This is a genomic window from Microbulbifer sp. GL-2 (assembly GCF_007183175.1).
Taxonomy (GTDB): Bacteria; Pseudomonadota; Gammaproteobacteria; order Pseudomonadales; family Cellvibrionaceae; genus Microbulbifer.
In genome coordinates this window covers 2967672-3198357 of sequence record NZ_AP019807.1, presented here as the reverse complement: position 1 = coordinate 3198357, position 230686 = coordinate 2967672, and the positions used below count along the sequence as shown (strand labels likewise).

Below are 230686 nucleotides of genomic sequence, written 5' to 3'. Positions count from 1 at the left end.
AACCCACTATCCATAGGTGCGCCAGCACCATGGGCAAACAGGAAACGTGCATGGGGTGATCCGGGGCTGTCCATCAGTTGCTCAGACATCTGTGGACAGGTCCTCGCTCAATACCAGATTGACGCTCTCTTCATCCGGCTCAAACCAGATTACTATTTCCTTGGACTGCAACTGACGGCGCAGGCTTGCGACCTTTTCTTTCAGCTCCACCTCGCACTCGCCATACTCGGTACCCTCACGGGTGGCGTACTCTTCCAACAGGTTTTGCAAAGTGCTGGAATCCAGCTGTTCAAAAGGAATGATCATACAACTATCAAGTAGAGTGAAGTGGGAGCGGCGTTTACCGCTCCCAATATTTACGACATCAAAAAGGGAAAATTAAAAAATCAGGACTGGGGCTTGCGGAAACGCAGGGTCATGCGATCACTTTCGCCAATAGCCAGGTACTTATCTTTATTTTCATCGCCCAGTCGCAGGGAGGGCGGCAGGGTCCAAACGCCTTTCGGGTGCTTGGCGGTATCTTTCGGGTTGGCATTCACTTCGCTGGCTTCTTCCAGCTCAAAGCCCGCCTTCTTGGCTACTTCAATTACATACCCCTGGGTGACATAACCGCTTTTGATCATGTCCTCCATGCTGGTACCTGGCTTTGCACGATGCTCAACAACACCCAGGATACCGCCAGGCTTCAGGGCAGAGAAGAAGCTGGCAAATGCCTTATCCTGATAATCCCGGTACATCCAGTTATGCACATTGCGGAAGGTTACTACAGCGTCGGCACTGCCCGCTGGTGCGATCTCACGACCGGTCTGCGGGGAGAATTCGGTAACAACTACGTTTTTATAAGCTTTCTCATTACCCGCCAGCTTTTCCTTAAAACTTTTCAAGGAACGCTGGTAATAAGCGGACTCACTGTCTTCAGGAAAGTGTGCTGCGTAGAGCTTGCCTTTCTCGCTCAGATAAGGCCCGAGAATCTCCGTATACCAGCCACCTCCGGGAGTAATTTCCACCACAGTCATATCTGGCTTAATCCCGATAAAAGCAAGGGTTTCTGCAGGATTGCGGTACTGGTCACGCGCAGTGTATGCCTTGCTGCGCTGATCCCCCTTGATTACCGAATTCAAATCGGCTGCCTGTGCCCCGGCACTCAGGGCCAGAACGCCAGCAAGGGCTACCAGGGATTTCTTGATATTGATCGTCATAATCGTTCCTGTTTTGTTATCGTTAATCCAGCTTCGATCGCACACTGTCGATCTTATCCTGTAATGACTGGTCCCGGTCTATACGAGTTCCCAATTTCAGACTGGTGGTGATGCGCTCAGCGCCCATAGCATGCACCCGCTCATGGCAGGCCTTTACCGCAGCCATCACTTCATCCCACTCTCCTTCAATGTTGGTGCCATAGGCATGTAAATGGTGAGTGAGTCCGGCCTCTGCCAGCGCTTTCTCACATTCCGCAACATACTTACTTACGGACACCCCCACTCCCATGGGAATCACACACAAATCGGCAAGTACCTTCATCGACAGTCCCTCGCAAAGTTACCCGGTACGGGTGTAAAAGATAATGGCTTTGAGATTGAGCGATAGAGTTATCCGACAAGATCCTATTACAATGTTTACAAATGGTCTCCAGTGAAGCAAAGGAATATTACATGCAACAGCATCTCGTTATCTCTATGATCTGTGACGACAAGCCCGGTGTTGTAGAGAAGCTTTCGGCAGTCATTGCTGATAACGGCGGCAACTGGGAAGACAGCCATATGGCGCACTTCGCCGGAAAATTTGCCGGTATTCTGCGTGTCGCAGTACCAGGTGACAAAAGTCAGCCTCTGAAAGAAGCCCTCGCAGCGCTTACCCAAGCAGGCTATAACCTGTTGATCGAGGATGCCGTAGCAGTTTCTGCCTCGCCACAGCAGACACTGACACTAAAGCTGGTCGGTAATGACCGTCCAGGCATAGTACGCGAGATCTCTCGCGCCCTCACTGTCCACCATATCAATATGGAACAGCTGGAAACCACCTACGGCAGTACCCCATGGAGTGGTGAGCCGCTATTCAGTGCCGAATGCATTATTAGTGTGGACGAAGATATGGATCTCGATGGCCTGCGCGACGAACTCGATCAGATTGCCAACGAGCTGGGGGTGGAGATCGACTGCGAGGAGATCGCCACCCCCCTCTAATTGTGGAATAATCCGCATCTACATGAGACCGGGCACTTCCGCCCGGTCCAATTCAGCCAAGCCATACAGCGCCGCCACAGGCGACTACCAGCGAATGTTCAAGATTGTTCTATACCAACCGGAAATTGCCCCCAACACCGGTAATATTATTCGCCTCTGTGCCAATACTGGCGCCGAGTTACACCTGATTGAGCCCCTCGGCTTCGATATGGATGATAAGCGCCTGCGCCGCGCCGGCCTCGATTACAGTGAGTACAGTCGCGTGGTTCGCCACCGAGACTGGCAGGCATTCCTAGAAAACGAAAAACCGCCAAGGGTACTAGCCCTCTCTACCAAGGGCAGCCACAACCACACCTCAGTGGGGTATAAAGATGGCGACGCCATCGTCTTCGGTCCCGAGACCCGTGGTCTGCCGGCTGAATTTCTACAGGAAATAGGCCTGCAAAATACCCTGCGTATCCCCATGCGTGCAGAGAGTCGCAGTATCAACCTATCCAATGCCGCCGCCATCGTTATTTACGAGGCCTGGCGGCAACTGGATTTTAGCGGCGCCATCGCCCAGTAGTAAGAAGTTCACTTGTTATGCAAAGCTCCCAAGCCCCGATTGGACTCTTTTACGGCTCCAGTACCTGCTACACCGAAATGGCTGCGGAGAAAATCCGCCAGTGTATCGGCCCCCAATGGATCGACCTGCACAATGTGGCTGAGGTGGATATCGCTCTGATCGAGAATTATGACTTCCTGCTCTTTGGCATCCCCACCTGGGACTATGGCGAACTACAGGAAGACTGGGAAAATAACTGGGACGATCTGGCACAACTGGACTTGCACGGCAAAACTGCAGCCCTATTCGGCCTCGGTGACCAGGAGGGCTATCCACAGTGGTTCCAGGACGCCCTTGGTTACCTGCACGCTCAACTGCAAGCTTGCGGAGCCCGTATGGTAGGTTACTGGCCGGCGGAAGGTTATGAGTTTGAGGAATCCAAAGGCCTCACTTCTGATGGCAATCAGTTTGTGGGCCTCGCTCTCGACGAGGAAAACGAATTCGACCTCACTGAAGAGCGTGTCCTGCGCTGGTGTGAGCAGGTGATGCGCGAGTTCGGCCTGCAGGACAAAGCCTGATGGAATCACTGTTGTGAGCGGCCCCAGTAAAAAGCACGCGGATATCGAGTGGCGTGAAGATGGCCAGCCCCTGTCCCGCGCCTACGACGATATTTACTTTTCCACGGCCTCCGGCCTGGAGGAGACACGCTATGTATTCCTCCAACAAAACTCTCTCACAGAGCGCTGGGCAGAACTCGCAGAAAACAGCATATTTACTATCGGCGAGACCGGCTTCGGCACCGGCCTGAACTTTCTTGCCACCTGGGAGTTGTGGCAGAAAACTGCCCCCATGAGCGCACGCCTGCACTTTATCTCCGTAGAGAAATTTCCACTGCAATCGCAGGACCTGAGCCGCGCGCTGGAACTCTGGCCACAACTGCAACCATTTTGCCAGCAGCTAATTAACAATTACCCCCCCTGCTGGCCGAGGGCATGCACCGGTTACAATTCGGCCAAGTGAGCCTGACCCTGATAATCGGAGAAGCCAGCGAGGCCCTGGGCAGCTTGCGACTGGAGCAGGAATCCCGCGATCGATTGGTGGATGCCTGGTTCCTGGATGGCTTTGCTCCAGCCAAAAATCCGGACATGTGGACTCCGGAATTATTTACGGCTATGGCCACCTTAAGTAAATCTGGCGCTACTTTTGCCACTTTCACCTGTGCAGGATTGGTCAAGCGCAGCCTCCGCGATGCTGGCTTTAAGCTGCACAAAGTGCCCGGATTTGGCCGCAAGCGGGAGATGTTGTGCGGCTCGCTGGAGGAACTTCATCCCGGCGAGATCACCACCACTCCCTGGCACCTGCCGACAAGGGCCCCACAAAAACCACAAACTGCGGCCATCATTGGCGGCGGTATCTCCGGCGCCACTACCGCCAGAGCCCTGGCTGAGCGGGGAATTCATGTACAGGTATTTGAGCGAGGGGAAAGCCCCGGCAGCGGTGGCTCAGGAAACAATCAGGGCATTCTCTACGGGAAGCTCTCCCCAAAGCCCGGCCCCAATGGCGACTTCAACCTGCACGCCCTGATGTTCGCCCAACGATATTATCGCCAGTATTGCCCCAAGGTTGCGCATTTCAGTGGCTTGCTGCAATTGGCCCAGACCGAAAAAGAACAACTGCTCCAGCAACAAATTGCCACAGCTCTTGAGGTATACCCAGAGCAAACCCTGGCCCGCGCAGTGACCGCTAAAGAAGCCAGTGAACTGGCCGGAGTAAGCCTGCCCTTCACTGGCCTCTACTTCCCTGATGCTGGGTGGTTAGAGCCACAGGAAGTCTGCAGTGCCCTTCTGGAGCATAGAAATATCGAAAGGCATCAAAGCAACAATGTAGAGCTGCTGGAGTTCTCTGGTAAAAGCTGGCTATTACAAACTGAAGGCAGCAAAATCGAAACTGAGATTGTAGTGCTCTGTGGCGCCAATGATATTCGCAATTTCGCTCCAGCGGCTGTCCTGCCCCTACGACCAATACGTGGGCAGGTAACCCGAGCACTGGCTACCGAAGCCTCCAGCAAGCTCAAAGTGGCGCTCTGTGGCGAGGGGTATATCACACCAGCATATGATGGCCGGCAAAGTTTTGGGGCAACATTCAAGCTCAAGGAAACCGCTACAGATCTGCGTGATAGCGAACACAGGGAAAACCTCGAGACCTTATCCGGCCTGCTGCCCGGAGTCGCCGAGGAGTTTTCGACCCAAACCCTTATCGGTCGCGCTGCCCTGCGCGCTGCTACACCAGATTACCTGCCTCTGGCCGGCCCTCTGCCCCAATGGAATTCCCTTGAGAATACCTACAGCGACCTGCGTAAAAACCGCAAGCTGCTCATCAACAAGCAAGCTGTTTACCAGTCGGGGTTATACGTAATGGGCGGACTGGGCTCCCGCGGATTTACCTATGCCCCGCTAACGGCAGAAATACTCACAGCCTGGATACTCAGCGAGCCAATGCCAGCCAGTGCGGACCTAGTTAAAGCCCTGCACCCGGCAAGATTCGCCATTCGCGATCTGGGTAAAAATCGCCATTCAAGCAGGGCCTGACCCTTCCGGTGTGTGTCCCCTCGCTTTTTCCGGGGACTTCGCCGGTGGCGCCAACAAATTGGCACTGCCAGCGCCACAGGCCACTACCGTCTTCATCGCAGCCTCCACAGTTATCCCGGGCAGTATTTCCACACACTCCGCCGGCACATGAAACACAAAACCGGAAGTCGGGACCGGGGCTGTAGGGACATAGACCGTCATATCCCCATTGGCATGCTGTGAAGTCACAATAGCGGTAACTGTTAAAGGATTACCGGCCCCATGAATACGCACTCGTGCAACAGGCCCAGACAACACACCATCTCCACCACCACCAATAAACTGCAGGACCAGGTCCTTAATGGTGCTATACCCCGGTGCCAAACGCCCCAACCAGTGATCCACATGGCGATGTAGCCAGTGACCGATGCTGGTTTTTACCAACAGGCCAATCAGGAAGCAGCTACCCAAAATCAGCGCTATCACTATAAGCCGCGCAAGGGTATCCTTAAATTCTGTGTGGGCCTCTAACCAGAGGACTGCAGGGGCCACAATTTCGCTGATTTGACCGAATAGCCACTGGAACAGCAGCACGAAGATGGCAATGGGCAACACTACCGCCAGACCACCCAAAAGGGTCAAGGTGACAAAGGTCTTTACTCTGGTCATAGATTTTTGATGTACCGACTAAGATTCCGCAGCTGGACACTGTTACTACTGTCTACTCTGTTGCCAATGGCAGCAGAGGCGCAACTCCAGTTGACCCCATTTTCTATCCTGGAAGAGCGCCAGCGCGGTGAAAACCACTTTACCCAAGGACTGTACTTCGACGGCCAGCGCTGGTGGGAGAGTAGTGGCCTATATCGCCGCTCCTGGCTTGCCGAGTATACCGACCCCTCAGCAAAACCCGTAAGACGCAAATGGCTGCCGCGCAAGCTTTTTGCCGAGGGCCTCACGGTTCACGGGGATAAACTCTACCTGCTTACCTATAAGGCCGGCGAGGCGCATGTCTACCGGACCAGCGATCTGCAACACCTGGAAGTCCACAACTATAGTGGCGAAGGTTGGGGTCTCACCAGCGATGGTACACATTTGATCATGAGTAACGGTAGTGGCGAGCTGACTTTCCGCAATCCTGATACCTTCAAGGTAGTGCGTCACCTCAAGGTACACGGTGGAGGAGAGCAGTGGTCAAACCTGAACGAACTTGAATTTGCCAAAGGCCTTATCTGGGCCAATATCTGGCAGGACAACCGCATCATCGCTATAGATCCAGAGGACGGTCAGGTACGTGGAGGTATAGACCTGCAGCGCCTGAACCCCGACATGCGCAATCACCCTGATACTGTGGCCAACGGTATAGCCTGGGACAAGGCCAAAAACGGCCTCTGGGTGACGGGAAAATACTGGAAGCAGCTCTACCTGATTCGCCCCCAGGGGCTTGGCTTTAAAAAGAAAGCACCCTCAGAAGTCAACGCCAATAATCAATGACGGTAAGCACTCCACCAGCGCGGATATAATCCATGGAAGAGAGCTGCAGCTGCAGACGAAAGCCATGGCCACGGCTCTGTAAACTGACGCCGTCCAGGCCACTCACCCCATCGTAGAGCATGGTTGACTGGCCATTGCCATCCCTCCACTGCACCCCCTCTACCTTTCGCATACCAGGTAGTTCGAGAGTAACCAGAGTAAAGCGCTCAGGCAGTGGCTGCAGCTCCACTTGTGCAATACCCGATGCGGTTGCCAGGGAAAGTACCAACTGGTTTTCCGGTGCAGAACGCCAACCCAGGTGAGTATCCGCCACAACCGACTGCGCTAAATTGCGCGGAGCACTGGAGGAACACCCCAAAGGCCCAACCAGAACAGTCAACCACAACACAAAATACAGGATCAATGTGCGCATAGCCCTATCCATAGCAGGTCGCCGTGATAGTGTGCGATTATAACCCGTGAATCATGTCACAAAATAAAAACTGTCATTGCAGAGTATTTCAAAGGAAAATCGACAAATAAACCCACCGCATAAACTTACCTCGCGGGGTATACTCCGCCGCCATGAACTCCCCACAACATATTCTCGAACATGTCTTCGGCTACACCAATTTCCGTGACCCACAAGAGGCGGTGATTGATACTTTGATGGCTGGAGAGGACGCCCTGGTATTGATGCCCACCGGCGGCGGCAAATCTCTGTGTTACCAGATTCCCGCCCTGGCCAGGCCCGGCTGCGGCGTGGTGATATCCCCGCTAATTGCACTGATGCAGGATCAAGTGGAAGCTCTACAAGAGGCCGGCATTCGCGCTGCCTTCCTTAATTCCTCCATATCTTATGATGAAATCCAGGCTATCGAGAGTCAGCTTTTACACGGCGAGCTGGACCTTCTCTACCTGGCACCAGAACGACTACTGCAACCGCGTACCCTGTCACTATTGCAGCGAATTGAGCTATCCATTTTTGCTATTGATGAGGCCCATTGTGTATCCCAGTGGGGCCACAACTTCCGTGCGGATTACCTGCATTTAAATTGCCTGCACGAACAGTTTCCCAGGGTACCCCGTATCGCCCTGACCGCCACTGCGGACAGGCGCACCCGAGCAGAGATTGCGCAAAGACTCGACCTTGAAACTGCGCGTCACTTTGTCAGCAGTTTCGACCGCCCCAATATCCAGTACCGCATTGAGCCAAAAGACAACCAGCGTCGCCAGGTGCTGCAGTTCCTGAAAAATGGACAGGATGGCAATGCCGGAGTTATCTATTGCCTGTCGCGTGCCAAAGTGGAAAGCACTGCTGAGTGGCTGAGCCAACAAGGTTATCCTGCACTACCGTATCACGCAGGCCTGCCAGCGGAGACCCGTGCTGAACACCAGCGTCGCTTTCTCCGCGAGGAGGGTGTCATCATTGTCGCTACCATCGCCTTTGGCATGGGGATAGATAAGCCGGATGTACGCTTTGTTATCCACCTGGACCTTCCCAAGAGTATCGAAGCCTATTATCAGGAAACCGGACGTGCAGGCAGGGATGGTGAGCCCTCTATCGCACTGCTGCTCTACGGTCTTGAAGACATAGTAAAGCTCGGGCAAATGGTGGATACATCTGAAGGCAGCGAGGAGCACAAACGTCAAGAGCGCGGCCGCCTTAACGCCATGTTGGGGCTGTGCGAAATCACAAGTTGTCGCCGTCAATCCCTGTTGCATTACTTCGCTGAAGAGTTGAAGCGGGCTTGTGGGAATTGTGATACTTGCCTCGAGCCTCCCGCCACCTGGGACGCCAGCGAAGCAGCAATCAAGCTACTCTCCTGTGTTTACCGCACCGGGCAGCGCTTTGGTGCCAGCCATGTCATTGATGTACTACGTGGCTCGGAAAACGAAAAGGTGCGCAAATTTGCCCACGACCAACTGTCCACCCACGGTATCGGCAAGGATCTTTCCGGCACTGAATGGCGCGCAATAGTAAGACAGCTCATTGTTCTCGACTACCTGGAAATAGAGGGCGAATTCCAGAGCCTCAAGCTTACCGAAATCTGCCGGCCACTACTGCGGGGGGAAGAAACCTTAATGCTGCGTAAACTACCGAAAAAAACGGTTCGCGCACATTCCCGCAATTCCACTAGTCTCGAAGATCTCGCCCCCGAAGAGCTGCCACTGTGGGAGGCCCTGCGTAACTGCCGTAAACAGCTGGCCGAAGAACGCGGTGTTCCTCCCTACGTGGTGTTTCACGATGCTACCCTACGCGGTATGGTAAAAGCCCATCCGCAAACCCGGGATGAACTGCTTGCTATTTCAGGTGTTGGCGATAGCAAACTTGAGCGCTTTGGCGATGTCTTCCTCGCTGTACTGAGGGACTTCCCCAAACAATAAAACTGTCTATCGCTCGGGATTTTTTCCACCTTGGGTTTACCTGTGTTAAAAAGGCGGAAAGAGGTAGAAAAATAACGCACAAATCCCGAGCGAGAAAACCCTATGAAAGTAATCGGTCACCTGGTTAATGGCGCCCTGATTCAAAATGACAATAATACTGCGCACTCCCGCCTGCAGGATGTTACCAACCCCTCCACTAACGAAGTCATTGGCAAGGTATCCCTAGCCACTAAAGCTACCGTAGAAGATGCTATTGCAGCCGCCGAAGCTGCCTACCCAGCTTGGCGCAACCTGCCCACCGCCAAACGCGTGCGAATTATGTACCGTTTGAAGGACCTATTGGAGCAAAATGCGGACAAAATCTGTGAGCTGATTACCCTTGAGCACGGCAAAGTATTAAATGATGCTATGGGTGAACTGCAGCGCGGTATTGAGAATATCGAATATGTCTGCTCAGCCCCAGAAATGCTCAAAGGGGAACACAGTAAAAATGTCGGCCCCGCCATTGATTCCTGGAGTGAGTTTCAATCACTGGGGGTCTGCGCAGGAATTACCCCTTTTAATTTCCCGGCCATGGTCCCCCTATGGATGTGGCCAATGGCCATTGCCTGTGGTAACACATTTATATTGAAGCCCTCTGAACGCACACCCTCTTCCGCCTTATTTATTGCTGAACTGGGAATTGAAGCCGGCATCCCTGCTGGAGTTTTGAATGTCATCAACGGCGATAAAGAGGCAGTGGATACACTTCTCACCGATAAACGCATCCAGGCGATCAGCTTCGTAGGTTCCACTCCCATCGCGGAATATGTCTACACCACTGGTTCCTCACACGGTAAAAGAGTACAGGCTTTCGGTGGAGCAAAAAATCATGCCATTGTTATGCCTGATGCAGACCTCGATAACGCCGTAGCCGCCCTGATGGGAGCCGCCTATGGCTCCTGTGGCGAACGCTGTATGGCGATTTCCGTAGCGGTCGCCGTAGGAAATGATACCGCCGATGCTTTGGTTACAAAGCTGAAAGAGCAAATTGTCGCACTAAAAGTCGGCGATGGTATGGATAACCAGAATGATATGGGCCCTCTGGTAACGCCCATACACCTTAAAAAAGTTGAAGGCCTTATCTCTGCAGGTATTGAGGAAGGAGCAACACTCGTTGTTGATGGCCGTGATTTGACCGTACCGGGTTTTGAACAGGGAAATTACCTTGGGGCCTGCCTGTTCGATCACGTAAAACCTGAAATGAAAATCCATAGCAGTGAAATATTTGGGCCTGTACTCTGTTTGATGCGAGTAGAAACCATGCAGGAGGCCATGGATATTATCGATGCCCATGAATATGGCAATGGAACTTGCCTGTTTACTCGCGATGGTGAAGCAGCCCGTTACTTCAGTGACAATATCAAGGTCGGTATGGTGGGAATCAATGTCCCCCTCCCAGTGCCCGTTGCACACCACAGTTTTGGTGGCTGGAAACGTTCACTATTTGGGGATCTACATGCATACGGCCCTGACTCAGTTCGCTTCTACACTAAACGAAAAACCATTACCCAGCGGTGGCCAGCGAACGGCGTTAGAGAGGGAACACAGTTTAGCTTCCCAAGTAATGGCTAGTTTAAAAGGATCACCAAAAACAGACCCACAGATTTCTAAAAAAATTTATGGAAGTCACTATTATTTGAAAATAAAAATGGAAGCATGCATAAAAGCTAGAAAAAATGAAGGGTAAGATCGGAAGAGAACAAGGGGAACCCAGATATAAATAGAAAATATCTCTTCACACTCCAACCCGGTCCAACAATAAATATTGAGAAAATAAAAAAGGGCGCCAAGCGCCCTTTTTTATTACAAAAAAGATTGATTACCAATGGAAATCAAACTTATAGCCCACACCGATATTAAAGACCCAGGGGTCAAACAGATAGTCACCACCAAATCTATGGCGGTAATCTATCTGATTTGGAACATCGGTAAAGAAAGTATCAACTTCAATATCAGTATCAACATCGAAGTAAATAAGAGCGAGGTTAATCAGCCAGCTACTGTCATGACCAAAATTAAAGTCAACACCAAGCTGCCAGGTGTATCCCCAATTATCACCCAAATTAAGCCGGCCAGCCCAGAATTCTTCCGCACCGGTAATCGGGTTAAACCAGCCCCAATCTCTTAAGCGCTCACTGCTGAAATCGGTATAGTTAAGACCAATTCCCATGTAAGGCTGTATCAAACAACTGGGGTCCAGAGGATACCAGTTCAGATAAGCCGCCGTCATCTGGGGTTCCCAGCGAGCAAAGTTACGGTTACGACCAAAGTCGCGGAGCCCAAACCGGTCGTGCCAACCACGACGGTCTCCACCAGTATGGCGGTCTCCGTCAGTGTAACTCAGTGAAACACCCCAGTGATCCATCGGTTTCCACTCAGCATTTATGAACCAACCCCATTCGTCACTTGGGTCGATATTCGTTCGAAAAGCGCCCCAATCACGATTGAAATTAGGGTTAAAGGGGTCTGGCCAGCGAAGCAAACTATCGGCAAAGGTTACATTATCCGAATTCGGAGAAATGTAAGCGCCGCCAATTCGGATCTTAAACTCCTGGGTGGGGGGTGGTGGTGGGGCATAACCAGCCGGTCCTGCCGAAGCGACACTAGAGATTGCTAAGGCGAGGGGCGTCATTACGGGGATCAGAATACGCGTCATCTTCATTTGTGGTAACTCCATTGAAATTCAGCAGATCAAACAGCAATCAGCCCAATCAATGGTCAGTCTAGTCGCACGAAAATACGGGTGTAGAAAAAACGTTCAATTGTTGGCGCCTAAACTTAGGTTTTTATTTTAATGGCGGATAGAAAATCATTTGGCGCGTAATTTTTTAGCAGGGAGGATTTTTTAGTGTGATTTTCACGCCTTACTTTAGTTTATCCTTGTATCACGAGTTTCACCCAAGTATTTCGGCTACACCATTTTCCATTCATGGAAAATGAATGCCAGGTGAACAAAAGCAACAGATATAAGAAGAAGCTCAAGATAAAAGAAAGAGCACTTTGGCGGCTGATTCAGAGGCTTCATATAGCCTCTGACTTGCGCTCTACACAGCCAAACTGGGATAGGAAGCTAACCACATAGTTAAAATTTATCAGGCGAATAATTGCTATCCGCCTTTGCTTTTACTTCCACCCTGGCATTCTGGGCTACTGGGTGCATCGCCTTCCCATTCATCTGGTGCATACGTATGAAGCGCAAGTGCATGAATAGGGCCTTCCATTTCATCAGAAAGGGCAGCATATACTTTCTGATGGCGCTGGACCTTTCTGGTTGACTTAAAAGTGCTACTTACTAAAACCACTCGAAAATGCATTTCAGATCCAGCTGGCACATTGTGCATATGACTTTCGCACTGAACATCAATGTACTGCGGATCAAATATGGCACTTAATTTTTCTTCTATCTGCTCTGCAAGACTCATAGGCTCTCTCAAAAACTCACCCTTTGGCTATTAAAATATTCTTTGACGAAAAGCATTGAGGCATTACCTCCCCGTGATCAAGTTACAACTTTTGCCTTATCTTTGCGTGCTTCGACAATCGCGTCATAGGCAACTGTGATGCTTTTCATTTGATCTTCCGCATGGCGCATAAATTCTTCAGGAAGACCTTTGGCGGCTATTTTATCTGGATGGTACTCAGCAGCCTTACGTCGATAAGCCAACTTCAAATCTCTATCGCTAGTTTCCGGTGAGCAACCGAGGACCGCGTAGTGCTGTTTCAGATCAGATACGCTATTTCCACCTCGTCGCTCAAATTCATTTTGCATGGCAGTAAAAAGAGACTCATGCAGGCCCAAGTCAACTGTGATTCGGCGTAAAATTTCTTCCTCAGTAGCATGTAGCTCTCCATCAGCGTAAGCAACGGCAAACAGAAGACGGTAAACCATTTCACGCATGGCTTGATTATGCACCAATACCCGGTACTGCCTGGCATAATCATAAATACTGTACTTATCGGTTTTGGCATTCTCAAAAATGCGAATGGCATGCTTACGCTCTTCCCCGCCAAGGCGGAGGTTATTTTGAATAAACTCCTCAATCAGCTGAACTTCAGCTTTTGACACAAGCCCATCGGCCTTGGCCATCTTCGCCAGCATGGAAAACAGGGTCACAATAAAAATGGTCTGGGCTCCGTCCCGGTTAAGCACCGCCTTTGCGCCACCAAGACGTCGCAGACCTGAACCAAAGGAGCTACCTACCCATGCACCCAAGGCTGCTCCAATGGGGCCGCCAAACATAAAGCCGAATCCGGCACCAATACCCGCCCCTAACCAGGACATACTCTCTCCTCCGAGCACCAGCCGGTACTCAAATATCAGATAGTTCTACTAAAAAACTCACACATAATACCACGCGAAAGATTGCGCCAAGATACATTCATGACCATACAGTCTAAAAATAACTGACTCCAGGCTGCTTTAAATGGTCTTCTCACCCTTATTTAGGTACCTGACTGCTCCTGACTATCTGCCACAATTAGGATGGGTATTCTCACCGGAATTGAGGTAGGACTGAATGGAACTGCGGCAAGCAGCATGCTTTTTACGCCATGTGACCATAAGCGCAGTGTTAATTATGGCTCTCACATCCTGCGAGAACCGGACAGACAAGTCTGGTCAAGCTCCAGAGACAAAGGCTCAAAACTCTCAAGTCGATACCATGGGGCATCAAGACTGGGAAACCATTGTAGAGGTTCTCCTGCATCCTCGATGCCTGAATTGCCACCAGCTGGAAATGCCCCTTATTAATGAAGGCTCTCCCCATATACCACGAGTGGCGCGGGGTCCTGGCAACATGGGGACAGGGACAATGCAGTGTGGCAACTGCCACTCCAACCAGAATAACCCTGTAACAGGTGCCCCCGGTGCTCCAGGCTGGGCTATGGCTCCAATTGAATTGAACTGGTCACATAAGTCCTCTGCCCAAATCTGCAAGCTCCTCACAACACCCCAAGATAACGGAGGCCGCTCACCAGATAGCCTACTGAAATTTATAAGTGAAAACCCCCTAGCCCTTTGGGGATGGAACCCGGGAGGTAAGCGGCAGCCTGTAAATATTCCCCATGATAAACTTGTTGAAGCAATGAAGGGGTGGATTGCCGCAGGAACTCCCTGCCCTTCTGAAGGAGCCACAAACTGAATCGCGCTTCTTAAAGTTGGCAGAAGTGAAAGCCGGGGCGCTGTTGCCAGCTTTTACTTTAACCGTAGAGTGTTCACGATAATAACTACAAGCGATAAGGTAGTCAGTTGACGATCCTGGAATCCATGAGAACTGCGATTACGCTTTAATTTGATCGTTAGTTAAAAAAGAGATCCAAGCAGTTAACCAGCTAATTTATCCAACCAATCGCCATCCCTGGCGACTATGTAAATATCCTCTAGAGCCTCCACTTTTTCTTCTTCAACTTGCACTTTTACCCCACCTATTTCCCCAATAAGAGTTTCAGGCAAAAAAGCGAGTAACCCGCCATTCAGCACAAGCCTACAGAGAACCCCATAGTCATTTACAACCACCTGCACTTTCCGCGAGAAGAGAGTCTCAGGCCATCCATCACTACCGAAACCCCGCTCTTCACCACAAAAGGGAGATATCCGTGGGGCTGCAAATGGGTATTTCAAAACCTCGGCGGTTGGTACTCTTTTCCCTGAGTAATCACCGATCACCAGTGGATGTTCAGGACCAGCCGCAACGCACATACAGGTTGAGCCAACACTACGCACCGTCATGGAGGGTGGTACCTGACCAAGAACAGCCCCAGTAATCAACGCAACATCCACCTCCCCACGGGCCAGCATTCTAAGGGCCAGAGATTCATAGGCCGAGGTATATGACAAGCGTACTCCCGGGTAGCCTGCAGCCAGTTTTTTCTGGAAAAGTGCAGCCCAGGTTAGCTGTAACATTGCCGGCGCAGCCACCCGGCATTCCGCATAGCTGTCAAAATTACCAACTTCCGCACGAGCCTTCCTGGCAATGGTAACAATCTCAATTGCGTGACTTTGCAGTCGGCGTCCATCATCATTGATTTTGAGCTGTTTCCCCACCCGATCAAATAGGCGAGTACCCAGCTCCTCCTCAAGGCGCCGCAGGATCTTACTCAGCCCCCCTGGAGTTGTATCTAGACGGTCCGCAGAGCGTTGCAGGTTCTCAGTAGTCGCAATAACAAGGAATTTCTCTAGCGCTTCTATTTCCATTTTGGAATCAAATATTGAAGAAAGTGAATCGATTGATCACTAATGTACGCTTAGAATTACTGACCTCCAAGAAAATATGGAAATGCACGTCAAAATGAACAAGACACTTCTAACCTGGATATTCTTTAGCCAGCTGGGCTTATGCCTGGTATTAGCTCCAGCATCAACTTATGGCGATGACTCAGTTGGAATTCATGGCATGGCGCTATTTTCTGTAAATGGACAGTTGATCGCCTCCCATATGCCTCTCCACGGAGGTCATCATAGCCACCAGGTAATTCTTACCCTAAAAACTGATAACCAAGAAAGCGTTAGTGATTTGGTCCAAGGCGCTAGGCTTTCTTCATTGCTTCCCGAGAAATTCTCCCTCAATAAATTACGCAACAGTAAACTGGACTCCTTCACTGCCAAGTTATTCGAGGGGCACTTTGAGCGTGATGGTAAAGCCTACCCCACCCCTTTCTCATTCAAAGTAACGGATAAGTTACTAGATCAACCTCTAAAGCGGGAGAGCAATGGGTACTATCAGATCGTACAGCTTAATAGCCTAAGTCTACTTGTTCATGAGATAGCTTCTGCTCCCAGCTTTGACCAGATATTAGTTGTTAGCGCCAATCCATCTTCCCCAAAAGAAATTTATAGTGGGAGTGAACAGCCACTCTCAGAGAATAATTGGCCGGAAAGCCTTGTAAAAGCAGGTATCCACTTTGAATCCCAATTATATTTTGAAAGTCAAGACTTCCAATAAGATGAGAAAGCCTATTCTGGTTATTCAGCACGAGAAAAACGAGGACCCAGGGTATATCACCGACTGGGCTCGAGAAAATCAAATACCCCTGAAAATAGTCAACCCCCAAACTTCACTATTACCCAAAAGTAACTTCAGTGGCGTAATTCTCTTGGGTGGAATGATGAACATCTGTGACCAGGAAGAACTACCCTGGCTAACCGATGAGATAGAATGGGTGAAGATTCAAATCCGTCAACCGACTCCCATACTGGGTATCTGCTTGGGTGCACAGATTCTTGCACATTCACTCGGAGCCAATATTCATCCTCTAGCGCATGAGGAAATGGGCTGGCAACCCATAAGGTCTACGCCTGACTGGAATATATCGACAAAAAAGGTTTTTCAAGCACATAGCTATTATTTCGAAATTCCACGCGGCGCCCAGTGCTTAGCTGAATCCGATTTATGCCCCCATCAAGCATTCATGCTGAATAAAAGGGTACTAGGACTGCAATTTCATTTAGAGTGGCCACAACAGAAAGTTGCTGAATTATTCCCAGATTTTTTCAAACGTCACGGCTCACCGAGTTACAATCATATCGCCAGTCGCGCCGCTTTATTCAGCCTGCTCAACAAACACTTTAAAAAAATAATTTAGGATCAACTAATTTTTAAAAATATTGCAACCAATCAAAATCCAAAACTACACACACAATCAATTAGAATGTTGATAAAAATACTTTTTTTCACAGCCGAACAAATAGAGAGGCAACTTATAAAACATGACAACTGGGCTTTAAATAGCTCTGGAGGGAACCCAAATCAGGGCCCGAAATTACATAATTCGCTCTAAAAGCTGGCTAAAACGGGCCCCACCAGTCAATAGTTACTCATTTGAACAGGTAATCTTGTTTTCGAAACAAACTCCTCCACGTTCGGAACAAGTTTCCAGCAACTTGCCCTTTGCTTCAACACGGGTAAAACCTTTCGAGTGCATACCTCCTGCCCTCATATCTTTCATATAGCAAGCCCATTTGGGACGCTCTTTTACAGGATGGTGTACGACTTCCGGCTGCGCTTGATTAGACTGTTCCTCAACCATAGTCTGTAGTTGCAAGATCAAATCCTGCATAGAGCGAATGTCCTTACGAAGCCTGCTAACTTCTTTCTTCAACTGGCGTACCTCATCAGTAGCCGGCCTTACATCCCCCAGAGAATGTACTTCCTTGCGAAGCTTCACGATCTCTCTCTTGATCTCTCGAAGATCTTCAGAGGTTTGATGATTACCATGGGCCATTAGTGGCCCGGAGAATAGTATGAGAGAAACCAGTAAAGGTAAACTACGCATTCTTTTACTTCCAATACAAAATTTATTACAAGGAATAAGCTCGCAAGGAATATAACGTAAAAAACATTAACTCAAAATGAATCCCATCGATAGATGATTTTCAGCAGCATGTAATGAATCAGTACACATACCAAGGAAAGGGATTTGACCTTGTATTTTTAAGGCTTGCTATATCATGAGGGGGGGAAGTAACTATTAAAAGTAAACGAAATGTACAGACAAAAAAACGGCATATTCAGCCAGTAATAGTAATTTTCTTGTTATTCCCTTCCCACAAAAAAGGGCGAACCGGGGTTCGCCCTTTGAAAACTATCGACCCATCGAGTTAGCCACCGGTCAAGCTTCTCACCATACTGATCATGACACCCGCCGCAACCGCAGAACCGATAACACCGGCCACATTCGGCCCCATTGCATGCATCAACAGGAAATTATGAGGATTGGACTCAAGGCCAACTTTGTTGGAAACACGTGCGGCCATAGGCACGGCTGAGACACCTGCTGAGCCAATCAATGGGTTTACCTTGTGCTTGCTAAACATATTCAGCAGCTTGGCCATCAGAACACCGGCAGCGGTACCAATAGCGAAGGCCACTATACCCAATGCCAGAATACCTAGGGTTTTCGGGTCCAGAAATTTGTCGGCAGCCAGCTTGGAGCCAACAGACAAGCCAAGGAAAATTGTTGTGATATTGATTAGCGCATTCTGGGCGGTATCAGACAGGCGTGCGACCACACCGCATTCACGCATCAGGTTACCAAAGCAGAACATACCCAACAGCGGAGCTGCAGCCGGCAGGAACAGAGCCACCAGGATCAGCAGTAATAGCGGGAAGGTTATCTTCTCTCTTTTACTTACATGCCTCAGCTGGATCATTTCAATTTTACGCTCCTGCTCAGTGGTCAGGGCACGCATAATCGGTGGCTGAATCATAGGCACCAGCGCCATGTACGAGTAAGCTGCAACGGCTATAGCACCGAGCAGATCCGGAGCTAGCAAGCTGGATACATAAATGGCTGTGGGACCATCGGCACCGCCGATAATACCGATTGCTGCGGCATCTGCGATGGAGAAATCCATAATGCCTGCTGCGGACAGGCCAACAGCACCCAATACCGTAGCAAAGATTCCAAACTGTGCTGCGGCCCCCAGGAACAGGGTGCGGGGATTGGCAAGCAATGGACCAAAGTCTGTCATGGCACCAACCCCCATAAAAATCACCAGGGGTGCGATACCAGAAGCAATTGCTACAGAGTAGAAGCTGTACAGCATGCCATTAGTGAAACCCGCATCCCTGGCAAACTCAGCTGCCTGCACCTGCACAGCTGCCGGTGCACTGCCCAGGGCTTCCTTCAATGCCCCCAAACTTGCACCGCCATCCAACCCCAGAATACTCGCCATCTGGGCCAGCACCTCTGTATTTCCTTGAGTCAACGCAGTCTCAGCGGCAGAAAGTGCCAAATCCGCCCCTGGAATATTGGCGAGAATCCCCCCAAAGCCAATGGGAACCAGCAGCAATGGCTCAAAATTTTTACGAATGGCGAGGTACAGAAGCCCCAGGCCTACAATAATCATGACAAACTGACCTGGCGCCATTTGTGAAACGCCAGACGATTGCCAAAGATTGATTAGATTATCCACTTGCGACTCCTACCTGCTACGCGATTGACAGCAGGGCATCGCCCACCGCCACGGAATCGCCCTCTTTCACCGCCACACTGGCGACATTGCCACCGCGAGGTGCGCTAACCACGGTTTCCATTTTCATGGCTTCCAGCACCAGGATGGCCTGCCCCTCATCAACCTGATCACCAGGCTTGACCATTACCTTAAAAATATTACCGGCGAGGGGTGCGTTAACAGGCTCTCCGCCAGTAGCCGGGACCGGGTTAGCATTCACCTCGGTTGCGGGTGCTGCACCAGCCACCGGTGCAACACCGGTCAAGTCACCACCATCGGCGACCGTAACTGTGTAGCTCTGCCCTTCAACAGTTACTGTATAAATCTCCTCACCCTGATCATTCTTCACTGTATTATCTTCTTTGCCAGTGGGCACCGGCTCAAAAGCATCAGGGTTATTGCGGTTCTCCAGGAATTTCAGACCAATTTGCGGGAAAAGTGCATAAGTCAGCACATCATCAATCTCACCACTGACAAGGTTAATATCCTGCTCACCTGCTTTTTCCTGCAGTTCCAAGGTCAACTTATCCAGCTCTGGAGTGATCAAGTCTGCCGGCCTGCAGGTTATCGGGGCTTCACCATCAAGCACTCGGGTTTGTAGCTCTTTGTTCACCTCTGCAGGAGTCGATCCATACTCCCCCTTTAAAACCCCAGCAGTTTCCTTGGAGATAGACTTGTACCGCTCGCCGGTCAACACATTCAGTACGGCCTGGGTACCAACAATCTGTGAAGTGGGAGTTACCAGTGGAATAAAGCCCAAATCCTGGCGCACACGGGGAATCTCTTCCAGCACCTCATCCAGGCGATCACCCGCTCCCTGTTCGCGCAGCTGGCTTTCCATATTGGTAAGCATACCGCCCGGCACTTGGGCTACCAGGATGCGGGAATCCACACCTTTGAGGGAGCCTTCAAACTTCGCATATTTCTTACGCACGTCACGGAAGTAGGCCGCAATTTCTTCCAGCAGGTTAATATCTAAACCAGTATCCCGCTCAGTACCTTCAAGAATTGCCACCAGAGCCTCAGTTGGGCTGTGACCGTAGGTCATGGACATGGAGCTGATTGCAGTATCAACATTATCAATACCGGCCTCGATACACTTAAGTGCAGTAGCCGTAGAAAGACCCGTAGTCGCATGGCACTGCATATGGATGGGGATATCCACCGCAGCCTTCAGGCGCGTTACCAACTCATAGCCCTCATAGGGACGCAGCAAGCCGGCCATATCTTTGATCGCAATAGAGTCGGCCCCCATATCCTCAATTTGCCTACTGAGGTCCACCCAAAGATCCATGGTATGCACCGGGCTGACGGTATATGAGATGGTGCCCTGAGCATGCTTGTCTTGTTTCTTTACCGCAGCCAATGCAGTTTTCAGGTTCCGCATATCGTTCATCGCATCGAAAACACGGAATACATCCACTCCGTTCTCAGCAGCGCGCTCGACAAACTTTTCAACAACATCATCGGCGTAGTGCCGATAGCCCAGGATATTCTGTCCACGGAACAGCATTTGCTGCGGCGTATTGGGCATGGCTTTTTTCAGCTCACGAATTCGCTCCCAAGGGTCTTCACCGAGATAGCGAATGCAGGAATCAAAAGTGGCACCACCCCAGGATTCCAATGACCAGAACCCCACTTTATCGAGTTTTTCCGCGATAGGCAGCATGTCGTCCAGTCGCAGGCGCGTTGCGAACAGTGACTGGTGGGCATCGCGCAGGACTACATCGGTAATCCCCAGTGGCTTTTTAACCTCAGTCATGGGTTATCTCTCTCGGCAGAAATGATTGGATGTTGAAAGGAAGAGAATATTTGCAGCTAACGTTTTTTTCGATGTTGGTCAATTGCTGCCTTGATTATTGCCTGCAGGCGAGCATTATCACCTGCAGTGTGGCTTGGTAAGGTGGTAGTCGGCTCAGCCTCAGGAAAATAACGCGCGATAACCCGGGACATAATGCTGGTACCAATCACCAGCAATAGCAGGAAAGTAAAAACTATCCCCATCCCGAACAGCGTAATATCCAAGCCCTGTTGAAAAAGTGCCTCTTGCACTGCGTATCCCCCTAAGTCTTCAGGCATGTAAAATATGTTATCCAAGTGTTTTATTTGCACACCTATAACACTGTGTTCGGGAACCGGTTTCTCAACGGCACCCACTGTGATCACCCTTTCGCGAATATCCCAAACTGTAGCCGCATCAGCCCCTCGCACGGCAATCTAATTCCCGCAGAAGGCAAATACAATCTTCCGGCAAGCCTCTTTAACCTTAACGGCAAAACAATCTGCTTTCGTAGGTATTATCTACAGCATGGAAGCGCGAACAATTTTCTATTATCAATATAAGTTGCTTTTAAAATCAAACACTTATTGGTTTCAGCAGCAACGGAGACACCCTATTCCTCGCGCGCTTTTTTGGTGCACGAGAGTAATCCAGTTAGTTACTCTCTCCTATGGTTTACCTTTTATAGATGATAATTTTCACAATAGTGATCTGAGTTGCTGATAGAATATGCGCCATAAGTCTTTACCTCTTTTGCCAATTTTATTTTATGACCGACAAGACAATTTCCCGCCATCCGAAGATTTACCAGGCTCCCATGGAAGGAGTTATCGACCACCACGTGCGTGAACTGCTCTCCGCCATTGGCGGTGTCGATGTCTGCGTGACCGAGTTCGTCCGCGTTACCAATACCCGCCTGCCCCGGCGGGTATTTACCCGTTTGTGCCCAGAGATACTCGATGGTGCTACTACAGCTACAGGCACCCCCGTGCGCCTTCAACTGCTGGGAGGTAACCCCGAAGCTATGGCGATTAATGCCAGCAAAGCCGTCCATTTCGGCGCAAAGGCCATCGACCTGAACTTTGGTTGCCCGGCAAAGACCGTTAACAATAGTGATGGTGGTGCCTGCTTGCTACAGACCCCTCACCGGGTGGAAGCGATTGTTGGTGCCGTGCGCAGAGCTGTGCCAGAAAACATCCCAGTCACCGCAAAAATTCGCCTGGGGTTTAATGACAGATCTTCATATATGGACAACGCCCAAGCTGCAGCAGCTGGTGGAGCCAATGAATTAGCGGTACATGCCCGCTCCAAGATTGATGGTTACAAGCCACCCGCCTATTGGGAGTATATCGGGAAAATAAAACAACAACTGGATATTCCAGTAATCGCAAACGGTGATATCTGGACCCTGGAAGCGTTTAACCGTTGCAGTGAAGTCACAGGATGTGATGCATTTATGTTTGGGCGTAGCCTGCTGGCTCGACCAGACTTGGGGCTGCAAATAAAAGCCTATTGCGCCAATGAAGAGTATCAACCCATGAGCTGGCAACAAATCGTGACTCTCCTGTGGGAATACTATCAAACCACACGTGAAATTTACCCTGAAAAATACATGGGTAACAGAATTAAGCAATGGCTCGCTTACCTTAAATTGGCCTTTACCGAGGCTCAGATGTTTTTTGACAAAATCAAGCGATTGCGAGATGCGGAAGCCATCGAGAACCTTTTTTTTCTAGAGCGTTATGGACAACAAGAGCGCTCAGAGGCTGCTTAGCCTCAACAAGTATCTCCTCTGCAAACCCTTACTCGGTTTCGGAGGAGATTGCCCAATTACCATGAAGTCACTGACTGGCCGAAAAACTCTTAGTCTACACACTAAAACCGCCAATAACTGAATAAAATTGAATCCTTCAACCTTTAGATAGACACAAAATCCCAAAGCGGCTATGCCCTTTTATCTCATCTCATTCTACCAATAATAAGGGGAGCATTTCGATCCAAATGATCATATCCCTGCCTGGCTCACCATGACTATTAAATATAATTTTCCATATATGGGAATTCCTTTTTTCTCTCAAACTGCCGAACCATATTATATTAACAGCATCACTTGAATTCATATAAAATGACAATCCCATACAACAACAAATCACTTAAAGACTACTCTCTTATGTAACTTCTCAAGCCCATAAAGCAAGACTTAAAAAGTTAACTTTAAAGCTTAGACATTTCACTAAAAAACCTCAACAAATCAACCTCAGAACTTGAAGAGAACTCATAGAGGGATGAGGTAAGACCATCTGGTAAATAGGGTTTAGCAACAGCAATAAATGTCAAAGCGCCTGCAGGATTCCCAGAAGCCACACGCTTATTATATAAACTCCATAGCTTATAAATGTTTATCCCACTATTTTTACTCAACCCCTCATCAATAGCAGAAAATATTGACATGCCACAACTGTAATGTAATTTTGGATTGCGTCTAGATATCTCCGCATAGCCTCCCCCTTCATCAAGGGCAGATAAACAGGACTTATGTGCCGCCTCCAATTTTTGCTGAAAAATATCACTGTCATTAGTGAAATGCTCCATCGCCTTTCCAGCAAAAAATTCAGCACCACCCTCATGTAACCATTGATCCTTAAGATCATTAATATTCGCACCCTCTCTCTGGAATAAATGCGCCACCTCATGAGAAAAAAACCAAAAAACTTCATCACTATTGATTTCTTCAATAGCTTTACTGCCGTACCAGTGCATAAACATCTGCCCAGGAATCGCACCCCCTTGATGCCCATAGGTACCATCATCTGTCGAACTGTAGGAGGCAAAGAGGGCTGGCCTATACTCAAGCTTACCCATATTAAGGGAAAAGAAATTCATTAACAGAGGGAGCTGGGATGAGATTTGAGTTTTCAGCTCTTCTGGAAGGTTTTCATCAATGACACTAACAAAGCTACTTTCATTCTGAGGAATAGCACGACCGACGTAAACCTTTATACCTTCATCACCATCCAACCACTTTGCTTTTTCCGTATATATCCTTCCCCGCACAATGATATTATCTGATTTAGCCGACTGAACCTCTATAGACCACTCATTGTACTCAGGTAAGCAGATCTCAGCACATGCAAAGAAACGGCCGGTATGGAGTAATACCCCCCCATCTGTGTATGGTGAAAAAGGAGCATACTCCTTCGGCAGTGAAATATAAGTAGCCTTCAACTGGAAGGTCACCCGCTTAAACGGCTTACCATCAATTCGGGAAACTTTTTCTATATTGCCGTCATAATCAAACCGAAATGTATCTGAAAGGGACATCCACCGATTTTTACGTGAATTATCTGGAGACCTTTTAAATGACAACTGCTTTACTGGTACTAAAGAGCTATAAGAAACAGACCAAACGCCTTTTTGGCTCTTCTCCAGTAGAATACTCACATCACCTGCTGTGGAAACCGCACTGGTAACAAAAAAAATCACGAACGTGAGAAACCTGGATATAAACAAACCCTGCACTCCCTTGCCTATTAAACAGTCCGAAAAAAGATAAGAACTTTTATAAGTCAATCCGAGACTTCACAAAGAGCTAAAAGTTCAACACCTCGACAGACTATATTTTTAATTTCTTATACACAGCGCAATGATAAAATACCGCTCACAAATTGCAAACCCATTAGTTAAGCCTTCTTAAATATAGGGTTTAGAACTCAACCAAAATTTTCGGCAAACTTCATCAACTTTACTATCTCCTAATTGATCGGACCAACATCGCAACTGATACAACAGGATTCATGATAAGCGACCAGCAGTTAAAACCAGAGTTGGCCGACTCATAATTGAGACAAGTGGTGCCCAGGATTGGCTATCCATCCAAGAAAAAAGAGCATTCGTTTTTATTATAAACTACCAGAATCTAGCCACAGATCTACTCTAAGACTCAACTTTATTAGAGAGTAAACACAGTATTCAGATCAGGTAATTAATTGTAGCTCTTATATTGTCTTTAACACCTCCCACTCGATTAAATGGGAAGCTAGCCCCCCCTTCTATCACACTATCTAGATTTCTAGCGCGATATTGGCGGAATGAGTAAACCTGCCCTCAATTCAAGTACCGTTGGTTCATCGTATAATGCACCAAGCTTGTCACCAAATAACAAAGTGGGACCGGTAAAGAACACAAAAAATGTGAGGAAAGTCTCAGCTCTACCCCCTTGTAAAGTCACATATTGCCAAAAAACATGACTGCTTTATTGCATAAGATGACTAGTCGCTCTTTTTAAGTTATCAATTATTCAAATAATAGGAACCGTGCCAGGTAGTAATGGTCCACCAGATATCCTTTTCATCGTCTACTAACGCATATAGAGATAAATAGAGAGAGCAATGCACGGTTCACTTAAGATATTTACGGCAATCACCTTATCAGCCCTGCTGACTGCCTGTGGCGGCGGCTCTAGTGGTGGTAATAGTTCGGGCACCGAAACCAATACCGGTACTGACACAGGCACTGGGGGTGGAGGAGACACTGGCGGAGGAAACACAGATACCGACACCGGGGATTACACATTTAACCCAGCCTCCCCACTAGCCACTTTAATCGTAGGTACCGCAGAGTATGTGGAAGGTACGTTACAGTTGGAGGATACCGACAGTAAAAGTCCCTCTTTCTTGGGGGCAACTGTTGAGGGGCAATATGGCAGCTTCAAGCTCTACGACAGTGGAAACTGGGAATATCAACTCAATAGCAACGCAAATAGCCTGAATGATGGGCAATCTGCAGAAGATACCATTACATTCCAGTTAACAAATGGTGATCAGCTTTCAGTAACTCTCTCAATACAAACTGTTGCCGCTACCGAAAATAGTATTGTTTTCGTTCTGGTAAATTTTTCAGACGCGGCAGTTACCGATGATGTCAGTATTTCCCAGCTAGCAAACATGACCTTTAACGAAATTGACTCCCTGGATAACACTTATAAAGAAAACTCTTTGGGCCAATTAAAATTCAAACGCCACCTTAGTAATGATCAGTCGCTGGCACAGTACTGTTATGGTGAAGAAAATAATGAGAACAGCTCCATTGATTGCTTTGTATACAGCGTCCCTGACAGCCAAAATGGGGGCGTATTAAGTGTTGAAGATGCCCAAGCCCGCGCAGGCTCTTCACGGGATGGTCAATACTCAGACGGTGGTTATACATGGAGAGATAACGCCACAAGCTGGATTCAAAGCAACTATGTCGACTCCAATAATCAACCGGTTAATCTCGATGACTGGAGACACCGCGTATATATTTTTCCGAAATCTGCGAATAGGGCCGGCTTAATAGGTACCGGTGTTGCTTCCGTTCTCGGAGGGTGGAGTATTATTGCCGCCGATAGTGATCAATTGATTATGGGGCATGAACTGGGTCACAACATTGGCTTGAGCCATGCTGGTAATGACGACAATAATGACGGAGACACTAACGACGCGGGTGAAAGTGAGTACGGGGCCAACGGTGTCTTTATGGGTAATAGCTGGAAGTCCCGCCTGTTTGGCAGCGCCCATCGAGAACTAATGGGCTGGTATGATAATTTTCCAGGGTACACAACCAACATCAGTCAATCTGCTGGTGGCAGTACAGAGCATGAGCTGCAAGCAATTCAACTTACTGCTGGAGAATTGAGTAGCTCTCTGCCACAAGTGCTGAAAGTTGAAAGTAATGGCAGCAAAAATGGAGAAAATCAATACTATGTGGAATACCATATTTCACATGACATTTTGAACCCCTATCCTCACCAGGAAAATGCTGTAACAGTCCACTATTTAAATGAAGGAACGGCAAATCAGGTCGCAACCTTGGCGAGCCTGGGTGAACAGTTTACAGACCCTTTCGCAGGCATAACTATCGAACTTAAATCCAGAAATACCAGCAATAACAGCGCCACTATCGCTATCAGTTACAGCAACTAATTTTTGAGGATAAGACAATGAAGAAACTAATAGCCCTGGCAGTAATTCTTTCCCTAACCTCTTATTCACAAGCTGAAGAGACAGTGACTGGGGTACTGGAAGAAGAGATATCAGAAAATTTTGAAACAGGTGAGATAGACCATAGATTTTCTATAAAAGACGAAACCAGCGGTCGATATTATTTTGTTGACGCCAAAGAAATCAAAGGAAAAGGCATGAAGTCTGGAGAGAGGGTAAGAATCCTTGGAGAACAAGAAAAAAACCGCAGAATCCGGATTAGGGAGTCACAGCGAATCAGACTTGAAGAGTAAATGCTAATTTTGAGGAAAATCCACCCTTCAGGTTTAAAGCTTGGCGCAACAGGCACTATTGCGCCAAGCTGGCATTACTTCTTCTATTGGGTATCAGATAACTAAACCAGCACCTCAAATTTCATATCTAAAGAAGCCCCCCTTAACATCCCAATCCCTGAAACTATACCCTTTAAACGAAACAACCTTTTTATACAAAGTGTACCAAGTAGGCCCTGGTTATTTCATCCCCTATATCCCTCAATTTATCTCATTATACTTGTCGAAGTGATAATAGAAATTCAGTCTAGATCTCTTAGTGATAAAGTATCCATATGAGGTCGTTTTTAAATCGACTCTTCTCGATCATTCCCCAATAAAAAAGAAGAAAACTATCAAGGATGAAAAAGACTGCCCCTTATAAGTCTGTTTTAACAACACTTTTTATTTCAACCATATATTGTCAACCATTAAGCCATGCCTCAGAAGTCCCTCAAGTCCAGGTCGAAGCGGCCCTTGAATGGCGACAGGTAACTCAGGAGACTCTTTACTGCACCGTTAACTCACCATCCCTAATACAAATTTCCAGTCACGCCGAGGCCGAACTGAAGTTTGTAAGGCCTGCAGGGTCTATTGTTAAAGTGGGAGAACTTGTTGCAGAGCAGGACGGTTTTTATCTATCCAAAGAGATGGATATCCTGATAACAGACCTGGAAATTGCGGAGCGTCAGCTCGCACATGCTGAGGAGGAATTAGCCCGACTGATACCGCTTCGTGAGACCCAGATGGTTTCCCCTTCCCAACTCAATGATCTTGAACTTAGTGCCAACACTCACAGACTTAGCAAGCAGAGACTAAAACAACAACTCGAAGTTGATCAATATCGATTTGATCGACTTAAACATTTTGCCTCCAGAGACAGCCAGGTTGTGCAAGTCGAGGCCCACCCAGGCGAGAGGCTCACTCTGGGACAGCGAATCCTTCAGCTTCTTCCTTTAGATGAAAAACAACTCGAATGTAGGATTGCCAGGGATCAGGCCGAAGACAACATAATTATTGAGAGCAGTGAGTTTCTCTATAATGGAGATCCGCTTCCACTAAGAAACATTGGAAGAATCATCGAGGAAGATACCCAGAACCTCTCCCTATACTTTGATGGTTTCGGAGAAGATTTTGAGTCTTTATTGGTAGGCCAGCGCTTCCAGATTAGCATGCTCACCCCTACAGAATCTCCGGAACAAACAGGAGAAATTACCAAGCTTCCTTCTGACGCGGTGCTATTGAGCGAGGGTAAATACCATACCTGGGCCTTGGGGCTCGACAATAGAGTTCATAAAGTCGAAGTAGAAATATTGGATACCCTGGCCAATCATTTTATTGTGATATCCGAAATCCGGCCAGGCGATCAACTTGTAGTTCTCGGACATGGGAGTTTACAAACAGGCCAGGAGGTAATACCAGTAGGCCGCGACTCATGAAAATTATAGAAAAATATAGTTCGGCCATTATCACTTGCAGCTTTCTTCTTGTCCTCTTCGGCATATATTTTGGACTCAAGATTCCAAATGCGTTACTGCCAAATATAGACCGGCCACAAATAGCCCTCGCTACTTCTTGGCCTGGCAAGACCGCCTTGGAAATGGAGCAGGCACTCGTTGCTCCACTGGAGCAGGAGCTCTCCAGCTTAGGGTTCTTGGAGAAAATTCAGACCACCGTTAGTAACGGCTTTGCCTGGACGCTGATAACCTTTCACCCCAATGCCGATATGGAACAGATGTATATTGATGTTCTCTCCCGGCTTAACCAAGTACCTAACTGGCCTAGCCAGGTTTCTGCTCCCCGCTTATATAACTTTAGTAATGGTGCTGGAGCAACCTTGGCCAGCTTCTTCCTATACTCAACCAAAAAAGCCACTGAACAGGAACTTTCCCAGGCATTCAGGGATCATGTTCAACCTAAATTTAGCAAGATACCAGGCGTGGCTTCTGTTGTAGTATCTGGTACACCTATGGAGCAGCGAGTAGATATCGAATTTGACCCCAAAGGCCTCGCCCAAGTTTCACTCACTATTAATCAGGTGCAGTCTCGCCTAAATGACCTGATTGATCGCTCCGGCGGTAACTTAACTATCGGATCAAAGGATTACGCCCTACATTTTAAGGGCCAAATACCCATTACTGATATTGAAAGTCTACCGATTGCAACCAGAGGGCCACACATCATTCGACTGGGTGACATTGCAAGTGTGCACACCAGAATGGCTTCCGACTGGAATTACTTTGCTCTGGAGGGTAACCAATCCTTCTATTTCTATCTGATGCCAACTGACGACATCAGTGTTTTGCAAACAATTGATACGATCAAAACATTAATTTCAGAGCTAAACAAAGGCGAACTCGGTAGATTGGGAATGGAAGTGGCTATCAGCCGTGATGACTCCAAAAGTATTCGCAGTTCACTGCAACTAGTTTATGGGAGTCTCATATTGGGAGCCTTACTCGCTTGCCTAATTTTGTATTGGTTTTTACGAGACTTAAGAACTCTCGCGTTGATTTTTACCAGCATACCGGTTTGTATTGCACTGGTAATACTCGGTATGTACCTGGGTGGGAGAAGCATTAATGTTATCTCACTTGCCGGTATCGCACTCTCTATCGGCTTGATGGTAGATGCTGCCATAATTGTTATCGAGAACATCCAGCGTTTGCGTAGCCAGGGCTCGGACTTGTTAACCAGTATTAGGCAGGGGACTCAGGAGGTTACTGGAGCTTTAACTTCCTCTACCATTTCAAGTGTTATCGTCTTCTTGCCAATACTTTCAATGCAATCTGCTACAGGGCAGCTATTTAAAGATCTGGCCTATACCATTTCAAGTGCACTTATTGCATCAATGCTATTTGCTTTGCTACTCTTACCGGCTTTGGCAAGGTACCTTCTAACGAGTACTGAGAAGGCAAACCCGAAAGACAAAAACCAGATCCTTAACCGTATTCTACAACGCTGGATTCATATCTCCTTAAAACCGGCTGGCCGAGCAGGTCTGCGCAATTGTATAATATTTCTTGGCTTGCCGGCCGCCTTGATAGTGACTTACATCAGCTCGCCTTCTATCGATGTACTTCCAGACCCAAAGCAGGCAATGATTTCTATTTTTATCAACTTTGAAAGCCCAATGGCGCTCGAAGCTGTAGAGCGAGACATCGGCCAGCTTATTATGGATCGTTTAGAGCAGAGTAAAGGTGAGTTTGAAGAGCAAATTGTCACCTACGGAACACTTTGCTATCCGGCCATGTGCCAACTCTACATTTATACCCAAGGAGACTGGGAATTCGAGAGATTTAAGGACTGGATCAACAAGGATATTGTTTCTGGACTGACAGGCACTAGAATTCATATTCAACAAGGTGGCCTACTACGATTTGCAATGCCTAATAGCCGGGTTAGCCAGCTGGATATTAAAGGGGCTGAATTATCCATTCTCCAAGCAGCTGGACGCGACTTGTTGGAACATCTTCGTTCTGAATTTCCCGATGCGCAAATCACTGAAGGCAGCGCATTAAATAATCGAGGATTGCGTATTGAATTTGAGCCTAATCAGGATCAACTGATTCGTTTGGGCATGACCTTGCCCGAGTTTAACCGCCATTTGATGGCACTTACCGATGGTATCTATATCGGTAACTTTTACACTGGCACTAATACTCTACCCTTCTATTTTAAAGCCAAAGAACCTGCCAACCTGGAGCAACTCTTAAATACACAAATTATGATTACTGGACAGGGCCTAATCCCCCTGCGGCAATTAACTTCTGCTGAGATTACCCAGGCGCCGGATAACATTCTTCGCGTCGGCCAGGAAGTCAGCACCTCGCTCAACCTAACCCCACCATCAGGGGTCGCCATGAAGGACTTCACTGAGCAGGTTGATCAAAGTGTTGTAGACTTTCTCGATCAAAGCCAATACCAGGAACTACATACTCAATTTCGAGGAAGCGCTAACGAGCTGAAGTTATTTCTTCAGGAGTTTTTACAGATCTTTACCGTAGCATTGCTGATTCTAGCTTTGCTCATGTACTTTTACCTCAGATCCATGAAGTTAGCTTTAGCAGTTTTATTTGCAATTCCTCTCTCCTTTGCAGGAGGTATGCTGAGTCTTCGTTTTCTCAATCTATTTGTTGCACAAAACCTTGATGTTATTACCATGATCGGCTTTGTAATCCTGATGGGTCTGGTAGTCAATAACGCAATACTTTTGGTGAACCAGTTTCAGAGCTCCATTGATAGGGGTATGCATCAAGTTGATGCAATTAAAAGTGCACTGAGCCTGAGAATTCGTCCAATAATGTTGACAACAACAACCTGTATTCTTGGAAACCTGCCGTTAGTATTCAGTCCTGGAGACAGTGCCACAATTTACCGGGGACTTGCGGCAGTTATTTCAGGCGGGATGGTATTCAGCGCCCTTTTTGTCTTGAGTTTCATGTCGGCTTTACTATCTTTAAAGACTTTCTCTGCTCGCCAGGTAGAGCCGTCTAAGGCAATTAGTCAACCATTAACCGCAAGGGGTGTGTAGGTTATAAATCACGCGTTTCAGAGCTCTTTCATCCTGTGGCCAGTAGAAAATACTGGCCACTAATATTTGACAGTATAAAAAAAATTCTTGCTTGTTTTCCGCGTTAGGAAAAGACAAGGATTCGCACTCAGGAAGTGTATATCCACGCATTACAAGCCAACTTTTAATACGCTCGATCGAATGGTAATACACAAAAATGCTATCCCCTTTGTAGGAAAACACCTATTCGGCGCTGCCACAGCTATAGTGGATTTTGTCTACGTTGGCATCGGCATCCGCATACCGGTGAGTGGCAAACTCGTAAACGGAGCTATACAACCAGAAGCTGGTCATTTCCTGATGCCACAGGGCCTTCCAATATAATTATCTGGAAATTCTCTCCTGTAGGCCCACGATTATGCCTACAGGAGTCTGAGAGGCCACAGAAAATAACCCTCAACTTCATATGGAACAAGCGCGATAGTTAAACCCTATTCATAGTAAATTCCTTGCCTTAGCCTGTGACTATTGTCCTAAGTGGCCGTCCATTACTTAATTGTCATACCACAGCTTGCCAGGCGCTCTTAAAGCAGCCCCCTTCATATGACCCAGACTCTTTGAGATAGAGCCAGTATGCCCCTCACAGGATGTAGAGACGCCAGGGAGGATACTATCTGCGCCACTTCCACTATAGTGCCTCCCTCACAGACCCCACTACACCTTATATACTTATCTTTGCGACATCTGATACGGCTCAAGGTGGATAGAGTCGCACTCAATCTGATAGGCTTGTCAGTATTGTCCGCTTTCTGACGCGGCTGAGCACACAATGAAGTGGCTCACTAAGGGATAAAAATGAAAATAATTAAAATATTGTTTACCAGCCTTATTGTCCTGGTTTCCCAAATGGTGCAAGCCGGTAGCGCTGAGCCTGTAACATTTACCCGCCAGGGTATCCTCTCTTACAACTTCCACTCAGATTTACTGGGGCGTGGATTTGTTATTGACGTGCTACTACCGCTCTCCTATAACCCCGAAGATAATACCCGGTACCCAGTCATTTATATGACCGACGGTTATATGAACTTCCCCATGGTGGCACCGAACCTGATCCACGAACAGGTACCCGATGAGCAAGGCAATGCCAAGCTACCTCCAGTGATTTTGGTGGGCATCTCACACCCTCTAGACAGCTCCAACTTCACCTTACGTTTAGCGGATTTTACTCCAGTACCTGGAGAGATTAGGGGGAATACTCTGGGTGGTGGCGCCAACCAATTTCTGGAATTTTTGGAGAATGAGCTCAAGCCTTTTATCAATAATTCTTTCAAGGGGGATGAAAGTGACGAAACACTGGCTGGCCATTCCCTCGGCGGGCTTTTAGCCCTGCACGCCCTCTTCAATCACACCGATAGCTTCGACCGCTATGTGATCGGTAGCCCCAGCATCTGGTGGGCCGATAAGCAAATTCTAGAAAGCGAACTCGCCTACGCTGAACGCCAAACCGATTTACCCAAAAGCGTGTATATGTTTATCGGCGGAGAGGAGGTCTGCTTAGAGGAAGGAGAGGTTTGCGGTGTTCAAGACTTTAGGGACCTAGCCCAGCGGCTCAAGTCCCGCAATTATGAAAATTTGACCCTACGCAAACGGGTCATTAAGGGTGAAAACCACGATACCGTAGTTAATCCTGGTTACGATAAAGGGATAGAACAGGTTTTTAAAAGCAAAGTGCTACCACGAAAGTATTCCTTTTAACCGAGCCTGCCGGCCCTATAGCAGAGAGACGCTACAGGGCCCTGACACTACTCGCCTGGCTTGCTATCCATTACTCATACGCGTCACTAATACACTCCTCGCCCTCTAAAAAGACCAACACAGTCTTCTCCAGACTTTCTGCTGCGTCCATAAAAGGCAAGTGATGGCTATCTTTTAGTACCGAGAAACATTTACTCCCTTTATACCTTCTATAATCTGCCTTTACCTGTAAAGGCGTAGTAATGGAATCATTTTCACCGATAACAAATAAAGCTGGAATCTGTAAATGATCGATACCTCCATTAACGCTCATCGCTTGAAGCTCATCGTTCATCTTGTCAGCCAAGCTTCCACGCCGCTCCTGCCACCCTGGAAATCTCTCACTAATCTTTTCGGCTGCTAGAAAACCTGGAATATCAACCCCATTTACGATACCACCATTCGCTCTACTCGCCCATTTGGATAGCAGCAAATAATGCTCAGAGGGAGACTCTTGATATTTTTGTAACTCCTGCATAGCTAACTGATTGCCTTCCTTTTCCGCCCACTGCAGGGTTGCTTCAAAGCTGGTTTCTGCCTGTTTCTGCGCATTCTGGAAGGAAGAGATAAACACCAACCTCTCCAATGTCTCAGGATGCTCACTCGCATAGAGAGCTGCAAGGCCCCCGCCCCAAGAGTGACCAACTAAGGTAACCTTATCTTTCTTATAGTGCTTCTTTAGAAAAGAAATAACATTGTGCACATCTTGAATATTGTTCTTTATCGTTAATGTGTCTTCGCTCACCTCAAGAGACTTGCCGGCCCCTCTTTGATGAAGATAAGCCACTAAATACCTTTCTTCGAGCGCCCGCCCAACAGTCACCTGAAATGGAACCAACCCCAACTCCACATCTCCCGGGCCTCCATGTAAAAACATGACTAATGGTTTAGATGAGTCGTGGCCAAAGACCTCTAAGTATAGTTCTGCGCCATTACTATCTACCCAGCCCTTATACTTAACCTGCCCCGCAAAGGCATCACCTGAAAAGAAAACCAGTGCAAAACTCAAAAGGAAAAATTTTAACCACCCCGCATTAAACATATTCTCACCAATTTACAATTATTATAGGGTTCCAAACCCTCACCACAGGGCTAACAACCTTGAGGGCAGCAACAAAGAACCTCATCTTTTTATTACAAATAAATGAGTAGAACACTAATTTTGAGATAAGGAGAAAAGAAGATGGGATCAAACAAAAGCACTTAACATTACTCAACCTCAAGTGAGGGCTATTTCAGGCACACTTAAAAAATCGCTCTTAATTTCTAAGTGGTCACTGAGCAGCTTGTCTTATGATCATGCATCTCCGCCCACTTTCAAACTACTCTATAAGAAATCAACACTTCGCATAGCAAATACACTTATATAACCACCAACCCTCAGAAATACAAAACCATCCCTTGCCAGAAACACTAAACAATTAATGCTTTCCCCCTTTAAAACCTTACTCGAGCACTCTATCAAAGATATGCAATGCCCCCAAATTATCATAAAGTAAAAGATAAGAATTTTGATATACAATAGGGGCCGGGGGTGGAAAACTAACACCACCCATTTTATGCACCCAATCAAATTTGTGGGTAGTGGTATTAAATGCCCCGATTACCCCTTCTTTCCAATCTGTCGTTATAATATGCTCCCCCATCATAACATAATTACTCCTCTGCGTCTCCACCCCCACTGACTTAAAATATGAAAAATCTTGATAATTATCCTTTAGCTCTCCAGTCAATAAATCATAAGCGGCATAATTAGCTAACATTTGATGAAGAAGCCCTTTCTTTTCATCAATACACAACCCTCGCGCAAAAGTTTTTATCTCATATTTAACTTTTCCTGTTTCGACATCAAAGGCAATTAATTTATCCAAATCTTTAAAAGAAAAAACTGCCACGTCGTTGCTAACACCAACCAGGTTAGGTAGATATTTTCCACTAGATGTTTCTACGAACCACTTAAGCTCTCCTTTTCCAAGCCCCCGCCTACTGACCCCTTTAAGTGAAACTGTAAAGGCTATATTTGACCCAATCTCTATAACCTCACCACTATTGGATTCCCAGAGTACCTCATCTGAAAAAATATCTTGGACACCTTCTTTAGGCAGAAAAAGGGTATAGTCGTAATCGGTTGTCACCACAACCAAATTACTGTTGTATAAACAATAGTCTCCAATGCCATTTTTAACTCGAATTGACCTAACCACATGAAGCTGAGAATCAAAAAAGGTATACCCCAAACCCGAAATACCTATAATTAAATCGTCTCTTTTTACAAAGCATCGAAAGTCATCACTCACAGATCTGCGAAGCAGCTCTTTTTTACCCGCCATATCGTATTGAACAATTTCTTTACCAGACTGAAAAAACAGTTGATTATTTGATATACAACAACCTTTATTCACATTCTTTATAGTTAATATTTTCTTGAACATCTAACTTTTTACCCCCTTTGAAAACTCTCCACTTAGAGATAGCTTCACCTGTTCATTAAATTTAAATTCCCGTCTCTGACTGTTACTACATTTATATTTCATCCTATAACATTCACCCAGGGAGCAGAGACGGTGATCCCCAGCCAAATCTAAACACCCACTTAGAGCTGCGCACCAACTATGTTACTTGTACCTTTCGACCATAAAACTCCAGAAAAGCAACCCACTGCTCAACCAGCTCTTTAAATTCCATCGTTGGCAATTCCAGGTCAGGAGCCATGCCCCCTATAAGCTTCGTAACCTGAGGCTCGATATAAGCCACGCCAAAAATATCAGCACCGATATCAGTAAACTCTACATCACCAGATAAAACTGAAATTACTTTCGGCAACAAACACTCCTTAATATCTTGAGAAGAGTCCCAAGCTTGAAAAAAATCATACAAAATCACGTCTTCATCTAGCTCTGAATACAGAAAATAGGCGCCACTCTTTTTGATTATATCTATTCTTCTATCTGCGACCTTTAGCTCGCCCACCACAAAGAAAGGAGGATAAATTTTCAACGACCATATTCCCAAAAAAAACTCACTTAAGCTCAAGCGCTAAGCTGTGTTGAAGTAACAGCTTTTAACAAGTACAAGCAATCGCAGCCCACCCCGCAATCTAATTACGCTGATTGATGGTACGGTTTGAGCTGAGGCGGCCGTACATCACGAACCCTACCTAAAAAACAGTTAACCAACCAGCCGTTTTACCCAGCGGTAAGGTGAGAGTGAAGTTCAGTAGGCACCAAAGACTGCAACCATTGCCTTTTTACTCAGTTTTTTTCTAGTGACCTAATTGGCCATCAATAGATAAACCAGGTAACTAATTACCAGTGCCGTTGGTGTCCACGCTTATCAGCCTGTTATCACAATAGAAGCGACAAAGCCACCCATCTCTACATCATTTTACTTGCAAATATTTACTGCCAATATATCGCCCACCAATAATACAGGGAATATAAATTACTAATGCATAAATAATGGCCCACTCAGAAGAATTCATAAAAGCAATAAAGGTAACCAGTAAATAGGGGACCGCCGCAACAGCCAATACAATTTTGGCATTCATTGAGGCAGTATCCTCACTTGTACGCGCAGCCATAACGCCGCCCAATAACAATATTAGGGGTAATGAGGTAACACTCACCAGTAAGTACAGGGAATGGAAAGGAATAGCAGATAATAGATACAACCAAGAGGCCAAACCCGCAGTAACGGTAAAAAATGCTATACCACATGCCGCCGGGCTTTGCGGTATATTCTTACTGGTTGCTGCACGGTAAAGTGCAACCAATATAGCAACAGCCCCAATTATTAACAAAACATTCATATTAAACCTCAATTCTGTTATCTACAGCCGCACTGCAAAAGCCTAGAAAAGAAAATTCATCAAAAATTAGATATCAAAAAAATTACAACCCACCACAAAAAGTGAACTCCCCCAGCCTTACAACTAAATTTCAGGAAAAATAATCCAAAACCTTACCAATAAGCTCTAGCTCTTGATGACCCTCAGGATCAATTTCTTTGCGAAGCACGCGTTTTATATAATCCGTATCTCCAAGCAATCCACGTACAATACAATAGTATGTAGCCCAGATACCACGCGTTTCTTCAGGGACGCTTAGGTAAAAGGACTCTTTGCTGTCTAGACAATATTGCTTTCTTAAGTACGCCTATCCAAACTCGATTATATTATCCAGATCACGCATAACTTTAGCTATAGCTTTCTCCCGGCTTTCGAAATCTCCAGCATAAACTGTTCGATCAAAAGGGTTCTTAAGATCAGCTATTCTAATCCTCCTTGAAAAAGTAGGAGTTCGGCTCAGCGAAAAACCTGAAAGATGAGATAAAATATCTTCCACCTCTTTAATATAAACACCTGCATCAGGCACGGTTGTTACCCAAGCGGGAGAACCACAAAAATTCCAGGAAGGGTCTATTAATAGATCGCAAAATTTCTCTGGGCGATATCGATACCGTTTAGATACAAACTTCCAATCTTCAAGTTCTTCCGCCTTCAGCTTGGCTGCCGCAAGAACATCTGCTTTAAATGTCATATAACCTCTAACAAAGCAAAACCGCCTAGAAATAGACAGGTAGTAAATCCAATTTTTATTGCACTAATACATTAATCCTACAACTCCACCCGATCCCCATGGCTAGGCGGTGTTGAGGTAACGGTAAAAATCAAGTCTATAGAGGCCTTATTAAACAGCTGATGAGGATTCCCTGCGGCTATATGCAAACCCTGGCCGGGAGAGAGGGCATACTCTTCGCCATCACATTCAATAGTGGCCGTGCCCTGTAGTACAAAGAAAAACTGTTCAGATTGCCGGTGCAGGTGTCGAACTTCTGAGCAACCAGGAGGTACTCTCTCCTGAATCACACTGAGAGAATCGGTCCGTACCAAGTGCCAGCCATCGCAGCCCTCTCCCCAGGAGTAGTGCTCAGCATTTTCTTTTGAGACTACTGGCATCACTCTTCCCCCCGCAATCTCCGCAAATACTCCTCGCGGGATTTACGCATATTGATGACATGGCTTGAGCTGAGGCGATCGTGCATCAGGTTTCCACCTAAAAAGCAGTTAATCAACCAACCGATCTTGCCCAACGGTAGGGTGAGAGTGAAGCTCAGTAGCCGCCAGAGGCCATGGCCATAGCCTATTCGCTCAAATTTTTTGTTGGTGACCTTATAACCCATCAGATATTTACCCGGCGTCGCCTGAAAGCGGGAGCTCTCTGCAATCCAGGCCATCAGCAGATAGGCCAGGCAACAAATTCCCAACGCCATGGTTATGGCGGCACCTTCTGGCATATCGTATACCTTCATCATCACAATGGAGGCGATAAAGCCAACCGCGACGTACAACAACAATACATCCAGTAAGACCGCAACGCCCCGGGCCAGCAAGTGGCCAAAGTAGTATTGATCATAGATTTCTTCCGGCTGGGTGATTTTCTGCCGGATCAGCTTGCGCCCACCTCGGAGCCCTTGGGCGGGGTCCACAGTAACTTCTTCACTTTGCAGAGAATTAAAAATGCAATCACAAAGGGACTCGTCCAAGGCGCCGTATAAATAGGAGGTATTACCATCCCAGTCGAACAAGCTATTGCAGTACTGAAGAATATTGTTAGAAACCAGTGTTTGCTTTTTATCCTTAGAGGTACCCTCATCAGCTTGCAAATTTATTCTGGCAAAACGTTCGAAGATTGAAAGGCCCAGATTCCAATTATATTCCTCATCGAGCATATGGGGTGTGTCGGTGAGAAAACGCCAATTCTCTTTTGCATTGAATTTACTGGGCGCTTGCAGCAGCCTATCCACCTGCTCCAACACCCGATGGTACTCGGCAATTCGCAGCGTTCGCTGTGGGTCTTGTTCAGTGTCATCCTCTTCAATAGGATTTTCTTGCACATTATCTTCTTGTGCATTCTTAACTTCAGGATGCTGCTCTTCCGCATGTTTCTCTGTAGAGGTCCCCTGCTGTCTCTCACCCCCAGCTTCCTGATCCTGGGCTTGGTTCAGGTCAAGAGAGACTTTTGATTGAGCTTGCTCAATAGCTTCTGTAGAGACTGGCGAGTGGTCTTGATGATTCGGCTCACTAGCTTGCTGAACCTGCGACTCTGTTTGCCCAAGTAATTGCGCGGCCTCTCGTGAAAGTGCAGCCTGCTCAGCACTAGCTACGTCCACAAGCACCTCAGTACTTTGCGGTTCCTCAGTTTCCTTTTTCTCTTCTTTAAGCTCCTCAGCGGCTTTCAGGGCCCATTTATAGACGCTGTGTAACTGCTGAAACTCTTCAGGCTTTTCATCCGGGCGGGTTTGCTTCAGTTTTTTTGCGTAGGCGCGCTTGATCGCCCGCGCATCATCGCAGGGTGCTAGCTCGAGTATCTCCCAGGGGCCCATTAAATCCAGTCCTCACCATCGAGCTTATCGAAAATCTCCGTGAGTTCGGCACGCGCCTTGCCAATCTCCACCAGGTTTTGTTTATCCAAAACCCGATCGAAGCTTGCGAGTAATTGAGCAATATAATCGCGCTGCTCGCCGAGGCTCGCTTCATACAAGCGTTCGCCACGGGCGAGCAGCGCCCGGTTTTCCTCATCTTCACGGGGATGGAATTTAAACTTGGCCAGTTTTTTCAACGCTTGGGCTTTATCCTGCTCATTCAGGGCGCCCGGCGTAAATACCACTAACTTATTAAATGTTTTACCGGTGGAAACGACGGTGACATCCACTTCCAGCAAACCGTTCATATCATAGCTATAGCGCACTTCCACCACTTCCTCGCCCCGGGGTTTCTTGGGTACCGGCACCGTGAGTTCACCCAGGTAGACATTTTTCTTTACCAGGCGATTTTCCCCCTGGTAAATATCGATACAAACTTCGTTCTGATCATCGCGGGCAGTGCAAACGCTACGCACGATACTCACAGGTACCACGGTGTTGCGCTCAATAATCGGCAGGAAGTAATTGCCCAGCTGTGGGCTGTCTTCGTTCACTATGCCGGTACCCAGGGTGTAGGGGCATACATCGGTGAGGACGATATCATCCAGCGCGGAGTTTTTTTCCTTGAGCCCGGCTTGAATAGCCGCTCCCATGGCGACAACAGTGTCTGGGTCCAGGTGGCAGGAGGGTAAGCGGCCAAACATTCGCCCCACCATGGAGCGGAACAGGGCCAGGCGGGTGGAGCCGCCCACTAATACCACTTCGTCAATTTTAGCGGGTGGCAAACCGGCATCGCGCATGGCGCGCTCAATCGGGCGCTTGGCTCGCAGTAGCAACGGAGTGCTAAGTTTTTCAAACCATTCGGGAGTCGCTTTCCATTCGAGTTCGCGTCCACCTAGGTTTAATTTAAGTAACTGCTCTGCCTGCTGGCTGATACGGCGCTTAGCCGTTTCCATCTGCATATACAGGTTCTGCAGTTCGCGCGGTTTCAAGGAAGATTTTTTCAGCTGCAATTCTTCCAGAACGCTGTCGATCATTGCCTCGACAAAATCCTCACCGCCCAGGTAGTTATCCCCGGCACTGGCATGTACTTCCATAATGCCATCGAAGAATTCCAGGATGGAGACATCGAAGGTACCACCGCCCAGGTCTAGCACCAGGAAATTTCCCTCCCGCTTATCGTGCAGGCCGTAGGCTATTGCCGCAGCGGTGGGCTCGTTGATCAGGCGCTCTACCTTGAGGCCTGCCAGCTCCCCAGCCAATTTTGTCGCCTGGCGCTGGTTATCATTAAAGTAGGCGGGCACACTGATTACCGCTTCACCGACCTCTTCCCCCAGGAAAGCCTCTGCATCCTCTTTGAGAGAGCGCAGTACCAAGGCGGAAAGTTCGGTAGCGGTAAATTGCTGGCGACCCAGTTTGACTTTATGATCCGTGCCCATCAGGCGCTTAAAGGCGGCAACGGTGGTATCACTGTGATTGATCAGGCACTCTTTTGCGGTTTTCCCCACCACTAGCTTGCCAGCATCATCCAAGCCAACCACCGATGGGGTCAACGCCTCGCCCAGGCGATTGGGGATCAGCTTTACTCCACTTTCCGTCAATAGCCCACAAGCGCTATTAGTGGTACCCAGGTCAATACCAATAATGGCCATAAATTCCCCTACCTATTTCCTAAGACTTGATCAATCACTATCGTACTAGCGAGCTTTTTAACGGTTATTCCCGCAGTATTTATGGCGCGATATTCTAAGCGTCCATGCACAAAAATAGCCAGAGAGTGCAAGCGCGCGAAAGGGGAGTAAAGTAGAGGGGGAAGATATTGGCCGGGGCAAAGGAGGAAAAACACCCTCCTCTGCAAGTAAATTTCTGTAGATCCATTGCCAGTACGCAATAGGTGCTGGCAACCACCAGGGACTAGCCTGCTAAGGTGACAGGCGATCCAGCAACCAGCTGCCGCTATCATCGGCACGATAAATAAATCGATCGTGCAGACGATTGGCACCACCCTGCCAAAACTCTACTGCATGCGGCACTACCCGATATCCCCCCAAAATTCCGGTAAGGGTACTTCCTCTCCTTCAAAGCGGGCCTTCTCTTCATCGAACTGCTTTTGTAATTCTTCGCGAGAAGACAGTGGCTGGCTTTGGCGTGATGCCCAGGCGCCCAGTTGGCTATCCAGTGGGCGGGTTTGGAAGTAAGCAACTGCCTCCTCACGGGATACTGGCTGCACCTGCCCATAAACAATAATCTGTCGTTCCAGCAGGTGCCAAGGGAAAAGCAGGGAGACCTGCGGATTGTCCGCCATATCCCGAGCCTTCTTACTTTGCAGATTGGTGTAAAACACGAATCCACGCTCATCGAAACCTTTCAGTAGGACAATACGTTGGGATGGTTGGCCCTCAGCATCCGCAGTAGCCAGGCACATGGCATTCGGATCGGTTAAATTCACCTCCACTGCCTCTTCCAGCCACTTGCGAAATTGCTCCACCGGTGTGGATTTCAGCTCGGAGCGACGCAAACCGCCGAGTTGGTATTCACGGCGCCATTTATCGATTTCCATGGTATTACTTCCTAAGTTGTTCTAGCTCAAAGTGTATCCAGCGAATGAACGCAAAGGTATTTTTTGGCAAAGTGCCATTCAAACTCCCCCCACTTACACCCAACTCCGTAAGGTGTGTGGATATCTTGATGGCCTTACCAAGTTTCCTGTCGCGACAATAGGGTAATCTCAATTTTCCTGCGATTTTTTCTGCGCAGATGCAGACTCTGCGGGCGCTTGCGCGGCTTTTCACGGGCCGCTAGGCTCACTGCATTTTTACACAAATAAGGAAAACGGTGGTTATGTCCTCTGTGCCCACATGCGCCCAGGTGCTGATGCGTCTGTTACGCAATTACCAGGTGGAAAAAGTCTTTGGTATTCCCGGTGTACACACCATCGAACTGTACCGCGGCCTGCCTGGCAGTAACCTGATACATATCACTCCGCGCCACGAACAGGGTGCCGCTTTTATGGCGGATGGTTACGCGCGTGCCAGCGGCAAACCAGGAGTATGTTTTTTAATCACCGGACCCGGTCTAACCAACGCGGCCACCGCTATGGCGCAAGCCTACTCCGACTCTATCCCCATGCTGATCATCTCTGCAGTCAATCGCCGTGAGGATCTGGGTATGGGGCGTGGGCGCCTGCACGAACTTCCGCGTCAGAGTGATGCCAGCCGCGGCTTTTGTATCTGGCAACACACCCTGACCCAAGCAGAGCAATTGCCGGAAGTGATGGCGAAGGCATTCCAACTGCTGCAATCCAGTCGCCCCGGCCCTGTGCATATTGAGATTCCCATCGACCTGTTTCCAGCATCTATGCCCGGCCAACTGGATGACTACCGCGCAGCCCCAACCGCAATGGCTCCAGGTGCCAATAGAAACGCTATCGCCACTGCCACTGCCTGGCTGCAGGATGCCCAGCGCCCAGTGATTCTTTTGGGTGGCGGTGCCCAGGCGGCAAGTAAAGCGGCCACACAAATTGCAGAAAAAATTGCAGCACCAGTTTTCCTGTCGCTGGCAGCCAAGGGCGTGGTGGATGAACGCCACCCACTGTGCGGCGGTGCCAATCTGAGCTTTGATTGCGTGCGCAACCGAGTGGAAAGCGCTGACGTAATACTGGCAGTGGGCACCGAACTTTCCGAGACTGACCGCAATCTGGTACGGGATGACTACGCCTTTTCCGGCAAATTAATCCGAATTGATATAGATCCTGCACAGTTGGTATGCAACGCCAACCCGGACCTGGCTATCTGCGCCGATGCCACAGAGAGCCTGCAGCAATTAAATACTGCCCTGGCTCAACGGAATGGAGATGCGAGAGAGCAATCTGAAAAAGAGGTCGCTCAATTACTGCAAGATTGCCGCAAGGAATGGTGGGATGGCTCCGAGGAACGCCTCCCCTGGGTTGAGGCTCTGCGCAAAGCCCTGCCGGAAGATGGAATTCTGGTTACTGACTCCACCCAATTGGCCTATAACACTAACCACGCTCTGCCCCTGTACCATCCGCACAGCCACCTTACCTGTACTACCGGTTACGGTACCCTTGGCTTCGCTCTGCCCGCAGCTATCGGTGCCAAGCTGTCCAGTGATCGCGATGTGATTGCACTGATTGGCGACGGCGGCTTGATGTTCACCCTGGGTGAACTGGCGGTAGCAGTGGAGCAACAACTGCCACTGCCGATACTGGTGTGGAACAATGCCGGTTACGGAGAAATCCGTGACTTTATGGATGCGGCCAAGGTGCCCCAGGAGGGCGTTAACCTGCGCACCCCTGACTTTGTTGCACTAGCCAGGTCATTCGGTGCCGAAGGCTGCCGTATTGACCAGCCCGACCAATTAGCCGACACCGTAAAAGCCGCCTTTAACCGACAGACTCCAACCCTGATTGAAATCAGCGCGCCTTATGGCGCAGAACAAACGGAAGCGTGATATGACAGATCTCAGCAAACTGCAAACCGGAAAGCTGTTTATCGATGGCCAGTGGCGGGAACCCCTGGGAGCGGGATCACACCCGGTAATTAATCCTGCAACTGAAGAGTTAATCTGCGAAGTATCCGAGGGTTCCGCCGAAGACGTAGACTTGGCCGTGATCGCCGCCAGAACAGCCTTTCGAACCTGGCGCAATAGCACCGCGCAAAAACGCAGGGAGTTGCTCAATGCCATTGCCGACGGTATGGAAAAACGCAAAGAGGACCTGACCAGTGCAATTTCCCAAACCCTGGGTTGCCCGGAACATATTACCCGCTGGCTGCATGTGGATGGCCCCATCTATGCCATGCGCTATTACGCCGAGCGCACCTCTGAAATGGAAAAAACGGAAAAGGCAGCCCATTCAATCTTGTTCCGCGAGCCAGTGGGCGTGTGTGGTTTTATTACTCCATGGAACTATCCGCTTCACCAGTTCGTTGGCAAAGTGGCGCCGGCCCTGGCTGCCGGATGCACCATGATCACCAAGCCCGCAGAGATAACCCCTCTTCAGGACTTTATCATGGCGGAAATTATCGAAGAGGCCGGGGTACCCGCAGGGGTCTTTAACCTGGTAGCGGGTGCCGGTTCGGTAGTCGGTGCGGCACTTTCAGCCCATCCTGGCATAGACATGGTGTCTTTCACTGGCTCTACCCGCGCCGGGGTCGAAGTGGCTAAAGCGGCAGCGCCTACGGTAAAACGTGTTACCCAGGAACTGGGCGGCAAGTCTCCGCTAATCATTACCCCCGATGCAGACCTTGAAGCCGCAGTGCGCTGGGGCTGTGAAGATGTTTTTATCAACAGCGGCCAAACCTGTACCGCACTGACCCGCATGCTGGTTCCCGCCGAACGCTACGACGAAGCGGTCGAAGTCGCCCGGCAAGTGGCCGAAGGTGTTGCCATGGGCACTGGAGAAGACGCCTTTATGGGGCCGCTATCTTCCGCGCGCCAGCGTGAGATTGTGCGTGGTTATATCCAGAAGGGTATCGATGAAGGTGCACGTATGGTCACCGGTGGAATCGAGGCACCTGAGGGCATAGAGAAAGGGTTCTATGTCAGGCCGACAGTATTTGCCGATGTACACAACGATATGAGTATCGCGCGAGAAGAGATCTTCGGCCCGGTGACCTGCCTGATCCCTTACAAGGATATGGACGAGGCGATTTCCATTGCCAATGATACAGAATATGGCTTGTCCAGTGGCGTCTGGGCCAAAGATGCGGAGAGCGCCATGCCTCTGGTGCGCCGTATTGAAGCCGGCCTCTGTTTCGTCAATGGCGGCGAATTCAACTATGAAGCTCCCTTCGGCGGCTACAAGCGGTCCGGCAATGGACGCGAATTTGGCGATGCCGGGCTCGGTGAGTTTATCGAACTGAAATCTGTACAACTACCGGCATAAACTTCTGCACCGCCCCCAAACGGGGGCGGCACAGTTGACTGCCAATCCCCTCCCAGCTATCTTTGCCCGCACATCATGAGAGTGGCTGACGCCAACGCCAACCTGCCGACCGGGGCAAGGTGGTTCTCTCTCTGCCGGCACACAAAAGCCAGCGGGGAGGATGGGGCTCTACCAGAGCAATCCAACCGGAATAGCGAATACCCATTCGCCGCTTCCACGTCAGTCCTCCAAAGTTATACCCTTGGAGGGACCATGTCCGAAACACCGCTATCCAATACAGACATTGTTGAAATTCAAATCGCCAACCAGCGAAACCGCACGGCGGTTAGGGCAGTGAGACGGGCCGATAGGCAGTTGTTGTGGCAACTACTATTCGACACCGCGGAAGAGGCATTAAAATTCGCCACCAGTTGCCGCGCCAGTGAGCAACCAATTACAGCCCACAAGGCCTGTGAGCTGGCGGGATAAATATGAATTGACAGGCGCCACTTTGTTTCGCGCCAATCACTATGTGCCACGAGCACCCGACAGGAGCTAAAAACAATACCATGTCAAAGCCAGAAAAATTCTTTGAGCACCTGCGCGATGAACTGAAACAGATCGATGCCGATGGCCTCTACAAGCGCGAGCGTATTATTACCTCCCAGCAAGCTGCTGAGATCCAGGTGAACAATGACACCCAGGTACTGAACTTCTGTGCCAACAACTATCTCGGTCTGGCCAATCATCCAGAGCTTATCGAGGCCGCCAAAGATGGCCTCGATCAATATGGCTTCGGCATGGCATCGGTGCGCTTTATCTGCGGCACTCAGGACATCCACAAGGCCCTGGAATCGCGCCTGTCTGAGTTTCTTCACACAGAAGACACCATACTCTACACCTCTTGTTTCGATGCCAATGGTGGCCTGTTCGAGACTTTGTTAGGTCCGGAAGACGCGATTATCTCTGACGCTCTGAACCACGCTTCCATTATCGACGGTGTACGCCTGTGTAAAGCCAAGCGCTACCGCTACGCCAACAACAACATGGCGGAGCTGGAGAAGCAGCTGCAGGCGGCCGATGCCGAAGGTGCCAAGACCAAGCTGATCGCCACCGATGGTGTCTTCTCCATGGACGGCGTGATCGCCGACCTCAAATCCCTTTGCGATCTGGCTGATCGCTACAACGCCCTGGTCATGGTGGATGATTCACATGCAGTAGGCTTCCTCGGCGATCACGGCCGCGGCACTCATGAATACTGCGATGTTATCGACCGCGTCGATATTATTACCGGTACCCTGGGCAAGGCCCTGGGTGGTGCTTCCGGAGGCTTTACTTCCGGGCGTAAGGAAATTATTGATTTACTGCGTCAGCGTTCGCGCCCCTATCTGTTTTCCAACTCCGTAGCCCCGGCCATTGTCACCGCCTCCCTGAAGGTTCTGGATATGCTGATGGAAGGTAGTGAGCTGCGCGAGAAGCTGCGTGACAACTCTGCCTACTTCCGCGAGCGTATGTCTGAGGCTGGCTTTACTCTGGCCGGTGCAGACCACCCAATTATCCCGGTGATGATTGGTGATGCCGCCCTCGCCCAAAAAATGGCTGACAAGATGCTGGAGCGCGGTATCTATGTGGTGGGCTTCTTCTACCCGGTAGTACCCAAGGGTCAGGCCCGTATTCGCACACAGATGTCTGCGGCACACACTCGCGAACAGCTCGATCACTGTATTGATGCCTTTATTGAAGTGGGCCGTGAACTGAAAATTATTTAACTCCCAATTGATCGTGGCGGTGTTTTACAACAGGACTATCCTGCTGCAAGACACCGGTACACCTTTCCATTTGTAGTTTTAATGACAATGAAAGCACTATCTAAACTGAAGTCCGAAGTGGGAATCTGGCTCACCGATACAGACATTCCCGAGCCCGGCCATAACGATCTACTGATTAAAATCCACAAAACCGCCATTTGTGGCACCGACATGCACATTTATAACTGGGATGAGTGGTCGCAAAAAACCATCCCGGTTCCCATGGTGGTGGGGCACGAATATGTGGGTGAAGTGGTCGGTATGGGTCAGGAGGTCGCGGGCTTCCAGGTAGGTGACCGCGTTTCCGGTGAAGGCCATATTACCTGTGGCCACTGCCGCAACTGTCGCGCGGGTCGCCGCCACCTGTGCCGCAACACTTATGGTGTGGGTGTGGACCGCCAGGGCGCCTTTGCTGAATACCTGGTTATTCCGGCATTAAATGCCTTCAAGATTCCGGACAATATCTCCGATGACCTGGCCTCAATTTTTGACCCGCTCGGCAACGCAGTACATACCGCACTGTCTTTCGATCTGGTGGGTGAAGATGTATTGATTACCGGGGCCGGCCCCATTGGTATTATGGCTGCAGCCGTTGCCAGGCATGTCGGCGCCCGCCATGTGGTAATCACCGATATCAATGAATACCGTCTGGATCTGGCACGCAAGATGGGCGCTACCCGCGCAGTCAACGTAGCCACGGAAAACCTCAACGATGTGATGGCTGAGCTGGGGATGAGCGAAGGCTTTGACGTGGGCCTGGAAATGTCCGGCGTGCCCGCCGCCTTCCGCGATATGCTCTCCGCCATGAATCATGGCGGTAAAATCGCCATGTTGGGGATTCCCGCTGGTGAGATGGCGATCGACTGGAGCCAGGTAATCTTCAAAGGTCTGATCATTAAGGGAATCTACGGACGCGAGATGTTCGAAACCTGGTACAAGATGGCCAGCCTGATTCAATCAGGCCTGGACCTGAGCCCGATTATTACTCACCAGTTCCATATCGATGACTTTCAAAAAGGCTTCGATACCATGGGCTCCGGTGAGTCCGGCAAGGTGATTCTTAACTGGAAATAATCCTGCCCAGGCTGCGGGGTAACCTGCAGCCTGATTCTCAGCCCCTGATCTGAATTACTGCCCTCTCCTAGACCTCTGATTTTCCACATAGATATTTAGCATCTGTATCTTGACTGTTTATAGAAGCTGACTGTCTGATACACCTAAATAACACAAGCCCCAGATACCGTACTTATAAATTCAATTTATGTATTAGACGCCCACTGGTTGTCCCCTGGACCAGCAAAGAAAACAGGACAACGCCAAATACCATAGATTGGATCGTCCACCAGTAGGAAAGCTCTACAGGCAGCGATAGCACCAAGGCTACAGCGATTACACCACGCAGGCCTCCCCAGCTCATTAACAACCGCCAGGATTTCGGGATGGGTGGGCCTACGAATCTAGTCAGAGGTGTCACCAGAACCACTGACAGAGCCCGTGCGCCTAGGGCTGCTGCTGTAGCGATCATCATGGCCAGCCACTGATGGGTAAACATTTCGAAAGTAATAACCAAACCCATAATCACAAAAATGATTGCAGTAAATAGCAATCCCAGCCACTCCCAAGTTGGCTCTGCATCCGCAAGAAATGTTTTACTCTGTTTGCGCAGACAGGCTCTGGCAACAATTGCACAAACCATCACAGAGATAATGCCAGACACATGCAATATGCTCTCTGCCAGATAGAAACTAGCAAAAGCGGCAACTACCAAAGTCATTAGAGAGGCACTGGAAGACTTGAGAAATAAAATAACCAGGGTAGTAAACAAACCAAAAACAAGTCCAACAGCCACCCCACCAAAAAATATCATACAAAAATATAGTGACACTGAACCAACACTCAAGGTGGGCGCAGCCGCCCCCATACTTGAGCTCTCCACAATCGAATATGTTGCGAGGCCCAACACCAGGGAATAGAGAACCACAGCTGCGGCATCATTAAAAAGGCTCTCTCCTTCAACCAGGGTCAATAAATCCTCACCTGTTTTTTCCTTGCGCAATTTATTAACCACAGATACAGGATCCGTAGCGGCAAGTATCGCCCCAGTCAGAAGAGCAGCAACCCAGGGGAAGCCTTCCGGGTGCCCGATTCCATAGTATGTAATTACCGCGATAAGAAAGGCACAGACTACAAGACCCAGGGTAGAGAACAGAAGAATAGGGCCAATCCAGCGCTTCAGTATTTTCGGTTCAAGCTGCCAAGCTGATTCAAAAATCAATACAGGGAGAATGACATAAAAAACCAACTCACGGAGACTGGTCGCACGTAAACCAGTATCATAATCAATCACGGGTAATAGCAAAGCTGCCAGTACACCGGCCACCAGGCATCCAAGTGTATTATCAATCCTTAAGATGCGGGCAATACCCAATCCAAGGACTGCCGCTGCAGCCAGATAGAGCCCCTGCCCTACGATGACAATTACATCGTTCACTAAAGCACTCTCCCAACGATGGCCAAGATTGGCCAACTATCCTGGATTGCTAAATATCCTACTGTCACCACTATAAATTTCTCTTGGACTACCTCTTTTCCAGTAGCTTCTCAACCTCGACCCTCAACACTGGGTAAAACTCTAGCGAGCAAACCAAGATGCAGGGAGGCAATACTTATCAGTTCAAATATCCTGATAGAGCAAATAATCGCCCCCCCTTATTTTGACTACTTAGTCAATCTAGTGGCTTAAGCTCCTTGGGCGTTCAAGCCTTGGGAAATTGGCTCCATCTGCATTTTTGAGCCCTATAATGATGGAAGCCTACAATCCAGAGAAGTTACCCAATCAGTATAGAAAAAAGGGAGGATTTGGGCGGCAGAATGCCAGCACAAAATTGGATAAATGAAGAGCTATCCATTCACTTCCCATGTAATGCTAAGAAGTTCTTGTAATATCCCCATAGAGATTTACTGGCAAATAAGACACCTGACCAGCTGAAACTGAATTATGTGCTCTGGACGCGCAAAGCGGTAATGGAGCTGATTGAGTAAGAGACAGGTTTAAAAATGCCTATTCGTACTGCTGGGGAACCCCTGAAACGATGGGAAGTGAAGCCTCAAACCAGTAAAAATGCATATGAGCAGAGCCCAAAAGCAGTTCAAAAATGGCTAGGCTAGGAACATCCAGAGTCTCGAGCGAAAGCGGATAATGTCGAAGTCTATTGGGGCGATGAAGCAGGTTTGCGTAATAATAGCCAGCATGAGAGAGACTATGCTGGCTCCCAAATAGTCCATTTTCAACCTCAGTTTAGTGGTGGGAATCTGACTGCAACTTCAGTATTACTTAAACGCTACACCTCACAGGCTCCTTACTTGATCATATCTGCAGCACTTACACACTGGCAAATACAGAAAATGTATGGAAAATACTGTTTTGGCTGCCATCTGACCCAGGATTGATTGCCCAATGTTTTATGAAGGAACAAAGATAGTACCTGAGGTTTGCTTTCATATAGGTTGAATGGGAAGATGAATTTCCTCCATCTTTACAAAATACTATGAAGGACACCAAGCAATGGACGCAAAAACCGAAATCCAAGAACTTTTAAAAGAGCTCTACCAGGTAATTTCTGGCCCAGCTGGTTATAAGCGGGACTGGAATAGGCAGCAGTGCCTATTCACCTCTTACGCTAAAGTAATCCGTACCTCAGTAGACAACAAGGGGAAACCACAATCTCTTGTAATGGAAATTCAGGACTACCCGGATAACTTTCAAGAATTGATAGGGGAGCGGGCTTTCTATGAGGACGAAATTCACAATATTGTTGAAGTTTTCGGTAACATTGCTCACGCCTTTAGTACCTATGAAGCCTGGAGCAATGAAGAAAGAACCCAATTTATTAAGAGGGGCATCAATAGTATCCAGCTTTACCATGACGGAAAGTCCTGGAAGATCACGAATATGATTTGGGATGATGAACGACCGGGGCTTTCAGTGTCCGCCAGATATATGCCAGACACTATTACTACGAGCGTTTAAAAAAGGCACCAGAAAAGATTTACTGTCCCGCTTTGGAATTCATTCAAGGCGGGAGCCTGATTTTGCTCCCAGATATTTATGGGTGATCTGTATTTACGGGGTAAGCGACTTCAAAAATTTATTAATAAGTATGCTGAATATCTCCTGCCTTCCTCGAACAATTTAACTTCGGATGGGTCAATTCTATCCAATGGCCATGTGGCCTAACCAGACGGTCACCAAATAATAAATGGCAGCTTGGCACTGAGCCTATGTAAGGCTATTCCCAATTACAACAAAATAACCTAAACTGTACATATATCCAGATATCTCCCATTGCAAAATGACAGACTCCCAAGACCCGCTGCGTTTACACAAAGGTCGTGGTGCCACCAGAAATATCACCGGACGCTTTGCCAGCTATTCGAGCACCCGCGAGAACGATGGATGGCAGACAGATCAGGAGCCCGTAGAGCGCCTGCTTACAGAGGCAATAGAAGAAAAAGCCAAATCTATTATTGCTACCAATCAGTCACCGGATATCCCTTTCACTCAGTCAATTAACCCCTACCGGGGCTGTGAGCACGGCTGTGTATATTGTTATGCACGCCCCGCCCATGCCTATATGGACCTATCACCCGGCCTGGACTTCGAAAGCAAGATATTTTTTAAACCCAATGCCGCTGAGTTGCTGGAACGCAGCCTGCGCAAGCCCGGCTATCAGTGCAGTCCAATTGCTTTGGGAACAAATACCGATCCCTACCAGCCCCTGGAGAAAGATAAGGAAATCACCCGCTCTCTTCTAATAGTTATGCAACAATATCGCCAGCCGGTAACAATAGTCACCAAGGGCCAGCTAATCCTTAGGGACCTTCCCATTCTTGCAGAGATGGCCCAAGACAACCTGGCTCAAGTTGCGATTAGCGTGACCACTTTGGAGAATGAGCTTAAGAGAAGGCTGGAACCGCGTACGGCTGGGCCTGCAGCTCGGTTACGCACCATCGAACAGCTAAGTAATGCCGGAATACCTACTGCTGTTATGGCTGCACCAATAATCCCAGCTCTGAATGATTGTGAGCTGGAAAAAATTCTAACAGCTGGCCATGAAGCTGGAGCAACGCGTGCAGCCTATATTCTTTTACGCTTGCCTCATGAAGTGGCCCCGCTGTTTAGGGAATGGCTCTTAGCGCACTATCCGCAGAGAGCGGAGCATGTAATGAGCCTGATTCAACAAAGCCGGGATGGGCGTGATTATCAGAGTGAATTTTCTCAGCGCCGTACTGGTACCGGTGTATTTGCCCAGCTTCTGCGCCAGCGTTTTATTGTCGCCATCAAGAAACTGGGGTTAAATCACCGCCGTCTTTCGCTAGACTGCAGCCAGTTCCAGCCTCCCCCTCAGCCTGGTGATCAGCAGACGCTGTTCTAGCTTTACCAAATACAGTAATATCCTTTTCAGGTGCTTCACTAAATGAACAGTTGGTTTGTCTATTTAATCCGCACTTCCAGTGGATCACTTTATACAGGAATTACTATGGATGTGCGGCGGCGTTTCGCCGAACACAACTCCAGTGGACCCAAGGCTGCCAAAGCCTTACGAGGAAAGGGGCCTCTCACCTTGGAATTCCAGGTACAGATCCCGGATAAGTCAGCGGCACTCAAGCTGGAAATGGCTATCAAAAAATGGCCAAAGAAAAAGAAGGAAGCCCTGATCGCAGGGACTTTACCCTTACCACCCTTATCCATACTAGCTGGGGAAGATGGGCCAGGGAAATAAATAAGAAATAACCCCTGCCATCTGTTTTATAAGAAAAGTTCACTGGAGACCGAAGTTAGCGCCGGACCAACAACCAGGCAACTTCTTCCGCGGGTACCAGGCCTTTTAATCCACCCGGCACTTCTCGGCGACCAAGCATTTTGAGATGGTAGTCCGCATCATAATAATCAAATATTTGCTGGGAGCTGATCGCAAAAGGAGGACCAGCTAACTGGGACTGCTCATACTCAAAAGAAATTAACAACTGCGGGGCAACTGCCGTAATTTCCATCAGGTGTTCCACATAGCGTTTGCGCATTTTATCAGGCAATGCTACCAGAGCTGCCCGATCATATATTGCATCAACCGACCCCAGAATTTTTGCATTCAATGCGAATATATCACCCACAAAAATATTGATACTTTCGGCACTATAGCGTTTGAGCTCGCAGCACTTTTCGATCTTAGGAGAAAGTTCAAGTTCATCAAAGAGTTGCTGGACAGCGCTTTCACTGAGCTCAGCACCAGCGATACTACATCCACGCGATTTCAACCATGCAATGTCCCCGGTTTTACCACACAGGGGGAGAAATACGCGGCTGCCTTCCCCTAAGGATAACGCTGGAAAATATTGAGCCAGCATGGGATTTCCCGACTTCTCGTGGAAACCGATTTCATTCCTCTCCCATTTATCCAGCCAGAATCTCTCTTCCATTTCAGCACCCCCATGTGCATCATGTCTCGGCGATATTGCTATTTACCTTTAAAGTAAACTGTCTATCAATACTGCAGATATTTCAAGTCAGTTTCTGGCCCTGAACCGGAAGTTGCCGGATCAGTAAAGGCGAGGGCGGTAATAAATACCATTGCCATGGTGAACATAATACGCTTGAACATTGCTGTTACCTCTGAGCAATATTTTCTCGTTTTCCTATTTGTGCTTTTGGACAGTACAGAAAAACGTCAACCATTTATTCCTAACTAATCACCCCATTCCTGTTCAAAAAAGAGCCATTATCTATCGGCTACATATTTACCCCAAGGATACCCTTGCATTATCAGCTGCCCAGGGCGCGACGTCCCGGCCAGAGCCTGTCTACCAGTCCGCCAACAACAGCACCGATCGACATTGCCGCGATCAAAATAAAGTAGTTATCTAATGACACTTCCACCTGGGCTGCAAAGCCAATCAGGATACCGATTGCATAACTGGATATATTACTTACTCCGGTCACCAGGCCCATTGCCCAGGCACCTACTGCCGCCACCAACAGGGCAATAGGAAGAGCAGCAACCTGTGGCTGTAATTGCCACTTGGCAACTGCGGCCTGAGCGGCAAGCCCAAGTCCCAAACCAGTCACAGCACAGGCGAGATTGTAAGCACCAGCCTGTAGGCTCTTGCCGCGGGAGAAATAGGCAACCACACCCAGCATCGCCACCCACACCGGCATGTCCCCTATCAATGATATGCCTGTAGCTGCAGACAACCCCAGCAGCAATCGCAACACAGTCAAAAGCCTCTCTTGGGAGAGTGTCTGCCTGCCTTCAGCACTGCCAATCGTCCCACTCATCAACTCGATTCCGTCACTCTTATATTGACTACTCATTCCTTGCCTAAAATACTTCTGCTTTCCATGTCTATCCTTACCGGGGAAACCAATCGCCTCCACCAGTATCAGTATTTTTGTCGTTTTTAAGCTAAGCACGGTAGCAAACTTCTTCCGTATCCTTGCCTGATTTTGCAAACAGTGAACTTAAGCGCCAGTATGGGCAATGGTCGGTAAGCCAGGGGCGGGAAACTGACGGCCTATCCACTCCGAACAAACCCTAGGTTGTTGGTGAGAAATGACATCAACTGTTTACTGAGAATATGAACTGGAGCCCCTGAACATCGGGGACTCACGTCTGCTTGCTACCAGGGGATTTGACTGCCGTCATAATTGTAAAAATGGCCGCTATTATCTTGATCTGCCTGCAATAGGATCTTTCTCAGGCCACTGACACTCTGCTCGACTGAGATAAGGGCGCCGGGACCACCCATCGCCGTTTTCACCCATCCAGGGTGTAGCGCTAAAACTGTTATGCCGCGTTCCTCCAGGTCGATAGACAAGCTCTTCACGATCTGATTCAGGGCCGCCTTGGAAGTCCGATAGATATAGCCACCGCCAGAGCGGTTATCCGCGATACTGCCCACCTTACTGCTCATCATCGCGATCAGTTTGTACTTACTCGCGGCCACATTGTCACAAAAGGTCTCCGCCATCATGTAGGGGGCTATGGTGTTGGATTCCAATACACGACGCCACTCTGTGCGATCCACCTCGCCAAACCGTACCCCCTTAGGTCCGTAGTAGCCGGCGTTATTGAACAGGATATCAATAGGTTCCCCCTGAATCGCTTTGGCCAGGGAAATCATCTGTGAATAATCCGTCACATCCAATTGAATGGGGTGCAACTCTGCATATTGCCCCTGCAGCTCCTTGAGAGCGCCAGCTTGATCGAGATTCCTGCAGCAGGCGTAAACCTTCCACCCATCCCTGGCGAACTGGGTACAGATTTCCAGGCCTATGCCCCGGTTACTTCCGGTAATCAGTATGGTGCCAGACATTTCAGCTCCTTCGATGTTATTCTTTCGCAAAGCGATCATAGCAACTGTAGAGCAATGTATTACTCACCAACCGATATCTTTTGGCTCCTGCTGCTGGCAGCTGCTGCCTGGTATGTCTGGGCCAATATGGCAGCCAAAGAGCAGGTAAAGCGCGCGGCATCCAATCACTGCAAGCAATTAGGCGTTCAATTACTGGACGACACCGTTATGCTGGTAAGAACCCGGCTCAAGCGCAACAGGCGCGGCCATATCAGCCTGCAGCGCAGCTATGAATTTGAATTTACATCCACCGGGGAACACCGCTACTCAGGCATCGCCATACTACATGGCCGCCGTATCGAGCAATTGCAATTGTCTCCCCACCATATGAGTTAACTGGTAGTACCCAAATGAGACGCGGCCTTTATCGCCACTACAAAGGAAATCTTTACGAAGTTCTGCATATTGCCACCCATAGTGAAACCGGTGAGCAGCTGGTCACTTACCGCGCCCTCTATGGCGACTTTGGTGTGTGGGCACGGCCACTGTCGATGTTCACAGAAACCGTGACAAAAGAAGGTAAAATTATCCCCCGCTTTGCTTTGGAAAAAGCATTTGAGCTAACTGGGGATCACAGCGTAGCCGCATGAACAGCGTCTAACCAAATAGATAATCACTCATCATCGATGAAGTTAAAATAGGCCTTCAGATCACATTAATTGCACCAGGGTTTCGCTCGATATAGCCTTGATCCACCTGGAACTTGACCATAATACCCTATTCAACAGTGAAAAATAACCACGCTGCGCAGCCAGTTAACGGGGAAACAGGCAGTCCCGTTACATATTAAGGACACTCGGTGAACAATAAAAACATCATGATCTACGGCGCAAATGGCTATACCGGTGAGCTCATTGCCCGCCAGGCCGTAGCGCAGGGCTTTCGCCCGATCCTTGCCGGACGAAACCCACTGAAGCTGCAGGCCCTCGCCAATGAGCTGAATCTCTCCGCAATGGCTATCGGCCTGGAGGACACGGAAACCCTTGAGCGCAGCCTGCAGGATGTTTACCTGGTGATTCACTGTGCAGGGCCCTTTTCCTCTACTGCCGAACCAATGATACGGGCATGTATAAGCTCGAAAACCCATTATCAGGATATTACCGGGGAAATTGCCGTCTATGAAGCTGCCCATAGCCTGGGGGCTGAGGCTGAGGCCGCCGGAGTTGTGTTGTGCCCTGGCACCGGGTTCGATGTAATCCCCACAGATTGCCTGGCTGCCGCACTGCATAAGAAGATGCCCTCCGCCACCCACTTGGCACTGGGGTTTGATTCCGATTCGGGCCTCAGCCCAGGTACAGCAAAAACCTCTATTGAGAGCCTCGGAGTCGGCGGCGCCATACGTCGCAACAGTAAAATTGAAGTTATTGGCCATGGGGAACTTACCCGTGAGATCGACTTCGGCCGCGGCAACAAATTTGCAGTTTCCATACCCTGGGGGGATGTGGCTACCGCCTTTTACTCCACCGGTATTCCAAATATTGAGGCTTACATTCCAATGAGCCCGAAACGTGCAAAAAAATTGAAGCGCCTGAATAGCATTCGCTGGCTATTGGGCAGTCGCTGGATGCAGGGCTGGCTGAAATCAAAAGTGGATAAATCAGTACGCGGCCCCGATAAAGAGCGCCGCGCAAAACAAAAGACCTGGGTCTGGGGCGAAGTGCGCAACGACCGCCGAGGCGAACGCAAGCTTGGTCGTGTCGTCACCGCCAATGGCTATGATGTCACTGTGTCGGGCTCTATAGCAGTGATGGATTTTCTCCTCTCTTACTCGGGCAAAGGCGGTTATTTCACACCATCAATGCTTTGTGGGCCAGAGCTTGTGGAAAGCTTACCGGGCTCCAGCAATATAGAAATCAAAATCGCATAATCAAAAATTTTTTCTCCCCATGGGCAACTTATGTTGCCCTCCCAGCCACCTGCCGCACTACCCTACTAGGTATTTTTTGTTTCAACTTCATTCTTTGCTAAAGAAACTCCCGCCAACTTAAGAACAAGCCCTTCACAAGTCGTTAAATGCATCTATTTTTAAGATTTCACTATTGCGACATCATTTGGTCAACTCCGTGCAATAATCAATTCATATGTTGGCTGCATGCGAGAATTATCTATGAATTTGAAAAGTGTCGACGTGTCCCTGGTCCTATATATGATGGAACGGGCGTCACAACCCAGTTCACGCAAGCGCTATCTATGGCTATCCAAATCCGGAGATGGATGGCTGTCCATCATCGTGCTTGGCAGTTATATTATTTACAACGCAGCCACACTTATGTTTTTCGCTGCCTGCTCTTCAGTGGCCATTGAACGCTCCCTTTATTGGGCCATCAAAAATACAACCCGCCGCAGACGCCCCCACAAACCATCCCCGGTATGCGCCCAGTTATTATTGCTCACGACAAGTTCAGCCTCCCCTCAGGCCATACCTCTGCTGCATTTCTGTTTATTACTTTTATGATTATTCAGGCGGGGCCCATATGGAGCCTTGGGTACATCTGGGCCACCGGAGTCGGAGCAGCAAGGATTGGGCTCGGCGTACATTTTCCATCAGATATCTGCGCTGGCGCCCTGCTTGGTATATGTGTTGCTATAACCACGAGCGCCGCCTTTTCATGAAGATACTTTACGGAGTACAGGCAACAGGAAATGGGCATATTGCCCGCTCACGCACATTGGCTAAGGCCCTGCAAAGATTTCCCGAACTGGAAATACAGTGGCTGTTCTCCGGCCGGCCAAAAGAAAAGCTGTTTGACATGGAGCTTTTTGGTGATTACTGGTGGCGCAGGGGGTTAACCTTCGTGCATAGAGAAGGGAAATTAAGAGGCCTCGAGACTATACAGAAACTGGGTTTTCTTCGATTCCGAAAAGAAGTTTCCGAATTGCCGATAGATGAGTTCGATCTGATTATCAGTGACTATGAACCCGTAACCGCCTGGGCAGCAAAAATACGAAAAAAACCCAGTGTGGGAATTGGACACCAATACGCATTTTTATACTCGATACCCATTCCCAAATTTAATTGGGTTGTGCATAGTATTTTACGCTTCTTCGCGCCGACACAAAAAAGCCTGGGATTGCACTGGCACCACTTTGGAAACCCCATACTTCCACCGATAGTGCCTCCACAAAAAGGGCCTGACAAGGATACACAAGACCATATTCTTGTATACCTTCCTTTTGAACATCCCGCACCGATGCTGGAAGAGCTCTCAAAAGTAGACGAGCAGTTTATTGTATACGGCGTGCCGGAAAACCTGCCCACTGCGGCAAACATTATTATAAAAGCTCCCTCCACCATTGGATTCCAACGGGACCTGGCCAACTCCAGAGCGGTCATTTGCAACAGCGGTTTCGAGCTGCTGGCAGAAACCCTGGCCCTGGGCAAGCCCATACTCAGTCGCCCTCTCGCATCCCAGTTTGAACAGGTAGCAAATGCCAAAGCGCTAAAACAATTAGGTCTGGCTAAAATTGTCCAACGTATTGATGCTAAGACTGTCGGAAAATGGTTAAATAATCTGCCGCAACCACTTTGTATCCAATGGCCCAATGTAGCAGAGACGATTGCCAACTGGATAGCCAGCGGATGCAAGCAACCACCCTCTGAACTGGCCGATGCCCTGTGGCGCAAAGTGGTGCCAAGACCCACCGACAACCGACCCCACATATACCAGGGCGCTCCTGAGTAACGCTACCGATATCCCACCCCAATATCGCCAAGTGCAATCACACAATAAGTCATTGCCCTGCTTCATTACTACGCGTTTACTTATGACCTGACTCTGCGGCAAGTAGGTATATAACCCAGCTAGTCTGCTTCCGCACCCAGGCAACGAAATTCCATAAAAATAATGACGAGGCAGGTATGGCTCATCCGCTGCTCAACGAGCGTGACACCGAATTTTTACTCTATGAATTTCTCGACACTGAATCACTGCTGCAAAGATCGCGCTACACAGAACATTCCCGCGAGACTTTCGATGCAACACTGAAAACCGCGCGCACCATCGCCGAAAAATATTTCGCCAATCACAATGCCAAAGGGGATGCCAACGAACCCAGTTTTGACGGCGAAAGAGTACACTTGATTGAGGAAACCAAACAGTCATGGGACGCCTTTGCCGAAGCAGGTTTCCTCGCAGCCCATTGTGATTTCGAGGAAGGTGGTATGCAACTTCCCGAAATCATAATGCGTACCTCTCTCGCTTATATCAGCGCGGCTAATATCGCCAGCGCCAGTTACCCATTCCTGACCATCGGCGCAGCCAACCTGGTTCGCTCTTTTGCCAGTGATGAACTCAAAGCACAATTTCTACCTCAGATGATGGATGGCCGCTTCGCCGGCACTATGGCCCTGACTGAGCCGGACCAGGGTTCCGCCCTCGCCGATATCCGCACCAACGCCGAACTCACTGAAGATGGCAGCTACCGTATTCACGGACAGAAGATGTTTATTTCCGGTGGTGACCAATCCCTGACTGAAAATATTGTGCACCTGGTGCTGGCGAAAATTAAGGGGGCCCCCGCCGGGGTCAAAGGTATTTCCCTATTCCTGGTACCCAAATTTCTCCTTGATGAAAAAGGCCAGGTGAGCGGGCGCAATGATGTGAAACTGGCCGGGCTGTTACACAAGATGGGCTACCGCAACACCACCTCAACTGTGTTGAGTTTTGGGGAAAGCGAGGGAGCTGTGGGCTATCTGATCGGCGAGCCACACCATGGGCTCAAATATATGTTCCAGATGATGAATGAAGCCCGTATCAGTGTCGGTGCCGGCGCCTCTGTTTTAGGCTATCAGGGATACGCCTACTCCCTGCAATATGCCAGAGAACGCCCGCAAGGCCGTATGCCCTCCAACCGTGATCCCAGCTCCAAGCAGATACCTATTATTCAACACGCCGATGTGCGGCGCATGTTGCTAATGCAGAAAGCCTATTCCGAGGGGGGAATGGGACTGAGCATCTTCGCCACCTCGCTGTATGAAGACCAGCATACGGCACCCACTGAAAAACAGCGCCAGACCGCAGCCACGTTGCTTGACCTGATCACTCCAGTGGTTAAATCCTGGCCCTCGAAGTACTGCTTGAAAGCCAATGAGCTGGCAATCCAGGTTCTCGGTGGTGCTGGTTATATTCGCGAATTTCCGCTGGAACAGCTGTACCGGGACAACCGCCTGAATGCCATACACGAAGGCACCGAGGGTATCCATGCACTGGACCTGCTGGCGCGCAAAGTGCCAGCCAAAAATCTCGCTGCCTATCAGCTGATGCAGGCAGAAATCCGCAATACGATAATGCAAGCACGCGATAAGGTGAGCCTGGAATCTATGGCAAACGCCCTGGAAGAGTCGTTGGAGAAACTCGACGAAACCGGTATGGCTCTGTTCGGCCAGTTACAGGAAAATGTGGATCGCGGTCTTAGCAATGCCACTTTATACCTGGACGTTTTTGGTTGCGTTCTCGTTGCCTGGATCTGGCTGCGCCAGGCCATCGTTGCAGAAAAGGCGCTGGAGAATAATCCCAGCAAAGAGGATGAGCGCTTCTATCGCGGCAAGATTCACACCGCACGCTTTTACTTTGAATGGGAGCTGCCAAACATTCAGCAGTCTATAACATTATTGAAAAGTGGCAACAGTATTCCGTTTGATATGCGGGCGGACTGGTTCTAGGAAAACAATTATACCTTGGGTTTATTTCGGAAATTACAGCACCACTGTAATTTCCGTTCCCCCTTGAGGTAATGGGGTTGCGCTAATGCGCCCCTGATAGCTTTCAACGATATCCATAACCACCGCAAGCCCAATACCCTGACCCGGCTGCTGCTGGTCAGCACGCACTCCACGCTGGGTAACCTCCTGCCACTTTTTGCTATCGAGTCCGGGGCCATTATCAACAACACTGATCGTTAGCTTTCGTCCACTCTCAGCGTTTTCAATATTTACAGTTACTTCTCCATTTCCGTATTTATAAGCGTTATCCAACAGGTTACCGAGTAGTTCCATAAGATCACCCTCATCCCCATAAAACAGGGCCTTCTCACTGCACTGGCTTCGCACCTGGCTGGGCTTACTGCGATAAACTTTTTCCAAGGCCTCAAGAATCTTATCCAGAAGCGGAGCCACCGGTAAACCGCGTAGAATTGACTTGGGTGAACTGGTAACTGCACGCTGTAACTGGTAACTGATAATGCTATCCATGCGCTGTACCTGATCTACCAGGGTCCTGCCTGCAGTCTTGGTATCCTGTTCCAGACTTAATCCCTTGAGCACAGCCAGAGGCGTTTTCAAACTGTGGGCCAGGTCGGCCAGGGTGTGGCGAGTCTTCTCACGCTGGCGACGCTCGTTTTCGATCAACAAATTCAAATTGTCGGTGAGAGGACGCAACTCCCGTGGAAAGTTACCCTCCAGTCGATCACTGCCTCCTTGCTGCATATCCCTCAGTGCATTTGCCAACGCATTCAGCGGTGCAAATCCCCAGCGCAAAACCAACCACTGCGCCAGGACAAGTAACAGCGCCCCCACCCCCAACCATTGCCACATGGTAGAGCGAAACTGCCCTACCTGGGCTCTAAGTGGTCCTGCATCCTCCAGAACAACGAAGGTAAAAGGGCTTTCATTTTCAAGCCCCCAGGCAACACCCTGGCGGAAACTGCTGTAATTCGTATCGCCGCCGGGCAGGGAAATCTGCATATAGGACTGCTGTCCCTGGGGCAGTGGATAGAATTGCAGATCTGGCATAGACAGGGCCGACTCAGAGCGCCAGATAATATCACCCTCTCCATCCAGCACCGCACCCACCAAGCCGGAATCCGGCTGGTTAAAGCGCTGCTCGGGTAACTCTGGCGGCAACACCAGGCTCCCGTCTTCAGGCTCGGCCAGAGCCAGCAGGGTGTAAATATACAATTGTAATTCCCGCTGCTTGGCCTCATCGAGGGAAGTGCGATAAGCGTGTTCAAGCACCCCGGAAATCAGCAGGACAAAGCCCACCAGCACCAGGCTAGTCACCAGCGCCAGGCGGCCTTTAAGGGAATTCAACCAGAATGAGAAAAAGCGCATTTAAAATGGCAATTACTGGGGGCGACAAAGCGGTAACCACGCCCGCGCAGGGTTTCAATCGGCTTCAGCTGGGCCGCCGTATCAAACTTCTTACGTAGACGGCCAATAAAGACCTCAATCACGTTGCTGTCGCGATCGCGGTCCTGTTCGTAAATATGCTCGGTGAGTGTGGTTTTGGAAACCACTTCATCCGGATGCAGCATCAGGTATTCGAGTACCTTGTACTCAAAAGAAGTCAATTCCAGTTCAGCCTCACTCACAGTAACTCGCTGGGAACTGGTATCCAACACTATAGGGCCGGCCTTGATTGTAGGGGAGGAGAAACCAGCAGATCGGCGCACCAGCGCATTGAGGCGAGCCAGCAGCTCCTCTGTGTGGAAAGGCTTTACCAGGTAGTCATCACCGCCAGCTTCAAGCCCGGCCACCCGTTCCTGCCAGTGACCGCGAGCGGTGAGAATCAGAATTGGGAAGTGTTTGTCTTCACCGCGCAGGGTGCGAATCACTTCGATGCCATCCATTTTTGGCAAGCCCAGATCCATCACGGCAATATCGTAGGGATATTCACGGCCCAGGTAGAGACCCTCTTCGCCATCCGGGGCTTCATCTACAGTATATCCGGCGCCACGTAGGGACTCTGCAAGTTGCTGTCGCAGTAAAGCTTCATCTTCGACCAGTAGTGCGCGCATTTTCCTTCCCTTTGTCTGTGGATCTATTTTTTCGGTGGTTGCGGTCGGCTAACGGGAAATGCGACCGCTTTTCTTGTCCACATAGACCACATAAACCTGACTCTTATCCGACAATCCCTTCACGCGATATACAGCCTGACCCTGCCTGCGGGTTTCGGAGATTGACAATATTTTGCCGCCGTAGCGCCGCTTGACCTTCGATGCGGCCTGCTTGCGAGAGATCTCTCCGTCCTGAGCCCGCAGGTATTCGTACCTGTAAGCCTCTTTCCCATAGGCTGGCAAGCCATGAAGCGAGGCGGCACAAAGCCCGGGTAACAATGCGAAAGCAAGGAGAAATGGCCCTATTAAAACGCGGCGTAGTTTCACGGTGCGGCTCCTGTGGATATCCAAATTTTCCACCTTTAACTCTTTCCAGCCGCGTTCTCGCCAGCTTAAGGTGCCGGCGAGACTGCGACTCTAACCCGGATTCTATCTCCCGGATGGTAATCTGTGCGAGTCAGATAAACCTGACCATTATACCGATAGCGCACATCGTATCCGACTAATTCCCTACGTGAGCTGAATTCGTCCACAATGTGGCAGCGGGATTCGGTGGTGTAGTAGGTCTGAGCGTTGGCACGACTAATCTGGTTGCCTACCAGGGCCCCCACGACCGCCCCAGCAACGGTAGCGCCACCACGGTGACCACCATGGTGGTATCGGCGATGATGTCCGCGCCCGCCAAGGCTGTTACCTACTGCAGCACCAATCAAGCCTCCAACCAGAGTGCCCGCAGGGGAGGCTGGCTCGCGGTACATCACCTGCTCTTCTCGGCATTGAGTTCGCGGCGTGCGAATCTCCACATCGGTATACACAGGGATGACCTCTGTAACCCGTGCAAAATCGTAATTGTCAGCGCCGTAGGAGTCCGCATAACCCGCAGGACCCGCAGGACCCGCCTTGGCAGTGGCGCTTACGCCTACCAGGGCGGCAATGGCCGCACCTGCGAATAGCTGCTTGAAGAGTTGCACAATCAACCTCCCGTTATTCATCAACGGGAAAGAGATTAATCAAAATGATCTGAATAGACGCTGAATTAAACAGAAACTGGTATTAGACGTCAGATCTCATCCAGCCTTTCCCACCTCTGGTGGCGATCATTCTCTCCTCGGCGCCCACTCCTGCTTTCCCGCTCGCGTCTAGCCCCACGCTCACGGCGATCCATCTGTTCTTGCCGGTTATTTCGCTCGCGCCGGTCACTCCGACTGACCCCCTCACCTGAGTCACTAAACTTTCGGCTGGCTTGACGCTGAGCCCGCCTGTCCTTATTCCACTGTTCTCGCAACTGACGGCGCTGCTCCGGGGACATCTGTCGGAATTTTTTGCGTGCCTCACGGATTTGCTGGCGCTTTTCCTCCGGCAAGTTCATATAGCGGCGATAGGAATCTCTAAGCCGGGTGCGGCGATCATCTGGCAGTGCTCGCCAGTTATTGAACTGTTCGCGGGCCTGGTAGCGCTGCTGATCGCTCATCTCGTTCCAGCGTTTGGCGCCTCGTAGTAATTGCCCCCTCTGGGTATCACTCATCCGGGGCCAGCGATCCTCGAACCCCTTCAGCAACTCCCGGTCACCCTCGCTGAGGTCCTGCCACTCCTGCGCCAGTGCGAGATTTCCGCAGAGGCATAGCAGTAGGCCGACCAGCTGGCCGAGGCAGATGAACCCCCCGTTACTCATCCCACTACTCCTCACGGGTTTCCCCATCCTCACTATATTCGCGCTGCCAGCGCACCCTACTTTGCGGTTTTGCCAGCCACAGGTCCGACTCCTCGGGTACGAGTACATCTCCCTGTTCATCCGCCCACTCCCCGAGGAACAGTAGAAAATCCTCCTCCAGGGGTTCCATCTCCTCGGCTCTCACCACCCCACACAACAACAGGGCGATACAGAAAACCCTTCTTCCCCTAGGAGGAATGCCCATCCAGCTCCTCCGCGAGCCACTGGTAAAACTCCATGTCCTCTATCATTTCAACATCCATTTCCTCATACAGCAGCCAGTCACTGGCAATAAACGGCTCTTCCCCCGGAGTATCCTCAGCTCCCGGCCAGAGCAGCAAAACCACCAGCGCAGCACAGGCAGCGCCGAGCCCCAACCATCGATAAGCAGACAGGGCAGAGGATCCCAGTTGTCCAAGGGCTGCCGTCCTGGCTCTCCCCAGCCGGGAGAGGGTTTCCCGATCAATTCCTTCCTCCCGTCGTTTGACAGCTGCTCGTGCCGCTTTCACCAGTTGCCGGTCCTGAGCCTTGGCCGATTGATCCAGCTGTTTCATTGGAATTCCTCCAGATGGCTGCGCAGACTGCACATGGCGCGGGATAAGTGCGTCTTAACACTGCCCTGACTGCAGGACATAACGCGAGCAGTTTCCGCCACATTAAAGCCCTCGACACACCGCAGCATAAAGGCCTGCTGCTGGCGCAGCGGTAATTGACTTACCGCACCATCGATAGCCAATAACAGGCGCTCGCCAACCAGAGCGCTATCCGGTGTGTGACCACGAGTATCAACCCACTCAGAGGGAAGCGTATCTTCCTTATCATCACTCGCAGGGAATTTCTCACGGATTAACTGCCAGCGGGATAATCTTCTATTGTGGCGATGCCAGTCTGTAATGCGGTTGTTAAGAATGGTAAAAAATAAAGGGCGCCACTCGGCTCGCTCGCGGCCACTGTAATTCTTCACCAGTGCCAACATGGCGTCCTGTACTATATCCAACGCATCATCACGGTTGCCCACGGCAAAGCTTGCCATGGTAAAAGCCCGCTTTTCCACTTGGGTGAGGAACTGATTCATAAATGCCGGCTGAAATCCTTGCGCACAGAAATACTTTTCACGGCCCCATTACGAAACCAGTCCCGCCACAATTTTTATAATTTTATTATTGCCAGGCCCATCAATCATTTTTATGGTTTTTTAACTTTGCCCGCCGGTCCATACGGCGATCAATTCGCTCCCCCCTATTGTCCAGGCGGTTGTTGACCTTTTCACCCTTGCTATCTAAACGCTCATTGATACGTTCGCCTTTTTGATCCAGACGAGAGTCAATGCGATCACCCTTGCGATCGAGCCGCTCAGCCAACTTATCATTACCGTTTGCTGTGGCCTGCTCCGCTCGCTGGTCCAGCCGGTCATTGATACGATCACCTTTATTATCAAGACGCTCTTCGATGCGGTTGCCCTTATTATCGAGCTTGGTCTCGATATGGTCACCCTTACTGTCCAGGCGATCCTCGATATGATCACCGTGATCGTGGGATTCGGCAACAGCACTTTGCGCGAGTAGAGAAATCGGTAGAGCCAGGCCAGCAGTTAACAGAGTCAGTCCCGTCAGTTTTTTCATAAATTGCCTCCAGTTCCGTAAACAAACCAAACAAAATTTACAAGCACTGACTAAAACGGTTATGCCGTAGATCGGTTGACAATCACCTCTGACTTTTCTGCCGGAACACTCATACATAAAGAGTATTTGCACCAGTAACAAGCAATACCCAACAATTTATTTGCTCAGCCCTCTACCACCTCCGCACCGGGGACCTCGTCACCCAACCAGCGTTGGGTCAGGGTTCCAGCTGTCATAGCGCCATTCACATTCAGTGCGGTGCGCGCCATATCAATTAATGGTTCCACAGAGATCAGCAGCGCAGCGATAGTGACTGGCAGCCCCATTGCCGGCAGCACGACCAGCGCGGCAAAAGTGGCCCCTCCACCTACACCGGCGATACCAAATGAACTGATGACCACCACCGCAATCAGGGTGCTAAGCCACAGCGGATCCCATACATCAATGCCCATAGGTACCGCCACCATAGTGGCGAGCATAGCCGGATAAATACCAGCACAACCATTCTGACCTATGGTCGCACCAAAGGATGCGGAGAAATTGGCAATAGCCGGCGAGTTACGCAGCTGATCCACCTGGGTTTCGACATTGAGCGGAATAGTTGCTGCACTTGAGCGGGAACTGAAAGCAAACACCAATACTGGCCAAACCTTGGCAAAGTAGTGCAGCGGGTTCACTCCATTGATGAAAAGCAGCAATGCATGCACAAGGAACATCAAACCAATCGCACAGAAGGAGGCCACCACAAACCCAAATAGGTTGGCAATATCAGCCCAACTGGATTTCGCGATCAACCCCGCAACCAATGCCATTACACCGTAGGGAGTAAAAGCCATCACCAGGCGTACAAGTTTCATTACCCACACCTGAGCAACATGGACAAAACGCTCGATAGCTGCGCCTTCTTCCGGAAACTCACGACGCACAGCCAGGGCGGCAAGCCCGAGCAAAACGGCGAAAATCACTACGGCAATCACTGAGGTGGAGCGGGCACCAGTCAGGTCCTGGAAAATATTACGCGGTATAAAAGAACTGATGATTTCTGGAATGGAAAGGTCACTCACCCGCCCGATGCGTTCATTAAGCACCTCAACTCGTGCTGCTTCGCGGGAACCCTCAACCAGCCCGGCTGCGGAAAGACCGAACAGCTCAGCTATCGCAACACCAATCAGCGCCGCTATCGCAGTGGTGCCAAGTAATACTCCCAATACGGAGACACTGATTCTGCCCAGCGCCTGGGTGTGGCTTACTTTTACTACCGCCACCAGGATAGAAGTAAGGACCAGGGGCATAACCAGCATGTAGAGCAGGTTTACATAACCATTGCCCAACATCTGAACCCAGGGCAATACTTCTCCCGGGGCAGCGCCCCAGCTTCGCGACAATTGCAGGAGAACTCCAAAAGCGACACCGAGTAGCAGGCCGGCAAAAACTGCGGGAGCCAGGGAGTTCCTGCCGCGGTGCCAACGATGCAGGCCATAGAGCAAGACGATAAAGAAAAACAGCAAAACAAAGGAGCTGATATGCATGGTCTGAAAATCCCACCCCGGGCAAACTGGAAAGTGGCGGCATGCTATCAGCGTTGCGCCAGCGCCCTATAGTTGCTTTAGTTATAGTTTTATAAAGTTATTTGCAGATTGTGCGACATAATCATTGCAGGGCCGCTTGGAAATCCTCTGCGGTTTGTGGCCCTACTAGGGTTTTTTTCCATCTGCCATCAGCACCGATAACCAGAGTCGTAGGCAGAACTTGAGGGCGGGGCTGCCCCCAGCGTCCCTCCGGCTCAATGAGTAGCAATGGAAACTCTATACCTAATTTTTGTGCCTGCTCGCTGACAACGGAATCTGGCAAGTTATCAAAATTAACCCCCACCACCACAAGGTTGTTGTGGGTTTGTGCAAGCTGGTTGAGTACCGGCACCTCCTCACGGCAGGGGGCACACCATTCCGCCCAGTAGTTAACCAAAACTATCTTGCCTTCGATAGCAATTGGCTCACCATTACTAACTTTTAGCCTGGTATCACTATCACAACCGCTTATTACGCTTGCCAAAAACAGAAAGGCTATTCCCAGGGTTCCCTTCACGTTTTGCCGACTCACTACTTGAAACATCGCTCTCTCCCTCGGGACTGGTGCTATCCCGCTCATTATTCTTCTCGCTATTTTCGGCAGGCGCAGCACTGTGTTTTGCTCTGGCCTCCTCATCCTTCTGCCGGGCTGCCCAAAACAGCGCACCGATAGTTATACCGAGCTGCTCCCTAGTCGTGTCCCGTGCACTGGCGAAACGGCGCTCTATCTCTGCATACCAACGGAATCCCTCCAGGTCGCGGGGAATACCACTGGGTATCCACTGAGGACTGAGCCAACCAGCCAATTCCATCAGTGAAACGGAGTTCAGATCACGCAACAGTACATAGTCGTTCCTGTCAGTTTGGGTAATGACTCGGTGCCCCTGCAACACATCGCGCAGGCGCCGCCACTGGCCAAACTTGATCCCCATCAGTGAAATGTCCCGTTCGCGCAGCGATTTTCCATGCCGACCGCCTTTATAAAGCTGCCACAGGACAATCAGGGTTGCCACTAAATCTGAATGCTGACGCCCCTGGGTCGCCGCTTGGTAGACCGACAAGGTACGCACCAGGACGCAGCCGGCCAGTACCAGCATCCAGGTCAGGTAAATCCACAGCAAAAATAGCGGGACAAAAGCAAAGGCACCATAAATAGCCTGTACCGAGCTTCGCGCGACGATCAATCCAAAGAGATACTTCATCACCTCAAAGGCGATAGAGGTAATCACTCCCCCCTCAATACCGTGACGCAGGGGTACATAGCAGTTGGGTACTGCGATAAACAGCAGGGTAAAAATGATACTGGTAAAAATAAACGGCAGTATCCTCAGTACTACCGCCATCATGCCAAAACCGTCCTCCCCCCCATGAACAATTTTTGCGAGAGAAGGTAAGTACTGGCGGCAAGACCGGCGCCCAGTAAAATCGGGCCCAGGCTGAGGATGGCCCAGTACAATAGGAAACTTGATACTCCGCTGCGCCCGCGAGATACATCCCAGATTGAGTTAAAGGTGCCTTCAATACTGCGTAGGGTAAGCCCTGCGGTAATAATCAGCATGGCAATACCCACACCGGTCAGGCGCTGAGCCTGGGCAGAAAAACTGTTGATGTACTCCTGCACCTCTTGACCACTTTGCGGTACAAAGTGAGAGAAAACCTGTTCCTGGAACTTGCTCTCCAAACCGGCGAAGTCAGGAAACAGCGACAACATTGCGTAGCTGACAGTCACCAGGGGCACTATGCCAAACAGCGTCATATAGGTGAGCGCAGCAGCACTCTTCTGGCAGTCTTTCTCACTAAATAGCGACCACAACGAAGTGGCAAAACGCCGCCATTGAATCACCGTGTCCTTCATCGTGGTTTCCGTTTTCATCTTGCAAAGTGCGGCTGCCAACAGAAGCGGGCAAACTCGCCCTACCACTTAGAATTCCGCAACGTTATTCGGTTAGAATACGCCAAACAGTAACAGGATGCCGACACAATGTGGACGATTTACCACAACCCCCGCTGCTCAAAATCCCGCCAGACCTTGCAATTGCTGCAGGAAAACGGCGTGGAACCGGAAGTGGTTCTCTACCTGGAAACACCGCCGTCCGCAGACAACCTCAAAGCGATTCTGGGTAAACTCGGCATCAACGCGCGCGACCTGCTACGCACCGGGGAAGAGCCCTATAAGCAGCTCAACCTGAAAGACCCCGCACTGAGTGAAACACAACTGATCGACGCCATGGCACAGAACCCGATTCTGATCCAGCGGCCAATTGTTGTAAAAGGTGACAAAGCCGCTATAGGTCGCCCACCGGAAAATGTACTGGAGCTGCTTTAATGGCCCCGGATTCCGAAGCCTATGTTCTGGTCCTCTACTACAGCCGCACCGGCGCTACCGCACGCATGGCCACAGAACTGGCACGTGGGGTTGAATCCAGCGGCATTACCGCACGTCTGCGCACTGTACCCAGCGTATCCCCCGATACCGAAGCCAGCCAGCCGCAAGTGCCCAGTGAGGGGGCCCCTTATTGCACCCTCGACGATCTGCGCAATTGCTCCGGACTGCTGATGGGCAGCCCGACCCGCTTTGGCAATATGGCTTCACCGCTACGCTATCTCCTCGACCAGACCAGTGACCTCTGGCTGGAAGGCAGCTTGACCGGTAAACCCGCCGGCCTGTTTACCGCAACAGGCAGTCTGCACGGTGGTCAGGAAACTACGCTGACCTCCATGATGCTGCCCCTTTTACACCACGGCATGCTGATCACCGGTATTCCCTACTCCGAAGCTGCATTGATGCGTACCCAAACTGGCGGAACCCCCTACGGTGCTTCCCATTGGGCCAAGGGACACGGAAATCAGCTGAGCGATGATGAAATTAACCTTTGCAGAGCACTGGGTACTAGAGTTGGCCAGCTGGCACAGACTTTGAAACCCGCGCCCAAATAGGGGAGAGCGCATGAACGATACGGTAAAGCGTAAACTGAATATTGCGCTGCGAATTAACTGGTTCTGTTATATCGGCCTGTTATTGCTGATTCTCGTAAGAAACCTGTTTTTGGAAGGCGGCTCCATCTCACTGTGGCTCGTACAAACTGTACCGCTGCTGTTAGTGTTGCCAGGATTGATCAAGCAGCGTTATCGCAGTTATCTATGGCTCTGCTTTATTCTGCTCTTGTACATTACCACCAGTATTGTCGGTGTAATGATGCCTACACGCGGTTGGCAGGATGGCGTTATGGTGCTCCTGAGCCTTATCCTATTCTTTTCTGCAATGATGAGCAGTCGCTGGCATCGCATGCAGTAACCCCGCAGCGGTTACGCCGCCAGTGGTTCCAGACACATTTGCCCGGGTTGTCCTTGTGCCCGGCGCGCTAAGGAGTTTTGAGGTTTGACTGATACACCCCAGAAAAAAGGAATTGCCCGTAGCGTTTTTGGTGCTATTGGCGGAAGCATCACCTGGTTAAGGCGAGTGTTCACCAACCTGGTGTTCCTGCTGATTTTGCTGTTTATTGGCATCGCCATATTCGGCAAGGATGACCAGCTGATAGTGCCCCAGGGCGCGGCCCTGCGCGTAGCGCCCAGCGGTTTCCTTGTCGATGAACTCTCCCAGCCAGCCACCCTGCCGATATTTCTTGGGGGAGGCCAAGGCCCTACAGAAGTGCGCGTAAAGGACTTGGTAGACGCTATCGACAACGCCGCCAAGGACAAGCGTATCTCGTCACTGGTACTCGAGCTGGACCATATGGTGGGTGGCAGTTTAAGCAAGCTGGATGAAATTGGTGCCGCTTTACAGCGTTTTAAAGCGGCCGACAAGCCTATCTATGCAGTGGGCGATAACTACACCCAATCCCAGTACTTCCTCGCCAGCCACGCCGACAAAGTCTACCTGAACCCCATGGGCTCAGTGATGCTCACCGGTTTTGGTGTCTACCGCAATTACTACAAAAGTGCGCTGGAAAAACTCAAGGTAAACTTCCATGTGTTCCGCGTGGGGGACTATAAGGACTTTATCGAACCCTACACCCGTGATGATATGTCTCCCGCCTCGCGCGAGAATAACCAGCGCTGGCTGAACGAGCTTTGGAGTGAGTACAGTGAGCAGGTAACTGGCCTGCGCAACCTGCCCGCAGAGAGCCTCGATCTATTTATAAACGAACTGCCAGAAAAGCTGCAACAGAATGATGGTAGCTGGGCCGACACAGCGCTCGCCAACAAACTGGTGGACCAACTGGCCAACCGCATCGAGGCTGTGAAGGAGCTGAAAAAAGACATCGGCGAAGATGAAAACAAGGAACGCGATTACAAATCCATCGATGCCCTCGCCTACCTGCGTAGCCGCAAACTCGCCGAAGCAGCCAAACCGATCAAGGAGTCCAGTAAGGTCGGCCTGATTACCGCTAGCGGCGCCATTGTCGATGGCCAGGCACCCGCCGGTCGCATCGGTAGTGAAAGCCTCGGCAAACTGATCGCCCAGGCTCGCGAGAAAGAAGTGGATGCCCTGGTTTTACGTATCGACAGTGGCGGTGGCTCCGCCTTCGCCTCTGAGGCCATTCGCCAGGAGCTTTTGGCCACCCGTGAAGCAAAAATCCCCGTAGTAATATCCATGGGCAGCTTAGCCGCTTCCGGTGGTTACTGGATTGCTACCGGCGGCGACCGTATCTGGGCCTCTCCAGCCACACTTACCGGTTCCATCGGTGTATTCGGCGCTTTCCCAACATTCGAGAACTCCCTCGAACACATCGGCGTATATACCGATGGTGTGGGCACCTCCGACCTGTCTGGCAGTATGCGCCTGGACCGCGCGCTGCAACCCGCGGCAGCGAGTATCCTGCAACAGGGGGTCGACAATACCTACGCGCGCTTCCTGCGTATTGTTGCCGAAGCTCGCGGCAGCACCCCCAAAGAGGTGCACAAAATAGCCCAGGGACAAGTTTGGACCGGTCGCGCAGCGAAGAAACTGGGGTTGGTAGATGACCTCGGCAACCTCAGCGATGCCATCGCCGACGCCGCGCAGCTTGCTGAAATCGAAGAATACGACGTAGTAGAGATTCAGCGTGAGCTGAGCCCCGGCGAAAAGTTCCTGCGCGCATTGAGCGACAATGTAGACGCGCAAATTGCCGCGAGCCTCGAGGCCAACCTGCCCTTAGGCGCCTGGTTAAATAGCGTACAGCCGGTGCTGGCGCCAATCGCCGAACTGCAGAGCTACCGCGACCCGCGTGCCCTCTATGTGCGCTGCCTGCCCTGCCAGGCGCCTTAAAACCTTTCACGGCGTTATGCCAATCTCACCGCCGCCGGCTCAATGCCGGCGCGGACGCCCGTAAAGACTGCGTAATTCATCCTTGGCCTCTTCCAATATTCGCCGCCTCCTGGCCGACAGCCCCTGTCCCGCCCGATTGATAAAGAAGGTCAGCATAGACATCGCCGAACGGTAGGGATCCGTTTTGCGTCGTGTGCTGGACTCGGCAGCAGTTTTCAGGATTCGGGCAATAGCCCTGGGATCATTGAGACTGAACAGGCCTTCAGGCAGGTCCAACGCGTGGCTGTCACGCGCCACCCGCTCAGACCAATTAGCGATCTTGGCAGGGGCCAAACTTCACCTCCAGCCACTTGTAGGCTTTTAAAAAGGTATTTTTCAGCAGCCCGCTCACCGAGCAGAGACGTTCGGGTCGCAAATCGAACATATAAGTGCCTGATTTGCCGTGGAGGTTTTGCGGACATATGCCGCAAAACCGGATTGAAAAAGGCCACGTGAGACCTTTCTCAACAGTCTGCACAGAGCCTCGGTTGCTGACCAGGCTAACTATATGGTGCCCGGCTGGTGACCCCCAAGTTCACACCTCACTATCGCCGACCCTGACCCGGCGCAAAGCGCCACTCAATGCCACCAGCACAAAAGCAACAAAGCTCAAAACCCCAGCCCACAAAAGGGTGGTGAACGGTGCCGCATATTCACTTAGGATTCCCGCAGCCAGGGCACCCAGGGCCGCTGAACCAAAAAGTGCAAACTGGTAGATTGAGATAATGCGGCTGCGGTAATCCGCCGGTGCCAACAATTGCACAATACTGCGCCCAAGACCTGCCGAGGCTGCCGCCACCGCACCCCAGCACAGACACAGCAGAATTAATCCCAGCTGTGTCGGCCCCAGGCTAATGGCAATCAATAGCGCTGCACTGTAGAGCAGGCACATGAGGATACCCCGCCCCGGCTCCGGTCCCTGGCCGCGGCGTAACATGGTCACAGTGGCAATCACTGTTCCCGCCACAAAGGCCAGCTGCAGGGTCGCGTAATAGCCGGCACCGCGACCGTAACCCTCAGCCAATAATGGTAATACCACCAAAAATACGCCGATATGCACAAAGCCATTAAAAGACATCAGTGCAGTCAACTCGCGCAGCACCGGTTGGCGCCAGGCCTGGGAAAGGCCATCGAGAATCAAGGTATGAGGCTGTTTTTCTACTTCCGGCAAGCGGACTCCACCGTCGCGCAGGGATAATAGAGAGAGCGCGGCCAGCAGCAGCACCCCCACCTGAACTCCGAGTAAACTCTGCAATCCCCATTGATCGAAGCGGCTCGCCAATAGCATACCCACAGCCTGCCCGCCATATTGCGCCAGCATCATCCAGGTAACGGTTTTCTGCACACGGCTCTCTGAAGCTCTGCCCCGCTCACTGCGTGCACTACGCTGAACCAGATTATCCCGAGAAGGTTGCAGGAAAGCACTGCAAATACCCAGGCAGATGCCGTAGGTCATCAGCACTGGCAGAGTAAGCACATGCAGGGAGTAATACAGCAGCAGGGCACCATGGCAAAGGGCGAGCCCCAAACATGCCAGGGTGGCGACCAGCGCCGGGTCGCGCCGATCCGCCAGAGCACCGCCAAACAGCAGAAATACCAGGTTGGGAAGCAACACCGATGCCTGTACCCAGCCCAATTGCAATGCGGGCAGGTCCACCACGGTAAGCGCGATCCACGGCAGCAGAATCACCTGCAACCCGGTGGCCAGCGAAGTGCCGCTGTACCCCAGCAGGAATTTTTGTAGCCGGGCTGGCATTTTGCGCGAGAGACTAGCCAAGGATCAGCTCTCCACCGCTTCGCGCTTATGCAACCGGGCCGGCACCAGGCTATAGCGCCAGCTCAGGAGTTGGCGCAGCTCAACCAACGCAGCGCTGTCACCGTCATAGGCCGCCAGCCCAAAGGAATCGGTAACTTGCTGTGCCAGAGTCGCCAAGCGCGGCTTTTCCTCTGCGATGCGCCGGGCAAAATCCTGCGGTGCCTCGCCGGATCGGCGTTCAACTCCCGCCAGTGCCATGCGCCGGCAAAATTTCCGGTAAAGGCGCTCCGCCTCCGGTAACCTGCGCTCGCAGCCGCTGTACCAGATCCACAGCAACACCCCCAGAAGCACTGCTGCGGTAGGTGCAGCGAATAATAACGCCATGCGCAATGGAGAGACATCACCCAACAGGCGCTGCAGGGTATCGCGCTGTTTCTCGCTATCAAAGCTCACCACTGTCTGGTACCAGCGGTAGTTGATCATGTCCCACTGCAGGCGCAGTTTGACCAGAGCATCAATACGATGCAGGGGCAGCAGAGAGTCTTGCATAAACTCATCCCCCGCAGCGCTCTCCAGGCCATCGCGCACCCGCTCGGGGGAAACTGCCGCTGTCGGGTCCACCCGCTGCCAGCCGCGTCCATCCAGCCAGATTTCCGCCCAGGCGTGAGCATCGTACTCACGTACCAGCAGGTATTCCTCACCACTCACCCACTCACCACCCTGGTAGCCCGCCACAACCCGCGCCGGTACACCTGCCGCGCGCATGGCAAAAACATAACTGCCTGCAAAATGCTCACAGAAGCCCTGCCTACTCTCAAACAGGAACTCATCCACACTTTCGATACCCAGGGCCGGGGGACTCAATGTGTAAGTAAACTCGCGGTTATAGCGGGCCAGCAATTGCGCGGAAATATCTTCCACACTCAACCCCCTGCGTCGCAAGCTCTCCATCCACTCACGTGTGCGCTCATTGCCATCCGCAGGCAATTGTAAATTGCGGCGGCGCTCGGCGCTGCCGAGAGGGCCCGGGGTACCCTGAGCATCTCTTGGCCAGGATCGCACCTCATAGGCAAAGCGACTGTACACCGGGCTGCGCTTGACCAGCCGATCATCCAGGGTCTCCCCCACTCCGGCACTGCCAGATGCTGGATGCGCTAAAGCGAACAACCAGGGAGTTCGGCTGGCCTCCTGGATCACCCGGTAGCGATAGCGTGGGCCTATTTCAGGCAGCGGCCGCTCGCCGCTTTGCCAAAATACCCGCCCACCATTACGCGGATCGACGCCGAAGCCCTGGCGCCAAGTGCGCCCATCAAATTCGGAATACACCAGTCCGCGCCAATAGCGCTGCTCCGGTGGAGGTATGGGCCCGTCGAATGAGATACGCAGTGCCGGCCTGCCGGACTTTGACAAACGAGTAAAATCTCCCGGCGCCATGGAATCACTCACTCCGGTGCGCCCGGCAGAGGTGTCTTGGGGCACAGACCAGAGCGGCCCCAGCCGCGGCATCACTACAAATAACAACAACATCAATGGCGTAGCCTGGGCCAAAAGGCGCACAGAGAGGCTCAGAGCCCTCCGCGGGCGCGCACTGAAGCTGCCCAGCTGCGCCGCCAGAGCTGCAGTTATCAACACAATACTAAGCAGACCATAAAGGGCGTAAGGAATAGTCTGCTCACGCACGAACAAAGTGGCTGCGACAAAATAGGCCAGCAACAAACTGACAAAGGCGTCGCGGCGGCTCACCAACTCCAGGTTTTTAAGGGTGAATGACAACGCCAGTAGTGCCACCATCGGCTCCAGGGCAAACCAGCGTCGGTAAGACATCGCCAGCCCGGCCATTGTCATTAAAATCACCAGCAGCTTCAGGGTGCGTCCAGGCAGATCGCGGCGACCGCGGAAAACCTCCAAGCGCCAATAGACCGCAAAGGCCCAGGCAAAAGGAATCCACGGCGGCAGCTGTGTAAATTGGGGTAACAGAGCGACAAACTGCGCGGCAAAAATCCACAGCAGGCTCTCGCGAGGCAACAAATCCCGAGTGTTCGCCATCAGTTGCTCCACTTCGGGAACAGCGCCAGTGCCTGCAGCACCTGTTGCCGATGACCCGGTCCCTGGGCAGGCTCGATTGAAACACCGGGCAGGCGCAGGCCGTAATCAATATTTTGCTTCTCAGCCTGCAAGGCCCAGTGACACAAGTTGCTCAAGCGCGTCTCCACATCACGCCCATCGAGGATCTCCCAATCGAGCCACAAGCGCATATCAGTACGGCTCTCATAATCCTTACTGTAGAGATCGCGCCCGGCGGCATACTGTTTCCAGGCTAGGTGGCGCAGGGAGTCACCTGGCTGATAAAGTTTAAGAGCACTGAAATCATCACCCCCGCGCCGCACCTCGCCAAACTCACCTTCAGCCTGAGTAGCCCCAAGCGGCAGTGGGCCGGGGGAAACCGGTCGTGGATATACCAGGAATTCCACATCAAGGTCGATGCTGCTCCAACAGCGAAACAGGCCTAGGGGGAAGCGACTTTCAATCCGTAGGCGCGGGGCCTGTATACGTCCACGCTCTACAACCGGCATAGCGATGTGAATATCCTTGCTGGCCTGCCCACACAAATCCACATAAGTGCCCTCTTCCGGGGGCCAGCTCAGCTGTATCCACTCTCGCTCACGCTTGCCCGCGCGACAAACATTGATTTGCGCCTCGGCATAGTCACCGGCAAAAGCCGGACTGGTCCCCAGCAGCCGCAGCCGCAGGCCGGTCAGGTTGGCGAAAGTATGCACAGGTAATACCACGAACACACTGACCAGCAGGAATGTCAGGGCAAATACCAGATTGTTTTCGTAGTTGGTCGCAAGTAACCACAAAAGAGTAATTACCAATAGGAAACCAAGCCCTGCGCGTGTAGGCAGGATAAACAGACGGCTGTGATTGAGAGTGATGGCACGGGAACGCGGCGCTCGGCGACTGATCCAGCGCCGCATGGCGCTGCGGAAGGGGTCTGTCAGAAAGCGCATCGGATTGGATGAAACACTCATTACTTCAAGCCGCGATAATATCCACCTGGCGCACCAGGCGTTCCACCAGTTGATCGCCACTACCGCCTTCGCTCTGCAGTCGATGCCCTGCTACAGAGGACAACACAGCCTGAATATCCTCCGGCAATACATGGCCGCGATTGTGAATCAGGGCCCAGGCCTTGGCTGCTCGCAACAGCGCCAGGGCACCCCTGGGTGACAACCCCACTGTGCAATCGGGGCTCTGGCGAGTGTGCAGCACCAACCGCTCGAGATAATCCAACAGACTATCAGAGGTTTTTACTTGCCCGACCAGGCTTTGCATTTTCTTCAAGGTAGAGATATCGATACGGGGTTTTAACTTGGCCAATTTCTGGCGCGGATCTGTCCCCATATACAGGGCACGTTCCGCTTCGCGGGTTGGGTAGCCGAGACTAATACGCATCAGGAAGCGGTCCAACTGGGATTCCGGCAGCGCAAAAGTGCCCGATTGCTGCAGTGGGTTCTGAGTGGCGATAACAAAAAATGGCTGCGGCAATATACGGGTTTCACCATCGATACTGACCTGGCCTTCCTCCATCGCTTCCAGTAGAGCGCTCTGGGTTTTTGGCGACGAGCGGTTAATTTCATCTGCCAGCAACACCTGACTGAAAACCGGGCCCTCATGAAAATGGAACTGGCTCGATTCACGGTCAAATATCGATACGCCAAGAATATCCGCCGGCAGCATATCGCTGGTGAACTGCACCCGCTTATATGAGAGCCCCAACACCTGAGCCAGGGCGTGCGCCAGGGTAGTCTTACCCATGCCGGGTAAATCTTCGATTAATAGATGACCTTTAGATAAAAGACAGGCCAGGGCCAACTTGACTTGGCGCTCTTTACCCAAAAGAACACTGCCAATATCGGAAACAATGGCGGAAACTATTTTTTGCACGGCAAATCCATTACTGCTCAGTTTTTTTCAGGCCGGTTATACGGCCCTGTTGTGGACACACTACCGGTTACTGGCCGGCACCCAAATGCCGGCCAGTAACCGGGTGATCTGTCGCCCCGCTATTAATCATAGGTAGAGGGCTCCCGCCTCAGGTGCACCAGGGGCAAATCCAGGCGTTTACAGTTGGTCCAGTCCTCGCATCAGGTCGCGCTTGAGATCTTCTGCATTCTCGAGCCCCACAGAGATGCGAATCAGATTCTCAGTGATACCTGCGCGGGCCTTGTCCTCATCGCTAAGGCGACCGTGAGTTGTAGTAGCCGGATGCACGATGGTGCTTTTGGCATCGCCGAGATTAGCGGTACAGGAGAGGATTTTACAGTTGTCGATTACCTTCCAGGCCTCCTCGCGTCCACCGCGCACGGTAAAACTCAGTACGGCACCAAAGGCATCCTGTTGCTCCCGGGCCAGGCGGTGTTGGGGATGTTTTGGCAGCCCGGTGTAATTGACCTTCTCCACCATTTCCTGCTCATCCAGCCACCAGGCCAAGTCTAGGGCGTTAGTGCAGTGAGCCTGCATACGCAACTTCAGCGTCTCCAAACCCTTGAGAAATACCCAGGCGTTGAACGGGCTCATACTGGGGCCCGCGGTGCGCAGAAACACTACCAGCTCATCCATGACTTCTTTACGGCCTACAGCGACACCGCCGAGGGCGCGCCCCTGGCCGTCGAGGAATTTGGTCGCGGAGTGCACAACGATATCGGCGCCGAGGGCCAGAGGGCGTTGCAGGGCCGGGGTACAGAAGCAGTTGTCCACCACCAGCATGGCGCCGGCGCTATGCGCCACTTCCGCCAGGGCATGGATATCCGCCACTTCACAAAGGGGGTTCGAGGGTGTCTCCATAAATAGCAGCTTGGTAGAGCCATCCACCGCCTGCCTCCAGGCATCCATATCGGTGAGATCGACGTGGCTGACACGCACACCGAACTTTTCCATGTAGCGCCCAAACAGCGCTGTAGTAGTACCGAACACACTGCGGGAACAGATCACCCGATCGCCACTTTTCAACAGGGCCATACAGATACTTAGAATGGCAGCCATGCCACTGGAGGTCGCCACTGCAGCCTCACCGCCCTCCAGGGCAGCAATACGCTCTTCAAACATGCGCACAGTGGGATTGGTATAGCGGGAATAGACGTTGCCGGAGCTCTCGCCGGAAAAGCGCGCGGCGGCCTCCGCAGCAGAGGGGAAAACATAGCTGGAGGTGAGGTAGAGGGCCTCTGAGTGTTCACCTTCCGGCGAGCGGACCTGCCCAGCACGCACGGCCAGGGTTTCCAGAGCGTAACCGTCGTCTTCAAACATATACCGCTTCCTGGTCAGTATTTACGGAAGCGGTAATCTTAACCGAAACAATCGTGCGTGGCGCCCTCTTCCGCCATGAAGAGAGCGCTGTCCCAGATTACCTACAGGGCGCTGGAACTGGTCTTCTTACGCTTGGCATCATCGTTGCGCGCAGCATGCTGGTTATTGAGGTACTCGTCATCCACGTCACCAGTTACATAGTTTCCATCGAATACGGAGCAATCGAAGTGCTCAATTTTCTGCTTGCCGCCACTGGAACTCACCACCAGGTCTTCCAGGTCCTGGTAAACCAGCCAATCTGCACCTATCTCCTCGCAGATCTCATCTGTGGTGCGATCGTGGGCCACCAACTCATTGGCTGATGGCATATCAATACCGTACACATTCGGATATTTCACCGCAGGCGCCGCACTGGCAAAATACACTTTCGCCGCACCGGCATCACGAGCCATCTGGATAATTTGCTTACAGGTAGTGCCGCGCACAATGGAGTCATCCACCAGCAGTACATTTTTGCCACGGAATTCCAACTCAATAGCGTTCAGCTTCTGGCGCACAGACTTCTTGCGTTGCTTCTGCCCCGGCATGATAAAGGTACGGCCGATATAGCGGTTCTTCACCATACCTTCACGGAATTTCACTCCCAGGCGATGAGCCACAGTCTGGCCGGCAGTACGGGCGGAATCAGGAATAGGAATCACCACGTCGATATCGTGATCCGGACGCAGGCGCAGAATTTTGTCTGCCAGGTGCTCACCCTGACGCAGGCGCGCTTTGTGTACAGATACGCCGTCCATAATGGAATCCGGGCGGGCGAAGTACACATGCTCGAAAATACAGGGGGTCAGTGACGGGTTTTCCGCACATTGCTCAGAGTGCACAGTGCCATCCAACTCAATATAAAGTGCTTCACCGGGGGCCACATCCCGCACCAGGGTATAACCCAGTACATCCAGGGCCACAGACTCAGAAGCCACCATATATTCGGTGCCCTTCTCGGTTTCACGTTTGCCATATACCAGCGGGCGAATTCCGTTGGGATCGCGGAAAGCGACGATACCGTAGCCAACAATCAAGGCCACACAGGCATAAGCTCCGCGTACACGTTTGTGTACGGCACGCATAGCGGTAAAGATATCTTCTGCCTTGGGCTGCAGCTTGTGCTGCTTGTGCAGCTCATGGGCAAACACATTCAACAATACTTCCGAGTCGGAATCAGTGTTGATATGACGCAGGTCCTGCTGGAAGATTTCGTCCATTACCTTGCGTACATTGGTGAGGTTGCCATTGTGAGCCATGGCGATGCCGTAAGGGGAGTTCACATAAAATGGCTGTGCCAGCGCGGGGCCGGAGCCTCCCGCAGTTGGGTAGCGCACATGGCCAATGCCAAAATTACCTTTCAGGCGCTCCATATGGCGTGCGCGGAACACATCGCGTACCAGACCATTGGCCCTTTGCTGGTTCAGGCGATCGTCGTCACAGGTTACGATGCCTGCGGCATCCTGCCCCCTGTGTTGCAATAGAGTGAGCCCATCATAGAGCTGCAGGTTGACATCACTCTTACCGACGATACCGACGATACCACACATATAATTGACCCTATTGATCGAAAAAGCGGCGCTAGCGCCCGATTAAAACAACTTTACGAAATAGTCCTTTACGGACTGTGCCAGCTCCCGTGCACTGCCCTCAAACTCGAGGAAATGGGGAATCAACACCGACTCACTCCACCAGCTATCCTGCTCCACCGGCACCAGCGCCGGCGCGAGGATCAGTAACGCCATCACCACAATGGCTCCCCGCGCCAAGCCAAACACCATACCCAGAACACGGTCGGTGCCGGATAACCCAGTGGCTTCGACGAAAGCGGAGAGCATCATATTCAGGGCGGCCCCGGCCAGGAGCGTACCGAAAAACAGGATGGCGAAGGCGGCGATCGCCTGGAGGGAAGGAGTATCGACGAGGTTGGAAAGCAGTGGCGCCAGCTGTTCGCGAAACATCATTGCAACAATAAAAGCGGCGATCCAGGTGAGCAGTGACAGGGTCTCGCGCACGAAACCTCGACTCAGGCCAATGAGTGTGGAAATACCCACAATAGCCAGGATGGTCCAGTCAGCCCAATTCATTCAACCCTACCTGCGTGGCGGCTGTTGCCGCGAAGTGCGCGCATTCTAACTTAAGGGACTAAGCGCGTGAAGCCATAGGCCAGTCGATTGGAATTTAATCCCCTGAGGGTATAAATCCTTAGGCGGTTGGCCATACCGCTATGGGTTTGCACCAAATAAAAGTGCAAAGGGTTCGGCTGCTTCCAGCGCCGCGGGCCATTCATAGAGCGACCGAAAGCGCTGAGAAATACAAGGGAGCAATAATCAGGCCTTGAAGCGCAGCACCAGGGTTTGCGCTTTCAGCAGGGTATCCAGCTCCGATTTCAGGGCCAGGGCTTCCGCTTTATCAACTTTCGGTCCAACAAAAACCCTTACATAGTGCCCTTTCTTGGTTTCCACTGCACGGGTATAGGCCCGGTATCCCTCATCCATCAAACGCATGCGCAGCTGCTCTGCGCGGGATGCGTCTCGGTAAGAGGCCACCTGCACAACCCAGGCCATAGGCAGACCCTTGGCATCTACCAGGGGGGAAGAGTCTTTTTGCGGGGCCTTGCGAGGCTGCACAGAAGCTGCGTTTTTGCCTTTGGCACTATCAGTCGATGCGACGGGCTCCTTGGTCCCAACTTCAGCCAGCGCCGTTTTGGGATTGGAAAACTGTTCAGGCACCTCCGGCTGGAAGGCCTCGGCAGGGACAGGGGCCGGCACCACATCGGCTACAGGTTCAGGTTTGGCAATCTCGATAGGGCGGATATCCGGCTCCGCGGGGATCTGGCTCACTTCACTGATATAGCCCGAGGACTCGCTGTCCAGCAGGCTGGGCAGGAAAATTACGGCGAGCGCAGCCAATACCAGCGCACCGACAATGCGCTGTTTGAAGCCATCGTTGAGCCGCCCCTTGCGGGGGGACTTATCCTCGCAATTCTCCATTACCTACATCTCGCATCTGCTGCAGAACTTCTGCCACAGTAAAGAAGGATCCAAATACAAGCAACCTGTCCTGTGAACCGAGAGTCGGCAGCAGCTGCCGCAAGCCATCGGCGACGCTTGGACAGCGTGCATCCACTTTCGTTACCTCGACACCGGCTTTGGTCAGACCTGTAATCAATGTCTCCGCATCCGCAGCACGGGTATTTCCCGGTAAAATGGCCGGGTGCCAATGATTCACCTGGGCAGCGAGCGGAGCAAACAGCCCCACCAGATCCTTATCCGCCATAACCGCAACCAGGGCATGGGTTTCCCCGGCGACCGGGTTGCGGTACAACCAGCGGGCCAAGTGCTCGGCAGCGGCGGGATTATGCCCTACATCCAGTATCAGGTTGCGGCCGCCCCATTGTACCTGCTGACAGCGACCCGGCAGGGTTATGTCAGCCAGAACACGCTCAACGCCCTTTTCCGGCAGAGCACCCAGTAGCGCCAGCGCAGTTATTGCCGCGGCAATACTGGAGCGCGGCAGGCTGATGGATGGCACCGTCAACTGAAGTTCGCCAAACTGGTACAACTCTTCACTCTCACTAAGCGTGAAATCCCGTCCAATAAAATAGCTCGAACTCGCCTGTTTTTCTGCCGCAGACAACACAGATTGCGTAGGCGTACTTTCGGCACAGACAAAAGGCGCTCCGGGACGCAGAATCCCAGCTTTTTCACGGCCAATTACTTCACGATCACTACCCAACCAATCCTCATGATCAATTGCCACACTGGTAATAATTGCCAGATCTGCATCCACTAAGTTGACCGCATCCAAGCGCCCTCCAAGGCCAACTTCCAAAAGGGCAAACTCAACCCCGGCACACTGGTATAACCACAACGCTGCCAGTGTCGAGAATTCAAAATAGGTCAGGCTGGTTTCGCCGCGCGCAGCCTCCACCACCTCAAAGGCACGAACCAGGTCCCCATCGGAGACCTCGTCACCGTTGATGCGTATCCGCTCATTGAAGCGCAGTAGATGCGGAGAGCTATAAGCGCCGACAGAGCGGCCGGCACTTCGCAAGAGCGCCTCCAGGGTTGCCACACAGGAACCCTTGCCATTGGTGCCCGCTACCGTAATCACTGTGGGGGCTGGTTTTTGTACTCCGAGAGTCGTGGCCACACTGGACACTCGCTCCAGGCCAAGCTCAATTTCAGTGGGATGCAGCTGCTCCAGACGGGAGAGCCAATCTTGCAATGAAGACATAGTTGAGTGCATCAATGGTAGGAGGTGGGCAGCCAGGTTTTTTACAACAGGCTGCCAAATGACCTCCGAGGAATGGGATATCAGTTACCGCTCAGTTTACCCAGAAGGCGCGATACTGTGGAGCGCATTTCCCTGCGCGGAATAATCATATCGATCGCGCCGTGCTCCAATAGGAATTCACTGCGCTGGAAGCCCTTGGGCAATTTCTGGCGGATGGTCTGCTCGATAATATTGGGGCCGGCAAAACCAGCACGGGCACCGGGCTCTGCCGCGTTGATATCACCGAGCAGGGCCAGGGATGCGGATACACCACCATACACCGGGTCGGTCATAATGGAGATGTAGGGCACACCTGCCATCTTCAATTTCTCCAGAACCGCTGAAGTTTTGGCCATCTGCATCAGGGAAATCAAGGCTTCCTGCATACGCGCTCCACCAGTTGCAGAGAAACATACCAGGGGAATCCGCTGCTCCAGGGCACGTTGGGCCGCGCGGGTAAAGCGTTCACCCACCACATAACCCATGGAACCACCATGGAAGGCAAATTCAAACGCTACCGCCACTAAGGGCTTACCTTTCAAGGTCCCCTGCATAGCCACCAGGGCATCTTTCTCGCCTGTGGATTTTTGCGCCTGCAGCAAGCGGTCTTTATATTTTTTGACATCCTTGAACTTAAGGCGATCCACCGGTAATACATCGGTGGCAAGCTCTTCACGCCCCTCTTCATCCAGGAAAATATCCAGGCGCCGGCGCGCACCAATACGTATATGGTGATCGCACTTGGGACACACATTCAAGTTGCGCTCCAGCTCCGGGCGGTAGAGCATGGCGTCACACTTGACACACTTCCTCCACACACCCTCTGGGACCTTGCTGCTGCCGGTGCGGCGCTCAGTGCGAATCACCGCGGGAACAATTTTTTCTAACCAGCTCATCTCGTTTCCAAATCCGGATGCTTTCAGTAGGCCGGCTCATTTTACCGACCGTTGAGTTTCAGGCTACGAATTAAAACACTAAGCAGAACATCAAACCCGGCCAGATCAGCCGCTATTTTTGGCTTTCTGGCCAGCTTCGCACCTGAGCACAAGACCAGTTTTACCGGTCCAGGGCCTTACGCATCTCACTGACGATCGACCCAACCCTCTCCTTAGCCGCCGCCAGGTCCGATGCCTCGCTCACAGCCGATACCAGCACACTGCCCACTACCGCGCCATCTCCATGGGCACTCACAGAGCGCGCAGAGGCTCCATCCTTGATACCGAAGCCCACACACAGGGGCAGATCAGTGAAGTGGCGAATATGCTCCAGGTTATTGCGCACTGAATCCAGATCCAGGTGGCCGGCGCCGGTCACTCCTTTAAGGGATACGTAGTAAACAAAACCACTGGCCAGGCCTGTTATCTCGCGAATCCGCTCCTCAGTGGTAGTGGGGGTCAGCAGAAAGATATTGCGCAGGTTGCGTTCCGCCAACAGGGTACTGAGGGAACCCGCCTCCTCAGCCGGCAAGTCCACCGTCAGGGCACCATCTACACCCGCTTCACTCGCGGCATCGGCGAACTCCCGCTCCCCCATACGCTGGATCGGATTGGCATAGCCCATCAGAATCACCGGGGTTTCCTCATCTGCCTGGCGGAACTCTTGCACAAGGGCGAGGCACTTGCGTAGAGAGGCACCATTGGCCAGGGCACGCTCATGCCCCTTCTGGATAACCGGCCCCTCTGCCATTGGGTCAGAAAATGGTACCCCTAACTCAATAACATCCGCTCCGCCAGCCACCAGCTGGTGCATTAACGGTACGGTATTTTCCAGGCCACCATCACCGGCAACAATATAAGTTACCAGAGCTTTACGGCCCTCACCGCGCAATCTGGCAAAGCGGCGATCAATTCTGTTTTGTTCTGTCACTGTGTGTTCCCTGAGCTACTTCTGGCCTGTCGCCAGCTCACTTGATCAGTATTTTGGTGCTGTGTGCCCGCTGCCATCGGCGAGTAACGACAAACTAAACTTCAATGCCGTCAATAGCGGCGACAGTGAAAATGTCCTTGTCACCGCGGCCGGAGAGATTCACAACGATATTCTGCTCTGGTTGCATACTGGCGGCCAGCTTCAATGCATAGGCAACCGCATGACTGGATTCCAGTGCAGGCAGAATGCCTTCAGTACGGGTGAGACGACGGAAGGCATCGAGCGCTTCCTTATCGTCAGCAGTAACATAGTCAACCCGGCCGACATCTTTAAGCCAGGCGTGCTCCGGGCCCACTCCCGGATAGTCGAGGCCCGCAGACACCGAATGGGTCTCGATAATCTGGCCGTCCTCATCTTCCATAAGGTAAGTTCGGTTGCCGTGTAACACACCGGGGATACCATCATTTAGCGGAGCAGCATGTTTGCCTGAAGCCAGGCCTTCGCCACCAGCCTCGACACCAAACATTTTCACATCGGCATCATTGAGGAAGGCGTGGAACAAACCAATGGCATTAGAGCCACCACCGACACAAGCTACCAGGGCATCAGGTAACTGACCAAACAGCTCCAGGCTCTGGCGACGCGCCTCGCGGCCAATAATCGAATTAAAATCACGCACCAACTGCGGATAGGGGTGGGGCCCAGCTACAGTGCCAATAATGTAGAAGGTGTTATCTACATTGGTAACCCAATCGCGCATCGCCTCATTCATGGCATCCTTCAGGGTCTTGGAGCCAGATTCCACAGGTACCACTTCGGCACCCAGCAGTTTCATACGGTAAACATTGGGAGATTGGCGCTTAACATCCTCAGCCCCCATGTAGACGGTACACTCCAATCCCAGGCGCGCGGCTACAGTCGCCGTGGCGACGCCGTGCTGGCCCGCGCCCGTCTCGGCAATCACACGAGTCTTACCACTGTGTTTGGCAAGCAGCGCTTGGCCAACAGTATTATTTACCTTGTGCGCACCGGTGTGATTAAGGTCTTCTCGCTTAAGCCAGATACGTGCTCCACCACCCTGCTCTGTCAGGCGTTCTGCAAGATACAGGGGGGATGGTCGTCCGACATAGTGCGCAAGATCGTAGTCAAAAGCAGCGACAAAATCCGGATCATCCTTCAGGCGGCTATACATTGCCTGCAGTTCATCCAGTGCGCTGATCAGCGTCTCCGATACAAAGCGACCGCCGTACGGACCGAAGTGCCCACTGGCATCCGGGAAGGTGGAAAAATCGATAGCACCTGGCTTACTCACACTCATACTCCGTCGATCACAAGGATTTCTTTTTGGCTATTTACCTAATGTTTAAATAGTTCGCCCTGAACCATTTAAACGTCACCTGAAAATACTGGCGCAGATGCATGGATCTGCTGGTATCTTCAGGTTCGCGCCGGCACAGCCGGCGAACGGCACGTCCTTGTGCCGTCTATTGTCTGAATTTAAATAGTTCGTCCTGCACTATTTAAATGTCACCTGAAAATACCGGCGCAGATGCATGGATCTGCTGGTATCTACAGGTTCGCGCCGGCCTAGCCGGCGAACGGCACATCCTTGTGCCGTCTGTTGTCTGAATTTAAATAGTTCGTCCTGAACCATTTAAACGTCACCTGAAAATACTGGCGCAGATGCATGGATCTGCTGGTATCTTCAGGTTCGCGCCGGCCTAGCCGGCGAACGGCACGTCCTTGTGCCGTCTATTGTCTGAATTTAAATAGTTCGTCCTGCACTATTTAAATATCACCTGAAAATACCGGCGCAGATGCATGGATCTGCTGGTACCTTCAGGTTCGCGCCGGCCTAGCCGGCAAGCAGCCCTTTTCATTTTCCGTAGTCAGGCTAGCCGCCCTTGGCTGCGCGAATAAAAGCCGTTACTTTTTTCGAATCTTTAAGGCCCGGTGCCTGCTCCACACCACCACTTACGTCCACACCATGGGGGCACGCAGCTTGGATAGCGCTGGCTACATTATCTGGAGTCAGCCCCCCTGCCAAAACAATGGGGCGATCGCTATTTTGTGGCACCCTGTCCCAATCAAAGGTCTCTCCGGTACCACCTGGCACTCCGGGGCGATAGGCATCCAGGAGGAAACCCCGCGACTTCGGATGCTCCGCCATTGCCGCAATCACATCCAGACCGTCTTTCATACGCAGGGCTTTGATATAAGGCCGCCGGAATTGCTCACAATAACGCGCGCCCTCCTCACCATGAAACTGTAGGAGGTTGAGAGGCACAAGCTCCAAAACCTGGTCAACTTCGCTCTGCGCAGCATCTACAAACAGGCCGGTTAGGGTAACAAATGGTGGAATCGCAGCGGCAATATCTACGGCTGCCCGCGGATCGATATAACGTGAACTCGCTTTGTAAAACACCAGACCCAGCGCATCTGCACCGACATCAACAGCCATAAGGGCATCTTCTATACGGGTGATGCCGCAAATCTTCACTTGCATCGCTTAACCTGAAACTAGCCGAGCGGCCAACAAAAATGAGGGAGCTCAAGATACTAGCAGATTGGTGCAGGGTGTGGAACGCGTGCCATCCTGCTAGGTACGAGTCACTTTAAACATAGAAGCTCCAGTCATGGCACAGGCAACCGGCCAAGAGGCTGAGATACCAATAGCGGCCCCGGTTCGCATTGGGGCAGCTGGAACTCCTGAGAGTATTGCACGTCTACCAAGTAGAGGCCGAATGGCGGTGCCGTAACGCCGCCGGCAGAGCGGTCGCGCTGGTCCAACACCTCCTTCACCCACCCCGGCGCACGCTCTGCACGCCCTACCGCCATCAGTACTCCAGTAATATTACGTACCATGTGGTGAAGAAAGGCGTTGGCACTTATCTCGAGCACGATCAACGCCCCAACACGGGCAATATCTAGACGGGTAATTTCCCGCACCGGGCTCTTGGCCTGACACTGGGAGGCGCGGAAGCTGGTGAAGTCGTGACGACCGAGCAAGTAGTTTGCACCTTCACGCATGGCATTGAGGTCCAGTGGATGCTGGGTCCAGGTTACTTCCGCAGCGCTGTGGGCAGAGCGAGTCGGCGCACTGTGAATCAAATACCGATAGCTGCGCGCATAGGCGGAGAAGCGCGCATGGAATTGGGCGGGCATCTCACGGGCCCAGTGTACCCGCACCACATCTGGAAGCTTGGTATTCACTCCCTGCACCCAGGCCCGCCCTGGACGCTGCGCGCGAGTATCAAAGTGAATTACCTGGTTAGTGGCGTGAACACCCGCATCGGTACGCCCGGCACAGACCAGCGTGACAGACTCAGCGGCAATAGTGGAAAGGGCCCGTTCCAGATGGGCCTGCACAGTTTCTGCCGCCGTCTTCTGTTTCTGGAATCCATGCAGTCGCGCTCCACAATATTCGACCCCTAGGGCAATGCGACGTAATCCCTCGGGCAGCTGTTTCCCTGGGGGGACCTCCCCGTTAGCCTTGTAGATATACTCGCGCTCTTTTACCTGCGTCATATCGGAAATACCACTTGTTACCCCACCCTCGATCCAGAGCGGCGGCAGAATCCAACAAATTCAGTGCCCCTGCCAGGCGCTTGGAAAGCTCCCTGGCCAAATAAAAAAACCTCGCAGCCAGTGCGAGGTTTTTTCAGGTGCGATGCAATGAAAATTTACACCATGCGCTCCAGCATTTCCTCGGCGCGATTCTTGTGCTCGCTGCCACCATCCTGGGCCACCTCCTTGAGGATATCTTTGGCACCCTCTTTGTCACCCATATCCAAGTAAGCCTGGGCCAGCTCCAGCTTGGTACCCATTTCGTCACCACCTTCGAGCAGGCTCAGCTCCGAGTTGAGGTCACTTTCCAAATTAAAATCAAGATCGGCAAACTCAGTTTCAGTACCCTGCTCTTTCTCAACCACCGCCTCAAGCTGCTCCGGCGCTTCCGCAACGCCTTCTTCACTGAGCCCCAAACCGGTTTCGAGACTAAGGTCACCATCGGTAGACTCGTCAATCAGGGCCAGCTCATCTTCAAGGGAGAACTCTTCCTCGATAGATTCCTCTCCCAGAGACAAGTCTTCACCATCGGCTTCAAGGGAGGCCATATCGAGCTCCAGGTCCGCCTCCAGAGATAGCTCGCCAGTACCAGACGGCTTGGCCTGCTCAGTCGGAGCTACCTCAGACTCCAGTGCCAGTTCATCGGCAGAGGAAAGATCACCTGTGATATCGTCGAGGCTGATGCTGTCGAGATCCAGCCCGGAATCCAGTTCTCCGCCAAGCATCTCCAGGTCATCGTCAGAAAACTCTTCGAGGGATAAGTCACCTTCGCTGCCAGTTTCCGAACTCTCCAGGTCAACGAGGTCCATATCAATAGACTCGAGACTTAGGTCCTGTCCTAAATTCTCAGCTGGCTCTTCAAGCGGGAACTCTGCCGCAGCCAATTTCGCCTCGGCCTCACCCTCCATCATGGACAGGTCCAGCTCAAAGTCCAGGCCACCAATGGAACCACCAGTCTTAGATTCAGCGGTTTCAGCAACCGCAGCTTCAACAGCTGCGCCTGCACTCTCAAACTCCAGGGAGTCCAGGTCCAACTCCCCCGTCGCCAACTGATTTTCGGCAGCGGTGGAGGTTTCATCCGCCCCAGTTTCACCAGACTCCAGGTTAAGGTCACCGAGGTCCAGCTCACCCAAATCGAGTTCATCAAGATTCAGATCGCTATCAGCCTGCGGCTCAACTTCGCCGGCTACAGCCAACTGCGTATCACTATCCAGTGCGCTATCGAGATCCAAGTCATCCAGGTTGAACTCCGTATCCAGGTCGGCAGCCTTACCTGCGCCTGGGACCGGTTCCTCGAAAGACGAGTCAAGGTCCAGATCCAGGGACAACTCCTGCCCGGCATCATCGCCAGCAGTACTTTCATCGTCCAGAGACAGGTCCATGGTGAGATCATCGAGTAGCGAGGTATCACTATCGAGGGCGTCACCCGGGATCACTGACGGTTCAGCACTGGTGAAATCCTGGTCCAAAGCTGCACCGATATCATCCAGTTGCGCAGCTTCCAGGGATTCGCTGGAGAAGTCCATGGATGGTGCTTCAAAGTCAGGTGCACCGGCAATAGTTTCTCGCAGGCGTGCGGCGCGGTCTGCAACAGGGCCATCACTGATACTAAGTAGCTGCAAGTAGTGCTCGTCAAACTTCTCCACATCCTGGTGATGGGCGTACACTTCCATCAGCATCAGGCGTGCATCCACCACCTGCGGATCTTTTTCCAGACCTTGCAGCAGTTTGCTCTCAGCCTCTTCATACTGTCCCAGGGACAGGTGAATTTCCGCCTCGGAAATAGGGTCGTCGGTACCCACATCACTCAGGTCGCCAAGATCGAAGGTGTCATCCGCCTCCATGCTCTCGACAGCAGCCAGGGTTTCGTCTGGCTCAGAGAATTCTTCGGGAATTTCAATTGGCGCCTGTTCGGCACTCATCTCTCGCTCAAGATGCTGCTCCGCCTCCTGCTCGGCCTTGCGGCGACGCCAGGTAAAGAAGCCAAATACACCAACCAACAGGCCAGCGGCACCTATACCAATGAGCTGCACATTATCACCGAGCTTCTCCATCAGGGTTGGCTCGGGCTTGGTCTGCACAGAGACCACGCGATTCCGCGCCTCAGGCTCCGCTGCTGCAGCTTCTACCCCTGGCTGCTCAACGCTATTGAGAGACTCCCCCTCATCAACCGCAAGTATTTCATCCGCTGCGGAATCAAGTTCTGCATCAATATCACTGGGATCAAGCAGTGGATCAGACTGCTCAGCTGCAGCCTGTACCGCTCGCATCTCTTCACTGGAAACCTCAACCAGGGTCTCCATGGTGTCGATCTGTTCGTCGAGTTCGGCGATACGCTCGCGCAACTCGGTATTCTCCAGCTGAGACTTGTCCAGCTCTTCCTCGGCAACTGTCAGGTCTCCTTCCAGTGCCTCGCTGTCCTCGGCGCCGCTACCAGAACCGGAAATAACAGATTCGTTATCACCCGGAGCAGCCAGGCTTACACGCCCTTCAACCACATCACTGGCGACCGTCTCTTCCTCCACTGCGCGCGCGTCCAGTGGCGCACCTGTTGCAGCTTCTCCCTCGCCACTGCGCTGGCGCCAGGAGCTATTCTGTTGGGCAACCTCTGAAATCGCCTCGGTGAGGCTCAGACTGCGCAGGTCATCAGCACTGGGAAGACGTAATACCGCACCCTTTTTCAGTAGGTTGATATTGTCGTTAATAAAGGCTTCAGGATTCAGGCGCTGGATTGCCAGCATGGTCTGCTGCACAGAGAACTCACGGCTAGCGCGGTTTTCCAATGCGATCTCCCACAGGGTATCAGCGGAGGAAACAGGGCCGTAAACCTGGCTGTTGCTACCGTTATCCTCAACGGAGGTGCGCTGGGGCTGACGCCGTACCGGTTCGGGCTGTTGTGCCGCCGGGGTTTCACGGGGCTGCTCAACTTCGGGCTGTACTGCTGGCTGCTGCGCTGGCTGGGCCGGGCGCTGAACCGGTCTCTGTACCGGGGCATCACGGCGCACCTGTTGACGTTCACGCTCTGCAGCTCGCACCGGTTGCTGAGTCGCATTTGGCGAGAACGCCGGCAGATCCATCAACAGGGTGTACTCGCGCAACAAGCGCCCACTGGGCCAGCGGGTTTCCACCAGAAAATTCAAGAAAGGTTCGCGTATCGGTTCGCGGCTGGTTACGCGAACAACCGGTTTGGCACCCGAGTAATCCACATCGAAGCGCAGCGAGGTCAGCAGGTAGGAACGCTCCACGCCTGCACGATCGAACTCATCCGGCCCTGCAAGGCGTACTTTGATCTCCGCATCGTCCAAACCGCGCGTTTGCAGTAATCCGATTTCCGCATTAAGCGGCTGATTAAGGGTGGAGTTGAGTTTGATCTCCCCCAGTCCGAGCGCCAGAGTCGCGTTGCTTCCCAGTGCACCGACTAGACCAACTGCAAGTGCCAGCTTACGCACACGCATATCCGATTCCCTTTATTGTTAGAATCTTCCCAGGGCTTCCGAAAAGCGCGCCTTCAGAAAATCCCCATTACTGAACGGTAATCGTTCGACTATTTGACTGCCGTGCAGGCAGCCGCCAACTGCGACGTATTTCTCGCCACTCTCAGCCGGACCAAAGTTAAGATTACACCTTCACTATGGCCGCTAAGTATTAAATATCAGTAGTTTTTTAGCAACAAGTGAACAATTTGTGCGCAGTTCATTGCAACGTCTTTACGCAGGTTGTCAGACACTGCACAAAAATTTAACTGACGCTTGTTGAGAAGACTTTGGCGCAAGCGACCGATGATTGTCACGTCGCTTCCAACAGCGTTTTCTGCCGAGGGTTGCTCCGCCAACTGCAGGCGCGCACCATTGCCCAGCAGGGCACGCGCATTTTCCAGGTCGATATCCCCTGACAACACAACACCCAGGTTGGCAAGTTGCCCGTGAAATACAGAAACCGTGTTAATACTCGCATCCACTGCCACGCCTTCACCCAACAGGCGGCGAAGATCGTGGATTAAAGTCAATTCGCCCATTGTATGGCCGCTGGCGAGCAGCCCTTCACTGGCACTTAACAGGTTGAAAGCCAGGCGGTGGCCAATTGCCGGATCAACTTCCGCGTCCTGGCCACTAAACATATGGGCCGTTTGTGCAGCCATGGAATCGATCGCAGCTTTTCCCAAGGCTGACACCGGCTGGCTCAGCTGCACTTCCACTGCCTGTAACTTATCTTTTAGGGGGGCCAACGCCTCTACCACCATGGCGGCACCAGCACTGGGCAGTGCAACTACGCGACGATCTGTATTGGCCAGCTCTGCGCTATTAAACATGGGGTGGATCAATACAGCAGTTTCATCACCACGGGTATTGGCGGCAGCATCTACCACCCAGGCATCATTTTGCTCTGCTGCGGCCATAGCAGCCTGAGCGGCCTGGTCAGCGCTCAGCAGGATAACCACCTGCTTGTCGTTGAAAACGAACTTCTCCAGGGACTGCACGGGGATACTGCGGTTGGCAAATACCTGCGGGTCTACTTCACGGTCCTCAGTCTCCAGCAAACTCAGCTGCTCGGCGGTAATAATTTCCCGCTCTTCCAGAATTTCCAGCAGAGGGGCAAAGGCGGCGTTATCGACACCGACAATGACCAGTTCGCGGGCGGTTTCGGACATGACTATTCACTTCGTTGAAATTGGAAAGGAAAAAATGAGGGGCGATTATACCTGCGGGGGGAAATCGAAAAAGCCGCTATGACAACCAGTAGCGGCTTTTTACGCGATCGGGTTCACAGCTTGACGAAATGCCCTCCATTAATAGGCGCAAAAAATTGCCTTTTGAGGACTTCTTCCACTCCGTACCAGTTATAGCTTACCGAGTAAAATCAGCAGGATACGTCGCAGAGGCTCGGCGGCGCCCCACAACAGTTGGTCACCCACAGTGAAAGCATTCAGGTACTTTGGCCCCACACTCAACTTGCGCAGGCGCCCTACCGGAATATCCAGCTTGCCAGTCACAGCGGTGGGAGTCAGGGACTGTAAGGTACTCTCGCGATCATTCGGCACCACACAGACCCAGTCATTAGCGACACCGATCATCTGCTCGATATCTGCCATAGGCAGGTCTTTTTTCAACTTCACGGTAAAAGCCTGGCTGTGGCAGCGCATAGCACCGATACGTACACAGGTGCCATCCACCGGAATCGGGCTACTGGTTTCCAGGATCTTGTTAGCCTCAACCTGGGCCTTCCACTCTTCACGGCTTTGGCCATTTTCAAACTGGGTATCAATCCACGGCAGCAGGCTACCAGCCAGGGGAGCACCGAACTCAGTGGTAGGGAATTCCGCAGAGCGCATGCCTGCAACCACCTTGCGATCAATTTCCAGGATTGCGCTGGCGGGGTCCGCGAGTTCATTGCTGACACCATCACGGATAGTCCCCATCTGCCCGATCAACTCGCGCATATTGCGGGCACCGGCACCACTGGCGGCCTGGTAAGTCATCGCAGTAACCCACTCCACCAAACCAGCTTTAAACAAACCGCCAAGGGCCATCAACATGAGGCTAACTGTGCAGTTGCCACCGATAAAATTCTTTCGCCCGATGTCGATAGCGCGATCGATCACATCGCGATTGACCGGGTCCAGCACAATTACGGCATCGTCCTGCATACGCAGACTGGAGGCGGCATCAATCCAGTATCCATGCCAGCCTGACTCGCGTAGACGGGAGAAAACCTCTTTGGTGTAGTCACCACCCTGGCAGCTGACAATCGCATCCAACTGAGCCAGTGCGTCGATATCGTAGGCGTCGCCCAGCGGCGGCAGTTCGCGGCCGATATCCGGTGCCTCACCGCCCGCGTTGGAAGTAGAGAAAAAAACCGGTTCAGCGATATGGGCAAAGTCATCCTCTGAGCGCATGCGCTCCAGTAATACCGAGCCGACCATGCCGCGCCAGCCGATAAAACCTATTTTTTGCATTGCGATGTCCTGTGTGTGATGTGGTCAATGTGCGCCGCCGAGAAAGCGGCGCGATAGTGAAATGGGGAATTACAATGCAGCGACGACGGCAGCTCCCATTTCTGCGGTGGTAACCTTTTGACTGCCCTCGGTATAAATATCCGCAGTACGTAAACCCTGCTCCAGCACCTTGCTCACCGCAGCCTCGATAGCTTCCGCAGCTTCGCTCATATTGAGTGAGTAGCGCAGCATCATGGCAGCGGAGAGAATCGTAGCCAACGGATTCGCAATCCCCTGCCCGGCAATATCTGGTGCGGAACCATGGCACGGCTCATACAGGCCAAAACCGTTCTCATTCAAAGAAGCAGAAGGCAACATACCGATGGATCCAGTAAGCATGGCGGCGGCGTCTGAGAGAATATCGCCAAACATATTGCCGGTGACCATTACATCGAACTGCTTGGGCGCACGCACCAACTGCATAGCAGCGTTGTCCACGTACATATGAGACAGCTCAACATCAGGGTATTCCGGCGCCAGGCGATCCAACACCTCTCTCCAGAGCACAGTGACTTCCAGCACATTGGCCTTATCGACAGAGCAGAGTTTGCCGTTGCGTTTTTGCGCTGCCTCAAAGGCGCTACGCGCAATACGCTCAATTTCCGACTCACTGTAAACATAGGTGTTAAAACCCTGGCGCTCACCGTTTTCCAGGGTCTGGATGCCGCGAGGCTCTCCAAAGTAAATGCCGCCGGTCAGCTCACGCACAATCAAAATATCCAGCCCGGAAACCACTTCCGGTTTCAGGGAGGAGGCGTCTGCCAATTGGGGGTAAAGAATCGCCGGGCGCAGGTTGGCATACAAGCCGAGGCCACTGCGAATTTTTAACAGGCCCTTCTCCGGGCGGATTTCCCGCTCCAGGGTATCCCACTGTGGTCCGCCGACAGCACCGAGCAATACCGCATCACACTCGCCGGCAGCCTTGAGAGCCTCATCAGTAAGAGGCTCACCATGAGCATCAATTGAAGAACCACCAATCAGGCCCTGCTCAAATTTAAGCCCCAAATTAAATTTTCCAGACGCGACTTCCAGTACCGCCATCGCCTGTTCAACAATTTCCGGGCCAATGCCGTCGCCCGGCAAAATCATCACTTTCTTTGTCACAGGAGTTTCCTTTAATTACTGAACCGCATCAAAAAGCCAGGGGGCGTTTTTACGTCGCACGTCTTCATAAGCGCGAATATCTTCTGAGTGCTCCAGGGTCAGGCCGATATGATCGAGGCCATTGAGCAGGCAGTGTTTATGGAAGGCATCTACCCCAAAAGGGATCATCTCACCACAGGGCTTGCGCACGTGCTGTAGTTCCAGATCGATAGTCAATGAATAGCCTTCCTGCCCATGGGTTTCTTCAAACAGCTGGTGTACCACCTCTTCCGGCAATACAATCGGCAACAGGCCGTTTTTAAAACAGTTATTAAAAAAGATATCGGCAAAACTGGGAGCGATAATTGCGCGGAAACCGTGATCATCCAATGCCCAAGGCGCGTGCTCACGACTGGAGCCACAGCCAAAATTCTCCCGCGCCAGCAACACCGAACCACCCTGGTAGCGCGGGAAATTTAACGGGAAATCCGGATTGATTGGACGGCCGGAGCAGTCTTGTCCGGGAAAGCCTTCATCCAGATAGCGCAGTTCATCAAACAAATTGGGACCAAACCCGGTGCGCTTGATGGACTTGAGAAATTGCTTGGGAATGATCAGATCCGTATCCACATTGGCACGATCCATCGGCACCACAAGGCCTTCATGCAGGGTAAATGCTCTCATCAGGCCATCTCCTCTTCAGCTTGCACCGGCACCATTTCACGTACGTCGACAAAGTGCCCTGCAATTGCAGCAGCCGCAGCCATACTGGGGCTCACCAGGTGGGTGCGGCCACCGTAACCCTGACGCCCTTCAAAGTTGCGGTTGGAAGTTGAAGCACAATGCTCCCCAGCCCCCAGTTTGTCCGCATTCATGGCCAAACACATGGAGCAGGATGGCTCTCGCCACTCAAAGCCTGCCTGCACAAAAATTTCATGCAACCCTTCCTGTTCCGCCTGGGCCTTCACCGCCTGTGAGCCGGGTACAACCAACACCTGCTTGACACTGTCTGCCTTATGCCTGCCTTGGGCCACTTCAGCTGCGGCGCGCAGGTCCTCAATACGGGAATTTGTACAGGAGCCGATAAACACACGGTCCAAGTGGATATCACAGATTTTCTGTCCTGCCTCAAGCCCCATATACTCCAACGCACGCACAATACCAGTTCGCTTGGTGGAATCGCTCTCGGCAGCGGGGTCAGGCACATTGGCACTGACCGGCACCACCATTTCCGGGGAGGTACCCCAGCTCACCTGGGGTTCAATATCCTCACCACGCAACTCGACAACCGCATCAAACTCAGCATCGACATCGGAGTGCAGATCACTCCAGGCCTCAACCGCCAGGTCCCAGTGTTCACCCTTGGGTGCGTAGGGTTTACCCTTCACATAATCGAGAGTGATCTGGTCAACCGCCACCATACCCGCGCGTGCGCCGCCCTCAATCGCCATATTGCACACGGTCATACGACCTTCCATGGACATATTGCGAATGACGTCACCACCGAACTCAATCGCGTAACCTGTGCCCCCGGCAGTACCAATCCTGCCAATAATCGCCAGCACAACGTCCTTGGCGGTAACGCCAGCGCGAAGTTCACCATCTACGCGCACAAGCATGTTTTTCATCTTTTTCTGGGTCAGGCACTGGGTGGCCATCACGTGCTCCACCTCTGAAGTGCCTATGCCGTGGGCCAGTGCACCCAGGGCACCGTGAGTAGATGTGTGTGAGTCGCCACATACTACAGTCATACCGGGAAGCGTCGCCCCGGTCTCGGGACCGATTACATGCACGATGCCCTGCCCCGGTTCATTAATACCGAACTGCACCACATCGAAGTCACGGCAGTTCTCATCCAGGGTCTGTACCTGAATACGGGAAATATCATCGCGGATACCGCTCACGCCTGCGGCGCGCTCAGTACTCTCGGAGGGCACGTTATGGTCTGGAGTTGCCACCAGAGAATCTTTGCGCCAAGGGGCGCGCCCCGCCAGTCGCAGGCCTTCGAAAGCCTGGGGGGAGGTCACTTCATGAATCAGGTGACGATCGATATAGATCAACGCCGAGCCATCGTCACGGGTCATGACCACATGGTCCCGCCAAAGTTTATCGTAGAGTGTTTGCCCTGCCACAGCTTGTCCTCTCAGTTGTTTAGAACCTGAGTCTACCCAGCAGTAATAAATAACACCAATTTATATTTATTATCACAAACATTCCATTATGGAATCCAAAATACCATTTGCGGTAGTATCTGCCTCAAGACTTCCGGCACGCAGCCATAAGCACTGCCATCATAGATAAAGAAGGGGTACAAAGGCTTGGAAATCCAATGGCTTAGAGCCTTCCTGGCAATTGCCGAACGGGGCTCAGTCTCTGAAGGAGCAACACAGCTGCACTTGACCCAGCCTGCAGTAAGCAAACGCCTTGCATCCCTTGAGCAGCAACTTGGCACAGCGCTGTTCAACCGCATCGGCCGCCGCATGCAACTGACCGGCGCCGGTCGCGCCCTACTGCCGCGTGCCCGGCATATTCTCAATGAAATTAGCAATACCGAGCGGGAGTTGCGTGCTCTGAGCAGCTCTGTAAGCGGCAGTCTGCGTATTGCCACCAGCCACCATGTCGGGCTGCATCACTTGCCGCCAGTACTCAGGGAATTCAGTAACCGCTACCCACAGGTAGCCCTGGATATCGATTTCGTGGATTCAGAACAAGCCTATGAGGCACTTATGGCGGCCAAATATGAGCTTGCCGTAGTAACTCTGGCCCTGAAGGACTACCCACATCTCAATGCGCAGGTTATCTGGCCCGACCCCTGTGTAGTGGTGGCAGCACCTGAGCACCCCCTGGCAAAAATCCCCGAGCTGGAGCTGACTGACCTAGCCAACTTCCCCGCCATACTGCCAGACCTAAACACCTATACCGGACGCCTGATCAAGCGCGAATTCGACGCGCAGGGATTAAAGCTCAGCGCCAAACTGGCCACCAATTTTCTGGAAACCATCAAGATGATGGCCTGCGTCGGCCTTGGTTGGAGCGTGCTGCCGCATACTCTGGTAGATGAGAGCCTCGCCGTGTTACCGGTGAAAAAACTGCAGGTGCTGCGCAACCTCGGTGTGATCAGTCATCGCGGCCGCACCCTGAGCAATGCCGCCAGAGCTCTGCAACAAATGCTTTTTGAAGCCGCAAATTAAATAGCTTCAGCCGATAGAAACCCCGCAAAATCCTGTACAGATACTTACTTCGTTCACCGGAAGTCAGCCTTACTATATCGACGAGACGAAGAATAGACTCCAAACCAGGCGATGCTTTCATGCGCCAATTTTGCCTATCCGTTCAAAAAAAATTGTAAAAATGTGCAACTTACAGCGGCGAAGAAAAAATATATCTGTACACTCCGCGGCAAATTTATCACGGAGAGAAGTCCATGAAAAAAACCGCAATTGCTTTCAGTGCCCTCCTCGCCTGCAGCGCTGCCAGCGCAGACACCATTCTTGGCCTTGACGCCACTGCAGGTGTCTGGCTTCCAGGTTATACCGGAGACATTGGTAACGACGACTACGACCTGGACAACCTCTCTCTTGGCGAAGACAACATTACATTTATCCAGGTAGCCCTGGAGCACCCAATTCCCCTGGTACCTAATGTCCTACTCGCCCATAGTGAAATTGACACTGATGGCGCTGCGCTTTTAGAGGGTACAGTGACATTTGACGATGAAACCTTCCAGGTCGGCTCAGATATCACCACCGACCTCAACCTCACACATACCGATGCCACCTTCTACTACGAAGTGTTGGACAACTGGGTCAACCTGGACCTGGGTCTGACCGCGCGCATGTACGATGGTGAATTTACTGCCGTCAGCGAAACCCAGGCGGAAACGGTTGACCTCAGTGGCTACCTTCCCATGGCCTATGTTATGGCGCGTTTTGATCTGCCATTTACCGGCTGGTCTGTTATCGCCCAGGGCAATGGCACAGCCTATCGTGGTGATACCCACACCGACCTTACGGCAAAAGTGCGCTGGGATTTCGTACCGGCAATCGATTTGGCTGTTGAAGCGGGTTACCGGGTAATGAGCCTGGACCTGGAAGAGTTGGACGACCTACAGAGTGATATTGAAATTAAAGGCCCCTACATCGGCTTCAACCTGCACCTGTAACTCCGCCTCTTTGATCCCGATGCCTCTTATCATTAACCACAGCGCGGTATAGCTACCGCGCAAAAACTACCCTAAGGTAGTCAGACTGAAAGGCAGAGAGGCTGGTGGGATGGCGCAAGCACTATTGAAAAAGCTGGGGATACCTCACCCCATCCTACAGGCACCAATGGCGGGCGTTTCTACCCCAGAACTAGCGGCTGCGGTTTCCAATGCCGGCGGTCTGGGCGCACTGGGCCTTGGCGCAAGCTCTGCGCAAAAAGCCGCTGAACAAATCCGGCAAACCCGTAAACTCACCTGCGCCCCTTTTAACGTCAACCTATTCTGCCATCGGCCAGCAAGAGCAAACCCAGAGCGTGAAGCTGCCTGGCTTACTCACCTGGCACCCTACTTTGCCACTCTCGGCTCTACACCACCAAAAACTCTCCAGGAGCCCTACCAAAGCTTTATTGGCAATAGTGAAATGCTGAAGGTGATTCTGGAGGAGAAACCGGCGGTACTAAGCTTTCATTTCGGCTTACCAGACCAACCCACAATTACAGCGCTCAAGGATGCCGGCATTACCCTGCTGGCAACAGCCACAAACCTTGCAGAGGCAAGACTTGCTGAAGAAGCAGGAATCGACGCGCTAATTGCACAGGGGGTGGAAGCCGGCGGACATAGAGGCGTATTCGAGCCTGAAATTGACCAAGAGATAGGAACTCTAGCTTTGGTTAGGCTCCTGAGTTGTCAGTACAGCCTGCCTATCATAGCCGCAGGTGGAATAATGGATGGAGCCGGTATTCAGGCCACATTCTCGCTTGGCGCTAGCGCGGTACAGATGGGTACCGCGTTTATCCTGTGCCCCGAGTCTGCTGCAAACGATGCCTACCGCACTGCACTACAAAATAAAGGTGGCCTTAATACAGCAATCACCACCAATATATCCGGGCGTCCTGCTCGAGGTATCACAAATTGCTTCTACCACGACCTGGATCAAAATGCCCCCCTTCGACCAGAGTATCCCATCTGCTATAGCGCTGGAAAAGCCCTTGCCGCCGCAGCTACCGACGCTGGCAGCGAGGACTTTTCTGTGCAATGGGCAGGCCAAGGCGCCCCCTTGGCCAGGGCCTTGCCTGCAGCCGAATTAATCACAACTTTAGTCGCAGAACTGGAAGCATGCCGCTAATCCAATATTAGGCTTATGCTTGAATTATCTCCTTTATGCCTAGGTATTTGCTCGAACCAGAAAATAAACAGGAACAAAGTTATTTTGCGGAGGAAGAAAAGCTCCGAATAAGAGCCGTTGCTGTAGATTTGGCTACCAAGACTTCCCCATGGAAAAGCTCGCCCTCAAGGACACAAATATTACTCCCCCTGGAAACAACTCTTCCCCGACCTAACACCTTAACAACGCTCACTGGTGCAATAAAGTGCGTCTTTAACTCAAATGTGGGAGCAAACTGACTTTCATCCAGGGTTGCAGTTAAAGCCGGTCCCATAGTGTCATCAAGCATTGCTGCCAGAAAACCTCCCTGTATTTTTCCCATAGGATTAGTAAACTCCTCCTTAGCATCAAACTCCATTTCGATAGATCCTGCATCACCATCAACAGCCAGTACCTTCGCACCAAGAGTTAAGGCCGCCTTTGGCATAGGTAACTCCCCCTCAAGAACCTTCCGAAATAGCTTATTTCGCATGCTTCCTCCCTGCATAAGCTAAGCCTCCCAGTTTGACTATATCGCTACAGTCACTACGCCCTGCTACAAGGTAAAAAATAAACTCCAGCAAAGATCGTAATCAATACACATCAAATCTGGAGAAGGAGACATCATTATAAATACCTAAATTTCCCCTCCTGGCCAGCTTATCGCTGAACCCCATCTTAATTGCGGTCGTAAATTCCCAAACTACCACTAAACGGAACAATTAGTCAGAGTTCTACCTGCATTCACTAGCACTCCTAGCCAGCAATGCCTTCATAGCCAACTGGATACGCTATTATATTAGAGAAATAGTAGTGAAAGGCTTTAATAAGTTTTTACAACCATACTACATTTAATCAGGAGGATAATCATAGATACACCTATTGTTCTTCTTCATGGTACCAATGCAGGCCCCTGGACTATGGAGAATTTCCATAAGTATTTTGAGCAAAAAGGGTTTACCTGCCACAGCCCTGCATATCGCCACCATGACATTAAGCACTCAGAGGAAAAGCGCAACCCCCTTATCGGAACAAGTATCAGAGACTACGTCAGGGATACTGTAAACTTCGTAAAAAATTTGAATAAGAAGCCAATTTTGGTCGGACACTCCTTAGGTGGAGTCATCGCACAAAAGATAGCCGCCAAGGGGCTTGCAAAAGCGATAGTGCTACTGAACGGAAGTATTAACTGGGGAATTCTACCAACAACAGATCAAGAGTGTGTGCTTGGCAGAACCTTAATGACTTCTGGGAAATTTTGGGAGAGTGTGCTACTCCCCGACTTCGAAATAATGGCTAGATTTGGGCTCAATAAACTAAACACAAAAGATCAACATAAAGCCTTTGACCAGCTGGGACCGGAATCAGGCAAAGTATTTTTCGAGCTATTTTTCTGGATCTTCGACGAAAACAAAACCACCAAAGTTGAGTATGAAAAAATTATGTGCCCTGTATTGATGGTGTCCGGCTCAGATGACTTTGCAATCCCTCCCTCCACATCATACCTTATAGCTAAACAACATTACTCTAAAACGACCTTTTATATCGCTGAGGGCTACGGTCATTACTTAATGCTGGAGCCCAATTGGTTGAGAATTGCCGAGTTTTGCAAAAACTGGATAATCAATCAGGAAAGGATGACCTAGAGATATTGTGAACTGCCTCTATCCTTTCACCACAAGGTCAAAGAACCGCGCAGCTCAATATATCAAACTCAAAGATCGCTCGACCAACCAATACCCACCTGTAATACCTATTGGGTACATAGCTATATTTGACTGTATTACTTTGCTGAATATACTCTTTGGAAAATGACAACTCGAAATTATCATACCGACAAAAGAAACAACAAACATCACCAGTATTACAAATATTACCTGACCAAGCTCTACACCTAGATTAAAACTGAGCAGGGCGACCATTTTTTGCCCATAGGGAAGCCCTAACTCTGTCAGAGCACTGGAAAACCCAAAACCATGCAGCAATCCAAAACCCGCAGCAACAGCGGCGGGATGACGCCATGCCAGAGTCTCTTTATAGCGGCTGGACTTACCTTTTAAGATCTCAGCAGCCAGCATCATAATACTCAATGGAATTAACACCTCAACAACATCTATCCTTATGGTAAAATAATTTAAGCTGGCAAGCCCCAGTGTCAACGAATGCCCTAAAGTAAACCCTGTGATAGTAATTAAAACAGTCTTTAAACTTTGAGCAATAAAAACCAAACACAAAACAAATAGCAAATGATCATAACCTTCAAATATATGATCTAAACCCGCTTCAATATATTGACTGACACACTCCCAGAAAGATATCCTGGATGGCAACTTCAAGTCTAAAACTTCCGGACCGTTAAAGATACTAACCCTCTCCCCATTTAATCTCTCAAAATGGACCAGAGTAGACAACACAGGATTAGCAACTGGGTATACAAGTTGTATTTGCATACTTGAAGTAACTTCATCTTCAGCACCCAAGAATGAAGATTCACATCGATACCTTGTAACTCCTACTATATCGGGATAACCAACCTCATCCATCCTTTGGCAGCTTCTGCCCTTTAGGCTGATTTTGGGCTCGGTTCCAGGTTGCATAACTGGGGGAATCTTCCAGCGCAAAATATAGCTACCCTCTGAAAATTCCTGCAACTCTATATAGATCGGCCTTCCTTCGTGTGAAAAACACGTGCAACTATAGGTTCCAGTTACGAGCAAAGTAAACCCAATTACCCAGCACTTTAAGATCGATCTATTCAGCATGAGTAAGACTCATCGATGTATCCGGCACTGAAACTCCCCAATCAATCTGATAACGAGCAATCAACTTCTGTAATTTTTGTCGACTGGCACTATCCATTTTTTCACGACGATAATCTTCCACAACCATAGGGGCAGCTTCTTTGAAGGTTGGCAACCGACTTGCCGTGTTTTTTGTTACCAGGACTAAGTGCAGGCCGTAAGGAGACTCAAAAGGGCCAGACCAGGTATTCAGGGGCAGAGTGAATACCTGTTGCGCCAAAAACTCCCCCATATGACTGGATACCAATTGGAGAGTACGCTCAACATAGTTCCGATGGAAAGGAAATCGATCACCGTAACCAGATGATCTTTCAAAAACTTCTGACTTACTCCTGAGATTCTCAAGGGTTTGCAATGCAAGCACATTCATTCGTTCAGCAGAATGCTTTCTACCATCAAAAAAAACATGGGTAAACGTGATAGACGCTTCCAATCGATACCTTTCCTGATGATGCTGAAAGTAATTTTTCAATGCATTTTGGGAAATATCAACTTCGTGAGCAACTCCACGAGTCACATATTCTAACTTTTGGATAAGCCGACGCCTAATGATCTGATCATTCTTTTCCAATCCAAGACTGATAGCCTCACGGTATAACACTTCTTCGTGAATATAGTTATCAATCAGAAATGCCTTTTCAGAAGATGACAAACCCTGCCAGTAAGCTCTGGCAAAGCCAGGACTGAAAGTTTTTTTCTGGTATTGAATATACTTGAACAATAAATCTTCACTTACTGTTAAAGTATATTCCTGGTCCAGGCTACCCCCTTTCAGTTTTAATAATTCGGCACTACCGAATAACATTAAAGCGATAAGCAAGAAGTGTATCAATGGCTCTCTTTTTATCGCTACCCAGATCCATTGCATATACAAGCTTCCTGTTTTAAATGTACAATATCAGTTAGCAATTACAAAAAAACCGTGCAATCATTTTTTACAGATTAACTATGTATTTTTCAGCTAGGGGGAATACCAAATAGGTGAGGTATATGCGCGCTCTTGAATCACTGCGGGACCTTCGGAAGGTATTTTAATTTCCCCACTGTTAATTTCTCTTGTCGCCACTGCATCATAAAGTGAGTGGCGGGGGGTTGGAATTTGCAATACACGGACATAGTAAAAAGCCCTTTGGCCAGCATCAAAGTCCGGGTCTTGCCACAAAGTAGACAATTCCACTGAGCCCAATGTATTCGTGTATAAGCCTGTTTCACGATCAACGGTATCACCGACTGAAGGCAGCTGGCCTTGATTATCCAGGCTCCGCTCACCGGACCAGGCTACATTAAATATCCGTTCAGAACTTTGCCCTTTTTTATCCAACCAGGACTTGACTACTTGGATACGGTCAAGATTGGCTCCTTTGGGATCTTTTACCGCACGTATCAACAATTGTACTGGTTGATCTGTGGCTTGAGGCTTGGTTAAATCCCCCCCATAGGCACTCCGTGGCTATAGCCCAGCTCGGCAATATTTTCAGCATCTATCGCATGCTTCGGAAAATCCCAACCAGCAAATACACGCACGCTTATTCGAGGCCCCGTTGTCGCATAAACTTCACGACGTTTAAAGGCAGAAAAAATACTTTCTCGTGTATTTTCCTCTGCCCAAACTGCTGCGAGCCCCGATGCAGACATATTCCACCCAGTCGCTTTGGTTCCGCCGATAACTGATTTCGAATGCTTGCTCCTTGGGGTAGAATCATGGGCAAATTTCCCCCAAAAATTATCTTCTTCCGCAGTCGATATGCCCGTGTGAGAATCAGTGGATCCGATCAAACCGAACTTGTAGGGATTCACCCCAATTCTCTCTTCTATTTCCAAGCCGGTTCGTAAACCTGAACGCACATAATCCCCCTTTGCAACCCGATAGGCCTCTGGATCCGCCTGTAGGTAGAATGGATAATTCTCAAAATCAGCAAAGGGATCCTGTGGAGAGAGTTGCGAGTGCGTCTCAGAATCCCCTTTTATTTGCGTCATCTCAACCAGTGGCTCCCATCGCATACGTGTGCGTGCGTACTGAATATCAATTGGCTCACCCCGTAGAGTAGTTTCCGAAAACATATAACCTTTGGAAACATTGGAATTATGCGGAATAGCTATGAATTCACTACCAGTTCGCTTTGAAGTTTCATCCAACCAATTCCATAGGTCTTCTGGATACTGGCTTTGGTCCGATCCAAATGGGAGGTATTGTTTGGCTTGCATGGACCCGTTGGGGGATACCACCACCCGGTGCAAGTTAGCGCCTGTGGGGGTAGAGCTCCACTCCCAACCTATAAAACTGGTAAAATTCCCAGGGTTGTAATGGCGCTCTGCTGCATCAACTATCTCATGCCATGCGCTTGTACTGGTCTTGCTAAGATCCCCCAGTACTGGATCATGAGCTTGATTGGCTGGATCCTGAACAGGATCCTTGATAGCTTCCGGGTTGAGCGCTTTTGCAGGTAGCAGCTCATTAAAAATATCCATCCCTTCATTCGCAGACACCTTATAGCGAATATGTTGCTTTGCAAGCCAGCGCAAAACAGCTTGATAAATCGGCAGTTCTGTATCCAGCTGGTCAGTCTCATTAACTACCGCCCTCATAACACCTAAGGCTTCAGCATGATCTGAGACCACTAAAAAGTCTAAAGGTGTTTCTATACGGACTTTTGCATGGGTATAGGGATGAATAACAGGCTGCCCCTTAGCCCACCGGTATGCGGTATCAGGTGTTGCCGAATAATTTTGACTTAGAAAAGCATCGAAGGAGTAGGATGTATGTAGATGCATATCTCCCCAATAGAGCTGTGTCACATCATTGGCCAAGAGGCTTCCACATAAAACGGCTGGCAGGAAGCCTATAGACAGCGCTATTCTTTTCATAGCATTTTTCATAGTTCGATTCACTCAAATGTCGGGACTGGCCTTAAAAAAACAGCTGATTTTCTTACGCTAACAAGACTGATAGACTGAGTATCACGACACTCTGCCTTAAGTTAGAAACTCCTAGCTTAATACTAATCACTTGGTCTACGCCCTTCTTTGCTTATCCGGCCAAACGCTTGACCAATTAGGACACTTAGAAAATGGCTGAGAATGGACACACAACCATTGCAACTTGGGTTTTGCCAATTATCGAGGCTCTAAAACCTTATTGTTCACAACAGAAACTTCTTCAGCATGCAGATATTGACTACAAGTACATAAGGGATACAAATCGACGTATTCCTTTGAAAAATATGAAAAAATTATGGGATATGGCCGAGGTTGTATCCGGTAATGATTGCATTGGCCTGGAGGTCTCCAAATTTGTAAGCCACACAAACCTCCACGCGCTAAGCTACGCTCACTTGGCCAGTAGCTCAATAAGAGAAAGCCTGGAGCGATCAGCACGATTCTCAAATGTAATCAGTACGGCCATGAGAATCGCTATTCGTGACCACAAGAAACAGCTGATTGTATCCTTGCATAAAGCCGATGATCTGCCTCATGATCCAAGCATTCATGCCATCGATGCCTTTATTGCCTTATTAATAAAATCCAGTAGAAAAATATCTCCAGACCTTTATAACCATTTGATTTCCATTAACCTTACACGATCTAAGCCTAACAACCCTAAACATCATCAATTAATGTACAAATGCCCTATCAACTATTGTGCAGAATTCTGTGAAATACGATTTGAGCGCAGATTTGCAGAACGCCCCATCTCCACTGGAAATATTGAATTGGCCTCTGTAAACGAACAGGCACTGCAAGATTATTTAGTACGGTTAAGAAAAAATGACATAATTGGACTTGTAACCAAAACTGTATTAGACCTGATGCCTATAGGCGAACTATCTCAAGAGAATATTGCAAGCACACTTGGCTTCAGCTGTCGTGGTTTACACAGAAAATTAAAGGAACAGGGTACCAGCTACCAGATAATCTTAGATAGAACTCGCAAATATCATGCTATCCAGTATCTCAAACAACAAGAATTACCGATAACAGTTATTACCTACAGACTTGGCTTCCATGACACAAGCAGCTTTTCAAGAAGCTTTAAAAAGTGGACCGGAATATCACCTAGAGAGTATCGCAAGCAACATCAACACCAGAAAAATAACACAAAAAATTAAATAGCTGCCTGCCATACATCCCCCTGAGATCCAAAGTTATACTCCGTCTTATCTTATCAAAAAAACTAGTGCACAAATATGAATCAGCGCGTGCCAGAGGCAACAGAAGAGCATCTACCAATAAGCCTCTGAATAGAGTTCAGGGGCTAAACCTCGCCCCTGCTTTTTCCCGTAATATCTGTTAGTTTTTTAATCCTTTACTTACCACCTCAAAGACATCTTTGGATAGTTCTCCTGAATCAGCCACTCTCAATAAGGCAGCTTTCATTTTTTCTGCAAGCTTCCCTGCATATTTCTTCCAGCGTGTAATAGGAATAACTAACCGTGCAGCTATCTGGGGATTCAACTTGTCCAAAGTAATAACCTGTTCTGCTACAAACTCAAAGCCACTTCCATCGCTTTTGTGAAACTGACTGAAATTTCGATTAGCAAATCCACCTATTACTGCCCGCACCTTATTTGGGTTCTTCATTTCAAAAGCAGAATGCTGCATAAGGGCTTTAATATTTTCCAGAGTGCCCCTTGTTGAACTACTACTTTGCAGGGCAAGCCAGAGTTCGATCACCTGGGTATCCTCTCGCCAGAGCTCATAGAACTGCTTAATTGCCTGATCAGCTTGCTGGTCGTCAGCATAGTTAATCAATGCACTCAGCGCGGCAGCTTTATCTGTCATATTACTGGCAGCTTCAAACTGGCGTTGAGCGAAACCCAAAGCTTCCGTTGATTTTGTAATGCAGAGATATTCTAGACACACATTCTTCAGCCTACGCTCAGAAATATCTTTCGCATTTGGGCTATAAGATTTTTCTGTACTCAACTCGATATAGCGTTCTTTCAACTCTGGCACAAGCGCATTAGCAAGGGTTTCACGTGCGAAATGTCTCGCAGTAAAAATAGCATCGGCATCTATAGACTCTGATTCCTCAGCAATCAATTGCTCGCTGGGTAGCTGCAATATTTCAGCAGCTAATGCGGGATCCAGCTCCCTGTCAATTAATATATCGCGATAAGCCGCAATCATCTCTGGTGGTAGCTGCAAGTTTCGGCCCTGGCGATATGCATCTTGGAGCTGATCCAATGCAGTGAACGCCAATCTTTGGGAAGCATCCCAACGATTAAAAGTATCCGAGTCATTACTCATGAGAAACAAGAGCTGCTCACGACTATAGTTGTGACGAACCTTTACAGGCGCAGAAAATCCGCGTAAAAGTGAGAGTAAAGGTTGCTCCTTTATTCCTTTAAACTCAAAGGTCTGTTCCCGCTCAGTCACCTCCAAAACACACTGGGTAGCGCCTGCTTCATCTAGTGCCATATCAGCCCCATTTGAACCTAACAGTCCAACTTTCAGTGGTATATGGAATGGGAGCTTTTCGTCCTGTTCAGGTGTAGCCGGGCAAAACTGACGAACTTTAAGCTGATAAACATCTAAGCTACCATCATAATGATCGGTCACATTTAACTCAGGAGTGCCAGCCTGACTGTACCAGCGGCGAAATTGGCTGAGATCAACCTGATTAGCATCTTCCATGGCTGCTATAAAATCTTCACAAGTAACAGCACAACCATCGTGACGCTCAAAGTAAAGATCACTCCCTTTACGGAATCCCTCTGACCCAAGTATGGTATGGATCATACGAACTACTTCAGCGCCCTTTTCATAGACAGTAAGTGTATAGAAGTTGGAAATTTCCATGTAAGAATCCGGGCGGATGGGATGTGCCATTGGACCAGCATCTTCCGAAAATTGGCTGGTACGTAACAGGGATACATCTTCGATACGCTTTACTGCCCGTGAATTCAGGTCTGCAGAAAATTCCGCATCGCGAAATACTGTAAATCCTTCCTTCAAGCTGAGCTGAAACCAGTCCCGACAGGTGACCCGATTACCTGACCAGTTATGAAAATACTCATGACCAATAATTGACTCAATTCTTTGAAAAGCAGAGTCGGTGGCTGTTTCCGGGCTGGCCAAAACACAGGCTGAGTTAAAAATATTCAAGCCTTTATTTTCCATAGCCCCCATATTGAAGTGGTCAACTGCAACAACCATAAATATATCGAGATCATATTCCCTACCATATACTTCTTCATCCCAGCGCATGGCTTTTTTCAAGGATTGCATGGCGTGGTCGCATTTCCCGATATTTTTATCCTCAGTAAATATTTGAAGCTTTACCTCGCGGCCACTGACAGTAGTAAAAGAGTCGTCAACATGCTCTAAATCCCCCGCCACTAAAGCAAACAAATATGCTGGCTTGGCAAAAGGGTCCTCCCAGGTGACAAAGTGTCGCCCATCATCACAGTAACCCCGGTCAACTTCATTGCCATTGGATAGTAATACCGGGTAATCCGCTGGTGCCATAATAGTCGTGGTGAATTTTGACATTACATCAGGTCTGTCAGGGTAAAACGTAATCTTCCTGAAACCCTCCGCCTCACACTGTGTGCAATACATGTCGTTGGAAAGATATAGTCCCTCCAGGGACGTATTGTCCTCCGGGTTAATCCTGTTGTGGATTTCCAGGATAAACTCCGGCTTATCAATAGAGACAGACAAGCCTTCAGGTGTTTCTTGATAAGATATTGAAGAAAGAATGGAGCCATCAATGGCAATGGATAGCAGCTCAAGATCAATGCCATTCAACAGTAAAGGTGGTAACCCCTGACCGGCTTCAGGATTCCTGCGAATTTCGAGGCGTGATTTTACCAAGGTGGCCTTGGGCTCCAGCTCGAAGTGCAAGTCGGTACTGTCCACCAGGTAATCCGGTACTCGATAGTCTTTGAGATACATGGTCTTCGGCTGAGCATCTTGCATTGTTGAAACATCCTCAATAAGTGGGTTCCCACCGGAACGGTAAGGGTATGTAAATTGGGGTAAAAAGTGTCATTACAAGTTGAAATCACAAACCACACGCTCCGGTAATTTAACCTCAGCAATTCTCTATAAGTCGGCTTGACCGATTTTCACTTTCTCGCTGCTAACTCAAACACAACAAGTGCTTACTCAGTACCGGCTAACTTGGTTATCTAACGACCCCACACTAGTACTCCTCGGGTATTAATAGCTATTTGCAGCGGCCTCCATGTTCGCTGTCAGCCATAGACCATATAATCTCTGATGTGCTGCTTACGGTATCGGTGATCCTTATGATTAATAAACTAATCGCTTTGCTGTTCATAGCTGGAATCTTGCTGTTCATAGGCACACCAGCAACCTCAGCAGATTTGGATGAGAAGCTGAATTCCCTCTTGTGGCACTTAAAATGGCATTCCATGCAGCACTATGAACAATACAAAAATAATTAAAAATCTACCTGTAATAGCCAAAAACTATCAGTGGGTGATCACTCCTATTGGGTCACGTGACGTATTAATGACTACACATGGTTTTATTTGGAATCCGCTTTGAGGATAAGAAAATATCCCCCTGAACGCTCACATCCAGTCTTTGGGTGGAAAGGAAAGTATCGGGCGATTAAAGTTGTTACAGGAGAGCTTGACAGAACCTCATGACTCAATATTCACTTCTTTATACTTTGGCAGCTAAATGAACCATCTTCCCAATTCACAATCCAACTGCCACACACAGTATTATCCGGCTAGATGATAAGATAGCACTTCATCATGCCAGCAAAATACGTAGTTTAAAGCCAGCAACAAGCTGCTGCAGCTAACTAACAGGCGATAATACAAAGTTACCTCCTTTCCGGGAGTTTAGAGGTTTAGCGTGCGAAAACCCCGCATTATTATCATTTCATTGGCGATATGCCTAGCCACCTTATTAATTGGTAGCTGGTGGAAAAAAGACATTGTTGCCTCCCAGCTAATCAACTTGTTTGCCGGCGAAGTTGTCATTCAGCAATTATCCGGACTGGAGCTGAGTTTTAGGGAAGTATCCATCAAGCAAGTCCAGTTGAAGTCCAACCAGGGTAATGGTCTGGTCCTTGATAAAGTAAAAATATCCTACCCCTTTCATATAATTTACGATCGGGATAACACCCAGAAAATTAAGTTATCTGTTGATAAGCTAACTCGCTATCGAGATAAAGAAATAGAACCGACCAGAAAAGCAACTTCCCTGGATAGCCCGGAAATAGAATATTCTATTTCACTGAGCGGAATGATCGAAGATATAGTCAGGTACATGCCAGGGAAAATATCTGTGAGGGAGTTAGTGCTGAGCAAGCATTTTACAGCAGGCCCCTTAGACATCACCCGGCAAGACACAACTATCCACTTAAATTCGCCCTATAAATCTGCTCAGTTTGGCGCATTTTATTTTTCACTACAGTCCAACTTGACAGCGAATCAAATTGCTGTAAATGCAAGCATTGTTTCATCCTCCGATGCCCCCGCTTCTCAAGTAGAATTAAATTTACTCAAGGGAAAACAGGATCAATGGATACTAAATGCCAGTATAAATTCGAACCTAATGGCCATTGATCCTCTCTTAGACGTCACTCAAACACAGTTCGTAGCTTCTACAGATAGGTTAAATGCAAACGGGCACTTCTCTGTCTATGCCAGCTCTTTGATTCCGGATAACTTCTTGTCCATAGCGGACTACGAAAACATCGTGCTGCAAGTTGAAGGCGATGCACTGGAGTTATCTGTCGCCAGTGAAATATTCAATGATAATGTGAATACCCAGCTATCTACCCAATCCCCTATAGAGCTCAAAATAAAAGCACTCTCCCCGTTTCTACTTGAATCGATCACAGGTTCCGGCTCAATTTCAGCTACATCGGGCGGTGGCAGAGTGAGCGAGAGCCCTCTCGCGAACATTGCATTTGAGTCGGTCTCACAGACAAACACTCCCAGGCTGCAGGTGAAGGGCTCTATTTATCTACCTGCATTAGAACCTGCATTTCAATCATCCCAGTGGAAGACTTACTTTCCCTCATTACAATTGACCAAACCAAAAGGGGAGTTGAAATTCCAGGGTGAGGCTACTTTGAGTCCCATTGGAACACATTCCACAGAGAAAAATTGGCTCGATAAGTTTAGCTTGGCCCTGCTCCCCGGAAGTGAACTGAAATTCGAGACTGCGATAACTGACCAGCCAAAAGAATCCCACTTACATTCAGTTGGTCTTCACAAAAGCCAGGTTAAGGTAAACATCAGAAACAAGATTCAGATTGAAGGGAGAACTGCATCATCCCATTTATCTGAGGTTATAGTTACTGAAGGTGCAATTGACTCTAAATTACAAGCAAAGGACTCTACAACCTCGATTTACTCACAGGTTAGCCAACTCCAATGCAGTATCCATAAAGCTAATGAATGCGTATTTGACCTGGAAACGGTGAATGCAACAATTGCTGACGAGGCCTTGGACATTACTCTCAACAAACTGGACTCGACTGCCAGGGTATACATCCAGGCAGGCAGTAATATTCAACAGCTAAAGCTTGAGCAGGTAAATGCCACATTTGAGGAGCTGAAAGGTAGAGATTTCAAGATTGACAGAGGTGAATTTCAACTGCCCCAGGTCGACTGCAAATTAGGATCACAGACCGCAAGCTGTACTATAAAACAATGGAACAGTCAATTTAAAGCATTTTCCAGTGAATATTTTACCTTATCCGGTAAGCTCGACTTTAGTAATATCAGTCTCAAAGCTACTCAAGGAAATACCGAACTAAGCGGCAGCTTTGCCAGTAGCACCCTGGGAATAGAAACAGCTGAAAAGTACTCACTGGAGGCATCTCTTACAGGATCACTATCTCTAAGTGGAGACAAAATAAAAGGGCAAAGCCAACTTAGGGCCAGCTCCTTGATATTAGACTCAAGCTGGCATCACGATATCGACCTGGCAACTGGTACTATTAATTTTTCATTGCCCAAGGTCGAATTCAATTCCAGAACCCCTCTCAGCAGGATGGTCAAGGGATTGCCAATAGATATCATTTCCGGGGGGATTTACGCTAACGGAACTATATCCTGGCCCCAACAAGCGAAAGATTCCGTCCATTTAGCCCTTACCAATGTTGCTGCAGTCTATGGAGATAGCTTTGCCACTGGGATAGAAGGGGAAATTCAGCTGGACAGTGATAATGGACATTGGCTTACCTCGAAGCCCCATCCACTGTCGATACAATCTATAGACGCGGGCTTGCCCTTGAATGATATCCACTTTTCAGTCTCCCTGGATAGAGAGCAGGATGTTATCCTGGAGAACTTCACGGCAGAATTTCTCCATGGAACGCTGAGTTCAGAGGCATTGAGCTGGAACCTTGTCAATAAGGAGCGCAGCAGTATCCTGTACGCTCAGGATATATCTTTAGAGCAACTGGCTCATGAAACCGAGTCGGAAAATTTCAAGGCTAGCGGACGCCTCAATTTGACGATTCCTGTCAGTACCGGCCCAGATGGTATCACCGTAAAGAATGGACACCTGCAAGCAATAGAGCCTGGCGGACAACTGCGATATTACGGTGCATTTTCTCCCCAGATGCTTTCTGGTAACCCACAGCTTAAGCTGATTGCCAATGCACTTGAGGACTATAACTTCCGTACCCTTGAGGGCAGCATGGAATATCCTCCCAGTGGAGATCTGCTGCTAAACCTGAAGCTTGTTGGTCGTAGTGAGTCAGTGGACACCGAGCGTGACCTCATTATTAACCTTAATCTTGAAAACAATATTCCGTCGATGCTGCGCTCTCTGCAGGCCAGCCGCGACCTTACGGAAGCCCTGGAAAAGCAACTGGACCAATAGGCCAGGACTAAAGTAGGCTCTTCCTATGCAGGGCAGTAGACCGGTTAATTCATTGCTGGTTAAGGTTGAACCAATACAATAGGGGAATGTGGTCAACCCCGACATAGTTGGTGAACCTGGCCTGGATATAGAGAGAACTGCTGTAGATGCAACTAGTAAAAGGTACCCGAGAGGTACCGTAAGGAGTATCAGATGAAGGCCAGCCGGCTGATTCCAATAGGACTGCTATACGTTATGGTTGCCACAGGGTGTACACCAACTGTGGCGGTAAAGGCTCCTAGTGAGCCAATAACCGTAAACCTGAACGTTAAGATTGAACATGAAATCCGGGTCAAAGTAGATCGGGACCTCGACACCTTGTTTGAAGACAAAGAAGGCATTTTCTAAGGAGGCAAAGCATGAACACATTGAAGAGAGCCCTATTGCTAGTGGGCCTCATAATCGCACTTCCAGCATTCGCGATCACCCTCAATGAGGCCAAGAGCCAGGGACTGATAGGAGAGGCAAATAGTGGTTATATCGCTATTGTGGATGCCGGTTCCCCAGAGCTTGAAAAACTGGTGAAAGAAATAAATGCCAAGCGCAAAACGGCTTACACGCAAATTGCCAAGCGCAATAATATTGATATCGCCCAGGTTGCAGCGCGTGCGGCGGAAAAACTGGAGGCGCGCCTCTCTCCAGGCGAGTATTACCAGGACAATCTCGGACGCTGGGTAAAGAAATAAATAGTTTGGGAAAGTGACAGGATTTTTGTTAGCCGATCAATTTTGAATGAATTCTGGAAACCCCACGAATACACTGTCTTCGTGGGGCTTCCTTAGTTAAGGACCAAGTTTAAAAGTTTCCGAACAGGGACAGCCCATCAAGACCCTGTTTTTCCATCACTTCACGCAGGCGTTTGAGCGCATCAACCTGGATCTGGCGGACCCTCTCACGCGTCAGGCCAATTTCCCTACCAACCTCTTCCAGGGTACTCGCTTCATAGCCTCGTAACCCAAATCGCCGGGAAACTACCTCACACTGCTTGTCGGGAAGTTCCCCAAGCCAGCGATTAATGCTATCAAAGAGGTCACTGTCCTGAAGCAACTCTGCCGGGTCAGACTCCTGCTGGTCGGGTATCGTATCCACCAGTGTCTTTTCCGAAGAGGGGCCAATAGGAGTATCCACCGAAGTTACCCGTTCATTGAGCCCTAGCATCCGCTCAACATCTCCAACCGGTTTCTCCAGCAGGTTAGCAATCTCTTCTGCGGACGGCTCGTGATCCAGCTTCTGAGCCAGCTCACGGGATGCCCGGAGGTATACATTTAACTCCTTTACCACGTGAATCGGCAGGCGAATAGTCCGAGTCTGATTCATAATGGCTCGTTCTATTGTCTGACGTATCCACCAGGTAGCGTAGGTAGAAAAGCGGAAACCGCGCTCGGGGTCAAACTTCTCTACAGCGCGGATAAGCCCCAAATTGCCCTCTTCGATCAGGTCCAACAGAGCAAGGCCACGACTGACATAACGACGGGCGATCTTAACTACCAAGCGCAGATTACTTTCAATCATGCGCTTTCTCGCCGCACCGTCACCACGCAAGGCCTTTCGTGCGTAGTACACCTCTTCTTCCGCGGTCAATAGGGGGGAAAAACCAATTTCATTCAGATAGAGTTGAGTAGCGTCCAGATTCTTCTGCAAATGGCTGTCGCCATCTAACCTGGTAACCCTGCTCTTTTCTCCGGGGGAGGAGACGGAGTTATTTTTTGCCGCTTTTCTCCGTGTACGGCCTTTACCTCTCTCTTCGCTGCTGCTTAGTTTCTGCTCTTCATTCTCTACTGCCAACTCAGGAGGAAGGTCTTCTGCCTGGCCAGCCACAGACTGGTCTTGCCGTTGTGCTTCCATTTCCCCTGCTCCTTGTACTTTGCCAATATCAGCCGCCAAACACACTCAAAAACCTGATCAAGCTACAATCAAGTGCCATGAGCATGTGGCGACAGCCACTGAATCGGCCAGACCCTTCGGTCGTCACGATTGCAGTGACTACCTCAAGTGGTATTAGTTAAAAGTCCATTTTTATTTACAGAGCTTTACTGCACCCATCTGACTTACGGCAAATAAGCAAGAGGGTCTACTGGCTGACCGTTTTTGCGAATTTCAAAGTGGAGCTTGTTGCGGTCGGTACCACTCGAACCCAGTTCCGCTATCCGTTGCCCCGCTTTGACTTCGCTGCCCTCTTTCACCAATAAACGGTGATTGTGGGCGTAAGCACTCAGGTAAACTTCACTGTGCTTAACGATCAACAGCTTTCCATAACCTCTCAGCGCACTTCCCGCGTAGATAACAGTGCCATCGGCTGCTGCCAATACAGACTCACCCTTTTCACCCGCGATATCAACTCCCTTACGTAAAGGATCCCCAGAGCGGAATCGGCTGAGGAGCTGCCCCCGAACAGGCCAACGCCAGCGAATTGCCCCCGCACGCTTGGTCTTAGCCGTTTGGCGTTGGGAGCTTTGCGTTAAAGATTTTTTACTCGCGGTCGTGGCTGGCGGTTTGGCAACAGCCTGCTTTGACACAGGTTTTTTCACTACTCTGCGCAAATTTGAAGGGGTGCTGGATGGTACCTTTCCAGTGAGCTTCAGCCGTTGCCCCGGGTAAATATTGTAAGGGGATCCAATGCCATTAAGTGCAGCCAGTCGGCGAAAATCCTTGCCGTATCGCCAGGCTATCGAATAGAGGGTATCTCCCTTACTTACCGTATGGTAGTTGATGCGGATACCGGGGGGCTGCTTCAGGGAGCTGGTGGGAGCCCTGTGACTACTACAGGAAACCGAAAGCAATAACAGAGTGCTAATGCCTAATATTTTTAACACCCCAATCAAAAAATGACCAGAAAGGGGGTAAATGTTCCGCCAAAAAAGGCCTTTAGAGCGTAGCAAAAGATGACATTCCATTATTCTCTTTTTACATCAGACCACGGCATTTATGGAAAAAGTGTCTAAAGAAAAGCTCCAAAAATCTCGGCAAAAGCTTCATAAAACGCTGCCATACCGAGATTTTCCAGATCTTATTGCGGTGTGGCGCAAGATTTTCCCCGGTGAGCCCCTCCAAAAAAGTCTATTGAAAGCACCAATACTACGGCGGCCAACGCTGCTGCCACGGCTGCACCGAGGTGCGCGGCTTCTCCAGTCTGCGCTACAAAGTCGGATGGGGTCGCATTTGACAACAGTGGTGCCAACTTACTGGAGGCCTCTAGGTCCCCAGGTATTGGCAATTTCCAGGGCCAGATTATTTTCAGGCTCCCCAATAAAATTCCGGCGAGGAAAGCCAGTGTGCGAGCAACATAACGATGCATCAGCCAGGAAAGCAGTCGACTAAACAACATAAGTCCAATAGCAGCACCGGTGGCAAAACAAAGTAAATTGGCTATTTGCAACTCATGAACGGCAGAGAGCACCTTGGGATAGATCCCAATCATCAACAAAATAAAAGCGCCGGAGATACCCGGCAGCGCCATAGCGCAAATAGCCAGAGCCCCAGATAAGAACAGTGTAAGTGGTGTAGCTGGAATTTCCCCCGGACGCAATTCACTGACTGTTACTGCCAGAGCAATACCCAATATCAAAAAAACTAAAACCGATGGGGACCATCGCGGTATATTGCGCATAACCGGTATGGTGGAAGCCAAGACTAGGCCAAAGAAAAAAGACCAAACCACAATGGGGTAATTCTCCAACAACCCGCCAATCAATCGCGCAAGGCTGAAGATACTGATCAAAACCCCAAGAAAAAGGGAGAGCAGAAAGCCACCATTAATATATTTCCAGGTTGCTGCAATGCCCTCTTTTCTCAATTTAGTGACACAGTGTGGACCTATTCGACTGAGAGAATCCAGCAACTCCTGATAAATTCCAGTAATAAAAGCGATGGTTCCCCCAGAAACACCGGGGACAACATCCGCAGCACCCATCGCCATACCACGCAACACGATACCCGGGTAACGACTTTTCAAACTCTCGACAAATTTCATCGAACAACACCACTGAGTAGCGGTACAAAGCGTACTGCTTCCAGCTTCTCCACATCAAATTGATCACTATCCTGACGACGGGTAACCATAGTCAGGTACTGCTGTTCTGATCCCACCGGAATCACCAATACACCATTCGGAGCAAGCTGCTGCCTCAGCTCATCGGGAACCACTGCCGGCGCAGCGGCGGCCAGGATTGCATCGTAGGGCCCCTTTTCCGGCCATCCAAAGCCACCGTTGCTTAGCTTGTATTCGATATTGTGATGGCCCAATTCTGTCAGGCACTTACGCGCCTTTTCCAACAGGGGTTGGACACGCTCAACAGAATAAAGTTGTTCCACCAGACGAGAGAGAATCGCCGTCTGATATCCGGAACCAGTCCCTACCTCCAAAACCCGGTGCAGGGATTTGGCTCGGCTCAACAGTAATTCAGTCATCCGCGCAACAATATAGGGCTGGGAAATGGTCTGGCCATAACCAATGGGGAGCGCCGTATCCTCATAGGCGCGGATCGCCAGGGCTTCATCCAGGAGCAGGTGTCGCGGGGTGGATGCCATTACATCCAGGACTTCCTCATTGCTGATCCCCTCTTCCCGCAGGCGCTGAATTAAGCGATTGCGGGTGCGCTGGGAGGTCATTCCCAGACCTTCGTGTCTCAAGCGGTCCATAAGCTGTTAAGTTCCATCCCCTGTATCACGCCTGTCGCTTCCAATACTGAATTTTATGTGTCCGAGTTCACATTGACCAGCTCAGCCACTTCCCTCAGTAATGCGGTTGCAAACGCACCTGGCGGCAGGGCAAATTCTAGTGTCAGGTCATCCCCCTCCCACTGGAAGCAAAAAGCCTCTGGACGCAATATCAGCTGTCGGCGCTCCTGCTTGAGCCCACAGTGTTCCAGCCAGTTACACCAGGGTTGCCAGGCCTGCAGGATCGCCTCTTCAAGTTCTCCCTGAATACCGGCAGCAGGGTTGCGCCCACGCCCCCATAGAGGGCCGCTGGGATCAACCTCCGGTTCCCCCTCAAGACACTCCAGCCAGTTTCCGGAACCAACCCTATCGGCAAGGACTTGATTGAACAGCCAGCTGCGCGCTGCCGACATGGCAAAGGCCTTATCGCTCTTGCGACAGCGGCCCTCTTCCTCAGCCAGCTGGCGCACCAAATCGAGGTTGCCACCTTTGATACCAAACCGCTGCTCGCCAAAGTAATTCGGCACACCGTCGCCAATTTGTTCCAGTACCTGCTGTGCAGCCTGGCGATCACCGCGAGTGCTTCGCAGGCGAATTTTGAATCGATTACCGACGTGCTCTCCACGTCGCAACTTGCGGGCGCCGCGGAAATTCTGCAGCAATAAAATTTCATCACTGTTAATTTGCGACCAATCGGGTTCAGATTTTTGCCCAAGCCACACACTGAACCACTGGGTGGTTACAGCATGCCGATCCTTCAACCCAAAGTAGCTGACATCCAGAGGACGTACACCGGCAAGTTTGGCCAGTTGTTTCGCCACCCAAGCGGTATTGGCACCTCGCTTTTTGATGTGCAGGTATACGTGTTCACCACCATCACAAGTCTCGGGAAACGCCAGTTCATCAACAACAAAATCTTCCGGTTCAGTACGGAAATCTGCGGAGATTGCCGCCCCGCCCAAAGCACGGGGCCAATTCAGGTTCCAGGCTTCAGGCATGATTACGCTCGAGCAGGACAACTGCCTGGGCTGCTATACCCTCGCGACGCCCGGTAAAACCTAACTTTTCAGTAGTTGTTGCCTTCACACTGATATCCGCAATATCCACACCGCAGTCCTCGGCAATATTTCCACGCATCGCTTCAATATATGGTGCCATCTTGGGCGCCTGGGCAATCAAGGTAGTATCCGCATTCACCAGGTGATACCCCTTTTCCTCAAGCAATGCTAAAACATGCCGCAACAAAGTACGGCTATCAGCACCAGCATACCGCTCATCAGTGTCGGGAAAATGGTAGCCAATATCTCCAAGAGCCAGGGCCCCAAGCAAAGCATCAGTCAGGGCATGTAGGAGTACATCCCCGTCGGAATGGGCCTTTAGGCCGAGTTCATGGGGGATTTTTACTCCGCCGAGTACAACATGGCCACCAGGGCAAAACGCATGCACATCAAAGCCCTGACCAATTCGAAAACTCACTATCGATTATCCTCTGTGGGCGCATAGCGCAAACGCAGGATGGCCTCAGCCACCATAATATCGGAGGGGTGAGTCACTTTAATGTTGTCGCCTTGCCCCGCAACAAGTTGCGGCGAGTGACCAAAGATCTCGAGCGCGCTGGCTTCATCAGTAACCGCTTGCCCCTGCTCAAGAGCGCGATTGAGACAGGAGTACAACAATCCCAGTGGCGCACGCTGTGGAGTTTGTGCTAACCAGATATGTTGGCGGTCCAGGGTTTTTTCTACGCAGTTTTTTCTATCCTCAAGGCGGCTTAGCTTTACCGTATCACTGGCAGGTCGCGCCAAAAGAGCTGTAGAAGAGACACCGCTATCCAACAGAGCAGCAATGTCCTCCAATGCTACACAGGGGCGCGCAGCATCGTGGACCAGCACTGGAGTATCATTAGCCTCCCGCTCAGAGAGAAACTTCAATGCGGCGAGAACAGAATCTGAGCGCTCAGCCCCACCGGTGACAGTGTGTACCAGCGGGTGTGCAGCTTCTTTCAGGTGTCGGAAGAGGTCATCCTCCCCAGACAAAGCCACAACAATTCCAGCGATACCCGGCCAAGTTAAAATATTGCGTAGCGTCAGGGACAACAAGGGCTGTCCGAGAAGTGGTAAATACTGCTTGGGCCGGTCGGCCCCCATACGTTTGCCAACTCCGGCAGCAGGCACTACGACCCAATAATCTGTAATCACTTTTTGGCCTCTTCCGAATCCAGGAAGATAAACAGGGTTTCCCCTTCCTTTATTAAACCCAGGTCATAGCGTGCCTTAGCCTCGACACCTTCAGTACCCACCTTGAGACTTCGCACTTCCCGCAATAACTGACGGTTTTCTCGCATCAGGACAGCGTTCTTTTCCTGCTGTTGGTCAAGCTGTCGTTTAAGACGGGTAACTTCGGCGAGACTGCCTTCACCGACCCAGAATCGGTACTGAGTAGCAAGCAGTATGATGGTAAGAATTGCCAGCAGCCATTTCATACGGGTTTACGATATTTCGCTGAACGTATTAAAGCAGGCTGGAGAGGCTCATTCGCCCCTCCAGCCTGCACGCTAAAAAGTAGTAATTACTTGAACTCAGCACGGCCACGGTATGGAGCAGCACCATTCAATTCAGCTTCGATACGCAGCAGGCGGTTGTACTTGGCTACGCGATCGGAACGGCACAGGGAACCAGTTTTGATTTGACCCGCCGCTGTCGCAACTGCCAGGTCAGCAATAGTAGTGTCTTCGGTCTCGCCGGAGCGATGAGAAATCACAGCCGTATAACCGGCATCTTTGGCCATCTTAATCGCATCCAGCGTTTCAGACAGGGAGCCAATCTGGTTAAACTTGATCAGGATAGAGTTGCCAACACCCTTTTCGATACCTTCCTTAAGGATTTTGGTATTGGTTACAAATAGGTCATCACCTACCAGCTGCACCTTGTCACCAATTTTATCGGTCAGCACTTTCCAGCCATCCCAGTCGCTCTCATCCATACCATCTTCAATAGAAATGATGGGGTAGTTGGCTGACAAATCGGCAAGATAGCTGGCGAAACCTTCACTATCGAATTGCTTGCCTTCACCAGCCAGGTCGTATTGACCCTCTTTGTAGAACTCGGAGGAAGCACAATCCAAGGCCAGGGTGATGTCATCGCCCAGGGTATAGCCGGCTTTTTCTACCGCTTCAGCAATCACTTTCAAAGCCGCTTCGTTGGAAGGCAGATTAGGAGCGAAACCACCTTCATCACCGACAGCAGTGTTCAGATTATTGCTGGAAAGGACTTCCTTCAGGGAGTGGAAAATCTCGGCACCTTGGCGGAGAGCTTCAGCAAAAGAATCGGCCTTTACCGGCTGTACCATAAACTCCTGGATATCCACATTATTATCGGCGTGCTCACCACCGTTGAGAATATTCATCATGGGAACCGGCATGCTGTACTCACCAGCAGTGCCATTTACTTCAGCAATGTGTTGGTACAGCGGGATTTTCTTCGATGCTGCTGCCGCTTTGGCTGCCGCCAGGGAAACCGCCAGGATTGCATTTGCACCCAGCTTGGCTTTATTTTCAGTACCATCTGCATCGATCATCGCCTTATCCAGGGCGCGCTGATCGGTTGCATCCATGCCCTTAAGCAAGTCGGCGATGGCAGTGTTGATGTTTTCAACCGCCTTCAATACGCCTTTACCCAAGTAACGGCTCTTATCACCATCGCGCAATTCAAGAGCTTCTCGTGAGCCGGTAGAGGCGCCGGAAGGAGCGCAGGCGGAACCGATAGAACCGTCTTCCAGGATTACATCGGCTTCAACGGTAGGGTTACCGCGGGAATCCAGCACTTCGTAGGCTTTAACTGCGACAATCTTGCTCATTAACAATGGGCTCCGTATTGGTACTAACTGAAATTGTTACTTACTGAAAGTAGGTAATTACTGAAAAAGAAAGTTTCAACTATTGCGTGGAAAACCCAGGGCTTCCACTAGTGCCGCTCAATCCAGAGTTTGACTCTGTAATTATTTTTCCGATAGCCGCATCAGTATAAAAAGCGACCCCGGATAGGCACCACGCACCCGGAAAGGGCGCGCACTATTTATTTCTTACTTTTATTTGGTATCCAAAGGGGCAAGCCCCTTGATCAAATCATCCACCGCTTTCATCTGCGCAAGGAATGGCTCCAGTTTCTCCAGGGGTAAAGCACTGGGACCATCACACAGCGCTTTGTGCGGATCCGGGTGCGCCTCCAGGAACAGGCCGGCAATACCAATAGCCAAGCCAGCACGGCCCAGTTCGGTAACTTGTGCACGGCGTCCACCGGAAGCTGCGCCAGATGGATCGCGCATTTGCAGGGCGTGAGTTACATCAAATATTAGCGGGGCACCACCAGAGGCATTGATCATGGTACTGAAACCAAGCATATCGACAACCAGATTGTCGTACCCAAAACAGGCACCACGCTCACACAGGATAATATTCTCGTTACCGCACTCGGAAAACTTCTCCACCACATTTTTAACTTGCGGAGGGCTCATGAATTGCGGTTTTTTTACATTGATTACCGCTCCGGTAGCAGCCATAGCGGCTACCAGATCGGTTTGGCGGGCCAGAAAAGCCGGTAGCTGGATAATATCCACTACCTCGGCGACCGGTGCAGCCTGATCAACTTCATGGACATCAGTAATCAGGGGGACATTAAAGGTCTCTTTAATTTCCTGGAAAATCTTCAGGCCCTCTTCCATTCCCGGTCCGCGATAGGAATGAATAGATGAACGGTTGGCCTTGTCAAAAGATGCCTTGAAAATATAGGGAATACCCAGCTTTTCGGTAACTTTTACATAGTGCTCGGCCACTTGCATAGCCAAGTCGCGGGACTCCAGTACATTCATACCGCCAAACAAAGCGAAGGGCTTGTTATTGGCAACCTGGATATTTCCGACTTCGATCGTTTTCACTGTCAGCTCCCTGTTATCTCACCCCCAACCTCTTGGGCCAGGGGCGGAATTACTATTTTAGCCCTGGTTTTCCCGCTGCTTCATTGCTGCTGCAACAAAGCTCTCAAACAGCGGGTGGCCATCGCGCGGTGTGGAGGTAAACTCCGGATGGAACTGACAAGCAACAAACCAGGGATGGTTAGGTAATTCAACCATTTCCACCAGAGTGTCATCCGCGGACCAGCCACCGATTTTCAGGCCGGCCTGCTGCAGGCGATCTACGTAGTTGTTGTTCACTTCGTAACGGTGACGGTGGCGTTCCACAATTACATCGGCGCCGTAAATGTCACGGGCCTTGGTGTCTTTCGCCAGACGGCACTCTTGCCCCCCAAACGCATGGTACCGCCGAGGTCGGATTGCTCGTCACGCTTTTCGATATTGCCTTCGCTGTCGATCCACTCTGTAATCAGGCCAATTACCGGGTGCGGGGTTTTGGTATTGAACTCTGTACTATTGGCACCCTCGAGACCGAGCACGTTGCGCGCGAACTCGATCACGACTGATTGCAATCCGAGACAGATACCCAGGTAGGGAATATTGTTCTCACGGGCATAGCGTACAGATTCCAGCTTACCCTCAAGGCCGCGTTCCCCAAACCCACCGGGTACCAGGATTGCATCGGCATCTTTGATCAGATCGATACCATTTTCACCTTCAACGTCTTCGGCGTTGATAAAGTCGATATCCACCTTACAGCGGTGCTTGATACCAGCATGGGTGAGGGACTCGATCAGGGATTTATAGGCGTCGAGCAGCTCCATATATTTACCCACCATGGCGATTTTGATTTCGCGCTCTGGGTTGAGCTTACCGTCAACAACTGCATCCCACTCAGACAGGTCGGGGGACTGACAATCAAGCTGTAGCTTTTCTACCACGATATCGTCGAGACCATAACTGTGTAGCAGACGCGGTACACCGTAGATAGTCTTGGCATCCGGTAGGGGCACTACCGCGCGCTCTTCCACATTAGTAAACAGCGCGATCTTGCGACAGGAGTCTTCATCGATCTCACGTTCAGAGCGGCACAGCAGGATATCCGGCTGCAGGCCAATCGAGCGAAGCTCTTTTACCGAGTGCTGGGTTGGCTTGGTCTTAGTTTCACCGGCGGTGGCGAGATAGGGCACATAGCTCAAGTGGATAAGCAGTGCACGGTTGGTTCCCATTTCCACACGTAACTGGCGTACAGACTCCAGAAATGGCTGGGATTCGATATCGCCGACGGTTCCACCGATCTCGACGATGGCCACATCCATATCGCGGCCGCCTTCCACTACGCGACGCTTGATTTCATCGGTAATGTGGGGAATCACCTGCACGGTACCGCCCAGGTAGTCACCACGGCGCTCTTTGCGCAGCACAGTTTCGTACACACGGCCGGTGGTGAAATTATTACGCTTGGACATCCGGGTTCGGATGAAGCGTTCATAATGACCCAGGTCCAGGTCAGTCTCAGCACCATCCTCGGTGACATACACCTCACCGTGCTGGAAGGGGCTCATGGTACCCGGGTCTACGTTGATGTAGGGGTCCAGTTTGAGGATGGTAACCTTGAGGCCGCGGGCCTCGAGAATAGCGGCCAAAGAGGCGGAGGCGATACCTTTCCCCAATGAGGAAACCACGCCACCAGTTACAAAAATATAGCGCGTCATGCAAAACCTTGGTCAGTTGAGCGCTCGATGAATGTCGAGCTTACAGGGCTGGCCCGGGCGGATAATCCAGCTTCTCCCGGTGCCTTTGAGACGGGGCGTCAGGGTAGCAGAAACCCCCTTCCCACTCAATCGAAAAACCGCCAGTCGGGAGGCTGCCCTGGGATATTGTCATCTACCTTGCAGGAAAAGAGCCCCGCAACTGCCACTAACTTCCCATCCAGGTATACCAGCGGCACCCTGTCCCGCAGCCAGGGTTCCAAGGCCTTCTCCTGAAGGAGTTTCTTGAGAGCCTGAGAGTGTGAACGACCTACAGGGTGTGCCCTCTCACCCCCGCAGCGATAACTCACTCGGTATTCGCCCTCCTCCCAATTCATCTCCGGCTCCAGCACACCTCCTCCCGGTAACGCGAGCCTGGAAACACCGTCCCAATTCAGAGGCATATCGCTGCCAGGTGGTAGAGGAGCCAACACCGGGGTAAGGCAGAGGCGCTGTCTATAGCGCCTCACTACCCGACCACCCAACTGCACCGCCAGCTGGGCGTCCTGCGCCGCACTATGTACCTGTGCCAGAGCTTCTTGCAACGAGGACGACTCTGGCGACATACCACCCTGACGCAGAATCCAATTCCGCAACAGGTTCTTACGTCGCGCCATACTCAAGCCTGAAAACACTTTCAAACACAAGCTCTCTCCTAAACGCTCTCGCTTTAGGTCGCATGTATTCAGGTCAGCAAGTGCCAACTCTTCCAACAGCTCGACGGATTCCCTGAGGTTATCTACCGCCTGAGAAACCCGCTGCCTTACCGGCCAGCGCTCCCCAAGCGGAGCCATAATACGATGGCGTAAGAAATTGCGATCCAGGCCTTCATCACTGTTGCTTTCATCATCAATCCAACTGAGCTTGTGCTCCCGAGCCCAAGCCTCCAGTTCAGCCCGACCAACCTTAAGCAGAGGTCTAAGCAGGGATTTGCCACTCCCCACCGAGCGCCACTCAGCCATACCGGCAAGCCCGAGCACTCCAGCACCGCGCAGTAGGCGCAGGAAGAAAGTCTCAGCCTGATCATCACCATGATGACCGAGCAAAATTTGATCACCAGGGGACATAACTTCCTCAAATGCACGATAACGGGCCCGGCGTGCGCCCTGCTCAAGCCCACCATCCCTCTTATCTACTGCCACGCGAAGCGCTGTAAAAGGGATATTTAGCCCGTTGGAAAATGTCCGGCAATGGTCCTGCCAGCGGTCTGCGTTTTCGCTCAGACCATGGTGTACATACACAGCCTGTACTGGAATTTCACATTTATGCAATACGTGAAGAAGCACTGTAGAATCGAGACCACCAGAAAACCCAACCCAATGACGCCCCGGTGCTGGGTAGCACTGCAGCGAAGCTTGTATAAGCCCCGGTAACCGTTTTTGGGAAGTTGAAATTGTCACTGACTGGCAAGCCTGGAAGTAAAACCCACAACAGTATACCTACCCGGATGGAAAGTGAGGACCCACCATAACCCCTAGGCCGCTAACTCACCTCCCTCAGCACACCTTCTGCTTCCTATAGAATCTTGCTCTCACCACACTCCAACCCCTCAGGCGATAAATTCAAATAGCGGCATTAGATTTTCTTCCTCAACAAGACAGTTAATCAAAGGTCCTTATTATTTGTCGCATCCTTTTTACTTCTCCACGCACAAAATTCACCAATGAGCCAGACCCAGCCTCAACCGATATATTGTGCGGCAGCTCCATTATCAACCAATGGGTTCGCCAATCGAGACGTTCGCCTGCCTTAAGCATTTGGGTGGCACTTTGTATTTCCAGCTCCAGGTATGGCTTCGCCCCACTGAGATACAGCTCGATATCCCCTTCCCCCGGGGCCATTTGGCTAATTGATATCGCCGGATATAGTTTTACGTACAAGAGTCCGCTATTAATGTAAGCGAGCCAACCCTCAGAACCATTTGCAATTACCTTCCCTTCAACCAAAGGCTTAGCACTGTCCAAAGGAAGCCAAAGAACATCGTTGTGTAACTCGTAATCCACCCGGCCTCGTACAGTTTTTACACTCTGTGTATTTACTGGGGCAAAGGCGTGACCATTGGATGGTACTCGGGTTATTTCCCAGGCCGCCAGCACTTCAAAATCTTTGGTAACTTCAAGCTGATAATCCAGTTGAAGCATATTGGGAGCAACCAAACTAAAGTGTTTTTTTATGCTGGCACCGTCCCCCATTGGGCCAGCCAGAGATAATTCCTGGTCGCTTTGCTTTAAAATTTGATATGGCTTTGAGTCATGAGCCGCTATCGGAGGCCAACCCCATAAACTCTGTGGGCTGATCCAAAAAGTGGAACCAAAGTTAGTTGGATGTGTATCACGGCCACTCAATAGCTCAATGCCTTTATAGCGTAAAGCCGTCACTCTTCCACCAACCCCTGTCTCAACTGCAATAGACATGGGCCCCCTCTGTAACCAGACCTCAGTTTCTTTCGCATAAACCACAGGCATGACTAAAAGTTGTATCAACGAAAAAAGCAGGAAACCCCTTAACCTTCGCATTTTACCACCGCGGAAGCTGCGGCCTCGGGTACCAGTTTGATATTGGCCAGCGCCAGCGTCAATGGTCCCTCGCTCTCCAGGCGCAAGGCACTGGAGATATTTGTAAAGTCTGCCCCCTGTTGGGCAAAACACTGTAAGTCAATCGAGAAGTGCTCCCAACTTCCCACCGGTAAAGACTGCAGAGAAGATTGCAATGGAACCCGTGCAATACACTCTTCACCACAGTCCATCACAGCGGTAAGAGGACTGATAACTGGCTGATCAATACGAACATCCAGGGTCAATGCCGCATCCTCCTTAAGATAGCGACTGAGATCCTGATCACTATCCGCCGATAGCTGGATACCACCAGGGCGCAGGCCCCTCCACTGTATCAGACGCGCATCTTCCTGGGACTCCATATCAATCGAAGACACTAAGATATTCTCATCAGCGCCACTACTGACACGATTACTACTTACACTTATGAGCGGTGACTCCCCGTCTCTAATATATAAACTCCAGGGAGAGCGCGGCCTTGATACCATCAACCAGGCGTCTTCCAGCTTTCCTTTTGCATAGGTTTCGCTTACTTCTGTCAACTTGAGGTTTACTGGTGAACTATCATGACTGCCCATGCCATATCCCAGGGGGAAAAGTGGTTTATAGTCATCATGATAGGGATTGAGTACTGTCTGATGGGTATACATAGGCCAGCTGAAAGGCAATTTACCGGTGAATTCATAGCGCACTTGTCCTAGATCACTCCGAAACAAGACATCAGCAATGCCTGCCCCCTCAGAACCTGGCAGCCAAGCTGCAACAAAAGCATTAGATGCATTCATTTCTTTATTAATCCATAGTGGTCGCCCTGACAGGAAAATACTAACTACCGGAATTCCTTGCTCCCTTAATTGATTCAAAAGAGCCAAGTCCCTTTTATCACCCATCTGGTATTCAATATTAGCGAGATCCCCATGCCATTCGGCATAAGGTTCCTCACCATAGACCGCGATAGCAACCTGTGGTCTTTTAGCATTGAGAAAAGTATTAATAGAAAATGAGCCATCTTCACTCAGGACTGCCTGACCACCTGCAGCTTCTACTACCTGCGAAATTCCCTCAAAAATCGAAGTGGCTCCAGGAAAATCCCTTCGACTATTCCCAGTACCTTGCCAGGAAATTGTCCAGCCACCGGTCTGCTTCGACAAATTGTCGGCCGCATCACCGACAACAAGGACATTCTGGTCTGACCTCAAAGGTAATATTTGTTCTTCATTTTTTAGCAATACCAGAGACTTACGCACTGCTTCCCGAGCAATAGCACGATGTTCAGTGTTACCCAAGACACCAGATTTTCCCGCCAATGAACGTTGACGTTCAAAGAGACCCGCCCGAATTTTTACACGGAGGATACGCCTAACCGCATCATCCAGTCGCTGTGTGTCGATCTCACCGCTTCTAACCTGCGCCAGCGTATTTTTATACAAGGCCTTCCAGTCCGATGGGACCATAAACATGTCCAGGCCGGCATTAATTGCCGCAGCACAACTATCCACACTGCAACCTGGAACAAAGCGATGTCCGTTCCAGTCACCAACAACAAAGCCATCAAAACCCAGACGCTCTTTCAATACATTAGTAAGTAAATATTTATGACCATGTAGGCGAATTCCATTCCAGCTATTAAAGGAAGCCATTACCGTTTGTACACCTGCAGGTAGTGCAGTCAGATAACCTGCTGCATGGACCTCTGCGAGCTCCAATTCTGGTACGGTGTTATTCCCTCGATCAATACCCCGAACTGTGCCTCCATCTCCGACAAAGTGCTTGGCTGTGCCAACGAGATGCTCGCCCTTTAAAAAGTCCACAGAATTTTTTATACCCTGCAGACCTTCAACCATTGCTTCGGCATACTCGGCGACAATAGCAGGATCTTCAGAATAACTTTCATAAGTCCGCCCCCAGCGATCATCACGAACTACTGCAATTGTTGGTGCAAAAGTCCAATCTACGCCAGTTACAGATACTTCACGGGCAGTAGCCTTACCAATGCGAAATATTAGATCCTTATCACGAGCTGCACCAAGACCGATATTATGGGGGAACAGGGTAGCCCCGACGATATTGTTATGGCCATGTACCGCATCCGACCCCCAAATAATAGGAATAGCCACGCCGCCATCAGAGGTGTCCATAGATGCAGAATAAAAGGCTTCCGACAATGCCAACCAACCCTTAGGTGAAGCGAATTTATCATTATTCGGATAGGTACCTCCCCCATTCAGTACAGATCCAAGATGATAGGTTTTAACATCATCGGGGGTGACATATTTGATCTCCGCCTGGATCATCTGCCCAACCTTCTCTTCATCAGACATTTGAACAATAAGGTGGCTAATTTTATTCTCCAGAGCAACATCCAGCGGCAAAGCGGGACTAAGTTTCGGCCAATTCTCAATATTTGTGACAGACACACCGTCTACGCCAATATCTTTATTTTCACAGGCGGAAAAAATAAGACAAGCAAGTAGAGCCCCCCAAACACTTACGCTGCTTAAATTCATTTCTAAAATCCTCAACCAGAGCATAAATAAAGCCAACAAATCACAATAGACTGCAATACTTTTTATCTCAAAAAAGAGTTTTTACTCATATTTTTACAAAGTTCAAAAACTGAAAGAGATCTAGCAAATAAATAGACCGGTAACCAGAAGGGGAATATGGCCTCCTGCTAGAGACCACATTCATTGAATATAGCTCGGGCTCACCCTGAGGTGAGCATGCAGTAATAGTGAAAGTACATTTTTATTGTGCGGTCAATCGAATCCAATTTAGATTCCACCCACCTTGGGGAACTCCAATCCCAAAATTCTGCACCCCTGCGTCTAGATATGCCGTCACACTGATCGTAGTCCAATTCTGCCAACCATTAGTGTCAGGAACCTTTAAAGTGCCATAAACGGGATGTCCCCCTGCGCGCTCAAAACTCAGGGAGCCACCATCCATTGCGGCCACACGAAATTCTATTTTATAATTCCCACTTGCTGGGATATCGATATCATGATAAGCGAGCCAATCTCCAGCATCAATATAACCAACATTAAGCCCCCCTCCAGTGTCATTAGTAGATTCCGTTTGTACGCCACTCATGTAAGTGTAATTTTCCGCTTCCAGAAATATCTGATCAGCGCTGGTGGGGACAGTTTGATAGGTTGTGACTATTGGATAGTGGTCTGAGGCAACCTTAGTTCGACCATCAACAACAACTCGGGAATTAACAACAGACCAACCTAAAGTATTGCTACGGGTAATAAAATCAATCGCCTCACTAATACCTGGGTAAGTACTCTGTTCTTTGGGACTATCCACATTCCACCCAAGCGACTTCTCCCAATATTCCATTGATTCAGGGTTTACGATGCTAAATCCTGCATTGAAGTCACCACTTACAATAGCAGGAATAGAACCGTCTAGCTCATGTTGAATAATGCTCATACTTTCTTCCTGGATGGTGAGCCCAGGTACAGTAGGTGACGGATTATTTATGTGGGTCAGGTGGGTCGTACCGAACTGGAAAAGAGTGCCTTCCTTCTCTAAAGTGGAAATACCAATGGAGCGGGCACCATCACCGTAGGGATCTGGAAGGGTAACAACGCGGTATTTTTTTTGAGAGACACTTTTTGCATTATATAAAATTGCATTCCCATATTCACCACCCCCAAAGCTAATTGCTGGCGCTGGAAGGGCCACCCATACACTCCCTTCGGATAAGCGTTCAAGCATTGAAGCAATACTCTCGGCCTGATCAATATAATCACTTCGGCTATTAGCAAAATCCACTTCCTGTAGTGCGATAACGTCGACACTCATACTGTCAATAACTTCCGCAATCCTCTGGAGAGAGGTAACCCTGTCAGTACCCTCTCCATGGTGAATGTTATAGCTACCTACAGTCAGTGATCCGGCGCAAACCAAACTAGAGCCGACCGCAAAAATAGCCACACAGGTAAAGCATCCTATGACCTTTATTAAATTCATAACTAACACCCCAGATTAAACAAACTTACAATTCCTTTGAGACCTAAAAATCAACCACTGAAAATAAATTTTCAACAAGTCAACCAAAAGAATATTCATGGAAAATTATTACAACACCTTTAAAAAGAAATTATTTTCTACTTACACTCACCAAAATCGTTTCAGTTCACATTCTTGTATTTTATTCCAACCATGAGTAAGTCTATTGCTGTTGTGCGGTCAATCGAATCCAATTAAGATTCCACCCACCCTCGGGAACACCAATTCCAAAATTCTGTACCCCCGCATCCAGATATACTGTCATACTGACCGTAGTCCAATTCTGCCAACCATTGGTATCAGGAACTTCTGCAGTGACATAAACGGGGCTTCCTCCAGCGCGCTCAAAGCTCAAGGAACCATCGCCCAAAGCCGCTACGCGAAATTCGATTTTATAGTTACCGCTCGTCGGGACGTTGATATCGTGGTAGGCGAGCCAATCCCCAGCATCGATATAACCGACATTAAGCCCACCTCCAATATCATTGGTAGCTTCCGTTTGTACGCCACTCATGTAGGTGTAGCTTTCTGCTTCAATAAATATCTCAATATCATCGGGTGGGTTCGGGTTTCCATCATCACTTTGAATATTCAGCCAATTAATATTCCAACCCGAACTCTGTGCAGAGATTGCTATTTCCTGCTCTCCTGCATCCAACGGTACAGTATGCTGAATTGTGGTCCAGTTTTGCCAGTCGCCAGTATTGGGGATATCAAGCTGACCGTATACTGGAGAACCACCCCGCTTTTCCAATTGCAATACACCACCTGTACCCTGTGAGGCCACCCGGTAAGAAATCACATACTGACCACTCCTGCTCACATTGACCTTGTAGCTCATCCAGTCGCCACTATCGATATAGCCAACGTTGCTGCCACCACCAGCGTCCGCTGTACTCTCGACCTGTACTCCGAACATATCGCAGAAATTCTCAGCTTCAATTTTTGCCGGTAAATTAATAGTGTTGCAATTAGGGGGATTCGGAGTATTCCCCTCCCAGGAGCGGATAATATCCCGCACTTTGTTTCCGGATTCAGTCAAATTGGAGATAGGCCAACCACCATTAGCACTTGCTCCCGGTACCAGTGCAGAGGCCCCTTCAACTTTGTCGTTAATTGACCAATTCGCATGACTGATATTATTCGTTTTGAGAAAGCTCATCCATCTATCTGTTTCCCCATAATTTACCCCACCATCGCCATCTGCATTCACGGTTCCCCATTCAGTCGCGAAAAGTGCAATACCATTATTTAGCGCTGTTTGCGCCTTATCCCGCAAATATTGACCATGTGTGCCAGCATAAAAATGTAATGTATAGGCGATATTGGCATAACCTTGGATGGGATCATAAGAAGCTTGGTCAACATCCTGTGACCAGGTAGGTGTACCCACAATAATTAAATTGTCGGGGTCAATGGAGCGAATAGCGCCGATTATCGACTCAGCATAAGGCTTGATATCATGACTCCAGGAAACTTGTTTGGGCTCATTGTATATTTCATAGATAACATTATTTGTATGGCCATAATCAGAGGCCATCCGCTTAAAGAACTGAATCGCCTGATTCCAGTCATGGGTATGAGCATAGTGAGAATGCCAGTCAATGATTACATACATGTCGTTGGCAATAGCTGAATCGACAATAGTACGTACCTTAGCTTCATTTCCAGCTGAGTCCTCAAAATATCCACCATCATCCTCAACGCCCATGGCTGCACGTACCAGAGTTGAATTCCAATCTGACTTTAGCCAACTCACAGTATTCCCATTGTAGTATTTTTCACCACCCCAATTATTATTACTCCAGAAATAACTGTTTCCCGCAAGGCTTCCAGTCTTCCCGCCAATCAAGACTTGATTTCCATTTACACTGAGCGGCTCTACGGCTAAAACACCTACTGAAATAAAAACCGATCCAGCAAATACCAAAACTGACAGTACACTTCTCGATTGACGGACTAAATTGAATAAACTTTTGACTCTCATCGTTAATTTATCCTTTAACTTTTTATTTTTTTATTACCGTATTCGACGAAACATCGATAGCTTTGCTCAATGAATAAATCTACGACCTGAAGATAACCTCAGCCACTATTGCAACTACTTCCATGAGAGTGCTACATCGTACAAACATACTTCAACGGGCAATAAAAAGGGGCAATAGCAATAAGATGACAGGGGATATATTCGAGATAATATGACCTCTAGATTCCCACAATAACCGACAGACTTGACAATAGCGAAGGAGGCCAGCTGACTATAGGCTGGTTAGCTTTCATATAAACAAACCAGAAACCATATGGGAGCCCGCAGCAACCAGATGCCCCTGAAAGAACGACACCAGGTCAAGTACTTCAATAATGGAACAGTTTTCAACCCTAGCTTTCACACGATAGCTCAATCGCCCTAACAAGATCATCTCCCGCGAGCTAAACCGATACTTTCCCTACAGTGCCGGGAGCGCCCACCAACTGATGCTACTGCGGCGACACCGAGTTCGGAAGTACATCAAGCTCGATTTCGCCATTAAAATACAAATCGATTACCAGTTGAAAACTTAAGTCCTGAATAAATTTACGATCGCGCACAAGATTGTTTGGCTTATTGGTTGCACCATTAAGCTCGACGAATGCGGTCAGCACCATATAATCATTGATTATGTTATCACAGCGACTTTTTAATCCCTTACTGCTTGCACGTTCCGATCAGTAAGGGATACGATTATAGCCAATTTCAATTTGTCAGAGGTGTATACAGAGCTTTCAACTTACTGATATACCCGCACGTAATCCACATACAAGCGCTGTGGAAAAGTGGATGTATTGTCTGGACTTCCAGGCCAGTTACCTCCCACAGCTACGTTGAGCAATAACCAGAATGGCTGGTCGTAAACCCATTGACCATGCTCTTCAATGTCCGCACGAGTAGCAGTTTTGAAGTGGTTATTATCCACAAACCAGCGAACTTCGTTTGAACTCCATTCAATTGCATAGGTATGGTAGTTAGCATCGGCACTTTCACCCAGATCGTAAGTGCCAAAGATCGGTGTAGCACCAGCGTAGCCGGGGCCGTGCATGGCAGCGTGAGTTAGTGTGGGCTCAAAACCGACATGCTCCATAATGTCAATTTCTCCGCTCAGAGGCCAACCCACGCTGTCGAAGTTATTTCCCAATGCCCAAAAAGCAGGCCATATCCCCTGGGTTTGTGGGAGCTTCATACGTGCTTCAATTCGGCCGTATTGGAATGATTTTTTATTCCTGGATATCAATCGTGTGGAAGTAAAAGTACAATGACCGTACCAGCATTCGTAATCGTTGGGATTCTCTCGCCTGGCTTCAAGCACCAACACGTTACTATCCACAGTGCTATCATATTGAATCGTCGCATTCTGTCCGTCAGTGTAATACTGTAGCTCGCTGTTACCCCAGCCAGCACCACCAATTTCGAAACTCCAACTGCTGTTGTCGATACTATTGAACTCGTCGGCCCAAACAAGATTCTCGGGGTCTGCAGCAATTATTTCGATCCAATTGAAATTCCAGCCACCGGACACTGCGTAAACACCCAAACTATAAGTGCCTGCCTCTATTTTGGCGGTAAATTCGACATTCTGCCATTTCTGCCAGTCACCGGTATTGGGGATGACGGCATTACCCAATACAGTTGCACCACCGTTTAAATCGACAGATGCTGTGGCACCTGAAGGACTGGATACCCGCATACGAACCGTATAGTTTCCTGTACTGGGTATTTGTAAATTTTGGTAGGCAAGCCACTCTCCCTGATCAATCCAGCCAACATTGAAGCCGTCGACACGATCTTTAGTAGCTTCTATATCTACGTCATCGTTTTTATAGGCACCCCCGCTGTTACCCGGTGTCCGATCATAAAACCAAGTGTAATCCTCTGCTTGGAAAGTAACGGCTTGAGCATGAACGACTAATATACACAAACAGAAGATTACCAACTCTAACATAATCATGCTTTTATTTTTCATGAGCATTTCCGCTATTTGTTATATATAATTTAGCTATATTCCATTTATACCCAACTGCTGAACAACGAAACTATCGATAAAAGATCTTTAAAGTTCATTCCTGATTCATGCGAAGATACAGGACTACCACTCCGAGGGGACTTTAAGCATAACCGCCTTTCTCCGCACTTTAATTCACTCTCATCAAATCATGGAGATAGATTAAGCACTGACACTACAGGCAATTAAAATGTTTATTAGATAAAGAGACCCAATCCCAAGGCAGGACGGACAACTGGTATTATTTTCCGCCCTGCGAAACATAGGCACTGGCAAACAATTTAATGATTTACTAGGGAACCCCTAAATAATTCCGTGTAAATTTGTATTAATTCGGCAGAAATAGAGGATTCCCTCTATGAGATTGAGGCTATGCGCCATTTTACTGGCCTGACACTTACTAAGCCTATTCCTGATGAGACTACTATCCTTAACTGTCGCCACCTACTTGAAGTACACCAGCTGGCTCGCCAGCTCTATGAAGAGATAAATAGTCACCTCAAAGAACCCGGCATGCAGCTGAAAGAAGGCAGCATCGTGGATGTAACGATTATCAATGCAGCCAGCTCCAAGAAAAATCGTAAAAAGGCCCGTGATCCAGAGATGTATCAGACCAAGAAAGGCGGGTACCCCTTTCGCTACATCAAGCGTGTATTTGGTTATGACAAGGTCCGCTATCAAGGACAGGTAAAAAATACTGAGCGGCTGTGCTTGCTCGCAGGCTTCATTAACTTACTAATAGTGAAAAAATACTTGGCTGCCTAGGGGGGTGCGCCTGAAATTCGCCTATTGAGGACTTCAGGTGAAAAATCAGGGAACTATTACGCGAAAATTAAGCGTCTGCGAGTAAAAAAGTGAATTTTTTAAGCGGCTCAGCTTAACTCTAGAAAAATGCTTGGTTGATCAGAGGTTCCTTAACTTTGTTATTCCTGCGCCCCCCTTACCGGCTGCGAGCTGGTCCGTGAATCGTAACGATCACCACCGGTAAAGCCCCTGCTCGGTGCAAGAAAGCAACCCACCAGCACTCCTCGTTTTCTCCCCTCGATCCGGGTTGATCAGTCCGCACCTCCCCTGGGACAAGACGCAATGCCTTGCCTCAGTCATATGCTCGTAAAGTTCCGTTTTGTTTGTGATACGAGCCACATATCACCCACAATGGCGGAACTTTCATTTCAATTCTTTTTACCTCGTAGCAATTCGTCCCTTTCTGCATTGCGATTCCCCATAAGCACTGATATTTTGACAGCGGTGTCATTTTGGCGATCGCAACACCTAACTGCCGATGGCCAACAATAAAAATAACTTGCTCAAGGTAAACCCTATGCAAACGCCTAAATTCCTGACCCGGTCGCAAACTCCATTGATATTTGCTTTAGCCAGTTCGACCGCACTCGCAGTCCCAGGTGCACCCACCATCAACAATATGGAAACCAGCTTTGCCATTATTGAAGTTGATGGGGCGGCTACCGCCTACGAGCAGCTGGTTAACATCAAAGACCATGCCGAAGTACCGGTGGCCTGGTCCAAGTTTTCCGGCGACGACGCCGACACTGCACAGTATCTGCTCGATGGACAAGTTGTACTCGAGCAGCCGGTAAATGGTGCCGGTAACCAGAGCGGAACTGCCACATTGCAGATCAGTGAAGGAGGCCAATACGAACTGCAGGTCGCCCTATGTAACTCCTCCGGTTGCAGCAGTTCAGAAATAACTGACATCGTCGTAGCTGATACTGACGGAAGCCACTTGGGCCCAATCGTGCTCAATGATGGAGAAAACAACCAGCCTTACACTAACAACAGCGGATCTGTTGTGGGTGCTTACTTTGTGGAGTGGGGTGTATATGGTCGTAAGTTTCCTGTTGACAAGATCCCGGCCTATAACCTCACCCATATCTTATACGGTTTTATTCCTATTTGCGGCGGCGACGGCATCAACGACAGTCTCAAGGAAATTGAAGGCAGCTTCCAAGCTCTACAACGTTCTTGCTCTGGGCGGGAAGATTTCAAAGTTTCGATCCACGATCCGTTTGCGGCACTGCAGAAATCACAGGCAGGGCACAGTTGGTCCGATCCCTACAAGGGTAACTTCGGCCAGTTAATGGCGTTGAAGCAGGCCTACCCAGATATAAAGATACTACCGTCGATCGGCGGATGGACCCTATCCGATCCGTTCTACTTCTTTGATGATCCTGACCTTCGTACCCGCTTTGTGGATTCAGTAGAGGAGTTTTTGCGTACCTGGAAATTCTTTGACGGTGTGGATATCGATTGGGAGTACCCTGGTGGCCAGGGTGCGAATCCCAACCTTGGCGATCCCACTACCGATGGTGAGACTTACCGCTTACTGATGAAGGAACTGCGCGCAATGCTGGACCAGCTCGAGCAGGAAAGCGGCCGTGAATACGAGCTCACTTCTGCTATTGGTGCTGGAGCTGACAAGATCGAAGATGTCGATTACTCGAACGTCGAACAGTACATGGATTATCTGTTTTTGATGACCTATGACTTCTACGGAGCCTGGAGTAACGAGACCCTTGGCCACCAGACGGCGATTTATGCTCCGAGCTGGAACCCGACAGATGACTACAATGCCCATTCCGGTGTACAGGCATTGATTGGCGCTGGTGTACCACCGTCTAAGCTGGTGCTGGGTACTGCGATGTATGGTCGCGGTTGGACCGGGGTTACCGGTTGGACCGGTGCTGATCACCTGACTGGAACAGCGACCGGAGCGACTCCTGGCACCTGGGAAGCCGGCATTGTGGACTACCGTGATATTGCCGGGAAGATTGCCAGCGGTCAGTGGCAGGAGCACTACGACAGTACTGCTCAGGGCGCCTATATCTTCAAGGCGGATACCGGTGACCTGATTACCTATGACAATGTCACCTCCGTCATGCAAAAAGGTACTTACGCACGAAGCAATGGTCTCGCAGGTTTGTTTGCTTGGGAAATTGATGCAGACAACGGTGACATTCTCAATGCCATGCACGAGAGCTTAGGCCACGGTGATGGCATGGCCAATCGAGCACCGTCAGCCAATGCGGGAGTTGATCAGTCAGTGGTGAGCGGCGCTTCAGTGACTTTGAAAGGTAGTGCTTCCAGTGATCCAGATGGTGATGTTTTGACCTACTCCTGGACTCAAATCGGTACCCCCACAGTACCGCTACAGGGTACGGATAGTGCTACTCCAGAGTTTATCGCTCCGCAGGTTACTATGGAGACGCAGTTGGAATTTGAACTCACTGTGAGCGATGGTGAGTTATCGAATACCGATAATGTCTTAGTGACTCTGTTACCAGAGGGAAATAATGCACCCCCCGTCGTTTCTGTCCCAGCCAATGTCTCTGTTGCTGAGGGTGAGAGCGTCAGTGTTTCTGCCGATGCTAGTGACCCCGATGGTGATACGCTTACTTACAGCTGGGTTGCACCGGGCCTTTCTGTAGCCAATGGCGATAGTGCCAGTGCTACCTTCACAGCACCCCGGGTCCAAGCGAATACTGCTTTCACCGCGACAGTAACCGTCAGCGATGGCTTCACCAGTGTCTCTGCCGAAGTACAAGTGAATGTGACCAATACCGGGGATAGCTGCAGCCAGTCCGACCCCAACGCAGATAATTACCCTGCCTGGCATATGGGGGGCACTTACCTGGGCGGTGACCAGGTAAGCCATCAGAATCTCGTTTGGCAGGCCAAGTACTGGACCCAGATGGAGCCGGGGATAACCGCAGCTGCCTGGACACTGATCAGTGAAGTCGAAATACCATGGAATGCAACGACCAGTTACAACGGTGGGGACGAAGTAAATCACGACGGTACCCGTTACCGCGCCAAGTGGTGGACCCAGGGTGACGAGCCTGGTACTTCCATAGTTTGGGAGCAGATTGGTCCCGCAACCTGCAATTGATCACTCTCACAGGGTGGTAACCCGATGTGCCTGGGGTGCTGAGGCGCCCCTGACTCAGGGCCTTACTGATACTCCTTGTAGCTGGAGAACCCGAAAAAGGTTGCTTAAAAGCCTTGATGGCATTCAGGAAATTGATAGGTTATTAGTAAAAATTGAGAAGGATGGTTGTTGCCTCTAGGGTCGGCTTCCCAAGGTTACTTTGACAAAATTAATTATTGATTCAATTTAGTAAAGTGCATCTTCCATGGTTGAACCGCTGAAGTCATAAAATTCCTAATTTGAAACTGGCCATATCATGACGTAACCAGATGCTCCGAACTCCACAGGGGGACACAAGTACACCGCATTTACGCAGTTCACTTGAGACTCGAATCTGTCCATGGTCAGGTTGTTGAAGGGCATAAGTCAACACGGTATTTTTAATTGGGTGCCCGTCGACTCTTCTCAACAAGGGCATCCACGCCACCACTCGAAACTGCTTCCTTGTACCGATAGAAAGCGCCTCTCAATACACCAAGTATCTTGCAGGCTTTATAGATATTGGCAAATTCTTCTTCCAGATTTAACAATCTGGTTTCGGGTTTGAGAATGTGATCATTAGTACGGATCAGGGATTTATCCTTAGCTTTGTTTTTAGGTTAAGGCACCTTCATCAAATGCGGCAAAACCCCTCTTCTTTAAGGGGATATAAAAGTTTTGATATAAACCAACTCAGGTAAGCAACAATATTTCCTTCAATATCTTTGAAAGGAATCAAGATTAGATTGAACCAACTTGACCCCCTCAAATTTCTCGCCATTAACTTTCACACTGAACTGTTGCCGTTTTGGCCGCTTCTGGAATCAATTTCACATTGGCCACCGCAATTTCCATAGCGCCTTCACTTTCCAAGCGGAAAACGCTGAAAATTTTACCAAAATCAGCGCCCGCATTGGCAAAACACTGCAGGTCCACAGAGATATGAGTCCAATCATTCAGCTGCATGGTTTTCAAGGTCGATTGCAGAGGCACTTTAGCGATACAATTTTCACCACAAGTCATCGCCGCGATAATTGGCTTTTTTACCTCCTGATCAACACGGATATTTAAGCTAAGTGCAGACCTCTCCTCCAAATAGGCATTAAGGTTTTGCATATATTCGACCGATAATTCTACCGCACCCGGACGCAACCCTTTCCATTTGATTAGCCTTGCATCACCCTGATTAGACATATCAATCGAAGCCACAACAATATTGTCATCATCGCCACTCGTCGCGTAGTTACCATGAACAGGAACAAGCTTTGAATTATCTTCAGAGATATTTAAAACCCAAGGAGCACGTGGACGGGAAACCATTAACCATGCGTCTTCCATAGCAGCACCAGCATAGTTCGAACTGGACTCCGGTAGCTCATTGCCGACCAGAGACTCCTCTGCATTCCCCAAGCCATAACCATACTTGAACAGAGGGTCGTAATTCTCATGATAGGCGTTTAGTATTGTCTGATTGGAGTACATTGGCCAGCTGAAAGGTAACTTACCGGTGAATGGATAATGCACTTCACCAGTAGCATTTCTGAATAGCACATCCGCAACACCACTCCCTTCCGAACCAGGCAACCATGCTGCAACAAACGCATCGGAGGCATTCAGCTCCTTGTTCACCCATAGCGGACGACCAGAGAGGAAAATACTGACAACTGGCAGACCTTGCTCACGCAATTGTTGCAGTAACGCCAAATCTTTTTTGTTGTAGCGCTGGTATTCAATATTGGTGATATCTCCGTGCCACTCAGCGTAGGGTTCTTCTCCATAGACAACAATTGCTACCTCAGGTGCCTTGCCATTTGCAAAGGTGTCATCTCCGAAAGATCCATCCACACTCAGGACAGCTTCGCCACCAGCAGTTTTTACTGCTGAATCAATCCCTTCAAAAATAGAAGTTGCACCGGGAAAATCAGCTCGAGTATTTCCTGTACCCTGCCAAGAAATTGTCCAGCCGCCACTCTGCTTAGAAAGGTTGTCAGCACCATCACCCACCACTAGAACATTTTGCCCGGCAGACAGCGGTAACAGCTGCTGATTATTTTTCAGTAACACCAGAGATTTACGCACCGCTTCACGAGCAATCGCACGATGCTCATCATTGCCGATAATGCCATCCTTACCTGCCAGTGGTATGTTGCGCTCAAATAAACCTGCACGAAGTTTGACTCTCAGGATACGACGTACAGCATCCTCCAGGCGCTCAGGGCGAATTTCACCGCTCCTGGCTTGGGCAAGGGTACTCTCGTAGAGAGCTTTCCAATCCGCCGGCACCATGAACATGTCCAGCCCTGCATTAATGGCTGCAGCGCAACTCTCCAGGGTACAACCGGGGACGAAACTGTGACCACTCCAGTCTCCCACAACAAAACCATCAAAACCTAAACGCTCTTTAAGGACATTCGTCAGTAGATATCTGTGGCCATGCAGCTTCTCACCGTTCCAACTGTTGAATGAAGCCATCACAGTTTGAACACCAGCGGGCAACGCGGTCAAATAGCCAGCGGCATGTACTTCAGCCAGCTCTTTCTCAGGTACAGCATTGTCACCGCGGTCAATGCCGCGGGTAGTACCACCATCACCGACAAAGTGCTTGGCGGTGGCCACCAGATTCTCGCCGCGCAGAAAATCTGCGTCAGTTTTGGCCCCTTGTAGCCCCCTGACCATGGCTTCCGCATATTCGGCAACTATAGCGGGATCTTCAGAATAACTTTCGTAGGTACGCCCCCAACGATCATCGCGTGCTACGGCCACCGTGGGGGCAAATGTCCAATCAATTCCTGTTACTGCAACTTCACGGGCAGTTGCACGACCAATGCGTTCGATCAGATTGGGATCCCTGGCAGCACCCAAACCGATATTATGAGGGAACAGTGTTGCACCAATTACATTATTGTGACCGTGAACGGCATCGGAACCCCAAATCAGAGGAATAGCGACACCACCATCGGAGGTGTCCATGGATGCTTCAAAGAAGGCACCGGAGAGTGCTAGCCAATCCTGGGGAGTAGCAAACTTATTATTATTCGGGAAGGTACCACCACCATTGAGTACAGATCCCAGGTGATATTTTTTCACATCTTCAGGAGTTACATGGCGAATTTCCGCCTGTATCATCTGACCTACTTTTTCCTCCAACGACATACGGGACATGATCTCCGTAATACGTGCTTCCAGTTTTTCATCTCGAGCCAATGCTGGTTCAAGAACTGGCCAATTTTCCAGGCTGCCACCAGCGTTCACCTGGGGCCCATCCTTTCTTGTGTGAACCCCAGCACTCTGCTGCTGACAACCGGTAACCACCAAAATAATGAGTGCTAAACCCAATGATAATCGTTTTTTAAAATTCACAGACAACTCCCATAATTTCCCTAAGCTCGTGAATCAGCCACACTTTATCCGAACGCACTGGATCATAGGCAGACCTAAACTGTATTCTGATAAATGCATTAAAAATATGGCTGTTTTTATTATCCTAAAAATCGACCACGTTTTAATAATCTTGGAGTAAAGCGGCAATTATCAGGTGCGCACAATAAAAGGGCTGACTCAGCCAAGGTGCAATACTTACCATGTGGGGCCAATAGAAATCCGATGGACAGGTTCAAAAGGCAGATAAGATGGAAGCAGGTATTAGATTACTCCTGCGCAGCACCGCGCAAAGTCGGTGAAAACGCACCGTAATAAACAATGTAGCAGTAGCACAACATAGGCACCAAAAATGAAAACTGGATGCCAGCATTATCGGCAAGCACACCTTGTAAAAGTGGAATAATCGCCCCTCCGACTATGGCCATGCACAACACACCACTACCTTGACTCGTATGGCTGCCAAGACCACGAAGGGCAAGGCTGAAAATAGTAGGGAACATAATAGAGTTGCACAAGCCTACGGCAACAATCGCCCAAACAGCAAACAACCCAGATGAAAAAATTGACGATGAAATAAGAGCAACTGCCCCCAGGCCACAAACAGCCAGCACCTTACCAGCAGATACATAACGTAGTAGCAAAGCGCCGGCAAAGCGACCAATCATGGCTCCACCCCAATAGTAAGAAACAAAGTGAGCCGCCTCTAGAGGGGGCATATTCGCTACCGAGGGTTCCCCAAAAAAACTGACCAGGAAACTGCCTATTGCCACTTCGGCACCAACATAAGCAAAAATTCCCACCGCACCTAAAGTCAATCTTGGAAAGCGCCAGATAGAAAAAACATCACTTTTAGCGAATCCACTCCCTGGAGTCAGCTGATGGCTTGATATAACAGGAAGACGTATCCAAGAGAAGAAGGCCACCATCAGCAACAGAATAACTGCCAGCCAGAAATAAGGCCTGTCTACCAGAAGTGCTTCCCGTGACCGAAAGTCAGAAATATTAGTGATCACCTCCGGGCCGGAACTTACCGATATTGCGGTAAAGAACACCGCTCCTCCAATTACCGGTGCCAATGTGGTTCCCAGGGAGTTGAAAGCCTGCGTCATATTCAGGCGACTGGGTGCCGTACGGCTACTGCCAAGAGCAATAACATAGGGGTTTGCAGATACCTGTAATACAGTTATACCCGAGGCCAGAACAAATAAACCAAGTAAGAATACTTCATAGATTTGGAGGCGTGCGGCAGGGATAAATACCAAGCAGCCAGCACAGGCCACCAGTAACCCAAGCACCATCCCTAACTGGTAACCAACTCTACGCAATAAAAAACCAGCAGGAACTGACAGCAAGAAATATGCCATGAAGAAATAAAACTGCACCAAAACAGCTCGTGTATAACTCAGCTCAAATACATTTTTAAGATGCGGCACCAATACATCATTAAGGCCAGTGATAAATCCCCAGAGTAAAAACAGAGAGGTCAAAGCCGCAAAATTAAAATAACTGGTGGACTCAGCTGGAGGCCCTTCGGTGCCAGCACCATTTGCTGCCATATTGTTCGAGGACACCCCCGACTCCGGAAACATCTGCCTCATTGGAAACCGTTCCCCACGACTCTAATTTTATATCCTGGCAATTCTATTGTTAATCCTAAACTCTTTGAAATCGCCAGCGGCAAATTAAAGGAGTAAGCTTGCAAACACAAGTTCCCTAATCAATAACTTCCTATTTTTATACCCAATTTTCTTTAAAAAAGCATCGTGCATTAGGGAATTCAATAGAATCTGGACATTATCCGGTGGAAATTTCATTCAGTCTATGGAATAAACTTGTCATATAGACAAGATTGCCGAAAGCTGCTCGACTAATCACCCCGAAAAACGATAAGGAGGACCAATTAAAAGGTAAGTCGGAAAGCTGACGCTCAGCCCCCCTAGCGAGGCTTGAGTAGCCAAGGTACTATCTTATAGGTAATAATGAGCGCGACAATCAGCGTCTATCCCGTAATTTTCACATAACAAATAAACGGGACAATATGCAGTACACGACCCGTCACAATACGGACATTAGCACTGATATTCAGTCAACCCGCTGGTTTTGGAAATTACAGCTGGTCAGCTGGGTAGGGATTTTATTGGTTACATTTCTTTCGCTCACCCTGTGGCACTCCCCCACTGAGTGGCCAAAATTTGAGCCAGAAAATACCATTTTCCAGTGCACTGTAGCCTATATTCTATCGCTATTTCTGAGGCCTATTTTTGATATAGCCTGGGATTCAGAGCTGGCAGTGCGCACTGTCATCTACCTGCTCGCGGTAGCTGTGATCTCGGGAATATGGACATTGGTACGGATGGAGGCCTATATCCGCTTGAGCGGTGAACACTCTATCTGGTCTGAATTCGGCGGCTGGTATTATGCCTCACTCTTTGTCTTTCTGTTCTGGAGCGCCCTGTACTGTGGGGTGAAATACCACATACTACTTCAAGATGAGCATCAGAAGATGCTGGAAGTTGCCGCTGTAAACGAACGTGAGCAGTTGCGTAGACTCCAGGCAGAAGCCATAGCCAGCGAAGCCCAATTGAAAATGTTGCGCTACCAACTGAACCCTCACTTCCTATTTAACACCCTGAACTCAATAAATGCTTTGATTTGCCTCCAGCATGCCGATGATGCCCGCGAGATGGTTGTACGCCTTAGTGACTTCCTACGCCTATCCCTCAAAGAAAGCCCTATGCAAAAAATAGTACTTGAACGAGAAATAGAGGCCGTACTGCTTTATTTAGAGATTGAGAAGACCCGTTTTGTCGACAGGCTAAGCGTATACCTCGCCATTGATGAGGAAGTTCGCGATGCAATGGTTCCCAGCATGCTGCTGCAACCTCTGGTGGAAAATTCAGTTAAATACGCTATTGCCCCCAACGAGCAAGGGGGAACTATTGAAATTCGGGCTCGACGCTTCGGTACTCGCCTGCTACTGGAAGTAAATGACACCGGCAGTACAGTTGATACTCCAGAACAGCTAGACGGCCAAACAACCTCAACAGGAGTTGGCCTCAAGAATGTTCGGGAGAGACTTTCCAATCTATACCCTCAGGATTTCCTTATAAAGCAGTACCAAAAAGATAATTGCGGGATGTTGGTTCAAATTGATATCCCGCTGGAAATTTTTATCCATCCTATTGATCAGGCACAGAGAGAAGTCCTATGAACAAACTCACTGTCGTGCTGGTGGACGACGAACCCCTGGCCTTACGGCTGTTAAAAAGTATGCTCGAAGAGTTTTCGGATATAAAGATTGTCGCCTGCTGCCGAAACGGAAGAGAAGCTCTGCAGGCTGTATCCGATCATACTCCAGATTTGCTGGTACTGGATGTTCAGATGCCGGGAATGAGCGGCTTTGATGTAGTCCATCACTTACAGGGTGATACCATACCCCAGGTTATATTCGTCACCGCCTATGACCAGTACGCCCTGAAAGCCTTCGAGATCCATGCCGTTGACTATGTACTTAAGCCACTAGACAACGGGCGCCTGCATACAGCTCTCAACCGGGCCAAACAGCGCCTGTACCAGATGAGCACCTCCAAAGATGACAGCCATCGGGGGGAAAAAAACCGGCTGTTGCGCTCCATAGAAGATGCCGCAAACCAGGGTGACGCAACCACAAAAGCCTACCCACTCCATACCAACTCAAACCGACTGGCGATTAAAGATCGCGGTAGTATCATTATGGTGAATCAACATGATATTGAGTGGATCGATGCAGCAGGTGACTATATGTGTGTACATGTAAAAGGGGAAACCCATGTAATGCGCAGCACCATTAAAGACTTGCAAAAGCAACTATGTGTTGAGAGCTTCAAGCGTATTCATAGGTCAACGTTAGTGAACCTCAACTACATTGAGCAGATCAAGGTTTTGACTAAGGGCGAGTATTTTCTCACCCTGACCAGCGGGGCCAAAGTAAAGGTCAGCAGAAACTACCGACTGCCCATCAAAGAGTTTCTCGAATCCAATCGACTGGAAAATTCACCGGCTCCAGAAGCTTTATAGCAATATTTTGATATTAGGCATATTTAACCACCAAATACTGGCAGGGATTAGCCGGTGTTTACCAAAGTTAAAAGCCCGTATTGGACACTAATTTAAAAAATAGACATATGAGATCAGAAGAAATTGGGGAACACATTAAGCTCCCAACGCCAAGGCGATGGGAGCTATTAACATTAAAGAGATTTCAAAAATATCACTAATGCATTTTTTTCAGCACCCGACATACGCTCGTAGGCTTGTTTCGCTCTTTCTCCTTCTCCGCCATGCCACAAGATCGCCTCATTAAGGGTTCGGGCACGACCGTCATGTAGATAATTCTCATCACCACTAATACTTGCCCCCAAACCAAGACCCCATAATGGAGGAGTACGCCATTCTGAACCTGAAGCATTCCCCTCAGGAAGACTATCTGCAAGGCCTGGCCCCATATCATGTAGCAATAAATCGGTATAAGGATGAATTGTTTGGTTTCGCAGTTCCGCCTTCGGGTGATAGGCGCTAGTCACGAAAGCAGGCGTGTGGCAACCACTACAGCCAGCGCTGCCAAACAACTCTTCGCCCTGCAGCGCGGTATTGTTATTGATATCACGACGTGCGCTGACACCTAGAAGAGATACATAGTCCACCAAATCATTAAAATGCTTGTCACTTAATTCGCTACCATTAACACCACAATCTGATTGGACACTGCCACAATCAGGTTGCGGAAAGATAGAAGTCATAACTCCCATATCAGTATTGAGGGCTGCGGCAACCTGCAAAGCAACACTGGCTTGGCCCGCCTTCCATCCAAAACGGCCAACACGTTGCTCACCACTTTGAGGATCATTAACAATCTGCAGGCGTCCGCTAATACCATCACCATTGCTATCATCCGGGTCTGCCAAGGCAACGATACTGTCTTCAGAAATCGCTTCCAAAAGCCCCATACCTACCAGTTGCGGAGCAATACGGGGAGAATAGTGTGTAGGGCTATTTCCACTAAAATTATAAACAGGGCGACGTAAGCCATCTTCCTCCAGCCATGTACTCAGGGTGGCAGTAGTTTCAGGGCTACCATTTGTACTTTTGGGCTGTAACACACTCCCCAAAAGAGGATCTGCTTCACCGCTGGCAGTACCCACTTTAACTACATATTGGGATAAGTCTGAACCCGGTGCGGCCGAAGGGGCTCGGCCATTTTTCACATGACAACTAACGCAGGATCGGTTGATATACTGGGAGCCTAATTTATTGGCTAATTCCGAGAAATTGGGATTCTCACTACTCTCATTATGGGAACCATCACCAAAATCACTATGATGAACTCGACGGCCTCTAACGAAGACTTGACCATTTTGCGGAGCAAGATTTGATGCCATTTGCATAAAATGATTGTCGGGCTCATCTGAGTATTGATAAGGAAGAGTTGTATTCCCCCCCAACCAGCCCACAGAGGGAATGGGATATGAGTCTTCACGCTCAGTGGAAGGATTGCCAAATACGCCCCTTGCCTCCCAAGGCACCAGACCTCCTTGCCCAACGATATAGAGCACTGTAGTTCCGTAATAATTGGCCCGACCATTGGGAGGATCACGTAAAAATTGGCTTATCTCCATTTCCATACGATCCCCAATTTGGAGGGCCCGAGCCTCTTTACTATTGTAATTAATAGTAGTGCTATATCGAGTCACATCGGCCGGCTCACGATCCAATAAAACATTATGGTAATACTCCGCTACAGTATTTATTCCCCGATAAAAAGCACGAAACTCGGGTTGGCCCAATTCCCACTCAGTAACCACGTTGATGGTAATATCATCACCACCCTTCGCAACCCGATCGATAATTTCAATTTGCGCTGTGCGATGCTCCCAATAAAAAGTGAGATAGTGATCATAAGCCTGGAATTGATCTTCCCGGGCATGACGATCGCGAGCCCTGTCTGCAAAGCGAGTGATAATTGCATCCCCCGTGTCAATAATAGTTTCTGGTTCCAGCGGGGTACTACTATTAAAAAGGGGCACAATATCACCACCACCGGTTAGCTCAGCAAGCCACCAAGAACCACCCTCTCCCTGACCATTGCTATCATCAGGTAGCAAATCACCTGTGAAGAAGTACAAAGGACGACCATTGTAAGCAGCCTGCTGGCTTCCGTCATTACGGGTTATGGTAGTCAACCCAGCAATACCCGAGGCAGCTGTATCGTTTACCAACAATGGCGGCCAATTATCGGTACATTTATCGTTACAATTACTACCAGATGAACCCAGATCTCCATCAAAAACATAGAGTGCAAAACCGGGAGATTCACTGCCGTTACCCCCAATCAAAAACCTATTGTTGATGCTGACTTCAGCCACATCCATTACCAGCGAACAACCATGAATATCTACTGGGGTTTCCAGCGGGGTATTGGGGCAGAGATCATCAATATCTGCCACTCCATCATTATCACTATCCTTGTCACCGTCACCGTCACCGTCACCGTCACCGTCACCGTCACCGTCACCGTCACCGTCACCGTCACCGTCATGAGTATAAGTTGCCCATTCAGTAACCTTTGCGCAGTTACATGCTACATCCCAATAGGTAAACCGGTAATTGATCACATCACCTGCGGAAAGACCGTTGACCTCAAATTTATTTACGCCTCCCAAGAGCATCATGCGGTGATTTAATTGGCCAGCACCGTTTAATGTATAGTGTACATCCGCCCAGCCGGAATGATTTACAAAAAACTGTGCGCTAGTGGCGCCTTTATCCTGGATGCCCGTATCTCCAATTTGTCCACCTGTATCATCGCCATCGCCATCGCCATCGCCATCGCCATCGCCATCGCCATCGCCATCGCCATCGCCATCGCCATCGCCATCGCCATCGCCATGAATATAACTTCTTACTTCACTATCCACAGCACAATTACATTCCTGATCGATATAGGTGAAACTGTACTTAACAAGATCCCCCTGATACAATTCGTTCAGATATAGCGTTTGCCGGTTACCTGTTTTCTGCAAGCGCACATTTTGTTGTACCCCATCACCAATCTGGTAATGCACATCTGCCCAGCCATCGGTATTTACAAAAAATTCAGCCGAATCCTCATCAATAAATTGAATACCGCTGACCTCACCTTGCAATGCCTGCATACCTGCAACATGGCTGGCATTGAAAATTAATAATACGTAAAATATGAAGCTCACATTAGCCTTCGTGCGTAATAGGCGTGAGCATTTGAAAAATAGCTTGACTGGTAGATACTGCATTTTGTCCCAGGGAGCGTTATAGCTCTTCATAATTATCTTCCCTTCCCGGTTAACAACCGTAGACTTACTCTTATAGTGGAAATTCAACCTACGAAAGATCAAAAAATGGGGAAATTTTCTCTAGAAATATCGAGATGAACTGATTTATACCGTAAAAATTCTCATAATTACCATTAAACCCACCCCAGACATTTCACGCTAAAATTTTATCCAGCTTAGTACGCCTGGATCTACAAGAGTTCAACAAAAATTTCAGATCCTCGCCTGTCACAAAAAGGCAAAATATTGCTGGAACACAAACAGAGGTTAGCCCCATCTCAGATTTCTTCTCTTAAAAAATCCAGAACTTTATGACTCATTTACTCTCCAGACTTTTTATATCCTCGGACAAAAAAACCGGCATAGAAATACCGGCAAAACGAGCTCAGAGGAGAATGAAAAATAACTCAAGCATGCTTATCAGGACGGTGTCCGATAGCACCGTAGTAAAGGATATAGAGATAACAGAAAATCGGTAAGACAAACGAAATTTGCACACCCACTTGATCAGCAAGAACACCTTGTAGTAAAGGTACAATCGCTCCACCCACAATTGCCTGGCATAGGATTCCGGACCCCTGACTGGTAGCCACTCCTAATTTAGCCAGCGCCAAACTGAAAATCGTCGGGAACATAATGGAATTAAATAAGCCTACCGCCAACACAGCATACATGGCCAAAAAACCACTGCCGGTAACGGTTATCACCAATAGTGCACAAGAACCAATGGAACAGATGCCCAGTACTTTACCTGCCGAGATATAACGCATTACCAGCGCACCGACAAAACGTCCTACCAGGGCGCCGCCCCAGTATAGAGAAATGTAAAATGCGGCATCAGACTCCTGTAGGCCGGCAATAGAATCCTCTGCAATAAAATTCACCAGGAAACTACCTATAGACACCTCCGCGCCCACATAAAGGAATATTGCTAGAGCACCCAGCACCAAGTGACGTTGATTCCAGGCCGACTCTGAGTCTTCCATGGAGGCTGCTGGCTTAGAAATATTAACTATGCGAGGCAGCTTCAGGAGCCCAAATACTGTTGCCAGTACCGCAAGGACTATAGCCAGAATCAGGTATGGAATTTCTACGGCGGAAGACCTTGCAGTGGTAATAGCCACACCTGCAGCCGGGAGGATAAGTAGCGCTCCAAATTGTGGGGCGACAGTAGTCCCCAATGAATTAAACGCCTGGGTCATAGTCAAGCGACTGGCAGCAGTACGCTCATCACCCAGCATAGTCACATAGGGATTTGCTGAAACCTGCAAAATGGTGATGCCAGAAGCCAAGACAAATAGCGCCCCAAGGAATAACCCATAAATTTCCATACGCCCGGCGGGAATAAATAATAAGCAACCAATTACTGCAACACTCAACCCTACTACTATTCCTTTTTGATAACCAATGCGGGAAAGTAAAGCGCCGGCGGGCAGAGAAACCAAAAAATAAGCACCAAAAAAACAGAACTGCACCAACATCGCCTGGGCATAACTCAGGTCAAATACGCCCTTCAAGTAGGGAATTAAAATATCATTTAAACAGGTAATAAACCCCCACATAAAAAATAAGGATGTCAAAGCCACCAGTGCAAACCTGTTTCCAAAATGCTCCTCTGCTTGAAAATGATCAGCTTCCACTGCTGAGTTACTTTGCAAGATCGCCATAATTATTTATCCCAAGACTTCAGCATTAACCACTCGTACCTTATTGGGCCGGTGGGAGTCAGCCCTTATTGGACTACTCTTATTCTTTTCACTTTCTATCATAGAGTGACTTGAACTTTGCAGCAGTTTTCGATAAATGGGGCCAAAATGAAGGCAGTATGGATCTTAAGAAAAACCAAGGCCAAGTCGAGTTAAACCTGCTGAAATCCATAATACTTAATTTTATCAATTAGCTCACGATTGCTGGGTAAACTGGAAATGCACTGCTCAACAAATTCTTTATTACTGGAAACATAATTCTGGTAGGCAATGGAATCATAAGACCTCGACTTGATTGACCTATGCTCAGTTTCAAAGCCCATACCATATAGAATATACTGCCAGCTTGCCGAAGCAAAAACTTCGTCGATGTGTGGAAAATCATATTTACATGGAGGCTGTACAGCCCACAACTTTAACCACTCACTCAAGCGTGTGGAGGCAGTATCAACACAGGCATGATCCCTCCAATATTGGGTATCCTCGCGGTGAGTGATTGCATAGTGCAATTTCAGGAAGTCAATAATACTTGACCAGCGATATTTAAACCTGCTGTTAAATCGTTCGGCTATAATGTCCATAATAGCTCTATGCGCAGGAAAATCAGCACTGATCATCTCAGCCGCCTGTTCAACCAGAACCAAAGCTGAGGCCTCCAGAGGCTCTACAAATCCTGCAGCCATCCCCACCGCTACGCAATTGCGATGCCAAAATTTAGCTCGGTAACCTGGGGAGAATTTTAGTTTGCGGAAATTCAATCTGTTTATTTCGCACTCATTCAGGTTTCGCGCTAAGTAAGTATGCAATTCTCCGAGAGCAGATGAATCACTTATATGAGCGCTGGAATAAACATGACCAATCCCCTTACGTGACGATAACCCTATATCCCAGATCCATCCGGCAGTTTGCGCTGTGCTAATCGTGTGAGAAGTGATAGGTTCAGATTCATATATATAGGGAACCTGTGTTGCGATAGCCCTATCGTTAAAAAGTTGATCGCCACAGGGGATCACAGGAATATTATAATGCTGACCTAACAGTCGCGAACTCATTCCGGAACAGTCAATGAAGAGATCCCCACAAATCTCCCCACCTCCTTCCTTAAGCAGAGATGATATGTCTCCATTTTCATGGCTTCGAACGCCGATAATTTTCACCCGATGGTGACCTACCCCAAGAACCTCTACACAGTGACTTGCAAGTATCTTTCCAAGTTTAACCGCGTCAATATGATATGCATAATTTGCAATGGCAGTATATTCTGGCGTTGTAATTAGCTTTGGAGCCAGACCCCGCTCACATAGATGACTTTGATAATTGATACGATCGGAAAAGGTTTCTGCTGTATTCTCTTGACACCACATAGCGGCAAAGTCAATCTCTCCATAGCCCTCTGGAACAGATAGCGGATGATAATAAAAATCATCCTCGCCACCATTTACCCAGCCACAGAATTTCGCCCCCTGCTTGAAGGAAGCATCACATTCACGAAACAACTGTGTCTCACTTAGTCCGATTTTTCGCAGGGTATTACGCATTGTCGGCCAAGTGCCCTCACCTACACCGATAATGGGTATATCTGGTGATTCCACCAGTACCACATCCAACCCACTCTTATCAGCTGCGCAGTGCTCAGCAGCAATTACTCCTGCGGTCAGCCAACCTGCTGTGCCACCCCCCAAAACAACTACCCGCTTTGTTACCCGACCCATCAACTGCTCTCCTCGGTTACACAAGATCGACAATAATTTTCAATTGCTTTTTTGTGCAGCGGGAAAGCACCAACTCTGTCACTAACAAAATTTTTATAACTTTTTAAAAACCTGTCTAATTCATCATCACCCATCAGGTCGACAATAGGATGGTGGTCCTTGGGTAATATGCGCTGACCGAGCATTACTTGCGCCCAGGAATCGACCTGAAACAGCTCCTTATTAGCAATTAACAATCCACCATTGCTATTAAATAACTTTATGCGATGTTCCAGAGTTTCAGGGATCTCCATACGAGCACAATACCGCCAAAAATCGCTATCATTTCTTTCTGTAGCCTTATAATGCAAGATAATGAAATCCCGGATCATTTCCATCTCATCCTGAGTCTGCCGGTTGAAGGATAATACCGCTTCTTCAACTATACTTTCGCGAGGAAAAAATTTTAATAATCGTAGAATCGCCGACATCGCCAAATGTATAGAAGTGGACTCCAGAGGTTCAAGGAAACCGCTGGATAAACCGATAGCTACGCAGTTTTTATGCCAAGCCTGGATACGACGACCTGTCTGGTACTGGAACCTCCTGGGTTCGCTTACTGGATCGGTTTGCAGGCTTTGAAGCAAACGCTCTTCGGCCAAACCATCGGACACATGGCGACTGCAATAAACCAGCCCATTACCAAATCTATGCTGCAAAGGAATACGCCACTGCCATCCAAATTCATGGGCTATCGACTCCGTATACGGAGGAAGCTCTGATGCTGATTCAGTTTGAATTGCAATAGCAGAATCGCACGGCAGAAAATGACCATAAGGCTCATAGCTAATATTTAGAGCCTCTCCAATTAATATTGCACGAAAGCCACTACAGTCGATAAAAAGATCACCATCAATCTTACTACCATCATTGAGTATCAGGGCCTGGATAGACCCATCCGACACACTCATATCCACATGCTCTATCTTGCCGTTAATATGACGGACACCATGTTTCAAAGCATGACTACGTAAAAACTCTGCATATAGTCCGGAATCCAAGTGATAGGCATAGTTGAGCTTTCCTGAGTCTCCAGGTAGGAGCCGGTTCTGAATGGCGGCCTGCCGCTCAACATTGTATTCTCCAAAACTATCGGCTAAATCCTTGTTATATCCCGCCAGCCAGAAGTGGTGAAAGTCACAAGCCCAGCAGTCTTTGCCGGTGACCCCAAAGGAGTGAATATATTTATCTCCCTGACGGGCCCAATTATTGAATTCGATACCCAGTTTAAACGTTGCCTGGGTTGCTGCCATAAACTCCGATTCTTCAATTCCAAGGAGACGATGAAAATTTCGTAGCGGAGGGATTGTAGCCTCCCCCACACCAATTTTCCCAATTTCCGCACAATCTACCAAGGTAACTTTTACCTGTTTCCCGTAAAGTTTGGCAATTGCTGCAGCCGTCAACCAGCCAGAAGTCCCTCCACCGGCAATTACAACTCGCTTTATACAAGTCATGAAATTTTTTCCTCGGTGGCAACCCATACCTTTTCGGAACAATTAGTATTATTGAAAAGTGAACCTATATTGGTTGCAGAACTGGCAAGAAAGTAGGCGCGCTGTAAAAAGCCTGCACTATTTAATCGCTCAAGACTACAACCGGATAGTTTACGTAACTTATTGGGATTTATTGAATAAAGCCCTTTAAGGCTTGATCCGCTAACGCCTTGAAAAGACTCGACTGCAAGTGATTCGATCAAGGATTCGGCATCAAGCACCTTAAAAAAATTTTCATTTTCCTGATAACCCTGATGAATAAATGAGAGCAATCGCGCAGCTTTATTAGCCAACTCTAAAGGTTCACCATCCTGACTGAACAACCGTTCACCTTCCCTACCAACTCGGCGATCCTCCAGATCTACACATAAATTCAATGAGTCGCCCGAACGCCCGATAATAAAAGGTCCTCTCCGCGCCATCATAGGTATATATTTCGAATCCCACCTTCCATTTTTCAAGTTAATATTTTTATCTGGATCCAGAGAAAGTAAAGCAACCAGGAGGAACTCTCCTGTGTCATGATTTTTCTTAATAAACACAGGGTATTCTTTGTGAACAGAATCCAACTCTGAGGGAAACACTTGAATATATCCGAGACCATCTTGAGGGCACAATTTAGGCTGACAAAGAACCCGGATGTCACGATGTCTTTCATTATCAACAACAACTATACTTGCCATTATCATGGTCTCATTATTTTTATTATTTCTTAACACAAAACACCATTACAGGCTTTTTAATTCCTCCAAATAACAACCATCCTCTAGAGTAGAAGAAAACCCACCAATAAAATCTGGCAGGCTTCCTCTATATCTGCACTCAGAAATTATATCGAGCACTCAACGCGTAGCGTGGCCCCAGCATTTCCATGCGTAAAAGTTGATTCGCTGTACGTCCGTGCTGCCTCTGGTCCTCACCCAACAGATTAACACCTTCAAGACTAAGCTTGAGATTGTCATTAACATCGTAGCCAACACTTAAATCGACTTGACTGTACTCCTCAATATAGCGAGGCCCCTTTCCACCATCTTCAATGCTAGTTAAGAATTCATCCCGCCAGTTATAGGATATTCTGGCAGAAAAACCATAATTTTCATAAATTAGAGACAAATTGGCAGTATCACTTAACCCCGTTAATGCAAATTGTACGCCACCATCAACTGCCGGGTCCCGATTCACATCGTATTCAATATCACCATTAACTATGGTGTAGTTTGCCTGTAACCCGAAGCCACTTTCTCCAAGGAAGTGTTGAGCACCGATTTCCCAACCATCGATAACTGCGTTTTCAGTATTCATTGGTTGGGATACACGGAAAATTGCAGCTTCATCATCAGGATTTCCGGTTACATCAACCAAATTTTCGAACTCCTCGGCAGTATGGTCATAAAATCCTACACCGAGAATATTCGCTGCTACCATGGAAAATAGATTCGTATCATTGATTGGCACTCCCAAAGCAGTCAGATCCTCCATCGCCTGGAGTGCACGGGGACCGTTAGTCGGATCGGTAAGGCCGTATAAATTAATATCGACCGCTGCCGAACCAATAAAATTATCTACATCCTTACGGAAATAGCCTATAGAGACGTAGCTGGAGCTATCAAAATACCACTCCAGAGAAAGATCTATATTGTCAGATTCCAATGGTAAAATGCCCGGATTACCAGAACCCGCGGTACCGAGCACAGAGCCGGACAAAAGAGTTGGCAGTGAGGGCCCACCTAGTCCTGTAGCCGCCGACCCCATTTGATCAAAATTGGCACGGGCTATTGTTTTACTGTAGGAAAAACGTCCTTTTAACCCAGACACGATTTCTATATCAAAGTCCACATTCGGCAGCCAATGATCATAATCAGCCTCTGCTGCATACATAGTGGCTGCAGCACCTGCAGGAATCTGAAAATCATTGTTGCTTTGCCAGACTACTTCTGTGGGGATATTCGCCAGATCTGTAGAAGTTATATCAGTTTTTTCGTAGCGGAGCCCTATTGCTAGATTTATTGGCATCCCCCGCCAATCATTAGAGAAATTATATTGCATATAGCCCGCAAAAATTTTCTCGCGAATGGTTCGATCCAGATTATCGACCGGATTAACAGCCCAGGGTAAGCCAACCGCACTTGACAAGTGCTCACCGATAAGAGCGGCGTCACCCGTATAGCCAATAAGTAGTGGATTCGCCTGGCCATCACTGACGATAGCAAAGAAATCACCACTGTTTGAGCCCAAAGACTGGCTATAACCATCAAATAGGTCAGCGTAATTTATTGGAGATAAATATTCTTCGGGGACATCACCAGGGTTGGCAACCCCCCACCCTCCCGCAAGTAATTCTTGATAAAAGGACGACTGTAGGCGTGTTTCCATATCCCGTGACTCTATACCAAAATCGATAGAGTGTGTTTCATTGAAAATAAAGTTGCCATCAAGACGTGTCTGGGTGAAATCTGCATAAGAGCGGTCATTATTTATTTGACGAACAGTTGAACCAACTTCACTCTTGTCCAGTATTCCATTGCCATTTCCATAAACGGAATCATCGAAGTCAACAACCAAAATTGGCAAACCATCCTTGGTAAAATCAATGCCTTGGCCAGCGACTACATTTGCTCCAAGGCCTATGTTGATCCAGTTACCGAAATCCGCATCCGGCAAGCTGGAGGATTCAGATTTATGCACATCGAATGCTAGCTCAAACTGATCATTTGGTTGCCACACCAAATTCAACCCCAGAGATTCCAGTGTATTGACTTGGTTCTGCTGCTGTAGGGCTAAGCCTATATCCCTTGGGTTCTGCTCCCGACGCTCCTCCCAGTACAGATCTGGCGTGTGTACTGATCCATCATCAAATACGATGTCACTTTTATAGGTATCCATCCAGGCAGATAACTCTGATCGATTTTCATAAAGATCCTGTTTGGCATAGGTATAATCGACAGTACCGGTTAAAGTATCTGTGGGACGCCACTGCAAGGTAAGTTGTGAATTTATTCGTGTACGCTCACGGTCAGAATGAATATATCGGAGGTCGGTGGGCAAAGACCGCAGCCCTCCTAATTCGGGTTCATTAATAATTTGTATTGGCTCACCAGAACTATCACCGGGTGACTGTGGAATAGTTCCATCGTATGCCTCAGTATTCCAATTGTTGACATAGGCTCCGCTGGCACTGCTATCTCGACTTTGATAGGAGCCACTTAAGGAAAACCCAAATCTCTCATCTTCATCAGTCCAACTAAACAACCCTGATGTTTCCGGTGTATAGTCATCACCGACTTCGTTGGTGGTATCTCTCAGGGCTTTTAGTCCAAGCGACATTTTCAAGCCTGGATCATCCAGCGGGCGTTGAGTAACAATATTGATTGTGGCTCCCATTCCACCAGAGGCAATATCCGCACGTCCTGTCTTGTAAACTTCCAGCGCCTTCACACTTTCTGCAGCCAGGTTATCCATATCAAAGGCACGCCCCTGATCTACACCACCACCATTTTGATTTAATGAGCTGGATGGCATAAGGCGGCCGTTGAGCGTGATCAGATTATAATCCGGGCCAAATCCACGCACAGTCACCTGGCTGCCCTCGCCATTGCGACGATCAATTGAAACCCCTGTAATTCGCTGCAGAGATTCTGCAAGATTGGAATCCGGGAACTTGCCCATATCCTCTGCGGATATGGCATCCACAACACCAGCACTATCCCGCTTTTTATCCATTGAATTTGTCATACTGGCACGAATGCCGGTTACTGTTATCTCCTCGATAACTTCGCTTTCTGCCGCTACCACCGGCTGCATGCAGCTTGCCCCAATGACAATGGAAATCGTAAGCGCCAGACGATCTCTGTAAAATAATTTTTGTTTCATTATTAGCTACCCAGTTATTGATTTTCTATGGCTTGTTTGGGAGTTCAGGCTCAACCAAACCTTTCGCTGCAACCCCGGGGATTACAGACTCATTGGGAAATTGCAACGATTGATGTGTCTCTATCAACCCACCATTAGTTTGCCTGTGTCTGGCTCACGTTCCATTGGACAGAGTGGTAAAATGGGATATTGCGGATTAAAACCGGGGCAACAAGGATGAAACCATAGGGAGATTTATTTTATTTTCACAAAATCATGCAGCTAAATTTATTTAATCACACGTTTTGGAGTGGGATTCCAGTCTGCTGCCAAAATGAAAAGCTCACAGACAAACATTAATCCAAAAATAGATTTCCAGCCATAAAAGTACCAAGAGGCAGGATTTAACAACTAGACAAATACTCTGTATAAAAAGGCACTTTTCAAAATTACCCGCAGTAGAATCGTCTTATAATTTCGTATCTATACTATTCAGACTTTTCCAAAAAAAGGCTTCATATAGAGTAAATATACAAAATAACAAAGCAGCGGAGGGGCCGTTTAATAACGAGCAATAAAAAAAGGAGGAGTACTATTATACAGTTGGTATTGATCTTTCCGGCCGAATCACATTGGGATCAATGACTCCAGCCGGATTAGATTTTAAATAACGATTAAGAAACGATATTGCCGTAGCTCATCAGGCGCTGGTAGCGTTTTTCCAGCAACTCATCGATGGGAATACCACTCAGTTGATCCAGCTGTTCACTGAGGCGCTCTCGCAAGCGAGCAGCCATGGTATCCGGATCCCGGTGTGCGCCACCAAGAGGTTCTGCAATAGTTTCATCCACAATGCCCAGCTCTTCCAACACGCTGGAGGTCACTCCCATAGCCTCAGCGGCCAGCGGTGCCTTGTCCACGGTTTTCCAGATGATATTGGCACAGCCTTCCGGGGAGATCACAAAGTAAGTGGAATATTGCAACATATTCAGCTGATCGCCGACACCGATAGCCAAAGCGCCACCAGACGAGCCCTCTCCAATCACGGTGCAAATAATCGGTGTGCGCAGGCGAGACATCACAGCCAGATTCTGGGCGATAGCCTCACTGATACCGCGCTCTTCACTATCGATACCAGGGTAAGCTCCCGGGGTGTCAATCAGGGTGAGTACCGGCATCTTGAAACGCTCGGCCATCTCCATGATACGCAGAGCTTTGCGATAGCCTTCAGGCTTGGGCATACCAAAATTGCGCGCCACCTTTTCATTGACAGTGCGCCCCTTCTCCTCACCGATTACTGCCACCGGCTTGCCATTGAGGCGGGCAATGCCGGCAATAATAGCTTTGTCATCACCAAAGTGGCGGTCACCATGCAGCTCATCCCAATCGGTAAACAGACGTTCGATATAGTCCTTGGAATAAGGACGCTGTGGGTGTCGCGCCACCTGGACAACCTGCCAGGGAGTCAAGTCGGAGTAAATGGACTCAGTCAGGTTTTTGCTCTTTTCCCGCAGCCGGGTTACCTCATCGGCAATGTTCAGTTCGTTGTCGTCGCCAACCAGCTGCAACTCTTTGATTTTGCTTTCCAGCTCTGCAATTGGCTGCTCAAACTCGAGAAAGTTGAAATTCATGAAATCTGCGCCTTTAACTCTTTTCAACGCCACTGGGCATTCACAGCGGCATAGCTTAACTGTACAGAACCAACCAGTCGAGTATGGTGGACTTTAACGCCGTTCGGCGTATTGAAGTGCCACCTGCTCACGTCCCAGTAACTCCTTCAGGGACTGGACCATCTGATCATTCGGCTCCACATTCCACTCGGGTGGAAGGCGGTAGAGACCTCGCGCATCGTGGCGCAACACTTCCAGGTTGACCCTGCACTGACCGCCAGTATAGGGCTGCAGGCATGCGGCCAAGCGCTTGGCCAGTCCCGGCGTCGCGGTGCCACTGATTACTTGAAGACGTACACCAGTCACACTGCTCTGACGTAACTCATCCAGAGTGGACACTCCATTGACCGTCATCTTCAGACCGCCACTGTAGTCATCATTCGCTACAGGACCATCCAGCACCAACAGTGCATCCTTGGCCAGCTTTTCCCGATGCTCACCGAAAGCCTCACTGAACATAGCCGCCTCGATACGGCCACTGCGATCGTCCAGAGTAATAATTGCCATGGTGTCACCACGCTTGGTCTTCATCACCCGCATAGCGACAACCAGCCCCGCTACTTTTTGCGACTCGCGGCCCGGTTTCAGGTCGGCAATACGCGCCTTCACCAGGTGCTTTAGCTCATCGGCATATTCGTCGATGGGGTGGCCCGTCAGGTATAACCCCAAGGTATTTTTTTCACCCTCAAGGCGCTCACGGATACTCCAACAGCGGGTGCGACGGAAATCCTCATACACATCACCATCGGATGCCTGGGGCACCACCTCACCAAACAGGTCCATCATGCCGGCATTGGCATTGGCTTTTTGCTGGTCCGCCGCCTTCACCGCCTCATCCAGAGCGTTAAACAACACTGCACGGGAATAATCCAGTCCGTCAGCGCCACCGGTATCCGGCCCGATACTATCGAGGGCACCGGATCGCACCAACGCCTCCAGCGCACGTTTGTTCACCTTGCGTGGGTCGACACGCGAGCAGAAGTCGAACAGGTCAGTAAAGACACCGCCCTCCTTCCGCGCCGCGATAATATTTTCAATGGGCCCCTCTCCCAATCCCTTGATGGCACCGAGACCGTAAATAATGCGGTTATCGATATCCACTGAGAACTGGAAACTGCCCAGGTTCACATCCGGGGGTACCAGCACCAGCTCCATGGCCCGGCACTCTTCGATAAAGGTCACCACCTTATCGGTCTTATCCATATCCGAAGACATGGTGGCCGCCATAAACTGGGCCGGATAGTGCGCCTTCAGCCAGGCAGTCTGGTATGACACCAGTGCGTAGGCTGCCGAGTGGGACTTGTTAAAGCCGTAACCCGCGAACTTCTCTACCAGGTCGAAGATCTTAATCGCAAGTTCGGGGTCAATGCCCTGCTCTTTCGCACCATTTTCAAAAGTGGCCCTCTGTTTGGCCATTTCCTCCGGTTTCTTCTTACCCATGGCTCGACGCAACAGGTCGGCGCCGCCGAGTGTATATCCCGCCAGCTCCTGGGCGATCTGCATCACCTGCTCCTGGTACACGATGACCCCGTAGGTGGGTTCCAGGATAGGCTTCAGTTTCTCGTGCTGGTATTTGGCATCCGGGTAGGCTACCTGTGCACGGCCGTGTTTACGGTTAATAAAGTCATCAACCATACCCGACTGCAGTGGGCCCGGACGGAACAGAGCCACCAGGGCGATCATGTCCTCAAGGTTATCCGGTTGCAGGCGCTTGATCAGGTCCTTCATGCCACGGGATTCCAGCTGGAACACCGCTGTGGTCTCGGCTCGCTTGAGCATTTTGAAGGTTTCTTCATCGTCGAGGGGCAACTCGGCTATATCCAGGGGTTCCAGCCCCTCTCTGCCGCGCTGCTCATCCACCATGCGCTTGGCCCAGTCGATGATGGTCAGCGTCCGCAGGCCGAGGAAGTCGAACTTCACCAGGCCCGCATCTTCCACATCGTTTTTATCGAACTGAGTTACCAGACCTGCGCCAGTCTCGTCACAATAGAGCGGCGCAAAGTCGGTAAGCTTGGTGGGGGCGATAACCACACCACCGGCGTGCTTGCCCACGTTACGGGAGACCCCTTCGAGTTGCAGCGCCATCTCCCAGATTTCCTGACCCTCATCATCGTGATCGAGAAACTCCCGCAGCACATCCTCTTGCTCAAAAGCCTTCTGCAGGGTCATACCTACATCCGGGGGAATCATCTTTGACAGTTTATCGGCAAGGCCGTAAGACTTGCCCTGTACCCGCGCCACATCGCGCACCACCGCTTTTGCCGCCATGGTGCCGAAGGTAATAATCTGGCTCACCGCCTGGCGGCCGTAGTTATCCGCTACGTAGCCAATTACCCGATCGCGCTTCTCCATACAGAAGTCGATATCAAAGTCGGGCATGGAAACCCGTTCCGGGTTAAGGAATCGCTCGAACAGAAGATCATATTGCAGCGGATCCAGGTCGGTAATATCCAGCGAGTAGGCCACCAGCGAGCCGGCACCAGAACCCCGCCCTGGCCCCACTGGAATATCCTGCTCCTTGGCCCATTGGATAAAGTCCATCACGATCAGGAAGTAACCGGGGAACCCCATCTGGATAATAATATCCAGTTCAAAACGCAGGCGTTCCTCATATATCTTGCGGCGCTCAGCGTAGTCGGCCGAGGATTTGTCTAGAATCGACTCCAGACGCTGCTCCATGCCTTCATAGGAAACCTTTTCGAAGAACTGGTCTTCGGTCATCCCCTCGGGAATCGGGTATTCCGGCAGGAAATATTTGCCCAACTGAATCGGTGCGGAACAGCGCTTGGCAATCTCCACCGTATTTTGCAGGGCCTCGGGAACATCACTGAACAGCTCCCACATTTCCTCGGGAGTACGGAAATACTGCTCGGCGGAATAACGGCGCTCACGGCGGGGATCGTCGAGGGCGCGGCCTTCGTGGATGCAAACACGCACCTCGTGGGCCTCGAACTCGCTCTCCTCCATAAAACGCACATCATTGGTGGCCACCACCGGCAAGTTCAATATCTGGGCAAGGTTTACGGCCGAATGCAGATAATCTTCATCGCCGGCACGGCCCGTACGCTGCAATTCCAGGTAGTAGCGACCGGGAAACAGTTCCGCCCACTCCCTGGCCAGCTCCTCTGCCTGGGCGCGACGCCCGGCAACCAGGGCTCGGCCCACATCGCCATATTTCGCACCGGACAGCATCAGTACCCCTTCGCTGTACTCTTTTACCCACTCGCGCTTGATATAGGCATTGCCGTGGTATTGCCCCTCCATCCAGGCGCGGGAGATCAGTTCGGTAATATTCCGGTAACCATCACCATTCATAGCGTAAAGGGTGATCAGTGTGGGCTTGCCTTCGCCGCCCTCACTGAGCCAGAAATCCGCAGCGGTAATAGGTTTAATTCCAGCGCCAAGGCAGGCCCGATAAAATTTGATCTGGCCGTAGAGATTACACTGGTCGGTGAGGGCCAGGGCCGGAATTTCCAGCTCCTGGGCGCGAGCGACTGCGGGCTTGATGCGCACCAGGCCGTCAATCAGGGAAAATTCGGAGTGAATTCTTAGGTGGACAAAGGGTTGGGTCATATTTGCGTTTGGTTCCGGGCCCTGCGAGGCTCGGCCCCGACAAAGCGCTATCGATTATTTACCAGAGTCGGCCCATTTGCCGCGCGCGCTCAGTACAGAGTTTCAACACCGCGCGGCGCTCATCATTGTTCATAGAGCCCCAGCGGCTGATTTCCATACCACTGCGGAAGCAGCCCTCGCACACATCATCATTGTTGAGAGCGCACACGGAAATACAGGGGGACTTCACCGGGCGCTCTTTGGGCACCACAGTTTTTACCGGTTGTTCAGACATCTTCAGCCTCAAGCGGGATCAGCTCATTGGCAAAGACCTTGCCATTGGCCGCGTAGTGGTCGCTGCTGGCTTTGAGTAGTTCATAGGTGGCTGGATCCAGGGTTTTGATCACCTTACCGGGGGTGCCCACCACCATGGAGTAGTCGGGGATCACCGTATCCTCGGTTATCAGCGCATTGGCGCCGATAATACAGCACTTGCCAATCTTGGCTCGGTTCAGGATCACGGCATTGATACCAATCAGGCTGTAATCACCTATCTCACAGCCATGCAGCATCACTTTATGGCCTACGGTGACACCAGTGCCAATCGTCATTGGTGTGCCCGGATCCGCGTGCAGCACTGAGCCATCCTGTACATTGCTATTCTCGCCAATTGTGATTTGCGCACAGTCACCGCGCACCACTGCGTTAAACCATACGGAGCTGTGTGCGAGCATACGCACATCGCCAATTACATGGGCACCCGGTGCGATATAGTGGCCCTCGCCCTCCAGTTGTGGCTCTTTATCCCCCAATCTGTACAGCATTTGGCCTCCGGCTCGATCTGGTTACGAACCGCATATTATCCCGTGCCAGGAGGGCTGTGGCTAGCGGATGAACCTTGCGCTTTTCATTTCCTGTGTATCAGAGCAACTCTCCCTGGCCTACAAAGTTGGCTCCCTCCAGGGTGAGTAAGCGTGCCTTCAAAGGCAGGCCACCGGCATAACCGGTGAGACTGCCATTAGCTCCGATCACACGGTGACAGGGAATTACCACAGCAACCGGGTTGGCACCATTGGCCCGCGCCACCGCACGAATAGCACGGGGCTTCCCCAGCCACTGGGCTTGCTGGCTGTAACTGCGGGTTTCACCGAAGGGAATTTGCAGTAGCGCATCCCAAACCTGGCGCTGGAATTCAGTACCCTGTGGCGCCAGTGGCAGATCAAAACTTTTTCGCTGGCCGGCAATATATTCCCGCAGCTGCAGGGCCGCTAAATCTGTCAGCTCCGAGGCGCCCCGCTGCCAACCGGCCCCAAGCTGCAGTGGGCGCTCCTCATCGTAAAACCGGAGTGCAACGATGCCCCTGGAGATATCCTCTCCCCCCAGCTCACAGGCCGCGATGGCAACATCACCCAGCTCCGTGATGTAACTCTCGTAGACAATCATTTTTTCTCTCCAGATTTCAGGGACTGCCACAACAAAATGGCGCCATATGCCCGCCAGGGCCGCCACTGCTCTGCTCGCTCCAGGGCCTCTTTGGGTTTTACCTTCTCACCGTCACTGCCCAGGGCTTGCAGAATACCCAGGTCCGAAGCGGGAAAAGCATCCGGCTTCGACAGGCCACGCATAGCAATATATTGCGCCGTCCAATCGCCAATACCCGGCAATGCCGTAACTTGGCTGCACCAATCCTCCAGGGACTGATCGGCAAAACTCACACGACCATCCAGAGTTGCAGCAACAAACTCCTGTAGGGTTTTCACTCGAGCGCGGGTCAATCCTATATCGGCAAAGTCTGCCGCGGCGAGCCGCTCCGCCGTTGGGAATAGCAAGCGCTCTTTGCCGGAATCGTCCACAAAAGACTCCCCATAACGGGCTACAATACGTCCGGCAATAGTAGTCGCCGCCGCTACACTGATCTGCTGACCGAGAATCGCCCGTAGCGCATATTCGAATGGGTCCCAGGCGCCGGGTAAGCGCAAGCCCGGATTCTTCTCCAATTGATCTGCCAGCAGCGGGTCCTCATTTAATACCGCCCGGATTTCCTCCGTATCTGCATCCAGATCAAACAGCCGGCGCAGGCGCTGGTTAAGCAGATACAGACCGGCACCGCCCTCCTGTCCGGAAACCTCTACAACCATGCGGTTTCGCCCTGAATCGTGAGATACACGGATAATTCCCCGGCTGCCATCCAGTGCAAAAGTACGCGAGTAAACTTCACCTTTCACCTGCTCCACACCTTTCAGAGCACGCGTATCGAGGAAAACCAGCAGTTGTTGCCAATCCAGTGGTGGTCGGTAATCGAGATATAATCTCAATCGAGCTGGGGCACCGGCTACTACCCGCTCAGAGTGCCCTTCCTTACGCACCTCCGAGGGTGTGCGATGGTAAATCTGCTTAAACACTCCATTAAAACGGCGCAGGCTATTAAAGCCGGACTCATAGGCTATTTCGGCAACCGGTAAATTAGTATCGCGCAACAAGCGAAAAGCGAACAGCACTCTCTCTGTCTGCCACACCGCCAAAGGGCTTACTCCCAGATGCTCGGCGAATAGGCGACGTAAATAGCGGCTACTGACACCAAGTCGTTCCGCCAGCCTTTCCACTGATTGGGGCTCACGTTCACTGCGCATTAACTTCAAAGCCCGCTGCACGCTGGTGGACACCAGGCCCCAGGCCGGACTGCCCGGGGCAGAATCTGGCCGACAGCGAAGACAGGGCCTGAAACCCGCGTTGGCCGCCTCCGCCGCAGTGGCAAAATAAGTGACATTGCGCTCCAGTGGAGGACGCGCCGGGCAAATTGGGCGACAGAAAATTCCAGTGGTTTTCACTGCTGTGAAAAAGCGACCATCAAAACGCCGATCGCGTGCAAGCCGCGCACTAGAACAAACTGCTGCATCAATTTTCATAAACCCCTCCCGTTTCTGCTTACCAGTGTATGGACTACACACCATGAGAACTAGTCAAAAACGGAACTGGCCATCAAGCAATCATGACCAGCCAGTCTGTCAGGGCGGCGCCCAGTAGCAATCCGCTGGCACAGCAAGAAGGGGCAATGCAATAAAGTAGAAAGCGAAAAATATCGCTTATTGATAAAAATCTCACAACTAAACAATTAAAAAATTTATATCCATGAAAAAACTCAACCACAAAATCCAGCTCGGCTAACACGCTCGACTATCAGAATTGACTAAACGAATTTACTGAAACATCTACGCTAACATCCCCATAAACTTGGCGGCATTTTATTTTTTCAAATTACACGGAATATAACCCAGAAAATAGTCCGCCATTAATCTACCAAGCATCACTTTTCCGGAAAAAAAACACGCATATTAGACAGCACAAAAATATCGCATTGCCACACCATACAAAAGTATTAATAAAGTAATGGTGCACTTTCGTAACCTATCTACAGGGAAGTGGAGAACAGGAAGCGAGCACGAATTTTCTTCGTATTCCTTCATTATCTTTGATGAGTTCTATCTCTTCTTCTCCGACAGATAACAAAAAAAATATTTGCTTTCGGAGATTATGACCATGCAAAAAATACTGCTGATTGCATTTTTCTTTTCGCTGCTGTTTTTGAGCGCTTGCGGCTCAGATGGCGGAAGGGGAAATGCTGCCGAGGATCTGTTGCCCGGCGACAGTACTATCGACACTGATGGAGACGGCATAAACGATGGCGATGACAACTGCCCAAACATCACTAACTCTGACCAAGAGGACCTGGATGTAGATGGCAGTGGAGACGCCTGTGATAGTGACGATGACGGAGACACCTTTCCAGACTCCGGTGACAACTGTCCTCTCACAGCCAATTCAGACCAGGCGGATAGTGATAGCGATGGCATCGGCAACGCCTGTGATGACGATCTCGATGGCGATAATATCGAAAATGACAACGACAATTGCCCAGCTGATGCCAACCATGGGCAGGGGGATATGGATAATGATGGCGTTGGCGACGCCTGCGATAACGATCGCGATGGTGATGACTACACCAACAGCCTGGACAATTGCCCGGACACAGCCAATCCAGATCAAGCCGACCAGGATAGCGATGGAATTGGCGATCTCTGTGACGCCGACAGCGATAGCGACAATGACGGCTTCGATGATGGCGCAGATAATTGCCCGCACACGGCTAATCCCGGCCAGGATGATGCCGATGGAGATGGCATTGGTGATGCCTGTGACAATGACAAAGACGGCGATGGCGTAAATAACGATGCCGACAACTGCCCAGAAATCCCGAACGCCACCCAGGAAGATCTGGATAACGATGGCATCGGCGACGCCTGCGATTCAGATAGGGACAATGACGGTGTCGATAACAGTACCGATAACTGCCCCGCCATCAATAATCCCGATCAGGGCGATATCGACTCCGATGGTGAAGGCGATGCTTGCGATAGTGACGATGATGCTGACGGTATTGACGACGACTCCGACAACTGTCCCGCGGATGCCAATGAAGACCAAACTGATACCGACGCTGATGGCATCGGGGATATCTGTGACAGCGACCGCGACAATGACGGTATTGAAAATAACAGCGATAACTGCCCGCTGGAACCCAATGAGGATCAGACCGACACAGATGGCGATGGCTACGGTGATGCCTGTGATGACAACACCGATAGTGATGGCGACTTAATTCCAGACAGCATCGACAACTGTGTCAATGTACCCAACACCGATCAGTTAGACCTGGATGGTGACTCTATCGGCGACGCCTGTGATAGCGATCTCGACGGAGATACTATCGATAATGACGCCGACAACTGTGTCTACCTCCCCAACGAGGATCAAGCGGATAACGACGGTGATGCTCAAGGAGACATTTGCGATTCCGATGATGACAATGACGGTGTAGCTGACGTCAACGATAACTGCAGCCTTACTCCCAACGCTAACCAAGCCGATACTGATGGCGATAGTATCGGCGATGCCTGCGATTCTGACATTGATGGTGACGGCATATTAAATAATGTTGATAACTGTCCACTTGTCAGCAATACACTGCAGGAAGACCAGGATGGCGATGGCATTGGTGATGCTTGTGACGCCGACAGTGACAGCGACGACGATGGCTATGATGATGGAGAGGATAACTGTCCGGCAGATTACAATCCCGATCAAGCCGACCAGGATGGCGATAGTATCGGCGATGTCTGTGACAGTGACCGCGATGGAGATGGCGTAGACAACAATAGTGACAACTGCCCTTTCACACCAAACGACCAGACCGACAGCGACAACGACGGCACTGGCGATGCCTGCGATAATGATACCGATGGTGACGGCGTCGACGACAACTCTGATAACTGCCCGGCAATACCAAATAGCGGACAGGAAGACAGTGATAACGATGGGGTCGGTGATGCCTGTGATCAGGACCAGGATAACGACGGTTCTGATGATACCGTAGACAACTGTGCCGCTATCCCAAATCCAAATCAGACCGATACCGACGGTGACAACTTAGGCGATGCCTGTGACCCGGATGTGGACAATGACGGTGTAGAGAATGACATCGATAATTGCCCACAAACTATAAACCCACTCCAAGAGGATTCCGATAACGACGGCGTAGGCAATGTCTGTGACTTCGACAATGCACTTTCCTGTACTTCCTTCGAAGGTCTTGAAGTTATGGATGGGGTCGACGCTGAATTGGTCAGCGGCATAACCGCACCCTGCGATGGTTGTTCCGTAATATCCATTGACAAAGTAGCCAATGGAATACTCTCCGATGCTGCCAGGATGGAAATAGTGAGTGGAGCTGGCGGTAGCGCCTATATCCAGATAAACCATGACAACGTCAAGAGTGGCCGCTATATGATTGGCTTCTTGGTAGAAAACGGTAACTCTATACTGGATGAGATCGAACTGAACAGCATTGTTATCAGCACCTATTTGGACGGAGTAGCCACTGGCGAAACGACAAGCGGTTATATGCTCGCCCCCTTCAAGGTCAACGGCGCACACTATCATCGACTGCTCCTGGCGAATACCCAGGCAAATTTTGACCAGATCCGTCTGAGCCTGAAAGGTCTGAGCTATACCAATAACAAGCTGGATGTTTACCTGGCCTGCGCGGTACCAATAGATCAACAGCCATAGCTAGATTCACTAGCAAAGTAATAGCCCTCGAAAAGAGGGCTATTACTTTTTTTAAAAATAAGAAACGGAATTTACAGATTTCTTCTCTTTGTAGCCTCTTACCTCCAGCCTATGTCGGCCTGCCACTTCAATCTGGCAACTATTTCCCTCAAACCAAAGCCAACTTCGATATTTCCACACCTCCTTTAATTCAGCACGGATTAAGCCATAGGTTCAAACACTAGTATCGAAAAAGGTGGAGCCCAGGGGAGATTTCCGGCTGGCTAAAGCAGGAGTAAAACTTGCCAATCAGCCAAGAAACCAATTACCTGTATGTCTTGACTGATAAGCAGCGAAGTGGAAATTTGTACGAGAATTTATGATACAGGGATAGATCCTACAACAAGCGAGCCAATGGAAAATCAACTCAGAGGAACATTAAGGCCATCATCAGCATCGAACAGCTACCACAATTTATAGATAATAAATCTCGCATAGGAGACTGGGAAATTGTTACCGTTATAAGTAAAAGTCAAAGCGGTGATCTGGTCACCGTTGTAGATTGGAAGAGCAAGTTTACTCTCTCTAAGCAGATTGCACGCAAGACGGAAAATCTGGTCACTCAGGCTGCAATTGTACTACTTGAACTGTATAAACATTTAGCACTTACTATTATCGCCGATAATGGCAAAGAATTTACTTTACATGAGAAGATTAGAGGGGCTCTGGATTCTTAAGTCTAGTTTGAACATCCGTATGTCTCTTGGGAGAGAGGCCTAAACGAGAACACAAACGGTCTGCTGCGCCAGCACTTTCCGAAAAATACTGACTTCAAGTTTGTGAATCAAAAAGAAGTTGTTTTGGCTGTTGAACGTTTAAATAATCGCCCCAGGAAAACTTTGAGCTATAAAAGCCCTCGGCAGATATTGGGAGAATATACAGTTATCTCCTCAACCTAAAGGGTGGTGCGCTTCAGAGTTAAATACAAGTTATCAAAGGACGCCTTTTATAAAAATCTCTCCCAGTAATTAAAATACACTTACTGGGAGATTCCAAGTGATGAAAAATTTTACTGGAAAATTACAGCACTATGATTATTGCCATCCTGGAAAACAGTGGCAACATCTGCTATTCCAGCCTGGGATAAAACAAAATCATTTAATAACCCACGCTGAAAAGTAGTGGCCGTATTGAAACTACCTGACTGATTCAATTGTCCGGTATTAGTTGTTCCAATTTGTGTGCTACTGGCAACATTCGATACACCTGCTTGAGCATAAACTAGGAAGTTACCTTCTTGCTCTTGACTGATGTTGGCAATATGGCCAAAACCAGTTTGTGAGGCACCTAAAACATTGTTACTTCCTCGCTGGCTTGCCTGGAGAAAATTATTACTAGTATTAGCTTGAATAACAACCGCGAAGTTTCCATCGCCTTCTTGAGCAACAATCGCAGTTGTAGCTGCAGCAATAGACTGACCTACCGTTGCAGAGTTTGACGTACCAGTTTGATTGATTAATGCAGAAGTTCCCAAGGATGTTATTGTCTGAGTAACAGCTGCCGTATTCATTACATTAAACTGATTGATTTCGGCACTTGTCGCACTGACACTGGTCTGCACTGTAGTAGCACCATTACTTGTACCATCTTGAAAAATGGTACTTAAAGCTCCAGGACCGGCAAAGCTCTGTATAGCGAAAGCGTTATTTGAAAACCCAGCCTGCGTTTGCAGTATTGCACTCAACGTTGTGGAGTTTATTTGCTGAGCAAAAGCAGTGTTTGTAGAGCCAGACTGGGTTTGCCAGATCGAACTAAAAGATACAGTTGGATCTCCCTGGAGCGCTGTAGCTGCATGGTTATCACCCATTTGACTGAGACCAGCAAAATTATTGTCAGCGAAAACACCTTGGCTGGCGATAGCAAACAAAACTGCTGCTGCTATGGGGGTACATCTTTTCACATTTATCTCCTTAAAATATGAAATTAGCGAAATTAAACTTCTTATACTGCTTAAAAGATGAACAAAACTAACATCATGCCATAGCATTAAAAGCAAACACCAAATTCTACTGAAATTTCCGTGCAATACCCAATGAAAATTATACCGATACTTCGGCAACTATCCTTGTAAATTTCCTCACACTAGAAACACACAACCGGTTACTTCTTATCTAAATCCACAGCCTGATGCAGTGATGAGTTTTGTAGTCAGGCAGCACTTTCGCAATAGGACATAAGCACTGAAAAAATAGGAAAAAAGACCTAGTTAGATGTAAAAAAGGAAAGAGAGAGCTTTATGACTCAATTATGCAAAACAATGAAAGCACAAAATATGAGACTAATACACGTCCAGCCGGCCAAAAAAACAACCGTAAAGAAATTAATGATATGACGAACAGAGTCATAATAAGGCCTGACTATTTACAACGTAAATCTTGTTAAAAAATATGAAAAATCACTACCACATATAATCTTGATTATTTTGAGAAAAATCATAATATTGAGAACACTACCCACTCACCAGAGGACCCATAAAATTTTCCACTTTAAAAAACATATTCCAACTAAAATAGAACTGAACTCCCATTCAAGTCCCAAATTTTTCAAAGAAAATTAACACTGTTAACTTTCTGAGGATTACAAACCTTTAGGGGTGCACCAGTTCATGTAATGGACCTACATATCAAACACATCTTGGATATATAGGTCCACCCAAAAGTCAGATTTTACTTCTATTGGATACAGGCATCATTCGCATTATCGAAAGTATTAAGCGCCCAAACACTGCCAGTGCATGGAGGAACATTCTGATCCATCAAGTCATTTCCAGCATTGCCTGCTGCATCATTACTTATAATGAGCCACCCAGTCTGGCCAAACGCCTGCATCATTATTCCATTTACACCATTAGCCGTTGATATGTTATCAGCAATTATACCGCCATTTCCTTCGGCAACTACTATGCCACTAGCTGAATTAGAGCTGGTATCATTCAGCCTCAGTAATGAGTTATTCCCAACAACTTTGACTCCCATCAGGGAATTACCAGTCGCCTCGGTAGTTCTCACCTGGCTTCCATCACCCATCAACCGGATTCCCATGCCAGTATTACCATTTGCGTAAGAGGCCTCCAAGGTATTGCCTGCGCTCCAGAGGGTAACTCCGGACAAACTATTAGCAGTGGTGCTTATACCTGTAATTAAGTGGCCTCCATCACCTTCAGCCGATACTCCGGTGGCACAGCCTTCAATACTTCCACCACCAGCAGTATCTTCAAGAACCCTGCCTGCCCCAACTAGCCTTACTCCGATTCCAACGGGGGTATCACAACTAATGGTATAACCATTTAAATCCAGACTGGCACCTTCTTTTAACGTTACTGCAGGATTAATAGCACATGCGGGAATATCCCCTGACAGGACAGTTGGACTAGTGAGGACATCACCACAGCTGACAGCTGAAGCCACACCCGATACCGAAATGCTGGCGGCTCCCGCAACGGCGAGAAGTACTGCTTTTATTGGATTAACACTTACATTTTTCATATTAGATTCCCTTCATTTATTGATTGTTTCAAAGGAGAGTACACCCAAAGCCAAGGAGAGTTTGACCTAGGTCTGGAAAAGGGCCATAGGAAATTATTCCCAAAACAAATAACAAAATGGCATATGTTATAGGTGGTTAAAATATTTAACCTCCCCAACAGACATCCCTATAAACAGCAACCATTTTACCGATAGCCCAAGCCGGTAGAATGCCCCAGCCAACAGGAATAGGAAAGCTAAAAATAATTATAAGAACATCAGAAAATCTTCTACCGAAGGAATAAAAAAGATCAAACGGATCTGAAGTTAACAGTAAAAAAGAAACACCTAGAGTGAAGTGGAAAATTTATTAAAAATCATTCAGGCGACTTCGACATAGAAAGAACTAATTAAGCTAAGATTTTCCTGAACCTTCAAAATCCACAAAAATTCCAACTCAAACAACAAAAAACTCACACCAACAGATCAAGCACCAGATATCCGAAAAAAATTTCCATATAGGCAAGAAAACCACATGCATGCATCTTTTACATTTATATTTTCAATCCAACCTTGAACAACCAAATGGCATAGCCTTAAACCCATTAGAATGTAGTACTGCTGGAGATGAGCAACCTATTAAAGCTATATCTGCCAGCAACTGATATTTCAAAAAATACAACCTGAACCATTGTACCAAAAGCAACCAATGCCCAATCTGCATGAAAGCAGAATCACATTAATGATCACAACCTGTAACTCACACCGGGACAATACCAGTCTTTATTGATAATAATGAAGCGGCATACATTCACACCAGGTTAAACACTTCAACAAATATGGCAGAAAGATAATTATTACGCCAAACTGGATAAACCCACAAAAGCTCTTATTCAACAAGACTCTATCACACCGAAAATCACCAACTGTAAGCCTACAGATTTCTTACTTTCCACAGAGCCTATTGCGACAAATCACACACAATACAATCATTATCTACACAGTAAAGCCTGCTTAAGTAAACTAATGGTAGTAGTAAAAATGATTTAAAAACTATTATTTAACAGATGCTAATATTTTCTTATTAACCGTGGTAATGGTATACTCAACTAAGTTATATCTATTCCATTTGCCGCGGTGAAAACATAATTATTGACATGCCAATTACGGCAATACAGGCACCAGTTATATCCCACACAGTGGGCTTGACGCCATTCACCAGCCATAACCACATAATTGATGTAAAGATATAAATACCACCGTAAGCTGCATAAACTCGCCCAGCAGCAGTAGGATGAAGCGTTAACAGCCAAACAAACAAAGCGAGACTAATGCCACCAGGCAGTAAAAGCCAGGCACTCATTCCATGCTTGATCCAAAGATAGGGAAGATAACAGCCGGCAATCTCAGCTAGTGCAGTAATGAAGAATAAAGCTATTGTTTTCAATTCAAACATTACTGAGAACCCACTACCTTCCCCACCTGTTATGAATTCAATTGGGCTCGTTAATCAACAGGGCAAACACTTTCGAGCGATGTGGTAAAAGCTCTCTTCATAAACACGAACTGCTCATTGGTTTCCATATGCTTACTCAGTGAATTTCTGGCGATAAGGAAGCGTTTTTTATCTTTTTCTGTCATACCCTCATGATACAGGTACAACTGTTCAACCGGTTTCATTGCAGCCTTTTCCTGACGGTAAAATGAGTCAGCAGACATCGCCAGATCCACTTTATCCCGTATAGATCCATCTGGCATTATTTGTACCGATACACTGGGCACCAGGTTCGCAATCGGTCCGGTGAGATTCAATACCTCCGGATTTAATTCACTCAGTTTCCTTGCGATATAAACCTTGAGCTTGTTATTTCTGACTTCCATTTTTACAAACGGTTTAATTGTCTTAAACTTATCTTTATCGTCTTCGAATAGTTTTACGGAAGCTTCCAACATCACCAGGCTTTGTGTATTCAAGAATCGCTCATACTCCTCCAGTTGACAAGAAGCCTGCACGCAATGACTGAAGATAAAGGCTAGAATCAAGGCTGGTATTTTCATTGTTCCAATGATTATCCTTAATATTTTTATATTGGCCACCCAAATCCATCGAGCTGGCCTCCTCTATATCCCTGGTTATTTTAGTCGCCTTTTTGCCATTGAAATTCTATAGGTTCGCATTTGAGGGATTTCCTGCAAAAAGTACGTGGCATCCTTCTTTTAGCAAGCTATATACGCCATCAACAGACAGAAGGTAGCAAGTAGCAACTCAAGTGCCAGATTATCGCCACGGTAGGTATGACTGGCACATGTCCTACTTCCTGCCATTATGAGTAAGATTAACCACTTCAATGCTAAATTACGGACATCCAAGATTCGGACAGTACCTAATAGTCCTCCAGGATTACTGGCGGCAAGGATCTGGCCGTGGACATCCACTCCTCAACACTCTCCCTGGCCAGAAGTCTCTTAATCCACTGTTGTGTGAGAGGCCAAGTTGCTATTTGGGGAGAATGTGCATATATCCTGATTATTGTGGGTACAAATACCAGATCTGCCAAGGACAAGGCTCCACATAAATAAGATCCGCTACTAGATTCCAGTTCATTCTCCCAGATGGAAAACAACCGATCGGCATCCTTTTGCTCATCAGTTGTCATATCTCGTTTATCCGGATAAAAGGCACTTTCAAACGAAAGCCGGGGACAGAGGCCCGATAAGCCAGCATGCTGCCAGCTCAGGAAGGAGCGCACCCTGGCTTTTGATAGTGGATCTGATGGCAACAAGCTGCCAGTGCCAATTTCATTGGCATATTCCATTATCGCCAAAGAGTCAAAAATTACGCTATTGCCATCAATCAAAACTGGCACCGATGCTGATGGTGATATTTCGCCGATTCTCTGCAGGTTTTCAAATCGCTGTGGGGTTCGTATATCCACTACTCGCTCTTCAAACTCAACATCCAACTCTCTTAAAGAGAGCCAGGCACGAAATGCCCAACTGGAAGCGTTTTTTGTACCAGTGTATAAAATACGACTCATTTTATCTCCCCAATGCATTAATAAGGAATCATTTCAATTGCACAACAGTCGATCATTATTCAGTGATGAAAGGGAAAAAATCCAATTATTTTTACGACTATTGACGTACACCGGTACCAATGAATTAAGCGCTATATACACGTTGTATAGCTCCCATTCAGCAAACGGGTTCAGAGGCGCAAGCAAGATAGAACCACTTAGTGGAGATGCTTGGAATATAACCACCTGATAACATTTTAACATTCCACACAACGCCATTTTTTCAGAAAATCGAATATAAATAATAATGTAAACAGAGAAGCACCCTGGTATATCAACAGCCTCCCCTAAAATATTAATGGTTACATGGGCTTTTAAGATTTATGACATTTCAACGCAAGGCTTGGCGTAGACACTAGAAATTGGGCAACAAAATATAAAAAATTCCCAATCGACTAATTTTTCAAATTGAACAAATAATAGTGGCTGAGTGGATAAGGAAATCCACGCCCCTGTTTTGAGATCAAAAAAAAGCCCGGCAATACCGGGCTTTTCCACTAAGTCGTTCAACCCAGTTATTTCAGGCCGAGTACCTCTTTCCCCTGGATAAAAGTAACGTCCACGGGGATATTTGCTTCTGCCAGTCTATCCAGGTCAGCCTGTAATTCAGGGCCAATCACGCCCTGCTTGGCTAACAAAGCTTTGGCATCTTCATAGTTGCCATCGCCCTGTATAGTAAGGATCAGGCGCGACAGGTTGGTCATAGCCTGTTGCATCTTCTCGAAATCCACGCTGTATTGCCCGGTCTCAGGATCACGGGAAAAGGCGCCTTGCTCCTTGAAGAAGTTGAACCGAACCATATTCGCTTTACCGTGTGCACTCGCAGCACCGAAGCGTACGCTACGGAAGATTCCGGCGAGGAAGGTAACGTAGTTATCCATCAACTCGCCTTCTTCAATCTCACCTTTCTCGTGCAGACGGGTCACCATATACAAGCCGAGAATATCCGCCTTGCCTTCTTCCAGTGAGGAGGAAGTCTCTTTCAGTGCCGTACGCACATTCGCACCACCGTTAACAGTCTTTTTGATGCCGAGACCGTGGGCAACTTCGTGGAACATGGTGTTAGCAAAGAACGCTGGAAAGGTAATGTGCTCGCGTTGGTCCGGGGCTATCAGCACATCACTGATTGGCACCAGGATCTTATCGAACTTAGCGCGCATCGCATTTTTCAGTTGCAGGCGACGGGTGCCCTTGGCCAACTGCACCTCTTCATCATTGGGCAGGTTGATAGCGATGGTCTTGGAACCGGCATTACTATGGCCTGCATAGAAGAGCACATCGTAAGCATTCAAGTCGGAATCGGTACCCGGCTCTTCAGATTTGTATTTTTCGTCTACCGGCAGGCCTTTTTGCAACTCCGGCAGGAGCGCGGCGAACTTGGCCAGCTTTTCGCTCCACTCTTTATCCTTCAGCAATACGTAGGACTCATAGGCGGTGCGGTAGGCGAACATCTGGTCTTCGTAGTTCTCAATCGGGCCAATTACTACATCGATCTCATTTTCCTTCATATCCATCCAGGCCATGTCGCTGGGACGGAAATTATCGGTTAGCAGTGCATCGGCACGCATGGTCAGGTAGTGGGCAAATTCCTTGCTCTCTGCCAATGCTGCAGCCTGGCGCAGAATATCGGCAGCTTTCTTCAGGTCCGCATTGTAGGCCTTGTTGTAGGGAATCAATTCCAGCTTGCCCGCATCGTCGCGACGTACCAGAGAATAGAGGCCATCCTTACCAGGCTGGTCCCAATTCTCAAATTCCTCACGGGTCATATCAGCAGGGTAGAAATTGGCGCCCAGAGGCTTGGGCCCATAGCCGACAATAAACGGCTTATTGTCATTGAGACGGTCCCAGGGGCCATAGTTAATATCGGCAAACTTGCGCGCGCGGCTGTTCTCGATTTCCGGCAGCAATACCTGTGCTGGGCCATAAGATTGCAACCAGAACAGACGGTCCATAACCTGACTGGCATCGATCAACAGGCCAATCATCTTACGCTGATTTTCGCTCAGGCTTGCCAGGTTGGCGGTAAGCTCTACCGGCACATAAATATCAAAACGCTTATCCGCATTCTCTACAGTCTGACCGGAGGGTGGGGTCACAGTCTCTGACTCAACAATCTGAGCCTCGGCCTCATCTTTAGTGACTTCTTCGGCCTCTTTGTTTTTGCTACAGCCGCCCACCAGTACTATCGCCAGCAGTGCGGCAGCGATCTTGGAGGACTGAAAAGGAATGGTCATATCGCTCTGCCTATCGTTATCTTGTATCGGCGCCACATTAGTCGGGCTGCGCACAATTATCAAGGCACCCCTCAGCAACGTATCTAAGTGGGCGCGGTAATCTGCGGAGCCTCCTGGTTCTCCACCCCGGTCTCATTTGCACGCTCTTGCTGCTGCATGCGCCAGAGCATTGCGTAATGGCCGTCTGTTGCCAGCAATTGGCTGTGGGAGCCCTGCTCAACAATCCGCCCCTGGTCCATCACCAGAATTACATCCGCATCAACGACTGTGGACAGGCGGTGAGCAATCACCAGAGTGGTCTGCTCGCGGGCAATTTCCTGCAGCGAAGCGACAATACTTTGCTCTGAGCGGCTATCCAGGGAAGAAGTCGCCTCATCAAAAATCATAATCGGTGGTTTTTTGAGCAGGGCCCGAGCAATTGCCACACGCTGTTTCTCTCCACCAGAGAGTTTCAGTCCGCGTTCCCCCACTAAGGTATCGATGCCCAGAGGCAACTGCTCAACAAAGCCCGCCAGGTGAGCGTGTTGAATAGCCTCCATCACGTCTTTATCGGTGGCCCCTACCCGGCCGTAACGCACATTTTCCTTAATCGACTGGTTAAACAGTACCGCATCCTGGGGCACCACACCGATTGCCCGACGCAGGGACTCCTGAGTTACCTTACGGATGTCCTGGCCATCGATACGAATACTGCCCTCCAGAGTATCGTAGAAACGAAACAACAACTTAAACAAGGTGGATTTGCCGGCACCACTAGCACCAACAATGGCGACTTTCTGACGTGGCAGCACCGAGAAACTCACACCGCGCAATATCTCTCGATTATCCCTGTAACCAAACTGCACCTGCTCAAAATCGATACGCCCCTCGGACACCTGCAATTCCGGAGCTTCTGGACGATCTGCCACGGCAGGTTTTACCGTCAACAGGGAGAACATTTTCTCAATATTTGCCAGAGCCCCCTTCATTTCCCGATAGACAAACCCGAGGAAATTAAGTGGGATAAAGATCTGCATCATAAAGGCGTTGACCAGGACAAAGTCGCCGATGGTCATCTGCCCTTTAGTGACCCCAACAGCTGCCAGCACCATAGCGGCACACATGGCGCTGGCAATGATCAGTGCCTGACCGGTATTCAAACTAAACAGAGACAAGCGGTTCTTACGCCGGGCCTGCTCCCATATCGCAAGCTCCTTATCGTAGTGACCGGACTCGTGCCGCTCATTCGCAAAGTATTTGACAGTCTCATAATTCAGCAAGCTGTCCACTGCACGACTACTGGCCTGGGATTCAGCCTCATTGAGTGCTCGCACAAAGCGGGTGCGCCATTCGGTAGCCACCACGGAGAAGCCGATATAAATAATGACCGCCACCAAAACCACCAGGGCGAATGCACCGCTGTAATTCCACCAAAGCAGCCCCGCTACCATGGCTATCTCTACCAGGGTGGGTACGATATTGAACACCATAAAGCGCATCAGGAAACCAATGCCACTATTACCTCGCTCGATATCCCTGGACAAACCGCCAGTACGCCTATCCAGGTGAAAATCCAGGTCCAGCTTATGTAGATGTTGAAACACCTCCAGCCCTACTCGGCGCTGAGCACGCTCGGTCACACGACCAAAAATAGTGTCCCTTAACTCACCGAAAAAGGTACTGGAAAACCGCACCACGCCATAGGCCAGTAAAAGCCCCAATGGCAGTGCGATAGCTTGGGCAACGCCGCCGGCGCTATCCAGATCATCAACAATGTGCTTAAGAATAAATGGCAGAGTAACTCCAGCCACTTTAGCCCCAATCAGACACAGGATTGCCAGGGCGACAGCACGGCGGAATTCCAACAAGTAGGGAAACAGGGTTTTCAGTGCTCCCCAATGCACTTCATCCAATGGAACGGTGGACTTGGGTCTCGGCATAATCGGTTCCGGAAGGAAAATTAGGCGCCTATTATAAATAGACTGAAAGACTTATATAGACGCTCAGCTAAATATGCAGGGTGAACACCCTATTGCAGCATCATATACTTTGGTTACCCAGCCAATATTCAGGTTAATCATACCTGCAGTATAAAGAGGGGATTATCAGATACCAGGGGGACGGCAAGCACTGGAAACATCAGCAAAGGCCCAGCCTGATCAGCAGCTATGTAAGTATAAGAAGGCTTATTCGAACTTTCGCCCTCCAGCTCAGGGCACGTCAGAATAGCCACCCTGACCGGTCTACCCAAAGCGGCAAGCGGCCCTTAGCGATATCTCTCTTGCTGCCAAAGACTATAACGACTATACCCTGCGGCTAACAGTGACTATCTAGTGAGCAAGAGGGGCTCTACCTATTACCAATAAACAGATCGTATTTTAATTATTATTGAGTGTCAGGCTTTAATCCTCCTCAAACCAATAACCAACATATATTTTTAAAATAAGGATTTCATAAAAAATATAGTGTTACAGGCCAGAAAAATAATAAACTCACTCAGCATACCCAAGAAAGTTATCTAGATTGACAGAAAACTTCCTTAAGCAAACGTGATACACGTCTCACCGCTTGAGTCATACCTGAGTACTATTTATCAGATCAAATATACCAATTTATATTGATAAACCCTTCAATCATCATTTGAAGCTTATTCCCATAACCAGATGGAACGTGGTGATTCGACCCATTTATATTTATTATTGTAGATGAATAGTTACACGGCATCTTTGAAATATACATTTCTATCCCCCTAGCGGTCCATAACTGATAAACTTATTCAGTGAACGCCAGAAAACCTCTTCAGCATGCCTACCACCTTGATACTTTTTTTAACTTGGCCTTTTTAGCCTTACTACTATTAAGTCCACCCATTTCAGCAAGTTGAATTCATCCTGGCAAAGCTAAACTTCGAACAGGAATTTTGTAGTCAATTGAGAATATGCCACCTAGAATAATATCATTATTTTTAAATCAATAAATCAGGCTCCCATTCAATCCATCTACTTGCTGCCTACAAGCATTACAAGTTTCAAATTCACGAAAAACCTTCTGCTTTGATACGTAGCAAAAGGCATTTCTCTCTTCTTGAATGGCTGTTGTATTTAAATCACATCCTGGAAATCATTACTCCCCAAAACTAGAGTGGTCGAATCAAGGGCATTTAAGCCCTTAAAAATAATTCAGAGATATCGAAGCTTTAAAACCACCTTGTTAGGTCACTCCAAAACCAATTAAAAGAAATTAACCATGGCAATCCATGTTTTCCAGCATATACTCTAAAACTTTGTCATCAACATCATTCAACCGCTCAAGAATATTAAGATGATCTCGGTCATTAGCCAGGGAAAAAGAGCAGTTGACCCCTGACTTAAGCAGTTTCTCCTGATACTCCTTTGTCTGCCGAAAAAACTCAGGAGTGTCAAACTCAGGTAAGATTAGATGTAGTGGACAGAGTTTTATACCCTCTCTAAGCGGGATCAACTGTGGGCTTACCTTCTCCGCTGAGTCCATCGACATCTTAATTGTGTCATTGACAAAACTCTTTACCAAGGGACGGATATCAAAAAGCCCAGCTAAGGAAAATGCAGCCTTGAATTTGCTCTGTGCAACTTTTGAAACACCAAACTGTTCCCAATCGGTCTGGTGTAGCATCGCTACAAGCTGACCACCCGCCGAGTGTCCTACAAGGTAAACTGCCGACGAGCCTCTCTGTTCAGCTTCATTAAGTACCGTAGCCATCGCACACTGCATCTGTTTTACAATGGATTCCATTGGCAAGCCATTATTCCAATCCTGCGCCATACGGTATCCAGGCATGTATACGGCAAACCCCTTTTTATTAAAAGGTTCAGCTAGAAAGGAAAACTGTTCCTTTGAGAACCATTGCCACCAACCTCCATGAATATAAATTACTATGGGTGCATCTTCAGGTACATTCTCAGGCCTGAAGACATCCATAGAACCCAGCAACTCTCCTTCTCCAAAGTTAACAGTCTGCAATCCATCTTTTACCTCTTGACGATAAATGGAACTATGACTCTCGGTGAATGCCACATGGGCTGGTAGTAACTCCTCTGTAGGCAAGCGGCGAGTCCACAGGGTTGGATTGTATTGTTCGTCTGTTTTTTCTCGTGTAAAACTATTCCAGTATTCATTCATCTTAATATTCCTTTACTTCACACTTGGATCTACAGCTTCAAAATGATCCTCACGCAGGCGCATAGTGCCGTCTTCCTGCAGAATCCAGAGTTCCCGCGTGATCACCCCTTGCGCGTTGTTCATTTTCCAATTGCTAGTAAGTACAGTTGAGGCATCATCTACGGCCTCAATTTTAGTATCCAGATAGGACACATCCGAGAACCCTTGGGCTACTAGGTTTTCCCAAAAAGCCTGTATCTGCTCACGTCCCTGAAACAAGCCAAATGGTTTGGCCACCATTTGGGCATCCTTTTCATACATAGACGCGCAACCTTTAGCATTACCCTGGTTGAAAAATGACTTCCATTGCTCACTGGCTACTACAGTTTTTTCGATTAGCACCTTACTCATATCAAACTCCTCCTCACAAAACTAAGTATTGATTGTCTACAAGCATATTGCCCCAACTGCCACCTTATGATAAACAGGTATTCAATCAAATAACTGTTTAGCAAAATTAAACAATGAAACCTAATCTTGAGGATATGCAAGTATTCCTGGCCGTAGTAGAGGCACGTAGTTTTACGGCTGCAGCAGATAAACTGGCCCGTACCAAGTCGGCAATCAGTCAATCAGTAACACGGCTGGAAGGAGATCTTGATACAAGGCTGCTCTATAGAAGCACACGAGCACTTTCTTTAACCGAAGCGGGCACTCAGTTCTACTCACATTGTCGCGAAATCCGGGATATCTATGACGTTGCCCTGGCAGAGCTAAAAAGCACCACTGAAAAGCTCTCAGGCACATTGACGGTTACTGCACCTCACGCGCTCTGTGAGCCAGTTATTGTTCCGGCAATTGCACAGCTTGTAGAACAGCATCCACAGCTTGGGGTGCGATTGCTGGCGGACGATGCCCCCATGGATCTAATTTCATCCCAGGTAGATCTTGCAATCCGTGTGGGCAACCTGGATATGCAATCAGCCAAAGTATCTAAGCTGGGGGTACTTCGAGAAAGTCTCTATGCGAGCAAAGCGTACATAGATAAGCAGGGCGGTTTACCAGAGGATCTTTGCGAGTTACGCTATTGGCAACATATCGCCAATGATTGGCAGGGCACTCCGATAAAATATGATCTGGGGAATAACGGTAAAATAAGAGTCACACCAAAGATTCGCTGCAATTCACTTCACAATATTTTACAAATGGCGGAAATAGGATTAGGAATCGCTAGAATTCCAGATATTACTGCATTGCACAGTATCAAAAAAGGCCTATTAGAACCGGTCATTGAAGCCAGCTCAACCCCTGTACATTATATGCACCTCTACCCAAAGAAACCTCCCGCCAAAGTCCAGAGCTTTATAAAAGCTGTAAAAGCCCAATTAAAACCATAATAAGATAAAGAAATCAGAAACTTTAGGCTATATCATTATCAACTTACTGGTAGATTTTTTATTTATTATCCATAAATTACTCGTCAAGCGTTATCTTCACCCTGGAGATTGGCATTCAAAAAAGTTATGAGTATAGCCTGAGATAATGTATCACCAGAAATATCTAAAATATACAAAAGGATAACAAAAAAGGTTGTTCGCCCAGGACAAACAACCTTGCGCCCAACCAAGCTGGATTTCAAAAAAAATCAAGAAAAACTAACAATTAAGTATATCCGTCAGTATACGCTGCAAATACAATAACCCCAACATGAATGGCAGATAACTATAATAGCCATACTAATGGCCCAAGCTAGGGGCAATAAATTTTACCTCTGTATGAGTTTGCTGGTCTACGGTCATATCGCGAGCGTTTAGTGGTTGGAATCGGTCTGTTGAGGATTGGGCGGGGCCATTTCATAAGTCGGCCGGGATATTTCCCGGTTTGTATCGATATTTTATGCAGGACGGCAAGCGTGTTTCGCTTATGTTGGCAATCTAGCTACTACTATGCTTAGAAGTATCTATCGATGTCCACAGTAAGCTATTAAACGGGTACGCATACTGTGGACGCCATTGTGGGTGGTGGCTAGGTCACAGATTGTAAATGCTGAATTACGTCATAAGCAGGATCATCAATATGGCCCAAACTAACCAAGTTAGTAATAGCCTTTATAATGACCATATCAGGAACATCATTATCGCGAAGGACAAAATGGTCATGAGTATGAATATCAGCCAATTGATATGCTTCATTAATCCAATTATGCAAATCATGGTGTCCCTGACCATGATTATTTAACGCTCCGCGTCCCATGCTATGCTCAAAGTGAGGATCCAGAGCTACCTGAACAGGACCATGAAGCTCTCTTCTTTTGGTAAAAACAGTGATGCATGCCGGAATCTCTCCATAATTAGGGTTATAAACAATTTTCCAAGTTTTAGCCCGATCTGGAAATTGCCATTCTGCAGCCTGCACTCCAAAAGACCATGCGTGAGTTAAACCAGGCATTCTTCACCTCCTTTTTGGCAGATAATTTTAAGTGATGGTGACTTTTGATTGAGATCTTGAACTAGATTTAAAGATCCTTGCCTATTCAGGTAGCCTCGCCTTATTGCAAGCAATATTGGATAACTACAACAGTTGATATATTGGGCAAGGCTTCCTAAAAGAGCATGAGGTCCCGTACCGCCTCCCCAGCTAGTAATATTTCTGTCGATGGACCCCCAAGTATATTGCTGGTTATTATTCGCATCCGCTTCTGCATCATCAGCAATATCTGCAGCACGACTCATAGCAAAATTCCTTCTATTAATAATTAAAATTAATCAATCCAATTTAAACTGGCCGGGTAGAAAAAAATTTTTCCCTGCCGAAAATTGGTCTTTCAAAAACTCTCAACAGGTCTTCAGCGAGAGTTATATACTTTTAGTCTTCGAAAATTCGGAATTGTTACACATCCAAAATTACAAGCAATTACAGACATCTAACTTCAATAAAAGCAATTTTATTTTAATAACCTAAAAGACTACTACAAGCAGGCACTTGACAGACAAACAGAAATCACCTAATTGTACTCTACACAAAGATTCAATAAAAATTCGAGAGCCAACAGTCAAAAATCAGAATTACAGCTAAGCGAGAAGTCACGCGGTAATAATTATTTAAATAATACAATAATAAAAACTACAAAAAACTAGACAAGCAACCCCATGATTAACTTTAGGGCCCTTAACAAATAAATTTTAACCCGGCATCTACGATGGATAATCTACAGAAAAACATTGAGAAACTAGCGATCTTAGATTTACTGGCCCAGTATACCCTCACAGTCGACAACCATGATTCTGAGGGATGGGCATCACTCTTTACAGAAAACGGACGCTTTGAGAATGGAAATTTGATGATAAAAGGACGGGAAAAGCTGCGCCAATACCTGATTATACATAGCCAGCTTGGAACTCGACATATAACCTCGTCTCCACTGTATACAATCTCTTCCGATGGGCAAAGTGCTACAGGGAACCCTCGTAATCGTTGCCACACGTCAAGGCTATCGCACCATCATGGCCGGACAATACGATGACCAGCTAATAAAAATCAATAATAACTGGTTATTTCAATGTAGGCGTGCTGAAGCTTTTGGCTTGCCGGAAGATCCAGAATTCCCTGTAATCTCGGCGGACCACAACACAAAAGCGATGGTTAACATTTTACTGGATGCCTGGAAAAATCTGGGAGAACCTATAATAAAAAATAACTGAATAATAACTCACCCAACCATTTCAAATCATATTCCCCAAAGACCCCAAACCAACATTTACAAGAACGTTAATAACTGCGACTTGAAAACAGTTTTAGATGAAGCTCACAAGCATCAAGGCCCTGTAATTATCTACCTCTATTATTGCAGACAATGCACTCGCAGCTACTTCCGTGCCTGCTTCAGATTGCTATAAAACCACCACAATTCCATCCACCCTCTCAGGAAATATCCACTGTAAATCAACTCCAGAAAACCCTTACGCGATAATCGTCAACGAGGCTGCCGGCAACTTAAAAATTCCGGGAGGTGGGTGGACAACTTGCACTGTTGATTCAAATACGAAGAGCCAGCTTCCCCTATTAATTGAGTGGACCGACCGGCAGGTTCACGAAGAATTTATAGGGAAATTTCGGTGAGGCATACTTACAGCCATTTCAGGTTCGCCCTCCTGGCGAGAATAATATTCCTACGTGGATGACGGGGTCCAAATCTATATTTGTTCTTCCAATACCGACAGATCTTCCTTCTCGGTGAATGTTTGTTTTACAAACTCGGATGCTGTAATACCCAACTCTTCCTTAAAAGCCCGTGAGAACTGGCTGGTGCCATTAAAACCACAGTTTAGAGCGACCTGTAACATACTTGTGTTGCGTCCCGCGCCAACCAGTTGAGCCGAGGCGGCTTCCACCCTCGCACGACGCAACAGACTGTTATATGAAGCATCATGATAGCGCAGAGCCCTATGCAGGTAAGAAGGTGATATTTCCAGGGACATTGCCAGCTTCTGGGCGGAAAGGTCCATATCACAACAATACTTTTGAATCAGCTGACAGGCCCTTCGGAATATCAGGTTCAGGCGCTGTGGAGTTTCCGCTTCAGATGCAGCTTTGCCCCGACTCTCCTGTAAACAGGCAATCACCAGCTCCGCTACAGGATTAAATAGTGTCTCAGGAGATACAAAAGAGCTCTGCTGGCTGGCACGTGGAAACAGCAACAAATAATTGCGAAGTAACAAACCCGGACCACTGCTGCTGTCGATCACCAATGGCCGATCATCCCCGGGACCTTTTCGAAAATTTTCTATTTTTGCGCGGGGGATACGACACAGCAATATATGACTTTTCTGGATCAGGTCGTGAATGATAGTTTGCCCCAAATCCACCAGATAGATTCCACCGGGGTTCATTGGAGTAAAGTGACTACCGCGCTGTATTGCACCCCGGCCTGATAAGATATACACCACAGTATAATCTGTATAACCGTCATCAAGATGATGTTGACTGCGGTGAAAGGAGTTGCCGGAGAAAACCGCGCGGGCAAATGCATCTCCGGTTAGAGTGTTGAAGGCTCCAGAAAATTCGCCGGAATAATCCTGACAGTGATGTGGTTTGAGCACAAGCTCACAACTGTAGGGCAATATCACCTCCAGTTGCTGCTTCCAGCGAGACCAGCGCTCCTCAACCGGCCAAGTATCTGTATTTATGTTTTTTTGTTCAATTGGACTTTTCTCTCTTACCTGAAATAAATCCTTATGCATAACTCGCTTATCCTTAAGCTGTCCATACACTGGCAATAGGCAAGGATAAACTAATTTGGAACAATCGCTCATCCATACAGGAAGTAATAAGCCGGTATATTCCGGCTCTTCATTCATCAAGGTAGGCTAATTCAAATTCTGAGTATTCGCCGACTAATTTAATGCCCGTAACGGCACATCATCCCGCCGACCAATTGAAGCGCCGAGTATTCTCACCAGAAACTCAGTCAACACACCGGCGGTAAAGCCCCATATCTCGTAATTTTCATACTGGTAAGCAGGTAGATAGATAGCCTGGTCATCGATAGTAATACGGTCAGTGCGGATGCGAGGATCGGCAAGGAAGAAGGAGAGTGGAACGCGAAAAACTGCATCCAGTTCACCAGGATTCGGGAAGAGTTCAAGCTCCGGGGATATGATCCCTACCCAAGGCGTCACATGTACCTGCCAGCGGGTGGTACGCGGCCATAGAGGGCCAAGCATACGTACCGAATTCATTGGTAGCGCAACTTCCTCTTCAGCTTCGCGCAAGGCGGTGAATTGTAATGAGGGGTCAGTGGCATCCCAGCGCCCCCCAGGTAGGGAAACTTCACCGGAGTGGGTGGAGAGGTGGGCTGAACGCTTGGTGAGAATCACCTGGGGGTCCGGCTCTTCAGTAAGGGCAATCAAGACAGCCGCATGACCCGCCAGATCAGGCCCGGTTGGAACACCAGCCTCAAGTTCCTCAATCCGCTGGAAAATCTTCTCTTCAATTGTCGATAGCATAAATCTATGTCCCACCCCACTAAGACTGGGGACTCCCTAACTTTCATCATACTGATTTCCGGCGACAACACCGAGTGATATGCCACAATATCCGTTTGCGACCATTTACCCAGGCACCATTACTTTTCCAAAGTGGCCCCCTGCTCAACCTTGGGCGTATAACCCCCTTTAAGCTTTTCCCGTACTGCCTGTACCAGGGCGTAGTACACCGGCACCAGCAGTGTAGCGAACAGGCTCGCGGCTAGCATGCCACCAAATACCACCAGTCCCAGGGAAATACGGCTGACTGCGCCGGCGCCGGTAGCTACCAATAACGGTATCACCCCTAAGATAAATGACATAGCGGTCATCAGAACCGCACGAAATCGCAGGCGAGTGGCAGATAGTGCCGCATCGGCTATAGATTTCCCCTTATCCCGCTCCACACAGGCAAACTCTACAATCAGGATGGCGCTCTTAGCTGCCATGCCAATCAACAGCACCAAGCCAATCTGTGTGTAGAGATTATTGATAGAGCCCGCCATCCATACAACCAGCATGGCACCGCAAATAGCGATGGGCACACACAGAAGTACTGCGATGGGAATACTCCAGCTTTCATACTGGGCCACCAGAAACAGGTAGACAAACACTATGGCTAGGCTGAACAGGATAGGGGCCAGATTGCCCGAAGTGATTTCCTGCAAACTGATGCCAGTCCACTCATAGCCATAACCCTCCGGCAGATCATCCGCCAGCTCTTCCATGGCATCCATAGCCTGGCCACTGGAAAAACCTGTGGCAGGGGATCCGTTGATAGTAATGCTGTTGTACAGGTTGTATCGAGTGATCGTTTGTGGTGCCACGATCGGGGTGATAGTGGCTACAGAAGTTACTGGCACCAGGCCACCGCTTTTTGCACGCACATAAAAACCCGCCAGATTCTCCTCCTCATCACGAAACTGCGCATCCGCCTGAGCGATCACCCGAAAAACCTTACCGTACAAATTAAAATCATTGATGTAGTAGCCACCAAGAAAAGTCTGCAGGGTGGAATAGACTTCGGGCAGGGGTACCCCCAATACATGGGCTTTCTCTTTATCCAGTTTTAATTCCAGTTGCGGCGTGCTGGCCTGGAAACTGGTAAACGCCTGTGCAATCTCCACACGCTGGTTGGCCGCGCCAAGCAAGTCAAAAAGGACCTGGGTCAATTCCAGAATACTGCGCCCCTGCAAATCCTCAAGCACAAACTCAAAGCCACCAACGGTGCCTATACCAGGCAAAGGCGGAATTGCAAAAGGCATAATCTGCGCATTGGGAATCTCCGCCAGTTTTTTCTGCAGACGATCCATCAGGGCAAACTGGTGGTCCTCCTCTGAAGTGCGCTCTTCCCAGGGTTTGAGCACGGCAAACATCATGGCGGTATTGGAGGAGGCACTGCTGGTGAGCAGATTGTATCCCGGCACCCCCACCACATGGGCCATAGCCGGCTCCTCTAATAATATATCGGTTACCTGGTCAACCACTGGTCCGGTCCTCTCCAAGGAGGAGCCATCTGGCAGCTGCACATGCAGCATAAAAGTGCCCTGATCTTCATCGGGAATAAAGCCGGTGGGAATACTGGTGAACAGCCAGTATGTGAGGAATAAGAGCCCAAAAATCGAAACGACACCAATCAGCGGGACTTTCACACAGGCCTTGACCATTCCCACATAAAAATTTGTTGAACGGTGTAAAAGCTTATTAAAGAAACCAAAAATTCCTGTTTCTTTAATTCCTGCGACTTCGCCCTCCTTACCCGCCTTGAGGATACTGGCGCATAGTGCCGGGCTCAGGGTCAGCGCATTCAGTGAAGAAATTGCCACTGCCATGGAAATAGTAATAGCAAACTGTTGATACATCTTTCCGGTAATACCCGGCATCAGCATTACCGGGACAAAAACCGCAAATAATACCAGGGTGGTAGCAATCACCGGGCCAGTAACTTCGCGCATGGATTCCAGCGCAGCCTCTTTGGGGGGCAACCCATCTCCCATTAAACGCTGGGTGTTTTCCACCACAATAATGGCATCGTCCACCACAATTCCAATCGCCAAAATCAAGGCGAAAAGGGTAATGGTATTAATGGTCATACCGAATGCCAGCATCATGGCAAAGGTACCTATTAACGATACCGGAATAGCAATAGCGGGAATCAAGGTGGAGCGCCAATCCTGTAAAAACAGGAACACCACTAGAATCACCAATATCAAGGCAACAAATAGTGTCTCAACCACTTCCTTGATTGAGGCTTCCACAAATAAGGTCGTGTCGTAAAGTACTTCTGCAGTGAGGCCTGCAGGAAAACGTTGAGACAGCTGCGCCACTTTTTCTTTAATGCCCTCAGCAACATCCAGGGCATTGGCATCGGGCAATTGGTAGACACCCATCACTGCCGAGGGTTGGTTGTCCAACTGTCCATAGGAGGAGTAGGATTGACTGCCCAGCTCCACCCTGGCTACATCCTTAACCTTAACCATGGCACCATCGGGCTTGGCGCGAATGGTTATATCTTCAAACTCCTTTGGGCTGACCAAACGCCCCTGCACCAGGATGTTGTACTGGAATTGCTGATCCCTGCGTATTGGTGGCGAACCAATCTGCCCCGCCGCAACCTGTACATTCTGCGCCTGCACTGCACTAATCACATCCTGGGCAGTAACATCCAGTGCCGCCATCCGGTTCGGATCCAACCAAAGCCGCATGGCGTAATTGCGCGAGCCAAAAATAACAACACTGCTCACCCCCAGTACACGGGCCAATTCATCCTTTAAATATATTTCCGCATAATTGGCCAGAAATAATTCATCAAATTTTTGCTCTGGAGAAAATAGATTTACCACCAACAATAGCGTGGTGCTCTTTTTGGAAACCACCACGCCATCCCGCTTCACATCTTCGGGCAGCTGTGGCATCGCTTGCTCTACCCGGTTCTGTACATTGACCTGAGCGATATCGTCGTCGTAACCGGATTTAAAGGTCACCGTCAGGCTGTAGGAGCCATCGTTACCGCTGGTGGAAGACATATAATCCATGCCTTCCACACCATTGACCTGGGATTCAATCGGCACAGCGACACTGTCGCGCATCACTTCGGCGCTGGCACCCGCATAGTTGGTAGTGACATTGATAGTTGCTGGGGTAATTTCCGGAAATTGCGCTACCGGCAATAAGGGCAAAGAAAGAATTCCCGCCAAGGAGATCAGTATGGAGATAACAAAGGCGAAACGTGGCCGCCGTATGCAAAAGGCACTGATCATGGATCCGCTGAGAGCCCTCCTGCCCAGGTCGGGCTTAATCTATTTGTAATCATCCAACTCTCCCTGGTGCCTGGGCTGCTCGCCCTCCTCTGTATCCTTCCCTGATTCGCCCTGCCCGGTACCTTTGGATTGCATATCCACGGGCGAACCACCGCCGCGAGCCGGTTGGGCCGGTTCTGCCGCAGCATCGTAGGGATTGCGCGGCGTGTTCTGTGGCGTCACCGGTTTGCCCGCCTGAACCCGTTGTAAGCCATTGACGATCACCGATTCACCGGCAACCAGCCCCCGATCCACCGCCCACAGCTCTCCCTCCCGCTGCCCCAAAGTCAGGTAGCGCTTTTCGGCGATATTGTTTTTGCCCAGAACAAAGACATAGCGGCCCTGCATGTCTTCCTGCACCGAAGATTGCGGCACCAGTGGTTTAAGTGCTTCGCTGCCGGTAAATACACGGATGGAAACCCGTGCGAATTGTCCCTGCACCAGCAACTGACCCGGATTTCGAAACAGCGCGCGTACCGCTACGGAGCCGGTATTTGGATCAATTTGGTTATCGATAAAAACGATGTTCCCTTTGTAGGGATAAAAATTGCCATCTGGCAGCTCTATACGTACATCCAGGCTGGTGGGTGGCAAACCTTCGCGCCGGCGGCGCTCCGCATCCACCTGCACGGCATAAAGTTGATCTTCCGGCACCTCGAAAAGTACATAAATCGGGTCCATCTTAACGATAGTGGTGAGCGGATCAGAGTCTGGCCCCACCAGGGAGCCCTCGGTAAAATCGGTACGGCCGATACGACCTGTGAGTGGCGCATAAATTTTGGTGTAAGAGAGGTCCAGCTTGGCACTGACCACCTTGGCTCGGTCCGCATCGACTTGAGATTTGGTCTCTTCGTAGGTGCCCATCAGCTCATCCATCTGCACCTGACTGATGGCACCAGTTGCCACCAAAGTACGACCGCGACGGAAATTGCGCTCGGCCACACGCAGGGACGCTTCAGTGCGCTCCAGATTGGCACTCTGGTTATCCAGCTCAGCGATAAAAGGGCGCGGATCGATTTCAAAAAGTAACTGGCCTTTTTGAACTGTATCGCCCTCCCTGAAATTACGGCTCTGGATATATCCTTGTACACGGGGACGCACTTTATATTCGTCTGTAGCTTCCACCCTACCGACGAATTCAAAGCGCGGAATGACAGGCTGCTCACGCACTACCAGCACCTCCACAGGGGGAGGTGGCGGCTTTTTCTCCTCATCGCCTTTGTCGCCACAGGCGCACAGGACAATCAACATCAGGCAAAAAAATAAAAAACGCGCCATGGCAGGGTAAACACCGCCTTAAATACATCATCGTCTATTAACAACTATAGGCGTCAAAATTTGGGGAGCTGACGCTGGAATCTTGCATAGGTATACTGACGCCATGAAATTTTGCAGCCAATGCGGCAGTAATGCCGTCACACTTTCCATTCCTAAAGGCGACGACCGCCCCCGCCACCTGTGCGGCAACTGCGGCGCCATTCACTACATTAATCCCCGAGTCATCGTCGGCGTTTTGCCCTACCTGGAGGACCGGGTAATGTTGTGCAAACGCGCGATAGAACCGCGCCTTGGCCTATGGACCTTACCTGCCGGCTTTATGGAAAATGGCGAGAGCAGTGAAGAAGGTGCTTTACGGGAGTCTTGGGAAGAGGCGCGCGCCAATATCCGCGTCGATGGCCTCTACTCCGTGTATGACATTCCCCATATCAACCAGGTCTACCTGATGTATCGCGGTGAGCTGACAGATACCAATTTCGGGCCTGGGCCGGAATCTTTGGAAGTGGACCTTTTTCGCGAAGAGGATATTCCCTGGCCGGAAATTGCATTTCCCATCATGCATAAAACGCTCGAACACTACTTTGAAGACGGCAAACTCGGCCAGTACCAATTGCACCGCGGCGTGATCTCTCGAAAGCTCAAACTGTAGTCGGCGGTGCTGAGAGGGGCTTACAACTATTCTGAGAGTGGAGTCCTGCCCTCTATCCCGCTGAGTAATAAAAGGATGTTCACATTATGAAGTATGCTTATATGCTTGCAGTCCTGCTGGTAGTAGGCGTGGGATTACCCATGCTGCTGCCAGGGCCGGATGGCAAGCCAATTATGTCACCAGGAGACTGGCTGCCCGACCAACAGACACTGGACAGTGTACGCCATCAGGGGCAGCGCGCCCTGCAAGCAGTAAGCTCCACTACGCAAAAATCCGCCCAGCAGCTCGAAACCCTGGTGGAATCCAGTGGCCTAGTGTCAAAAGAGCAGATTAATGAACCCACCACCGAAGTCTTCACCTGGCAAGACAATGAGGGAAACTGGCACTTTTCTGATTCAGTGCCGGAAGGATTGGATAACTCTGTGCGTATCCACCGGATAAAGCCCGTCAATACGGTGCCAGCCACTCAGGCTTCTTCCAATGTTGCACCGCAGCAACCCACGGCAACACTACTGCAGGACAACACCGGCGCTGATAGCCGGATTTCCCAACTACTTAAAGATGTGCAGGCACTTCAGGAAAAAAACCTGGAACGCCAGCAGGCTTTGGACAACCTCTAGTTACAACCCAATGAAACTCTACTCATCAGTATGCACTCCAGTTTGCTGGCGCTGCTTACTGGTGAGGCTGCAACGTTCGTCCAAGCGCCAAAGATCAAAAGCCGGCTCTTCGTAGGGGTGGGCCCTGTATAAGGCTTCCAGCGCTGTATCCACGCACTCATCCACACATACCATCTCCACACGGTACTCCGCTACCTGCTCCACTTGCCCGGAAGAGCCAATAAATGGTTGGCTGCCCGACAGTGGACGGAACTGGCCCGTGCCCAACACCTGCCAGCAGCAGCTGTCGTAATCACCAATACGCCCGGCCCCTGCAGTAAACAGTGCCTGCTTGACCTCTTCCAGGTGGGATTCGGGTATGTAGATACTGAGCTTGTACATCGGAGTGGCTCACAGTAAGAAATGGATGAAAAAAGAGGCCCCAAGGGCCCCTTCTCATATCACAAAAACCGATATCAGTCGGCAGTTATCAGAACATCATTGTCATCAACTTGCGCTGGTACTGGGTGGCGATGGGGTCGCCGGCACCCAGGCTTTTTACGATATCGAGGAACGCCTGTTTGGCGGCACCATCGGCAAAGCTCATATCCTTACGCAAAATATCCAGTAACAACTCCAGAGCTTCCTGATGCCGGTTGGCCTGGCTGTACTGTACTGCCAGCTTGTAAGCGGAGTCATAGTCCTGGGGGTTTTGCGCCAATGCCTTCTGCAGGGCCTGGATTTCCGGAGTGTCCGCCGCCTGCTGCTTCAGCTCCAGCTGGGCCATTAATTGTTGGTATTCAGCATCCTGGTCGGCCAGAAGGATCTTGCCGAGTACCGTTTCTGCCTCCTGGGCACGGTTCTGATCCAGCAGCACTGTCGCCAATTGCTTGGCAATGTCCACGCGCTCGGAGGATTCGGTATAGGCCTGGCGCAATAATGGCAGAGCCTCATCCGCTTTGTCCTCTCCGATCAGCGCCTGGGCCTGCTGCAGCTTGATATCCCAGGGCTTGGGTAGATATTTATCGAGCATTTCACGAATCTGGGGTTCCGGCTGTACGCCGGCAAAGCCGTCCACGGGCTGCCCCTCTTTAAGTAACATCACCGTGGGAAGGCTGCGTACCCCCAGCTGACCTGCGATCATTTGTTCGGTATCCGCATTTACCCTGGCCAGCAGGAACTGTCCGGCGTATTCATTGGCCAACTTTTCCAATAGCGGCATCAGTTGCTTGCAGGGTTCACACCAATCGGCCCAGAAGTCGACCAGTACCGGGCGCTTCATGGATTCTTCGATCAACACTTGCTGAGCATTTTCTGCCGTAACATCGACAATAAATTCGTTCACAAACTCTCCTGAGTCACGTCTGTGTAAATAGGGCCTGGTTAACACCACTTAGCGGTATAGGATATCTGCGCCGTAAGCCATTTCAAGGGACTGCCGCTCTATCTTGCGCAGGCCCTTTACCACCAGCCCATAAGAGCGATCTGCCATCCGCTCAATCTCATAATCGGGCACTGTGCCATCCAGCAACACTGTATTCCAGTGCTTCTTGTTCATATGATATCCCGGCAATACACCGGGGAAGATATCCCGCAGGGCCTGGGCCTCATTCGGGTCACACTTCAGGTTGGAGGCATCCACTCCGCGGTGGCGGCTGAGAGTAGCAAACATACGCCCCTTGACCTTGAACACCGCCACATCCGGGCCAAAAGGAAAATCCTCAATGGCCTCGGGACGTGACAACAGGTGTTCCCTCATCGCCACCCTCAACATAACCTGATCCTACCAGTCCAGTGAAGAGGGCAGGCGCGGAGAGGAAAGCAGCTTGGCAAAGCGCTGCCAGCGCTCACCGGCAGTGTCGGTATCACGTTCCACATAGTCTGCCACCAGCTTCTTACCCCAGTTGTAATTAATAACATAGGCGCCGTAAGCATCCACGAAATCCTTGCGCTGCTTCGCCTTAGCCGGACTCATCAGGGTGTATTTTTCGAACAGCGCGGGGACTTGGTCACCTTTAATTTCCCCATCGATATACTGGCGCGCGATTTCGTTACCAGCGAAACTCAATTTATCCACTAGTGCCATTACGCGATCGTATTTTTCCGCACTCTGCGGATCCAGGCCCGCCAGCGGGTAGAGTACTTCCATCTCGAAACGGGCCTTTTCTGCACCGGGAAAGGCCAGCTCAATACCATAGTTGGCACTGCCTTCGGCAATCAGGGATTGGGGACTGAATAGCGGGTAAACGCTGTACTCTACCCAGCCCCGCTCCTTGACTAACGATTGCTCCAGTAGCGCGTTATAGGTGTGATGGCCGGGATAGCCCTCGTGGCAGCCTAGATCAATGGCGCGATCAATGGTGATCGGCAGGCCACTATTTACCTGAATCAGGCTATGGGAGCCGCCCTGATACCAGTTGTAACCACTCCAGGGTTTATCGCTGACATATTCCAATACAAAGTTTTCACTCTCAGGCAGCGGTATATATTCTTTGGTACGAAGCCGGCACTCTTTTATCGACGCATCAAACACTGCCTGGAGCTTATCTGCGGGAATCTCAAACCCCTTGCGAAATTCCTGCACCCGCTCACTCAATGGCTGGCTACCCGGCAACAGCTCCTCCAGCTCCCGGAGAAAGGGCTCAAAACTGGCAAAGTCCTGTTTTGGGGGCTGGGTGTCATACAGTTCCCGGGCCTCTTTGGCAAAACCCCGTTCAGTTTCACCAGCCAAGCTTTTTGCATGAGCCACCAGGGCCCCCAACTGGGTTTTCAGGTAATGAAGGCGAAGGCTATCAATAGAGCCATCCACCCCCTTAGCCACCGGTAGCTGTTCCAACAGCGCTTTTCCCCGCTGCGCAATCTGTACCGGGCTAGCGCTACTCTGCTGCGCCTGTTCACGCCATTCAGCAGGCCCGTAGAAGGCATCTACATAGCTCTTGTCATGATTGCCGAGTTCCAGCACCAAAGATACGTATTCCCTGGCTACGCCATTCATTGGCATGTCGCCTTTCCTCTCATCCATTGTCTGCACGGCCTCATTTAACTGTGAGGCTTCATTAACTGTACTCTGTTCATTTTTTTGGCCGCCACAGGCGCTAAAAATCAACGGCGCAACCAAAACCGGTAGCAAGCGTACCGCTGTTACAACTCTCATCATTATTTTTTCTCGCTTGATTCGTTCCATATCATGCCGGTATTGATTTCATAATGAATGGTTACCGGAGGTATTTGTGGGCCCCGCCAGAACAGCTGGGCCCAATTGACTCGAGAACTGCTAGGTTCAGCGCTGTTTACCCGTGGGTTCACTCACCACATCCCCTTCTGCTGGAGGCTCCGTTCCCTCGGTGTCCAGGTGCTCTCCATCAAACTCCTCCGACACTGGTGCATTGCGGAGTACCATGAAACCGGCAATACCGGCGATCACGGAGGCCAACAAGATACCCGCCTTGGCCTGAATCAGCAGGTCAGCCTGCTTACTAAATGCCAGCTCGGCAATAAAGATAGACATGGTAAAACCGATACCGCCCAGCAGTGCCACCCCAACAATATGCTGAAAATTCGCCGACTTGGGCAGCCTGCCCCAGCCCAGCTTCCAGCCGATCCAGGTAGCCCCCACGATACCCACCAGCTTACCGATCACCAGGCCTGCAATAACCCCCAATGTCACCGGATTAATCACCGCGGTAGAACTGGTAAAACTGTCAAAAGGAATGCCTGCATTGGCCAGGGCAAAGATGGGGATTACCAGGAAGCCCACAGGGGTATGCAGACGGGTTTCCATACGCTGCAGGGGGGACTGTGCCAGGTTGACGCCATTACCCAGGGCCATAACTCGTGCACGCAGTGCATCGTTGGCAATAATTTTATCCCCAGGGCGGAAGCAGCGATCGAAGCTGCGGATAATATCTTTCACGAAAGTACTAAATGCGACAGGGTCGTACTTGGGTTTGGCAGGCAGTGCCATAGCGGTAATTACACCGGCAATCGTGGCATGAACGCCCGCCAGGTAAAGCTCGTACCACAGCAGCACCCCGACAAAGACATAGGCTGGGGAGCGGCGTACGCCAGCGGCCTTGAGCAACCACATAATCACCACCAAGCAGCCCGATGCGATGAGTGCGGTAAGGTTTACCTGCTCGGTATACCAGATTGCAATCACCAGGATGGCACCAAGGTCATCCACAATAGCCAAGGCTACCAGAAAGGTAACCACCGCACGGGGCACCCGGTTGCCCAATAGCGCAATACAGCCCACAGCAAAAGCGATGTCTGTAGCCATGGGAATTCCCCAGCCGCGCTCCGCCTCACCACCGGCATTAAAACCCGCATAAATAAGCGCGGGGACGACCATACCGCCAATTGCAGCCATCACTGGTAATACTGCCTGGCGCAGGTCGGACAATTCGCCCACCATAAATTCACGCTTTAATTCCAGGCCTACCAGAAAAAAGAAGATCGCCATCAGACCATCATTAATCCAGTGGTGCAGGGACAGGGAAAATTCCCATTCCCCTGCGTTGAGGCTGATCGGCATATGCAGTAAGTGCTTGTAGGCCTCTTCCAGAGGGGAATTGGCGATGATCAATGCAGCCAGCGCAGATAGCATCAACAAAATGCCACTACTGCTTTGCCGGTGGATAAATTCTTCGAAAGGTGTCGTCAGGCGCCCAAAGGCCCCCTCCAAAGGGGCTTCGAAAACCTTCCCTTTACGAATCTTGAACTTATCCAGAACGCCTTTTGCCATCGACTGACTTCCTCTTTACTTAAAGGTTAGCCCTACAAAATGTGAGGCCACACTTCTACCTATTGGAGCCAGAGGTTAGCATGGCCACTGTATTCTTAACCATATTGACAGGATTGCATCGCGAAATATGACCCGACTGGACCAATTGCTTGTAAAGAAAAAGCTCGCCAACTCCCGCACACACGCCAAGAAACTTATTGAGGCAGGCAGGGTCATGCTATCCGAGGGTGGCCCCATGGAGCCCGCTCGCAAGGCCGGACAATCCGTCAGTGAAGATTGTGCCCTTGAGGTCTCGCCGTTACCCGAGGACCAATACGTCTCCCGCGCTGGCTTAAAGCTTGCAGCAATTCTCGATCATACAGGCCTGACCCCTAAGGGTTGGCACGCCCTTGATGTCGGCTGCTCCACCGGTGGGTTCAGTGACTGCCTGTTACAAAAAGGTGCTACATCAGTGGTGGGGGTGGATGTAGGACAAGGGCAACTGGCGCAGAAACTACTGGACGATTCACGTATGCATTTGTTTGAAGGTATTAATGCGCGACATTTGGAAGCCAAGCAACTCGCTCCCTATGCGGACAGCGGTTTTGATGCCATCGTAATGGATGTCTCTTTTATTTCTCAGTCTCTGATATTGCCGCAATTACCTGCTCTACTAAAACCCAACGGTCAACTGTTAACCCTGGTAAAACCACAGTTTGAAGTCGGCCCCGAGGGTATTGGTAAAGGCGGATTGGTACGAGACACCAAGCTCTTTCCGCAAGTGCATGAGCGAATCACAAGTTTATGTTGTGAACTGGGTCTTGAAGTAAAAGAATATATTGAAAGTCCAATTAAAGGTGGCGATGGCAATCGAGAGTTTTTACTCTGGGCAACCCAGAAAGTGAAAACTAAAGAAGTAGACATTAAACTCTAGTAATAGCAAAAACTGCACAAATCAGACTTACTGCTTCTAAAACTATTCATACCTGAGCCTCAATTTCTTAAAGGCTCAGGTATTCCCCCAAGAGACTGAAAATTATTCTGATAGCTTTTGTAACCCCGCACCCCAAATAAAGTAACCTCATTATATTGATCTCCCAGCCTGCCCCGCCGCTTTAACAAAAACTATTTATTACTATCACAAATCATAAATGAGCGCGTAATAAACCCTGTATACCCTACACACAATAAACAATCACCCGGATAATTCTAATGAAAAGGTTATTCTTTCTGTGTGCACTCTCTATCGCATCACACGCAGCTCCACTGACTAACTATCAAATAGTAGATGGTGACACAGTTCACGGATATGTTTCCGGCGAGTACGTCGAGATACGCCTACAGTGTATAGATGCACCAGAAACTTATCCCAGAATTCAACCTTATGGCCCGGAGGCTTCCCAAATACTGAACAGTTTATTGTCAAATGGTTCAGTAGACTTTCAGTCAACAGGAAGAGATCAATACGGTAGGGAAACCGGCTATCTATTTGTCAACGGATACAATATCAATCAGGAAATGGTTGCACGAGGGGCCGCCTGGAATTATGCCTACTACTGCGGAGATACGTTCGATACCGAGCAGCAATTCGCTTATTACTCCAATCTTGGTTTATGGAAAAATTCCGCGGCCAAAGACCCTTACTGTTTTCGCAAAAACCTGGATCATGATTATTGCTATTACAACCCAGAAAAAAAATTCATATTGGATGAGTAATTTTCCAACCCATAAACACTTAGAATTAAACCCAATATTTTAGCGATCCACTTATGACCAATTAACTACCTAGCAGGTCACTAAAGGTTCAACTTGCATCTACATTTACATAGCCTTCATTTCAATAATTCTATTTTTTGCATTATCATTATCCGGATTGATTAACAGGGACTTTTTATAAAATTTAACAGCCTGCTTCTTATCCCCCTTAACCATAAAGGCCTCTGCCAAGCTATCCCACGCTTTGTAAGAATCGGGATAATATTGTGTATTTAACACAAAGAAATCTATTGCCCTATCAATATTCACGCCAAACTGACTATTATATAAACGATCATACCCATAGAAACTAATTACATCTTCTCTCAAGGTGAATTTTCCACCAAGATCCTCTGAAACCTGTTCAAAATGTCTTTTAATATCAGCGGCAGAGCGAAATCTGGCTTGATCATCTAACATATAACCATCAAATATGGATCTAAGTCCTTTATAAAAGCTAATTACGGGCATAGTATGGTGATTTTCTTCCTGCCCGTATATCATAGAGTCCACGTTTAACCCCATTTTAGGGTTCGTGTTTAGTAATTCAATAAACTTTGCAACATAATTTTCTTTAGGATATACGCCTGCCACCCTCTCTGAGGTAGCTACAAACAATCTACGCTTGGCAAGTGGTTCACCTCGCAAAAATTCATCATACCTTTTCAACATAACCTGATCATCCCACCACATACTTGGGTCGATTGCAATGTAAGCATTAAAAGTATCAGGGGATGAATATAAACTATGGATAACTGGAAGTCCTGTAAATGAATATCCAGCAAGGATTTGATATCCTGACGTTGGATACTCTTTATTTATTTCAGGAATTAGATCCTCTCTCAAGAACTGAAGAAACTGCTCCCCCCCTCCAGTAATATTTAAAGCTTTATTTTTACGCCCACCATATTCAATCAATGACTTGGTAGGTGAGCTGTCCCTTGCCCGCTCTTGGCTAACGATGCCGACAACAATCATTTCAGGAACAATTGGTGTGGCATCTGAGCTCATCTGCCTAACCATACCAGTAAACACATGAAAAAAACTATTTAAGTCCGCATCGAAAAAGTAAAGCACCGGATATTTTTTATATCCATCCTCACGAAAGGAAGCGGGAAGAGATACCCAGTATTCTCTTTTCTCATCCAGAACCTCAGAAACAATTACCTTGCGCTCTCCTATAGTAATCTCACTGGATTGCCCCACAAGACTCCAAGTAAACGCAAAAAAAATGAACATATATTTAATCAACACCAACATAATTCTTGTCTCTGATAAACACTGACAGGATGATTTTAATGATCTATCAAGTAATACCATACCAATGACCAAACTAACTATTTATCTTGATCCAAAAGGACAATCATTTCCTTGGCTACCAATACAGCTGACGGCAAGAACATACTGGAAACTATCCTCTCACCTAAAACAATATCATATTTATCCGAAACGTCACCTTTATCAACAGTCAGAGCTCCATTTCTCTTAAGTTCTGACTCAACCATAAATGGTAATAATATTACCTGCATGGCCCAGGCCTTTTCCTTTTCCCTTGAATCTGGAAAACCTGCGAATTTCTTGTCCTGCACAAAGAACTGCCCATTTTCCAGTTTTACGTTGGCAAAAGCTCCACCCCCATGTCCACAACTGCCTATTATCCCACCGTTGTCATATATTCCGGCCATAACATCAAGCATTTGTTTATTTGAGGCTACATCAAATAAGGTTCCATAGCCCCCACCGACATAAACTGCCACATAGTTTTCCAGTCTAACCTCCGTTGGCTTCAGGGAATGATTCGCTCTTTCCTGGAAGCCTTCGTAATTAACTGTATAACTGCTAATACCAAGCGGATCCATCATAAAACGTATCGTACCTCCAGAAGGAGAGACAAAGTCAACCTCATAACCATGGGAAACAAAAATATGGTACGGCGGTGCATACTCCCAAAGATTATTTCTGACATCGTGCTTATCTGGATCTCCCATATCTGTAAGGTCCGAGGCCACTATCAAAATTTTTTCTGCCGCACTAATTTTTCCAACCCAAAAGCACAAAATAAAACGATGATGGGCAATGTGATTATATTTTTCATGTTTAATTAGATCCATCAAGCACTATATTGATACACTAACTCTGCTAGAGCTATCATTCAACATGGTCAAATATAGTTATTTATTTACAAAACTTATTCATTAATCCAATTGTATAAAAAGTAGAAATCCAACTAAAACCTGCCAGTCAATAGGGGGGACTTACACCTAACGCATAGCTTGCAGCCGGGCCATGATAACAATGCTTGACCTACAAACACCTCCAAGAAGCAACAGCCGATCTTATACCAGAGTCCTTTCGTCTAAACCACCGTCAAATTAGTATCGCAATCAATGTACATCAATGTAACTTAACAAACATTAAAATCCGAACACTATTACAGGCAATAATAACTTACCATTACCAAACACAGTTGCCCGCAACAAAGAGAACTAAACTACATACTTTCAATCACTCCTGGCAAGCGGGCTGCAAAATGATCAGAGTAGCTTCAATTAAAATATCGTTGATTTTCATATTACTCCTCATTTCCTGGCCATCCACACTCCATGCATGCTCCCGTGTAGCCTGGGATACCAGGCAAGGTGTTTTCGCCGCCAGATCTATGGACTGGGGGCACTCATTTGATGATATTTTATTCATAAATCCTCGCGGCATGGAGATGGTTGGAGAGGAGGGCCCAAATCCTGCCAGATGGACCTCAAAATACGGCAGTGTTGTACAAAGTATTATTCCCTATGCCCGCCAATATGGTTTTTCAGAGAATGACGGCGCTACCGATGGTATCAATGAGAAAGGTTTAGCTGCTCATATTCTATACCTTGGGGCAACCCGCTATCCCAAACCAAATAGTATGCCGGGCGTGTCCTATATGCGCTGGTTACGCTTTATCCTCGATAATCACGCCACAGTTGCAGAGGCTGTTGCGGGAATGAAAGACATACGTATTTCACCGGTCAAGGTAGGCCATGAAGTACTTGGCACACATTTGGCAATAGAGGACCCCAGTGGTGACTCTGCTATTTTCGAGATTATCAACGGTAAACTGGTTGTACATCATGGGAAGAAATACTCTGTGATGACGAATGATCCACCCTATGACTGGCAGCTATTAAATCTTCCTTTTTATCAGGGCTTTGGGGGATTAAAGTCTGTTCCTGGTGGCATTGAGGGCGCCGACCGTTTCGTTAGATTATCTTACTACCGCAAACACCTACCAGAGCCCATTAGCGACACTCAAGCTGCAGGTTATATCCTCAGCGCAATTCGCACTGTAACTGTTCCCTTTGGCGCACCTTATAGTCGAGAAAGTAATAATGAGACTGAAAAAACAGCCACTTACCCTACTTGGTGGCTTTCAGTCATTGATTTAAACAATAGAGTGTACTATTTCAACTGGGTAACCAATCCAAATATCATTTGGGTAAGCTTGAAAAATATTGACTTTGCAAACGGTACTGGAAAGCGTATTGCAGACCCCAAGGATCCAGATTTAGTAGGTGATATCACCGAAACTTTTAAGACTTTTAAAAAGTAGTCCTTAAAGCCAACCCTGGTACCAAGCAAATTGTGAACATGGAAACGGCTTTCAATTACAGCTAAGAGTTGCCCTACTTAACGATATACATGCCCTCGACTTCAGGGCTGCTGGTCTTAAAACCAAACTTCTCGTAAAGCTCTGGCACATCGGCCATCAAGGTAATATACGCTGATGGCATAGCCGCACGATCCAGGTAAGACATTATATATTCCATCACCTGCCGCCCTAAACCTTGGCCCTGATAATCTGGATCGACGGCAATATCCACTATCTCAAAGTTTAGCGCTCCATCACCTACTACCCGCCCCATGGCAATAGTTCTTGAATCAGTATTGATATGGATACCATACAGACTATTGGGCAACCCCTTTTCCACTGCTGCCCTAATTCTTGGGGTGAGTCCAGTTACCTCCCTCAACCGAAGGAAGTCCTCCACCGAGGCGACCTCTTCAATCACTGTATACATATTTCGTACCACTTCATCTTTAGCAGCTAGATTCAGCAAGCTGGTATCTAAATTTCGCGAATCTCTGTAATAACTTCTGATTTTACAGAATTAGCAATAAAGCACTGCTTGTGGGAAAGGTGATGGATTTTTTCCAGCTGTTCGAGGCTCGGTTGCTTGTCACCAGAGAATCGCACCAAAGGGCGCAGGGTTACTTTCGTCATAGCCAGATTACCCTCTTCATTGCTATCCATCACGCCTACTACTTCATCGTGATACTCATCTACAACGAAGCCGCGTTTAGCAGCGATGGCAAGGAAAAACAGCATGTGACAACTGGACAGCGAAGCTACAAATGCCTCTTCCGGGTCGACATTTTCCGCTACTGAATAGGGAATAGGGACGACATGGGGAGAGGAGGAGGCGGGAACGGATAAACCGCCATCGAATTGCCAGGTATGGGCGCGGCTATATTGATTATCGGTAAAGACTTGGCCATCTCGCCGCCAGGTCACTGTAGAGGTGTACTCAGACAATATTATCTCCTTCTATCCAGGGCACACAGTTTTAGCTATTACCGTCAGAAAGTTCTTCATGCCATTTTGGCTGACTGCACGACGTCGATGAATTGATTCAGAGGGAGTTCGTGAAAGTCCGGCAGGGGCTTTCCAGTCGAGGGGAGAGGATCGGGACACGGCAGAGAATAGAGGCCGCATTAGGCGACCTCCGAGTTGATGGCTACTCTGCATCTACCTGCTGGTCAGTACGTGCAGCCATAATAAAGTCATTCTTATGCAGGCCTTTGGCCTCATGACTCCACCAGGTCACGGTGACCTTGCCCCATTCTGTAAGCAGCGCAGGGTGATGCCCTACCTCTTCGGCAATAGCGCCAACACGGTTGGTGAACGCCAGTGCCTGCTTAAAGTTACGGAACTTGAACACACGCTCCAGCTGCATGATGCCGTCGCGAGCTACAGGGGTCCAATCAGGGATTTGGCGCAACAGCCCTGGGAGTTCATCGTCGCTGACAAGGGGGGCGTCTGCACGGCAGGCTTCACATTGTTGTTGAGCTAGTTCGGTCATGAATGAGTCCTCAAAACCTTGTTTATTATCGGCTATTTTGCGTGGGCTCCACTCTAACCGGCGCCCATCAACGAAACAAGCACACACCCCAAAAAGGCATTTTATACGGTTTTCCCGTGCCTGAATGAAACAGCATGCTAAAAGCTAGTGAATTAGCTCCAGTTGGAGACATTTGGTGTCGTCCCAACACCACGACTCCGGTAGATGTGTTAATTTTTGAACAGTTTTCAGGTATTGAGATGCAGCCACAGACTAGGATCCCCATGAAAGCCCACTTCTACATGTTGATATTGACGTCAATCCTGGGCCTCAACGCCTGTGGCCCACAGAGCTTGGACAAGAATCGTATAGTGCCTCCAGAGTCTGAAACTATCGCCGAAATGCGTGCCGAGACTGAATTGGCCTTCCAGCAACTGTGCGAACAGTTCGTCAATGGACTCTGGCATCTTTTTCCATCCTGGGCGGTGCGTGAAGGTTACTACGATGTCGCCAGCCAAATACAAGTTCCCGATAGGGCCTACCGCAAATACCTATTGGATTTTTCCAAAACCTACGAAGATAAGTTCGACGCATTGAACAGCGAACAATTGGGTATCAATGCGCGCACCGACCTGGCTCTGATCCTGAACTTTCTACAACGTTTGCGGTGGGAATATACAACCTTCAAATCCTTTGAATGGGATCCTTCCAATTACAATGTCTCTCACCCTTTTGCTCTGATCCTGAATACTAACTATGCACCATTAGAGCAGCGCTTACGGACTTTTAGTACACGTATGCGGCAGGTGCCTGAATATTACCAGGCTGCCATGCGTGCTATCCGAAGACCCGCAGCCCCCCAATTGGCGTTGGCTATACAGCAAAACGAGGGGGCACTGGCTGTGTTCGGTAGCGAGGTGGAAAAAAAAGTTACAGACAGCCAGATGCTCGACGATGAAAAAGCGGTGTTCCGGCAGAGACTCGCAACAACCCGAAAAGCGATACAGGGTTATGTTTCCTTTTTGAAAAAACTACAAACCAAGCTGGAAAAAACAGGGAAATTTCGTGACTTTCGTATTGGTGAAGAGCTCTATGAAGAAAAATTTAATTTTGATATCCAGGTCGGTATCAGTGCAGCCGATCTCTATCAGCTAGCGCTGGAAGAAAAAATGCTGGTACATGACAAAATGTCAGATCTGGCCGATAAACTATGGCCAAAGTACTTCCCCAATGAGGCTCTGCCGTCAGATAGTCGAATCAGAATCAGTAAGGTATTGGATAAATTATCCGAGCATCATGCAAGCAAGTATACATTTAAGGATGCGGTGGAAAAACAGATCCCGGAGCTAGCTACCTTTGTGAATAAGCAAAATTTGCTCACTTTGGATAAAAATAAACCTCTGGTAGTACGTACTACTCCCCCCTATCTGCAAGGGTTTGCAGTAGCCTCGATCAATGCCCCAGGACCCTATAACAAAAATGCCAACACCTATTACAATGTGATGCCGATGGCAGAACTCAGCGATACGCAAGCTAACAGTTTGCTCCGTGAGTACAATAAATACACCATGCAGATCCTCAATATCCACGAAGCTATCCCTGGACACTATACACAACTGGTTTACGCCAACCAATCTCCCAGTCTGATCAAAAGTATCCTGGGAAACGGTGCCATGATCGAAGGCTGGGCAGTCTATGCTGAGCGTATGATGTTGGAAGCTGGCTATGGGGATTTTTCTCCAGAACTCTGGTTAATGTATTACAAGTGGAATCTACGCACTATTACCAATACCATCCTGGACTACGAGGTCCAAGTAAAAGGCCTCAGCGAGGCCGATGCACTCAAATTGATGATACAAGGTGCTTTTCAGCAACAAGCTGAAGCTGAAGGAAAATGGCGGCGAGCCACTTTAAGCCAAGTACAATTAACCAGTTACTTTGCTGGATATACTGACATCCTCGCCTTGCGGGAGGAAATAAAGAAAAAGCTTGGAAAGAACTTTAACTTAAAAGCCTTTCATGAAGAATTCCTCAGCTTTGGGAGTGCGCCCGTCCCAATTATACGGGAATTAATGCTGGCAAAAATAAAGGAAGAAAGCCAAAGTTAGGTTTGCCATCAGGACCAAATTGGGAGCCGATTTAAAAAAAACGTATTAATCACGAAAATCGTCAAAGGTGCCCAATGGCTCCCAATGGAAGGTGCCTAATAAAATATCAAACAAGGGAAAGGTCAAATTGAAATTATGTGTCTTCATTAATTTTCGATGATGATGGATTCTATGCAAATGAGCCAATTCACGAAACACCGGCACTTTATGAAACCAGTGTCCTTCAGGTTGATGGTATCCAACATGTAAAAGCTCATAAGCCAGGTGATTTAATATCATGGTTGCCGCCATGATAAATCCCATATTTTCAGAAACCACCCAGGTTAGGAAGAAACCACAAAGCGGCGCCAGAAAGAAGGCGATAAAAGCTGTTAAGTACGTTGGGAACAGTACTATTCGCCAATCCCGAGTTGACTCAAAAGACAATAGTGGTGCAGAAAAGAAACTGTGATGATCACCAGTATGTCGTTTATAAAATAAACTAGTCAGTTTCAGCTTTTTGTGACCGGCCCAGCGGTGACTGGCATACTCTACAGCGTTGTAGACAAGAATTCCCAGTGGAATTACCAGAAGCTCACTCCCCTTTAGACCCCTGATCTGTAAAATACAGTAGGCCGCAACCGTCAGGCTGATCAATAGAACACTTCCCAAATGAAGCCAGCCATTATAGCGGCGCTGGACATAGGCCCTATATTGTTTTCTAAAAGCAGCCGTATCATGTGTGATCAACATATCTCACCTCTATATTTTTTAGTGATTAAGGTGTTTTCAAGCTATTGACGCCCAATATAATTAGGGACATTATGTGACGTCTAATAAATAATTATTAAATACATTATTCTCCAGGCTGATAATGTCAACACATCTTAGGTCGCTGGATTTAAATCTGCTCCCGGTATTCGATGCGCTCATGATTGAGCGAAATCTAACCAGAGCTGCAGTCAAACTTCATATGAGCCAACCCGCCGTCAGTGCCGCTCTCAAACGGTTGAGAGCTACTTATGAAGATGAACTTTTTATACGGACCGCAAAAGGATTGCGCCCTACTGAACGCGCACTCGTATTGCATCCTTCTATTCATCAGGCACTCAATACTGTGCGTTCCGGCTTTCAGCAAACGCCTTTTGATTACCGAAAGGCGGAGCAGGAATTTTCCATCGTTATGCCGGATGTGGTGGAAACCCTGATGATTCCCGGCCTCTGCGAATGGCTGCGAGAATATGCACCCGGCATCAGGCTTACTGTACTACCCGACGAGTCCGAAATGGCAGCTCGAATGGTGAGCAATGGGGAGGTGGACCTGATTATTGACTATTTACCTGTCGATTCTCCCAACTATGTTAACCAGCCGCTCGCTGAAGAAGAGCTTGTAATTATTGTCGGCAAAGATAATAAAAGAGTAGGTAATACAATCAGCGAAAAGAACTTCCAGTCGTTGCCACAAGTGTCCCTATTGAGGGGAAACCCTTTGGGCTCGCCAATGGAGAGACTTGCCAGACCCAAAAAATTACAGCGCAATATTTGTTTACGGGTCCCGCACCTCTCGACTTTCCCCCATGTCGTATCCACTACCGACTTGATTGGTGTTGTACCAGCAAGAATGATGAATTCAGCCTATTATAAAAAGCTTCCGATACGTACGCTTAAGCTGCCAATGGCATTCCCAAAGGTCTTGTTGCAGTTGACCTGGCACAAGTCGCAGACTACAAATCCTGCTCATCACTGGGTAAGGGAGAAAATTATGGAGCTTTATCCAGTTCTGGGAAGGTAGGATACCGGGATAACGATTAATATTAGCTCGGCTAATTAACGAGTTAAACACCCAAAGCGTGCCCTCCCTCGGCCTTATACCGGTGTGAGTCTGTGAAATACCAGTTGGTTCACATATCTGCACCAAACATTAGCGTGGAACAGTGGAATCGATGAGTATTCGTCTATTTTACTGTCAGATTAATAGTAGATAGTAAGTTTAAAGGGGAAATTTTGCTTAAGCTTGGAGGGTTACTTATTTTTCTTGGGGGGCTTTCCCTTCTCGCCTTTCGGCTCATTGGCAGCAATGTGGATTCAGACGGGACTTTACATGAACCATTTGCATTACTACCGTTAGGCTTTTTGCTACTTATTGTTGGGATCATTATGGCGGTGACCGGTCTTGTTCGCCGTAAACGCCATAACACACGATAAAATCACTTAAAAAAGGCCGGGTACCTTTCAGGCCGGCCTTTTACACTGTAACCGTTATTAAACGGCGCCTTCCTCAATCTTGGCCTTCCAGATCAATGGCCCGGTGGTGTGTACCGACTCACCCTGGCTATCCACAGCCACAGTAACCGGCATATCTTCCACATCAAACTCGTAGATTGCTTCCATGCCCAGCTCTGGGAATGCAACAACCTTGGAGGCCTTGATTGCCTGGGCCACCAGATAAGCAGCGCCACCCACAGCCATCAGGTACACCGCTTTATTGTCGCGGATCGCTTCGATTGCCATGGGACCACGCTCGGCTTTACCGATCATGCCCTGCAGGCCGGTTTCTTCCAGCATGGTACGGGTGAATTTATCCATACGTGTAGCGGTAGTCGGACCCGCGGGACCAACAACTTCATCACGCACCGGATCTACCGGACCCACGTAGTAAATAAAGCGTCCCATGAGATCCACAGGCAGCTTCTCGCCCTTCGCAAGGATATCCACCATTTTCTTATGGGCGGCATCGCGACCGGTAAGCATCTTGCCGTTCAACAACAGGGTTTCACCGGGTTGCCAGCTCTGTACATCTTCCGCAGTGACTGTATCCAGATTTACCCGGCGGGTGTTGCTGCCAGCTTCACGGGTGATCTCCGGCCAGTCCTCCAGTTTCGGGGGCGTCTGGCGTGCAGCGCCGGAGCCATCCAGGGTGAAGTGAGTGTGACGGGTCGCGGCACAGTTGGGGATAATAGCCACAGCCTTATTGGCTGCGTGGGTTGGGTAGTCCTTGATCTTAATATCCAGAACTGTGGTCAATCCGCCCAATCCCTGGGCGCCAATACCCAGCTTGTTGACTGAATCATACAATTCCAGGCGCAGCTCTTCAGCACGATTGGAGGCTCCGCGCTCCTGCAATTCCTGGATATCGATAGGGTCGAGCAGGGATTCCTTGGCCAGCAGCATTGCTTTTTCTGCGGTACCGCCAATGCCGATACCCAGCATACCCGGCGGACACCAGCCGGCGCCCATCTGCGGCACCATCTTCAGCACCCAGTCCACTACAGAATCAGAAGGGTTCAGCATGGCAAATTTGGTCTTGGCCTCACTGCCACCACCTTTAGCTGCCACATAAACCTCAACGGTATCACCAGCCACAATCTCGTAATGAATGACCGCCGGGGTATTATCGCCGGTATTTTTACGGGCGCCATCTGGATCCTCCAGGATAGAAGCGCGCAACACATTACTGGCATTTTTGTAGGCGCAGCGCACACCTTCGTTCACCATATCGGTGACACTCATCTCCGCATCCCAGCGCACATTCATACCCACTTTCAGCTTCACGGTTACAATGCCCGTGTCCTGACAGATGGGGCGATGGCCCTCCGCACACATACGTGAGTTGATCAGTATCTGTGCCATGGCGTCCTTGGCCGCCGGGTTGACCTCTTTCTCATAAGCCTTGTTCAGGGCCTGAATGAAGTCCTGTGGGTGGTAGTAGGAGATAAATTGCAGCGCGTCGGCCACGCTATCGATCAGATCATCCTGGCGGATAGTGGTCATACCCAACTCCGATTAACGTCTCAAGGCCGGCGATTCTACACGAAATGTAGGGTTATTGGCCGGTAATTGATTCGGCAGTGGGCCCTATTGAATATGGAGCAAAAAAAAAGGCGAGCACTTGGCTCGCCCTGTTCGAGGTCTCTCTGGACTCACATGGAGGCAGCGGTCGGCTCACTGGACTGCAGGGAGCGAATTGCATCGCGCAGCTGTACCAGGTCCTTGTTTACCGAGCGGCGATAGGCATCGATAGATTCCACAGCTTCCTCATTGGCACCAACACGTAGAGTCAGGTCACTGCGTACAGAGGCCAGTTGGCGCTCCAGGCTCGAGATTTTATCGGTCATCTCGCGTTTACTTTCTGTATTGCCCTTTCGCAGCTCAGCTAATGCAGATTCTACTGAGGCAATTTTCTTCACACTGGCATTCAGGCCATTCAACTTGGCGCTTAAAGCAGCAACCTGCTTTTTGTTGGCTGCTGAGGCGGCCTTGTTCGCGCTGATACCCTTGCGATTAGTATCGTAGGCGACACCCCAGAGCTTGCGGATCTCTGCAGAGTTTTCTTTGGCTTTCGCGTTCAACACCTCGACAGAAGCGGTAGACTCCTCATCGGAAAGACTAAAGCGCTTCTCCAGCTCGGCAATGCGATTCTCGGCATCCGCGATGCGGTTCTCGGCATTAACTAGCTGAGTACGGCCCTCCTGCCACTGCTGATAGAGAAAGCCAGAGGCAGCAAGTCCGCCCATGGCGAGGACCAGCGCACACAAGCCGAGAAAGGAGAAGCCTCCACGGCGCTCCTCAACAATCACCTGCGGTTCTGCCGCTGGCTCACTCTGCTCCCGTGACCTGGGGTCCAGTGTTGGTTCAATGGCGGCGCTGCCGTCCAATGTGGGCTCTCTGCGTTGCATGTATTAATACACCCGGTAACTAAATCTGGTGAGTTCGATACTGGCCAGTTCTTACTGTCCGGCCAAGCGTCGGTGAATCCAATGCTATCGGACAATGAAACCGAAACAGATTCGTCGAATTCTGCGGCATTTATACCAAAAACTGACGAAAAAGTAAGCGGCCACTGGTAAGAATAGACGACAGTCGCACACTGCTATCCACACACGCCCCCTTGAGTTCGAGGAAATCGTCCCAAATTCCCCTATTCCATTGCGCCGGCTTAATTCTCGCATGCGGCGCGTGTAGAATGCTCTCACCAATAACCCCAAAACAAAGGAAGGAAGACACCATGGCTTTCGAGTTGCCCGAACTCCCCTACGCGATGAATGCCCTGGCCCCACACATCTCCGAGGAGACTCTGGAGTACCATTACGGCAAACACCACAAAACTTACGTAGATAAGCTGAATGGCCTGTTAGCAGGCACCGCTGATGCCGACAAATCCCTGGAAGAAGTTATCAAATCCTCTTCCGGTGGCGTATTCAACAATGCCGCCCAGGTATGGAACCACACATTCTACTGGAACTGCCTGAGCCCCAACGGCGGTGGCGAAGCTTCTGGCGCGATTGCCGAAGCCATCAATGCGGCTTTCGGTAGCTTTGACAAGTTCAAGGAAGAGTTCACCACCAGCGCGGTGAACAACTTCGGCTCTGGATGGACTTGGCTGGTAAAAAAAGCTGACGGTTCGGTCGCTATCGTAAACACCTCTAACGCAGCCACCCCGCTGACCGAGGAAGGTGTTACTCCGCTACTGACCTGCGATGTGTGGGAACATGCTTATTACATCGATTACCGCAACCTGCGTCCGAAGTACATGGAAGCTTTCTGGAGCCTGGTAAACTGGGACTTCGTAAACCAGAACTTCGCGTAATTGCGAGTACTGTAAAAAAGCGGGCCCGGTGCCCGCTTTTTTTTATTTTAGGGACAGAGAGATCCCTGATTTTTACCTACTAAAATACTGCCCCTGGCCAAAAGCCGCACAAGTGCGCACAATACCTGCTGATATGCGCTTCGGAAACTGCACAAAGTGCGATTTGCGCAGCAATGAAAACCTAGAGAATGCCACTTGAGTGGCACAATGTAGCATCGATTATCCGAATACTGGGAAACTACTCATGAAGTTGAAACCAACCCTGATCGCGGCCGCCATAAGCGCTCTTGTTATCAGCGGCTGTGACCGCAACGCCCCAAACGCAAGCGAGCAAAGCGTCACTGCCTCAGAAAGCACAGCCACTCAAGATAGCTCCAGCAAGGTGAGCCAGGAAGCCATCAAGCGTGTCAACCAGATGTTCGAGGACTTTTTCCAGGAGCATCTTTCCCGCAGCCCCGAATACAAAACGTTCCTGGGTAAAAAAGAAGATTACGATAAATGGGACGACCTCTCCCCGGAGTTCGCCAAAGAAACCCTGGAGATCGACAAGCGACAATTGGCCGAGTTGAAAAAAATTGATCCCTCTACATTGGATGAAGCCACCCGCTTGAGCCTGAGCCTGGCTAAGCGCAACCTGGAACAGGATATCGAGGGCTATAAGTGGCGTAACCACTACTACCCTGTTAACCAAATGTATGCCACTCACACAAGTGCGGCCTCACTGCTGATCAGCCAGCATCGCATTGACGACGTGAGTGATGCTGAGGCTTACATCGCTCGCTTGAATGCAATGCCGAAATACTTCTCTCAACTGGAAGAGAACCTCAAGGCAAATGCCGAAGCTGGCACTATTGTGCCGAAATTCGTATTTCCTTACGTAATTAGCGATTCTCGCAATTTGATCAGCGGTGCGCCTTTTGACGCTGAGAAAGACAGCCCGCTGTTTGCAGATTTCAAAGGCAAAGTGGAAAAGCTGGAAATCACCAAAGAGCAGAAAAAAGCGCTAATCAGCAAAGCCAGCTCTGCGCTGACAAAGAGCGCGGGGCCCGCCTACGAAAAGCTGATCAGCTACCTGCAGGAACTTGAGAAAAAAGCCACCACCGATGACGGCGCCTGGAAGCTGGCAGACGGTGATGACTTCTACAAATTCCGCCTGGGTGTATATACCACCACAGATATGACCGCCGACGAGATCCATCAAACCGGCCTCAAAGAAGTTGCGCGTATCCACGACGAAATGCGCGAGATCATGCGTAAGGTAGAGTTTGAAGGTAACCTGCAGGAATTCTTCGAGTTCATGCGTACTGACAAGCAGTTCTATTACCCCACTTCCGAGGAAGGTAAGGCGGAGTACCTGGAAAAGGCCACCGCTATTATCGATACCATGAAGGGTCGCCTGGATGAGCTGTTTATCACCAAGCCCAAGGCAGACCTGGATGTAAGGGCAGTGGAACCCTTCCGCGAAAAATCCGCAGGGAAGGCCTTCTATCAGCGCCCGGCTCCAGACGGCTCCCGCCCTGGCATTTACTACGCCAACCTCTATAACATGGAAGATATGCCCTCCTACCAAATGGAAGCACTGGCTTACCATGAAGGCATACCTGGCCATCATATGCAGCTTTCCATCGCCCAGGAACTACAAGGCATTCCCAAGTTCCGTAAATACGGCGGCTATACCGCTTACACCGAAGGCTGGGGCCTGTACTCTGAACTGGTGCCTAAAGAGCTGGGTTTCTATGAAGACCCCTACTCCGACTTTGGTCGCCTGGCTATGGAACTATGGCGTGCAGGTCGCCTGGTAGTGGATACCGGTCTCCACGCTAAGAAATGGACCCGTGAAGATGCTATCAACTACCTGGTAGAAAACACCCCAAATCCTAAAGGTGATGTGGTTAAAGCCATTGAGCGCTATATCGTCATGCCCGGTCAGGCAACCGCTTACAAGATCGGCATGTTGAAAATTGTCGAATTGCGCGAGAAGTCCAAAGCGGAGCTTGGGGACAAATTCGATGTTCGCGGCTTCCACGATACTATCCTGGCTAACGGTGCAGTCCCCCTCGATGTACTGGAACAGCTCGTGAATGAGTGGGTCGCTAAAGTGAAAGCAAATAGCTAATTGCGTTCTGAAAAGCAGCTTCTGTAAAACCAAAAAAGGCCGCCCTGTTGGGCGGCCTTTTTTATCAGGGAAACAAATAATATTTATCCCTTTTTAGCAGCAATCCAGCTATCCACCTGCTGCTCCAGCACAGCTAATGGCAGTGCGCCATTAGTCAAAACCAAATTATGGAATTGTCGAATATCAAACGCTCCACCTAATTTTCCTTTCGCTTTCTCACGTAGTTCCAGAATCTTTAACATCCCGGCTTTATAAGCCAGTGCCTGACCCGGCATTACCAGATAGCGTTCAATCTCGGTAGTGACCTCAGTTTCCGTCATGCCAGTTTTTTCCACCATATATTCAATGGCTTCTTCACGGCTCCAGCGCTTGTAGTGCAAACCGGTATCCACAACCAAACGCACGGCACGAAACATTTCAGCCTGCAAACGCCCCAGGTCATCATAGGGGTTCTCCTGGAAGCCGGCCTCCTTAGCTACCTGCTCCGCATAGAGGGCCCAGCCTTCAGCGTATGCTGTAAACAACCCCATTTTTCGGAAAGTAGGCACACCCTTTAATTCCTGGGCAATCGCCAATTGAAAGTGATGACCGGGAACCGCCTCGTGATAGGCCAGAGTGCGCATTCCAAATTTTTTCGTCTCGTGTACATCGCGCAGGTTTGCGTAAAACACACCGGGACGAGAACCATCCATGGCAGGGGGATTATAGTAAGCGCCTGGAGCACCTTGCTCCTTAAATTCAGGCACGCGCCGAACCTCAACACCCATTGCCGGTTTTATATCAAAGTAATCCCCCAGGCCGGCATTCACCTCATCAATCATTGCCTGATAGTCTGCAATGATTTGCTCGCGGCCCTGATCAGAGTCTTCATAGAGAAATTGAGGGTCATTATTAATACCTGCAAAACGCACACTAATACTGCCGCTATCCTGGCCAACAGAGGCAAAAATCCGATTCATCTCCCCCTCTATACGCGCCACTTCTTCTAGACCAATACGGTGCAGTTCTGAGGGCGCCAAGTCCGTAGTAGTATGACTACGGACCTGGTAGGCATAAAATTCATCGCCATCCGGTAATGCCCAGACCCCATTATTTTCATAGACCATGGGTTGCAACTCCCTGTAATAGGCAATCAGGCTCCTGTATGCAGGGTAAACTTCTGCATCAATCAAGGCCTCACCCCTACCCAAAATACGCGTGCGTTCCTGATCCGGTAGCGCATCAATTTTATCCAAACGCTCCTGCAGAGAGGTATAGAGTATATTTTCATGAGGGGGAGCGGAGATGAAGCCTCTCATTTCCTCTAATACGCTGTCGATAACAAAGCGAGGTGGCAAGATTTTTGTCTGCTCTCGAATCCTGAGCCCATCAAGTACCTGGGAAAATTTTCTATCGACTTCACTCAGGCGGGAGAGGTAATAGTCGGCTTCCTTGATATTATTGATCTGGTGCACCTCAGCAAGAAATTCCGGCAGGCTGTTTTGTACACCAAACATCTGGTTAAGCGGATAATTATGATACTTCCACCGCTCCCCCTCCACCATGTTGCCTAGAAAGTGGGCGAACACATCATAGGAAATTGCCTTCTGCCCATTGAGTGCCTCACGATCATACTCGTGCAACACTGCAAGCTCATCCTTAATCATTTTCATCTGGCGTTGCTGCTCTTCTTCAGAGACATCATCCAGACGGGCATTGTGTCCATCAATTCCAAATTGCTCTAATATCCGTAGCTGCGAGAGAATTTCCGGACTGGTACTACCGAGCTTGATAAAGGCGCGCTCGAAATACACATTGATGGACCAAGGTTTAAAATAGATCGCATTGACAGCAAAGACTGAAACTGCCACAACTCCGAGTAATAGTATCCCGCCAAACCATTTAGCTATCCTTTTTATCATTATCAGTTCCTCCAAATTTGTACCCCCATTCTCACTCTATCACCAAGCAAGGTACAAGCATCCAGCCTTTAGGGTGCGCCGAACTAGTTGAGTTAAGCGACAAAATGCAAATTCCAGAGGATTCAAAAGAAAACTACAACCTTCTGGCAACTCCTTAGTGTGAAAAAAAAATTAATTGGTACCAAGTAACAATCTAATCCTCCAAGCTACCCGACCTTTGTTTAAGTATTTACAATGACTAGAAATAAGGATCATTCGTCTATGCCACACTGTGAGCTTTATGAATAACTCAGGTTTTCTCAATTCATCTTCAGTTGTTATCCCTAACCCCAAAGTCACCAAATATCAAATTCCAGCTCAGCCAGTCCGAAAAATTAGGGCACTAGTTCTTATATAAAATTTGTTAAATTAAATATGCATTCAAAAAAATAAGTAACCGAGCCGTAATTGATGGAACTTAATAATATGGCCATTCATAAATGGGGAAAATTATCGAATAAAGTTAAAATAGTATTCAGGTGATTTTTAAGAGACATTCTCATTGCATTTAATATGCACTCACATGCACGATTCGCTTGTTATTAAACCTTGATGGGGGACTCAAAATCACTGGGCTTTAAAGCAAGAAGCGAGCAACCGACTTTCTGTAAAATATTCTCTGCAGTATTGCCCATAATAAACCCGGGAATTCCCGTACGCCCAATGGTTCCCATCACCAGTAAATCGAGCTGCTCTTCATCGATCAGCAGCGGAATATAATTATCCGGGTGGGCAATTACATGATGGACCTGCATATCACCGCCGATACCCGCCGCCCGGATCAGAACATCCAGTTTTGAACGATGTTGGGCACGTGCCGCCTCAGTGGCTCGATCCAATTCCTCTTCAGAGGCACTCAGGGGAAAATGGCGACGCAGGTACTCATCCACATCGTAATCCCAGCAGGAAATTACATGCAGGGTACCGCTACAGCTGTCGGCCAGTACCCGAGACCATCGCAACAGGCGAATTGCCAGATCATACGTGCTGGCTTCTCCACAGTCGGGGTCAATTGCTACCGCCACCCGAATTTCGGTGTGGGTTCGCTCTATCGGTCGGCATAACCACACCGGGCAGGGGCACTTACGCAGCAGCTCCATGTCAATGGCTTTAAAGCCTTTACGTTGGGTGCGGCCCTCCACATTTTTGATCACCAGATCATAACCACCGGTCAGGACCCGGCGGATCACCCGCTCAGCCGGACGAGGACCGCAGTCAGACTCAATTTCCAACTTGAGCTGGTCCCTGGGCAGGTTCATTCGCTCCTGAGCGGAATCAATCTCCCCCCTCACCCGCTCAAGCATGGCTTCTTCACACAGTTCACTGAATTCCTCAAAGCCCTCAGGTACCGCCGGGCAAACCAGTAGCACCTTGATTTCCGCATGATTGTTACGGGCAACGGCAAATGCCTGTAACAAACCGCTACTTTCATCTTCGGCAGCGTGGCTCACATAGAGGATTCTATGAACATTTGGCATATCACTCTCCTCGGACTATGAGCCTTGGAAGTAAGCAAAGGCAACAATTCACACACGAACCCTAAGGCCGTCACCACTTGATACTGTGGCCGGAGGAAAATTCAAAGGAAAAACATATACGGACGAGCGCCCATAAGGGTAGGAAGCAAGGAACAGGCAGCTGAAATCAATTCAAGGAGAGACAGCCGGCGCGGCATGGCGCCGGGCGGGGTTGTCCTTCCAGCTAAATATCCAGCACCTGCTTTACGAAGGGGATAGTGATTTTACGCTGGGCCATCAGGGAAGCCCTGTCCAGCTGTTCCAGACATAAAAATAGTGCCCGGGTGTCCCTCGGTGCGCGGTGCAAAATGTACTGTGCTACATCCTCAGGCAAGTCAAAACCTCGCAAACGGCTGCGCCTGCGCAAAGCGGCAACTTTGTCTTTATCGTTCATGGGCTGGAGCTGGAATACCAGAGCCCACTGAAGGCGAGATTGCAGGTCTGCAAGGGCTATATCCATCCCGCGGGGCGACTTACGCGACCCAAGCAGAAGCTGCCTGCCGCTATCCCGGACTCGGTTGTACAGGTGAAACATAGCTGTCTGCCATTGCGACTGCCCCTCCAATAGGTGCAGATCATCAATACAAACCAGGTCCAACTGCTCCAGACCATCAAGGATAACCGCGGGGTCCATTGCCATCAGCTCGGCCATGGGCAGGTATTGGAAAGTGCGACCATTGGCCTCAGCACTTTGGCAAGCTGACTGCAACAGGTGACTGACACCGCTACCGGCATCCCCCCAAATATAAACAGCCGATTCAGGATTTTGCCCACTGGCGAATGACTGCAACAAGGCAACAACCTGGCGGTTAGGGTCTAACTCGGACAGGTAGAAGTTATCGAAAGTGGCATCATCCCGCAGGGAGACACCCAACGGCAACTGTTGCGGAATACTCATCTCAGTCCCAGCGATAACGCAACGGATTATCAACGCTGCCCAGTGGTGCCCGGTTTCCATTCAAGTCAATGGCATCCCCGTCACCCTGTGCCCGCAATTTATGATTCAGCGCAAGGGCATCGCGCAGGTTGCGCAATCCCACGGAAGAAACCAATGCCAGACGCATCTGATCACCCTCTACGGATAGCAACTGTGCACTACTCACCTGGGCCAACCCCTGCAGATAAGTTGAAGCCTCGGAATAGTCAGCAAAACTACTCACACCGGACAGCTCCACAATAACCGCCCCCGCTTCAGAGTCCTGCCCTTCCGGCCGCACTGCATAGCGTTGGGCTAACAGGTTAGCCATGTAGTTAACCCCACGCAGAGCAACCTCTTCCAAAGAACCGCCATTACTATCAAATGCATAGCTGCGGCCGCCATGTATCAACAGCCAGTCCGCCTGCCAGCGGCGACCGGAGGCCTGTAATAAACGCCCCATCAGGGTGGCATCGGGGCTGTAGCGCAGACCTGCCCGCTCCGCAGCCGCCTCATCCTGGGCCCAAAGCGAGCCCACGGGCATGTTACGCTGATCATTAAGATCCATAACTGGGAAATCCAGGGGAACACCGCGCTCTATCGCCATCGCCTCAAGTACGGAGAAAAGTTCCGGGGCATCCTCTTCCCGAAGAATACTGCGACCATCCTGAAGAGTGTCCACTGCCAGCCAGATCAAAGTGCCAGGGCGATTGTTGGGCCACATCGGTAAACCCAGCTGGTGAACCTGCCTGGAAACAGCCTGGGGATCAAAAGAAAGGTGGAGATACAGCTGATTGTTCTCGCTGGTGTAGCGATAACCTTGGACAAACTGCTGGGCCTTCGGCAAGAGCGACTTCAGATTGGGATTGTTGCCAACTGTGGCATCCCCGGTGACGCGCACAAATACCCGCTCGAGGCCTCGGCTACCCGCAGCAGCGCGGTCGGTAGTGCCACGACTGGGCACAGCTTCGACCACTTCGTACAGATCCGAGATTACTCGAGCCTGTACTGGTAGGATTAGGACACCGAAAAGCAGTGCCAGTAACTGCAACACCAATCCCTGCCGGAGCAGCTTGTGCATAGGATTTATCTCCAAACCTCATTCCACCCCGTGAGCTTGCACGAAATTGTTATTGGTGCGCAAGACGCCAAAATCCACGGTTAGGATAAAAATTGGAGCTATTGTATCAGCGTCAGCGACTTCTCTCAGCCCCGAGTTCTCACTATTCGTGTATTTCAACGGGCTAACCTGGAGATAAATTCCATATTCGCCTAATGAGATACCGTCTGGGCGTGGCTACCGAGGCAAGACCCAGCTAGAATACGCGCCCTTCGAATACCCACCGCAGGAAGAATCATGAGCGATTCCAAGCCGCAATCCACTCAAACATCCCTCTCTTATAAAGATGCCGGTGTCGATATCGACGCGGGTAACGCACTGGTAGAGCGTATCAAACATGTGGCCAAACGCACTTCCCGCCCGGAAGTGATGGGTGGCCTGGGCGGATTTGGCGCCTTGTGCCAATTGCCCTCTGGTTATAAAGAACCTGTTTTGGTTTCTGGCACCGACGGTGTGGGTACCAAGTTACGCCTGGCGATGGACCTTGGGATCCACGACAGCATTGGTATTGACCTGGTTGCCATGTGTGTCAACGACCTAATTGTCGCCGGCGCCGAGCCCCTTTTCTTCCTCGACTACTACGCCACAGGCAAACTCAATGTAGATATCGCGACAGAAGTGGTCTCTGGCATAGGCAAAGGCTGTGAACTTGCCGGCTGCGCTCTGGTGGGAGGCGAAACTGCCGAAATGCCGGGCATGTATGAAGGTGACGATTACGACCTGGCCGGTTTCTGCACCGGTGTCGTAGAAAAGTCAGAGATCATTGATGGCAGCAAAGTAAAAAGTGGCGACGTATTAATCGGCCTAGCTTCCAGCGGCCCACACTCCAACGGCTACTCACTGATCCGCAAAGTGCTGGAAGTCCGCGATGCCGATCTTCAGGAAGACCTGGGCGGTGAAACCTTAGCCAAGGCCCTGATGGCTCCCACCCGCATCTATGTGAAAAGCCTTCTGCAATTGATGAAGAGCGCCCAGGTAAATGCACTGAGTCATATCACCGGAGGTGGCCTGCTGGAAAATCTACCGCGTGTACTGCCCCAGGGCTGCCTTGCACGTGTGGACGTCAGCAGCTGGGAAATGCCGGCTGTATTCCGCTGGCTGCAGAACGCGGGCAACATCGACGCACGTGAAATGTACCGCACCTTTAACTGCGGTGTCGGCATGGTAATTTGTGTACCGGCTGACCAGGCTGACAAAGCCCTGGCAACCCTGAAAGAACTGGGTGAAGAAGCCTTTGTCGTGGGCAGTATTGAAGACGCTTCTGAGGGTTCAGAAGCTGTTGAGCTGGCAGGCCTGTAATGTCCCAGGGGGTATGCAGAGTCGTCGTGCTGATCTCCGGTAGCGGCAGTAACTTACAGGCACTACTGGACGTCTCGGCGAAAGCCGGGGCGCCCTTTTCCGTCTGTTCGGTAATCAGCAACAAACCAGCGGCCTACGGCCTGACCCGCGCTGCCGAAGCCGGTGTCAACACCTCAGTGGTCGATCACCGGGAATTTGCCAGCCGGGAGGATTTCGACCGCGCACTGATCACTGAGATCGACAACCAGCAGCCGGATCTGGTAGTCCTGGCCGGATTCATGCGTATCCTGACGCCTGAATTTGTACGCCACTACAGTGGCCGCCTACTTAATATTCATCCCTCCTTGCTGCCAAAATACCAGGGATTACACACCCACCAACGCGCCCTGGATGCCGGTGACAGTGAGCACGGTGCTACTGTGCATTTTGTCACCGAGGAACTCGATGGGGGCCCACCGATTATCCAGGCCGTGGTCCCTGTAAACGAGGGAGATACGGTAGAGTCCTTGGCAAAACGGGTTCAGGTGCAAGAACACCTCATATATCCCATGGCTGTCACCTGGTTCGCGGAGAAACGCCTGCAAATGCTGGATGATCGCACCCGGCTGGATGGAGAGCTTCTGCCACGCAGTGGGGCCCAGGTAACCGGCTGACTAAATCCCTCTATTAGCTGGCGGGGTAAAAGTCCTTCAATGTACTTTGCCAGTCCCGCCGGCTAATATTCAAGGAGACTCAGTATTAGTGGGGCTCAGCCGTGCGTTTTTTAGTTTCCTCTCTGTTTCTTTTTCTACTCACCGGCCAAACCCTGGCCAACCAATTAGAACCCTTCAAGGCGACCTATACTGCGCGCTTCAATGGTATCAGCGTCACCGCCACCCGCGAGCTCACAGGCCAGCAAGGCAATTGGCGACTGGATTTCAGCACCAACACCCTATTTGCCAGCATCAAAGAGTACTCCCGCTTTACCAGCGAGGACGGCAATATAACTCCTTACCATTACGAATATCGCCGCAAAGGGCTGGGCCGTAATCGCGGCACCGTGCTTAATTTTGAGCCGGACAAGGGCATGGTACTCAATGTTTCCAATCCCGAAAGGGATTTGAAAGATGTATCTCCACATATTCTCGATAAGGTCAGCTACCAGTTGCAACTGACAATGGATGTCGCCGCGGGCAAAGAAGACCTCCAGTACGAAATTGCCGACGGCAAGAAGATTCGTAAATACACCTTTGCCCGGGAAGGCACTGAAATCCTGGATACCCCGATGGGGGAAATCGAGACCATTAAAGTGCGTAGAATTCGGGATGCCGACTCTGCGAGAGAGACGACAGTCTGGATTGCCCCCCAGTGGAACTATGCGTTAGTGAAGCTTGTTCAAAGAGAGGAAAATGGTAAAAAATACCAAATCACCATGACAAATCTATCCATTAATGGAAAAAACGTCAGCGCAGGCCAATAAAACACCAGTTCCTCGTGAGGCAAAAAAAAATCTCTTCATTTGATGGATTTTTGCCTCCTTTCTCATTATAAAGTGACTCCTTTCCCTTGCTCGGGCAGTTCTCTATTGCCAAACTTTTTCAGCAAGGGATTTGCTACGAAATCGGAAGGTATCTATATAAGTCTAACGGCCTTCCTTCCATGTAACGGCATTTATCCAAATGTTGCTTATGGTTTTCAGTAATCAGCAGACTTAGAGATGGGCTCTCATGAATAAGAAATACCTGCGACACGCAGTTCTGGCCGCAGCAATCGGCTCCGTTTCCCAAGGCGCAATGGCAGCAGGATTTTACCTGCAGGAAACCAGCGCATCTGGCCTAGGCCGCGCCTTCGCCGCCGAAAACACCATTGGTGATAACGCCTCTATCCTCGCGCGTAACCCCGCGGGCTCTGCGCTGTTTGATACCTACACTATTTCAGGTGGTCTTACTTACGTAGACCCCAATATCGATGTATCCGGCGATGTTACCTATTTCGGGCCAATCCCGGGCACCCAGACCACTGTTCGGGCAGATGCCGACGATTACGCTACCAGCGCATGGATCCCCAACGGTTATTTAGCCGCACCAATCAACGATGAGTGGTCCTGGGGCCTGGCCATGTATACAGACTTTGGCCTTGAGACTGACTTTCCCGATAGCTTTCCAGCGACTGCAATTGCAAACCAAACTGAGCTGCTGACAGTCAATATCCAGCCCTCTATCGCTTACGATATCAATAACACCTTTAGCATTGGCGCTTCTATCAATTTCCTGTACGCCGATGCGACCCTGAAGACCAATATCCCAACAGATTTCGCTCTTGACCCGATCTTCAGTAATCCTGCGGTCTTAGGCAGAAGTCTCTCTGGCGCTTCTGTACTTAAGGTAGAAGGCGACGGCTGGGATGTCAGCTGGACTTTAGGTGCCTTGTGGCGCATCAGTGACAAAACCCGCGCCGGTATTTCTTACCACGCCAAGTACAACCCTAAGCTCAAGGGGGATGTGAGCTCCGACTTGGCACCAACCCCTGCAGCCCCGTTCGATGATACCAGCGGCAACCTCACGTTAGACTTGCCGGATACTTTAGAGCTGGGCTTCTACCACCGCTTTGACAACCAATGGGCAGTTGCAGCTGGCTATATGTGGACCAACTGGGAAGAGTTTGAGCGTCTCGAAGCCTTTATCCCAAGCGCTGGCGCAGGATTTAACCCTTTGCTGCTTAAAGAAGAAAACTTTAAAAGCGGCTCACGCTTTAGCCTCGCAGGCGAATATTTCTACAATGATGATATTACCGTGCGCTTTGGCTATGCCTACGATCAAGGCGCAGCACGCGATGGCTTCAATCGTCATGAGCAAGAAGAAATCCTTGCAACTACTGGCTTGGACCTCCCTATCACCTGGCGCACACTATCCATTCCCGATACCGATCGCCAGTGGCTCACCGCTGGCGGAACCTATCAGTATAATGAAAAGCTGAGCGTAGATGCCGGTATAGCTTACATTTGGGGTGACGACGAGAGAATTCAAGAATATACCGATGTCCCAGTCCCAACCTACTACGATGGCGGAACTACCAAAACAGAGGCTTGGCTGTTCAGTGCAGCTATAAACTATCGCTTCTAATTAGTAAGCCCCCCACGACAAAAAAGGCTCTACCTCCGGTAGGGCCTTTTTTGTTTACAGGTCAACAAAAAACACCCTCTTCAAGCTTCCTCAAAGCCTCGGCTATACCACCACAGCCCCCACCTAAAAAAAAAGGGGTAGATAACCGTCAGGGCAAATTTGCTATAAATCCCCCTCAAGTTAATTAAATTCAAAATTCTGCTTAACCCAAAAAACCAACACCAATAATTTCATTTGTCGATTAAATTTAACCAGCAATTCCTAATGAAAAGCGACCTCTAAAATGCCCCTCTTTCTTAGCTTTGACCACGAAGAGGAACAAGACACCAAACAAAATAGTAACAGTAAGGAATTTCACCCTGGACCCAGCAACCATGAAAAACTGCAAAAAGAGCCAGTAAATTAAGAGTGCCGTTTGGCCATTGCCAGCCAAACCTGAATTACACCTCAAGTCCAGCTCAATCAAAATCAAATCCAAACTGATAAAACATCAAACAGTAAAAGTAAAATCATGAAGTTAACAGCAGTATTTTTTTTGTTACTCTTAAGCTTGGATATTTCGGCCTTCACCATGGGAGATGCCATCAATATAGCTGGCCGGCAACGAATGCTGTCTCAACGTATCACTCAGGCTTATATCCTTCGGGGAATACAACCCAGTGCGGAACGTCACGAAAAAGTCTTTTCAAGGTCCCTCCAGGAGTTCAGGCGAAACCACGAAAAACTAAATACCTTTCAAGGCGCAGCAAAAATTAAAGGCCAATTAATGAAGGTGCAAAAGGAATGGGAAAAATTCGAACAGATCACCCTGCAACCTGTCAGCAAGGAAAGCGCCACCAGACTCTTTGAACAAAGCAATACGCTCTTGTCTGATACGCACGCTTATGTTGTAAAGCTCCAGCTACTTGCACAACACAACAGTGCAGAGTTAATCAATATAGCTGGTCGCCAACGTATGCTATCCCAACGCATAGCCAAGAACTATGCAGCTAAACTCTGGGAAATTTCCCAGGAT

General features: G+C 49.4%; 195 protein-coding genes, 4 pseudogenes and 1 riboswitch (2 of these 200 only partly in view). Of the genes and pseudogenes, 68 read left to right on the top strand and 131 right to left on the bottom strand.

Going from position 1 to position 230686, the window contains the following annotated elements:
- The 4 genes from GL2_RS13945 to GL2_RS13930 all read right to left on the bottom strand — a co-directional run.
- Positions 1 to 89 carry the 5' end (the start) of an alpha/beta family hydrolase gene (locus GL2_RS13945; protein ID WP_143731235.1) on the bottom strand. Its footprint begins 550 nt before the window's first position, so 89 of the gene's 639 nt are visible here — the first part of the coding sequence; the start codon lies at positions 87 to 89; its stop codon lies beyond the left edge, outside the window.
- Positions 82 to 306: a YheU family protein gene (locus tag GL2_RS13940; RefSeq protein WP_143731234.1), complete on the bottom strand. Its 225-nt coding sequence runs from the start codon at positions 304 to 306 to the stop codon at positions 82 to 84. Before GL2_RS13940 ends, GL2_RS13945 begins: the two co-directional genes overlap by 8 nt.
- A gap of 80 nt (positions 307 to 386) precedes the next feature.
- On the bottom strand, positions 387 to 1199 hold the full coding sequence (locus GL2_RS13935) for a class I SAM-dependent methyltransferase (protein ID WP_143731233.1): 813 nt from the start codon (positions 1197 to 1199) through the stop codon (positions 387 to 389).
- Positions 1200 to 1221: 22 nt separating this feature from the next.
- Positions 1222 to 1521 (bottom strand): MTH1187 family thiamine-binding protein, encoded by a 300-nt coding sequence (locus GL2_RS13930; RefSeq protein ID WP_143731232.1) that lies wholly within the window; start codon positions 1519 to 1521, stop codon positions 1222 to 1224.
- 131 nt (positions 1522 to 1652) lie between these two features.
- Here GL2_RS13930 and GL2_RS13925 point away from each other — a divergent pair, with 131 nt between their 5' ends.
- From GL2_RS13925 to mnmC, 5 genes are all read left to right on the top strand, one after another.
- On the top strand, positions 1653 to 2183 hold the full coding sequence (locus GL2_RS13925; RefSeq protein WP_143731231.1) for a glycine cleavage system protein R: 531 nt from the start codon (positions 1653 to 1655) through the stop codon (positions 2181 to 2183).
- Between the two features lie 94 nt (positions 2184 to 2277).
- Positions 2278 to 2748, top strand: coding sequence for a tRNA (uridine(34)/cytosine(34)/5-carboxymethylaminomethyluridine(34)-2'-O)-methyltransferase TrmL (gene trmL, locus GL2_RS13920; RefSeq protein WP_143731230.1), 471 nt, complete (start codon positions 2278 to 2280; stop codon positions 2746 to 2748).
- A gap of 17 nt (positions 2749 to 2765) precedes the next feature.
- Positions 2766 to 3305 (top strand): flavodoxin FldB, encoded by a 540-nt coding sequence (fldB, locus tag GL2_RS13915; protein WP_143731229.1) that lies wholly within the window; start codon positions 2766 to 2768, stop codon positions 3303 to 3305.
- A 13-nt stretch (positions 3306 to 3318) separates the two neighbouring features.
- The gene (locus GL2_RS21950) at positions 3319 to 3747 is read left to right on the top strand and encodes a hypothetical protein (protein WP_232053623.1); all 429 of its coding nucleotides are present in this window, start codon (positions 3319 to 3321) and stop codon (positions 3745 to 3747) included.
- The gene (gene mnmC, locus GL2_RS13910; protein ID WP_232053622.1) at positions 3720 to 5315 is read left to right on the top strand and encodes a bifunctional tRNA (5-methylaminomethyl-2-thiouridine)(34)-methyltransferase MnmD/FAD-dependent 5-carboxymethylaminomethyl-2-thiouridine(34) oxidoreductase MnmC; all 1596 of its coding nucleotides are present in this window, start codon (positions 3720 to 3722) and stop codon (positions 5313 to 5315) included. The genes GL2_RS21950 and mnmC overlap by 28 nt, the downstream gene beginning before the upstream one ends.
- On the opposite strand, the gene GL2_RS13905 is transcribed toward mnmC, so the two are convergent.
- Complete coding sequence (locus tag GL2_RS13905) at positions 5301 to 5963, bottom strand: DUF502 domain-containing protein (protein WP_143731228.1); 663 nt, start codon at positions 5961 to 5963, stop codon at positions 5301 to 5303. The genes mnmC and GL2_RS13905 overlap by 15 nt on opposite strands.
- 9 nt (positions 5964 to 5972) lie before the next feature.
- On the opposite strand from GL2_RS13905, the gene GL2_RS13900 reads away from it, so the two are divergent.
- On the top strand, positions 5973 to 6785 hold the full coding sequence (locus GL2_RS13900; RefSeq protein ID WP_143731227.1) for a glutaminyl-peptide cyclotransferase: 813 nt from the start codon (positions 5973 to 5975) through the stop codon (positions 6783 to 6785).
- On the opposite strand, the gene GL2_RS13895 is transcribed toward GL2_RS13900, so the two are convergent.
- Positions 6766 to 7197, bottom strand: coding sequence for a hypothetical protein (locus GL2_RS13895; RefSeq protein ID WP_143731226.1), 432 nt, complete (start codon positions 7195 to 7197; stop codon positions 6766 to 6768). The genes GL2_RS13900 and GL2_RS13895 overlap by 20 nt on opposite strands.
- A 152-nt stretch (positions 7198 to 7349) precedes the next feature.
- Between GL2_RS13895 and recQ the strand changes: the two genes are divergently transcribed.
- Complete coding sequence (recQ, locus tag GL2_RS13890; RefSeq protein WP_143731225.1) at positions 7350 to 9152, top strand: DNA helicase RecQ; 1803 nt, start codon at positions 7350 to 7352, stop codon at positions 9150 to 9152.
- Positions 9153 to 9254: 102 nt separating this feature from the next.
- A complete protein-coding gene (locus tag GL2_RS13885; protein ID WP_143731224.1) occupies positions 9255 to 10766 on the top strand; it encodes a CoA-acylating methylmalonate-semialdehyde dehydrogenase in 1512 nt (503 codons plus the stop codon).
- Positions 10767 to 11013: 247 nt separating this feature from the next.
- Here the strand turns inward: GL2_RS13885 and GL2_RS13880 are convergent, their stop codons facing one another.
- The 3 genes from GL2_RS13880 to djlA all read right to left on the bottom strand — a co-directional run bounded on the left by GL2_RS13880 (position 11014) and on the right by djlA (position 13476).
- Complete coding sequence (locus GL2_RS13880; RefSeq protein ID WP_172621153.1) at positions 11014 to 11856, bottom strand: OmpW family protein; 843 nt, start codon at positions 11854 to 11856, stop codon at positions 11014 to 11016.
- Positions 11857 to 12301: 445 nt separating this feature from the next.
- Entirely contained in the window at positions 12302 to 12616 is a 315-nt protein-coding gene (locus tag GL2_RS13875; protein WP_143731222.1) for a BolA family transcriptional regulator, read from the bottom strand.
- Positions 12617 to 12693: 77 nt separating this feature from the next.
- Entirely contained in the window at positions 12694 to 13476 is a 783-nt protein-coding gene (djlA, locus tag GL2_RS13870) for a co-chaperone DjlA (protein WP_143731221.1), read from the bottom strand.
- Positions 13477 to 13711: 235 nt separating this feature from the next.
- Here djlA and GL2_RS13865 point away from each other — a divergent pair, with 235 nt between their 5' ends.
- A complete protein-coding gene (locus GL2_RS13865; protein WP_143731220.1) occupies positions 13712 to 14335 on the top strand; it encodes a hypothetical protein in 624 nt (207 codons plus the stop codon).
- A gap of 182 nt (positions 14336 to 14517) precedes the next feature.
- Here the strand turns inward: GL2_RS13865 and GL2_RS13860 are convergent, their stop codons facing one another.
- A complete protein-coding gene (locus GL2_RS13860) occupies positions 14518 to 15387 on the bottom strand; it encodes a LysR family transcriptional regulator (protein ID WP_143731219.1) in 870 nt (289 codons plus the stop codon).
- Between the two features lie 94 nt (positions 15388 to 15481).
- Here GL2_RS13860 and GL2_RS13855 point away from each other — a divergent pair, with 94 nt between their 5' ends.
- Both GL2_RS13855 and GL2_RS13850 read left to right on the top strand, forming a co-directional pair.
- A complete protein-coding gene (locus GL2_RS13855; RefSeq protein ID WP_143731218.1) occupies positions 15482 to 16135 on the top strand; it encodes a hypothetical protein in 654 nt (217 codons plus the stop codon).
- Complete coding sequence (locus GL2_RS13850) at positions 16095 to 16775, top strand: type 1 glutamine amidotransferase (protein WP_172621152.1); 681 nt, start codon at positions 16095 to 16097, stop codon at positions 16773 to 16775. Before GL2_RS13855 ends, GL2_RS13850 begins: the two co-directional genes overlap by 41 nt.
- 228 nt (positions 16776 to 17003) lie before the next feature.
- Here the strand turns inward: GL2_RS13850 and GL2_RS13845 are convergent, their stop codons facing one another.
- The 4 genes from GL2_RS13845 to GL2_RS21945 form a co-directional block, all read right to left on the bottom strand.
- Complete coding sequence (locus tag GL2_RS13845; protein WP_143731216.1) at positions 17004 to 17465, bottom strand: hypothetical protein; 462 nt, start codon at positions 17463 to 17465, stop codon at positions 17004 to 17006.
- A gap of 325 nt (positions 17466 to 17790) precedes the next feature.
- Complete coding sequence (locus tag GL2_RS13840; protein WP_143731215.1) at positions 17791 to 19107, bottom strand: sodium ion-translocating decarboxylase subunit beta; 1317 nt, start codon at positions 19105 to 19107, stop codon at positions 17791 to 17793.
- 16 nt (positions 19108 to 19123) lie between these two features.
- Positions 19124 to 20908: a sodium-extruding oxaloacetate decarboxylase subunit alpha gene (gene oadA / locus GL2_RS13835; protein ID WP_143731214.1), complete on the bottom strand. Its 1785-nt coding sequence runs from the start codon at positions 20906 to 20908 to the stop codon at positions 19124 to 19126.
- Between the two features lie 56 nt (positions 20909 to 20964).
- Complete coding sequence (locus tag GL2_RS21945) at positions 20965 to 21357, bottom strand: OadG family protein (protein ID WP_232053621.1); 393 nt, start codon at positions 21355 to 21357, stop codon at positions 20965 to 20967.
- 338 nt (positions 21358 to 21695) lie between these two features.
- Here GL2_RS21945 and GL2_RS13825 point away from each other — a divergent pair, with 338 nt between their 5' ends.
- Entirely contained in the window at positions 21696 to 22700 is a 1005-nt protein-coding gene (locus tag GL2_RS13825) for a tRNA-dihydrouridine synthase (RefSeq protein ID WP_143731213.1), read from the top strand.
- A 440-nt stretch (positions 22701 to 23140) separates the two neighbouring features.
- Here GL2_RS13825 and GL2_RS13820 read toward each other — a convergent pair whose 3' ends face one another.
- Positions 23141 to 24409, bottom strand: a complete 1269-nt coding sequence (locus tag GL2_RS13820) for a hypothetical protein (RefSeq protein ID WP_143731212.1) — start codon at positions 24407 to 24409, stop codon at positions 23141 to 23143.
- Between the two features lie 905 nt (positions 24410 to 25314).
- Here GL2_RS13820 and GL2_RS13815 point away from each other — a divergent pair.
- From GL2_RS13815 to GL2_RS13795, 5 genes are all read left to right on the top strand, one after another.
- Positions 25315 to 26886 (top strand): VCBS domain-containing protein, encoded by a 1572-nt coding sequence (locus tag GL2_RS13815; RefSeq protein ID WP_143731211.1) that lies wholly within the window; start codon positions 25315 to 25317, stop codon positions 26884 to 26886.
- Positions 26887 to 26903: 17 nt separating this feature from the next.
- A complete protein-coding gene (locus GL2_RS13810; protein ID WP_143731210.1) occupies positions 26904 to 27197 on the top strand; it encodes a hypothetical protein in 294 nt (97 codons plus the stop codon).
- 380 nt (positions 27198 to 27577) lie between these two features.
- Complete coding sequence (locus GL2_RS13805) at positions 27578 to 28654, top strand: efflux RND transporter periplasmic adaptor subunit (RefSeq protein ID WP_143731209.1); 1077 nt, start codon at positions 27578 to 27580, stop codon at positions 28652 to 28654.
- Complete coding sequence (locus GL2_RS13800; RefSeq protein WP_143731208.1) at positions 28651 to 31749, top strand: efflux RND transporter permease subunit; 3099 nt, start codon at positions 28651 to 28653, stop codon at positions 31747 to 31749. The genes GL2_RS13805 and GL2_RS13800 overlap by 4 nt, the downstream gene beginning before the upstream one ends.
- 834 nt (positions 31750 to 32583) lie before the next feature.
- Positions 32584 to 33483: an alpha/beta hydrolase gene (locus GL2_RS13795; RefSeq protein ID WP_143731207.1), complete on the top strand. Its 900-nt coding sequence runs from the start codon at positions 32584 to 32586 to the stop codon at positions 33481 to 33483.
- 70 nt (positions 33484 to 33553) lie between these two features.
- On the opposite strand, the gene GL2_RS13790 is transcribed toward GL2_RS13795, so the two are convergent.
- The 9 genes and pseudogenes from GL2_RS13790 to pdxH all read right to left on the bottom strand — a co-directional run bounded on the left by GL2_RS13790 (position 33554) and on the right by pdxH (position 42505).
- Positions 33554 to 34564 carry an alpha/beta fold hydrolase gene (locus GL2_RS13790; protein WP_143731206.1) on the bottom strand — a complete coding sequence of 337 codons (1011 nt, stop codon included), beginning with the start codon at positions 34562 to 34564 and terminating at the stop codon, positions 33554 to 33556.
- Between the two features lie 403 nt (positions 34565 to 34967).
- A complete protein-coding gene (locus tag GL2_RS13785) occupies positions 34968 to 35954 on the bottom strand; it encodes a hypothetical protein (RefSeq protein ID WP_143731205.1) in 987 nt (328 codons plus the stop codon).
- Between the two features lie 178 nt (positions 35955 to 36132).
- Positions 36133 to 36519: a hypothetical protein gene (locus tag GL2_RS13780; RefSeq protein WP_143731204.1), complete on the bottom strand. Its 387-nt coding sequence runs from the start codon at positions 36517 to 36519 to the stop codon at positions 36133 to 36135.
- 382 nt (positions 36520 to 36901) lie between these two features.
- The gene (locus GL2_RS13775; RefSeq protein WP_143731203.1) at positions 36902 to 37330 is read right to left on the bottom strand and encodes a hypothetical protein; all 429 of its coding nucleotides are present in this window, start codon (positions 37328 to 37330) and stop codon (positions 36902 to 36904) included.
- A gap of 346 nt (positions 37331 to 37676) precedes the next feature.
- Positions 37677 to 38060 carry a hypothetical protein gene (locus tag GL2_RS13770; RefSeq protein ID WP_143731202.1) on the bottom strand — a complete coding sequence of 128 codons (384 nt, stop codon included), beginning with the start codon at positions 38058 to 38060 and terminating at the stop codon, positions 37677 to 37679.
- 77 nt (positions 38061 to 38137) lie between these two features.
- The gene (locus GL2_RS13765) at positions 38138 to 38479 is read right to left on the bottom strand and encodes a cupin domain-containing protein (protein ID WP_143731201.1); all 342 of its coding nucleotides are present in this window, start codon (positions 38477 to 38479) and stop codon (positions 38138 to 38140) included.
- Complete coding sequence (locus GL2_RS13760) at positions 38479 to 39906, bottom strand: RDD family protein (RefSeq protein ID WP_143731200.1); 1428 nt, start codon at positions 39904 to 39906, stop codon at positions 38479 to 38481. The genes GL2_RS13765 and GL2_RS13760 overlap by 1 nt, the downstream gene beginning before the upstream one ends.
- Positions 39906 to 41597 carry a molecular chaperone HscC gene (locus GL2_RS13755; RefSeq protein ID WP_143731199.1) on the bottom strand — a complete coding sequence of 564 codons (1692 nt, stop codon included), beginning with the start codon at positions 41595 to 41597 and terminating at the stop codon, positions 39906 to 39908. Before GL2_RS13755 ends, GL2_RS13760 begins: the two co-directional genes overlap by 1 nt.
- Before the next feature lie 270 nt (positions 41598 to 41867).
- Positions 41868 to 42505: pseudogene (pdxH, locus tag GL2_RS13750) on the bottom strand (pyridoxamine 5'-phosphate oxidase).
- Between the two features lie 281 nt (positions 42506 to 42786).
- On the opposite strand from pdxH, the gene GL2_RS13745 reads away from it, so the two are divergent.
- The 5 genes from GL2_RS13745 to tdh all read left to right on the top strand — a co-directional run bounded on the left by GL2_RS13745 (position 42787) and on the right by tdh (position 48711).
- Positions 42787 to 44415 carry a 5-guanidino-2-oxopentanoate decarboxylase gene (locus GL2_RS13745; RefSeq protein WP_143731198.1) on the top strand — a complete coding sequence of 543 codons (1629 nt, stop codon included), beginning with the start codon at positions 42787 to 42789 and terminating at the stop codon, positions 44413 to 44415.
- A 1-nt stretch (position 44416) separates the two neighbouring features.
- Positions 44417 to 45850 carry an aldehyde dehydrogenase family protein gene (locus GL2_RS13740; protein WP_143731197.1) on the top strand — a complete coding sequence of 478 codons (1434 nt, stop codon included), beginning with the start codon at positions 44417 to 44419 and terminating at the stop codon, positions 45848 to 45850.
- Positions 45851 to 45915: 65 nt separating this feature from the next.
- A riboswitch (SAM-I-IV-variant riboswitch) is annotated at positions 45916 to 46044 on the top strand.
- Between the two features lie 58 nt (positions 46045 to 46102).
- Complete coding sequence (locus GL2_RS13735; RefSeq protein ID WP_143731196.1) at positions 46103 to 46318, top strand: hypothetical protein; 216 nt, start codon at positions 46103 to 46105, stop codon at positions 46316 to 46318.
- Positions 46319 to 46398: 80 nt separating this feature from the next.
- Entirely contained in the window at positions 46399 to 47598 is a 1200-nt protein-coding gene (locus tag GL2_RS13730) for a glycine C-acetyltransferase (protein WP_143731195.1), read from the top strand.
- A gap of 87 nt (positions 47599 to 47685) precedes the next feature.
- Positions 47686 to 48711 (top strand): L-threonine 3-dehydrogenase, encoded by a 1026-nt coding sequence (tdh, locus tag GL2_RS13725; RefSeq protein ID WP_143731194.1) that lies wholly within the window; start codon positions 47686 to 47688, stop codon positions 48709 to 48711.
- A 172-nt stretch (positions 48712 to 48883) separates the two neighbouring features.
- Here tdh and GL2_RS13720 read toward each other — a convergent pair whose 3' ends face one another.
- Positions 48884 to 50128 (bottom strand): sodium:proton antiporter, encoded by a 1245-nt coding sequence (locus GL2_RS13720; RefSeq protein WP_172621151.1) that lies wholly within the window; start codon positions 50126 to 50128, stop codon positions 48884 to 48886.
- Between the two features lie 1074 nt (positions 50129 to 51202).
- Here GL2_RS13720 and GL2_RS13715 point away from each other — a divergent pair.
- The 3 genes from GL2_RS13715 to GL2_RS13705 all read left to right on the top strand — a co-directional run bounded on the left by GL2_RS13715 (position 51203) and on the right by GL2_RS13705 (position 53420).
- The gene (locus tag GL2_RS13715; protein WP_143731192.1) at positions 51203 to 51667 is read left to right on the top strand and encodes a hypothetical protein; all 465 of its coding nucleotides are present in this window, start codon (positions 51203 to 51205) and stop codon (positions 51665 to 51667) included.
- Between the two features lie 322 nt (positions 51668 to 51989).
- Positions 51990 to 53072, top strand: a complete 1083-nt coding sequence (locus GL2_RS13710; RefSeq protein WP_143731191.1) for a PA0069 family radical SAM protein — start codon at positions 51990 to 51992, stop codon at positions 53070 to 53072.
- A gap of 42 nt (positions 53073 to 53114) precedes the next feature.
- Complete coding sequence (locus GL2_RS13705; protein WP_143731190.1) at positions 53115 to 53420, top strand: GIY-YIG nuclease family protein; 306 nt, start codon at positions 53115 to 53117, stop codon at positions 53418 to 53420.
- Between the two features lie 55 nt (positions 53421 to 53475).
- On the opposite strand, the gene tmpT is transcribed toward GL2_RS13705, so the two are convergent.
- From tmpT to GL2_RS13690, 3 genes are all read right to left on the bottom strand, one after another.
- Entirely contained in the window at positions 53476 to 54114 is a 639-nt protein-coding gene (tmpT, locus tag GL2_RS13700) for a thiopurine S-methyltransferase (RefSeq protein ID WP_143731189.1), read from the bottom strand.
- Positions 54115 to 54457: 343 nt separating this feature from the next.
- Positions 54458 to 54970, bottom strand: coding sequence for a DUF1097 domain-containing protein (locus GL2_RS13695; protein WP_172621150.1), 513 nt, complete (start codon positions 54968 to 54970; stop codon positions 54458 to 54460).
- Positions 54971 to 55311: 341 nt separating this feature from the next.
- A complete protein-coding gene (locus tag GL2_RS13690; RefSeq protein WP_172621149.1) occupies positions 55312 to 56007 on the bottom strand; it encodes an SDR family oxidoreductase in 696 nt (231 codons plus the stop codon).
- A 54-nt stretch (positions 56008 to 56061) separates the two neighbouring features.
- Between GL2_RS13690 and GL2_RS13685 the strand changes: the two genes are divergently transcribed.
- The 7 genes from GL2_RS13685 (at position 56062) to GL2_RS13660 (ending at position 61708) form a co-directional block, all read left to right on the top strand.
- Complete coding sequence (locus GL2_RS13685) at positions 56062 to 56382, top strand: DUF3301 domain-containing protein (protein WP_143731186.1); 321 nt, start codon at positions 56062 to 56064, stop codon at positions 56380 to 56382.
- Between the two features lie 14 nt (positions 56383 to 56396).
- Positions 56397 to 56636: a DUF1653 domain-containing protein gene (locus GL2_RS13680; RefSeq protein WP_143731185.1), complete on the top strand. Its 240-nt coding sequence runs from the start codon at positions 56397 to 56399 to the stop codon at positions 56634 to 56636.
- Positions 56637 to 56845: 209 nt separating this feature from the next.
- Positions 56846 to 57913 carry a trans-acting enoyl reductase family protein gene (locus tag GL2_RS13675; RefSeq protein WP_197736458.1) on the top strand — a complete coding sequence of 356 codons (1068 nt, stop codon included), beginning with the start codon at positions 56846 to 56848 and terminating at the stop codon, positions 57911 to 57913.
- A gap of 240 nt (positions 57914 to 58153) precedes the next feature.
- On the top strand, positions 58154 to 58501 hold the full coding sequence (locus tag GL2_RS13670) for a hypothetical protein (RefSeq protein ID WP_232053872.1): 348 nt from the start codon (positions 58154 to 58156) through the stop codon (positions 58499 to 58501).
- On the top strand, positions 58417 to 58659 hold the full coding sequence (locus GL2_RS21940) for a phosphatase PAP2 family protein (RefSeq protein ID WP_232053844.1): 243 nt from the start codon (positions 58417 to 58419) through the stop codon (positions 58657 to 58659). Before GL2_RS13670 ends, GL2_RS21940 begins: the two co-directional genes overlap by 85 nt.
- Positions 58656 to 59729 (top strand): MJ1255/VC2487 family glycosyltransferase, encoded by a 1074-nt coding sequence (locus GL2_RS13665; protein ID WP_143731184.1) that lies wholly within the window; start codon positions 58656 to 58658, stop codon positions 59727 to 59729. The genes GL2_RS21940 and GL2_RS13665 overlap by 4 nt, the downstream gene beginning before the upstream one ends.
- 176 nt (positions 59730 to 59905) lie before the next feature.
- Entirely contained in the window at positions 59906 to 61708 is a 1803-nt protein-coding gene (locus GL2_RS13660; RefSeq protein ID WP_143731183.1) for an acyl-CoA dehydrogenase, read from the top strand.
- Positions 61709 to 61741: 33 nt separating this feature from the next.
- On the opposite strand, the gene GL2_RS13655 is transcribed toward GL2_RS13660, so the two are convergent.
- From GL2_RS13655 to GL2_RS22155, 13 genes are all read right to left on the bottom strand, one after another.
- Complete coding sequence (locus GL2_RS13655; RefSeq protein WP_143731182.1) at positions 61742 to 63094, bottom strand: ATP-binding protein; 1353 nt, start codon at positions 63092 to 63094, stop codon at positions 61742 to 61744.
- Positions 63070 to 63780, bottom strand: a complete 711-nt coding sequence (locus GL2_RS13650; protein ID WP_143731181.1) for a response regulator transcription factor — start codon at positions 63778 to 63780, stop codon at positions 63070 to 63072. The genes GL2_RS13655 and GL2_RS13650 overlap by 25 nt, the downstream gene beginning before the upstream one ends.
- Before the next feature lie 48 nt (positions 63781 to 63828).
- Entirely contained in the window at positions 63829 to 64179 is a 351-nt protein-coding gene (locus GL2_RS13645) for a PepSY domain-containing protein (RefSeq protein WP_143731180.1), read from the bottom strand.
- Positions 64180 to 64211: 32 nt separating this feature from the next.
- The gene (locus GL2_RS13640; RefSeq protein ID WP_143731179.1) at positions 64212 to 64790 is read right to left on the bottom strand and encodes a glycine zipper 2TM domain-containing protein; all 579 of its coding nucleotides are present in this window, start codon (positions 64788 to 64790) and stop codon (positions 64212 to 64214) included.
- Between the two features lie 89 nt (positions 64791 to 64879).
- Entirely contained in the window at positions 64880 to 65491 is a 612-nt protein-coding gene (locus GL2_RS13635; RefSeq protein ID WP_172621148.1) for a DUF3106 domain-containing protein, read from the bottom strand.
- A gap of 4 nt (positions 65492 to 65495) precedes the next feature.
- Positions 65496 to 65735, bottom strand: coding sequence for a hypothetical protein (locus GL2_RS13630; RefSeq protein ID WP_143731177.1), 240 nt, complete (start codon positions 65733 to 65735; stop codon positions 65496 to 65498).
- Positions 65719 to 66084 (bottom strand): hypothetical protein, encoded by a 366-nt coding sequence (locus GL2_RS13625; RefSeq protein WP_143731176.1) that lies wholly within the window; start codon positions 66082 to 66084, stop codon positions 65719 to 65721. Before GL2_RS13625 ends, GL2_RS13630 begins: the two co-directional genes overlap by 17 nt.
- Positions 66081 to 66605 (bottom strand): RNA polymerase sigma factor, encoded by a 525-nt coding sequence (locus GL2_RS13620; RefSeq protein ID WP_143731175.1) that lies wholly within the window; start codon positions 66603 to 66605, stop codon positions 66081 to 66083. Before GL2_RS13620 ends, GL2_RS13625 begins: the two co-directional genes overlap by 4 nt.
- Before the next feature lie 100 nt (positions 66606 to 66705).
- A complete protein-coding gene (locus GL2_RS13615; protein ID WP_143731174.1) occupies positions 66706 to 67152 on the bottom strand; it encodes a hypothetical protein in 447 nt (148 codons plus the stop codon).
- 164 nt (positions 67153 to 67316) lie between these two features.
- Entirely contained in the window at positions 67317 to 68681 is a 1365-nt protein-coding gene (locus tag GL2_RS13610; protein WP_143731173.1) for an L-cystine transporter, read from the bottom strand.
- A gap of 121 nt (positions 68682 to 68802) precedes the next feature.
- Entirely contained in the window at positions 68803 to 69204 is a 402-nt protein-coding gene (locus GL2_RS13605; protein ID WP_172621147.1) for a TlpA disulfide reductase family protein, read from the bottom strand.
- A complete protein-coding gene (locus GL2_RS22160; RefSeq protein WP_255505672.1) occupies positions 69179 to 70066 on the bottom strand; it encodes a YihY family inner membrane protein in 888 nt (295 codons plus the stop codon). The genes GL2_RS13605 and GL2_RS22160 overlap by 26 nt, the downstream gene beginning before the upstream one ends.
- Complete coding sequence (locus GL2_RS22155; protein ID WP_255505671.1) at positions 70063 to 70575, bottom strand: YihY family inner membrane protein; 513 nt, start codon at positions 70573 to 70575, stop codon at positions 70063 to 70065. Before GL2_RS22155 ends, GL2_RS22160 begins: the two co-directional genes overlap by 4 nt.
- A gap of 126 nt (positions 70576 to 70701) precedes the next feature.
- On the opposite strand from GL2_RS22155, the gene arsC reads away from it, so the two are divergent.
- The 4 genes from arsC (at position 70702) to sppA (ending at position 73968) form a co-directional block, all read left to right on the top strand.
- The gene (gene arsC, locus GL2_RS13595) at positions 70702 to 71046 is read left to right on the top strand and encodes an arsenate reductase (glutaredoxin) (protein WP_143731171.1); all 345 of its coding nucleotides are present in this window, start codon (positions 70702 to 70704) and stop codon (positions 71044 to 71046) included.
- Positions 71046 to 71657, top strand: coding sequence for an NAD(P)H:quinone oxidoreductase (gene wrbA, locus GL2_RS13590; protein WP_143731170.1), 612 nt, complete (start codon positions 71046 to 71048; stop codon positions 71655 to 71657). The genes arsC and wrbA overlap by 1 nt, the downstream gene beginning before the upstream one ends.
- A gap of 10 nt (positions 71658 to 71667) precedes the next feature.
- Positions 71668 to 72015 (top strand): DUF2069 domain-containing protein, encoded by a 348-nt coding sequence (locus tag GL2_RS13585; protein WP_143731169.1) that lies wholly within the window; start codon positions 71668 to 71670, stop codon positions 72013 to 72015.
- An 84-nt stretch (positions 72016 to 72099) separates the two neighbouring features.
- A complete protein-coding gene (sppA, locus tag GL2_RS13580) occupies positions 72100 to 73968 on the top strand; it encodes a signal peptide peptidase SppA (protein ID WP_143731168.1) in 1869 nt (622 codons plus the stop codon).
- A gap of 39 nt (positions 73969 to 74007) precedes the next feature.
- Here sppA and GL2_RS13575 read toward each other — a convergent pair whose 3' ends face one another.
- The 21 genes from GL2_RS13575 to leuC all read right to left on the bottom strand — a co-directional run bounded on the left by GL2_RS13575 (position 74008) and on the right by leuC (position 100027).
- Positions 74008 to 74301: a DUF3175 domain-containing protein gene (locus GL2_RS13575; protein ID WP_143731167.1), complete on the bottom strand. Its 294-nt coding sequence runs from the start codon at positions 74299 to 74301 to the stop codon at positions 74008 to 74010.
- A gap of 241 nt (positions 74302 to 74542) precedes the next feature.
- Positions 74543 to 75784 carry an MFS transporter gene (locus GL2_RS13570; protein WP_232053620.1) on the bottom strand — a complete coding sequence of 414 codons (1242 nt, stop codon included), beginning with the start codon at positions 75782 to 75784 and terminating at the stop codon, positions 74543 to 74545.
- A 3-nt stretch (positions 75785 to 75787) separates the two neighbouring features.
- The gene (locus GL2_RS13565; protein ID WP_143731166.1) at positions 75788 to 77809 is read right to left on the bottom strand and encodes a DUF3488 and transglutaminase-like domain-containing protein; all 2022 of its coding nucleotides are present in this window, start codon (positions 77807 to 77809) and stop codon (positions 75788 to 75790) included.
- On the bottom strand, positions 77809 to 78795 hold the full coding sequence (locus GL2_RS13560) for a DUF58 domain-containing protein (RefSeq protein ID WP_143731165.1): 987 nt from the start codon (positions 78793 to 78795) through the stop codon (positions 77809 to 77811). The genes GL2_RS13565 and GL2_RS13560 overlap by 1 nt, the downstream gene beginning before the upstream one ends.
- 4 nt (positions 78796 to 78799) lie before the next feature.
- The gene (locus tag GL2_RS13555; protein WP_143731164.1) at positions 78800 to 79711 is read right to left on the bottom strand and encodes a MoxR family ATPase; all 912 of its coding nucleotides are present in this window, start codon (positions 79709 to 79711) and stop codon (positions 78800 to 78802) included.
- A gap of 177 nt (positions 79712 to 79888) precedes the next feature.
- Positions 79889 to 81070 (bottom strand): O-succinylhomoserine sulfhydrylase, encoded by a 1182-nt coding sequence (locus GL2_RS13550; protein WP_143731163.1) that lies wholly within the window; start codon positions 81068 to 81070, stop codon positions 79889 to 79891.
- Between the two features lie 101 nt (positions 81071 to 81171).
- Positions 81172 to 82659: an amidophosphoribosyltransferase gene (gene purF / locus GL2_RS13545; RefSeq protein WP_143731162.1), complete on the bottom strand. Its 1488-nt coding sequence runs from the start codon at positions 82657 to 82659 to the stop codon at positions 81172 to 81174.
- A 42-nt stretch (positions 82660 to 82701) separates the two neighbouring features.
- A complete protein-coding gene (locus GL2_RS13540) occupies positions 82702 to 83196 on the bottom strand; it encodes a CvpA family protein (RefSeq protein WP_143731161.1) in 495 nt (164 codons plus the stop codon).
- 243 nt (positions 83197 to 83439) lie between these two features.
- Positions 83440 to 84102: an SPOR domain-containing protein gene (locus GL2_RS13535; RefSeq protein WP_143731160.1), complete on the bottom strand. Its 663-nt coding sequence runs from the start codon at positions 84100 to 84102 to the stop codon at positions 83440 to 83442.
- Complete coding sequence (folC, locus tag GL2_RS13530) at positions 84083 to 85348, bottom strand: bifunctional tetrahydrofolate synthase/dihydrofolate synthase (protein WP_143731159.1); 1266 nt, start codon at positions 85346 to 85348, stop codon at positions 84083 to 84085. The genes GL2_RS13535 and folC overlap by 20 nt, the downstream gene beginning before the upstream one ends.
- 80 nt (positions 85349 to 85428) lie before the next feature.
- On the bottom strand, positions 85429 to 86283 hold the full coding sequence (accD, locus tag GL2_RS13525; RefSeq protein WP_143731158.1) for an acetyl-CoA carboxylase, carboxyltransferase subunit beta: 855 nt from the start codon (positions 86281 to 86283) through the stop codon (positions 85429 to 85431).
- 160 nt (positions 86284 to 86443) lie between these two features.
- The gene (trpA, locus tag GL2_RS13520; RefSeq protein WP_143731157.1) at positions 86444 to 87253 is read right to left on the bottom strand and encodes a tryptophan synthase subunit alpha; all 810 of its coding nucleotides are present in this window, start codon (positions 87251 to 87253) and stop codon (positions 86444 to 86446) included.
- 94 nt (positions 87254 to 87347) lie between these two features.
- On the bottom strand, positions 87348 to 88571 hold the full coding sequence (gene trpB / locus GL2_RS13515; RefSeq protein ID WP_143731156.1) for a tryptophan synthase subunit beta: 1224 nt from the start codon (positions 88569 to 88571) through the stop codon (positions 87348 to 87350).
- A 576-nt stretch (positions 88572 to 89147) separates the two neighbouring features.
- Positions 89148 to 89759 carry a phosphoribosylanthranilate isomerase gene (locus tag GL2_RS13510; protein WP_143731155.1) on the bottom strand — a complete coding sequence of 204 codons (612 nt, stop codon included), beginning with the start codon at positions 89757 to 89759 and terminating at the stop codon, positions 89148 to 89150.
- Positions 89760 to 89887: 128 nt separating this feature from the next.
- A complete protein-coding gene (gene truA / locus GL2_RS13505; protein WP_143731154.1) occupies positions 89888 to 90781 on the bottom strand; it encodes a tRNA pseudouridine(38-40) synthase TruA in 894 nt (297 codons plus the stop codon).
- A 155-nt stretch (positions 90782 to 90936) separates the two neighbouring features.
- Positions 90937 to 94275 (bottom strand): FimV/HubP family polar landmark protein, encoded by a 3339-nt coding sequence (locus GL2_RS13500; protein ID WP_143731153.1) that lies wholly within the window; start codon positions 94273 to 94275, stop codon positions 90937 to 90939.
- A 197-nt stretch (positions 94276 to 94472) separates the two neighbouring features.
- Positions 94473 to 95468 (bottom strand): Asd/ArgC dimerization domain-containing protein, encoded by a 996-nt coding sequence (locus tag GL2_RS13495; RefSeq protein WP_143731152.1) that lies wholly within the window; start codon positions 95466 to 95468, stop codon positions 94473 to 94475.
- A gap of 189 nt (positions 95469 to 95657) precedes the next feature.
- Positions 95658 to 96773 carry an aspartate-semialdehyde dehydrogenase gene (gene asd / locus GL2_RS13490; protein ID WP_143731151.1) on the bottom strand — a complete coding sequence of 372 codons (1116 nt, stop codon included), beginning with the start codon at positions 96771 to 96773 and terminating at the stop codon, positions 95658 to 95660.
- 69 nt (positions 96774 to 96842) lie between these two features.
- On the bottom strand, positions 96843 to 97901 hold the full coding sequence (gene leuB / locus GL2_RS13485; RefSeq protein ID WP_370452154.1) for a 3-isopropylmalate dehydrogenase: 1059 nt from the start codon (positions 97899 to 97901) through the stop codon (positions 96843 to 96845).
- Between the two features lie 30 nt (positions 97902 to 97931).
- Positions 97932 to 98579, bottom strand: a complete 648-nt coding sequence (leuD, locus tag GL2_RS13480; RefSeq protein WP_143731149.1) for a 3-isopropylmalate dehydratase small subunit — start codon at positions 98577 to 98579, stop codon at positions 97932 to 97934.
- Positions 98579 to 100027, bottom strand: coding sequence for a 3-isopropylmalate dehydratase large subunit (leuC, locus tag GL2_RS13475; RefSeq protein ID WP_143731148.1), 1449 nt, complete (start codon positions 100025 to 100027; stop codon positions 98579 to 98581). Before leuC ends, leuD begins: the two co-directional genes overlap by 1 nt.
- Positions 100028 to 100213: 186 nt before the next feature.
- Between leuC and GL2_RS13470 the strand changes: the two genes are divergently transcribed.
- The 3 genes from GL2_RS13470 (at position 100214) to GL2_RS13460 (ending at position 103222) form a co-directional block, all read left to right on the top strand.
- Positions 100214 to 101086: a LysR family transcriptional regulator gene (locus tag GL2_RS13470; protein WP_143731147.1), complete on the top strand. Its 873-nt coding sequence runs from the start codon at positions 100214 to 100216 to the stop codon at positions 101084 to 101086.
- 233 nt (positions 101087 to 101319) lie between these two features.
- Positions 101320 to 102057 (top strand): TIGR04219 family outer membrane beta-barrel protein, encoded by a 738-nt coding sequence (locus GL2_RS13465; protein WP_143731146.1) that lies wholly within the window; start codon positions 101320 to 101322, stop codon positions 102055 to 102057.
- Positions 102058 to 102166: 109 nt separating this feature from the next.
- Complete coding sequence (locus tag GL2_RS13460; RefSeq protein WP_143731145.1) at positions 102167 to 103222, top strand: nitronate monooxygenase family protein; 1056 nt, start codon at positions 102167 to 102169, stop codon at positions 103220 to 103222.
- Positions 103223 to 103301: 79 nt separating this feature from the next.
- Here the strand turns inward: GL2_RS13460 and GL2_RS13455 are convergent, their stop codons facing one another.
- The gene (locus GL2_RS13455) at positions 103302 to 103733 is read right to left on the bottom strand and encodes a PaaI family thioesterase (RefSeq protein WP_143731144.1); all 432 of its coding nucleotides are present in this window, start codon (positions 103731 to 103733) and stop codon (positions 103302 to 103304) included.
- A gap of 427 nt (positions 103734 to 104160) precedes the next feature.
- On the opposite strand from GL2_RS13455, the gene GL2_RS13450 reads away from it, so the two are divergent.
- Positions 104161 to 104886: a carboxylesterase gene (locus GL2_RS13450; RefSeq protein ID WP_143731143.1), complete on the top strand. Its 726-nt coding sequence runs from the start codon at positions 104161 to 104163 to the stop codon at positions 104884 to 104886.
- Positions 104887 to 104940: 54 nt separating this feature from the next.
- Here GL2_RS13450 and GL2_RS13445 read toward each other — a convergent pair whose 3' ends face one another.
- The 3 genes and pseudogenes from GL2_RS13445 to GL2_RS13435 form a co-directional block, all read right to left on the bottom strand.
- Complete coding sequence (locus GL2_RS13445; protein WP_172621146.1) at positions 104941 to 105837, bottom strand: HupE/UreJ family protein; 897 nt, start codon at positions 105835 to 105837, stop codon at positions 104941 to 104943.
- Positions 105838 to 105991: 154 nt separating this feature from the next.
- Positions 105992 to 106909: a peptidyl-prolyl cis-trans isomerase gene (locus GL2_RS13440; RefSeq protein WP_143731141.1), complete on the bottom strand. Its 918-nt coding sequence runs from the start codon at positions 106907 to 106909 to the stop codon at positions 105992 to 105994.
- Between the two features lie 93 nt (positions 106910 to 107002).
- Positions 107003 to 108813, bottom strand: a pseudogene (locus GL2_RS13435) (DUF3604 domain-containing protein).
- A gap of 296 nt (positions 108814 to 109109) precedes the next feature.
- On the opposite strand from GL2_RS13435, the gene GL2_RS13430 reads away from it, so the two are divergent.
- On the top strand, positions 109110 to 110147 hold the full coding sequence (locus tag GL2_RS13430; protein ID WP_143731140.1) for an AraC family transcriptional regulator: 1038 nt from the start codon (positions 109110 to 109112) through the stop codon (positions 110145 to 110147).
- A gap of 181 nt (positions 110148 to 110328) precedes the next feature.
- On the opposite strand, the gene pepN is transcribed toward GL2_RS13430, so the two are convergent.
- Entirely contained in the window at positions 110329 to 112962 is a 2634-nt protein-coding gene (gene pepN, locus GL2_RS13425; RefSeq protein WP_143731139.1) for an aminopeptidase N, read from the bottom strand.
- Positions 112963 to 113874: 912 nt separating this feature from the next.
- On the opposite strand from pepN, the gene GL2_RS13420 reads away from it, so the two are divergent.
- The 3 genes from GL2_RS13420 to GL2_RS13410 all read left to right on the top strand — a co-directional run bounded on the left by GL2_RS13420 (position 113875) and on the right by GL2_RS13410 (position 117590).
- Positions 113875 to 116865: a YdbH domain-containing protein gene (locus tag GL2_RS13420; protein WP_143731138.1), complete on the top strand. Its 2991-nt coding sequence runs from the start codon at positions 113875 to 113877 to the stop codon at positions 116863 to 116865.
- Positions 116866 to 117057: 192 nt separating this feature from the next.
- Positions 117058 to 117252 carry a YnbE family lipoprotein gene (locus GL2_RS13415; protein WP_143731137.1) on the top strand — a complete coding sequence of 65 codons (195 nt, stop codon included), beginning with the start codon at positions 117058 to 117060 and terminating at the stop codon, positions 117250 to 117252.
- Positions 117253 to 117263: 11 nt separating this feature from the next.
- Positions 117264 to 117590, top strand: coding sequence for a YdbL family protein (locus tag GL2_RS13410; protein WP_143731136.1), 327 nt, complete (start codon positions 117264 to 117266; stop codon positions 117588 to 117590).
- A gap of 109 nt (positions 117591 to 117699) precedes the next feature.
- On the opposite strand, the gene rpoS is transcribed toward GL2_RS13410, so the two are convergent.
- From rpoS to GL2_RS13325, 17 genes and pseudogenes are all read right to left on the bottom strand, one after another.
- A complete protein-coding gene (gene rpoS, locus GL2_RS13405) occupies positions 117700 to 118749 on the bottom strand; it encodes an RNA polymerase sigma factor RpoS (protein WP_232053619.1) in 1050 nt (349 codons plus the stop codon).
- Positions 118750 to 118952: 203 nt separating this feature from the next.
- Positions 118953 to 119726, bottom strand: coding sequence for a peptidoglycan DD-metalloendopeptidase family protein (locus GL2_RS13400; RefSeq protein ID WP_370452058.1), 774 nt, complete (start codon positions 119724 to 119726; stop codon positions 118953 to 118955).
- 185 nt (positions 119727 to 119911) lie between these two features.
- Positions 119912 to 120874, bottom strand: coding sequence for a DUF368 domain-containing protein (locus GL2_RS13395; protein WP_143731134.1), 963 nt, complete (start codon positions 120872 to 120874; stop codon positions 119912 to 119914).
- The gene (locus GL2_RS13390) at positions 120871 to 121542 is read right to left on the bottom strand and encodes a protein-L-isoaspartate(D-aspartate) O-methyltransferase (protein ID WP_143731133.1); all 672 of its coding nucleotides are present in this window, start codon (positions 121540 to 121542) and stop codon (positions 120871 to 120873) included. Before GL2_RS13390 ends, GL2_RS13395 begins: the two co-directional genes overlap by 4 nt.
- Positions 121543 to 121595: 53 nt before the next feature.
- On the bottom strand, positions 121596 to 122558 hold the full coding sequence (gene truD / locus GL2_RS13385) for a tRNA pseudouridine(13) synthase TruD (RefSeq protein WP_143731132.1): 963 nt from the start codon (positions 122556 to 122558) through the stop codon (positions 121596 to 121598).
- Positions 122551 to 123036 (bottom strand): 2-C-methyl-D-erythritol 2,4-cyclodiphosphate synthase, encoded by a 486-nt coding sequence (gene ispF, locus GL2_RS13380; protein ID WP_143731131.1) that lies wholly within the window; start codon positions 123034 to 123036, stop codon positions 122551 to 122553. The genes truD and ispF overlap by 8 nt, the downstream gene beginning before the upstream one ends.
- Complete coding sequence (gene ispD / locus GL2_RS13375; protein WP_143731130.1) at positions 123036 to 123755, bottom strand: 2-C-methyl-D-erythritol 4-phosphate cytidylyltransferase; 720 nt, start codon at positions 123753 to 123755, stop codon at positions 123036 to 123038. Before ispD ends, ispF begins: the two co-directional genes overlap by 1 nt.
- On the bottom strand, positions 123752 to 124039 hold the full coding sequence (locus GL2_RS13370; protein WP_143731129.1) for a septum formation initiator family protein: 288 nt from the start codon (positions 124037 to 124039) through the stop codon (positions 123752 to 123754). The genes ispD and GL2_RS13370 overlap by 4 nt, the downstream gene beginning before the upstream one ends.
- Before the next feature lie 86 nt (positions 124040 to 124125).
- Complete coding sequence (gene eno, locus GL2_RS13365; RefSeq protein ID WP_143731128.1) at positions 124126 to 125412, bottom strand: phosphopyruvate hydratase; 1287 nt, start codon at positions 125410 to 125412, stop codon at positions 124126 to 124128.
- A gap of 231 nt (positions 125413 to 125643) precedes the next feature.
- On the bottom strand, positions 125644 to 126489 hold the full coding sequence (kdsA, locus tag GL2_RS13360; RefSeq protein WP_143731127.1) for a 3-deoxy-8-phosphooctulonate synthase: 846 nt from the start codon (positions 126487 to 126489) through the stop codon (positions 125644 to 125646).
- Positions 126490 to 126546: 57 nt separating this feature from the next.
- Positions 126547 to 128180 (bottom strand): annotated as a pseudogene (locus GL2_RS13355) (CTP synthase).
- Between the two features lie 125 nt (positions 128181 to 128305).
- Positions 128306 to 129616 carry a tRNA lysidine(34) synthetase TilS gene (tilS, locus tag GL2_RS13350; RefSeq protein ID WP_232053617.1) on the bottom strand — a complete coding sequence of 437 codons (1311 nt, stop codon included), beginning with the start codon at positions 129614 to 129616 and terminating at the stop codon, positions 128306 to 128308.
- A 201-nt stretch (positions 129617 to 129817) separates the two neighbouring features.
- Positions 129818 to 130630, bottom strand: coding sequence for a DUF4380 domain-containing protein (locus GL2_RS13345; RefSeq protein ID WP_172621145.1), 813 nt, complete (start codon positions 130628 to 130630; stop codon positions 129818 to 129820).
- Between the two features lie 89 nt (positions 130631 to 130719).
- Positions 130720 to 133278, bottom strand: coding sequence for an exo 1,3/1,4-beta-D-glucan glucohydrolase (locus GL2_RS13340; RefSeq protein ID WP_232053616.1), 2559 nt, complete (start codon positions 133276 to 133278; stop codon positions 130720 to 130722).
- A gap of 241 nt (positions 133279 to 133519) precedes the next feature.
- Positions 133520 to 134752, bottom strand: a complete 1233-nt coding sequence (locus GL2_RS13335; protein WP_143731124.1) for a carbohydrate-binding protein — start codon at positions 134750 to 134752, stop codon at positions 133520 to 133522.
- A 202-nt stretch (positions 134753 to 134954) separates the two neighbouring features.
- Complete coding sequence (locus GL2_RS13330) at positions 134955 to 136778, bottom strand: carbohydrate-binding protein (protein WP_143731123.1); 1824 nt, start codon at positions 136776 to 136778, stop codon at positions 134955 to 134957.
- A 781-nt stretch (positions 136779 to 137559) separates the two neighbouring features.
- On the bottom strand, positions 137560 to 138789 hold the full coding sequence (locus tag GL2_RS13325; RefSeq protein ID WP_197736457.1) for a family 16 glycosylhydrolase: 1230 nt from the start codon (positions 138787 to 138789) through the stop codon (positions 137560 to 137562).
- A 411-nt stretch (positions 138790 to 139200) separates the two neighbouring features.
- Here GL2_RS13325 and GL2_RS13320 point away from each other — a divergent pair, with 411 nt between their 5' ends.
- Complete coding sequence (locus GL2_RS13320; RefSeq protein WP_143731122.1) at positions 139201 to 139593, top strand: hypothetical protein; 393 nt, start codon at positions 139201 to 139203, stop codon at positions 139591 to 139593.
- 556 nt (positions 139594 to 140149) lie between these two features.
- On the top strand, positions 140150 to 142735 hold the full coding sequence (locus tag GL2_RS13315) for a glycosyl hydrolase family 18 protein (RefSeq protein ID WP_143731121.1): 2586 nt from the start codon (positions 140150 to 140152) through the stop codon (positions 142733 to 142735).
- 277 nt (positions 142736 to 143012) lie between these two features.
- Here the strand turns inward: GL2_RS13315 and GL2_RS21935 are convergent.
- From GL2_RS21935 to GL2_RS13300, 3 genes and pseudogenes are all read right to left on the bottom strand, one after another.
- A pseudogene (locus tag GL2_RS21935) lies at positions 143013 to 143346 on the bottom strand (helix-turn-helix domain-containing protein); the annotation flags it as partial.
- Between the two features lie 187 nt (positions 143347 to 143533).
- Positions 143534 to 146113, bottom strand: a complete 2580-nt coding sequence (locus GL2_RS13305) for a glycoside hydrolase family 3 protein (RefSeq protein WP_143731120.1) — start codon at positions 146111 to 146113, stop codon at positions 143534 to 143536.
- Between the two features lie 287 nt (positions 146114 to 146400).
- On the bottom strand, positions 146401 to 147705 hold the full coding sequence (locus tag GL2_RS13300; RefSeq protein WP_232053615.1) for a sugar MFS transporter: 1305 nt from the start codon (positions 147703 to 147705) through the stop codon (positions 146401 to 146403).
- 467 nt (positions 147706 to 148172) lie between these two features.
- On the opposite strand from GL2_RS13300, the gene GL2_RS13295 reads away from it, so the two are divergent.
- Entirely contained in the window at positions 148173 to 149345 is a 1173-nt protein-coding gene (locus tag GL2_RS13295) for a sensor histidine kinase (protein ID WP_143731118.1), read from the top strand.
- Positions 149342 to 150190: a LytTR family DNA-binding domain-containing protein gene (locus GL2_RS13290; protein ID WP_143731117.1), complete on the top strand. Its 849-nt coding sequence runs from the start codon at positions 149342 to 149344 to the stop codon at positions 150188 to 150190. Before GL2_RS13295 ends, GL2_RS13290 begins: the two co-directional genes overlap by 4 nt.
- Before the next feature lie 173 nt (positions 150191 to 150363).
- On the opposite strand, the gene GL2_RS21730 is transcribed toward GL2_RS13290, so the two are convergent.
- The 12 genes from GL2_RS21730 to GL2_RS13220 all read right to left on the bottom strand — a co-directional run bounded on the left by GL2_RS21730 (position 150364) and on the right by GL2_RS13220 (position 170410).
- Positions 150364 to 153471 carry a di-heme oxidoredictase family protein gene (locus GL2_RS21730; RefSeq protein WP_197736455.1) on the bottom strand — a complete coding sequence of 1036 codons (3108 nt, stop codon included), beginning with the start codon at positions 153469 to 153471 and terminating at the stop codon, positions 150364 to 150366.
- A 416-nt stretch (positions 153472 to 153887) separates the two neighbouring features.
- Entirely contained in the window at positions 153888 to 155147 is a 1260-nt protein-coding gene (locus GL2_RS13270) for a sugar MFS transporter (RefSeq protein ID WP_143731115.1), read from the bottom strand.
- A gap of 191 nt (positions 155148 to 155338) precedes the next feature.
- Positions 155339 to 156898, bottom strand: coding sequence for a tryptophan halogenase family protein (locus tag GL2_RS13265; RefSeq protein ID WP_143731114.1), 1560 nt, complete (start codon positions 156896 to 156898; stop codon positions 155339 to 155341).
- The gene (locus tag GL2_RS13260) at positions 156898 to 158394 is read right to left on the bottom strand and encodes a tryptophan halogenase family protein (RefSeq protein WP_143732892.1); all 1497 of its coding nucleotides are present in this window, start codon (positions 158392 to 158394) and stop codon (positions 156898 to 156900) included. Before GL2_RS13260 ends, GL2_RS13265 begins: the two co-directional genes overlap by 1 nt.
- Entirely contained in the window at positions 158391 to 159116 is a 726-nt protein-coding gene (locus tag GL2_RS13255; RefSeq protein ID WP_172621143.1) for a SapC family protein, read from the bottom strand. The genes GL2_RS13260 and GL2_RS13255 overlap by 4 nt, the downstream gene beginning before the upstream one ends.
- 139 nt (positions 159117 to 159255) lie before the next feature.
- Complete coding sequence (locus GL2_RS13250) at positions 159256 to 162303, bottom strand: TonB-dependent receptor (protein WP_197736454.1); 3048 nt, start codon at positions 162301 to 162303, stop codon at positions 159256 to 159258.
- A 653-nt stretch (positions 162304 to 162956) separates the two neighbouring features.
- Positions 162957 to 163913 (bottom strand): acetyl-CoA carboxylase carboxyltransferase subunit alpha, encoded by a 957-nt coding sequence (locus tag GL2_RS13245; RefSeq protein ID WP_143731112.1) that lies wholly within the window; start codon positions 163911 to 163913, stop codon positions 162957 to 162959.
- Between the two features lie 93 nt (positions 163914 to 164006).
- Positions 164007 to 167525 carry a DNA polymerase III subunit alpha gene (gene dnaE / locus GL2_RS13240; RefSeq protein WP_143731111.1) on the bottom strand — a complete coding sequence of 1173 codons (3519 nt, stop codon included), beginning with the start codon at positions 167523 to 167525 and terminating at the stop codon, positions 164007 to 164009.
- Between the two features lie 58 nt (positions 167526 to 167583).
- Positions 167584 to 167799 carry a DUF1289 domain-containing protein gene (locus GL2_RS13235; protein ID WP_143731110.1) on the bottom strand — a complete coding sequence of 72 codons (216 nt, stop codon included), beginning with the start codon at positions 167797 to 167799 and terminating at the stop codon, positions 167584 to 167586.
- Positions 167792 to 168328: a gamma carbonic anhydrase family protein gene (locus tag GL2_RS13230; RefSeq protein WP_143731109.1), complete on the bottom strand. Its 537-nt coding sequence runs from the start codon at positions 168326 to 168328 to the stop codon at positions 167792 to 167794. Before GL2_RS13230 ends, GL2_RS13235 begins: the two co-directional genes overlap by 8 nt.
- 97 nt (positions 168329 to 168425) lie before the next feature.
- Positions 168426 to 168947: a methylated-DNA--[protein]-cysteine S-methyltransferase gene (locus GL2_RS13225; RefSeq protein WP_172621142.1), complete on the bottom strand. Its 522-nt coding sequence runs from the start codon at positions 168945 to 168947 to the stop codon at positions 168426 to 168428.
- Positions 168944 to 170410: a DNA-3-methyladenine glycosylase 2 gene (locus tag GL2_RS13220; RefSeq protein ID WP_143731108.1), complete on the bottom strand. Its 1467-nt coding sequence runs from the start codon at positions 170408 to 170410 to the stop codon at positions 168944 to 168946. Before GL2_RS13220 ends, GL2_RS13225 begins: the two co-directional genes overlap by 4 nt.
- Before the next feature lie 631 nt (positions 170411 to 171041).
- Between GL2_RS13220 and GL2_RS21725 the strand changes: the two genes are divergently transcribed.
- Both GL2_RS21725 and GL2_RS22385 read left to right on the top strand, forming a co-directional pair.
- Entirely contained in the window at positions 171042 to 173630 is a 2589-nt protein-coding gene (locus GL2_RS21725; RefSeq protein ID WP_197736453.1) for a thrombospondin type 3 repeat-containing protein, read from the top strand.
- Between the two features lie 416 nt (positions 173631 to 174046).
- Positions 174047 to 174346 carry a hypothetical protein gene (locus tag GL2_RS22385; protein ID WP_143732889.1) on the top strand — a complete coding sequence of 100 codons (300 nt, stop codon included), beginning with the start codon at positions 174047 to 174049 and terminating at the stop codon, positions 174344 to 174346.
- A gap of 332 nt (positions 174347 to 174678) precedes the next feature.
- On the opposite strand, the gene GL2_RS13205 is transcribed toward GL2_RS22385, so the two are convergent.
- The 9 genes from GL2_RS13205 to GL2_RS13165 all read right to left on the bottom strand — a co-directional run bounded on the left by GL2_RS13205 (position 174679) and on the right by GL2_RS13165 (position 186971).
- Entirely contained in the window at positions 174679 to 175665 is a 987-nt protein-coding gene (locus tag GL2_RS13205; protein ID WP_143731106.1) for a hypothetical protein, read from the bottom strand.
- A 676-nt stretch (positions 175666 to 176341) separates the two neighbouring features.
- Positions 176342 to 177154 carry a right-handed parallel beta-helix repeat-containing protein gene (locus GL2_RS13200; protein ID WP_143731105.1) on the bottom strand — a complete coding sequence of 271 codons (813 nt, stop codon included), beginning with the start codon at positions 177152 to 177154 and terminating at the stop codon, positions 176342 to 176344.
- 1099 nt (positions 177155 to 178253) lie between these two features.
- A complete protein-coding gene (locus tag GL2_RS13195; protein ID WP_143731104.1) occupies positions 178254 to 178589 on the bottom strand; it encodes a YnfA family protein in 336 nt (111 codons plus the stop codon).
- A gap of 50 nt (positions 178590 to 178639) precedes the next feature.
- Complete coding sequence (locus GL2_RS13190) at positions 178640 to 179191, bottom strand: hypothetical protein (RefSeq protein WP_143731103.1); 552 nt, start codon at positions 179189 to 179191, stop codon at positions 178640 to 178642.
- Positions 179192 to 179517: 326 nt separating this feature from the next.
- A complete protein-coding gene (locus tag GL2_RS13185) occupies positions 179518 to 180171 on the bottom strand; it encodes a glutathione S-transferase family protein (protein WP_143731102.1) in 654 nt (217 codons plus the stop codon).
- A 554-nt stretch (positions 180172 to 180725) separates the two neighbouring features.
- Entirely contained in the window at positions 180726 to 182444 is a 1719-nt protein-coding gene (locus GL2_RS13180; protein WP_143732888.1) for a Zn-dependent hydrolase, read from the bottom strand.
- Positions 182445 to 182527: 83 nt separating this feature from the next.
- Positions 182528 to 184363 (bottom strand): ABC transporter ATP-binding protein/permease, encoded by a 1836-nt coding sequence (locus tag GL2_RS13175; protein ID WP_143731101.1) that lies wholly within the window; start codon positions 184361 to 184363, stop codon positions 182528 to 182530.
- 1300 nt (positions 184364 to 185663) lie between these two features.
- Positions 185664 to 186581 carry an alpha/beta hydrolase gene (locus tag GL2_RS13170; protein WP_143731100.1) on the bottom strand — a complete coding sequence of 306 codons (918 nt, stop codon included), beginning with the start codon at positions 186579 to 186581 and terminating at the stop codon, positions 185664 to 185666.
- Between the two features lie 12 nt (positions 186582 to 186593).
- Complete coding sequence (locus tag GL2_RS13165; RefSeq protein WP_143731099.1) at positions 186594 to 186971, bottom strand: isochorismatase; 378 nt, start codon at positions 186969 to 186971, stop codon at positions 186594 to 186596.
- 113 nt (positions 186972 to 187084) lie between these two features.
- Here GL2_RS13165 and GL2_RS13160 point away from each other — a divergent pair, with 113 nt between their 5' ends.
- Positions 187085 to 187957 (top strand): LysR family transcriptional regulator, encoded by an 873-nt coding sequence (locus GL2_RS13160; protein WP_143731098.1) that lies wholly within the window; start codon positions 187085 to 187087, stop codon positions 187955 to 187957.
- Positions 187958 to 188585: 628 nt separating this feature from the next.
- Here the strand turns inward: GL2_RS13160 and GL2_RS13155 are convergent.
- Complete coding sequence (locus tag GL2_RS13155; RefSeq protein ID WP_143731097.1) at positions 188586 to 189008, bottom strand: hypothetical protein; 423 nt, start codon at positions 189006 to 189008, stop codon at positions 188586 to 188588.
- On the bottom strand, positions 188996 to 189292 hold the full coding sequence (locus GL2_RS13150; protein ID WP_143731096.1) for a hypothetical protein: 297 nt from the start codon (positions 189290 to 189292) through the stop codon (positions 188996 to 188998). The genes GL2_RS13155 and GL2_RS13150 overlap by 13 nt, the downstream gene beginning before the upstream one ends.
- Positions 189293 to 189759: 467 nt before the next feature.
- Here GL2_RS13150 and GL2_RS22380 point away from each other — a divergent pair, with 467 nt between their 5' ends.
- Both GL2_RS22380 and GL2_RS13140 read left to right on the top strand, forming a co-directional pair.
- The gene (locus GL2_RS22380) at positions 189760 to 190083 is read left to right on the top strand and encodes a nuclear transport factor 2 family protein (RefSeq protein ID WP_143731095.1); all 324 of its coding nucleotides are present in this window, start codon (positions 189760 to 189762) and stop codon (positions 190081 to 190083) included.
- Entirely contained in the window at positions 190001 to 190261 is a 261-nt protein-coding gene (locus tag GL2_RS13140) for a hypothetical protein (protein ID WP_172620998.1), read from the top strand. The genes GL2_RS22380 and GL2_RS13140 overlap by 83 nt, the downstream gene beginning before the upstream one ends.
- 492 nt (positions 190262 to 190753) lie before the next feature.
- Here GL2_RS13140 and GL2_RS13135 read toward each other — a convergent pair whose 3' ends face one another.
- The 4 genes from GL2_RS13135 to GL2_RS13120 form a co-directional block, all read right to left on the bottom strand.
- Complete coding sequence (locus tag GL2_RS13135) at positions 190754 to 191800, bottom strand: AraC family transcriptional regulator (RefSeq protein ID WP_172621141.1); 1047 nt, start codon at positions 191798 to 191800, stop codon at positions 190754 to 190756.
- Between the two features lie 153 nt (positions 191801 to 191953).
- Positions 191954 to 192565 (bottom strand): CoA pyrophosphatase, encoded by a 612-nt coding sequence (locus tag GL2_RS13130; protein ID WP_143731092.1) that lies wholly within the window; start codon positions 192563 to 192565, stop codon positions 191954 to 191956.
- A 119-nt stretch (positions 192566 to 192684) separates the two neighbouring features.
- Complete coding sequence (locus GL2_RS13125; RefSeq protein ID WP_143731091.1) at positions 192685 to 195843, bottom strand: efflux RND transporter permease subunit; 3159 nt, start codon at positions 195841 to 195843, stop codon at positions 192685 to 192687.
- A gap of 39 nt (positions 195844 to 195882) precedes the next feature.
- Positions 195883 to 197160: an efflux RND transporter periplasmic adaptor subunit gene (locus tag GL2_RS13120; protein ID WP_143731090.1), complete on the bottom strand. Its 1278-nt coding sequence runs from the start codon at positions 197158 to 197160 to the stop codon at positions 195883 to 195885.
- A 103-nt stretch (positions 197161 to 197263) separates the two neighbouring features.
- On the opposite strand from GL2_RS13120, the gene GL2_RS13115 reads away from it, so the two are divergent.
- Together GL2_RS13115 and GL2_RS13110 are read left to right on the top strand one after the other, a co-directional pair.
- Positions 197264 to 197809 (top strand): NUDIX hydrolase, encoded by a 546-nt coding sequence (locus GL2_RS13115; protein WP_143731089.1) that lies wholly within the window; start codon positions 197264 to 197266, stop codon positions 197807 to 197809.
- Between the two features lie 86 nt (positions 197810 to 197895).
- Positions 197896 to 198429, top strand: coding sequence for a hypothetical protein (locus GL2_RS13110; protein ID WP_143731088.1), 534 nt, complete (start codon positions 197896 to 197898; stop codon positions 198427 to 198429).
- A gap of 18 nt (positions 198430 to 198447) precedes the next feature.
- Here GL2_RS13110 and GL2_RS13105 read toward each other — a convergent pair whose 3' ends face one another.
- The 4 genes from GL2_RS13105 to nhaA all read right to left on the bottom strand — a co-directional run bounded on the left by GL2_RS13105 (position 198448) and on the right by nhaA (position 203152).
- A complete protein-coding gene (locus GL2_RS13105) occupies positions 198448 to 198810 on the bottom strand; it encodes a YqfO family protein (protein ID WP_143731087.1) in 363 nt (120 codons plus the stop codon).
- Positions 198811 to 198898: 88 nt separating this feature from the next.
- Positions 198899 to 199753, bottom strand: a complete 855-nt coding sequence (trxA, locus tag GL2_RS13100) for a thioredoxin (RefSeq protein WP_143731086.1) — start codon at positions 199751 to 199753, stop codon at positions 198899 to 198901.
- Positions 199754 to 199801: 48 nt separating this feature from the next.
- Entirely contained in the window at positions 199802 to 200167 is a 366-nt protein-coding gene (locus GL2_RS13095; protein WP_143731085.1) for an MmcQ/YjbR family DNA-binding protein, read from the bottom strand.
- Positions 200168 to 201688: 1521 nt separating this feature from the next.
- Entirely contained in the window at positions 201689 to 203152 is a 1464-nt protein-coding gene (gene nhaA, locus GL2_RS13085; protein ID WP_232053614.1) for a Na+/H+ antiporter NhaA, read from the bottom strand.
- 127 nt (positions 203153 to 203279) lie between these two features.
- Between nhaA and GL2_RS13080 the strand changes: the two genes are divergently transcribed.
- Both GL2_RS13080 and GL2_RS13075 read left to right on the top strand, forming a co-directional pair.
- The gene (locus GL2_RS13080) at positions 203280 to 204065 is read left to right on the top strand and encodes a TlyA family RNA methyltransferase (RefSeq protein ID WP_143731083.1); all 786 of its coding nucleotides are present in this window, start codon (positions 203280 to 203282) and stop codon (positions 204063 to 204065) included.
- Between the two features lie 278 nt (positions 204066 to 204343).
- Entirely contained in the window at positions 204344 to 204847 is a 504-nt protein-coding gene (locus GL2_RS13075) for a thermonuclease family protein (protein ID WP_143731082.1), read from the top strand.
- A gap of 105 nt (positions 204848 to 204952) precedes the next feature.
- Here the strand turns inward: GL2_RS13075 and GL2_RS13070 are convergent, their stop codons facing one another.
- Together GL2_RS13070 and GL2_RS13065 are read right to left on the bottom strand one after the other, a co-directional pair.
- Complete coding sequence (locus GL2_RS13070) at positions 204953 to 206146, bottom strand: alpha/beta hydrolase-fold protein (protein ID WP_172621139.1); 1194 nt, start codon at positions 206144 to 206146, stop codon at positions 204953 to 204955.
- Between the two features lie 77 nt (positions 206147 to 206223).
- Positions 206224 to 206997 (bottom strand): type 1 glutamine amidotransferase domain-containing protein, encoded by a 774-nt coding sequence (locus tag GL2_RS13065; RefSeq protein ID WP_197736452.1) that lies wholly within the window; start codon positions 206995 to 206997, stop codon positions 206224 to 206226.
- Positions 206998 to 207185: 188 nt separating this feature from the next.
- Here GL2_RS13065 and GL2_RS13060 point away from each other — a divergent pair, with 188 nt between their 5' ends.
- Positions 207186 to 208478 carry a linear amide C-N hydrolase gene (locus tag GL2_RS13060; protein WP_143731080.1) on the top strand — a complete coding sequence of 431 codons (1293 nt, stop codon included), beginning with the start codon at positions 207186 to 207188 and terminating at the stop codon, positions 208476 to 208478.
- 73 nt (positions 208479 to 208551) lie between these two features.
- On the opposite strand, the gene GL2_RS13055 is transcribed toward GL2_RS13060, so the two are convergent.
- The 3 genes from GL2_RS13055 to GL2_RS13045 all read right to left on the bottom strand — a co-directional run bounded on the left by GL2_RS13055 (position 208552) and on the right by GL2_RS13045 (position 210009).
- A complete protein-coding gene (locus tag GL2_RS13055; RefSeq protein ID WP_232053613.1) occupies positions 208552 to 208986 on the bottom strand; it encodes a GNAT family N-acetyltransferase in 435 nt (144 codons plus the stop codon).
- 8 nt (positions 208987 to 208994) lie between these two features.
- Positions 208995 to 209462 (bottom strand): OsmC family protein, encoded by a 468-nt coding sequence (locus GL2_RS13050; RefSeq protein WP_143731079.1) that lies wholly within the window; start codon positions 209460 to 209462, stop codon positions 208995 to 208997.
- 202 nt (positions 209463 to 209664) lie between these two features.
- On the bottom strand, positions 209665 to 210009 hold the full coding sequence (locus tag GL2_RS13045) for a 4a-hydroxytetrahydrobiopterin dehydratase (RefSeq protein ID WP_143731078.1): 345 nt from the start codon (positions 210007 to 210009) through the stop codon (positions 209665 to 209667).
- A gap of 134 nt (positions 210010 to 210143) precedes the next feature.
- Between GL2_RS13045 and GL2_RS13040 the strand changes: the two genes are divergently transcribed.
- Positions 210144 to 212096, top strand: coding sequence for a DUF885 domain-containing protein (locus tag GL2_RS13040; protein ID WP_232053612.1), 1953 nt, complete (start codon positions 210144 to 210146; stop codon positions 212094 to 212096).
- Between the two features lie 45 nt (positions 212097 to 212141).
- On the opposite strand, the gene GL2_RS13035 is transcribed toward GL2_RS13040, so the two are convergent.
- Positions 212142 to 212828, bottom strand: coding sequence for a sterol desaturase family protein (locus tag GL2_RS13035; RefSeq protein WP_143731077.1), 687 nt, complete (start codon positions 212826 to 212828; stop codon positions 212142 to 212144).
- Between the two features lie 121 nt (positions 212829 to 212949).
- Here GL2_RS13035 and GL2_RS13030 point away from each other — a divergent pair, with 121 nt between their 5' ends.
- Together GL2_RS13030 and GL2_RS22375 are read left to right on the top strand one after the other, a co-directional pair.
- On the top strand, positions 212950 to 213867 hold the full coding sequence (locus tag GL2_RS13030; RefSeq protein WP_143731076.1) for a LysR substrate-binding domain-containing protein: 918 nt from the start codon (positions 212950 to 212952) through the stop codon (positions 213865 to 213867).
- Positions 213868 to 214079: 212 nt separating this feature from the next.
- Positions 214080 to 214280, top strand: a complete 201-nt coding sequence (locus GL2_RS22375; RefSeq protein WP_197736451.1) for a DUF3955 domain-containing protein — start codon at positions 214080 to 214082, stop codon at positions 214278 to 214280.
- Positions 214281 to 214337: 57 nt separating this feature from the next.
- Here GL2_RS22375 and GL2_RS13020 read toward each other — a convergent pair whose 3' ends face one another.
- Both GL2_RS13020 and GL2_RS13015 read right to left on the bottom strand, forming a co-directional pair.
- A complete protein-coding gene (locus tag GL2_RS13020; protein WP_143731075.1) occupies positions 214338 to 215846 on the bottom strand; it encodes a fumarate hydratase in 1509 nt (502 codons plus the stop codon).
- A gap of 149 nt (positions 215847 to 215995) precedes the next feature.
- Entirely contained in the window at positions 215996 to 216751 is a 756-nt protein-coding gene (locus GL2_RS13015) for a hypothetical protein (RefSeq protein ID WP_143731074.1), read from the bottom strand.
- Between the two features lie 329 nt (positions 216752 to 217080).
- Between GL2_RS13015 and GL2_RS13010 the strand changes: the two genes are divergently transcribed.
- Both GL2_RS13010 and GL2_RS13005 read left to right on the top strand, forming a co-directional pair.
- Complete coding sequence (locus GL2_RS13010; RefSeq protein ID WP_143731073.1) at positions 217081 to 217662, top strand: superoxide dismutase; 582 nt, start codon at positions 217081 to 217083, stop codon at positions 217660 to 217662.
- A 244-nt stretch (positions 217663 to 217906) separates the two neighbouring features.
- Complete coding sequence (locus tag GL2_RS13005; protein WP_143731072.1) at positions 217907 to 219778, top strand: DUF885 family protein; 1872 nt, start codon at positions 217907 to 217909, stop codon at positions 219776 to 219778.
- An 83-nt stretch (positions 219779 to 219861) separates the two neighbouring features.
- On the opposite strand, the gene GL2_RS13000 is transcribed toward GL2_RS13005, so the two are convergent.
- The 4 genes from GL2_RS13000 to GL2_RS12985 form a co-directional block, all read right to left on the bottom strand.
- The gene (locus GL2_RS13000) at positions 219862 to 221679 is read right to left on the bottom strand and encodes a DUF885 family protein (RefSeq protein WP_143731071.1); all 1818 of its coding nucleotides are present in this window, start codon (positions 221677 to 221679) and stop codon (positions 219862 to 219864) included.
- Positions 221680 to 222260: 581 nt separating this feature from the next.
- Positions 222261 to 223196, bottom strand: a complete 936-nt coding sequence (locus tag GL2_RS12995) for a universal stress protein (RefSeq protein ID WP_143731070.1) — start codon at positions 223194 to 223196, stop codon at positions 222261 to 222263.
- 223 nt (positions 223197 to 223419) lie between these two features.
- A complete protein-coding gene (gene hda, locus GL2_RS12990; RefSeq protein ID WP_143731069.1) occupies positions 223420 to 224133 on the bottom strand; it encodes a DnaA regulatory inactivator Hda in 714 nt (237 codons plus the stop codon).
- Between the two features lies 1 nt (position 224134).
- Positions 224135 to 225232, bottom strand: a complete 1098-nt coding sequence (locus tag GL2_RS12985; RefSeq protein WP_143731068.1) for a DUF2066 domain-containing protein — start codon at positions 225230 to 225232, stop codon at positions 224135 to 224137.
- Positions 225233 to 225508: 276 nt separating this feature from the next.
- Here GL2_RS12985 and purM point away from each other — a divergent pair, with 276 nt between their 5' ends.
- From purM to GL2_RS12965, 4 genes are all read left to right on the top strand, one after another.
- Entirely contained in the window at positions 225509 to 226570 is a 1062-nt protein-coding gene (purM, locus tag GL2_RS12980) for a phosphoribosylformylglycinamidine cyclo-ligase (protein WP_143731067.1), read from the top strand.
- Positions 226570 to 227223, top strand: a complete 654-nt coding sequence (purN, locus tag GL2_RS12975) for a phosphoribosylglycinamide formyltransferase (RefSeq protein ID WP_143731066.1) — start codon at positions 226570 to 226572, stop codon at positions 227221 to 227223. The genes purM and purN overlap by 1 nt, the downstream gene beginning before the upstream one ends.
- Positions 227224 to 227324: 101 nt before the next feature.
- On the top strand, positions 227325 to 228029 hold the full coding sequence (locus tag GL2_RS12970; protein WP_143731065.1) for a DUF3108 domain-containing protein: 705 nt from the start codon (positions 227325 to 227327) through the stop codon (positions 228027 to 228029).
- Between the two features lie 247 nt (positions 228030 to 228276).
- Positions 228277 to 229671: an outer membrane protein transport protein gene (locus GL2_RS12965; protein ID WP_143731064.1), complete on the top strand. Its 1395-nt coding sequence runs from the start codon at positions 228277 to 228279 to the stop codon at positions 229669 to 229671.
- 247 nt (positions 229672 to 229918) lie between these two features.
- Here the strand turns inward: GL2_RS12965 and GL2_RS12960 are convergent, their stop codons facing one another.
- A complete protein-coding gene (locus tag GL2_RS12960) occupies positions 229919 to 230137 on the bottom strand; it encodes a hypothetical protein (RefSeq protein ID WP_143731063.1) in 219 nt (72 codons plus the stop codon).
- A gap of 45 nt (positions 230138 to 230182) precedes the next feature.
- Between GL2_RS12960 and GL2_RS12955 the strand changes: the two genes are divergently transcribed.
- Positions 230183 to 230686: the 5' portion of a type IV pili methyl-accepting chemotaxis transducer N-terminal domain-containing protein gene (locus GL2_RS12955; protein ID WP_143731062.1), read on the top strand. Its footprint extends 276 nt past the window's final position; 504 of the gene's 780 nt are visible here — the first part of the coding sequence; its start codon is at positions 230183 to 230185; its stop codon lies off the right edge, out of view.

Coding starts and splice junctions, on each gene's coding strand:
- rpoS (WP_232053619.1), bottom strand. CDS start 118,749: ATGGAAGCACAACGGCAAGACCAGTCTGTGGCTGGCCAGGCAGAAGAC.
- GL2_RS13265 (WP_143731114.1), bottom strand. CDS start 156,898: ATGGGTCGGGTAACAAAGCGGGTAGTTGTTTTGGGGGGTGGCACAGCA.
- GL2_RS13105 (WP_143731087.1), bottom strand. CDS start 198,810: ATGTACAAGCTCAGTATCTACATACCCGAATCCCACCTGGAAGAGGTC.
- GL2_RS13740 (WP_143731197.1), top strand. CDS start 44,417: ATGACAGATCTCAGCAAACTGCAAACCGGAAAGCTGTTTATCGATGGC.
- GL2_RS13855 (WP_143731218.1), top strand. CDS start 15,482: ATGAACAAGACACTTCTAACCTGGATATTCTTTAGCCAGCTGGGCTTA.
- GL2_RS13020 (WP_143731075.1), bottom strand. CDS start 215,846: ATGACCACTATCCGCCAGGATGATCTGATCGATAGCGTGGCCGACGCG.
- GL2_RS13335 (WP_143731124.1), bottom strand. CDS start 134,752: ATGAATTTAATAAAGGTCATAGGATGCTTTACCTGTGTGGCTATTTTT.
- GL2_RS13260 (WP_143732892.1), bottom strand. CDS start 158,394: ATGACTTGTATAAAGCGAGTTGTAATTGCCGGTGGAGGGACTTCTGGC.
- GL2_RS13450 (WP_143731143.1), top strand. CDS start 104,161: ATGGAGAATTTCCATAAGTATTTTGAGCAAAAAGGGTTTACCTGCCAC.
- GL2_RS13925 (WP_143731231.1), top strand. CDS start 1,653: ATGCAACAGCATCTCGTTATCTCTATGATCTGTGACGACAAGCCCGGT.
- GL2_RS13510 (WP_143731155.1), bottom strand. CDS start 89,759: ATGCAAGTGAAGATTTGCGGCATCACCCGTATAGAAGATGCCCTTATG.
- GL2_RS13755 (WP_143731199.1), bottom strand. CDS start 41,597: ATGGCCATTATTGGTATTGACCTGGGTACCACTAATAGCGCTTGTGGG.
- GL2_RS13940 (WP_143731234.1), bottom strand. CDS start 306: ATGATCATTCCTTTTGAACAGCTGGATTCCAGCACTTTGCAAAACCTG.
- GL2_RS13690 (WP_172621149.1), bottom strand. CDS start 56,007: ATGTCTGGCACCATACTGATTACCGGAAGTAACCGGGGCATAGGCCTG.
- GL2_RS13390 (WP_143731133.1), bottom strand. CDS start 121,542: ATGGACCGCTTGAGACACGAAGGTCTGGGAATGACCTCCCAGCGCACC.
- GL2_RS13225 (WP_172621142.1), bottom strand. CDS start 168,947: ATGATTGTCTACGAGAGTTACATCACGGAGCTGGGTGATGTTGCCATC.
- GL2_RS13825 (WP_143731213.1), top strand. CDS start 21,696: ATGACCGACAAGACAATTTCCCGCCATCCGAAGATTTACCAGGCTCCC.
- GL2_RS13370 (WP_143731129.1), bottom strand. CDS start 124,039: ATGAAATGGCTGCTGGCAATTCTTACCATCATACTGCTTGCTACTCAG.
- GL2_RS13565 (WP_143731166.1), bottom strand. CDS start 77,809: ATGGCGAACACTCGGGATTTGTTGCCTCGCGAGAGCCTGCTGTGGATT.
- GL2_RS13045 (WP_143731078.1), bottom strand. CDS start 210,009: ATGACCGAACTAGCTCAACAACAATGTGAAGCCTGCCGTGCAGACGCC.
- recQ (WP_143731225.1), top strand. CDS start 7,350: ATGAACTCCCCACAACATATTCTCGAACATGTCTTCGGCTACACCAAT.
- GL2_RS13315 (WP_143731121.1), top strand. CDS start 140,150: ATGCAAACGCCTAAATTCCTGACCCGGTCGCAAACTCCATTGATATTT.
- GL2_RS13935 (WP_143731233.1), bottom strand. CDS start 1,199: ATGACGATCAATATCAAGAAATCCCTGGTAGCCCTTGCTGGCGTTCTG.
- GL2_RS13000 (WP_143731071.1), bottom strand. CDS start 221,679: ATGATAAAAAGGATAGCTAAATGGTTTGGCGGGATACTATTACTCGGA.
- GL2_RS13535 (WP_143731160.1), bottom strand. CDS start 84,102: ATGGAGAATTGCGAGGATAAGTCCCCCCGCAAGGGGCGGCTCAACGAT.
- GL2_RS13270 (WP_143731115.1), bottom strand. CDS start 155,147: ATGGCGATCTTGCAAAGTAACTCAGCAGTGGAAGCTGATCATTTTCAA.
- GL2_RS13445 (WP_172621146.1), bottom strand. CDS start 105,837: ATGCAACCTGGAACCGAGCCCAAAATCAGCCTAAAGGGCAGAAGCTGC.
- truA (WP_143731154.1), bottom strand. CDS start 90,781: ATGACGCAGGTAAAAGAGCGCGAGTATATCTACAAGGCTAACGGGGAG.
- asd (WP_143731151.1), bottom strand. CDS start 96,773: ATGCAAAAAATAGGTTTTATCGGCTGGCGCGGCATGGTCGGCTCGGTA.
- GL2_RS13760 (WP_143731200.1), bottom strand. CDS start 39,906: ATGGGCCCCTGGGAGATACTCGAGCTAGCACCCTGCGATGATGCGCGG.
- GL2_RS13795 (WP_143731207.1), top strand. CDS start 32,584: ATGAAAATAATTAAAATATTGTTTACCAGCCTTATTGTCCTGGTTTCC.
- GL2_RS13080 (WP_143731083.1), top strand. CDS start 203,280: ATGACCCGACTGGACCAATTGCTTGTAAAGAAAAAGCTCGCCAACTCC.
- GL2_RS13075 (WP_143731082.1), top strand. CDS start 204,344: ATGAAAAGGTTATTCTTTCTGTGTGCACTCTCTATCGCATCACACGCA.
- GL2_RS22155 (WP_255505671.1), bottom strand. CDS start 70,575: ATGAAGGACACGGTGATTCAATGGCGGCGTTTTGCCACTTCGTTGTGG.
- GL2_RS13625 (WP_143731176.1), bottom strand. CDS start 66,084: ATGAAACAGCTGGATCAATCGGCCAAGGCTCAGGACCGGCAACTGGTG.
- GL2_RS13730 (WP_143731195.1), top strand. CDS start 46,399: ATGTCAAAGCCAGAAAAATTCTTTGAGCACCTGCGCGATGAACTGAAA.
- GL2_RS13005 (WP_143731072.1), top strand. CDS start 217,907: ATGAAGTTGAAACCAACCCTGATCGCGGCCGCCATAAGCGCTCTTGTT.
- purF (WP_143731162.1), bottom strand. CDS start 82,659: ATGTGTGGTATCGTCGGTATCGTCGGTAAGAGTGATGTCAACCTGCAG.
- GL2_RS13290 (WP_143731117.1), top strand. CDS start 149,342: ATGAACAAACTCACTGTCGTGCTGGTGGACGACGAACCCCTGGCCTTA.
- GL2_RS13040 (WP_232053612.1), top strand. CDS start 210,144: ATGCTAAAAGCTAGTGAATTAGCTCCAGTTGGAGACATTTGGTGTCGT.
- GL2_RS13110 (WP_143731088.1), top strand. CDS start 197,896: ATGAAGTATGCTTATATGCTTGCAGTCCTGCTGGTAGTAGGCGTGGGA.
- GL2_RS13900 (WP_143731227.1), top strand. CDS start 5,973: ATGTACCGACTAAGATTCCGCAGCTGGACACTGTTACTACTGTCTACT.
- GL2_RS13455 (WP_143731144.1), bottom strand. CDS start 103,733: ATGCGAAATAAGCTATTTCGGAAGGTTCTTGAGGGGGAGTTACCTATG.
- GL2_RS13670 (WP_232053872.1), top strand. CDS start 58,154: ATGAATTTGAAAAGTGTCGACGTGTCCCTGGTCCTATATATGATGGAA.
- GL2_RS13660 (WP_143731183.1), top strand. CDS start 59,906: ATGGCTCATCCGCTGCTCAACGAGCGTGACACCGAATTTTTACTCTAT.
- GL2_RS13865 (WP_143731220.1), top strand. CDS start 13,712: ATGGAACTGCGGCAAGCAGCATGCTTTTTACGCCATGTGACCATAAGC.
- GL2_RS13195 (WP_143731104.1), bottom strand. CDS start 178,589: ATGTTTGAATTGAAAACAATAGCTTTATTCTTCATTACTGCACTAGCT.
- GL2_RS13630 (WP_143731177.1), bottom strand. CDS start 65,735: ATGGGCATTCCTCCTAGGGGAAGAAGGGTTTTCTGTATCGCCCTGTTG.
- leuD (WP_143731149.1), bottom strand. CDS start 98,579: ATGAGAGCATTTACCCTGCATGAAGGCCTTGTGGTGCCGATGGATCGT.
- GL2_RS22160 (WP_255505672.1), bottom strand. CDS start 70,066: ATGATGGCGGTAGTACTGAGGATACTGCCGTTTATTTTTACCAGTATC.
- GL2_RS13465 (WP_143731146.1), top strand. CDS start 101,320: ATGAAAAAAACCGCAATTGCTTTCAGTGCCCTCCTCGCCTGCAGCGCT.
- GL2_RS13010 (WP_143731073.1), top strand. CDS start 217,081: ATGGCTTTCGAGTTGCCCGAACTCCCCTACGCGATGAATGCCCTGGCC.
- mnmC (WP_232053622.1), top strand. CDS start 3,720: ATGCACCGGTTACAATTCGGCCAAGTGAGCCTGACCCTGATAATCGGA.
- GL2_RS13765 (WP_143731201.1), bottom strand. CDS start 38,479: ATGCCAGTAGTCTCAAAAGAAAATGCTGAGCACTACTCCTGGGGAGAG.
- GL2_RS13560 (WP_143731165.1), bottom strand. CDS start 78,795: ATGAGTGTTTCATCCAATCCGATGCGCTTTCTGACAGACCCCTTCCGC.
- GL2_RS13650 (WP_143731181.1), bottom strand. CDS start 63,780: ATGCGCGCACTACTGGTCGAAGATGAAGCTTTACTGCGACAGCAACTT.
- GL2_RS13140 (WP_172620998.1), top strand. CDS start 190,001: ATGGGCAAAGTGCTACAGGGAACCCTCGTAATCGTTGCCACACGTCAA.
- GL2_RS13135 (WP_172621141.1), bottom strand. CDS start 191,800: ATGCATAAGGATTTATTTCAGGTAAGAGAGAAAAGTCCAATTGAACAA.
- GL2_RS13880 (WP_172621153.1), bottom strand. CDS start 11,856: ATGAAGATGACGCGTATTCTGATCCCCGTAATGACGCCCCTCGCCTTA.
- GL2_RS13500 (WP_143731153.1), bottom strand. CDS start 94,275: ATGCGTGTGCGTAAGCTGGCACTTGCAGTTGGTCTAGTCGGTGCACTG.
- GL2_RS13395 (WP_143731134.1), bottom strand. CDS start 120,874: ATGAAATTTGTCGAGAGTTTGAAAAGTCGTTACCCGGGTATCGTGTTG.
- GL2_RS13785 (WP_143731205.1), bottom strand. CDS start 35,954: ATGTTCAAGAAAATATTAACTATAAAGAATGTGAATAAAGGTTGTTGT.
- leuB (WP_370452154.1), bottom strand. CDS start 97,901: ATGATTTTGCCGGGCGACGGCATTGGCCCGGAAATTGTTGAACAGGCG.
- GL2_RS13175 (WP_143731101.1), bottom strand. CDS start 184,363: ATGCCGAGACCCAAGTCCACCGTTCCATTGGATGAAGTGCATTGGGGA.
- eno (WP_143731128.1), bottom strand. CDS start 125,412: ATGAGCAAGATTGTCGCAGTTAAAGCCTACGAAGTGCTGGATTCCCGC.
- GL2_RS13415 (WP_143731137.1), top strand. CDS start 117,058: ATGAAGGCCAGCCGGCTGATTCCAATAGGACTGCTATACGTTATGGTT.
- GL2_RS13685 (WP_143731186.1), top strand. CDS start 56,062: ATGTATTACTCACCAACCGATATCTTTTGGCTCCTGCTGCTGGCAGCT.
- GL2_RS13800 (WP_143731208.1), top strand. CDS start 28,651: ATGAAAATTATAGAAAAATATAGTTCGGCCATTATCACTTGCAGCTTT.
- GL2_RS13875 (WP_143731222.1), bottom strand. CDS start 12,616: ATGAGTCTTGCAGAGCAGATAGAAGAAAAATTAAGTGCCATATTTGAT.
- GL2_RS21730 (WP_197736455.1), bottom strand. CDS start 153,471: ATGAAGAGCTATAACGCTCCCTGGGACAAAATGCAGTATCTACCAGTC.
- GL2_RS13410 (WP_143731136.1), top strand. CDS start 117,264: ATGAACACATTGAAGAGAGCCCTATTGCTAGTGGGCCTCATAATCGCA.
- GL2_RS12995 (WP_143731070.1), bottom strand. CDS start 223,196: ATGCCAAATGTTCATAGAATCCTCTATGTGAGCCACGCTGCCGAAGAT.
- tmpT (WP_143731189.1), bottom strand. CDS start 54,114: ATGGAAGAGAGATTCTGGCTGGATAAATGGGAGAGGAATGAAATCGGT.
- purM (WP_143731067.1), top strand. CDS start 225,509: ATGAGCGATTCCAAGCCGCAATCCACTCAAACATCCCTCTCTTATAAA.
- GL2_RS13340 (WP_232053616.1), bottom strand. CDS start 133,278: ATGAATTTAAGCAGCGTAAGTGTTTGGGGGGCTCTACTTGCTTGTCTT.
- oadA (WP_143731214.1), bottom strand. CDS start 20,908: ATGACTGAGGTTAAAAAGCCACTGGGGATTACCGATGTAGTCCTGCGC.
- GL2_RS13620 (WP_143731175.1), bottom strand. CDS start 66,605: ATGAATCAGTTCCTCACCCAAGTGGAAAAGCGGGCTTTTACCATGGCA.
- GL2_RS13030 (WP_143731076.1), top strand. CDS start 212,950: ATGTCAACACATCTTAGGTCGCTGGATTTAAATCTGCTCCCGGTATTC.
- GL2_RS21725 (WP_197736453.1), top strand. CDS start 171,042: ATGCAAAAAATACTGCTGATTGCATTTTTCTTTTCGCTGCTGTTTTTG.
- GL2_RS13015 (WP_143731074.1), bottom strand. CDS start 216,751: ATGCAACGCAGAGAGCCCACATTGGACGGCAGCGCCGCCATTGAACCA.
- GL2_RS13095 (WP_143731085.1), bottom strand. CDS start 200,167: ATGAGGGAACACCTGTTGTCACGTCCCGAGGCCATTGAGGATTTTCCT.
- GL2_RS13430 (WP_143731140.1), top strand. CDS start 109,110: ATGGCTGAGAATGGACACACAACCATTGCAACTTGGGTTTTGCCAATT.
- GL2_RS13815 (WP_143731211.1), top strand. CDS start 25,315: ATGCACGGTTCACTTAAGATATTTACGGCAATCACCTTATCAGCCCTG.
- GL2_RS13220 (WP_143731108.1), bottom strand. CDS start 170,410: ATGAAAATTGATGCAGCAGTTTGTTCTAGTGCGCGGCTTGCACGCGAT.
- GL2_RS13885 (WP_143731224.1), top strand. CDS start 9,255: ATGAAAGTAATCGGTCACCTGGTTAATGGCGCCCTGATTCAAAATGAC.
- GL2_RS13235 (WP_143731110.1), bottom strand. CDS start 167,799: ATGTCTGAACAACCGGTAAAAACTGTGGTGCCCAAAGAGCGCCCGGTG.
- fldB (WP_143731229.1), top strand. CDS start 2,766: ATGCAAAGCTCCCAAGCCCCGATTGGACTCTTTTACGGCTCCAGTACC.
- djlA (WP_143731221.1), bottom strand. CDS start 13,476: ATGTCCTGGTTAGGGGCGGGTATTGGTGCCGGATTCGGCTTTATGTTT.
- truD (WP_143731132.1), bottom strand. CDS start 122,558: ATGCCTGAAGCCTGGAACCTGAATTGGCCCCGTGCTTTGGGCGGGGCG.
- arsC (WP_143731171.1), top strand. CDS start 70,702: ATGTGGACGATTTACCACAACCCCCGCTGCTCAAAATCCCGCCAGACC.
- GL2_RS13170 (WP_143731100.1), bottom strand. CDS start 186,581: ATGAATGAATACTGGAATAGTTTTACACGAGAAAAAACAGACGAACAA.
- GL2_RS13775 (WP_143731203.1), bottom strand. CDS start 37,330: ATGAATGTTTTGTTAATAATTGGGGCTGTTGCTATATTGGTTGCACTT.
- GL2_RS13610 (WP_143731173.1), bottom strand. CDS start 68,681: ATGCATATCAGCTCCTTTGTTTTGCTGTTTTTCTTTATCGTCTTGCTC.
- trmL (WP_143731230.1), top strand. CDS start 2,278: ATGTTCAAGATTGTTCTATACCAACCGGAAATTGCCCCCAACACCGGT.
- trpB (WP_143731156.1), bottom strand. CDS start 88,571: ATGAGTGTGAGTAAGCCAGGTGCTATCGATTTTTCCACCTTCCCGGAT.
- GL2_RS13895 (WP_143731226.1), bottom strand. CDS start 7,197: ATGCGCACATTGATCCTGTATTTTGTGTTGTGGTTGACTGTTCTGGTT.
- GL2_RS13345 (WP_172621145.1), bottom strand. CDS start 130,630: ATGTCTATTGCAGTTGAGACAGGGGTTGGTGGAAGAGTGACGGCTTTA.
- GL2_RS13115 (WP_143731089.1), top strand. CDS start 197,264: ATGAAATTTTGCAGCCAATGCGGCAGTAATGCCGTCACACTTTCCATT.
- GL2_RS13035 (WP_143731077.1), bottom strand. CDS start 212,828: ATGTTGATCACACATGATACGGCTGCTTTTAGAAAACAATATAGGGCC.
- GL2_RS13130 (WP_143731092.1), bottom strand. CDS start 192,565: ATGCTATCGACAATTGAAGAGAAGATTTTCCAGCGGATTGAGGAACTT.
- GL2_RS13190 (WP_143731103.1), bottom strand. CDS start 179,191: ATGAAAATACCAGCCTTGATTCTAGCCTTTATCTTCAGTCATTGCGTG.
- GL2_RS13120 (WP_143731090.1), bottom strand. CDS start 197,160: ATGGCGCGTTTTTTATTTTTTTGCCTGATGTTGATTGTCCTGTGCGCC.
- GL2_RS12965 (WP_143731064.1), top strand. CDS start 228,277: ATGAATAAGAAATACCTGCGACACGCAGTTCTGGCCGCAGCAATCGGC.
- GL2_RS13200 (WP_143731105.1), bottom strand. CDS start 177,154: ATGAAAAATGTAAGTGTTAATCCAATAAAAGCAGTACTTCTCGCCGTT.
- GL2_RS13150 (WP_143731096.1), bottom strand. CDS start 189,292: ATGAGTCGTGCTGCAGATATTGCTGATGATGCAGAAGCGGATGCGAAT.
- GL2_RS13705 (WP_143731190.1), top strand. CDS start 53,115: ATGAACAGTTGGTTTGTCTATTTAATCCGCACTTCCAGTGGATCACTT.
- purN (WP_143731066.1), top strand. CDS start 226,570: ATGTCCCAGGGGGTATGCAGAGTCGTCGTGCTGATCTCCGGTAGCGGC.
- accD (WP_143731158.1), bottom strand. CDS start 86,283: ATGAGCTGGTTAGAAAAAATTGTTCCCGCGGTGATTCGCACTGAGCGC.
- GL2_RS13745 (WP_143731198.1), top strand. CDS start 42,787: ATGTCCTCTGTGCCCACATGCGCCCAGGTGCTGATGCGTCTGTTACGC.
- GL2_RS13585 (WP_143731169.1), top strand. CDS start 71,668: ATGAACGATACGGTAAAGCGTAAACTGAATATTGCGCTGCGAATTAAC.
- tdh (WP_143731194.1), top strand. CDS start 47,686: ATGAAAGCACTATCTAAACTGAAGTCCGAAGTGGGAATCTGGCTCACC.
- hda (WP_143731069.1), bottom strand. CDS start 224,133: ATGAGTATTCCGCAACAGTTGCCGTTGGGTGTCTCCCTGCGGGATGAT.
- GL2_RS13255 (WP_172621143.1), bottom strand. CDS start 159,116: ATGGCAAGTATAGTTGTTGTTGATAATGAAAGACATCGTGACATCCGG.
- GL2_RS13810 (WP_143731210.1), top strand. CDS start 26,904: ATGAAGAAACTAATAGCCCTGGCAGTAATTCTTTCCCTAACCTCTTAT.
- GL2_RS13695 (WP_172621150.1), bottom strand. CDS start 54,970: ATGAGTGGGACGATTGGCAGTGCTGAAGGCAGGCAGACACTCTCCCAA.
- GL2_RS13070 (WP_172621139.1), bottom strand. CDS start 206,146: ATGTTGGTGTTGATTAAATATATGTTCATTTTTTTTGCGTTTACTTGG.
- GL2_RS13540 (WP_143731161.1), bottom strand. CDS start 83,196: ATGAATTGGGCTGACTGGACCATCCTGGCTATTGTGGGTATTTCCACA.
- GL2_RS13715 (WP_143731192.1), top strand. CDS start 51,203: ATGGACGCAAAAACCGAAATCCAAGAACTTTTAAAAGAGCTCTACCAG.
- GL2_RS13860 (WP_143731219.1), bottom strand. CDS start 15,387: ATGGAAATAGAAGCGCTAGAGAAATTCCTTGTTATTGCGACTACTGAG.
- GL2_RS13905 (WP_143731228.1), bottom strand. CDS start 5,963: ATGACCAGAGTAAAGACCTTTGTCACCTTGACCCTTTTGGGTGGTCTG.
- nhaA (WP_232053614.1), bottom strand. CDS start 203,152: ATGGCAAAAGGCGTTCTGGATAAGTTCAAGATTCGTAAAGGGAAGGTT.
- folC (WP_143731159.1), bottom strand. CDS start 85,348: ATGTCTTCATTGCAAGATTGGCTCTCCCGTCTGGAGCAGCTGCATCCC.
- GL2_RS21940 (WP_232053844.1), top strand. CDS start 58,417: ATGCGCCCAGTTATTATTGCTCACGACAAGTTCAGCCTCCCCTCAGGC.
- GL2_RS13805 (WP_143731209.1), top strand. CDS start 27,578: ATGAAAAAGACTGCCCCTTATAAGTCTGTTTTAACAACACTTTTTATT.
- GL2_RS13845 (WP_143731216.1), bottom strand. CDS start 17,465: ATGCGTAGTTTACCTTTACTGGTTTCTCTCATACTATTCTCCGGGCCA.
- GL2_RS13460 (WP_143731145.1), top strand. CDS start 102,167: ATGGCGCAAGCACTATTGAAAAAGCTGGGGATACCTCACCCCATCCTA.
- GL2_RS13790 (WP_143731206.1), bottom strand. CDS start 34,564: ATGTTTAATGCGGGGTGGTTAAAATTTTTCCTTTTGAGTTTTGCACTG.
- GL2_RS13250 (WP_197736454.1), bottom strand. CDS start 162,303: ATGAAACAAAAATTATTTTACAGAGATCGTCTGGCGCTTACGATTTCC.
- pepN (WP_143731139.1), bottom strand. CDS start 112,962: ATGCAAGATGCTCAGCCGAAGACCATGTATCTCAAAGACTATCGAGTA.
- GL2_RS13680 (WP_143731185.1), top strand. CDS start 56,397: ATGAGACGCGGCCTTTATCGCCACTACAAAGGAAATCTTTACGAAGTT.
- GL2_RS13930 (WP_143731232.1), bottom strand. CDS start 1,521: ATGAAGGTACTTGCCGATTTGTGTGTGATTCCCATGGGAGTGGGGGTG.
- GL2_RS13165 (WP_143731099.1), bottom strand. CDS start 186,971: ATGAGTAAGGTGCTAATCGAAAAAACTGTAGTAGCCAGTGAGCAATGG.
- GL2_RS22380 (WP_143731095.1), top strand. CDS start 189,760: ATGGATAATCTACAGAAAAACATTGAGAAACTAGCGATCTTAGATTTA.
- GL2_RS13245 (WP_143731112.1), bottom strand. CDS start 163,913: ATGAATTTCAACTTTCTCGAGTTTGAGCAGCCAATTGCAGAGCTGGAA.
- GL2_RS13160 (WP_143731098.1), top strand. CDS start 187,085: ATGAAACCTAATCTTGAGGATATGCAAGTATTCCTGGCCGTAGTAGAG.
- GL2_RS13330 (WP_143731123.1), bottom strand. CDS start 136,778: ATGAGAGTCAAAAGTTTATTCAATTTAGTCCGTCAATCGAGAAGTGTA.
- GL2_RS13230 (WP_143731109.1), bottom strand. CDS start 168,328: ATGCTGTACAGATTGGGGGATAAAGAGCCACAACTGGAGGGCGAGGGC.
- GL2_RS13295 (WP_143731118.1), top strand. CDS start 148,173: ATGCAGTACACGACCCGTCACAATACGGACATTAGCACTGATATTCAG.
- GL2_RS13710 (WP_143731191.1), top strand. CDS start 51,990: ATGACAGACTCCCAAGACCCGCTGCGTTTACACAAAGGTCGTGGTGCC.
- GL2_RS13125 (WP_143731091.1), bottom strand. CDS start 195,843: ATGATCAGTGCCTTTTGCATACGGCGGCCACGTTTCGCCTTTGTTATC.
- GL2_RS13185 (WP_143731102.1), bottom strand. CDS start 180,171: ATGAGTCGTATTTTATACACTGGTACAAAAAACGCTTCCAGTTGGGCA.
- GL2_RS13770 (WP_143731202.1), bottom strand. CDS start 38,060: ATGACATTTAAAGCAGATGTTCTTGCGGCAGCCAAGCTGAAGGCGGAA.
- GL2_RS12985 (WP_143731068.1), bottom strand. CDS start 225,232: ATGCACAAGCTGCTCCGGCAGGGATTGGTGTTGCAGTTACTGGCACTG.
- GL2_RS13735 (WP_143731196.1), top strand. CDS start 46,103: ATGTCCGAAACACCGCTATCCAATACAGACATTGTTGAAATTCAAATC.
- GL2_RS13665 (WP_143731184.1), top strand. CDS start 58,656: ATGAAGATACTTTACGGAGTACAGGCAACAGGAAATGGGCATATTGCC.
- GL2_RS13655 (WP_143731182.1), bottom strand. CDS start 63,094: ATGCGCTTTTTCTCATTCTGGTTGAATTCCCTTAAAGGCCGCCTGGCG.
- wrbA (WP_143731170.1), top strand. CDS start 71,046: ATGGCCCCGGATTCCGAAGCCTATGTTCTGGTCCTCTACTACAGCCGC.
- GL2_RS13440 (WP_143731141.1), bottom strand. CDS start 106,909: ATGCAATGGATCTGGGTAGCGATAAAAAGAGAGCCATTGATACACTTC.
- GL2_RS13180 (WP_143732888.1), bottom strand. CDS start 182,444: ATGACCATTCCTTTTCAGTCCTCCAAGATCGCTGCCGCACTGCTGGCG.
- GL2_RS13615 (WP_143731174.1), bottom strand. CDS start 67,152: ATGAAAAAACTGACGGGACTGACTCTGTTAACTGCTGGCCTGGCTCTA.
- GL2_RS13320 (WP_143731122.1), top strand. CDS start 139,201: ATGCGCCATTTTACTGGCCTGACACTTACTAAGCCTATTCCTGATGAG.
- GL2_RS13155 (WP_143731097.1), bottom strand. CDS start 189,008: ATGCCTGGTTTAACTCACGCATGGTCTTTTGGAGTGCAGGCTGCAGAA.
- GL2_RS13635 (WP_172621148.1), bottom strand. CDS start 65,491: ATGAGTAACGGGGGGTTCATCTGCCTCGGCCAGCTGGTCGGCCTACTG.
- GL2_RS13065 (WP_197736452.1), bottom strand. CDS start 206,997: ATGGATCTAATTAAACATGAAAAATATAATCACATTGCCCATCATCGT.
- GL2_RS13550 (WP_143731163.1), bottom strand. CDS start 81,070: ATGTTTGAAGACGACGGTTACGCTCTGGAAACCCTGGCCGTGCGTGCT.
- GL2_RS13495 (WP_143731152.1), bottom strand. CDS start 95,468: ATGTCCGAAACCGCCCGCGAACTGGTCATTGTCGGTGTCGATAACGCC.
- GL2_RS13325 (WP_197736457.1), bottom strand. CDS start 138,789: ATGAAAAATAAAAGCATGATTATGTTAGAGTTGGTAATCTTCTGTTTG.
- dnaE (WP_143731111.1), bottom strand. CDS start 167,525: ATGACCCAACCCTTTGTCCACCTAAGAATTCACTCCGAATTTTCCCTG.